Here is a 229,088-nt window from a genome sequence, read left to right on the forward strand (position 1 = left end):
ACCGAAAAGGACCAGTCGGTCGCCTCGTCGATCTCGCTGATCGACGGCGCGCTCGACGCCGAAGTCGACCGCGCCATGCAGCTCTTCGAGAGCTTCCTGCCCGGCGCCTTCACGCTCGATCCCACGCAAACGGTCGACATTGGCGGCAAGGCCACGCCGGTCTTCAAGTCCGGCGACCACGTGCTGAACATGGACTTCACGGTCCCCGACCAGTTTCTCGCGCGCAGCGGCGAAATCGCCACGATTTTCGCGCGTAGCGGCGACGATTTCGTGCGCGTGACCACCTCGCTCAAGAAGCAGGACGGCTCGCGCGCGATCGGCACGCTGCTCGATCGCAACGGGCCCGCGTACGGCCCGGTTCTTGCCAACCGCACGTATACGGGCCTTGCCCAGCTGTTCGGCAAACAGTACATCACGCAGTACAAGCCGATTCTCGACGCGAGCGGCCATGTGATCGGCGCGCTCTTCGTCGGCGTCGACGTGGGCGCGCAGATCGACGCGCTCAAGAGCGAGATCGCCAAGCTCAAGATCGGCGAAAGCGGCTACTACTTCGTGATGGACGCTTCGAACGGCTCGGCGCGCGGCACCTTCCTCGTGCATCCGAGCGCCGCGGGCAAGCACTACGACGACGCGAACGCGCCCTGGTCGCGCATGCTCGAGGCGCGCGAAGGCACGCTCGACTACACCTCCGCCGACTCGACGCGCGACGAGCGCGACGCGCGCGCGAAGTTCGTGTCGTTCGTGAGCGTGCCGCAGTGGCAATGGCTCGTCGGCGGCGTCGCCGTACGCGACGAGATCATGGCCGACGTGAACGCCACGCGCGACCGCTTCGCCGCGATCGGCCTCGTGCTGGTCGCGCTGTTCGCGGCGCTTTCGATCTACGCGGCGCGCCGCCTCGTGAGCCAGCCGCTCGACGCCGCAGCACAAGCCGCCGGCCAGCTCGCAGCCGGCGACCTCACGGTGCGCATCGGCAACGGCGGCAGCAGCCGCGGCGGCATCGGCAGCGGCGATGCAACGAATGCCGACGAGATCGGCCGGCTCACGCGCGCCATCGACGGCATCGGCGTGGGACTCGCACAAATCGTGGCGCAGGTGCGCAGCGCCACGGCGCAGATGAGCGAGGACACCTCGCGCATCGCACAAGGCAGCGGCGAGATCGCTTCGCGCATCGCGAGCCAGGCGAGCAGCCTGGAAGAGACGGCGGCGAGCATGGAAGAGCTGACCTCGACCGTGCAGCAGAACGCCGACCACGCAACGCGTGCGAACAGCGTGGTGACGAGCGCCGCAGAAGCCGCTCTCGACGGCGGCCGCGCCGTGAGCCGCGTCGTGGAGACGATGAACGACATCAGCCGCTCCTCGCAGAAGATCGCCGAGATCACCGGCGTGATCGACGGCATTGCGTTCCAGACCAACATCCTCGCACTCAACGCGGCTGTGGAAGCGGCGCGCGCGGGCGAGCACGGCAAGGGCTTCGCGGTGGTCGCGAGCGAAGTGCGCGCGCTCGCGCAACGCAGCGCGGCGGCGGCGAAGGAAATCTCGGCGCTCATCACCGAATCGTCGTCGACCGTCGAGACGGGTTATCGCATTGCCGGCGAAGCGAGCACGACCATGCGCGGGATCGTCGCGCGCGTGGATGAAGTGCGGTCTATCATCGGCGAGATCAGTGTGGCCTCGCGCGAACAGTCGGGCGGCATCGAGCAGGTGAACATCGCGGTTTCGCAGATCGGCGCGGCGACGCAGCAGAACGCCGCGCTCGTGGGCGACGCCGAGCGCGCAGCCGCCGCGCTCAACGATCACGCGGCGGCGCTCGCCGAGCTCGTTTCCGTGTTCAAGGTGCACAAGTAACGCACACGGTACCGTCAGGGCATGCTTCGCAGTGCAAGATAAAAGGAAAAGGCGAAACGAAAAAAGGCAGCGCCCAAGGACGCTGCCTTTTTTGTTGGCTGCGCGGCAGATGCCGCGCACCGCTTCACTCCACGATCGTCGCCGAGCGCGCCAGTTCGGCCACGCGTTGCCCGAGCGCGGCCTGCATGGCCTCGTCCTGCAACTGACGGCGAATGTCCCCTTTCGCCGAATCGTACGTCGGCACCTGCATCGGTCGCTTGCTTTCGAGGCGCACAACCAGCCAGCCGTCGCCGGCCTTCAGCGGCTGCGGCGCAGTTGCGCCGGGCGCGAGCCCCGTAATGAGCTGCGCGAGCGGCATGGGGATGCCGTGCGTGTTGCCTTCGGTGAGCGGCAGCCTGAAGCTCACCCACGGCATCTCGCCGCCAGTGGCCTTCGTCGCGCCGATGCCGTACTGCCGCGCGAGCTCGGCGAACGGCTGGCCGCCCTTCACCGCCGCGAGCACGGTGTTCGCGGTTGCCTCGTCGGCCACGGCGATCACCGCCGGCTTGTACTCTTCCTTGCCGAACGTCGCGACGACCGATTCGTAGCGCGCTTTGATCTCGCTGTCCGTGATCTTCGGCGCGTGCACGTTGTCCAGAATCCACCCGCGGATCCCGGCGTCGGTCTTTTCGGCGTCGGGGAACTGCGCGACCTCGGGGCGCTGGTCGTAGTGCCCGAGCACGGCCTGCTGGCGCAGCAGTTCGCGTGCGATCAGGTCGTCCTTGAGCGCGGCGCGCAGTTGCGGCGTGTCGGGCGCGCCGGTGCGGCTGACCACGTTGCTCACTGCCGTGTCGAGCGCGGATTGCGGAACCACATGGCCGTTCACGAGCGCAGCGGCGCCCGCAGGCAGCGCGGCGGCCGCGGACGCCAGGGTTGCGGCTTCGGCTGCGTGGACGAGCGTGGGCGCGAGCGTGCTCACCGCCACCGAGGCGAACGAGAGCAGGCACAGCGTGCGGATGGATCGGGACATGCGTGACATTTCGATTGACTCCAGCGTATTCGGAAAGCCGCGGCGCAACGGTGCAGGAAGCGCCAGGGGCAAGCTTTGATCCGCGCGAATCTAGCGGAATCTCGAAGCGCTGTTGTCAGGAAGTGTCAAACGGACGCGGGGCCGGATTAGAAGCTTGCGGCAGGTCAAGCGCGAGACGTCCACCCGCGCCGTCACGCTCAGGCGACGGCGCGGGACGGCGCGCTCATTGTCCCTGTGGCTGCGCCACCGGCGGCGTGTAGCTCGCGCTCGCGCCCGGCGTGCCAGGCTCCGCGTCGTCGGGTGTCGGCGTCGGGGCAAGCGCCGGCTCCTGCGCCGGATACGAGGGCTGCGGCGCAAGTGCCGGCGGCGTACTGGACGGAGCGACGATCGGCGGCACGCCCATGATCGCGCGCGCGGCGGCTTCCGCAGCCGCCGCCGAAGCGGCAGAAGGCGCCGGAACCGCGGAAGGCGCCGATGCCCCCGCTTCCGAAGCCGCAGAAGCCACCGATGCCGGTGCGGGGGCGCTGACACGCGGTGGCGGCGCACGCCGAACCGGCGCGCTCTGCGGCGGCGCTTCGTGCGTGCCGACCAGCTTGTCCATCCACGCACGCAGCTTCTCGCGGAAGGTTTCGAACGCGCCCGGCGTCACTTCGGTGTCGAAGCGCGCGCGCGGATCGACGAGGCGCTGGCGCAGCGCGCGCTGGAAGAAGTCGCCGACGATCGGCAGCGCGCTGCGCGCGCCCTGGCCCCAGTAGTCGTCGAGCGTCACGCGGCCGTCGTCGAAACCAACCCATGCGCCCGCGACGAGTTGCGGATTCATGAGGATGAACCAGCCGTCCGTGTTGCCTTGGGTCGTGCCGGTCTTGCCCGCCACGTCGCCGCGAATGCCAAAGCGCGTGCGGATGGCCGCGCCCGTTCCGCGGTTCACGACGTCGCGCATCGTGTCGAGCAGCGTGCGGTCCGCCTCTGCGGAAAGCGCCCGCTCGGGCGACGCACTCTCGAACTGCGCGAGCACGTTGCCCTTGTGGTCCTCGATGCTCGTGACCATGCGCGGTTCGAGGTACACGCCATCGTTGGCGATGGTGCTGTAGGCCGAGACCATCTCCTTCAGGGTGACCGGGCTCGTGCCGAGCGCAAGCGAAGGCACCGGATCGAGCTGGCTGTCGCGCACGCCCATCGCGCGAGCGAGGCGCGCGACCTTGTCCGGGCCCACCGTCTGCATCAGCTGCGCGGTGATGCGGTTGCGCGAAAACGCGATCGCGTCGCGCAGCGTCATCGGGCGCATGCTCGGCTGCACGTCGTCGGTCGGCTTCCAGATTTCGCCGCCCGCCAGCGGAATTTCCACCGGCTGGTCGATGAACGTGTCGCTCGGCTTCGCGCCCGCCGCGTAGGCCGCGCCATACACGAACGGCTTGAACGTCGAGCCCGGCTGACGGCGCGCCTGCTGCACGTGGTCGAACGGTTCCTCGGTGAAATCGCGGCTGCCCACCCACGCCTTGATCTGTCCGTTGCGCGGGTCGATGGCGAGGAAGCCCGCCTCCACCGCCGTCTTGCTCTTGCAGAGGTTGCGCATGAAGGTACGGTCGGCGGAGAGCTGCTTGAGCGCGTCGGCGTCGCTTGCGCCTGCGTCGCGCGCGCTCTTGTAGTCCTGCGTTTCGCGCATGAACGTCGCGAACAGGTCGTTGCCGGACGTGCAGCCGCTGCGGCCGCTCCACGCGCCGTTCGCGATGCCCTGAAGCTGGTTCGCGTGCTGGCGCAGCGCGGCGGTCGCCATCTGCTGGAGACGCGAATCGATCGTGGTGCGCACCACGAGGCCATCGGAATAGATGTTGTAGTCGTTGCGGTCGGCCCACGAGATCAGCCACTTGCGCAGTTGCAGCGCGAAATGCGGCGCGGGGCCCGGCGGCTCGGTCTGACGCTCGAAGTCGAGGCGCAGCGGCTTCTTCGAGAGCGTGGCGTACTGCGCCTCGCTGAGCTTGCCGTACTTCACCATCTGGCCGAGCACGGTGTTGCGCCGCGCGAGCGCGCGCTCGGGGTTGATCACCGGGTTGTAATAGGCGTTGCCCTTCAGCATGCCCGTGAGCGTCGCGGCCTGCAGGATGTCTAGCTGATCCGCCGAAACGCCGAAGTAGGTGCGCGCCGCCATCTCGATGCCGTAGGCGTTGTAGAGAAACGGCACCGTGTTCAGATACGTCTCGAGAATCTGCTGCTTGCTATACACCGCTTCGATCTTGAACGCCGTGATCGCTTCCTTGATCTTGCGCGTGAGCGTGGGCGCGCGGCCGATTTCATCGGGATAGAGATTGCGCGCGAGCTGCTGCGTGATGGTCGAGCCGCCCTGGCGGTCGCCCGAGAAGGTGTGCAGCGCCGCGCCCGCCGTGCGCTTGAAGTCGATGCCGTGGTGTTCGTAGAAGCGGTGATCCTCGGTGGAAACCAGCGCATCGACCATGTGCGGCGAGATCTGCGCGAGCGGCACCCATTCGCGGTTCGAGGGCTTGAACTCGGCGAGCACCTTGCCGTCGGCGGAAAGGATCTGGGCGGGCTCGTCCACCCGCGCCTTACGGATGTCTCCAATGCTCGGCGTGAACGGAATCAGCACGAGCACGTAGAGCACGACGAGCGCCGGCAGCGCGCCGATGGTCATGAGCACGCCGCGTCGCGTGGGATGCCGCAAATGGTGGAGCGCACGCGCGCCGCACAAGCGGGCAAAGCCGCCAAGCCGCGCGGCGGCAGGCTTCAGGCGGGACAACGACATCGCGATTCGATCGCGGATCAACGGCACGTAACGCTTCACGCGGCAGGTAGGGTCGGCTGGCAAAGCGTGAATCGTACCAAACTCGCAAGGCCGCCCCTTCATCGGGCCGGGCGCAAGCCCGACATCGCCATAAGTCTATTTATGACAGGGAGATGAAATCATCCTTCCAGATCGCGGAAGAATCCTCTCCAGTCACAGCCGGTTTTCCGGCGCCTTTCCCTCCCTACACTCCTGTCCCTGTTGCAAACCGGTACGAAACAACAACGCTACAGGAACCTCGAATGAAGAACACCGTCTCGCTCACCACCGCTGCCGCCGTGCTCGGCGCACTCGGCACGCTCGCGGCGCCCGCCGCCCACGCGCAAAGCTCGGTCACGCTGTATGGCCTGATCGACGCCGGCATCATGTACACGAACAATGTCGCGAGCGGCAAGTCCGGAGGCGCGCTCTGGCAGGCGACGAGCGGCAACGTGAACGGCAGCCGCTTCGGCGTGCGCGGCAGCGAGGACCTGGGCGGCGGCCTGCATGCGGTCTTCGTGCTCGAAAACGGCTTCAACGTGCAGAACGGCAAGCTCGGCCAGGACGGCCGCATGTTCGGCCGCCAGGCCTACGTGGGTCTCGCGAGCGACCAGTTCGGCTCGCTCACGCTCGGCCGCCAGTACGACTCGCTCGTCGACTTCGTCGCGCCGCTTTCGGCCACGGCGGGCACCTTTGGCGACACGGGCTTCGCGCACCCGTTCGACAACGACAACCTGAACCACTCGCTGCGCATGAGCAACGCGGTCAAGTTCACGAGCAACACGTATAGCGGCCTGAAGTTCGGCGCGCTCTACGCGTTCTCGAACAACACCGACTTCGCCGTGAACCGCGCCTACAGCTTCGGCGCGAGCTACACCAACGGGCCGCTTGCCATCGCGGCCGGTTATCTGCAACTGAACGGCACTCAGGGCGCCACGGCGAGCAGCCCGGGCGCGGTGGATCTCGCGGAATCGACGGCCAACGGCAAGGGCGGCTTCTCGCTCGGCGCCGACCGCCTGCGTTCGTTCGGCGGCGGCATCAACTACACGTTCGGCCCGGCCACGGCGGGCTTCGTGTTCACGCGCAGCGAATACACGGGTACCAGCTCGTTCGGCTCGCAGGGCGGCGACATGAGCTTCAACAACTACGAAGTGAACGGGAAATATCAGTTGAACCCGGCGTGGAGCCTGGGTCTCGCCTACACCTTCACGGATGGCCACGTGAGCAACACGACCACGTTCGGCGCCGATCCGAAGTGGAACCAGGTGGACGCACAGGTCGTGTACCGCCTCTCGAAGCGCACCGATCTGTACGGCGAGGCGATGTACCAGCACGCCACGGGGCACAACTACGTGGCGTTCATCAACACGGCGGGCGGCGCGTCGTCGACGGCCAATCAGGTGGTGGGCACGGTGGGCTTGCGCGCGCGCTTCTAATCACAGCACCAGCGACAGCGCGATCGACACCCACACGGCCGTCGCGCCGCACAGAAAGGCGCGGCGGGCCATCAGGAAGCGCGACTCGTCGTTGGGCTTCGCGGGCGAAGTGGCGAGCCAGGGCACGCTGCCGAGGCACGCGAAGCCCAGGAGCGCAATGCCGACGACCACACGGTCGCCGATGCGCCAGGCCGAGGGCTCGTGCAGCCCCCAGTAGCCCAGCGCGATCATGCCGATCGAAAACATCGTCGAGGCGGCCGAACTGAGCGCCACCACCGATCCCGTCGGAGATTGCATCGAATGTCTCCCTCGCGCGCCTCGCGCAGTTGGCCCACCAGGTCGGGCCATTATCGGCGGGCGGGCAGGAGGCGGCAACGCCGCGGCCTGCCCACGCCGGAAGCGGCTTACGCGCCTGGCCGCACCATCTGGAACATCTCGCCGATCTGCGCGTAGTCGGCGCGATAGCCCGCGCGCATCACGGGCTGGGCGGCGTGCGTGTCGAAGAGGCCGTCCTTCAGGAACGCCTCGCGAATGTGCACGCCCACCACCTGTCCAAGCGCCAGCCAGTTGTCCATGGGCGTGCCGTCGAGCGTTTTGAGCCGCACGATCTGCAGCAGCTTGCATTCGAGCGCGGCCGGCGCTTCGGCCACGTGCGGCACCGCGACGTTGCGGCCCGGTGCGGCGGTGAGGCCCGCGAGCGCGAATTCGTCGACGTCGGCGGCGACCGGCGCGGAGGTGCGGTTCATCTGCGGCGCGAGCGCCTTCGACGTGAGATTCCAGACGAACTCTCCGGTCTCCTCGATGTTGCTGATGCTGTCTTTGCGGCCTTCGCTGCAGAACCCGATGATCGGCGGAAAGGTGGCGAACGCGCCAAAGAAACTGTAGGGCGCGAGATTGAGCACGCCGCTCTTCGCGCGGCTGGAGATCCAGCCGATCATGCGCGGCGCGACGATCGCCTTGAACGGGTCGTGCGGCAGGCCGTGGCCCTGGGCGGGGTCGTAGAAGTAGCTATTGGACATGTGGATAAGACGTAGCGATTTCGAAGCGGCATCACTATGACACGGGCGGCGCGCGGCTGTCGTCACGCCAGACGAAGCGGCTTCGGCTCGCAGCAGCCCCATATCGGCCCCATATCGGCCCCATATCGGCCCCAAACGCAACAAGGCCGGCTCTCTTTCGAGAGCCGGCCTTGTTTGATGACCTTGCGGTCTGACCGGAGAAACGCGTTGGACGGCGAGCGCCGTCCGAAGCGCCTCAGCTTCGATCAGTCACGCGGCATGCCGAACGGCATGTAGTGCGAACGGCGAACGCGCTCTGCTTCGCGGTGACGCGCTTCGTACGAATATTCCGAATCCATCGGCAGGTACGGCGACGCGAAGAGATCGCTCACCTTTTGGATCAGTGCAAAGATGAAGCTCATGGCGACTCCCAGTTAGGCTGCGGTTCAGGGTTTTCCCTAAGACAGAATCGATTATAGGGTTTTCCCTAGGACAACGCTAGTGCAACGCAGCAAAAAAACTGCGACGCACCGCCGCACGGGGTCGCGCGCAATCGATGCGTTGCAGCAAAACAACGCATCGATATTTCGGATACAGGGGCGGGATCGCGCGACGAAGCCGTTCAGCGAGTGGCTTTCTGGGCGGTTTTGGCGTGCGCCGCACGCGTGGAATGCGCCGCGGCACGGCGCGCGGGCGTGGGTGCAGCCTTGGCGGGCTGCGCCTTGACCACCGCTCGTGCGGGGGCCGCCGGGGTATCCGCGGCAACAGCAGCCGCCGCCGTTGCGGCAGTGACGGCGGCAGTTTGCGCGGCAACGCGCTGCGACAGGTCGTCGACCGAGGACTGCTGCTTTAGGATGAACTGCTCGAGGCGCGCCTCGTTTGCGCGAGACTCGTTCGCGAGGCTGTCGAGCCGCACCGACTGCGCGACGCCGAAGCCCACCGATGCCAGCACCGCCACCGAGGCAGCAGCGAGCACCCACTTGAGTTGCCGCGACGACGCGGCGGCCATATGGCGCTGCTCGGCGAGCGCGCCCTGAAGCGCGTCGAGGCGCTGCGCCAGCGCATTCGGCTCGGCGGCCGCTTGAGCGGCTTCGGGCGCGAACCCGGCGGGTTCGACGCGTTCTGCGTTGTCGATGGCAAACGACGGTTCGGCAACGAAGGCCGCAGCAGCCGGGCCCTGCGCTTCACCAAAGCCCGGCGCCACCGGTTCGATCCCAGCCCCGGCCACGGCCGGAGTAGCGGCACGCTTCGCCCGCGGCGCGCGGCGCGCGGTCGTTGCCCCCGCAACGGGGCTCGCCACGCTGGCCTCATCGCCGGACGCTGCCGCCGCCTGGGCGGGCTCCGGGTTTTCGAAGCCGCTCAACGTGCCCTGGCGCACGGGAGCATCCGCTTGCGCGACCGCGGCGAGACCCTCGCCGTCGAGCGCTTGCGGACCATCGGATTCAGAAGCAACAGGGGATTCAGTCACGTTGGACGGCGCCGATGTGGCGCGCGGTTGCCACGGTGCGGTGCGTTCAGGATGCGAAGAGCTCAAGGATGCGGTATCTGCGTAATCAGCCATGGGTCAGCGATGCGGTTCGCGTCGCGCGCCGGCCGTTCACGGCCGTTTGGCGACGTCCTCGTGTTCTGGTTCGAACGCCCATTGTCGCATGCCAGAACGCGTGGCCAGATGCTCTCCCCCCACTTACCCACCAGGCATCGACCGGACAACCCACGCAGGTCAACTCTGCACGCCGTCCTCGCGAAACTCCTTCACGTCGGGCAAGCGCCGCAGCGTCGCGCAAATCGCCTCGTACTCCATCGACGACACGCGGGCGAGCGTGATCATCACTTCGTCCAGCTCGGGCGAGTCGTCGCTCTGCTGCACGACGAATTGCTTCACGCGCGGGCTCGACGTGCCGAGCGCGTCGTGCAGCGAGTGAAACGTGAGGGCGCCGCGGCTCACGAGCAGCGTGAGCTGGCGGCGCTGCCGGAACGTGATGAAGCGCCGCTCGAGCGGCTTGATGCCCGCGAGGATGATGAGAATGATGACGGTCGCCGCAATCGCGCCTGTATAGAGCCCGCCGCCCACCGCGAGCCCCACGGCCGCGACCGACCAGAGGCTCGCCGCCGTCGTGAGGCCGCGCACGATCTCGCCGCGCAACAGGATCGAGCCTGCGCCGAGAAAGCCGATGCCCGAGACAACCTGCGCCGCCATCCGGGAAGGATCGAGCACGACGTGGTCTTCCTTGAGCACATCGGCGAAACCGTAGGCCGAGACGAGCATGATGAGCGCCGACCCCACGCACACGAGCATATGGGTGCGCAGGCCCGCCGCCCACGAAAGCCGCTCGCGCTCGAAGCCGATCACGCTGCCGAGCAGGGCGGCCAGGACCAGCCGCGAAATGAGTTCCCAGTTTCCGATCATTGTTATCAGCCTCCTGGTCTTGTTGTCGTGGGCGCGGTCGCCCCGCGGCAGGCGGGAATCTCCCGCGCAATTTGCGAATGCGTACAATCGCCGGCATTGCTCATTTGAAGTGACGCGGTCCCCCGCACCTTTTCGCCATGAACACACCTACGAGCGCAGCCAGCCTGCGCGAGCATTTCGACCGCATCGTCCTGCCGATGTGGCGCGGCCCGGGCTTCAACGCCGACCTGCGCCTGCCCTACGAGGCGCTCGATGCGGCCGGCGCGAAGCCCCTGCCCGTCACGCGCTATCGCGCGATGGCGTGCGCCCGCCAGCTGTTCGTGTTCTCGCAGGCCGGCGACACCGCACACGCGCAAACGCTCTTCGAAACGCTGCGCCACACTTTTCAGGACCCGAAACACGGCGGATGGTTCTACAGCGTCGACGCCGCCGGCGCGCCGCTCGACACCACCAAGGACCTCTACACGCACGCCTTCGTGGTCTTCGCAACCGCGGCCTACGGCCAGCGCTTCGGCGTGAACGAAGCGCTCGGCGTCGCGCGCGAAACGTCCTCGCTGATCGTCGATCGCTTCGCCGCCCACGACGGGCTGCTGAACGCGGCGCTCGACGCTTCCTTTGCGAGCGTGACCGGCGCTCCGCTGCAGAATCCGCTCATGCACCTCACCGAAGCCTGGCTCGTCGCGAGCGAAGCGACCGGCGACAGCGCCTTCGACACCGCCATCACGAAGCTCGTCGAAGCGCTCGCGCGCGGTTTCCTGCACGAGCCGACGGGCTGCATCGCCGAATTGCCGCTCGGCGCGGCGGACAACCGTCTCGAGCCCGGACATCAGTTCGAGTGGTTCTGGCTGGCAACGCGTGCGGGCGCGCGGCTGGGTGCGTCGGGTCTGGACGAGGCGCTTGCGCGCGCCTTCGCCTTTGCGCAGAAGCACGGCGTGGACCCGGAAACGGGAGCCGTGGCGGCCGCGCTCGACGAGCACGGCCGTGTGATCGATGCCACGCAGCGGATCTGGGCGCAAACGGAATACTTGCGCGCGCTCGCCACACACGGCGACGCCGAGGTGCGCGCCGCGCTCGCGCCGCAAGTCGCGCGCTTCGCACCGCGCTTTCTCACGCCGCAGGGCTGGGTGGAATGCCGCAGCGCAAACGGCGACGTGGCGCGCGCGGACATGCCGTCCACGACGCCGTATCACCTCTTGACCGCTTATCAGGGCATGGGCATCTGAGACGCCCGATACGTCACAGCGCGAAACACCAAGGCGGGCGGGCGCAGGCCCGCCGCCGAGGCGCTCGAGCGGCTAAAGCGGCTAAGGCTGCTCAGGCCGCCAGCACGGCCGGCGAAATCTCGAACGCCGCCACGGCCTCGGAAAGCTGGCGCGTCTGCTGATGCAGCGAAGCCGCGGCAGCCGCGGCCTCCTCCACGAGCGCGGCGTTCTGCTGGGTCATCTGGTCCATTTGCGAGACGGCCTGATTCACCTGATCGATGCCCGTGCTCTGCTCGAGCGACGAGGCGCTGATACCCGCCATCATCTGCGTGGCCCGCGAGATCGAGTTCGACACCTCGCGCATCGACTCGCCCGCGCGCTCAACCAGCTCCGAGCCGCCGCGAATCTGCGAAACCGACTCGCTGATCAGCGTCTTGATCTCCTTGGCCGACTGCGCGCTGCGCTGCGCGAGCCCGCGCACCTCGCCCGCCACGACCGCGAAGCCGCGGCCCTGCTCGCCCGCGCGCGCCGCTTCCACAGCCGCGTTGAGCGCGAGAATGTTGGTCTGGAACGCGATGCCGTCGATCACGCCAATGATCTCCGCGATCTTGTCCGAGCTTTGCGCAATGCCGCGCATGCGCTCGACCACCTCGCCCACCACGGCGCCGCCGCGCGCGGTCGCGTCGAGCGCGGCCTCCGCCAGCGCGTTCGCCTCGCGCGCGTTTTCGGCCGTGTTGCGCACGGTGCCCGTCAATTCCTCCATGCTCGCCGCCGTTTCCTCCAGCGACGCCGCCTGCGATTCGGTGCGCGCCGAAAGATCGGCGTTGCCGGTGGCGATCTCGTCCGCGCCCACGTTGATGGAACCCGCCGTTTCCCGCACGGTGTGGACCGTGCGCGCGAGGCTGGCCTGCATCAGCGCAAGACCCTGGAACAGCCGGCCGATCTCGTTTTCGCCGCGCGCGGCGATGCGCTCGTCGAGGCGCCCGCGCGCGATACGGTCGAAATGGCGGCCCGCTTCCTCGAGCGGCTCCACCACGCCGCGCCGCAACGCGAAGTGCACGCCGCTCGCCAGTGCGACCAGCAGCAGCACGATGAAGATGCCCACGCCCTGGAAGAGCGCGAGGCGCGAGTCGATCGAGTCGAGCGATGCGCGGCTCGCCGCGGAGCTGAACTGCACAAAGGAGTGCAGCTCTGCGAGATAGGCATCCTGGTAAGACTGCGTAGGCTGGTCGAGGAAGGCTTGCAGATTGTTGCCGTTGAGGTCATCGATCAGCTCGCCGAGCGCCTTGCGGTAGACCTGGAAGCGCTCGCCGAGCGCGGCGACGCGCGCGCGGTCGTCGTCGTTGATCGGCGGTACGGCCATGAGCGCTGCGAACGTGGTGTCGGCGGCGGCCAGCTGGTCGCGCGCGTGATTGACCATGTCGGTCGGCACCGTGCCGCCACGGACCATGCGCGTGCCCGCGCGCGAGAGATTGATACGGGCGTCCATCAACTGCTGGGTGATGACGTTGGCGGCGCTTGCCTGCCGCAACGCCACTTTCGAGAGGTCGGCCACGTCGTCGTGCGTGCGCGTGAGCGACCAGTAACCAAGTCCTGCCGTCACGAGCTGCAGTACACAGAACGCGACGAGGACACACAACAGGCCGGATGCGACCTTGATCTTGCTGAACATCGGGGACACCTGGGATGGCAGTGAATGAGTGAGGCGCGAGCATGTGATCGCCCGGGCCCGCACTGCGTTTACGGCCACGCAAAGGCCATTTTTGAGCCCCAAACCGTGAAAAAACGGCCCAAAATGCGCAACGAATCATTTCAGCAATGGTTGCACGATCATTCCCAGCATTTTTCGCAACAATAAAATGCCGCCTCGATTCGATTCACCTTGACTCGACGCCGATGCTTCCTAGAGTGGTTAGGAAACCACACGGGGATAGACCCAGGGAATGCCACGATGACAGATCTTGTGGATCGCGCACGCGGCGCTTTGCATGCCCAACCGTTCAGCGTGCTGCTCGGAACCGAACTGACGCACGTGGGAGCCGACGAGCTGACCCTGCGGTTGCCGGTACGCGACGAGCTCAAGCAGCAACACGGCTTCGTGCATGGCGGGGTGATCAGCTATCTCGCCGACAACGCGCTGACCTTCGCGGGGGCGCTGGCGCTCGGGCCGCGGGTGGTGACGGGGGAATACAAGATCAACTATCTGCGACCGGCACTCAAGGGCACGCTGATGGCGCGCGCGCGCGTGGTGCACGCGGGGCGGTACCAGGCCACCTGCCAGTGCAGCGTCTACGTGATGGAAAACGGCGACGAAAAGCTCGTGGCGCTCGCGCAGGGGACGGTGAACCGGCTGCCGGAAGGCGGTGGGCCGGAAGAGAAAGGTTAGACGAACCAGGGCCTGCTCACGCTAATAACAGGCCTGCGCTGGCCTGCGCCGCAAAACGAAGCGCGCGAGGGGAAGCGGGTCTGCCCCGCCTCCCCTCGCGCGCGTTTTCGTGCTTCAGCGGCGCTTACTCAGCCGCGCGCGTTTTCTGCTGCTGTTCGCCGAGGCCCTCGATGCCCAGACGCACGGTCTGCCCCGCCTTCAGGAACACGGGGTTCGGCTTCACGCCCATGCCCACGCCCGGCGGCGTGCCGGTGGAGATCACGTCGCCCGGCTGCAGGCTCATGCACTCCGAGAGGTACGAAACGAGCTTCGCGACCGAGAAGATCATGGTGCGCGTGCTGCCGTTCTGGTAGCGATGGCCGTCCACCTCGAGCCACATCGAGAGGTTCTGCGGATCGGCCACTTCGTCGCGCGTGACGAGCCACGGGCCGGTCGGGCCAAAGGTGTCGAAGCCCTTGCCCTTGTCCCACTGGCCGCCGCGCTCGATCTGCCATTCGCGCTCGGACACGTCGTTGATCACGCAGTAGCCCGCGACGTAGTTGAGCGCATCCGCCTCGCTCACGTTCTTCGCGTGCTTGCCGATCACCACGCCCAGCTCCACTTCCCAGTCGGTCTTCTTCGAGCCGCGCGGGATCTCGATGTCGTCGTTCGGGCCAACGATGGCGCTCGTCCACTTGTTGAAGACGACCGGCTCGCTCGGCACCGGCATGCCCGATTCGGCCGCGTGGTCGGCATAGTTCAGGCCGATGCACACCATCTTGCCGATATGGCCCACGCAGGGCCCGATACGCGGATTGCCTTCGACGAGCGGCAGCGTTTCCGGGTCGATCGTGCGCAGTTGCGCGAGACCGGCGTCGGAGAGCACGTCGCCCGCAATGTCGGCCACGTTGCCCGAGAGCGCGCGAATGCGGCCTTCGGCGTCGAGCAGGCCCGGTTTTTCGTGGCCCTTCGGGCCATAGCGAAGCAGTTTCATCGTCTGTGTTCCTCGTGTGTCTGTGCGTTGCTGTCGGTCAGCATCGCCTGGGAGAATTTTGGAGCTAACTAGTTAGACCATCCGCCATCGATCACATGCGCCTGGCCGGTCGTGAACCCCGATTCGTCGGAGGCGAGGTAGAGTGCGAGCGCGGCGATTTCCTCGGGCTTGCCCACGCGCCCCATCGGCTGGCGCGAGACGAACGCGGCGCGCGCGGCTTCGACGGTCGTGCCCTGCGCCGCCGCTTGCGTGGCGATGCGCTCCTCGAGCGACGGCGACGACACCGTGCCCGGGCAGATCGCGTTGCAGCGGATGCCGCGCGTCACGAAGTCCGCGGCCACGGCCTTCGTCAACCCTATCACGGCAGCCTTCGAGGCGCCGTACACAAAGCGGTTGGGCACGCCCTTCACGCTCGACGCCGCCGACGACATGTTAATAATCGATCCGGCGCCCTTCGCCAGCATGCCCGGCAGGAACGCGCGGATGGTCCGGTACATCGCCTTCGCGTTCAGATCGAACGCGAAGTCCCAATCTTCTTCGCTTGCTTCCAGTATCGAGCCCGCGTGCACGAAACCCGCGCAGTTGAACAGCACATCGATCGCGCCCAGTTCCTGCGCGAGCGCCGTGATGGCTGCGCCGTCGAGCACGTCGAGCTTGCGAGCCTCGACCGGTAGCGCCGAAAGCGCGTCGATGCGCAGGTCCGTGGCGATCACGCGCGCGCCTTCGCGTGCGAACAATTCGGCGGCCGCGTAGCCGATGCCCTGGCCCGCTGCGGTGATCAAGGCCGTCTTGCCGGCCAGTCTTTGTACCATCTGCCACTCCGGTTGGATGCGCGGCACGGCGATACCCGACATTGCAGGAAGCGCCCCATGCCGCGATCGAGCGATGAAATCGCGGAAAGAAGTCGGGATGACGCAAACGGCCATTATGGCGACGCAGGCGCGCCTCGTGGCGTTCGGCGGACGTTGTCTAACCGGCTGGACCGGCCTCAAGGTTGGTCGTAAGGTCGGTCTTCAGCCGATAGAAAGCCGCGGCGTTGCTGCCAAACACGGCGGCGCGCTCGTCCGCCGAAAGCGTTTTAGTGAGCTGTTGCGCGCAGGCGTGCCAGCGTTCGTAGTCGCCATTGAGGTTCAGCACCGGCCAGTCGCTGCCCCACATGAGGCGTTGCGGACCGAACGACGCGAACAGATGCGCGACCCAGGGCGCCAACGTGGCGTTGTCCCAGCCTGGCGCGGCTTCGGTCGCGAGCCCCGAGAGCTTGCAATGCACTTGCGGGAACTGCGCGAAGCGCGTGATGGCCTGCGACCACGCTGCGAAGCCGCTGGCGCCGCCAGCCTCGATGGGCGGTTTCGCGCCGTGATCGATCACCACCCGCAAATCCGGATGCCGCGCGAGGAACGTGGCGAGCGCGGGCGCGTGGCGCGTGAAAACGAGCGCGTCGAAGGCGAGATCGTGCGCGATGAGCGCTTGTATGCCGCGCGCGGTATCGGCGGTTGCGATCCAGTCGTCATCCGGGAGGTCCTGAAGCATCGGCCGCACGCCGCGCAGCTTCGGCTCACGCGCAAGCTCGGCGATCAGCGTGCCTACGTGCGGGTCGTCGAGCGGCACCCAGCCCACCACGCCCGCAATCGAGGGCTCGTTGCGCGCGAGATCGAGCAGCCAGCGCGTTTCCTCGACGGTGGGCGCGGCCTGCACGACCACCGTGCGCGACACGCCGCACGACGCGCGCAGCGGCGCGAGATCGGCGGGGCCGAACGCGCGATAGAGCGCGGTCATCGACGGCGTGAGCCAGCCGTAATCGCCGCGCGCGGGGTCCCAATAGTGCTGATGGGCGTCGATCCGTTCGATCGTGGCCATGGCTCAAGCCTGCGGAAGCGGTGCGCGCGGATCGAGAAGCCCCTTGTCGCGCAGCGCGAGCCACAACTCGCGGGGCAATTTCGTTTCGAACGAGGCCACGTTCTCGCGCACTTCCTGGGGGCTGCGCGCGCCGTTGAGCACGGTCGCCACGGCCGGATGCGCATAGGGAAACTGCAGCGCCGCGGCCGCGAGCGGCGCGTCGTAGGTCCGGCAAATCGTTTCGAGCCGCGCCACGCGTTCGACCACTTCCTTCGGCGCATCGGCATAGTTGAACTTGAGTTCGCCAAGCAGACCATGCGCGAGAATGCCCGAATTGAACGCGCCGCCCAGCAGAATGCTCACACCCTTCTTCTCGCACTCCGGCAGCAGATCGTCGAGCGGCGCCTGTTCGAGCAGCGTATAGCGGCCCGCCAGCAGCGCGCAGTCGATATCGAATTCCTGCATGGCCTCGAGTATCACTTCGCGTTCGTTCACGCCGAAGCCGATCGCCTTGATCGCGCCCGCCTTGCGCAATTCGTCGAGCGCCTTGAAGCCGCTGTCGCTCAGTTGCCGCCAGTAGTGCTCGTTGCGCTCGCCGTGTGTGTAGCGGCCGATGTCGTGCACGAGCAGGACGTCGATCTCGGGAATGCCGAGCCGCTGCTGGCTGTCTTCGAACGAACGAAGAATGCCGTCGCGCGTGTAGTCGAAGATCGCCTCGAAGGGCAGCGGGTCTTGCCAGCCCTCGCTGCCGTCGTACGGATGCGTGCGCGGCACGAAGTGGCGGCCCACCTTCGTGGAAATCACGTACTCGTTGCGCGGATAGCGCCGCAACGCCGCGCCCAGCCGGTGTTCGGCCTTGGTGTGGCCATAGTGCGGCGCGGTGTCGAAAAAGCGGATGCCGACTTGCCACGCGGCGTCGACCGTGGCCTGCGCTTCTTCCTCGGTCAGGTCGCGATACAGGCCGCCGAGCGGCGCGGTGCCTAGACCCAGTGCGCTCACTTCGAGCGCCGTGCGTCCGATACGGCGCGTGTGCGCCACCTTGGGATGCTGTTCTTGCGCCATGGCTCGTCACCTCCGGGAGATGGTTGTATCCACAACGAAACGGTTTGAAAGCACGTTTTAGTTCACGGCTTCGACAATCGGCACGCGCGCACTGGCGGGCAGACATGCGGGACCGACTGGCTCGAAGGTCTTGTACGTCAGGATAAACTCCTGGTGCCCGAGCCCTTCCGACTTCGAGCGCTCGCCGCCCGCTACCGCCAGCGTGCGCTCGAACACTTCGCGCCCCACTTCGTCGAGCGTTGCGCGGCCTTCCAGAATGCGGCCTGCATCCACGTCCATGTCGCCAGCGAGATTGCGGTAGGTTTGCGGGTTCGCGCACACCTTGATGACGGGCGCAAGCGCCGAACCCACCACCGACCCGCGCCCCGTCGTGAACAGGATCACATGCGCGCCGCACGCGATCAACTCCGCGATTTCCGCATTGTCGCTGATATTCGGAAAGCCGAAGCGCGGCTCGCCGTCGGGCACCACGTCGAGCAGATAAAGCCCGCCCGTGGGCGGCACGTCGCCAGGCTTCACGATGCCGACGATCGGCGAGGCGCCGCTTTTCGCGTACGCCCCGAGCGACTTCTCCTCCTGCGTGGTGAGCCCGCCGTCCGCGTTGCCGACGGCGAACGACCCGTGGCCGAGAATCGAGTAATAGCGCGCCGCCTTGGCCACGCATGCCACGATCTCCGCGCCGAGTTCGGGCCTGGCCGCCCGGCTCTCCATGTGGAATTCGCAGCCCACCAGCTCGCCGGTTTCCTCGAAGATACAGGCCGCCCCCGCCGCAATCAGTTGATCGAAGGCGCGACCCACTGCCGGGTTCGCGGTGATGCCACTCGTGCCGTCCGAGCCGCCGCAGATCGTGCCGACCACGAGTTCGTCCAGACGCATCGGCACCTTCTTCTGCGCGGCGAGTTGCGCGCGCGCGCCGCGCACCCAGTCAAGCCCGTACTGGATCGTGCTGCGCGTGCCGCCCTTTTCCTGAATCGTCAGGACTTCTACCGGGCGGCCGCTCGCGCGAACCTGCTCCACGAGATAGTGCTTGTTCATGCTCTCGCAGCCAAGCGACACGAACAGCACCGCACCCACGTTCGGATGCGTAGTGAGCTGCTTCATCATCTTCTCGGCGTAGCTGTTCGGGTAGCAGCCGGGAAAGCCGATGAGATGCACAGGCGGCTCATGTTGCCTGCCTGGATCGTCGAAAGCGTCGAATGGTTCGCGAAACTGCGCGACGATTTCGTGCGCCACATGGTGCGCGCATTCCACGAGATAGGCCACCGCAACCACGTTGCGAATGCCCTTGCGGCCGTCGTTGCGCAGCCAGCCTTCGATCATGGGTTCGGCGGCTTGTGAAGGTGTGACGTTGCTATGGCTCATAACTTGAATCCTGCTCCGGGCGCATGCCGCATCATGAGGTCACGACTTGTGCGGCACAAACTCGTGCCCTGCGTCGTGCGTATAGGTCGGCAGATAATCGCTTTCCAGGTTATGCGTGTGCAGATGCTCGCCGCGCGCCACCGGCCCGTTCACGTGGCCGATGCGTGCGCCGTAGCGCAGCACCTTCTCCTCTTTCGCGAGCGCGTAGCGCGCCACCTTGTGACCGAGTTCGATCGTCTTCGCGAGCGTCACGCGCTCGCCTTCTATCTCAACGGTCTCGCCCTGCGTCAAGCGCGCCGCCGCAATCAGGCAGTTGTCCTCAGGGGCAAGCAGAATGAGGCGAGCGTCCGTATGGGGTGCATTGCTGTTCACAGAGAGTCTCCACCTTTAGTTCTGTGCCTCGCCGCCCGCGAGCCGCGCCACCATCAACGAGCCGAGGATGATCGCTCCGTAAATCGCCTGAATCCAGAACGACGGGACCTGGGCGAGCGTGAGCAGGTTCTGCACCACCCCGAGCAGCAGCACGCCCGAGAGCGCGCCCAGCATCGTGCCCTTGCCGCCATCGAGCGAAATGCCGCCGATCACCGCCGCCGCGAACACCGTGAAAATCATGCCATTGCCCTGATTCGCATTGATCGCGCCCACGTAGCCGGTAACGATCAAGCCGCCAATCGCGGCAAGCACGCTGCCGAGCACGAACACGCCCCACGTGATGCGCTCCACGCGGATACCGGCGGCGCGCGCTGCATCAGGATTGCCGCCGATTGCATAGAGCGCGCGGCCCACGCGGTGATAGCGCAGCATGAACGCTGCGATCGCGAACGCAGCGGCGGCGAGCCACACAGAAACCGGCAGGCCGAGCACGATGGTCGTGGCGAGCGCGAAGAACGACGAAGGCATATCGAAGAGCGTGCCGCCTTTCGTTGCGCCCACAAGCATCCCGCGCAGCACGATCAGCATGGCGAGCGTCACGATGAACGCGTTCAGGCGCAGCCGCACCACGAGAAAGCCGTTGATGAAGCCGATCAGCGCACCCACCAGCACGATGGCGGCGAGCCCGACGAACGCAGGCCACTGCGTGCCGAAGCCCGCCGACGCGGCCGGCATGACGAGCATCGCGCCAACGGCGGGTGCGATGCCCACGGTCGATTCGAGCGAAAGATCGAACTTGCCCGTGAGCACGATAAGCGATTCGGCGAGCACCACGAGCGCGAGCGCGGCGGACGCGCCGAGCACGCTGATGAGATTGGCGCGCGTGAGAAAGCTCGGGCTCACGAAGCCGCCGATCACGAGCAACAACACGAGCGCAGGCAGCAGCGCGAAATCGCGCAGGCGCGCCAGTTCGATGCGCGGACGGGCACGGCGAGCGTTCGCGGCCGCATTGGACTGCGCCGTCGCGAACGCGGGCGTCGAAACACTATTCTTCATGGAGATCGACTCCTTCAATCGATGCGATCAGTTCGTGGTCCTGCCATCCGGCCGCCATCTCGGTGACCACTTCGCCGCGAAACATCACGAGCACGCGGTCGCAGGTGCGCAAGTCGTCGAGTTCGCTCGACACCACCAGCACGGCCTTGCCTTCGTCGCGCACGCGGTCCACGACCGAGAGCAGTGCTTCCTTCGATTTCACGTCCACGCCCGCCGTGGGATCGATCAGCACGAGAACGTCGGGACTGCTTGCCAATGCGCGCGCCATCACCACTTTTTGCTGGTTGCCACCCGAGAGACCTGAAACCACGTGGTCCGGACCTTGCGCAACAATGCCGAGCGACTCGATCATGCGCCTGCCGAATGCCTGCTTCTTCGCCGGCGGCGCGAAACCAAAGCGCCCCAGCAGCCCCGCAATCGTCATGGAAGCGTTCTCGGCCACCGACTGCGTGAGCACGAGCCCTTCGTGATGACGGTCCTTGGGCACGCAACCTATGCCGCTTGCAAGCGCCGCGGGCACGTCGCCGGGCGTGAGCGGCGCGCCTTTTACGCGGATCTCGCCGGAGCGCTGCGCCGTGAGTCCCGCAATCGCCTCGCCCACGCTCGTGCGGCCGCTGCTCGTCGCGCCCGTGAGTCCTACCACTTCGCCGCGCTTTAGCGTGAACGACACGTCGTGATAGTCGCGGCCCGTGAGGCCGCGCACTTCGAGCGCGCGCGGCGCGTTGGCGGGCAGCGCCGCGCGCGCCGCCGCATCGGCGACGTTCAGGCCGCCGCGCTCGCCCGTCATGGCTTCAATGAGCTTCTCGCGCGGCAATTGCGCCACGCTCGCACTCACGATATGACGCGCGTCGCGCAGCACCGTGACGGCCTGGCAAATCTCGTACACCTCCTGCAAATGGTGCGAGATGAACAGGAACGTCACGCCTTCGCGCTGCAATTCGTCGATCCGCCGGAAGAGGCGCTTGATTTCCTCGCCGTCGAGCTGCGCAGTCGGCTCGTCGAGGATGATGAAACGCGCGCCATACGAAAGCGCCCGCGCAATCTCCACGAGCTGGCGCGCTTCGACCGTGAGGTCGCCCGCGCGCGCGTCCTCGCGCACGTCGATGCGCCAGTGATCGAGCAGCGCTCGCGAGTCGCGGCGCATGGTCGGCCAGTCGATCACGCCGCGCCGCCGTGGCTGGCGATTAATGAAGAGATTTTCCGCGACCGTGAGATCGCGAATGATGGTCGAGTGCTGATACACGCAGGCCACGCGCTCGCGCCAGGCGTCGCGGTCGGCGAGCGCTGGCGCGCTCTCGCCGTTGAAACGCACCGTGCCTTCGTCGGGCTTGCGCAGTCCGGTGAGGATCGAAACGAGCGTGGACTTGCCCGCGCCGTTGCGGCCCACCAGTGCATGCGACTCGCCCGCCATCACGCGCAGGCTCACGTCGGCGAGCGCCGCCGTGGAGCCATAACGCTTCGTCACGCCGCTCGCCTCGACCACAGGCTCGAGCGCCCGCGCAGCCGCCTCGCGGCTGCCCACGGATACCGCGCCGCCCCACGGCGGCGCGGTATCCGCTACGGTCCGATCGCTGGTTCGATCGTTCATTTGACGGTGTTGCCCCACAGGTTCTTGTCGTCGACGTTCTGCTTCGTCACGAGCGGCGCCGGCAACTGGTCTTCGAGAATGCCGGACTGCAACTGGATGATGGTGCTGTCGTGATCGGTCTTGCCCGGCTTGAACGTCTTGCCCTCCAGCGCGGCCTTGATGTAGTAGAGACCGTACTTCGCGTAGAGGTCGGCGGGCTGCGAAACCGTTGCATCGATCTCACCCTTGCGGATTGCTTCGAACTCCTGCGGAATGCCGTCGTTGGAAACGATCACGATGTGCTTCGGATCGCCCGCGGGAAAGAGCAATTGCTTGCGGCGCAACGTTTGCAGCGTGGGCGAGAGATACACGCCGCCCGCCTGCATGTAGATGCCCTTCACATCGGGGTTCGCGGTGAGCAGGCTGTCCAGCGCGCTCGCCGCCACGTCGCCCTTCCAGCCCGCCGGAATTTCGAGCAGCGACAGATTCGGGTAGTGCTTCAGGCACGCGCGGAACGCTTCCGAACGGTCGCGCCCGTTCACCGAGGCGAGGTCGCCCATGATCTGCACGACCTTGCCCGACTTCACGTGCTCGCCAATGTATTTGCAGGCCTGCTCGCCGTACGCGTGATTGTCGGCGCGCACGACCATGGCGACGTTGCCCTGCGTGGGCGCGACGTCCACGGCCACGACTTTCACGTCTTTCTGGGCGGCATTGCCGAGCGCGCGGCTAATCGCGGCTGAATCGATCGGCCCGACCACGATGCCCTTCGCGCCCAGATTGATCATGTTGTTCATGTCCGTGATCTGCTGGGCGGGATCGTTATTCGAGTTCACGGGCGCGAGAACGTCGATGCCGTCCTGCTTCGCGTAAGCACCGAGGTAGTTGTTGTACGACTGCCAGAACGGCGAAGTCAGGAGCGGCAGACCGAGGCCGACCTTGCCGAGTTCGGCGGCGTTGGCCGCACTCGACGCGCCTAACGCCGCAGCGCAGGCCGCGGCGATGCAAAGCGATGTTGTGGCGGCGCGGGCGAAGGCGCCGCGCGCGTGGTGAATTGCGGTGGAGCGGCGGGCCTTCAAGAGCCCGGATGCGAACGCCATGTGTGTCTCCTTCTGGATCGATCGCGGCAACTAATCGCGGCAACTAAGTGCCCGGCGCGATCGATCTCTCGTTTGTTGAATGACATGTGTTCGCCGCGCCCACGTGGAATGCTCGAAGCGCCGGCGACCCGTTGCAACTGCCTCTTCCCTACCTGACGACGCTGGTGTTTATTCACCAGTGAACGTATTATTCATATACGCACATCACAAGGTCAAGCGATGTGCAGTGCAGCATGGGTCCGTGATTTCCCTGGGGACGATCAGATGGAAAAGAACGCGAAAAAAAGCCAGATGGACAACGTGCCCGAAGAAGCCGAAGAGAAAGACGACGCCGATCGCTATCGCGCGCCCGCGCTGGACAAGGGGCTCGACATCCTCGAACTGCTCGCGGAGCAACGCGCCGGCTTGACGCGCGCCGAGATCACGAAGGCGCTAGGCCGCAACGCGAGCGAGATCTACCGCATGCTCGAGCGGCTGGTGGCGCGTCAGTACGTGATCCGCTCGGAAGGCGGCGACCGCTATGCGCTGAGCCTGAAGCTCTTTGCGCTCGCGCACCGCCACCCGCCCATGGAGCGCCTGATTTCCGAAGCGCTGCCGCTCATGCAGCGCTTCGCCGACGAAGCCGAGCAGTCCTGCCATCTCACCGTGTACGACCGCGGCAACCTGCTGGTGATCGCACAGGTGGACGGGCCTGGCACGTGGGGCATTGCCGTGCGGTTGGGTTCGCGCGTGGGCCTCGTCGATACGAGTTCGGGCCGCACGCTGCTCGCGTGGCAAACGCCGGAGCAGCGCGCGCACATGCTCGCGGAGCATACGAAGGTGAAGGGCGAGGTGGCGATCGATCACGCGGCGCTGGAAACCGCATGCGAGCAGGTGCGCGAGGTGGGCTTCTCGCGCAAGGACAGCCAGCAGATTTTCGGCGTGACGGACGTGACGTTTCCTGTGCTCGGACCTTCGGGTCAGGCGATCGCGGCGCTGACCTGCCCGTTCCTCAAGCGCATCGACGACTATGTCGCGCCCTCGCTCGACGAGGCCACGCAAATGCTGAGCGCAACCGTGCAGACCTTGTCGATGTTTCGCGAAGACGGCGCGGCGTAACGTTCAGCGCTGCGTGCTGCCCGCCGGGCGCGGGTTCATGCTGGCGCATGCCTCGTCTACTGCACGACCACGGGCGTACGACCGCCCGTTTCCTCCGTTATGCCTTGCGCCTCCCGCTCCACAATCGCCATGGAGAGTCGCTCGAAGTCGCGCGTGAATCCTGCCGTGTCGAACAACGGCGACGCGCTACGCGCGGCCGCGAGCTTTTCACGCACCCTCGCCCGCCAGGCCGCGTCGGTGGCAAAGCCGAGCGCGCTCTGGAAGTACGCGTCGAGATCGCGCGCGACGAGTTCGGAGAGGCCCACCGTGTGCAGCAGACTCATGCCCACGCGGCCCGCGAACAACGTGCCCGGCGCCGTCACCATCGGCACGCCCGCCCAGAGCGCGTCGCTGCCCGTGGTATGCGAGCCCACTGGCAGCGTGTCGAGCGCGAGGTCCGCGAGTGACAGGCGCGCGAGGTGCGCTTGCTGCGACACGCGCGGCGCGAAGATCACGCGAGCGGGATCGACGCCTTGCGTTTCGTAGAAGCTGCGCAGGTTCGCTTTCGCGCGCACCGAGCCCGGGTCGAGCAGCCAGAGCACGCTGCCGGGCGTGGCCTTGAGCAGCCGCGCCCACAACGCCGACATCGGCGCGTTGAGCTTGAAGGTCTGGTTGAAGCTGCAAAACACGAAACCCGTTTCGGGCAAGCCCGCTTGCACGCGCGAGGGCGGCGGCGCGCTCTCGCGGCGGTGATCGACAGGCTGATAGCAATGCGGCATCAGCGCCAGTGTCTCGCTGAAGTGCGAGGTTGAATCGGGCGGCGTGACGATGGCGTCGGAGATGAGATAGTCGGCCAGCCGCGTGTGGCCGAGCGAGCCGGGATAGCCCAGCCAGCTCACGATCACGGGCGCGGGCCGCAGCGCCGTGATGCCAAGCCGCGCGCCCGTTGTATAGCCTTTCAGGTCGACGAGCAAGTGAATGCCGTCGCGCGCGATCTGGGCGGCCCCCTGGGCGTCGGACAGCGCGCCGATGTCGTGCCACGTGCCCGGCACATGCGCGAAGCGCGCACGCGTTGCGGCGTCGGGGTCGGGCCCGTACGAGTACAGATGAACGTCGAAGCGCGTGGCGTCGTGCAGTTCGAGCACGCCCGCCAGCAAGCGCAGCGTGGCGTGGTCGTAAAAGTCGGCCGAGAGATAGCCGATGCGCAACCGCTCGCCCGCTTTGCAGCGTGCAAGCGCGGCGGCGAGCCCCGCGCCGCGCGCCACGAGCGGCGCCGCGGCCAGTTCCCCGCGCCAGCGGCTCTGCGCGAAGCGCAACCCCGCTTCGCGATGCAACTGCGGCGTGAGCGCCGGAATGCCGAGCAGGCACCACGGCGTAAGGTTGTCCGCCGTGCCCGCCGACACCATGGCGAGCGCCGCCGCGTCGATCTCGGCAAGCTGCTGCCAGTGCGCCTCGCGGCGGCGCACGAATTGCGCGGCCTCCCAGCGCCCGCCCCGGCAATACGCTTCATCGGCTTCGTCGATGCGGTTCAGACGCTCCAGCAAACCGCCATAGCACTGCCAGAGATGCGGCGAATTCGGCGCGAGCGTGAGCGCTTGCTTGAGGTTTGCCTCGGCGGCTTCGAGCTGGCCGGCGTCCTGCTGAAGCATCGCGAGATTGCTGTAGGCGAGCGCGTAGCTGGCGTCCGTCGCAATGGCCTCGCGGTAGCAGGCCTCGGCTTGCAACAGCGAGTTGCGCTTCTTGAGCAGATTGCCAAGGTTGCTGAACACGCGCGCCTCGCGCACGCCCGCGCCGATCGCGGCGCGATACGCTTCGATCGCCTCGCCGTCGCGGCCCTGCCATAGCAGCGCCCAAGCGAGATCGCGCTGGCACGGCCCGCTTTCGCGCTGGGCAAGCGACGCGCGCAGCCAGTGTTCGGCTGCCTCGAACTGCGATTGCCGCGCGAGCGTCACGCCGAGTTGATGGAGCGCTTCGGCATGATGCGGGTCCTGTGCGAGGATCTCGCGAAACAGCGCTTCGGCGAAGCTGTATTTTTTGTCGTTCAGGTGCCCGATGCCGCGTTGAAGCAAAGCCTCTGGACGCGAATCGGCTTGAGATGAGGGGCGCGATGAGTTCATCCGGCGATGATAGGGAGCGCCATCGCATGATGAAATCGGACACGTCCTACATGTGCGCCGCGCGAGCATGCCTGCCCGTTCCGCGCAAATGGAAGGCCGCCACGCAAAACGGTTAGAATGGCGGCCCTCTCAAAAAACCCGTGCGCCTTGCAAGGCGGCCGCGTATTCGAAAACCCATGGCGAAACTCCTGACCGATCAAGAATTCCAGCGCTTTTCCGAGCTTCAGCAGAAACAGGCGAGCTTCACGATCACGCCCGCAGAAGCCGACGAGCTGCGCGACATCGTCGCGCGCGCGCAGAAAAAGCGCGACGACCGCGCCGACGCGATGAAGACCGTCGAAACCGCCATCGCGCAATTCGAGATCGCTCCCGAGGAGCTTTTCACGGCCGAGCAGATCGCCGAAGCCGCGCGCAATTTCGGCCTGATTCCGGCCACGCGCAAGGAACGCGTGCTGCCGCCTTCGCTCACGTTCAACGGCAAGACGCACCAGTGGACCACGCGCGCGCTGCCCGACGACATCCGCACGCCGCTGTTCGAGGCCTTCCAGGGCGGCCAGTCGGTCAAGGCGTTCATTGCCACGCCGAAAGACGCCGCGCGCTGCGCCGCGACCATCGCGCGGCTGGAGAAGGAAACCGGCGCGCAGTACGGCGAAGCCTGGCTCGAAGAACTTGCGCTCACGCGCGGCCAGATCGACGACGCGCTCGCGAAGCTGGCCGCCTGACGCTGCCGCTCAGTTGCCGCTCAGTCGAGCGGCATGCGAAACCCGACCACGCCCGGGTCTTCGGTGGGCGTGACGGTGAAGCCGCAGGCGCGCGCGAGGCCGATCATCGGTGCGTTCTCGCGCAGCGCCTCGCCGAGCAGCCAGTGCGTGCCGCGCGAGCGCACGTACTCGATGATGCGCGCCATCAGCAGGCGGCCAAGGCCGCCGCGCTTGAGATTCGACAGAATCGCGACCGCGAATTCGGCGGTCTCGTTGTCCGGGTCGGCCACCGCGCGCACCACACCCAGCGTGCGCGGCTGGCCGTCTTCACCGTGCACGACTGCGATGAGCGCCATCTCACGGTCGTAGTCGATCTGCGTCATGCGCGCGAGCTGCGAGTGATCGAAGCTGCGCACCGCCGAAAAGAAGCGCAAGCGCAAATCGTCGGGCGTCATCGATTCGACGAACGTGCGATGCATGTCCTCGTCTTCGGGACGGATCGGCCGGATCGTGAGGCGCTCGCCGTGCCAGTCGAGCGTTTCTTCGAGCCGCCGCGGATACGGCATGATCGCGAAACGGCTGCGCTTTTCCGCAAGCTGCAGGCAGGGCGCGACAACCACGACCGCCTCGGGCAGCACGCGCAGCGTCAAACGCAAGCCCACGACCTCCCGCACCTCGCACACGAACTGCGACAGCTCGGTGAGCGCCGCCAGCGTCGGCTCGGGCGCCGTGTAGCGCGCATACGGCGAGTGCGCGACGATGTCGCGCGAGAGCACGGGATTGAGCGGCGGCAGGCTATACACACGCAGCGGCGGCGAAAAATCGTCCGGCGAAGGCGCGGCGAAACGGAACACCGGGCCGAAGTTGTCGTCGTCGCGAAACTCCACCGTCACGTCCACCACCGGCTTCACACCCGGCTCGTCCTGCGCCTGCGTGGTGAGCCCGAACAAGGCCAGCAATCTGCCCGCCTCTTCCCCTTTCAGTTCCGTGCGCCCGGCCGCCAGCGCCGCGCGCGCCTCGCCTTGAGCGGCCTCGATCGCGGCCGGCCCCTGGGCGGGCATCGTTTCGGGCGTCTGCATCAATAGCTCGCGGCCCAGCCGGTAATCGACGAGACGCGCGAACGCGCGCGCCAGACGCCGCGGCGTGGTGTGCACCGGAATGCCGTGCGCGTGCAACTCGTCGCGCGTTTTCTCGTCCACGCCGCCAAAGAAGCACGCGAGCATGCCGCGATACGCGTAGCGCTGCTGCTCGATCAGCGTGCGCGCCACCGCGTCCACGGGCGCGCTGTGGGTGGGCGCGTGCACGACGAACGCCGTGCCGCTCGAGCGGTGCGTGGCGAGCGTTTGCAGCGCGAGGCCGAAGTGCTCGGGCTTCGCGGTGTCGCCGAGCACGAGCGGATTGCCCGCCTGAGCATGCGGCAGCGCGGCCTGGATGGCCGCAAGCGCTTCGTCATCCCAACGCGCGAGCGTGTCGCCGGCCTTCATGAAGGCGTCGCGCGCGAGCGTCGCCACGCCGCGGTCGCTCGTGATGAGCGTGGCCGTGTCGCTCGCGGCCACGCGGCCCACGCCAAGCGTTTCGATTTCGTCGAGCAGGTCGTCGAGCGTATCGACGCGCACGAGGCCCGCGCGCCGGAACGCCGCCGTGTAGAGCGCGTCGCCCTTGTCGTCGCGGCCGCTGCGCAACGCGAGCACGGGCTTGTTGCGCGCCGCCGCGCGCGCTGCCGACATGAACTTGCGCGCCGCGCGGATCGTGTCCACTTCGAGCAGGATGGCGCGCGTGCCCGGGTCGCTCGCGAGATAGTCGAGCACGTCGCCCACATCGACGTCGGCTTCGTCGCCGAGCGCGATCACGTGCGAGAAACCGAGGCCGCGCGGCGCGGCCCAGCGCAACACGGCGTTGGTGAGGGCGTTAGACTGCGAAACCCACGCCACGCCGCCCTTGCGCGCGATCGATGCCGCCGCGCCCAGTTGCGCGTTGAGCGCGGGCGTGAGCGCGCCGAGACTGCCGGGGCCGACGATGCGCAGCAGATGCGGGCGTGCCGCCGCCAGCGCGTGGCGCAGGTCGGCCTGATCGGCCTCGTCGCGCACCTCGCCGACGATGATCGCCGCGCGCGTGCCCATGCCGCCGAGGCGATGCACGAGCGCGGGCCACGTGGCGGGCCGCGTGCAGATGATGGCGACGCCGGGCGCTTCAGGCAGATCGCCTGCGTCGGCAAGCACGGGGCGGCCGTCGAAGGCTTCGAAGTCGCCCGCATGGCGCGGATTGACGGCCCACAGCGGGCTCGTGAAGCCGCCTTCGATCAGCCGCCGCCACACCATGCTGCCGATGCTGCCGGGGCGCTGCGAAGCGCCGATCACGGCCACGGATTTGGGCTGGAATACCGCATCGAGATTGCGTACGGTCACAGGCACTCCTCGTCGGTCGGACACGCGCTGGCCGTACGGGCAAGCGCCGGTTTGTCTTCGTTTATCGCTACGAGAAGAGGATAGGGCAAGCGCGCAGGCGATGCGCGTTTTTCGCCCGGCGCGTATGCGCGCAGATGCGGCGGCATGGCGTCGCACGCCCCCTGGGGCGTGCGCCACGACGATGCGCGAGAAAGGACTTCGCTGGTTTGAAAACGCGGCGCGAGCGCGCCGCGTGTTTTACATCGACTTGCGGAACGGCGCGCCCGAATGCTCGCGCAGTTCGTTGAACACGATCTTCGGCCAGGCCTTTTGCGCGACCTCGATTTCGGAGACGTGCGAGGCGAGGTATGTGGGCGCGTTCGAGGCGTCGTAGGCCATGCGGGCTTCGTACGAATCGGTGAAGCGGCGCAGCTCTGCGGGATCGTCACACGTGACCCAGCGCGAGAGGCGATAGCGCGCGGGCATCAGGCGCACGGCAACCTTGTACTCGGCCGCGAGGCGGTGCGACACCACTTCGAACTGCAGCTGGCCAACCGCGCCCAGGATCGTTGCGCCGCCGTGGATCGGGCGGAACACCTGAATCGCGCCCTCCTCGCCAAGCTGCTTGAGCGCTTCGCCCAGCTGCTTTGCGCGCATCGGATCGACCACTTCGATGGTCTGGAAGATTTCCGGCGCGAAGAACGGCAGACCCGTGAATTGCAGGTCTTCGCCTTCGGTGAGCGTGTCGCCGAGACTCAGCGTGCCATGATTAGGAATACCGATGATGTCGCCAGGGTACGCCTCAGCCACGGTTTCACGGCGCTGCGACAGAAAGCTCACCACGTTGTTGGCGCGGAAGGTCTTGTTGTTGCGCGTGACCTTCAACTGCATGCCGCGCTCGAAATGCCCCGAGCACACGCGAATGAACGCCACACGGTCGCGGTGCGCGAGATCCATGTTGGCCTGCACCTTGAATACAACGCCGGTGAACTTCGTTTCTTCAGGCGAGACCGGGCGCTGCACGGCCATACGCGGCGACGGCGGCGGCGCGAGATCGACCAGCGCGTCGAGAATTTCCTTCACGCCGAAGTTGTTGATGGCCGAACCGAACAGCACCGGCGACTGCTCGCCCGCGAGGAAGGCGTCGCGATCGAACGTGGGCGTCGCCCCCGTGATCAGCTCGACTTCTTCCTTGGTGCGCTTCCAGTGATAGCCGAAACGCGCTTCACCTTCTTCTTCGCTAATGTTTTGCAGCGTTTCCACCGCTCCGCCAAGCGACTCCTGGCCTGCGCGGAACACGCGCACCTGGTCGCGCTGGATGTCGTACACGCCCTGGAATTCCTTGCCCATGCCGATGGGCCAGGTGAACGGCACGGCGGCCACGCCCAGGTGCTGCTCGATTTCGTCGAGCAGGTCGAGCGGCTCGCGCACTTCGCGGTCGAGCTTGTTGATGAACGTGAGAATGGGCGTCTTGCGGCTGCGGCAGACTTCGAGCAGCTTGAGCGTCTGCGCTTCCACGCCGTTCGCGCCGTCGATCACCATCACGGCCGCGTCCACGGCCGTCAGCACACGATAGGTATCTTCCGAGAAGTCCTCGTGGCCCGGCGTGTCGAGCAGATTGATGACGGCGTCGCCGTACTCGAACTGCATGACCGAGCTTGCGACCGAAATGCCACGCTGTTTTTCGATCTCCATCCAGTCGGAGGTCGCAAAGCGGCCGCTCTTCTTGCCTTTCACGGTACCGGCGATCTGGATCGCACCCGAAAACAGCAGCAGTTTTTCGGTGAGCGTGGTCTTGCCCGCGTCCGGGTGAGAAATGACCGCGAACGTGCGGCGGCGTCTGAGTTCGGCTACTGACATGGATAGGGCGGGTATCACTGATGAATTCGGGCAACCGGGCCGCGCGGCGGGGGTTGCGGCGAGCGCGGCGGCGCTTGCGGGCGCGTTTTCAAGTCACGCTTCGCGCACTTGCCGCGGCCCTGAGCGGACCGCTACGCGCGGCAAATAGCACGAGCGATCGGGAATGTCCCGGAAATGCCCGCGCAATTAAAGCGAAAAGGCGCCGGGACCGAATGATACACGGCATTCGGCCCGTCGACTAAAGGTTTGATGGGGCTCGAACGGGTTAGACGTGCAGGCTGGCGCCGCTTTTCCACAGGTGAGCTTTTACAGGACCTCGATGCGAGGGCGTCGTCGGTGCTGTTATGCACCCGGCACGCTCGCGAGACGCCGCCCATTTTCACGAAAATTCCCTTTCGCGTCAGACGTGCGCCCGCTGCGTTCACGCTCTGGCCCTGCGCATTGCGGCACGCCGCTGCGCGCGGCACAGCGCGTGAGGTGAGCTTTTTCGGGAGGCTTGAAGCGGGGCGGCTCTTGCGCCGGGTGCCGCCGGGTGCCGACGGGTACTTCGCGCACCCCGGCATACCTGCCTGTATGGGCCGGTGAGGATCGGCCCGTTATTCCTTGATGAGAAAGCGTTCGCGGTTCTTGCCCGCCAGCCAGCCCGGCGCACGGCCACGGCCGCTCCAGGTTTCGCCGGTCTTCGGGTTCATGTAGCGGGCCGGCAGCGCTTTCTTGCGCGCGGGGCCTGCACGCCGGCTCGCGAAGCCCAGTTCTTCCGCAGTGATGTCGTACTCCGCGATCTTTTCCTTGATCTCGGCGATCGCCTGCTCGATTTCCTTTTCACGCGCCGCAGCCACTTCCTTATGAAGCTTCTCCAGCTGGGCGGTCAGTTGCTTGTAGCTCGGCATGAAACATCATCTCCAGTTCGGTCGCGAGACTGCCATTGTGACCGGTTTGGAGCACGAGCGACGATGAAGGGGCGCTTTTTTACAAAACTGCCGCAAACGTTAGCGTTAGCGCTCGCGCTGCTGCAGCGATTCGTGCGACAGGCGGCTTTCGAGCGCACGCAACGCTTCGTTGAGCCGCTTCACGCGCAGCATCTGCGAAGGCACGAGGTTCTCACTGGAAACCGATTCGAGCCGGCCGCGCCAATAAGAGAGCGGAATACGGTCGCGCCCGGAGAGCCGCCCGATGATGTGCTCGAGATGCTCAATGTCCTTTTCGAGTTGGTGATGATTCATCGCTGCCCCCGGTAATGACAAGTTTTATGGAGCGCGCGCAAATAGCGCGCACTCACTTTCATCGCATCGCCGCTTTTCCGCATGCAGCGGATAATCGGTCAGTTTGGTAATCGCGCCTTCCGGCCGCACAAAATGCACGCCGCAGCGGATTTACGGCTTTTGTTCGTACTGTCAGACCAGAATAAGGCCAGCGAGCCCGCCGATCCGTTGGATACCGCACGGAAATTCAAATGCCGCTCGTCCACGCTGACGGTTGTATCCGCATCCATATCGGAAAGCAGATTAACGGGGGGTATTGCATCTGTATATTCCTCAATTGTGGAACGTTATGCGGAGCGCATTTTGCTGCCGATAGTCTTTCACAATGCGAACTATGAGAATGGCGTGACAACAAACGAATCACAATACGATCGCCTGCTGCACCTTATTTACGACACACTCGATAATCCTTGCGCCTGGAAGGATTTCTGCGCGCAATTGCGCGAAACGATTGGCGTGGCGTCGATTCATCTGTTTGCCTTTGAACGGCAGCGCGATCTCTTTTCCTGGAGCGACGGTTTTGCCCTCTCCGGTGCGGAACCGCTGGAGCGCATTCGGCCGCTCTATCGCGACGACGCGCGCCTTGCATGGCTGCGTGCTTTCCCGGCGGGCAAGTGGCTGCATTGCGACGTGGAATTCGACTGCGCAGAAGGCGACTGTGCACCCGGCCTCGAACTCGGTCCGCTCGAGGAAGGCCATCACTGCGCGGCGCTGTGCAAGCTGCTCGAACAGCACGGGCTCACGGTCATGCTCGCGTGCAGCGCGGGCGCCGAGGCCGGGCCGCTCCCGGCCGGGCACCGCGAACTGCTCGAGCGGCTCACGCCGCACCTCGTGCGCGCGGTGCGCCTTTACACGCGCCGCCTCACCTTGAACGCAGACACGCTTGCAAACCGCTCACGCCCGCCAGCCATGCTCGTGAGTGCGCTGGGCGAGGTGCTCCATAGCAACGAGCCCGCGCAGCGGCTTCTGAAAGCGACCTCGCTCGTGCGGGTGCGCGGACGGCGGCTCACGCTCGCGGCGCCCCACCACGCGCGCCTGCTCGAGGACATCGCCGTAAGCGAGGCCAGGCTGCGTAGCCGCACAAGCGGCGCGCGGGCGGCAGCGGCGCGCTTTCGCGCGTTACGCATTGTCGGCGCTGTAGAAGGCACGGTCGCGACGCTCGCACCCGACGGCGCCGCCTCAACGCACCCGCACGGCCAGACCCATGACGAGCCGGGCCATGAGCAAGCCTTGGCGAAGCCTGCTGCGAGCCAGCAGGAGGTGCTCTACGCGTTCTACAACGTGGTGACGGCCGACGACCCCTCGGCCTCGGAATTGCGCGCCTTCGCGGCGCTGACCTTTTATCACCCGCGATCCGCGCCGCTAGTCGACGAACGAGTGCTCGCCACGGCCTTCGACCTCTCGCCGGCCGAATGCCGTATCGCGCTGTTGCTCGCGGAGGGTCTCACGCAGAAGGAGATCGCCGCACACGTGGGCGTGCAGCACGACACCGTGCGCAAACAATTGCAATCGATCTTTCAGAAGACGGCGACGCGCCGCCAGCCTGACCTGCTGCGCCTTTTGCTGAATCTGCCGGCGCGTGGCACAAGCGCCGCCGCCGAGGGCTGAGCGGCGCGAGGGTTATTGAGCCTTGCGGCAAGCGAATACGAGCGTGTAGTTGCCGTTGTCGGTCGATGACGTCACGGTGTCGTAACCCGCGCCGGCGCAGCGAGCACGCGCCTGCTGCGCGCAAGAATCGCGATCGCCCGAGGCCGGGCATTGGACCTGGACCGTCGGTCGGCCGTCCGACAGGAACAGCGGCGGCCCGCTGCTGCACGCACCAAGCCCTGCGATCAAGGTCAACGCGCCTGCCACGAACGGCAATCTGCGCAAACGGAACAACGACGAACCAGGAAGAGTCATTTGGAGCACCCGATGGGCTTCTAGTTTTTCGACGTTGCGATTGTGCCATGCCGCGAGCCATGTGCGATGCATCGACGCGAGCGCACACTGTGCGCGCTCAGGGCGCACTCGAGAGCGTCTTGTAAGGCAGCGCGCCGTGCGGGTCCGAACTCACGCGCACGAAGACCTGCTCGACGTCGGCAATCGCGGCGAGCCTGCGTTCCAGCGCCGCGCTGTCGAAGCCCGCACCCACACAGCCCTCCGCATAGACAAAACGGCGCTGCACCGTGATCCAGATGCTCGTGCCCGCAAACAGGGCATCGCCTTGCAGTTGCTGACGAATCGCCGCGGCGATGTCGGCGTCGTAAAGATACGAGTTCGGCTTCGAGCACTTGTGCGCGAGCCAGCACGTCGTGCCGCGCTCCACGCGATAGTGGGCGTCGTCGTCGGCTTCGGCTTTCGTCATCAGCGGGCCAAGCGGTTGCGGACAGGCGCCGATCGCGCTAGACAGCGCGAAGAACGGGTCGTTGTACCAGTTCTTGCGTTGGGTATCCGTCGTGCCCGACGCAGGCGCCGAGGCTCCGGTTTGCGACTGCGCCGCTGCATGCGCCCAGAAGCCCGCGAAAACGCTTACGCAGGCAAGCGCCACCGCAAGCCGCGCTGTCTGCACCGCCCACGCGCGCGCCCCGCTTTCGCCTCGCATACCCATCGCACTCATCGACTGCCCCCTTATCGGCCCGTTGCGGCTCGCTCTCTTGCGCAACGATAGGTCCGCGCGGCCACGCTCGCAATAACGAGACACATCCATTCGCTACAATCGCTGCGACGCATCATGGCCGTGCCGCATTAAAAACCGCATCGCGCAACACGATCGATCCGCAGGAGACTCCATGTCGTTTGTTATCGTTCTCGCCGCCCTCGCGTTCCTCATGCTCGCCGCGTATCGCGGCTACAGCGTGATCCTCTTCGCGCCCATCGCCGCGCTCGGCGCGGTCCTCCTCACCGAGCCCGCCGCTGTTGCACCCGTTTTTTCCGGCATCTTCATGGAAAAGATGGTGGGCTTCGTGAAGCTCTACTTTCCCGTGTTCCTGCTCGGCGCGGTATTCGGCAAGGTGATCGAACTATCGGGATTCTCCGAAGCGATCGTGCACGCTGCCATCCGCTATATCGGCCGCTCGCGTGCCAACGCCGTGATCGTGGCCGTGTGCGCGCTGCTCACGTACGGCGGCGTTTCGCTCTTCGTGGTGGTGTTCGCCGTGTACCCGTTCGCCGCCGAACTCTATCGCCAGAGCGATATTCCCAAACGCCTGATGCCCGGCGCCATTGCGCTCGGCGCCTTTTCGTTCACGATGGATTCGCTGCCCGGCACGCCGCAAATCCAGAACATCATCCCGACCACGTTCTTCAAGACCACGGCATGGGCCGCGCCCGCGCTGGGCGTGACCGGTTCGCTTTTCATCATCGTGGTCGGTCTCTCGTACCTCGAATGGCGCCGCCGCGCCGCGATGGCGAAGGGCGAAGGCTACGGCACCTCGCTCGTGAACGAACCCGAGCACGTGAAGACCGAGCAGCTGCCCAACCCGGTGCTGGCCGTTGCGCCGCTCGTGCTGGTGGGCGTGGCGAACTTCCTGCTCACACACTGGATTCCCGTCTGGTACGGCGACACCGTCACCGTGCCGCCGGAAGTGCTGCCCGGCGTTCACACGCCGGTCACCGCCACGGTCAAGCAGGTCGTGGCGATCTGGGCGGTTCAGGGTGCGCTGCTCGCCGGCATCGTGCTCGTGATCGTCACGGCGTTCGGCCGCGTGAAAAGCCGCTTTGCGGACGGCACGAAGGCGGCAGTGGCCGGGGCGCTGCTGGCCTCGATGAATACCGCCTCCGAATATGGCTTCGGCGGTGTGATCGCGGCGTTGCCCGGCTTCATCGTGGTGAGCGATGCGCTCAAGAGCATCCCGAATCCACTCGTCAACGCCGCCGTTTCGGTGAGCGCGCTCGCGGGTATCACGGGGTCGGCATCGGGCGGCATGAGCATCGCGCTCGCGGCCATGTCGGATCTCTTCATCAAGAGCGCGCAGGCCGCGCATATTCCCATGGAAGTGCTGCATCGCGTGGTCGCCATGGCGAGCGGCGGCATGGACACGCTGCCGCACAATGGCGCGGTCATCACGTTGCTTGCAGTCACGGGGCTCACGCACCGCCAGTCGTATCGGGACATCTTTGCGGTGACCGTGATCAAGACGTTGGCCGTCTTTTTCGTTATCGCTGTGTACTACGCGACGGGCATTGTTTGAGGTGAAGCGCTCGCAGACAGGCCAATGCCGACAAGTCGTAGGAAGAGCCGGCTAACCAGCCGGCCCTTCCTGCCGCTTCGATGAATCCGCGCCAGGTAGTTCGCGCGGCGCGTGCAAAATCGACGACGAAAGCGACAACTACTGCTCGACGCTTTGCACAGTGAACAGCCGTCCGAACTGAGGCAGCTCGTCCTTCACGCCACCCAGCCTCAACGCGTGCCACGCCATTGCATGATTGCTGGACGTGACAGGCTTGCCGAGTTCCCGCTCAATTGCGGCGACCTCGTCTGCCAACCGGACAGAGGTGCAGGAGACAAACACCGCATCGACGTCTTCGTGCCGGCCGAGTTCGAGAACGGCATTGCGGACTGACTGTGCGTCGATTCGCGCCACCTCGTTGTCGTCGGAGTGCTCGAACGAACCCATTCGTACGATGTTCACGCCGCGAGCGATCAGGTAGTCCTTCATGGACTCGGTAATCTCGCGCACGTACGGAGTCAGGAGCGCGACCCGTCTTGCGCCCAACGAATTGAGCGCGACTCTGGCGGCTGTGATGGGTGTCGTGCATGCAGCATGGGGCCGGGACTCCCTGATTCGCTCCATGACGTGACCTTCGCCGAGCACCATCGATGCCGACGTGCAGCCAAACGCTACGACGTCAAGCCGCTCGCCAGGACGGATGACGGCAACGCCCGGAGCAATCAGGCTATCCATCTCTCTAAGCGTCGCCGGTGTGATTTCTGCCGAATTCAGAATTCGACTCTCGTAGAATCCCACGCCTTCGACGGCAAGCAGCTTGCGCCATTCGTATTCGATCGTGTGGTCGGTCGCGAGAACGACCAGACCGATTGCAGCGCGACGTGAAATCCCCTCATCGAGGGTGAAGTCGAGCTTCACATAGCGCTCTGCAGTTTCAAGGGTTTCCATTCTGTGCCTGCCCCTTCAACGTTGTCCGTTCATGCTGACACCAGGTTAAGTGACGCTCACCAGCGCTTCATTCATACGCCACATATCAGACTGCGGCGATGACTCCGATTTCGACGGTGTATTGGGGGAACGCAAGCCTGGATTCAACGCAAGCGCGAGCAGGAGCCTCGCCTTCTGGCACCCACGCGTCCCACACTGCATTCATGTCGTTAAACGTCTTGTAGTCGGCGAGCCAGATGCTTGCAGTCAGAACTCGGGTTTTGTCCGAGCCGACCTGCTGCAGCAGGCGGTCAATCTTCGCGAGAATCTGCTCGGTCTGCCCCTTCACGTCCTGGCTCGGGTCATCGGCAACCTGTCCGGCAAGGAACGCGAAACCACCGTAGACAACGGCCTGACTCATTCGCTTGCCACTCTCGTAACGCTTGATTTGCATCGGCTCCTCCGTCTGGTCATGTGAAGTACAGCACATAGACTAGCCCACATCACACACAATTGTCGACACTTTTATCGACACATTCAGGTAAAGTCCCCGGTAATCGATAGCTCTCATTGCGTTTCTTTTTTGTTAGTAATATACATTTGTGTCGACACTTCGAGCGCGACGGCTGCTCGACGCGAAGTCATTCAACCTTTGAGACTGAGGGCATCATGAGGGTAATTGTGCTTGGCGGTGGCGTAGTCGGCGTGACCACCGCGTACCAGTTGCAAGCGGACGGGCATGACGTGACGGTCGTTGACAGGCAGCCGGTGGTCGCCGGCGAAACCAGCTGGGGTAACGCCGGCATGGTTGCGCCAGGACACTCATTCGTCTGGTCTTCACCGAAAGCGCCAATGATTTTGCTCAAGTCGCTAGTGCTCAAGGACCAGGCGCTTCGCTTCAAATTCTCTACCGATCCGAGGCTGTACAGCTGGTCATGGCGCTTCCTGATGGAGTGCAACTCAGAAAAGGCACGGCGCAATACGCTGCTCAAACATCGGCTCGCCGCCTATTCGCAGTCCGTGCTTCAGGACGTCATCAAGACTGAATCCGTGAGCTACGACCGCAATGACAGGGGAATTCTCTACTTCCATCGGAGTCAGGAGGCGCTGGACCGTGGCGTAGCGCAGATGAAGCTTCTTGAGTCGGACGGTCAAATTATCAAGGTATTGACCCGCGAGGAAGTGATCTCCCTGGACCCCTCGCTTTCGTCAGCGAAGGACGGCATTGTCGGCGCAATACATTGCCCAACAGACGAAACGGGCGACCCGGCGAAATTCACGCGTGCTCTGGCGGATATTGTGGTCGCAAGAGGCGCGACGATTCTGAACAGCACGAACATCGAAGCGCTGGAAGTCTCGGGCGGAGAGATTTCCGGAGTGCGCACGGACAAGGGCATTGTGAAAGGCGATGCGTACGTGCTGGCCTTGGGCAGCTACAGCCCGATACTCGTGCGACGCATTGGTATCAATTTGCCAATCTACCCGGTCAAAGGATACTCACTCACTATCCCGATTGAAGGACATGCGCAGCCGCCCAATGTGGCGGCGGTCGACGAACACAACCTGGTTGCGATCTCGAGATTTGGGGACCGGATTCGCGTCACCGCCACCGCGGAGTTTGCCGGGTATGACACCGCACATAAGCCGTCGGACTTCGCGTTCATGAAGCGAGTCACGCAGGAACTCTATCCCGACGGGGGCAATTACGAACGCGCTGAAATGTGGGCAGGCCTGCGGCCAATGACTCCCAACAACCTGCCATTCTTTGGTCAACGCAAATATCGCAATCTGTACCTGAACACCGGTCACGGTCACATTGGCTGGACGATGTCTCACGGCTCGGCGCGTATCACTGCTGACCTGATTGCGGGGCGTGTGCCGGGAATCCCGATGGAGGGTTTGGTGTCCTGATTACCCGTTGAATCTCGAATGGCTCACGCACAAGTCCAGCGTGTGTCGCCAGCATTGCGGTGTTAAATGGGATGGTGGCAGCGCGCACCATCCCGCGCCTGGAGGAGCCGCCTGGCGGCGGGCGCGCGTATTGTAGAATACAGTATTGCCTACACTTTCAGGCAGCAAGGACGGGAGACGTCCGCGTAGCATCTCACGAGCACCCCGCATGTTGACATCGGCCAATCGAAGGCGCGAGGCGCTCGGACAGAAATAGAAATGGCGTAATGCATTAGAAAGGGAACGGAAAATGGCTGGCTACACTTCGCTCATTCGTGATTCCAAGCCGCGCGTGCGGGAGACCAGCGCTCCAAAGCGAGCCGGACTCACAGTGAATGACCTCTACGAGCATTTGAAGGAGATGGCCGTCCTGTACACGATTCGGCCTGGCGAGCGGGTGAACGAACTCGAACTCTCAGAGAAGTTCGATGTGAGCCGCACGCCCCTTCGAGAAGCGCTCAACCGCCTTGTTGCGGAAAACCTGTTGACCTTTGTGCCCAACAGGGGATTCTTCATTCGGGAGTTGAATCGTCAGGACATCTTCGATCTGTTCGAACTCCGGCGCAGCATCGAGGCATCGGCCGTACAGCTCGCCGTCGAGCGCGCCGACCCCAAAGATGTCCGTGCCTTGCGCAAGTTCTGGAAAGACGTGATGAAGAACAAGGCCGCGCAGGCTCCTGCCGCTCAACTGGTCGCACGCGACGAAGAATTTCATGTGCGGCTAGTGGCGCTATCCGGCAATAACGAAATGGTTCGCGCGCTCTATAACATCAACGCGCGCATTCATTTTGTCCGTTGGGTCGACCTTGAGCAGCGCGGCCACGATGCATTCGCGGAACACCTCGATATCCTCGACGCGATCGAGGCTCGCGACGCGAAACGTTGCCGCGAGCTCACCGAGAAGCACATCACCTGGCGCATGGAAGAAATTGCCAAGGTCGTGGATGCAGGCGTTGTGAAGCTTTACTCGCAATAAACATCAAGACGCAGGCCAGTTTCCTGGCCTTCTCCCCACGAAGCACACCGCCTGTTTCAAGGCTTCGATGACGGAATCGCATCACATGCCGGATTCCGTCATCGCCAGGCGCTTTGCGGTCTTCACGCGCTTCAAGCGACCTGCTTGAGTTCAATCACGGCGGACTTCGACAGTTGGGCAACGGCGTTCGTCCATTCGACGTCGACGGACTTCAGATTGCGCTCCTTGACGTGTCCGTACCCACGAATCTTCTCCACCATGCTCGCTGCGCGCACCGCGGTTTGATAATTGCGCGACGTGCCATGACGGAGAATCTCGTCGACCGTTTGCTCGTAGCGAGATATCAAGCTTCGCTCCATCCGGCGCTCGCCCGTGTAGCCAAATACGTCGAACGCCGTTCCTCGCAACACCTTCATCTTTGCGAGCATCCGGAACGCGGGCAGAATCCAGGCGCCGTATTCCTTTTTGCGCGGCTCACCGCTCAATGCGTCCTTGCGCGCGAAAAGGGGTGGAGCCAGATTGAATGCAATACGGAAGTCGCCGTCGAACTGCTGTTTGATGCTCTCGACGAACTCAGGCGAAGCATGAAGCCTTGCGACTTCATACTCGTCCTTATAGGCGAGAACCTTAAAATAACCGCTTGCCACCGCGCGGGTGACGGTCTCCTCACGCGGCATAACCGTGCGCTCCCAGTCGCGAACCTTGCCAACGAGCCTGCGAAAGCGCTCGCCGTATGCGGCATTCTGATAGTCAGTCAGGAATTTGACCTTGCGTTCGATAAACTCGTCGAGCGATGACGACATGCGCCGGGACTCGTGCACCGGCTTTGCCGTGGCGACTACTCGTTCAGCCGACGTGGGCGACTGAGCCGCACGGCGCCCCCACAGAAAGGCTTCCTTGTTCATCTTGACGCCCGCGCCATTAAGCTCTATGGCGGCGTTGATTGCCTCAGCGCCAATCGGGATGAGACCACGCTGATAAGCATAGCCAAGCATGAACATATTGCCCGCAATCGTGTCGCCGAAAATATCGAGGGCGTACTTCGTCGCATCGACAAACTCGACACGATCACTACCGACGGCATCCGCAATGCCCTTGCGCAGTTCCTGCGCTGGGAACGTGAGGTCGGGGTGACGCGTAAATTCGCCCGTCATCACTTCATGCGTGTTGACAAGCATGCGCGTTGCGCCCTTTCGCGTCGCGGCGAGTGTCTTTCGGCTCGCGGCCACGACCATGTCGCAACCCAGTACGGCATCGGCACCGCCTGCAGCGATACGGATAGCCTTGATAGCGCTCGGGCTCTTGCCGAACCGCAGATGCGACCATACCGAGCCGCCCTTTTGAGCAAGACCGGCCATGTCCAGAATTCCGCAGCCCTTGCCTTCTAGATGCGCCGCCATGCCGAGAACCGCTCCAATGGTCACAACACCGGTGCCGCCCACACCCGTCACGATGATTGAATAGACGCCGTTCTCGACCGAAGGCAGTTCAGGTTCGACCAGTGCCGGGAACAATTCGATGTTCGGCTTAACGGTTCCAGCCTTTCGCAGACTCCCGCCAAGTACCGTGACAAAGCTCGGACAAAAGCCGTTGTTGCATGAAAAGTCCTTGTTGCAGGCCGACTGGTCGATGGCGCGTTTGCGCCCATGCTCCGTCTCTAGCGGCATCAGCGAAACGCAGTTCGACTTCACGCCGCAGTCGCCACAGCCCTCGCAGACGAGGTCGTTGATGACCAGGCGCTTCGCCGGGTCCGGAAACTGGTTGCGCTTGCGACGGCGACGCTTCTCTGCCGCACAAGTCTGGTCGTAGACCAGCACTGTCACCCCCGCAACATCGCGAAGCTGTTCCTGAACCTTTTGTAACTCGGAGCGGTGATGGATCGTCACGCCTTGTGCCCAGCCGGCATCTGCCGGGTACTTCGACGGGTCGTCCGATACGACGGCAATGCGGCTAACGCCTTCCGAATGCACCTGCGTTGTGATGGTCATCGGACTGAGTTGACCATCGTGCCGCTGGCCACCGGTCATCGCCACCGCATCGTTGTATAGAATCTTGAACGTGATATGCGTTCCGGCAGCGACCGCCGCACGGACGGCAAGCAGTCCAGAATGAAAATACGTGCCGTCGCCCATGTTCTGGAACATGTGAGCGCGCCGGGAGAAAGGCGCCTCGCCAACCCATGCCATTCCCTCCGCACCCATTTGCGTGTAGCCCATCGTGTTGCGGTCCATCGTCTGCGCCATCCAGCTGCAGCCAATTCCGGCGTAGGCTTTGCTTCCTTCTGGAATGACCGTCGATGAGTTGTGCGGACAGCCACTGCAGAAGTAAAAACTGCGCAGCATCGCTTCGGGAGCAAACTCGACCTTGCTCAGTTCCGTCAGGAACTCGACACGTTGCGCGATGCCTTGACCTTGCGCGTACGGCACCAGCCGCTGTCCCAACGCGATAGCGATCTGCAGCGAACTCAGTGACATTTCAACCGGGAAGAGCTTCTTGCCGCTCTCGTCATGCTTCCCGATCACCACTGGCGCGTGCGGCGCGCGATACAGAATGTCCTTGATCTGGGACTCAACGAGGCTGCGCTTCTCTTCAACGACCATGAGAAGGTCAAGTCCTTCAGCGAACTTCTGGATACCCTGAGGCTCGAGAGGCCACGTGCACGCGACCTTGTAAATGGCGACACCCATGGACTCGAGGTCCGCTTCGGTAACGTTCAGGTCATCGATCGCCTGCAAAAGGTCCAGATAGCTCTTGCCATGCGTCACGATGCCGAGTCGCGCACCCGGCTTGCCCAGCGTGACCCGGTCGAGCCCGTTGGCTCGAACGAACGCGCGAACGGCATCGAGCTTGTAGTTGTGAAGCCGGAATTCCTGCTCCTGTGGCGTGTCGGGATGCCGAAGGTTGAGTCCGCCCGCAGGCATTTCCACAGTGGCGGGAAATTGCGGTGTGACGCGGTCGAGGTCGACATCGATGGCTGCCGATGCGTCCGCCGTGTCTTTCACGCACTTGAGACCCACCCAGCAGCCCGAATACCTCGACATGGCCCAACCGTACAAACCGTAGTCGAGAATTTCCTGCACACCGCTCGGGCTCAGAATGGGAATCGATGCGTCGACCAACGCGAATTCCGACTGATGGCACGTGGTCGACGACTCGCATGTGTGGTCATCGCCCATGAGCAGAAGCACGCCGCCTTGCTTCGAACTTCCGGCAAGATTGGCGTGACGAAAGGCGTCGCCGCTCCGGTCGACGCCTGGGCCCTTGCCGTACCAGATGGAGAAGACGCCGTCGTACTTCCCTTCTCCGCCAACTTCGGCCTGCTGCGTGCCCCAAACCGCGGTGGCCGCCAGGTCCTCATTGACACCAGGTACGAATACGACATTGGCTGCCTTGAGAAACGGGCTTGCCTTTCCCAACTCGGCATCGTAAGTGCCAAGCGGAGATCCTCTGTACCCCGAAACGTAGCCGGCCGTGTTCAGGCCGTTGGCCTTGTCGCGCCGATGCTGCATCAAGGGAAGGCGAACGAGTGCCTGCACGCCGGTCAGGAAAATGCGCCCGCTGTCGAGGGTGTACTTGTCGTCAAGCGTTACGGTTCGTAGTGTCACAGTGTCTCCTTCGAAGCGGCATGTTCGCGGGACGGGACATCCAGGCCCACCTATCGCTCCCGATTTTGAGGAGCGTGCGCGCAACGACCATCTTGTTGTGGACTTCAGAGGCCCCTTCAACCATGCGGGCCTGCCGTGCATAGCGTCGTGCTACGAGCGAGCGGGCGAGCGATCAATGCGGTCGACCGCCCAGGTAGAGACGACGCATCTCTTCGCTTTCGAGCAGGTCGGAGGCCTTTCCTTCCAGTGCGACCTGCCCCATCGAGAGAACGTAAGTGCGATCGGAAATGCGCAACGCCTCCGTCGCATTCTGCTCCACCATCAAGACACCGATACGCTCGGTATTGCGCAGATCGATAATTGCATCGAACACTTCGCCGAGCATTTTGGGCGACAGCCCCGCCGAAGGCTCGTCGAGCAGAAGGAAGCGAGGCTTTGGCATCAACGCACGAGCGAGAGACAGAATCTGCCGTTCGCCCCCCGACAAACTCGACGCCCGCGCCCGGAGTTTTCTTTTGAGCACCGGGTAAGCGTCGCACAACGCGTCGAGCCTCTCCCTCCTGTCTTTCTCCTGCATAAACTGCCCGCCGAGCATGAGGTTTTCCCAAACGGACAACGCGCCGAACACATTGTCCGTTTGAGGCACGAATCCGATTTCGTGTTTTCTGATCTTCTTGTGCACGGGCACCTGCCCAATATCGATATCGCCTAAGGTGACCGTGCCTTGCCGGGGCAGAAGAAACCCGGCGACCGTCTTCAGCAGCGTCGACTTACCGCAGCCGTTGGGGCCGAGGATGGTGACAATCTCCAGTTGCCGCGCGTTAATAGAGATACCGCGAAGGATGTCGACTTCGCGCGTGTAGCCAGCGACGACGTTGTTGACCGCTATCATGCGACTGCTCCCGCGACCTGGTATTGCCTGCCGGGCTTCTTGCCGAGGTAGGCCTCGACAACGCTCTCATGGGTTTCCAGTTCCGAGGGAAGGCATTCGGCAACCGTTCTGCCCTTGTCGAGAACGATACAACGGCTGCACGTTTCGGAAATGAAGTGCATATCGTGTTCGATGATGACGAGGGTAATACCCTGACTGTTTATTCGCTTGAGCGTAGTGACGAGTTCCGCGCGCAGGTTCGGGTGAACGCCGGCCATAGGCTCGTCGAGCAACAAGAGCGATGGCTGCTCCATCATTGCGCAGGCAATACCAAGGAGCTTCTTTTGTCCACCTGAGATGGACGCAGCGGGAAGATGGGCGACCTTTGTGAGGAGTAGCTCATCGAGAAGTTGACGCGCGCGTTCACGCGTTTCCTCCTCAAGTCGCCTTATTGCGGCGGACCGCCATAGCGTGCTGAATAGACCGTGGCTTCGCGTTGACGCAGCCATTACGACTTCTGCCACGGTCATTCGGCTTGGCATGGACGGCAACTGAAAAGTGCGGCGCACGCTTTTCGCGGCAATCTGATGAGCGGCCAGGCCACTCACGCGCTCTCCGCGAACCTCCACGACGCCGCGGTCTATGGAACAGTATCCGGTTATGACGTTCAGCACGGTACTCTTTCCGCAACCATTCGGCCCGAGCAGACCAACGATTTCGCCCTGGCGCACGTTGAAGTTAAGACCGGTCAATACCTGGTTGCCGCCAAAAGCCTTATAGACGTCTTGCAAGCGAAGCATCGTGCTCATGATACGCTCCGAATTCTTTCGGGAACCAGGCCACCCGGACGGGCAAGAAGGCACGCGAGCAGAATGACGCCGATTGTGCCGAGCCGAACCGCACCAGCGATATCGCTACTGATGTCGAGATAGTCTTTGACGAACGGCACGGCGCTGTAGATGGCTTCGACGAGCACCGCACCAAGCACCACTCCAAGGTTGTTGCCTAACCCGCCGATCATGACCATCGTCCAGATGACGAAGGTCTCCGACGCCAGCATGTAGTCTGGCCCAACGAAGCTCATATAGTGAGCGAGCAGCGAACCGCCAACTGACGCAATTGCCGCGCTCGTGACTGTCGCCTTCACCTTGAGCGGCACAAGCTGGTATCCAAGGCTCGTCGCCAACGCCGGCTCTTCACGCATCAAACGGATTGCGCGGCCGAACCGGCCACGCGTGAGCCGCATGCAAGCAAGGAACGCAATCGCCACCATCGCAAGAGCAAGCGCGAAGAACGCAAGGTCGTTCTGCGCGCCCGCGGCGGCCCGGAAGAGTTCCGGGACCCCGCTGATTCCCTGCGCACCGCCTGTGAGCCAGTTCTCGTTGAGCGCCACGGTTCTGATGAGTTCAGCGACAGCGAGAGTCGCAATCGCCCAGTAGTCCGATGCGAGATTCCGCCCTAGTCGTGCCATGGCGAATCCCACCACCATTGCGGCCACGACGCCGACCAGAATTCCGACCGCAACGGGATATCCAAGCGACGCTGTGATGGCAGAGGCATAGGCGCCCACTCCGGCGAACGCGACAAAGCCGAAGTTCAGTAGTCCAGCAAATCCTGCCTGAAGGTTCAGCCCGAGCGCGAGAAGCGCGTAAATGCAACTGAGCGTTGCTACGTGCAAGAGAAAGCTATACACGACGCACCTCCCTGTCAAAGATGCCGTACGGCTTGAACAACAGTGCGATAAGGAGTATCAGGAACGACGCCGCGCTGATATAGGTAATCGGAACATAAACGTCCGACGTTCCGAACAGCCAGCCGAAGTCGAGGTTCGTGACGAGTGTTTCCGCGACTGATATCAGCAGCGCGCCGGCCGCCGCACCAAGCGGATTACCCAGTCCACCAAGAATCGCTGCGGCGAACACGGGCAGTAGCAGGTTCGTGCCAAGCCCAACGTGGACTGTCTCGGTCAGACCGAGCATGGTTCCGCCGAGTGCAGCCAGCGCTCCGCTCAGGAAGGTAATCCCGTTCACCACCCGCGAACCATCAACTCCGGTTGCGGCGGCAAGCGCCGCATTCGAAGACATCGCGCGCATTGAACGTCCAACGCCTGTCTTGAAGAGCAACACAGCCAACAGCGCTACGCAGCCAAAACCACATCCAATCGACGTGAGCTGATCGATTGAGATGGTTGTCGACCCCAGTGAGATCGGACGAGGGAGCCCCGACGAGTACCGGAACGGGCGAGACCCGGCGACGCCCAGGACGACCGCAATGCAAATCATCGAGATGGCGAGCGAGCCGATCATCGCGATTGAACTGCCTGAGCGGAGCAAGCGCTTGAAAACGAGCACGTTGAGCAACACGGCAAGGATGCCCATCCCAACGCAGGAACCCAATAGTGCGAGCGCGAACGGCATGCCCACGCGAGTCAGCCCAAGCGTACCGAACGCGCCCAGCATTGCGTACTGCACATGCGCGATGTTCGGAAATTTGACCAGCGAGTACACGACGCTGAGCCCCACGGCAACCAGCATGATGTCCGAAGTGCGTATCAGGGCGTCGACGATAAATTGCAGCATGGAACTCTCCAGGAGCTACCGCGCTGCGAGGCAGCGCGGCAAAGCTTATCGGGAAACGACCTTGCTATCGAACTTCACCTTGTCGTACGGCTGTTCCTTGCGCTGACCACCCTCATCAAACGCGACCGTTCCAGTCGCGCCGCTGTAAGCGGGCATCGCCTTCATTGCCGCGCGGATTTTGGCGGGGTCGGCGCTACCGGCCTTATTGATTGCGGCCGCAGCAACCATGACGCCGTCGTATGCATAGCTACCAAAAGAGGACTTGGGAGCCTCCTTGTACCTGGCGCGATACGCTTGCTCGTACGACTTGCCGCCATCGCCGACCGAAGCGACTTCGAGGCCTTCCTGCCCCTGTGCAGCTTGCGGCAGGGTATCGCTCGTGCACATCGTCAAGTAGATGCCGTACCACTTCTGCTTGTTCAGGCCGAGTTCGTAGGCCTCGCGGTTGATCGTTGCCGCTTCCTGCCCATAGGCGCTGTACACATAAGCCTGAGGCGACGAACGGGACATCTGCTGCAATTCGCGCCGGTAGGTCGATTGCCCCTCGCTGTAGAGCACCACGGAGGACACCTTGCCGCCCAGCGATTCGAAGCGCTTCTTGAACTCGTTGGCAACGCCCTGTCCATACGAATTGTTCGGCGCAATGAACGCCACGTCCTTCAGGTTTTGCCCAAAGACATCGCCTGCTGCGAAACGTGCCGACAGGTCGTCCAGCCCGATAACGCTAAACGAGCCGTTGCCAATTTTGCGAATCTGCGGACTGGACGAGCCGATGTTGATATGAACGTCGCCCTGCTGGACCACATACTCGCCGACGGGAATCGTGATTCCCGACGAGAACTCGCCGAGCACCACTGGGACCTTGTTGACCGACACCAGCTTGCGTGCAGAACTTAGCGCGGTCGCGGCAACACCACCTGAGTCCTCGACGATCACTTGCAGCTTTTGCCCGAGCACACCGTTGTGCGCATTGACCTGCTCGACAGCAAGCTCAATTCCCCGCCGCTGGTCATCTCCAACCGAAGCGCTCGCTCCCGTCAAGGGCAGCACCGCGCCAAGCGAAACCGTCTGCGCGAGCGCCCCGCCCGCCATGGAAAACAACGCGCTCGCGGCAACGCTGATGCACAGCTCTTTCGCAAACTTCATGGTGCCACCCCTTTAGTCAATGAGGAAATTAGACTACACAAGTGTCGACACTCTATAGCAAAAAAAACGGCGTCAATAGAAACATCGACACCTGGATACAACATCGCGGCAAGCCCCAGAGCCTACGCACGCTCAGCGCCCGGACAACCCGGCGCTTTCGTTCCTGCCTGACCCGGGCGCTGCATGTCGCTGCCGCGACGCTCGAAAGCAACCGCACTTTCTCGGCTCAAAGTGAAATCAGACTAGCGGATTGTCTACACTTTTGTATTCTAGTTTTCCCCAGTTTCCTCCCTTGCTTCGATCACGCTGGCATCGGCCAGGAGTGAGAGCAGCGAGCCTCACGGCAACGACACCCAAATCTGATCGCCGCCTTGCGTTCGCTCGCGAAGACATTCACGCACGAGCTAGTGAGCGCCGCTCACCAGCATGAAAAGCAACGCCCCAGTCAGCACCGCTGCGAACGCAAGCAGAACGACGACGAGACGTGTGCTCAGTTCGGTCTGTGCGGCGCTGCCAGTCGCGTACGCGCCTGGAAATGGGCTGATGAGGCGCTCTCGGGCGATATCGAAGGACAGAGAATTACGTTCAAAACGCATAGTTCCACTCCGATCGTCAAGAACCACCGGCTAACGAGATTCAACGAATCCCACTGCAATCTCAACGGCTGTACACCCTCGGTTGCCGGGCAAACCCGGGACTCCCTATCCGCGGACAAGGCCAATTGGCCACACATCTGTCGACACTTTTACCCGAAAAAAAATGGATGTCAACACTGGCAACGCCTGGAATGTGCACGTGGAGCGTCTGCAGGACGCCCCTAGGCCCGGTCAGTTGATTCAGCGAGTGCGCGCCCTGTCGATTCCGGTTGTACGTGCGCCAACGCACACTCCTGCACCTCGCAATCGGAGGCGCAGAAGCTATATTTGTAGGACAAACGTTCGGCACGCGCATCGCACGTCGTACAGCATTTGCGGCGCTCACGCCGGACACGTTGCTCAGGATTGCGAACAAGCTTGACGTCAAAATTGCGTGCAAGGAGCCAGCGATGTCCAAGACGATCGTCTTTTGCGCAGACGGCACGTGGAACGGACCCGAAGATCCGGCAGGAAAAGGCGATGGCGCCGCTCCTGAAGCGGCAGCGGGATGCCAGCCTGAACTGACCAATGTATGCAAGCTTTTCGCGTGGCTCGATGGGAACATGCTGCCTCCAGAAACCGTGTGGGGCGGCGCCGAGATGGAAAAGGGCCTCTTAGACGCGAATGGCCAACCGATACAGATCGCGAAATACATTCACGGGGTTGGAAATTCCCAGCAACTGATCGATAAAGTCGCGGGCGGCGCGTTCGGTGTCGGCGTCGTCGCGCGCATTGCTCGTGGCTATACCTATATTTCGCGCAACTACGAGCCGGGCGACAGCATTGTGATCGTCGGATTCAGCCGCGGCGCGTACACCGCGCGAGCCCTGGCGGGACTGATTGCCGGGCAGGGGCTGCTTCGGCCGGAACTCGCTGCCCTTGACGATCAGAATCGTTACGACACCGCGGTGGCGGCCTGGTATCGATGGAGACACGGCAACGAAACAACGTTCCAGAAGATAGCGGACGGTGTGCTGGAGTTTTTGACTATCCATAACGCCTTTTCCAACCCCAAGCCTTTGGACGCCAATTCCTTTGTGGACGCGAACATCGCCGCGGTGGCGGTTTGGGATACGGTGGGTTCGCTCGGCATCCCAATCTACTATCAGGGGTCCGCGATCGATCTGTTCCGGTTCTGCGATCTGAATCTCAGCCCGAAAATTGGCATAGGCATCCATGCGGTCTCGCTCGACGAGCAACGCAAGCCGTTCGAGCCGACATTGTGGAATCCCAACCCGAACGTGACGCAAGCGCTCTTTCCCGGCGGCCATTGCGATGTCGGCGGCGGCTATCCCGATCACGGGCTCTCCGACGGCGCCCTGCTCTGGATCGTGGACAGGTTGCAGCACGCAGACGTGGGATTGCACTTCGCCCTGCAGCCTCCCGTTGCCGTCCAATCCAATCCATTGGGCCCGCGACACCGGGAATGGGTAGCGGATCGCGGCTGGCTGGTCGCCGGAGTGGGGCCGCGGGCCTTCCCTGTGGGCATGGTCGTCAACGACACCATCCGGCAGCGTATGAACGGCCAGCCCGAGGATCTTTTTGGCGCTGTCGGCCAGCAGCCCGTTTACTCGCCGAATAACTTGCCTGCACGCTAGGCGGAATTTGCGCCGCAGAGCAACCGGTCGAAGCGCGCCCTACACTTCGAGCCATTCCTGGCGCACGCACGCATCGGCCTTGAGCTGCTGCGGCGTCCCCTCGAACACGATCTGGCCGTGCCCCATGACGTAGACGCGCTGCGAGATATCGAGCGCAATGGCCTGCTTCTGCTCGACGAGCAGCACCGAAATGCCGCGCGCCTTCAGCGCCTTCAGGTACTCGGCCACCTGCGCGACGACGAGCGGTGCGAGCCCCTCTGTCGGTTCGTCGATGATGATGAGGTCTGGGTCGCCCATGAGCGTGCGGCACAGCGTCAGCATCTGCTGCTCGCCGCCGGAGAGCAGGCCCGCGGGCGTGTCCTCGCGCTCCTTCAGGCGCGGGAACATGCGGTACATGTCGTCGAACTGCCAGCGCGGCTTCTGGCGCGACCTGGTGCGCTTTTCGCCGAGCATCAGGTTCTGCCGCACGGTGAGCGTCGGGAAGATATCGCGGTTTTCCGGCACATAGCCGATGCCCCGGTGCGCAACCTCGAACGTGCGCAGCCCGCGCACTTCTTCGCCGCGCAGCAAAATCTGCCCCTCGCACCGCACGAGCCCCATGATGGCCTTGGCCAACGTAGAGCGGCCCACGCCGTTGCGCCCGAGCAGGGCGACGATCTCGCCCTCGCCCACCTGCATCTCGACGCCGTGCAGGATATGGCTCTTGCCATAGTACGCATGCAGGCCGCGCACCTCGAGCATGGAATTAGCGGTCGCCATCAATGTGCACCTGCGGGTTCGTCGAGCGTGGTGCCCAGATAGGCTTCCTTCACGCGGCGGTTGTTACGGATGGCTTGCGGCGTGTCCGTGGCGATCACTTCGCCGTACACGAGCACCGAGATGCGGTCGGCGAGGCCGAAGACGACGCTCATGTCGTGCTCGACCATCACCAGCGTCTTGCCGACGGTGACCCGGCGAATCAGCTCCACCGCGTGATCCGACTCGGAGCGGCTCATGCCCGCCGTGGGTTCGTCGAGCAGGATCACCTCGGCACCGCCCGCAATCGTGATGCCGATTTCGAGCGCGCGCTGCTCGGCATAGGTGAGCAGCCCGGCAAGCGTGTCGTGCCGCCCCTGCAGACCGATCAGCTCGAGCACTTCTTCGGCGCGTTCGCGCGCGTCGCGTAATTGTTCGAGGCGATGCCAGAACGAGTACCGGTAGCCGAGCGACCACAGCACGGCGCAGCGCAAATTCTCGAACACCGACAGGCGATGAAAGATGTTCGTCACCTGAAAGCTGCGCGAGAGCCCCATGCGGTTGATCTTGTACGGCGGCAGCCCCCCGATATCGACGCCGTTCAGTTTCACCGTGCCGGAACTCGGCGCCATGCGGCCCGAGATCAGATTGAACGTCGTCGACTTGCCCGCGCCGTTGGGGCCGATCAGCGCATGGCGTTCGCCCTTCGCAATAGTCAGGTCCACACCGCGAATGATTTCCGTGCGCCCGAAATTCTTGCGGACTTCACGCAACTCCAGTGCGGCCGTCATGCGTTGCTCCCTGCGATTTCCCGTTGCACGCCATCCCACGCTTCGCGCACCCGCGCAGCCGCGAGGCGTCCCGCCTGCGCGCCCAGCGCCCACAGCACCGCCGCGACGGCCCACGGTTTCCATGAAGCGGCATCGAAGGTAAGGCCGAAGAACGCCATGGCCGTGCCGTTGTCACGATCGATCTGCACCTTGTAGACGAGTTCGACCGTCAGCACGAGCGCGCCAAGCAAAATCAGCGCAGCGCCCAGCGTCGCTGCATAGGAAGGCACCATGCGATGCAGCTTGCGCGCCGCGATGAGAGGCACCTGCTTCATCAGCAGGCTCGACACGCCGCCCGGCACATACATCACCACGAGCACGAAGAACAACCCGAGGTAAAGCAGCCATGCCGGCGTGAGATTGGACAACGCCACCGCAAACAGCACGAACAAAACAGAGCCGATGATCGGCCCGAAGAAGAACGCCCCGCCGCCGATGAACGTCGCCAGCAGCACGCCGCCGGACTGCGCAGCACCGACGTTCTCCGCCGTCACGATCTCGAAGTCGATTACCGAGAGGCCGCCCGCAATGCCCGCGAAGAACGCCGAAAGCACCATGACGAAAAAGCGTACGCGCTGCGTGTTGTAGCCGACGAATTCGGCACGCTCGGGGTTGTCGCGCACGGCGTTGGCAATGCGGCCGAGCGGCGTCTGCGTCCACGCGTACATGGCGATCATCGACACGAGGCACCACGCCGCGATCAGGTAGTACACCTGGATCGCCGGTCCATACGTGATGCCGAGCACCGCATGACCCACCGTGCGGTTGGTCGGCACACCGCCTTCGCCGCCGAAAAACCCGGGAAACATGAGCGAACTTGCCGCCACCATTTCGCCGATGCCAAGCGTGATCATCGCGAAGGTGGTGCCCGACTTGCGCGTGGTCACATAGCCGAACAGCACGCCGAACAGCATGCCGCCGAACCCGCCCGCGAGCGGCAGCAGCGAAACAGGCAACGGGAAATGGTTCGCGCCGATCTGGTTGAGCACATGCGCCGCCACGAACGCGCCGAGCCCGGAGTACACCGCGTGCCCGAACGAGAGCATGCCGGTCTGCCCGAGCAACATGTTGTACGAGAGCGCGAAGATGATCATGATGCCCATCTGCGAAAGCAGCGCGATGGCAAAGCCGCTGGAAAACACGAGCGGCAGCACCAGCATCACGAGCACCGTGACGCCCCAAATGATCCAGCGCAGCGAATGCGCGGTTTGCCGCATTCCGTTGCGTTGCATGCCCGAACCGGCGCCGGCCTGAATGAGCGGTTTCATCGTTCAGCCCTCCCGCTTGCCGAGCAGCCCGCGCGGTCGCAGGATCATCATGAGCACCATCAGCAGGTAAGGCAGAATCGGCGCGACCTGCGATACCGGCATGCGCCACAACGACGAGAGCGCCGTGCTGTCCGTCACCGTCATGCCGACGAGCGAGAACAGATCGGAGAGCGACGCATCGATCGTGACAGCGAATGTCTGCATGATGCCGATCAGCAGCGACGCGATGAACGCGCCAGGCAGCGAGCCCATGCCGCCCACCACGGCGATCACGAACACGATCGTGCCCACCGACTCGGCCATCGAAGGCGACGTGACGAACGCGTTGCCGCCAATCACGCCGGCGAGGCCCGCCAGCGCGGCGCCGCCGCCGAACACCAGCATGAACACGCGCTGCACGTTGTGCCCGAGTGCCTCGACCATTTCCGGGTGCGTGAGCGACGCCTGAATGACGAGGCCGATGCGCGTGCGCGTCAACACCAGATACAGCGCCGCGAGCATTGCAATCGAGATCAGCATCATGAAGGCGCGATACTTCGGAAATTCCGACGTGTACACCTTGAACAGCGCCCCGTTCAGTTCGGGCGGAACGGCGTACGGCACGGTGGCGAGACCCCAGACCAGCTTCACACCCTCCACGATCAGATACGACAGGCCGAAGGTGAACAGCAACTCCGCCACGTGCCCGTATTTGTGCACAGTACGCAAGCCGAACCGCTCGACGAGCGCGCCGACACACGCCACGAGCACGGGCGCCACCACCAGCGCAGGCCAGAAACCGATCTTGCTGGCAATGGTGTAGGCGAAGTAGGCCCCGAGCATGTAAAAGCTGGCGTGCGCGAAGTTGAGCACGCCCATCATGCTGAAAATCAGCGTGAGGCCCGATGAGAGCATGAACAGCAGCAGCCCGTAGCCGATGCCGTTCAACAGAGAGATGGTCAGGAATTCCACTGCCCGATGATCCTTGTGAAGTGTCGTAGCGAGAGCACGCTCAGCCCGGGCGCTTCATCTGGCAAGTGGTCGGCTGCGTTGCCGCGGTCGGCCCAAGCTGGACGTCGGTGCGCCAGCCATAGCCGGTGTTCTCCTGGTCGTACTTTACCGTTTTGCCGTCCGCCTTGGTCCATGTCGCGATCACGAGCGACTGCTGCGCCTGGTGATCGGCCGCGCGCATCGTCGCGGGGCCGTTCATGCCGTCGACTGTCATGCCCTCCAAGGCTTTGGCCACCTTGACGGGATCGGTCGACTTCGTCGCGTTCATCGCCTTGCTCAGCATTTCGATGGCGGCATAGGCCGTCGCGAGGTAGTAGTCGTCGTTGTACTTCTTCTTGTAACCCTCGATGATCTGGCCGACCACCGGGGGGTTGTTCGTGTTGTTCGGACCGAACACGCCCACGTATTTCACGTGGTCGGCGCCGGACGCGCCCATGGCCGTCGGCACGCCGGTCGTGCCCGCGTAATAGGTATAGAAGTTGGACGTCACGCCCGCGTCCTTGCTGGCCTTCACGAGCAGCGCGAGGTCGCTGCCCCAGTTGCCCGTGATCACCGTGTCTGCGCCGGACGCCTTGATCTTGGTGGCATAAGGCGAGAAGTCCTTCACGCGCGCGAGCGGATGAAAGTCGTCGCCGACGATCACGATATCGGGGCGCTTGCTCTTCAGGTCCTCGCGCGCCACGCGCGAGACGTCGTGACCAAACGAGTAGTCCTGATTGATGAGGTAGACCTTCTTGATGTCCTTGTCGCGCGCGAGAAACGTGGTGAGCGCATCCATCTTCATGTCGGCGTTCGCGTCGAAGCGGAAGTGCCAGTAGTCACAGCGTGCGTTGGTCATGGCCGGGTCCACCGCGGCGTAGTTCAGGTAGACGATTTCCTTGCCCGGATTGCGCGAGTTGTACTTGGCGACCGCGTCTTCCAGCGCGAGGCCCACCGACGAACCATTACCCTGCACGATATAGCGGATGCCCTGATCGGCGGCCTGGTTCAGCAGCGTCAGGCTTTCCTGCGGCGAAAGCTTGTTGTCGAATCCCACGACCTCGAACTTCGTGCCGTTTGCCCAGTTATGCTCGTTGGCGAAATCGGCCGTGTATTGCCAGCTGTGCAGCTGATTCGTGCCGAGCGATGCCATCAAGCCGGACAGCGGATCGATGAAGGCAATCTTGACCGTCTCCGCTTGCGCGGCCCCGGCTCCCAACGCTGACGATACAACCGCACCAACCACCAACGAGCGCAACATCCTCATGGACTGTCTCCTTTGTTTGGGCATTTCTTATCGTGCGTGCAATTTTCTGTCCGACCGTGCGATTTTTCGCTATATCAACACATTCCCGAGGCGAATGACAGCACTCCAGGGAAATCGCTGAGACGAGCAGGCATAGCGAGTCATAACGACTGGCTTACGGTTCGCTTAGGTCACGTCGGGTCCGTTCGTGATGCCTGAACCCCGCGCTCGGCCGATTGGGGGATGGCACACGCAATGCGCGGACCGCGCAAGCCGTTCAGGCGCGGCGCACGCGAGGCTTTCTGCTCGCCGTTCGCCGCGCAAGTTCGAGCGATGGCGAGCGCTCCGTAAGGGGCGGCGCCACATGATCTTCGGCGCGTTTCGCGCTCGCGAATTGCTGCCGGTAAGCCACCGGCGTGAGCGCTTTGGTGGCCTTGAACTGCCGGTTGAAGTTCGCCGCGTTGGGGAAGCCTGAGCGCGCGGCGATCACGGAAACGGGCAACTGCGTATCGGTCAGCATCCGGCAGGCATGGCCGATTCGAACCCGCGCGATGTACTGCCCCACACTTTCGCCCGTGTGCTGCACGAAATGTCTCGTCAGCGTGCGCTCAGAAAGACCCGCGGCCTTGGCGAGCGTCGAAAGCCGCAAGGGTTGCGAGAACTGCGTTTCGATCAGCGCCAGCACGCGGTTCAACTGCTCAGGCTCGTAGCCTGCAGATGCGCCCACGCGACCCTCGAACGCGCTGGGCGTCGCGAGCTGGGTGGCAGGCAACCCGGTCAACCAGACCAGGATATCCAGCACGGCAGCCAGACGCTCGCGCGGGTCCGCCGACAATAGACGATCAAGATAACCGCGCATATGCTCGCCGGCGCCTTCTTCGAAGACGAGTCCGCAGGCCGCGCGGCGCAACAGGTTGCGCAGGCTCGCGTATTCCGGGCAAACGTCGGCGAGGCGCTGCACCCAGTTGCCTTCGAACCAGATGACGATGGCCACCTGCGAATCCGCCGGATCGATCGAGCGATTGGACGACCAGGTGTGCGGCATGTCCGGCGGCACGAGCACGAGATCGTCGGCGCCATACACGGTGACCGAGTCGCCGATATAACGCTTGCCCTGGCTGTTCATCGTCAGCGTGAGTTCGTATTCCGGGTGGTGATGCCATTCGAACGGAATGCGCGGCAAGCGCCGGTGGTAAACCCGCACGGAACAGCTGCTGCCGAAGTCGACGTGCTCGTACGCTGCTTTCATGGCCGAAACTGCAAAAAGATTGACCCGATAATATCACTGGCCAGGGCCGTGCCGGCGTACGCTCCCATCATTCGAAAACACCACGGTGGAGACAACGAAATGGCATTGCATATCGACGACCTGCCCGCGGCTATTCGCCGGGCGAAGCAGGAACTGCGGGAAAAACTGCCCAACTACAAGGCGGTGTTCGCCGAAGTCGAATCGGCCATGCAGGAAGAGGCGCATCGCATTGCCCAGCTTCGCGACCGGGGTGAGCCCGTGATCCCCGAAATTGCGTTTTCGGACATCGTCGGCAACCGGGTTAGCGCGGAGCAGATTGCGCTCGTGAAGGCGCGCGGCGCCTGTGTGATCCGCAAGGTGTTCGACCGCTCGCGCGTGGCGCAGTGGGACGACGACATTGCGGACTATGTCGAGCGCAACGACCTCGACCGCAAGCTGCTTCATCGCGCCGAAGACAAATACTTCGGCCAGCTGGCCTCGAGCAAGCCGCAGATCTACGGCGTGTACTGGTCGAAGCCGCAAGTGCTCGCGCGCCAGTCGCCGGAACTCACACAGGCGCGCGTGTTCCTGAACCGCCTGTGGCGCGCCGAGAGCGAAGGCCGCGTGCATTTCGACCCGAATCACGTGCCGGTTTATGCGGACCGTCTGCGCCGCCGCCCGCCTGGCTCCGAGTCGCTCGGCCTCTCCGCCCACTGCGACGGCGGCTCGGTCGAGCGCTGGATCGAGGCGAACTTCCGCAAGGTCTATCGCCATGTCTTCTCCGGAAACTGGCGCGACTACGACGCGTTCGACGCCGCGTGGCGCACCGAGGTCGAAGAGATTCCGTCACCCGCTGTCTGCTCGATGTTCCGCACGTTTCAAGGCTGGACGGCGCTCACGCAACAGGGCCCCGGCGACGGCACGCTGCAACTCGTGCCCATTGCGAACGCGATGGTCTATATCCTGCTGCGCGCGCTGCAGGACGACATTGCAGACGACGACCTGTGCGGCGCGATGCCGGGCCGCGCGCTGTCGATCAAGCCGGAGTACCACGCGCCGCTTTTCCACGCGCTTTCGTCGATTCCGCTAATGCAGCCAGGCGACACCGTCTTCTGGCATAGCGACGTCATTCATGCCGTGGAAGATGCGCATCGCGGCAAGGGCTACAGCAACGTGATGTACATCGCTTCCGCGCCGTCTTGCGCCAAGAACGACGCGTATCTCGCACGGCAGTTGCCGAGCTTCCTCGAGGGCAAGAGCCCGCCCGATTTCCCGACGGATCATTTCGAAGTCGATTTCGTTGGGCGCGCAACCGCCGACGACCTGACACCGCTCGGGCGCGCGCAGATCGGCATGAAAGCCTGACGCAGCGGCAACGTCAATCAATCGGCCTTGTTGAGCGCGTTGCGCACCGCAACGGCAAGCTCATCGAATCGATAAGGCTTGCTAATGAGCGCAACGCCCTCGTCGAGCTTGCCGTCGTGGAAAATAACGTCGCGCGTATAGCCGGAGGCAAACAGGACCTCGGCGTGATAAGGCGGCCCGCTCGCAATGCGAGCCAGTTCGCTGCTTCTCACCGTACCGGGCGTCACGACATCGGTGAACAGCAGGTCGAAACGCTGGCCGCTCTGGATCAGTTTGAGGGCGTGCTCGCCGTCCTGCGCGGAAAGCACCTTGTAGCCGAGCTGCGCCAGCATTTCGATCGCGGCGATGCGAACTTCCGCGTCGTCTTCGACAACGAGAATGGTCTCGCCGCCGCGCTCCTGTCTCGCAACGCCTGGCTTGTACGCGTCGTATTCCGCTTCCAGGCTGCGCGGAAAATAGAGGTTGACGGTAGTGCCCTGGCCTTGCGTGCTTTCAATGAAGACGTGGCCCGAACTCTGCGCCACGAACCCATGCACCATGCTCAAGCCGAGTCCCGTGCCCTGGCCCACGGCCTTCGTGGTGAAGAACGGCTCGAACACGCGCGCTTTCACGTGCTCGGGCATGCCGCAGCCCGAGTCCGAAACGCGCAGGCGAACGTATTCGCCTGCGGGCACGCCGTCACTGCGCGCCGCTTCATCGTTCTGTGCGTCGACGTTCGCGAGGCAAACGCCGATGCGTCCTGGTCCGTCTATTGCGTCGCGCGAGTTGATGACCAGATTCAACAGCGCGCTTTCCAGCTGACTGCGGTCCGCACAGATATTCCAGCTCTCGTGCGCCGGCACAATGGCGAGTTCGATCGTCTCCGGCAACGTGCGGTGAAGCATCTCGGCCATGCCTTCGACCAGCCGGAAGGGGTTCAGAACGGCCGGCGCGAGCGGTTGCCTGCGCGCAAAGGCCAGCAGTTGCGCGGCGAGCTTCGCACCGCGCGACACCGCATTGCTAACCGCGGCCACGCGCCGCTCGAGCGCGGCGTTGCCTTTCGTCGAAAGCTCGATGAGCTGCAGGTTGGCGGAAATGACCTGCAAGACGTTGTTGAAGTCGTGCGCCACGCCGCCCGTGAGACTGCCGATCGCTTCCAGCTTTTGCGCCTGACGCAGCCGCTCCTCCATCGCCACGCGCGCGCCCACTTCCTCGGCTACGCGCTGCTCCAGTGTCTGGGTCAGTTGCAACAGCGCGTCTTCCGCCACCTTGCGCTGCTTTTCCGCCTGCATCTTCGCCGTCGTTTCGAACACGATGGCGAGGACGCCCGCCGGCCGCTCGTCGTCTTCGAAAACCGGGCTATAGCTCAGGTCCAGCCACACGTCTTCGGCGTGACCCTCGCGATACAGCACGAGCTGCTTGTCCTGAAAGACGAGGGTCCCGCCGGCCAGGCACGTATCGACGACATTCCGGTTGAACGCGGCCACCTCTGGCCAGCCGGTTTCGACTGGCTTGCCCAGCAGGAACGGATGCCGGCCGCCCGCGAAAACCGCGTAGGCGTCGTTGTAGACCATCGTCCCTTCGCGGCCCCATAGCATGACGAGCGGAGAAGGCGCGGCGAGCAGCATGTTGATCGCGGCAACGAGGCTCGCCGACCAGGTTGCGCGCGCGCCGAGCGCCGTATCGCTCCAGTCGAACACGGCGATGCGCTCCGCCATTTCACCGGGCCAGCGGGTCGAGGGGCGCTCGATCTGCGGTGGAACTTCCTTGTTCATGACGCGACTCTGCTCCGAGGAGACGCTGCGGAATACCGGAACGACGAGGCTCGTGGAGATTCCAGGCTCGCCACGAGTGAGACGAAGTGCGCAATTATTGTTCCCGGCTTCCGGTGGAAGCCGGTCGAGTTAGCTACAACGCACAACCGGCGTCACAGGCAGGCCAGCAGGTCTTCGAGCCGCACCGGTTTCGTCAGACATTTGACGAAGCCGGCGGCTGCGGCCCTGGCCGCGATATCCGGATCGGTATGCCCCGAGAGCAGAACGTACCGGGTATTCGACAGAGCGGGGTTGAGCTGAAGCTGACTCACCAGTTCTCCGCCGCTCATGTCAGGCAGCTTCCAGTCCACGAAGGCGAGTTCGGGAAGGAACGACCCGGCAACGAGCAGGGCCTCTTGTCCATCTGCCGCACATTGGGCTTGATGGCCTTCGAACTCGACGAGCGCCGCAAGCGCATCTGCGACGTCGCGGTTGTCGTCGACAAACAAGATTCGTTTTGGCATCGGGTGCAAAAAGCTGGCTGGAGCGGGGACGCAATAAACACCGGCTCGACTCGCGGGTCGCCTTCGAGTGTAGGCGCTGCATCACGATAAATCCATCGTGCTACTGAACAATGCGCTGCGCGATGCTCATGGCAACACCGCGGCGCGCGCTTAACTCGTTGTTACGAATCTCGCAGCACCGTTTCACCTGTGTCCGGGGGCGACGCCTAGACTCCGAACCGTGCTCATCAAGAACGCACACAACGTGCGAAGGAGTCGCGATATGAAGAAGACCATTCTCGGCCTGGTACTGGGCGCAACGGCACTGGCGGCTTCGACCGCTGCATTGGCCCATGTGGATGTCGCCGTGGGCGTTGGCGTGCCAGGCGCGGTCTATGCCCCGGCTCCCATCCAGACCGACTGGAGAGGCGACGACGACTGGCGCGCGCGGCAGTGGCGCGAACACGAGTGGCGCGAGCACGAACGCCGCGAGCACGCATGGCGTGAACGGCAGTGGCGCGAACGCGAGTGGCACGACCGGGGCCGCTGGGACTATTGATCTGTTTCAGCGCAGGGCGTCCAGCAACACCTGAACCGGGTGACGCAACTGACGCCCGCGCAAGCGCTTCACCTGGCAGCGGCACGAATAACCCGTGGCGATCAGTTCTTCCGCCCCTTGCGCCGCCGTCGATGCCGCATCGACATGCTGCGCCCACGATTGCTCGAAGATCGCTTCCGAAGTCGCGCGATTGCGCGCCTCGTGGCCATAGGTGCCCGACATGCCACAACACCCGCTAGCCGGCGTCGCGAGCGCGAGGCCCGCTGCGGCGAACACGTCTTTCCACAAGAGCGTGGCGGCGCTCGCGTTGGTGCGCTCGGTGCAATGCGGCAGCAGGCGGAACGACGCCGTCGCGCGATGCGCCGCTTCGCGGCTGCGCAGCGCGCCGCGCATTACGCTGATTAACCATTCCTGCGGCAGCAGCACCTCTGGCGCCGCCTCGATGCCTTCCACCTTGCGGTACTCCTGGCGGTACACGAGCGTCATGGCCGGGTCGATGCCGACGAGCGGCACACCCGAGCTGGCAAGCGAGGCCAGTTGCGCCGCATTGCGCCGCGCGGCGCGGCGAAACCGCGGCAGAAACCCCTGGACGTGCAGCGGCTTGCCGTTCGGGAAATAAGGCGCGACGAATACCTTGAATCCAAGACGTGCGGCTAGTTCGAGAAACGCGGAGGCAACCGGCGTCTCGAAGTAACGCGTGAACGCGTCCTGCACCACGATGACACTGCGCTGGCGTTCGGTTTCGCCAAGCGATGCGAGCCGTTCGGGCGTCGCGATCTCCGCTCCCGCCTTGCGCAACACCCCGCGCCATGACACACGGCTCAACAATGGGCTATCGACAAGGCCAATGCAGCGTGCGAGCAACGATTTGACGAGGCGCGCCTTCATCAACGCGTTGTACGCGCCACTTGCGCCAGGCACCGCCGCCACGCGCGGCACCGTGAATTCGAGTGCGCCGATCAAATAGTCGCGCAGCGGACGCAAATAGCGCGTGTGATAAAGCTCCAGAAAGCGCGCGCGAAACTCCGGCACGCTTACCTTTACCGGACATTGCCCCGTGCATGACTTGCACGACAGACAACCCGCCATGGCGTCATAAACCTCGTGCGAGAAGTCCTGCTCGCCCTGGCGTTTGCGCACGCTGTTGACGATGCGCACCGGCAACGCCGCCGCAACCGGCGGCGCGACAAGATCCGCTCCGGCATCTTGTTGTCTGCGCAACCATTCTCGCATCAGCGAAGCCCGGCCCTTTGGCGAATGCACGCGCTCGCGCGTGGCTTTCCACGACGGACACATGGCGTCGTTCGGGTCGAAGTTGTAGCACGCGCCGTTGCCGTTGCAATGAACGGCGTCGGCGTTGGCCTGCCAGACGCGCTCGTCTATGCGCCGGTCCAGCTCGCCGCGCAGTGTCGTCGCGTCGATCTTCAGCAGCGCCGCACTCGCGCCGGCAGGCGTCGCGATCTTGCCTGGATTGAGCTGATTGTACGGATCGAATGCCGCCTTGAGCCGCTGCAGCGCCGGATACAAAGGCCCGAAATACTCGGGCACGTACTCGGAGCGCACGCCCTTGCCATGCTCGCCCCACAGCAGGCCGCCATACTTCATCGTCAAGGCAGTCACGGCATCCGAAATGGGGCGCACGAGCGCGGCCTCGTCGGGATTGCGCATGTCGAGCGCGGGGCGCACGTGGAGCACGCCCGCATCGACGTGGCCGAACATGCCATAACGCAGACCGAAACCATCGAGCAGCGCGCGAAACTCTGCAATGTAGTCGGCAAGATTTTCGGGCGGCACGGCCGTGTCCTCCACGAAGGGCTGCGGGCGGCTCGCGCCGCGCGCATTGCCCAGCAGGCCCACCGCGCGCTTGCGCATCGCATAGACGCGATTGATTGCCGCCTCGCCATCGGCAATCGTATGGCCGAGACGCTTCACGCTCGCGTCCGCGCCCAGGTGCTCGGCGAACGCCGCCACGCGCGCGCGCAATGCGTCCGCATCGTCGCCGCTGAATTCGACCATGTTGATGCCGTTCGCACCGCCTTCCACTCCTTCGTCGGCGGGGAAATACTCGGCCACGCTTTGCCAGACGATATCCTCGCGCGCCAGCCGCAGCACCGTGGAATCCACGGTTTCGATCGAGAGTGGGCGATGCGCCATCAGCGCGCGCGCGTCGCGCAGGGCATCCATGAAGCTCTCATAGCGGACATTGACGAGCACGGCGTGCCTGGGCACGGGCAGCACGTTCAGCGTTGCCTCGACGATGAAGCCGAGCGTGCCTTCCGAGCCGCACAGCACGCTGTTGATGTCGAAGCGCCCTTCGCCGTCATGCAGATGAGCGAGGTCATAACCCGTCAAGCAACGGTTCAACGCGGGAAAACGCTCGCGTATCAGACCGGCTTCGCGCTCGCTGATATCGCGCGCGGTGCGGAAAACCTCGCCGACCTTGTCCTTGCGCGCGCAAAGCGCGCCGAGTGCGGCACGATCGACCGGCGCGCTCGACAAACGCTCACCGCCAACGAGGACCGTTTCCAGCGCGAGCACGTGGTCGCGCGTTTTCCCGTAGGTGCAACTGCCCTGCCCGCTCGCATCCGTGCTGATCATGCCGCCGATGGTCGCGCGGTTCGACGTCGACAGCTCCGGCGCGAAAAAGAGCCCGTGGCGCTTCAATTCGGCATTGAGCTGATCCTTGACCACGCCGGCCTCCACGCGCGCCGTACGCGCCACCGGATCGATTTCGAGGATTCGATTCATATGTCTCGACATATCGACCACGACGCCTTCGGTCAGCGACTGCCCGTTCGTACCCGTGCCACCGCCACGCGCCGCGACCGCCACGCCGCGAAACGTGTCGCGCCCGAGCAGGCTCGCGAGCCGTGCGACGTCCTGTGCGTGGCGCGGGAACACCACCGCCTGCGCATAGCGCTGGTAGATCGAATTGTCCGTGGCCAGCACCGTGCGCGTGGCGTGACTCGCATCCACTTCGCCCTCGAAGCCCGACGCCTCCAGTTCATGCAAAAATTGACGGATCAGGGGGCTGCCGAATTCGCCGATGGTAAGCTGGGCAATGGTCATGTGGCTCTCGAAGTCTCGTACTGGGCGCTATAGACCCTTTTCTGACATGAAATTGTCGCCTCCCAACCGGCACCGGGCAAACGTAAAAAGATTGGGTTGATCATGAGGTTTATGAATGAATTACCGCAAGCTCACGCCCTCCATGTCGCTGCTGCTCGCGTTCGAAGCGTCCGCGCGCCATGAGAGCTTTACGCGTGCCGCCGAGGAACTGTCGCTCACGCAGAGCGCTGTGAGCCGCCAGGTTCAAGCGCTCGAGGCGATGCTCGACCTGCCGCTCTTCACGCGCGAGGGCAAACGCATCGTCCCGACCGATATCGGCCGAGCCTATATGGCCGAGATCTCTCATGCGCTTACGCTGATCCGTAGCGCGACGCTGCAAGCCCTCACGGCGAGCGCGCCAAAAACGCAGTTGCGCGTTGCGACCCTGCCGACGTTCGGCGCCAAATGGCTGCTGCCGCGCCTGCACCGCTTCTATCAGGCACACCCCGATTTGCAGATCGATCTCGACTCGCGCATCGAGGCGGCCGATTTTTCGACTCAGGATCTCGACGCCGCCATCGTGGTGGGCGACGGGCGCTGGCCCGGCGTCACGGCGCACAGGCTCTATGCGGAAGAACTGGTGCTGGTTGGCAGCCCCACTGCGTTGCCGTTCGCGAGAAAACCGAAGCGACGGGCCGCCGCGCCAACCATCGAATCGCTCGACGGCCTCACACTGCTGCGCGTGCGCAGCTTTCCCGACGCATGGCGCGAATGGTGCGCGCATTTCGGCTTGCCTCACGACGCGCTGCGCCCGGGCCCGAGTTTCGAGCTGACCTCGCACTTGATCCAGGCGGTCGTCGCCGGCATTGGCGTGGGCCTCGTGCCGCGTATGCTGGTCGAAGACGAATTGAACGAGAAGCGGCTTCTCAGCCCGTTCGAGGCGGTGCCAAGCTCGCGTTCGTACTACCTGGTCTACCCGGAGCGTGCTCAGCGCCACCCCGTGCTGGTTGCGTTCCGCGACTGGCTGCTGGAGGAGCTTGCCGGGCAGCAGTGATTGCGGAATGAATCTTGCTGCACGCACAACGCATGTTTTAAGCCATATCGATAAATAGAACAGATGGCTTTATTAACGTTTCGCAAAGCCTGAAGACCAGCCTCCCCCTCCATAATTCCGTATGAATAATCACAACGGAGGAGACAGTGAGGCTGTTGCGCAAGCTGTACATCCAGGTGCTGATTGCGATCGCGCTGGCCATTGCGTTTGGCCTGCTCGCGCCGCACGAGGCCGTAAAAATGAAACCGTTGGGCGAGAGCTTCATCGCGCTACTGAAGATGATGCTCGGGCCCATCATCTTCTGCACGGTCGTGCACGGCGTGGGGCACATCAAGGACTTCAAGCGCCTTGGCCGGCTCGGTGTGAAGACGCTGCTCTATTTCGAAGTGGTCAGCACGCTCGCCATGCTGACTGGCTTTGCGGTCGTTAATATCGTGCGCCCCGGCGACGGGCTCCATGCGCGCTCACTCAGCGCAAGCGAAGGCGCCGCGGCAGCAATCAAGGCAGGCACGACCGGCGACTTCTCGTTCACGCACTTTCTCACCTCCATCATTCCGCATACGCTCGTCTCGGCGTTCGTGAGCGGTGACATTCTTCCCGTGCTGTTCGTTTCGCTGCTCACGGGCTTCGCGCTCGCCACTTGCGCGAAGCCCGACTGGGTCGTGTTCCGCTTGATCGAGGAAGCGCAAACCGTTGTCTTCAAGATGCTCGGCTTCATCATGCGGCTCTCGCCAATTGGCGCATTCGGCGCAATGGCCGCGGCCGTGGGCAGCTACGGCAGCGTCACGCTGCTGTTCCTGCTGCGCTATGTGCTCACCTATTACGCAAGCACGCTGTGCTTCGTGTTCGTCGTGCTCGGCGTCGTGGCTGGCCTGGCTGGATTCTCGATCTTCAGGATCCTTTCGCTCATCAAGGAAGAAGCCATTCTCGCGATGGGCACGGCCGCGAGCGAAGTCGCGCTGCCGCGCCTCGTCAGCAAGCTCGAACAGGCGGGCTGCGACGAAGCCGTGGTGGGCTTCGTGCTGCCGGCGGGGTATAGCTTCAATATCGATGGCGCGTGCCTCTACATGGCCTGCGGCGTCGGCTTCATCGCACAGGCGACCGACACGCCTTTGAGCCTCTCGCAACAACTCGCGCTGCTCGCGGTGATGATGCTCACGTCCAAGGGCGGAGCGGGCGCTGCAGGCGGCGCGCTCGTCAAGCTCGCGGCCACCATCCAGACCTCGCGTGCGCTGCCGCTTGCCGGCGTGGGCTTGCTGTTCGGCATCGACCGCGTGCTTGCCATTGCGACTTCCACGACCAATGTGATTGGCAACTCGGTAGCCGTGCTCGTCTTGTCGAAATGGGAGAAGATGTTCGACAAGAACAAGTTCGAATCCCACATGAACCGGCGGCACACGGCGCGCGCGGAGCCGCCGCCAGTTCAGGCCAGCGAGCCTCGCGTGTGAGCCTGCAACGTTTGTCTCTTCATCAACGCCATCGAGAGAGTGTCAAGCATGGAACAGCAAACCCAACAGCCGGTAACGCGCGTTGCGATCATTGGCTTTGGCGAAGTGGGGCCGATTTTTGCGCACGCGCTCGCGCAAGCCGGACTGCACGTTTCGACTTACGACATCAAGCTACAGGACAGCGCCACGCGCGAGACGATCCTCAAACGCGCGAGCGAGAGCGGCGCTCATGTCGCCGACGATCTCGCATCGGCGCTAATGGGCGCACAGCTCGTGTTTTCCGCCGTCACGGCGAGCCAGGCCGAAGCGGTGGCGAGCGCATGCGCCGCGTATTTGCTTGCCGGTCAAACATTTATCGACCTGAACTCCGTCTCGCCCGCCGTCAAGCAGCGCAACAGCCAGGCCGTGGAGCGCGTGGGCGCCGATTACGTGGAGGCCGCAGTCATGGCGCCCGTGCCGCCGCAAGGCATACGCGTGCCGATGCTGCTGGGCGGACGCGTTGCCGGGCACACCGCCGAAGTGCTCAACGCGCTCGGCATGCGCGCGCAATGCGTGGCCGCCGAGGTAGGCCTCGCCTCCGCCATCAAGCTGTGCCGCAGCATCATGATCAAAGGCATGGAAGCGATGTGCGTGCAATCGATGCTCGCCGCGAAGCAGTTCGGCGTGGACGACCGCGTGCTTGCCTCGCTTGCCGCAAGCTTCCCAGGCATGGGCTGGGACACGGGCTATGAGTCGTACTTGATTGGCCGCGTGGTCGAGCATGGCCAGCGGCGCTCCGAGGAAATGCGCGAGGCGGCGGCCATGCTCGACGGCCTCGGCATGTCGAGTGAGCTGGCCAACGCCATTGCGAATGTCCAGCAGGCGCTGGCCGAACGTGCTGCGCCGCTCGTCGCGGCGCTAGACGAAAAAGGCAGACTGCCGGAGTGGCGCACGCTGCTCAAGCCTTCGTGATGGGGTTGCCGTTCACTGGATAGCGTGTGGCGAGTGCGTCGAGCACGCGGTTTAGTACGTCGTCCCAATTGCCTCGCTCTTTCTGCGTGAAGAGACGCAGGCCCGGATACCACGGGCTGTCGTCGCAATCGCGCAGCCAACGCCAGCAGCCGGCAAAGCGATTGAGCAGCCATACCGGCTTGCTCATTGCAGCAGCCAGATGCGCCACCGACGTATCGACCGAGATGACGAGATCGAGGCCGTCGATCAACGCCGCGGTATCGGCGAAGTCTCTGGCTTCATGCATCCAGTCGGTGATTTGCTCGCGATATACCGATGGCAATAGCTTCGATGCGTCTTCGGCTTTTTGCAGGCTGATCCAGTGCGCGCCTCGCCAGGACAGCAGCTTCGCAAACGCATCGGGCGCGATGCTGCGTCGGCGATCGGCCGCCGTGCCCGTATGACCGCCCGCCCAAACAAGGCCGATGCGCGGCTTCATGTCATCGCCACACGCGCGGAGCCGATCGGCCCACATGCGCGCGCGCTGCGGTTCGGCGTGTAGATACGGTATAGGCGCGGGAATGTTGTCGAGGCGCGTGCCGAGCAGCATCGGCAGCGAGAGCAGTGAGCAATAGGCGTCCCACGCGCCAAGGTCTGACGGCACTTCGTCGAGCAGCATGATATTCGGCCAACGCGTGCAAAGCGACTGTTCGAGCAACGGCCGCAACGGCTTGGGGCAGACGTAGCCAACTCGCGTGCCGCGCGCAAGCGCAATGGGCAGATAGCGGCAGAATTGCAGCGCGTCGCCAAAGCCCTGTTCGTGCAGCACGAGCAAACGGCGCTCGCCTGGGAGCGGGCCGCTTCGCCAACGCGGAATTGGCAGCGTGGGGGCACCCTGCGCCGCTGGACGCTCTCCCACCTGAAAACTCGCCCAGCGCTGCTCGAAGTATGGCCATGCTTCTTCGTAACGGCCCGCTGCAAGCAACGCGTGACCCAGGTTGCTGTGGGCTTCGACATTACGTGGATCGCGTGCGATAGCACGCTCGAAATGGGCGATGGCGGTGGCGAGATCGCCAAGATCCTTCGTGACCGTGCCGAGATTGTTATGCGCCGCCGCGTGATCGGGTTGACGCGCCAGGGTTTGACGGTAGCTCTGCGCCGCCGCGGCGGGCTGATCGTCGAGCTGCTGGGCGACGCCGAGGTTATACGAAAGCAGCGATGTATCGACTGCCGGAAAGCGTTCGCGGGCGCGCCGCAGGCCGAGACGCGCCGTTTCGGCCGCCGCCGCGTAGTCACCCAAACGCGTTTGCGTCACGCAAAGGCTGTTGCAGTACACGGGGTGCGGGCGTAGCTGAACGGCGCGCCTCAGCCAGTGTTGCGCTTCGGCCGGTGAGCCCATTGCGAGCGCGAGCAGCCCGCGCCTGTGGAGCGCGTCGCTGTTGCGCGGATTCGCCTCGATGACCTTGTCGGCAAGCTCCAATGCGCTTTGCCAATCGCCTGCGGCGTAGGCGCGATCGGCGCCTTCCAAGTTTGACTGCGTGTGTTTGATGGGGGACGGCACGGGTATCCTCGATGAATGAGTTTGCCCGGACCATACCGCCGTCTCAAATCAAACTGCCCCGCAACGCAGGTCATCCCACCTCAGCGGCCAGCCTTCACAGCCGGCACACCCGCCACCAACGCGGCCCCACTCGCCACCAGCAACGCCGCGAGCAGATAGAGCGCGTTATCCATGCTGCCCGTATGCGTCTTGATGAGCCCGATCGCCCACGGGCTCACAATGCCGCTCGTAATGCCAATGCTGCTGATGAGCGCGATCCCCGCTGCTGCGGCTTTGCCCGAGAGATACGCCGAAGGCACTGCCCAGAAGATCGGCAACGCGGCGAAGATCAGCACCGCTGCGATCGAGAGGATCGCCATCATCGCGGCGAAGCTCGCCAGATGCAGCGTGAGCAGCGCCAATGCGATGCCGCCGCCTATCGTGCACGCCGCGAAATGCCAGCGCCGTTCGCCACGCCGGTCCGAGCGGCGTGCGATCCACATGAGGCCCACCGCGCCCACCGCATTCGGAATGACGGTGTAGAGGCTGATCGCCAGCACGTCGTGCACGCCGAAGTCGCGAATCATGAGCGGCATCCAGAAGTTCAACGTGAGCGAGGCACACGTCAGCGAGAAATAGATGAACGCGAACAGATACACGCGCGGATTGCGCAGCGCCGCTCCAAACGACCGCGTGGAATGCGCGTGCCCGCCTTCGCCGTCGCGTTGCGCAAGGAGGTGGTCCTTCTCCGCATCGGTCAGCCACCTCGCCTTCTCGGGGCCGTCCACGAGCCAGAACGCCGCCATGAGGCCAAGCAGCACGGCCGGCAGACCTTCGATCAGGAACATCCAGCGCCAGCCCGCAAGACCCGCCACGCCGGCCAGGTCGCGCATGATCCATCCCGAGATGAGGCCGCCCAGTACACCCGCCACCGCCACGCCCGCGAAGAAGATCGAAAACACGGCCGCGCGGCGGCGCGCCGGATACCAGTACGTGAGATAGAGCACGATGCCCGGAAAGAAGCCCGCCTCGAACACGCCCAGCAGGAAGCGCAGCGCGTAAAACTGCGTGGGGCTCGCCACGAACATCATGCTGGTCGAGGCAACGCCCCACAGCAGCATGATGCGCATGAACGTGCGGCGCGCGCCGAAGCGCGCGAGCAACATGTTGCTCGGCACTTCGCACAGCACGTAGCCCACGTAGAACACCGCGGCGCCAAGGCCGTACATCGCGTCGCTGAAGCCCAGGTCGTGCTTCATCTGCAATTGCGCGAAGCCGATGTTGATGCGGTCGAGAAACGATACGACATAGCAAACGAACAGGAACGGAATGACGCGCGCCGACACTTTGCGATACAGCGCGTCGTCTTGCTGCGAAGGATTCAGCGCGGGCGCGGCATACGTGCGCGCGGCTTCGGACCCGCGGTCCGTGGCAATCGATTGGGGCATCTGCCTGTCTCCAAACATGACTGCGGCTCACCCGGTCGGAACCGGGCAAACCGTTGATGCGCGGCGTCTTGCGCGCCTTGCGCGGCTCGCCGGGACGCTTGCGGTGCGCGCGTCTCCAGGCAGTGAGCCGATCATAGGTGGGGCAGGTTTAATTTGTCAATGGCGAATCGTTTCGTTTTACGCTAATGCGGGTTTGTCTTTAGTTGCGGGGCACTCTTTCGTCACACAAAAGCCGTAGCGAATCGCATATAAAAAAACCCGGTTCAAAAGCTGACCGGGTTTTTCTTTTCTCTGCGCAACGTTAGCGAGGCACTGTCTTTGCGTCCGCGTCGGTCAGGGTATTCAGGAACGCCACCACGTCGCGGATATCCGAGTCCGACCAGACCGGTTTGCCGCCCCGGTGATTCGTCAGCGGTTCCGTCTTGATATCCACGTTACTGCGCAGATTCTTCGGCAGGTCGTCAAACTTCACGACATGGCCGTGCGCGTCTTTCGAATACCACTTCTCCGGGTTCGTGTCGCGCTCAACATAGAAGCGCATCGAGTCTTCAAGTGTATGAAACATGCCATTGTGGAAGAACACGCGTCGCGTGGCGACGTTGCGAAGCGTAGGTGTGCGGAACATTCCACAGAACCACTTCTGCTGCTTCGTCTGGTCTTCACGCAGCGGCCCACATAACCCCATGTCGAAGAAGTTCGGATCGCGGTTGGCCGGAATGTCCATGTTGCGCGGCACGCCCAGCGTCTGGAAGTTGTAATCCGTCAGTGCCGGATGCGAGCCGTGGGCGCCTTTGTTGATCAAATGACAGCTTGCACAGTTGCCCTTGTCCGGGTCGCTGAACAGCATCAATCCGTGCGCTTCCTGTGGCGTGAATTGATCCTTGCCGTCGAGAACGCGGTCGAACTTGCTGGAGTACGGCGCGAACGACGGATCATTGAACTGGAACGCCTGCAAGACCTTTCCAAGGTCCGCCAGCGCCTGCGCCGGTCGCGAGAAAATGTCCTCGCCGAATGCTTCCCGGAACGGCTGTGCGTAGGCGCTTTTGCTCAACTTCTGCGCCACGTCCTCCGCGCTGCTATTGGCCATTTCATCCGGATTGAGCAGGGGGAATGCAGCCTGATCCGCGGGGGTGTTGTAGCGCCCGTCCCAGGTGTATCCGCCGATGGGCTGATTATCTCCATCCTCGAGACGCTCTTTCAGGCTATTTGCCTGCGTGTACGTCCAGTAAGGCACCGCACGCAGATAACGCAGCGACGGCACCGCGCGCAGTCCGGCTCGATCGAGGTTTGGGCCGCCCAACTGGACAGGCAGACCGTTCGGCGGCCCATAGGCATTCGCGGGGCTGTGACAGGAGGCACACGACTGCTTGCCGGAGGCCGACAGCGACGGATCGAAGAACGCTGCCTTGCCGATCGCTGCCAGATCAGGGGCAGCAGCCTTGACCGGGGCGGCTTGAGCGTCCGCTGCATGTTTGTCGCAGGCGGACAGAAGGAAAATGCAAAGGGCCGTTGCGAAAACAGCCTTTGAAGGAAATTGGCGCATGACGGATAAAAAAACAGCCCGGTTCGAACAGAGAACCGGGCAAAGACAACAGAGTTCTTGTGAGACCGCCAGGGATTAGCGGTTATCGATGTTGGCCGATGTGAAGATCGGCTTGAGCGACGCATCATCGGCGTAGCCGAGATACGAGCCCATGCCGAAGTTGTCTTCGAGCGATCGCAGCAGCGCGTAGTGGTTGTAGCCCGTGCTGTCCACGTGACCGCCCTTGATGAACGGCGACAGCAAAAGCGTACCAATCTGATCGCCTCCGACTCCGAGGTAGTTCAACGCAATCGACACGTTCTGCACGGATGCAGGCAGCGTCGCCGGGTTGATACCGAGCAGGCTTGCTTCAGCCACCGGCAGCGTGGACATCGTGACCTGTTCCGGGCGCGTCACGTTCGGACCCGTTTGCTGGTTGCAGCCAGGGCACTGGTTGCCCATCTCCGGCTCCAGCAGGGAGAGCGTCTTGCCATCCGCACTGACTTGCGTTGTCGGCGTCAGTCCGGTCACGACGCCTTCATCCGTGGTGATGATGATCAGGCCGTCCTGCTTGTAGGCGGGCGAAGCCTGGATCATCGGGATCGTCTTCTTCAGGAACGCGTCGATCGAAGCCAAACCGCCAGGCTGACCGTTCGCGCAGCCCTTGCCCGCAGTCCCCGTACCGTCACCATCATGACCGTCGTCACACAGGTTCGGCGTGATGAAGGAGAAGTTCGGCGTGGTGTCGATCGACTGAAGATCCGTTGCCAGGTCGTCTTGCAGGTTGACCACGTGCGCGTCGCAGTTCGCCAGATCATCGATGGTCGAATGGAAATACGGGAACGGATTGTGACGCGTCGCGTACTCATCGCCCGGCTTGTCACCCGAGGCCGAAGGAGCCTGCGCGGCCTGCGTGCCATCCACAGCCTTCGTTGGGTCGGCGCCCGCGAGCTGGGCGGTTCGGCGCGGGAACGAACAGGTTCTCGTGCCGTCACGGTTCAGGTCGTTGCCCATGTCCTCGTTGTAGCTGCGCCACGTGAGCTTGGCTTGTTCCATCTGATTGCCAATATGCTGAACGCGAGCCGGGAATACGCAGCCGCCGCTTTGATGGCCGTTTGCGTCCGTGCCTGCCTTGAGCACTTTGGCGTTCGCCGAGTCGCTGCCGGCGTCGACGATATCGGACCACAACTGGAAGCAGTCCGTTTCGGTGTCGTGCGTCGACGGCTGACCTGAGACCATCGAGATGTAATTGTCCAGCGAAACGTGGCCGGTGCCGTAGTAGTTCGAGAGGAACGTGCCCTGCGGCATCAGCGATTTCAGATACGGGTCCTGGTTCGAATCCGAGGCCGTCGTGCCGTACGTCGATTCCGCGCTCTTGTTTTCGAGCACGATAACCCAGACGTGCTTGATCGCCTTGCTCGAAGCGACGGTTGCAATGTACTGGTCGCTCGCTGCCTTCACCACGACGTTGCCGTTGGTGTTGAAGTCGCCCAGCAGGGCGTCCGGCGTCGTGCCGATCTTGCTCGCCAGTTGCGTTTGAGCGTCCGATTGCGACAGGCCGCTGTCAATCAGTTGCGAAAGCTGCGTGGTGATCGCACTCACGGAACTGACACCACGCGGCGAACGGAACGTAGCCGTGCTGTTGAACGTCGTGCCCATGTTCTTGCCCGATGCGTCGTTCTCCGCTGCACCATTCAGGTCAGCAACGACATACTTCCAGGCACCGTTGCTCGTATCGGTGATCGAGAACTTGCCTTGGGCATCCGAGCGCGCGACAGGCTCGCCCTGGTCGCACTTGCCGTTGTTGTTCACATCGAGGCAGACCGCCGCCCCCTGGATATAGCTGCCGAGCACCTGGCCAGTGACCTTCGGCCCGTTCGAGCCACTGTCGCTGCTTCCGCAGGCAGACAACCCTGCCATTACACCGATACTTGCCAGTATCGTGAGCGTGCCCCTGCGCAACCGTGCATTTTTCACAACTTCTCCTTGTTATATGCCGGGTATACCCGACAGTTTTTAAGTCGCGGAAAGTATATGTAAGTTGTGTTACATGATTGTTAAGATGTTGTGAGCGCAACAGATCGACGTTGGCTTCGATGCCCCTCCGGCAAATTGAGGCTCGACGAGAAAGGAAAAGACCTTCGGCTACGTGCGGCATGCTGTCAAAGACACAACCGCGCTGGAATGGCTCCTCACGGGAGGTCTGAGCCCCCCAATAAAAACGGCGCACCATGAGGTGTGCCGCTTCGTTGCTGCAACTGCTTACGCGTGCTTCAGTGCTTCAGTGCTTCAGTGCTTCAAAAAGTCGATCACCATGCGGTTGAACGCTTCAGCGTGCTCCCACTGCGCCCAGTGGCCACAACGGTTGAACACGTGCAGTTGCGCGTTCTGCATGCCGGCCAGCAGCCGCAGGCCGATATCCATCGGCACGAAGCGGTCGTCGCGGCCCCAGATCACGAGCGTGGGCGCGGCGATTTCGCCAAGGCGCGCGCCGTAGTCGCTGAACTGTTTCGGGAACGCGGTGAGACTCTTCACGAAGTTTTCCAGGTGGTCGCGGCGCGCGAGCATGTTGTCGAGCCGCGTTTGCATCAGCTCGTCGGTGAGCGCGCTCGCGTCGTACACGAACACGTTCATCATGCGCTTGAGGTTCTCGATGGTCGGATCGCGATAGAGACCCTGCAGCAGCTTGATGCCTTCGGTCGGCATGGGCACGAAGTTGCTCGGGCCGCCGGTGCCGCCGCCCATCAGCACGAGCTTGCCCACGCGTTGCGGGTTCGCCAGCGCGAAGGCAACGGCGCTGTGACCACCCATCGAATTGCCGAGAATATGCACGCGCTCGATGTCGAGCACGTCGAGCAGCCCCTTGAGCACGCGGCCGTTCAGGTCCGAGCGCGAGCTCGTGCAAACGATCGGGTCGCTCTTGCTCCAGCCCGGGCAGTCCATCAGGATCACGCGGTAGCCGGCCGCGACGAGCGGCTCGACGTTGCGGTTGAAGTTGGCCCAGCCGCTCGCGCCCGGACCCGAGCCGTGCAGCATCACAACGGTTTCTGCGCCAACGCCTGCGTCGTTGTAGTGAATCTGGAACTCGACCTCGCCGTCCTTCACGCGGGCGAACTGGCTCGTCGAGGCTTCGGTGATTGCTTGTGCCGTACCAGTCATGATGACCATCCTTTAAAACGTGATAACCCATGCCGGAGAAAGCGTATGCCTTCTCCCCTTCAAATTCATGCGCCCTGAGCGCCCAATGCGCCGCGCTGCCTGAATGCGCCCACCACGCTCAGCGCGGCAAGCGCCGCGATCACAACGAGCGGAATGCTCGAGCCCACCAGCATCGACGGGCTCTGACCGAGTGCGAACAACTGGCCCGCCACGAGTGGCCCGAGAATCGAACCGAGACGTCCCACGGCCACGGCTGCGCCCACGCCCGTGCCGCGCACTTCCGTGGGATAGGCATGGCCTGCGAGTGCGTAAAGCACCGACTGGCCACCCACGATAAAGAAGCCGCACAGCAGGCCGCCCACGGCCGTCGAGCCTGCACCGCCCGCGCCCGCGAGCACGGTGAGCGCCACCACAACGCCGATGTACATGCCGATCACCGTGCCGCGGCGGCCGAAGCGATCCATGATCGTTGCGATCGCAACAGCGCCAATACCGCCGCCGATGTTGAACAGCATCAGCACGAGGTTCGACTGCACGCGCGTGAGGCCGCGCGCCAGCACCATCGAGGGCAGCCAGTTCATCAGGAAGTACAGCACGATCAGCGTGCCGAGGTAGCTGATCCACAGCGCGATGGTCGTACGTGCGCGGCCCTCGCGCCACAGCGCTTGCGCCACGCTCGGCGCACCTTCCTTCACCATCTTCGAAGCCTGCGTAGCCACGAATTGCTGCGACTCGCGCAGGAATGCGCCGAGCAACGGCACCATCACGATCGGACCGAGGCCGCCAACGTAGAACACGTGGCGCCAACTCGCGTCCCCCGTGCCGAGCATGCCGATCACGGCGGCGATCGCCGCGCCGAACGGCATGCCGCAGTACATCGCGCCCACCGCCGTGCTGCGCTGCTGCTCACCCGCTGCCTCCGAGCACAGGGCGATCAGGTTCGGCATGGCCGCACCGAGACCGAGACCCGTGAGCAGACGCGCGACCAGCAGGCTTTCGAAATTCCACACCATGGTCGTGGCGAGCGAGAACAGCCCGAACAATGTGACCGACCACATGAGCACGCGCTTGCGGCCGAAGCGGTCGGCAAGCCGCCCGCCCAGCGCCGCGCCCGGCAAGAGGCCAATCGCACCCGCGCTGAACGCCCAGCCCATTTGCGCCACGGCGAGATGAAACTCCTTCGCCATGCGCGGTCCCGCGACACCCGCCGATTGCAGGTCCAGCCCTTCGAGCAGCGCAACCGCCAAACACAGGGCAATGGTTGCCTTGCTGCTCGTTGCACTTCCTCCAGCAATACTGTTTCGCGACGTCATAAAAAGTCTCCGTATGTATAAGCAAGCCACTCTTTCCGGCGGCTATATGTGGCAACGCCGCAGATCACCCGAAAGGCGATGCGCGGCGCGCTTGATCAGGACTGCAATGCTTCCTGGCGCTTCTTCAGATCGAGCGCCACGTCGACGATCATGTCCTCCTGGCCGCCCACCATCCGGCGCTTGCCCAGTTCGACGAGAATGTCGACCGTCTTCAGGCCGTACTTCTTCGCGGCCACTTCCGAGTGGCGCAGGAAGCTCGAATACACCCCCGCATAGCCGAGCGCGAGCGTTTCGCGGTCTACGCGGACCGGGCGGTCCTGCAGCGGGCGCACGATGTCGTCGGCGGCATCCATCAACGTGTAGAGATCGGTGCCGTGATTCCACCCCATGCGTTCCGCCGCGCCGATAAACACTTCGAGCGGCGCATTGCCCGCGCCCGCACCCATGCCCGCAAGCGATGCATCGATGCGGTCGCAACCTTCTTCCACGGCCACGATCGAGTTCGCCACACCCAGCGAGAGGTTGTGGTGCGCGTGCATGCCCGTTTGCGTTTCGGGTTTCAAAACGGCCTTCACTGCGCGAAAGCGGTCACGCACGTCATTCATCGTGAGTGCGCCGCCCGAATCGACCACGTAAATGCAGGTCGCGCCGTAGCTTTCCATTTTCTTCGCTTCGACAGCGAGGTTTTCCGGCGTGGTCATGTGGCTCATCATCAGGAAGCCCACCGTGTCCATGCCCAGCTCGCGCGCGTATTCGATGTGCTGCTTCGAAATGTCGGCTTCCGTGCAATGCGTGGCAACGCGCACCACGCGCGCGCCCGCGTTGTACGCGGCCGTCAGGTCGTGAATCGTGCCGATGCCGGGCAAGAGCAGCGTCGCGATCCTGGCGTGCGTGACGACGTCGGCCACGGCCTCGATCCACTCGAGGTCGCTGTGCGCGCCGAAGCCGTAGTTGAAGCTCGATCCTTGCAGGCCGTCGCCGTGTGCGACTTCAATGCTGTCCACTTTCGCCTTGTCCAGCGCGCGAGCGATATCCTGCACGTTCTGGATCGAGTACTGGTGGCGGATTGCATGGCTGCCGTCGCGCAGCGTCACGTCGGAGATATAGAGTTTCTTGCTCATCGCTTTACGCTCCTTGTACGCTCAAGAGCGTTTGCGCCATGCGTTCGGCGGTGGCCAGCGCGGCGGAAGTCATGATGTCGAGATTGCCAGCGTAAGCGGGCAGATAATGCGCGGCGCCTTCCACTTCGAGAAACACCGAGGTCTTCAGGCCGCTGAACTTGCCAAGGCCCGGAATGTTGAGCGGCGCGCTCGCGGGAATCTCGTCGAACTGCACCTTTTGCTTCAGGCGATAGCCCGGCACGTAGGCGTGCACCTTCGCGGCCATCTCTTCGATGGATTGCTCGACCTTCTCGCGGTCGGCCATTTCGGAAAGCGTATACACCGTGTCGCGCATCATGACCGGCGGCTCGGCCGGATTCAGCACGATGATGGCCTTGCCCTTCGCGGCGCCGCCCACCACTTCAATCGCTCTCGAAGTCGTTTCGGTGAACTCGTCGATGTTGGCGCGCGTACCGGGGCCAGCCGACTTGCTGCTGATCGAAGCGACGATCTCCGCGTAGTGGACCTTCGCAACACGCGACACAGCGGCGACCATCGGAATCGTGGCCTGGCCGCCGCACGTGACCATGTTGACGTTGAGCGCTTCGATATGCGCATCGATGTTCACGACCGGCACGCAGTACGGGCCAATCGCGGCAGGCGTGAGGTCGATCACGCGGATCGACGGCTTCAACGTGCGCAGCAGCGCGTCGTTCTTCACGTGTGCGCCAGCGGAGGTCGCGTCGAACACGAAGTCGATGTCGTTGAACACCGGCAGGCGCGTGAGGCCGACCACCCCTTCGTGCGTGGTGGCCACGCCCAGACGCGCCGCGCGTGCGAGGCCATCGGAGTTCGGGTCGATGCCGACCATCGCCGCCATCTCCAGATGCTGGCTGTTGCGCATGATCTTGATCATCAGATCCGTGCCGATGTTGCCGGAGCCGATGATCGCGGCCTTGAGTTTTTCGGAAGCCATATGAATTCCTGTATCAGGCGGAGAAAGTCGCGCGAACGCTGCCGAGGCCTTCGATCTGCGCGGTATAGGTGCCGGGTTCCTTCACGGCGACCATGGGCCCAAGCGCACCCGTGAGCACCACGTCGCCCGCACGCAGCGGCGTGCCGAGTTGAACCATGCGGTCTGCGAGCCACACGGCGGCGTTGAGCGGATTGCCGAGACACGCGGCGCCGTTGCCGCGCGAGAGCACAACGCCCTCGCGCGAAAGCTCCATCGCGCAAGCGGTCAGGTCGATCTGCGAGAGCGGCACCGGGCGGCTGCCCACCACGAAGCGCGCGCTCGAAGCGTTGTCGGCCACCGTATCGACGAAGCGGATGTCCCAGTTCTGGATGCGGCTGTCCACCACTTCGATAGCCGCCAGCGCATAGGCGCTCGCGCGCAGGATATCGACGAAGGTGTGCTTCTCGAACGTGAGGTCGTGCTCCAGCACGAGCGCGATTTCCGCTTCCACCTTCGGCTGGATCAGTTGCGAGAGGGGAATGGCTTCGGCGTCGCCGTAAGCCATCGACGCGAACAGCGCGCCGAAGTCGGGCTGATCCACGCCCAGTTGCTTTTGCACCGCAAGCGACGTGAGGCCGATCTTGCGGCCCACAATGCGCTCGCCGGCCGCCACGCGCAGGTCGACGTTGGCTTGCTGAACGGCGTAAGCGGTGGCGACGTCGTCGATAGCGATCTCGCCGCGCACCGGCTCGATCACGTTGCGCGACGTTTCCGCCTCGCGCAGGCGCGCAGCGAGTGCCGCGACGAGTTTCGAATCTGACATGTTGATTCTCCGGAGTCCGTATTGATCGATCAGGCCGCGTCGGGCGTGGCGTGCATGGTGGCAAAGCCCGCGATCCACTCGGGAATTTCGCGGTAATAGTCGAGCGTCGCACGATATGGGCCATAGGCGGCCAACGCCCCGAACGCCGCAACCCACGTGCGGATTTCATGGGCCGACTTGCCGCCATCACGCGTAATGGCCGCGTTCGTCATGCCGTCCACGGACGTCAACTCGCCCGATTCAAGGCGCGCGAGGAACGCGCGGTCCCATTCGGGGTTCAGAGGATGCAAATGGCTGTCGCCCGCGGTGAACGACTTCGCCGCGGCCACGGTGCGCGCCTGGCGCGCGGCACGCGAGTCGGCCGTCGGGTTGCGGCCCGCGATCAAACGTTCTGCCACTTCGGGCGTCGCGCCGCACAGTTCCGGCACCGGCGGCTCATGCGAAATGCCGCCCGAGCCCACCACGAGCACGCGCTTGTCGCCGCGCGAGAAGAAGCGGCCAATCGCGTCGCCGAGCAAACGCGCGCGGCGCAGCGGCGCCATGGGCGGCGCCACGGAATTGATGAACACGGGAATGACCGGGTAGCGATCCAGGCCGCCGGTGAGCACTTCCAGCGCCTGCGCGCAGCCGTGATCGACCTGCATACGGTACGAAAGCGCTACGTCGATATCGGCTTCGAGCACGTTTTCGGCGAGCTTGTGCGCGAGGTCTTCGGGCACCGGGAGCGTACCGGCCATGCTCTTGAAGTCGCCAATGGCCTCGGCACGCGCGCCGATGCAGAACGGCGGCATCACGTCATAGAAGAAGCCGTTGTAGTGGTCGGGTGCGAACGCAACGATCAGGTCGGGGTTGAACGCTTCCACGCGTTCGCGCGCGGCGCGGCCTACGCGTTCGACCTCCTCCACCACTTCGGGCAGCGGATCGAAATAGCCGTGCAACGGCGTGTGCGAAAGACATTCGAGGTGAATCGGCATGCTCATGCTCCTGCTGTGCGCGCTACGGCTACGCCGCGCACGGGACGGTTTTGCGGGGCAGCGGCGCTCGCCTCATGAAAGGCGGCTTCGGTCATGCCGAGCTTGCCCGCGAGTTCGACGATCGAGTCCGATACCTGTTGCGGTGTGCACACGCCCGCAACGAAGCGGTCCGGACGCAGCAGCACCACAGACTCGGGCAGGCGGCTGAACCACTCCTTCAGGCGGCCCTGCACGTCGCCGAGCGCAAGCACACCCTCGGGCACGTCGTCGGCGTATTCGAGCTGCACGTCGGGCTTCGCGAAGATAAAGCGCGCACCCAGTCGCTCCCACAGCGCGCGAGCCTGCGGCGTAAGGCCGAAAGTCGGGTCCGCGCCCCAGGCGAGCACCGCAAAGCCGTTGCCGATCGCGTCGTCGAGGCGCACCACGCGGCCATCGGCAAGACGCACGCGCGGCTGAATGAACATGCGGCCCACGGGCGATGCCGCGAGCGGATCGCGACCATACGCGAGACGGCCGATCAGCGAGTCGCGCTTCTGGCTCATCAAGCCGAGCAGGCGGCCCGGCGCCGAGTTGCCCGAGCGCTCCAGCAGGCTTGCGAGCCAGCCACCCGTTTTCTGCGGCGGCGGCAGCAGCACGACGCCCGCTTCATAGCGCGGCATCGGCTTGAAGCGCATTTCCACGAAGTAGCGCTTGACCGAGGGGAATACATTCATCCAGCGCACGAACGTGTCGCGAAAGCGCGCGCCAAAGCGCGTGGTGGGCGCGAAGATATCGCCCGCCACTTCGGAGAGGTGGATCATCGAGCGCGCATGCGCACGGCGCTCCACCGTATAGCTGTCGAGCAGGCGGCCGTCGGCCTGGCCCTTCGCGACCATCGCGAGCTTCCAGCCCAGGTTGTTCGCGTCGCGAATGCCGCTGTTGTATCCCTGCCCCTGCCACACGGGCATGATGTGCGCAGCGTCGCCAGCGAGCAAAACGCGGTCCACGCGGAACGTTTCGGCCAGGCGCGCGTTGTGCGTGTACACGCGCTTGCGGATGTAGTCGACCTTGTCGGGGTCGGCCACCACCTTGCGGATCAGCGCGGCCATGTTCTCGGGCTTCGAGAGTTCTTCTTCCGTCTCGCCCGGCATCACCATGAATTCGAAGCGGCGAATGCCGTGCGGCAGCGCAGCCGACACATACGGGCGCTGATGATCGCAATGCATGTAGATATGCGGCGAGCCGATCGGATCGTTGCGCACGTCCACCACGATCCATTGATTCGGCTTCGTGCGGCCTTCGAAGGGTACATTGAGCGCGCGGCGCACGAAGCTGTTGCCGCCGTCCGCGCCCACGAGGTACGCCGCGCGGATCGAGCGGCGCTCGCCGTTCGCATCGCTCACGTCGATCGTCACGCCCTGCGTGTCTTGTTCGAATGCGTTGACGGCGTGGCCGAACAACACGTTCACATGCTCGAAGCGCGCGAGCCCTTCATAGAGCACGCGGTCTGCGAGTGGCTGAATGAACGCGTTGCGGCGCGGCCAGCCGAACTCGTCGGTGCGCGGTTCGATCGAGGCGAAGCAATGGCCGTCCTTCGTGACGAAGCGCATCCAGTGGTCGGGCGTAGTGTGCGGCAGCAGCGCGTCGGCCAGGCCGATCGACTGGAACACGCGCAATGCTTCGTCGTCCAGACCAATCGCGCGCGGGTAGTCGATGATCTGGTCGAGCTTCTCGACGAGCGTGACACGCACGCCTTGCAGGCCGAGAATGTTGGCGATCATGAGGCCGACCGGACCCGCGCCGATGATGGCGACGTCGGTGGCAATCTGGCGAGGGCGGACGGTATCCGCCGCGTGGGCGAGGGGGGTGTTCATGTGTCTCCTTCTCGCGCGGCTTATGGAGCCGCTGCGGATGCTGACAGGGGGTGCCTGAAAACGGATCACCCGGTTGGACGTTTTGTCACAGTCCGGTGAATGGAAGCGAGTCTAGGTTCCGCCCGATGTGCGCTCAACATTTTTAGAGAAATGTGCATAGAATGCACACAGTTGATTTTTAAGGCATTTTCGATGACGAAGTATGCAAACGTGCGGGGTCTGGCGCGCGGCCTGCAGGTGCTCCAGGCGCTCAACGCCATGGAGAACGGGCGCGCCACGAGCCAGCAACTGAGCGAGGCAACCGGTCTGCACCGCACGACAGTGAGGCGCCTGCTGGAAACCCTGGTAGAGGAGAAGTTCGTGCGCCGCAGCGCTTCAGACGACAGCTTTCGTCTGACGATGAACGTGCGCGGCCTGAGCGAAGGCTTCACCGACGACGAGCTGATCGCGACCATCGCGCCGCCGATCATGGCGCAAATGCTCCAGCGCACCGTGTGGCCATCGGACCTCACGACGCCCGATGGCGACTCCATGGTGATCCGCGAGACCACGCACCGCTTCAGCCCGCTGTCGTTTCACCGCGCGATGGTGGGCCGCCGCTTGCCGATCCTGCTCACAGCGGCGGGGCGCGTGTACTTCGCCATGTGCCCCGAGGCGGAGCGCGAAGACATTCTCGAACTATTGCGCGCCGGTGCCGGCGGCGAACAGCAGCAAAAACTCGCCAGCGACAAGGCCTTTATCCGCAATCTCGTGCGCCAGACCCGCGCGGACGGCTTTGGCTCGAACCATGGCGACTGGGCAGACCAGCGCAAGATCGGTGCGCTCGCAACGGCTATCGAGGCGCACGGACGCGTACTCGCGAGCCTGAACGTGATCTACCTGGAACAGGCCATCAATCCGGCCGAGGCGGTGCGGCGCTTCGTGCCCGAGCTGCAGCGCGCCGCGCAGGAAATGGTGACGGCGCTGGAGGCGCAGGAGGAAAACGCAAAGCGCTAAGCCTCGTTCTCGCGCACGAGTTCGAACAATGCTTCGAGTTCCGCTGCATGCGGCTCCTTGCGCGACACCATCAGCAAGTCGATGGTGGGCGGCTCGCCTTCGAGCGGGCGCGTGCAGATCGCGCTGCTCGTGAGCGACGAGACATATGCGGGCAGCAATGCGTACCCCAGCCCCATGCCCACCAGGTTCAGATTGAGCAGAATATTGGTCGCGACCTGAGCCACCTTGCGCTCGATGCCCTGCGCCTCGCAATACGCCTCGACCACGCTGTGCACCTGCCCCGAAAACTGCGGATGCGTGCTGATGAACGGCTCGCCGCTCAATTGCGCCGGCGCGATGCGCTTTTGCTTCGCGAGCGGATGAGCGCTCGGCAGTACCACGACCAGCGGCTCGGTGAGCACGACTTCGCTGCGCAATTCCGGCGAAACAACGGGCCGCCGCATGAACGCCACGTCGATATCGCCGCGCAATAGCGCGTCTTCCTGCTCGGCCGTTGGCAGACTGCGCAACTCGACATTCACGTCGGGAAAGCGCAAGCGCAAACGCGGCAAGATCACCGGGAAAACCCGGATCTCGGCCGCGGGCACGAAACCAATCGTCACCGTCGCGCGCCCCTGCCCCACCTGACGCGCGCGCGCCACCGCGCGATCGGCCTGCGCCACCACGAGCCGCGCCTCGGCGAGAAACACCTTGCCCGCGTCGGTCAATTCCACCTTGCGGCGCGTGCGCTCGAAGAGCGGCGTGCCCACTTCGTCTTCGAGATTGCGAATCTGCTGGCTCAGCGAGGGCTGCGCCGTGTGCAGACGCTGCGCCGCGCGCGTGAAGCTCAGCTCGTCAGCGACGGCAATGAAATAGCGCAGGTGTCTCAGTTCCATGCTCGAGTTATCGTTTCGAAGTCTTAGTGGCAACAAACAAAATATTTCACAAGGGTAAAGCGAGCAACGATCATCCGTCTGCATTCCCACCAAAAAGGCAATGCTGCCACGGAGGAGACTCGCATGTCCGCAATCATCGACATCGATGCACTCGTCGACGCGCAAAATGGCCGCGTCACGTCGTCCATCTATACCGACCCCGACATTTACGCGCTCGAACTCGAGCGCATCTTTGGCCGCTGCTGGCTGTTCCTCGCCCACGTCAGTCAAATACCGAAAGCCGGCGACTTTTTCAATACCTACATGGGCGAAGACCCCATCGTCGTGGTGCGTCAGAAGGACGGCTCGATCAAGGCCTTCCTCAATCAGTGCCGCCATCGCTCGATGCGCGTGAGCCACGCCGATTGCGGCAACACGCGCGCGTTCACGTGCCCGTATCACGGCTGGTCGTACGGCGTGGACGGCGCGCTCATCGACGTGCCGCTCGAACCGCGCGCTTACCCGCAGGGCCTGTGCAAGGAGAAATGGGGCTTGCAGGAAGTCACGCGCGTGGCTGTTTACAAAGGCCTCGTATTCGGCAACTGGGACGCCGGCGCACCCGACCTCGAGACCTATATGGGCGACATCGCCTGGTATCTGGACGGCGTGCTCGACCGGCGCGAAGGCGGCACCGAGATCGTGGGCGGCGTACACAAGTGGGTGATCGACTGCAACTGGAAGTTCCCGGCGGAGCAGTTCGCGAGCGACCAGTATCACGCACTCTTCACGCACGCTTCCGCCATCGAGGTGCTCGGTGCGAAAGAAGGCGCAGCCGACAAGGCGCTAGGCGCGGGACAAACGGCGCGCCCCGTGTGGGAAACCGCCAAAGACGCGCTGCAGTACGGCCAGGCGGGCCACGGTAGCGGCTTTTTCTTCACCGAGCAGCCCGACGCAAACGTATGGGTGGACGGTGAAGTCTCGCAGTACTTCCGCGACACCTACGCCGAAGCCGAAGCGCGCCTCGGCAAGGTTCGCGCGATGCGTCTTGCGGGCCACAACAACATGTTCCCCACGCTTTCGTGGCTCAACGGCACGGCCACGCTGCGCGTGTGGCACCCGCGCGGCCCGAACCAGGTGGAAGTGTGGGCGTTCTGCATTGCCGACAAGGCCGCATCCGATGAGGTGAAGGCCGCTTTCGAGCGCAGCGCGACGCGCGCGTTCGGGCCTGCGGGGTTTCTCGAACAGGACGACTCGGAAAACTGGGCCGAAGTGCAGAAAGTGCTGCGCGGCAGCCGCGCGCGCAAAACGAAGCTCTGCCTCGAAATGGGTCTCGGCAACGAGCGCCTGCGCGAAGACGGCATACCTGGCATGACGAACTACATTTTTTCGGAAACGGCCGCGCGCGGCATGTACCGCCGCTGGGCCGACTTGCTGGCTTCCGAAACGTGGGACGAAGTGAACGAGCGCACCGCGCACTACGAGGCGGAGGTGCTTAAATGAGCGAAATCGCCGAACTTGAACCGGTGTTTTCGGCTGCGCGCGTGGGGCTCGAACTGCATCACGAAATCGAGCAGTTCCTCTTTGACGAAGCCGCGTTGCTCGACGGCTGGCGCTTTCGCGCGTGGCTCGACCTCATGTCGAAAGATGTCCGCTACACCATGCGCACTACGGTCAACGCGCAAACGCGCGACCGTCGGCGTGGCGTGCAGCCGCCCACCACGTGGATCTTCAACGACACGCACTTCCAGCTCGAACGCCGCGTGGCGCGCCTCGAGACCGGCATGGCGTGGGCGGAGGAGCCGCCCTCGCGCACGCGCCATCTCGTGACGAATCTGCGCGTGCTCACCACCAATACGCCTGGCGAATACGAGGCACACGTGAACTACGTCCTCTACCGCTCGCAGAAGGAGCGCGACGAGACGTTCTACGTTGGCCGCCGCATCGACCGCGTGCGCCGCGTGGAAGGCGCCCAAGGCTGGCAGGTGTGCAACCGTGAGATCACGCTCGACCAGGCTGTGCTCACTTCCCATAACCTGAGTGTGCTTTTCTGATCATGGCCCGTATTTTTGTTTGCCAGGACGAAGCGTTGTCCGATGGCGAAGCGATCAAGGTGGACGGCCCGTCCACCGCGATCGCCGTATTCAAGGTGAATGGCGAGCTGTTCGCGCTGAACGACCGCTGCTCGCACGGCAACGCTTCGATGTCCGAAGGGTATATCGAAGACGACGGCACGGTCGAATGTCCGTTGCATGCCGCGCGCTTTTGCTTGAAGACCGGCGCGGCGCTGTGTCAGCCCGCGACCGAACCGCTCAAAACCTTTCCTGTCACGCGCGTTGATGGCGAAGTTTTCGTCGACGTTCCGGAGGCCGCCTGATGAACTGGCTCGAAAACGAAGTAGCGTTGATCACGGGTGGCGGGTCGGGACTCGGGCTCGCACTCGTCGAACGCTTTCTCGAAGAAGGCGCACGCGTGGCCGTGCTCGAACGCTCGGCGGAGAAGGTCGCGGCGCTGCGCGAACGCTTCGGCGCGCAGCGCGTGGTTGCCGTGCAGGGCGACGTCACCTCATACGCCGACAACGAGCGGGCCGTGAACGCCGCCGTCGAAACCTTCGGCAAGCTCGATACCTTCATCGGCAACGCGGCGATCTGGGATCACGCTTCGAGCCTCGTCGATCTCTCGCCGGCGCAACTCGACAGCGGCTACGAAGAGCTTTTCTCGATCAACGTGAAAGGCTATCTGCTCGGCGCGAAAGCGGCCGCGCGCGCGCTCATTGCGAGTGAAGGCAGCATGATCTTCACGCTCTCGAATTCGTCGTTCTATCCGGGCGGCGGCGGTCCCTTGTACACGGCGAGCAAGCATGCGGCCGTGGGCATCATCCGCCAGCTCGCCTATGAACTTGCGCCCAAGGTGCGCGTGAATGGCGTCGGCCCTTGCGGCATGGCGAGCGATTTGCGCGGTCCCGTTTCGCTCGGCCAGCAGGACCTGCGCATCATGGACTCGCGTTCGCCCGAAGCGATTGCGAGCATCTTGCCGCTACAGTTCTTTCCGCAGCCTGCCGATTTCACGGGTCCCTATGTGATGCTCGCCTCGCGCGCAAACAATCGCGTGCTGAGCGGCGTGATGATCAACGCGGACGCCGGCCTCGGCATTCGCGGCATTCGCCACGCGGCGGGCGGACTGCACCTCTAACGGGAACGCATCATGAACGCAACGACCATCGTCATCGTCGGCGCGGGCCAGGCGGGCGCGCTCGCCGCCGCCGAACTGCGCCAGCAAGGCTACGCGGGCCGCGTCGTACTGATCGGCGAGGAAGCGCACGCGCCCTATGAGCGGCCGCCGCTTTCGAAAGACGTGCTGCTGCAGCCGCAAACCGCGCGCTGCGCGATTCACGGCGAGGGCTACTACGCGGAGCACAACATCGCGTTGAAGCTCGGCGTGGCGGTAACCGCGCTCGATGCGCAGGCGCGCATCGTGACGCTCGCAAATGGAGAATCGATCGCCTTCGACGAACTGCTGCTCGCCACGGGCGCGCGCGTGCGCCGGTTGCCGATGCTCGATGCGCTTGGCGAGAGCGTCTACACGCTGCGCACGCTAGAGGACGCGCAACGCCTTCTACCCGTGCTGCAAAAGGGTAAGCGCGTGCTGCTGGTGGGCGCAGGCGTGATCGGCCTCGAACTCGCTTCGAGCGCGATCGATCTCGGCGCGCAAGTCACGGTGATCGAGCAGGCGCCGCGCGCGATGGCGCGTTGCGCTCCACCGCTGCTCACCGACCACCTGTGCGATGTGCATCGTGCGCGCGGCGTGACGCTGCATCTGGGCTCGCCACTCTCGTCGGCGGCACGCGAGAACAACGACATCGTGCTCACGCTCGAAGACGGCACGCGCATAAGCGGCGACGCGGTGATCTACGGCATCGGCGTCGAGCCCGAAACCACGCTTGCACAGGCGGCGGGGCTGCACGTGAGCAACGGCATCGTGATCGACGCGCAGTGCCGCACTTCGCACCCGCATATCTACGCAGCCGGCGACGCCGCCAGCCAGTGGGACGCGGCAAGCGGGCGCCATCAACGCCGCGAAACGTGGGAGAACGCGAACCGCCAGGCGCAAACGGCGGCGCGCGCGATGCTCGGCCTCGCGCCCGAGACACATGAAGCCGCCTGGTTCTGGAGCGATCAATGCGGCCTGAACATCCAGTTCACCGGCGACATGGCCGCGCCTGAATGGCTCGCGCGCGGCACACTGGAGGCACCGCCTTGCGTGCTGTTCGGTCTCGACGGCGAAGGCGCACTGGTCGGCGCGATTACGGTGAACCAGGGCCGCGACATGCGCAGCGCCAAGGCGTTGATCGGCAAACGCGCGCGTATTGCCCGCGAATTGCTCGCCGATCCCGCGCAGAACCTGCGCAATCTGGCGCGCGAGTTTGCATAAGGGTTCGAGCAGCAGCGTGCCCCAGAACACGCCGTTTCACCCGATTCGAGAAAAGCGCTTGCAAGCGCGCGCGAGTGTCTCTATAATTCGCGCCTCGACAGGCTCGTAGCTCAGTTGGTTAGAGCACCACCTTGACATGGTGGGGGTCGTTGGTTCGAATCCAATCGAGCCTACCAACGAACATGCAGTAAAAAAGCCGTACCTTGCAGCAACATTGTGAATGACGCACTCCCTCGCGGGTCTGCGTCATTTTCTTTTGGTGCGCGCTAATCACACGCGCAACTATTGATAGCGCGCCACCACGCACTTAGCTTCGCAGAAATCGTCAGTTCTTCTCGCAGCGCTTCGCTGCTTGAATGGATGTTCCACGTCCAGCCGAGGAGACTTTCGATGTCCGACGTTCAAACGCAGCGCCCCGCCGTTTCCGTTCCGTCCGCGCATCTGCATTCCGCCAGGGATCAACACGCCGATACCCCGCTCGACCTCCATCAGGTCGCGGGCCGCATTGGCGCGCGTATCGACGGCGTGCGTCTTCACGCCGATCTCGACAGCGCCACGTTCAACGCCATCAACGCCGCCCTGCTGCGTCACAAGGTGCTGTTCTTCCGCGGCCAGCAGCATCTCGACGACGCCTCGCAAGAAGCCTTCGCGCGGCGCTTCGGCGAGACGGTCGCACACCCCACGGTGCCCTCGGTGGAAGGCGGCAGCCTGCTGGAACTGGATTCGCTGCACGGCGCGCGCGCGAACTCGTGGCACACCGATGTCACCTTCGTCGACGCCTACCCGAAAGTCTCGATCCTGCGCGCCGTGGTGATCCCGCCATTTGGCGGCGACACGGTGTGGGCCAACACGGCCGCCGCCTACGCACACCTGCCCGAGCCGCTGCGCGCGCTCGCCGACACGCTCTGGGCGCTGCACACCAACGCTTACGATTACGCCTCCACGCACGCGAACGCCGACAGCGCGCAACTCAAGCGTTACCGCGAAGTCTTCACGTCGAAGCTCTACGAGACCGAGCACCCGGTGGTGCGCGTGCATCCGGAAACGGGCGAGCGCACGCTCGTGCTCGGCCACTTCGTGCAACGCCTCAAGGGCCTCTCATCGTCCGATTCGGCGCATTTGCTGCAGGTATTCCACGAGCATGTCACGCGACTCGAAAACACGGTGCGCTGGAGCTGGCAGGAAGGCGACGTCGCGATCTGGGACAACCGCGCGACGCAGCACTACGCGATCAACGACTACGGCGACGCGCGACGCATCGTGCGGCGTGCAACCGTGCGCGGCGAAGTGCCGGTGAGTATCGACGGACGCTCGAGCGTGGTCGTGCGCGAGGAAGGGGCGACGCTTCAATAACCCCTCAATGGCGAATCAGCGGCCCGGCGCAAAGGCGTCGCCATCGATCGGCAGCTCGCGCTGCGCCAGCAAATCGGCGAGCAGTTGCGCGCTGCCGAGCGCGAGCGTGAAGCCCAGCGCGCCGTGCCCCGTGTTGAGCCACAGGTTGCGAAAGTGCGTGGCGCCGATCACGGGCTTGCTGTCCGGCGTGGCGGGACGCATGCCGGTCCACGTCTGAATGGCGTCGTAGTCGCCCGCATTGGGGAAGGTTTCGCGCGCCTGGCGCGTGAGCAGCGCGATGCGGGCTGCGTCGGCGTGCGGGTTCATGCCCGTGAGGTCGACCATGCCCGCAATGCGCAGGCGCTCGCCGAGCGGCGCGTAGACGACCTTGTGATGCGCGTCCGTGACGGAGACGCGCGGCGCGCCCTGCGCGTTCGCGTTCGGCAGCGTGAGGCTGTAACCCTTGAGCGGATACACGGGCACGTGCACGTCGAGCGAGGCAAGCATCGGCTGGCTCTGGAAACCCAGGCACACCACGAAAGCGTCGGCTTCGATGTCGCCTTGCGAGGTTTGCGCGGCCAGCACGCGCAGCCCTTTCGTTCGCAGTCCACAGAACTCGGTGGCGAGTTGCATGTTCACGCCGTCGCGCTGCGCCGCGTGTGCGAGGCCGCGCGTGAACTGATCGCAATCGGCGGCCTCCTCGCCTGGCGTGTGGATGCCGCCGACGATCTCGCCGCCGATATGCGCAAGCGCGGGCTCGAGCGCCACGCACGCCGCACCGTCGAGCGCATGCTGCACGCAGCCTAATTGCGCCTGGTATTGCGCCTGGCGGCGCGCGCCATCAAAGCCTTCCCGATCGCGATACACCACGAGCTTGCCGTTGCGCACGTAGTCGAACGAAAGGGCTTCGCGCTCGACGATTTCGTGCATGAGACGCTGGCTCAGAAAGCCGAGGCCGAGCAGTTCAGCCGTAGTCGCGCGGCTGCGCGCGCGCGTGCAGGCGCGCAGGAATGCGGCGCACCAGCGCCATTGGTGAGGGTCGAGCCGCGGCACGAAGCGCAGCGCGGCCTCGCGCGAGAACAGCCATTGCGGCAGCTTGGGGAGCACCGAAGGGTCGGCGAGCGGCGCGACGTAGCTATAGCTGAGCTGGCCGCCATTGGCGTGGCTCGTTTCGCGCGCCACGTCGGCATGGCGTTCGACGAGCGCGACCTCGTGTCCATCGCGGGCCAGCGCATACGCCGTGCTTACGCCAATCACTCCACCGCCCAAAACGCAAACTCGCATGTTCCGTTGTTCTCTTTCGCAGACGGCCAAACCCGAACGGCCTATGCCGCCAGTCTCGCCGGGAACGCTGGGGAACTCAATTGCGATTTGCGCGCGGGGTATAACCTCAGGTTAAAGCGTAAAGCCCGCGAAAGTTGCCCTTGCAACGGCAAGGACAACCCCTAATGCCAAGCTCAGGCGAGTGCTGGCGCGCCGCCACGCGCTGCGCGCGTGTCCGCCTCGGCAGTCTGCGCCGGTCGCGCGAGCGCCTGCCCCGCACCGCCCAGATTGAACACCGCCACGGCCGCCCGCAGCAAATCGGCCTGCGATTCGAGCGACTGCGCAGCCGCCGCCGCTTCCTCCACGAGCGCCGCGTTGCGCTGCGTGACCTCGTCGATCTGCGCAATTGCGCGGTTCACCTGCTCGATGCCGTCGCTCTGCTCGTGCGTCGCGGTCTCGATCTCGCCCATGATCCCGCTCACGCGCGCCACCGCATCGCGCGCCTCGTCCATGGTGCGGCGCGCATCTTCCACGAGGCGCGCTCCCGCGCCAACGGTCGCCGCCGAGGCCGCGATCAGTTCCTTGATCTCCTTGGCCGCCGTGCCCGAGCGCTGCGCGAGGCTGCGCACCTCGCTCGCCACGACCGCGAAGCCACGCCCCTGCTCGCCCGCGCGCGCCGCCTCCACCGCCGCGTTGAGCGCGAGAATGTTGGTCTGGAACGCAATGCCTTCGATGATGCCGGTGATCTCCTCCACCTTCTGCGACGAAGCCGTAATGTCGCTCATCGTCGCGTTCACGCGGGCCACCACCTCGGCGCCGCGCGTGACCGTTTTGAGCGCGGTCTGGGCGAGCCCGCTCGCTTCCTTCGCGCCATCCGTGTTCTGGCGCACCGCGGCCGAAAGCTCCTCGATGCTCGCCGCCGTTTCTTCGAGCGCCGCCGCCTGCTGCGCCGTGCGGTCCGAGAGATCGACGTTGCCAGACGCGATCTGCTTCGCGCCCTGCGTGATTTCGTGCGTGCTGGCGCGCACGCGCGAGACCGTGCCCACGAGCCCGTTGCGCATGGTCTGCAGCGCGCTCAGCAACTGGCCCATTTCGTTCTTCGAGCGCACCCGCACATCCACCGTGAGATCGCCCGCGGCGATGCGCTCGAAGTGGCGAATCGCATGGTTCACCGGCTTGACCACGGCGGCGGCGAGCCCCACGCGCGCAATCACGCCAATCGCCACGCCGACCACGCCGATCAGCCCAAACACGATGAGCGACATGCGAAAGCGCTGCGCGGCAGTGTCGGCGTCCCGCTGCTGACGCGCGGTCTGCCAGTCTTCGAGCGCCTCGATGGCCTTCGCGTAGTCGCCGTAATAACGGTCGGCGGTTTCGCCCTGGATCGTGCGGAAGGTGTTGAAGTCGTTGTCGACGAGCGACTTGTACTCGGGCTCGAGCGCCTGCGAAACAAGCGCCTCGCGCGCGCGGCTCACGGCCTGGGCGAGGCGCGCCTCTTCGGGGTCGTCGAACGGGCCGGCGCTGTAGAGCGCGAACTCCTTGTTCGAATTCACGAGCACCTGGTGCGCCTTGTCGAGCAAGCCGTCCGTGGCCTTGCCGACGCTGAAGAGCGTCTCGTAGCCGCCGAGCGCAAGGCGCACCTGGAGCAGGCGCTCGGAACTGGTCTTGAGCGCGTCGAGCGCCTGCGCGCCGCGCTGGGCGTCATGCAGGCTGTCGTTGGTGATCTTGAGCGCGCCATACGACACGCCGATCACCGTCAGCAGAAACGCGACGAAGATACCGATAACGAGCGTGAGCCCGCGGCGAATGGTGATGTTTCCCAGCATGAGGTCTCCGTGGCGTTTTTTTATCTTCCAGCCGATGCGAATCTGCGCGGCCCGACGCGCCTTCGCACCTCGTCTCGCCTAACGGCAGACGATGCACGGCGCTGGATAGGGGAAATCCATGATGCCTGCATGGCTACGCGGGCTTTGGCGGGGCTTCGTCCCAATGGATGGGAAACCCCGTCTGGCAAAGGTTTGCGGCGATGTCTCGCGGCTTCGCGCGGGCCAGGGGAAGGCGGCCTGCGGGCTCTGTCAGACCAGGTTGCGAATCGTGCTATCGTTTTGCTTTCACCGATTGTTTTTCCTGGCCGCTTTCTTCCTGGCCGCTTTTTCTCGCGGCCCTGCTCCCATGTCCGACCTCTCCACGCCGCTCGCGCCCGCGCCGCGCCGACTCGACTCCATCAATCCCAAGCCGCTGGGCATCGCGCTCTTGCTCGTCGCGCTCGGCGCGGTGTATCTCGCGCAGACCGTGAGCGCACGTCAGGCAGCGCTCTACGTAGTCGGCGCGCTGCTCGGCATGACGCTCTATCACGCGGCGTTCGGCTTCACTTCCGCGTGGCGCGTGTTCATCGCCGACGGCCGCGGCGCCGGTCTGCGTGCGCAGATGGTCATGCTCGCCATTGGCGTGCTGCTGTTTTTCCCGGCGCTCGCGGCAGGAACGCTCTTCGGCCATCCGGTCACGGGCCTCGTCTCGCCCGCGGGCACATCGGTCATCGTCGGCGCGTTCATGTTCGGCGTGGGCATGCAACTGGGCGGCGGCTGCGCCTCGGGCACGCTCTATACCGTGGGCGGCGGCAGCACGCGCATGGTCGTCACGCTCGTCGCCTTTATCGTGGGTTCGGTGGTCGCCACCGCGCACATGCCGTTCTGGACGTCGATGCCGCAATTGAAGCCGTTCTCGTTTGTGAACGCGCTCGGCGCCGCGCCCGCCATCGCGCTCAACCTCGTGGTGTTTGCGCTCATCGCCGCGCTCACCGTGGTCGTCGAGAAGCGCCGCCACGGCCGCCTCGTCAACGAGCCGCGCGCGCCGCACACCTCGCCGTGGCTGCATGGCCCGTGGCCGCTGCTGGCCGGCGCTGTCGCGCTCGCGATCCTCAACTTCGCGACGCTCGCGCTCTCGGGCAGGCCCTGGGGCGTGACCTCGGCGTTCGCGCTGTGGGGCGCTAAAGGTTTCGCTGCGCTCGGCGTCGACGTCGCGAGCTGGAAGTACTGGATGGCCGGCCCGAACGCCGCCGCGCTCGCCGCCCCGGCGAGCCACGATGTGACCACCGTCATGGACATCGGCATCGTGCTCGGCGCAATGGCCGCGGCGTCGCTCGCGGGCCGCTACGCGCCGGTGTGGCGCATCCCGCTGCGCTCCCTCATGGCGGCCGTGATCGGCGGCCTGCTGCTCGGCTATGGCGCGCGCCTCGCGTACGGCTGCAATATCGGCGCGTATTTCAGCGGCATCGTCTCAGGCAGCCTGCACGGCTGGCTGTGGCTCGTGTGCGCGTTCGCGGGCAATGTGCTCGGCACGAAGCTGCGCCCCTTGTTCGGCCTCGAAGTCGAGCGCGTGAAGAACACGGGTTGCTGAAGCGGCGTGCGGCTGCGCCGGTTCTAGCCGCCAGGAAACGACAAAGGGCAAGGCTTAACGCCTTGCCCTTTTTACATGATCCGGCGCTTTTTACCGGAACGTGCGGCGTCAGATATTCAGACGCGTGACCTTGGTGCCCGCCAGCGAGACATCGGCCATCAGGCCCGCGTTGGTCAGCACGAAGGCCTCCACCGGATGCGTGGCCGTGTTGGTATCGATCACGCCGTTCGCGCCCACGGTCACGAGCGCGACCGAAGCGTCGGCGCCCGCGGCCCAGCCATCCGTCGCGCGGAATTTGTCGAGCGCGTCCTGCGTCATGAAGGCGAAGATGAGCGCCTTCGACTGCGCGCCGGCCTGCAGACCGAACGAGCCCGACGCGGTGCTGTAGTAGCCGACGGTCGCGCCACCCACACGCAACGCGCCCTCGCCATACTGCGCGCCGACGATGAAGCCGGCTTGCAGCACTTCGGGGAACACCAGCACGCCGCGCGATTTCGCAAGAAGCTCGTGCGAGCCCTTCACGGTCGAAAACAGCCGCGAGAGCGTGCCATCCACAGACGCGTCGATCGACTGGCGCTTGGACATGTTCTGCGACGCCGTGGAGGTCGTATCCGTGGTCGTGGTACAGCCTGCGAGCGTGAGGCCGCCCGAGGCAAGGGTCACCGCCGCCGTTAGCATGAAGTTGCGTCGTTGCATTTGGTTATCTCCACACGAATGAGAGTGCGGGGAAGTTCGAGCAAGCCGCATGCCCGACCTCTCCGCTTCCGTTGGCCAAAGCCCGCTTCGGGCGACAGCCACGTCGCCGTGGCTGGATTGTGCCCGAATTCCGTGTGAAGCGTCTGTCAGAGAACGACGTCAGCAATCATGCCGCCCGGCGGACGGCGAATCGCCGCTCAGGGTTTCGTGGCCTGCCAGGACGAGTCGGGATCGAACGCCTTGATCGCCTCCGCCGTATGCGCGCCATTCGGCCCGAGGTTCTTCTGATAGAGCTGGCCGTCCTGGTTGATGATGAAGCTCATCACGCCCGTTTTGCCGTATTGCGCCGGCCAGGCCACGAGCGCAAAACCGCCGCTCAGATCGCCATTGTCGAGGTAGCTGCGCGCACCACCGCTGGCGTGCGGCCCCTGCGCGGTGAGAATGCGGAAGTGATAGCCGTGATATCCGTCCTTCGGCGTGATCTTCGCATTGCCCGGCATGGCTGCCGCGAGTGGTCCGAGTGGACTTTCGGCCTCGCCCGGCTCGACCGGCCAGTAGAGACCGTCGTGCTTGCCCGGCGTGCTTACGAGCCGCTGCGCGTAGTGCTGTGTGAGCTTGCGATAGTCGTTCTGCGCGTCGACGTAGGCGAGCGAGGTAAGCATGGCTGCACGCTCGTTGCGGCCAAGGCGGCGCGTGAGAATTTCGCTCGCGCCTTCACGCGGGTCGAAATGCCAGCCCTTGCCCGACTGCACGAGCGGGATGGGCAGCGTCCAGCCACTGTCGCCCACCTCGACGTGAGCGCTCGCCTTGCCGGCAACCGGCGTGGCGTCGGGCACGACACGATGGCCCTTCGCCCAGGCGCCAAGGTAGTCGTCGATATCGTCCTGACCGATGCTCTGCGTGGGAATGAACGTGGTGAAGTCGTTGCCGAGCACGTGCTTCATGGCGCCCTGGTCGTTGGTCGCGAGTGCGTCGGTGAACGCGTTCGCGGCAGCTTCGGGCGTGGCGAAGACGGCTTGTGCGTAAGCGGCGCCGCCGAAGGGGGCCGGCAGCAACGCGGGCGCGCCAAAAAGCGCGAGTGCCGTGCCGAGCGCGAGCGCGTAGTCCTGCGGCAGGCGGCGTGCGGAAATGCGGATCATTTCTAGACTCCTCATGAGATTCAACGTTATCGACGGCCGAAGTGACGCCCGCCGCCACCCCCGCCACCGCCGAACCCGCCGCCACCACCACCACCGCCATGGAAGCCGCCGCCACCGCCGCCGCCGGCATGGAAGCCACCGCCACCGCCGCCGCCCTGGAACGCGGTGCGGCTTTGCTGACCGCGCTGCTGATCGAGGCGCGCATTAGCGCCGTCGCCCGCGCCGCGTAACGCGTTGTCGCGATTCGTGTTCTGCGCACGGTTGTTGAGGTCGTTCGCACGGTTCGCGTTTTGCGGGCCGTTTTGCCCACGGTTGTTCAGTTCGTTGCCACGGTTCGCGTTTTGCCCACCGTTTTGCCCGCGGTTGTTCAGTTCGTTGCCACGATTGCCGTTCGGCCCGTTAGCGCCGCCGGCATTCGGCCGGCCGCCTTCCTGGATGCCCTGCAACCGCTGTTGGGCATTGCCGCTCACGTTCTCGCCGGTGCGGTTCTGCAAGGTCTGCATGGCCTGCTGGCGCGACTGGTCATAGCCGCGGTACTGGTTGCGCTGACCGCTCAGGTTCGCGTTGTTGTAGTTCTGGCGACGCTCGACATTGGTGTTGCGATTCCAGTTCGCCGTACCGCTGGTCGAGTTGATGCGGTTATTGACGTTGATGTTGTTGTAGCGATTGACGTTGATGTTCACGTCATGATTGTTCCAGTTGAAGCCACCCCACAACGAGTTCGCGACCGCGATACCCGCACCGAACGCGAGCCCGCTCACGAAACCCGAGGCAATGGCATACCCCGGAGGCGGCGGCATATACACGGGCGGATAGGCCGGATACGGCCACGCGCCATAGACCACCGTGGGGTTATAAGTCGGCACATAGACCACCTGCGGATTCGCAGGCTCGATCACGATGGTCTGCGTGGTCGAGGTGCCCGAAGCCGGCTGGACCACGACCTTCTGCTGCTCGTTGGACTTGAGGTTGCCCGCCTTCTGCGCCTGCACGCGCAGGCGCTGCACGGAGTCCATCACATCGTTGGGCTGCGCGAGGAACGCGTTGCCGATCTGCTGGACCCAGTCGGGCTTCGACGCCATGGTTTCGAGCACTTGCGGGAACGCCACGAGCGACTGCACGCTCGGGTCCCAAGGCTCGGAGGCCACGGCCTTCACTGCGTCGTCGCCCTTGAGATTCGGATTGGACTTCGTCCACGCGGCGGCGGCGGACACGTCTTGCGGAAACGTGGCGGCCATCAGCACCTGCGCGAGCAGCGCGTCGGGATAGAGCGCAATCGGCGCGGTAAGTGAGTCGAGCTGCTGGCTGGAAAGATGCGTCGCGTTCTGCGCAAGCGCGGCAGTGGGCCCAAGCGGTCCCACGAAAAGCGGCGCACCCGCGAGTGTGGCACACACGAGCCAGGCAAGGCGCTGGCTTGCACCGGATGTTTTCACGTTATGGTCCTCCCGGTTACGAACAGTGGTTCTGATATGCGTAGCAATGGAATATTCGCAAACGACTCACAACTAGCGGCGAACGGCACAATCTCCAAAACGCTACGGCGTGCTACACAAAAATAAAGGGGCAAGACTCGGGGTGTCAATGGAAGATATGTTTCAACACCATGGTTACGCGACGTGCATCAATGCGAGCGAAAGCAACGTTGACAGCAACGATATCGTGAATGCCGATCAGACCGCGTTCGAGTGCGACTGCGACTCGTTTGCACTCAAATGCATACGCACGAAACCCACGTGTTCGCGCAGCACGTAGAACGCGTCGGCGTACGCGAGCGGCATGCGCAGCGTGTTGAGCGAACGTTCGATCTCATCGAGTTCCTCGACCAGCGCGCGCCGTTCTTCTTCGTTCGTATGGTTGAGCGCGTCGCGCTCGATGGCGATGAGCGCGCCGTAATAGCGATAGATGCGCGATCGCACGCGCCAGCGATACAGCGCCGGTATCGTGCGCAACGCGGGGATCACGAGCACGGCCAACGGCAGCAGCAGCACCAGCAAGCGGTCCGTCACGCTCGCCAGCCAGAACGGCAGCGCGCGATAGAGAAAGCTCTTGCCCGACTTGTAATAGCGCATGGCGTCCTCGCTCACGCGGAAGTCATGCACCGCCGGGCTCGGAAACTGGCCTTCTCTCTGCAGCAGTCCGGGCGCGCCGTTCACCTCGCCCGCCGCTTCGATAAGCAGATCGGAGAGCGCGGGATGCAGCGTGTCGCGCGCGACGAGTTCGACGGTCGGGCCGATCAGATGCACGGTTTCGCGTGGCTGGCGCCTGCGCAAATCGAGCACGCCAGGCGGCAGGTCGACGTCGTCCAGGTACGGAAAAAGCCGCGTATAAGCAGCCGCTTCGCCGAAGCTCATGACCGAAATGCCGGGAATGTCGAGCAGGCGCAACATCAGCGCGCGCGTGGTCGAGTCGCCGCTCAGCATGGCGGCCTCGACGCGGCCCGAGACAAGCGCCGTGGCCGCGTCCATGCCGTCGAGCGGCAGGAAGGTGGAGTCGCCGCCCGGGTCGATGCCATTCGCGGAGAGCAGCTTGAGCGCAAGCTCGCGCGTGCCGCTACCCACTCGGCCAATGGCGATGCGCATGCCGTTGAGGTCGGCGAGGCGCGTGAGACCCGAGCCGCGATAGAACACGATGATAGGCAGATATGCCACGCTGCCAAGCGACATGAGCGAGCGTGTGTCCACACCGTCGGCCACGCCGCCCTGCACGAAGGCGAGGTCCACGCGTTGCTTCGGATCGAGCAGGCGCTGCAGGTTCTGCACCGAGCCGTCCGATTCGAGGATCTTGAGCTTCACGCCGTTGCGCGCGAGGATCGCGCGATAGGCTTGCGCCATCTGCATGAAGGAACTGTCGGCAGGGCCCGCGCTGATCGTGATCGTGCGCGGCGGCGCGGGGTCGACGAGCCAGAGGACAAGACCGACGACCACCGCGCAGAACAGGGCCACGGGCAGCGTCGTCAACGCCATATCGCGCCAGGCTGGGTGCGCGTGGTCACGCAGAAAGTTGGGCGGCGGCGGTCGATATCGTCTCATGAGAACCCGGCGGCAAAGCGTCAGACTCCTGGGATGCTCATGATGCCATTTTCGCGCCAGATCTGATCGCTGGCGTGGCCGCCTTGCCTGAAGGGCTTACGAAACGCGTGCTTGCGTAAGTGGAGTGTCAGCCCGCTGCCGCTTTCGTGAGTGCGAACAGTTCGGAGCGCAACGCTTTCGCGCGGTCGCGCTTCATGTACTGCTCGAACTCGGCCTGCGCTTCGAGCCATAACGCGTGCGCCTTGTCGTAGCGGCGCAAGCCCGCAGCCGATAGACGGTAGACCAGCGTGCGCGTGTCGTGCTCGGCCGCCGCCGTGAGCACGAGGCCGTCGCGCTGCAACGGCTTTAACGCGCGCACGAGCGTCGTGCGGTCCATCACGAGGTCGTCGGAGAGTTCGGCGGCCGTGGCGTCGGGCCGTCCCGCGAGGCGCGAGAGGATGGTGAACTGCGCGGCCGTGACGTCCGCCTGCGAGAGGTGCCGCTCATAAAGCTGCGTGACGAAACGTGCCGCCTGCCGCAGCGCAAAACAGTTGCATTCCTCGCGTGTGATCCGCTTCGTCATCGTGTTCCCCGCCTGTATCCCAGTCCAATTCGCCTCACGTGGCCCGGCCATCATACTTTCTCGAGCGCGAGCGCGATACCCTGGCCGCCACCGATGCAAAGCGTGACGACACCGCGACGCAGCCCGTCGCGCTGCATCGACCATGCGAGACGCGTGGTGAGAATCGCGCCCGTCGCGCCGATCGGGTGACCGTGCGCGATCGCGCCGCCTTCCACGTTCACGATGTCCTCGGGAATGCCAAGCTGCTTCATGACCGCGAGCGGCACCGCCGCGAATGCCTCGTTGATCTCGAAGCGATCGACATCGGCAAGCGACCAGCCCGCGCGCCCCAACGCGAGTTGCACGGCGGGCACGGGGCCAAGGCCGAACATGCCCGGCTCCACCGCCGCCACGCCCCACGCCACGAGCTTCACCATCGGCGAGAGTCCCTCGCTTTCGGCGAAGCCGCGCTCGGCCACGAGCATCGCGCTCGCCGCGCTGTTCAGGCCCGGCGCGTTGCCCGCCGTGATCGTGCCGTCCGGGCGAAACGCGGGACGCAGCTTTGCAAGCGCTTCGAGCGTCGTGTCGGGGCGCGGCGCTTCGTCGGTATCGATGCGCTCCATGCCCTTCTTGCCCTTCACTTCCACCGCGGCGATTTCTTCCTTGAAGCGCCCCGCCGCTTGTGCGGCAGCAAAGCGCTGTTGCGAACGCACGGCCCAGTTGTCCTGCTCGGCACGCGTGAGCGCGGACTGCGTCACCAGGTCTTCCGTATGCCAGCCCGAATGCTGGCCCGAAAATGCATCGACGAGACCATCGCGCAGCATGCTGTCGTGAATCTCGGCGTTGCCCATGCGATAGCCCCAGCGGCCGCCGTCCAGCAGATACGGCGCGCGGTCCATGTTCTCCATGCCGCCCGCGAGCGCAACATCGGCAAGACCCAGCATCACCTCCTGCGCGGCGCTCGCAATGGCTTGCGCGCCTGAGCCGCACACGCGGTTGACCGTGAGCGCGGGCACCTGAACCGGCACGCCGCCGCCAAGCTCGGCCTGACGGGCAGGATTCATCTTGTTGCCCGCCTGGATCACGTTGCCGAGCACCACGGAGCCGAGCCGCGCGGGATCGAGCTTCGCGCGCGCGAGCGTTTCGCGCACGGCCGCCGCGCCTAGCTCCGTGGCGGGAACGCCCTTGAACGCACCGTTGAAACCGCCAATTGCCGTACGCACCGGCTGGCACAAAACGATCTCGCGCGAATTCAGCTTGCTCATGGACAACTCTCCTTTGGTGTACGCCGTTCCACTTACATTCTAAGTATGCATATGCACACTTTCAAACGATTTTGTCGAACATGCGCTCGCGTGCGCTGGCACGATTGATGTCGTGTCCAGCGCACGCGGGGTGGGTAAAACTGTTGCCGTTACATTACGGCGCGGCCGGAAAATCCAGCGTCGTATCGTTGATGCGGTTCACGAGGTTCGTGAACGTAATCGACGTCACGGCGAGCGCAATTTCCACGATCTGGCGCTCGGTATAACCGGCTTCGCGAATGGCGCTCACTTCCGCTTCGGGCACTGTGCCGTGCGTGGTCACCAGCAGGCGAACGAAGTGCACGAGCGCGTCGCGCTTTGCGTCGCCGGTCGCGTCTCCTGCGCGCACCGCCTTCATCGTTTCCGGCGCGAGGCCTGCGAACTTGCCCGCCAGCGTGTGCGCCGCAAGACAGTAATCACAGCCCGCCACTTCGCTCACCGCGAGCTTGATCGCTTCGACGTCGGGCTTGGACAGTGTGCCAGCGGCGATCACGGCTTCGACGTTGAGCAGCGCGCCCAGCGCTTCGGGGCTATGTGTGCCGATCGTGGCGTACGCGTTGGGCACCTTGCCCACGGCCTTGCGGATCTTCGCAAAGATTTCGGCGGCGGCGCCGGTAGCGGCTTCAGGCTTGATGGCGGAAAGACGGGACATGTTTTGCTCCTTTAACGTTGCATGGTCGCGAACGGGTGTCTGTATCGCGTTGCCATCGTCGATGGCATGGATGCAGTGTATGCGCGCACCATCGCGCTTTTAATGCCAGAATGGCGCGACTTCATGCTCATTCGTCTCACTCGCCCACCATGGATCTGCTGAGCCGCCTTCTCGCGCTGATGCCCGTTGCCGGCCGCCTCGACGTGCGCTGCCATTTCGGCGCGCCCTGGCGAATCGATGAGCCCGGGGCGAAAGAGCGCGAGATCCGCTATCACGTGCTGATTGCCGGACGCGCCATCGTGGAGGATGCGCACGGCGCGCCCGTCGCGCTGCATGCGGGCGACATCGTGCTGTTTCCGTCGGGCAGCGCGCACGTGCTGCACGATGGCAGCGGCGCGGCGCCCGCCGCCGTCGCCACGCGCACGGAAAACGGCGTGACCGTCGAAACGAATGCGGGCGAAGGCGCCGCGGCCGACGTGCTGTGCGGCCGCTTCCTGCTGCCGGCCGTGCCGCAGCGCCTGCTGCGCGAGAATCTGCCCGCGCGCCTCGTCGTGCATAGCGCGCGCGATGGCGCTCAGCCGCCCGAACGTCTCGTGCGCCTGATCGCGCTGTTGCGCGACGAAGCCTATGAGGCGGCGCCTGGCAGCGAGTCGCTCGTGAACCATCTGTCGGGCGCGCTTTTCGGGCTCACGCTGCGCTATGCCAGCGCCGGCGACGCCCCGCCGCGCGGCCTGCTCGCGCTCGCGCAGCGCCCGCGTCTGCAACCGGCCATCGACGCCATGTTCGAAACGCCCGGCAAGCCCTGGACGCTGCCCGAGCTGGCCGAGCTTTGCCACATGTCGCGCGCGACGTTTGCGCGGCACTTCGACGAGGCCATCGGCCGCTCGGCCGCCGACGTGCTCACCGATATCCGCATGACGCTCGCGGGCCGCATGCTCGCGCAAGGCAACGAGAGCGTGGCGGAGATCGGCGAATTCGTGGGCTACCAGTCGGACGCCGCGTTCCAGCGCGGCTTCAAGCGCCACGTGGGCATGACGCCCGCGCAGTGGCGCTCGCTTGCGCGCGAGGCGGCTTCCGGCGCTTGAGGTCGCGGTCACGACGTTGTCCGTGACCTTCAGCCGCCGTGCGCGGGCGTTTCCTGCGCGAGCACGACGTCGCCGCTCTGGCTCCATCCGCCGCCGAGCGACCGGTACAGCGCCACCGCCGCTTGCGCGCGCTCGCGCTGCGCGTCGTTGAGCAGGTCCTGATCGGCGAGCAAGGTTTGCTGCGCGTTCAGCACGTCGAGAAAGTCAGTCGCACCGCCCTTGTAAAGCTGGTTGGCAAGCTTGAGCGACTGCGCCGACGAAGCCAGCGCGTCGTTCAACTGCTGCGTCTGGCTGGCCGTGCTCACGAGATCGCTGCGGCTGTCTTCCACTTCGCGCAAAGCCTGCAGCATGGTCTGTTGCAGATTCAGCTGCGACTCGCGCATGCGGCTCTCGCTCTGATCGATGTCGGCCGTAATGCGCCCCGCGTTGAAGATCGGGCTCGTCGCGCCGATCGCCGCGCTAAAGAGGTTATCGGTGAGCGTGGGCATGCCGAGGTAGGACGCCGCGAGAATGCCGTCCGTGAGATTGAGTGTGAACTTCGGATAGCGCTCGGCGCGTGCCACGCCCACTTCCGCCGCGCGCTGCTGCACGGTAGCGTAAGCGGCCTGCACGTCGGGGCGGCGCAGCAGGGCTTCGGAAGGCAGCATCTGCGGCACGCTCGTGGGCACGCCAGGAATGGGCGCGGTTTGCGCGAGCGCGAGTTGCGCCACCGACTCCGGCGTGCGCCCCGTGTACACCGCGATCAGGTTCAACTGATGGTCGATGCTGGCCTGCGCGCGCGGGATACGTGCCTGCAGTTCGCTTAGCTGCGTTTGCGCACGCGCGACGTCGAGTTGCGTGGAGAGGCCGTATTTCAACCGGTCTTGCGTGAGCAGCAAGGTGCGCTTGCGAATCTCCAGGTTGTCCTGAAGGATCTTCAACTCGGCCTGTGCGTAGCGCAGATCGACATACGCCGATGCCGTATTCGCCGCCAGCGCGAGACGCACGGCATCGAGCGCATGCTTCTGGCCCACGAGATTCGCTTGCGCCGCGAGCAGATCGAGCCGCTCGCCGCCGAATACGTCGGGCGACCAGCTCAGCGCGAGCCCCGCGCCCGCCTGCTTCACGTAGCCAAGCGGCGGCGGCGTGTTCTGCCGCTCATAGGCGCCGTGCGCGGTGAAGTCGAGTTGCGGGAGCAGCGCCGCATGCTTTTGCGTGGTGATCGCTTGCGCCTGCTTCACGCGCTCGGCGGCGGCCTGCAAATCGAGGTTGCCTTCGAGCACCGTGGCGAGCAGCGTGTCGAGCGTCGGATCGCCGAACTGCGCCCACCAGGCGCGTGCCTCGATGGCGTCGTGCGGCGCGTCGATACGCCATGCCGTGGGCGCCGTTTCGTGCACCGTGGCGCTCAGGTCGGGATGCTGCGCGGGCTGCACCGCGCACGCGACGAGTACGGCGGCAGAAAGCAGGGAGAGCACGAGGCGCATGGGCTTCGATGAGCGTTCAGGAGTGGTCGGGGTTGGCATGAAGCACCTCAATGGGCGTCGGGCGGCGGCGCGCCCAGCGAAATCGGCTTGGAGAACGCCACGCTCGCAATGGCGACCAGGAAGCAAAGCGAGAGCACGAAGAACGTATCGGAGAACGTCATCACGAGCGCCTCGCGCAGAATCAGCGCGTGCAGCTGTGCGAGCCCGGCTTCTGCGGCATCGATCGCATTGCCCGCCACGGACTGCCAGTACACGGCGCGGCCCGCCAGCAGCAACTGCACCTGCGGCACGCCGCCACTCACGCTCTCGTTCAGGCGTAGATAGTGGAAGTTGAGCCGGTCGTTGAGCATCGTCGCGCTAACGGCAATGCCGATTGCGCCACCCAGATTGCGCATGAGATTGAAGAGACCGCTCGCCGACTTGAGCCGCGAAGGCGGCAGTGAGCCGAGCGACATCGTGACGATGGGCGGAATGGCGAACTGCTGGCCAATGCCGCGCAGCGCCTGCGGCAGGAGGAACTGCTGCCAGCCCCAGTCGTGCGTGAGCGGCACATACAGGTAGCAGCCAAGCCCGAAGCAGATCAGCCCGAACAGCATCAGCGCGCGCATGCTGAAAAAACGCGTAGCGAAGGCATAAACGCCAAGTGCGAGCAACTGGAACACCCCCACCGAAAGCAGCGACAAGCCGATTTGCAGCGAGCTGTAGCCGCGCACTTCCGCAAGAAAGAGCGGCGTGAGATAGACCGCCACGAAAATGCCGATGCCCGTGACAAACGAAAGCAGGCTGCCAATGCCGAAGTTGCGCACGAGCAGCGCGCGCAGATCGACGATCGGGTCCTTCGCCGTGAGCGCATGCACGATGAAGAGAAAGCCGCAGATCGCCGAGATCCACGTACAGGCCACGATCACGTCGTCGCCGAACCAGTTCTTGCGCGGGCCCTCTTCCAGCACGTATTCGAGGCAGCCGAGAAAGCCGCACATGAGCGCGATGCCGAGATAATCGCCTCGCTTGAGAAGCGAAAGATCGGGCTTGTCGATGTTCACGTACTTGGGCACCAGCGCCGCCACCGCAATGCCCGGCACGAGGTTCAGATAGAAGAGCCAATGCCACGACCATTGATCGGTGATCCAGCCGCCAATCACGGGGCCGAGCGTGGGCGCGAGCGAAGCGAGCGCGCCAATGGTTGTGGAGGCAACGAGACGCTGCTTGCCAGGAAAGAGTACGAAGGCCGTGGTGAACACGGTGGGGATCATCGCCGCGCCGAGTGCGCCTTGCAGGCCGCGAAACACGATCATCGAGTTGATGTCCCAGGCAAGGCCGCACAGCATGCTCGTGATCGTGAAGCCCACCGCGGAGGCCACGAAGAGCCAGCGCGTGGAGAACACCTTCGAGAGCCAGCCCGACATGGGGATCACCATGATCTCGGCAATCAGATAAGCCGTTTGCACCCACGAAAGCTCGTCCTGACTCGCGGAAAGACCACCGCCGATGTCGCGCAGCGACGAAGCGACGATCTGGATGTCGAGCGTGGCCATGAAGAAGCCGATGCACATCAGCGCGAAGGCGAAGGCGCGTTGCGCCATCGGCTGGAGATGGGGAGCGAGCGTCGGGTCGGCGCTGGTAGTGGCGTTCATCGCAGTGACCTCTTCAGTGCGCTTCGGACAGATGCACCTTCACGGTCGCCGAAAGACCGGGCCGCAGCGCGCCTTCCAGGCCCGCGGACGTATTGGCGTCAATGCGGATGCGCACCGGCACGCGCTGCACGATCTTCGTGAAGTTGCCCGTGGCGTTCTCGGGCGGCAGCACGCTGAAGGTCGCGCCAGTGGCAGGAGCGAGGCTTTCCACGGTGCCGTGCAACGTGCCGCTGGCTGCGTCGAGCGTCACGTCGGCACGATCGCCCGCGTGCATCTTCTTCAACTGATCTTCCTTGAAGTTCGCGTCCACCCACAGACCCGTGGCAGGCACCACGGTGAGCAGCGGCGCACCCACGTTGGCCAGCGTGCCCACGCGCGCCGTACGGTTGCCGATGTAGCCGTCCACCGGCGCGGTCAGCGTCGTGTATTCGACGTTCAGTTGTGCGAGGCGCTGGTTGGCCTCGGCGGTCGCGACCCGCGCTTGTGCGTCGTTGATCTGCGCGGCCAGCACGTCGAGCTGGCGTTGCGCCGCCAGCACCGCTGCGCCGCTTTGCGCAACCGATGCCTGGGCCTTCGCGTAGTCGGAATCCGCACGCTCGACCAGCTGGTTCGATACCGCGTCGTCCTTCACCAGTTCGCGGTAACGCGTCTGGTCCTGAGCGCTGCGCGTGAGTTCCGCATTCGATGCGCGCACTTCGGCCTGATGCTGGTTGATCACCGCTTCCTGCAACGTACGCTTCGCCTGCAGTTCGTCGACTGCGGCGCGCGCGCTACCCAACTCCGCGTTGGCCTGGGCAAGCTTCGCGTCATAGTCGCGCGAGTCGAGGCGCAGCAGGACCTGGCCCGCGTGTACGCGCTGGTTGTCCTGCACGGGAATGTCCGAGACGAAGCCGCTCACGCGCGGCGCCATCACGGTGACGTTGCCGCCCACGTAGGCGTCGTCGGTGGTCTCGACAAAGCGCAGCACGAAGAACCAGTAGCCGGCGGCAGCCGCCAGCACGAGAGCGACCGCGCCTAGCGCGAGACGCATGCGCGAGATGCGCGCACGCTCGCTCGCCTGCGCCGGCTCGACCGCAACGGGAGTGGAAGGACTCGACATGACGTTTACCTGTGCATATACACTACTAAAGATAAAAAAACGCCGCCGTATGAAGCAACGCGACGCAACCCGCAAATCCATTGCAACGTTAGACAGCCCGTGTGATGCGAAACAGCTCGCGCCGCAGCCACGCGGCACGTTGCGCGCCAAAGCGGCGCTCGAATTCGTCCTGCGCGGCGCGCCAGTGTTCATGTGCCGCGTCGAGCCGCGAACGGCCCGCCTGCGTGAGCGCGAGCCGGCGGCGGCGCTCGCCCAGGTCCGGCGCGTCGGCCACGAGCGCGCCGCGCAAGAGCGGCCGCAAAGCCCGCACGAGCGTGGTGCGCTCCATCACCATCGACCGGCCGAGTTCCGCCATCGTGAGGCTCGACGCACGGCCGAGCGCGCCGAGTATGCTGAACTGCGTGGGCGTGAGCCCCGCCGCGCTCAGGTGGCGCTCGTAAAGCTGCGACAGATGCCGCGCGGCCTGGCGTACGGCAAAGCAATCGTCGTGCTCGGGTGACTGATAGATGTGCATATGCACAGAGTAGTCGCCAATCGGGCCCCGAACAAGCCTTACGGGCGGCATCACATTATGGCCGCGGCGACAACAATCGTCGCAAAGCTTTCAGATTGCCTTCGCCTCGGCGGGCGCGTCGTGCGCCATGCCGTCGAAAAAAGCCGTGGCGTGGTCGATGAACGCGCGCACCTTGGCCGGCAGCAGCGTGCGCGTGGTGTAGGCGAGGCGAATCTCGATCTGCATGTCGACGAGGGGATACGCGTCGAGCACCGTCACGAGTTTGCCCGCCGCAAGCTCCTCCCTCACGAGCGCGACGGGAAGAATGCCGATGCCGAAGCCTTGCAGCACCATCTCGCGGTTGAACTCGGGGTTGTTCGAGGCAATCTCGTGGTGCAGCGGCACGACGACTTCCTCGTCGCCTACGCGAAACACGATCATGGGCTTGCGCATGGAAGGCGGCATCGGCACGAACAGGTGGTCGGCGAGGTCGGCGGGATGTTTCGGCGTGGAATGCGCTTCGAGATACGCGGGCGTCGTGACAAGCACGAGCGGAATGCGCTCCAGCAAGCGCGTGACGGTCGATTCGTTATTGAGCATGAATGGCAGCACGAGGCCGAGATCGTAGCCGTCCGCGATGAGATCGACGGGACGCTCGGTGAGGATCACGTCGAGCGTGACCTTGGGATGCGCGCGCTTGAAGCTGGCAATGAGCGGCACGAGGCGATTGACGGTGGCCGTGGTGTGCGCGACCAGTCGCAGCACGCCATTCGCCTCGCGCGTTTGCACGGTGGCGTCGGCCTCCAGTGCGTCGAGGTCGTCGAGCACGCGGCAGCAGCCTTCGTAGAAGCGCTCGGCCGTCTCGGTGAGCGACACCGCGCGCGTGCTGCGATGAAAGAGCCGGCTGCCAAGGCGCTTTTCGAGGCGTGCGATGGCGCGCGAAACGACGGGCGTGGTGAGGCTGTGCATGTCCGCGGCGCGCGTGAAGCTGCGCGCCTCGACGACGGAGCGGAAGATCCGCAGGCTGTCGATGTAGTCCATGGTCTTGAGGGCGATGACGTTGGCGTAGCTTAACACCGGCAAACGCGGCTCACTCGCGCATGGCGATGGCTGGCGCTACGCTTCGGGCTCGCCGAACACCTCCGCACAAAACGCGCGCCCCTCATCGGACAAACTCGCCGTGCCGGTTCCATCTTCGGCCTGCGTCGTCACCACGAGGCCGCTGTCCACGAGCGACGTCAATTGTCTGCGCAATCCGCTCATTGGCACGCCGGCCTGCTTCGAGAGTTTCGCAAGCGACCACGCGCGGCCCGGGCGCTCAGGCTGGCCGTGCTTCTCGCACTCGGCGCGCCACAATTGCTCGAGCACGGCAATCAGCACCGGGTCGACGCCCGCCTCGTCTGCGTCGGCGTCTTCGCGCTCTTCGTCTGCGTTCATCGTCTGTCTCCTCATGCCATCTTCGCAGCCATTTCGCCTAGCGTCTTCAGCGCGGCTTCGGTCTGCGCGTTCCATGGGTAGCTGTAATTCAGCCGGATGTAGTGGTGATACTCGTTGCGCATCGAGAACATGTAGCCGGGCCCGATGGTAATGCCTTGCGCGAGCGCCGCCTGATAGAGCCGCATCGAATCGACGCGCGGCGGCAGTTCCACCCACAGCACGTAGCCGCCTTGCGGCTCCGAGGTGCGCGTGCCCGCCGGAAAGAAGCGCTCCACCATCGCCCGCATGAGCCGCGCCTGCTGCCGGTAGAAGCGCCGCACGCGGCGCAGGTGCCGGTCGTAGCCATCGTGGCGCAAGTAATCGGCCAGCGCCACCTGGGGAACCGAGGGGGTGGTGAGCGTGTTGAGGAACTTGAGCTTTTCGACCTGCGCGCGGTAACGCCCCGGCAGCGCCCAGCCAATGCGGTACGAGGCCGACAGGCTCTTCGAAAACGAGGCGCAATGCAGCACGAGGCCGCGCGTGTCGAACTGCTTGAGCGTGGAAGGCCGCGTCTGCCCGAAGTACAGCTCCTGATAGACGTCGTTCTCGATCACCGGCAAATCGTGTGCCTCGGCAAGCGCCACGAGCCGCGCCTTGTTCGCGTCGGGCATGCGAAAACCGAGCGGATTCTGGAAGTTCGGCATCACCATGCAGGCCGCCACCTTCTGGCGCTCGAGCACGCGCTCCAGCGCGTCGAGGTCGATGCCGGTATGAGCGTGCGTGCTCACTTCGATGGCGCGCATGCCCAGACGCTCGATGGCGTGCAGCATCGCGTAGTAGGTGGGCGACTCGACGGCCACCGTGTCGCCCGGCCTCGCCACCGCCTGCAGGCTCAGGTTGATCGCCTCGGTCGCGCCCACGGTGATGACGATTTCCTCGGGATCGACGCTCACGCCGTTTTCGGCGTAGCGCCGCGCGATCTGGCGGATCAGCTCGGGGTTGCCGGGCGGCAGGTCGTCGATGAGGTTCCAGCTCGCGTGGCGGCGCGCGATGGCATTGGCGTACTGGTTGATGCGCCGCCAGGGGAACAGCGCCGGGTCCGGGTACGGCGAGCCGAGCGGCACGGCATCCTGCGCACCGATGCTGCGCAGCGTGGAGAGCACGAGCCGGCTCACGTCCACGTTGGCGGGCACGGGCTGCCTCGGCGCGCTCGCCCGGCGCGGCTTGCCCACTGTCATGGCGTCGTTGTCCTGCGAGCCTGGTGTGCCCACCGCGCCGCGCCCTTGCGGCGCGCCGACGCGCGCACGCACGAAATACCCCGATTGCGGCCGCGACTCGATCACGCTGCGGCTTTCCAGCAGCGCGTAGGCGCGCAGCACCGTCTTGATGCTCACGCCGTGCTGCTGGCTCGCGCGGCGCACGGAGAGAATCCGCTCGCCGGGGCCGAACACGCCGCGGCGCACGGCGGCTTCGATATCGTCGGCGAGTTGCTCGTAGCGGGTCACGTTCGGGTTGGGTCCAGGCAGCCGGAAAGGGGTCGGGCCGCGCGCGCGGTCGATCCCCGCAAGTCTATGACAAAACGCCGCAACTGTATCCCTTGCTTTTCGGTTTTTCTGTGATCTCCGGGGGCACAGGAACACAGTAGTCTTGGCTCATCGGGCAGACCGCCCTGGAACACGAAAAGCCAACCGCATCATGAAGAAGCCGCAAGGTCGCATCGAGCCGTATCACCACCCCGCCGCAGGCTGGGGCGCGCTCAAGCAGGTCGCCATCAACCTCATCAAGGAAAGGGTGACGGGCGGCGACTACCGTATGCTGCTCAAGCAGAACCAGCCCGACGGCTTCGACTGCCCCGGTTGTGCGTGGCCCGACCGCGAGCACGCGTCCACGTTCGAATTCTGCGAAAACGGCGTGAAGGCCGTGGCGGCGGAGGCGACCAGCAAGCGCGTGACGCCCCAGTTCTTCCAGGAGCACACCGTTAGCGAGCTGATGGCGCAATCGGACTACGAGCTGGAGCAGCATGGCCGGCTGACCGATCCGCTCGTCTACGACGCGCTGCAGGACCGCTACGTGCCGATCGAGTGGAACGATGCGTTCAGGCTCATCGCGAAACATCTCAACGCGCTCGACGACCCGAATCGCGCTGCGTTCTATACCTCGGGGCGCGCGAGCAACGAGGCCGCGTTCCTCTACCAGCTGTTCGTGCGCATGTACGGCACGAACAACTTCCCCGACTGCTCGAACATGTGCCACGAGGCCACGAGCCGCGGCCTGCCGGGCACGGTCGGCATCGGCAAGGGCACGGTCACGCTCGACGACTTCGAGCACGCCGACACGCTGCTCATCTTCGGCCAGAACCCGGCGACGAACCATCCGCGCATGCTTGGCGAACTGCGCGAATGCGCGAAGCGCGGCGCGACCATCGTCTCGATCAATCCGTTGAAAGAGCGCGGGCTGGAGCGCTTCGCGAGCCCGCAGCACACGCTCGACATGCTCTCGCCCAAGGGCGTGCAGATCAGCTCCGTGTTCATCCGCCCGCGCGTGGGCGGCGACTTCGCGCTCATCAAGGGCGTGGCCAAGCGCGTGATCGAACTCGACGACGCAGCGCTCGCGAACGGCACCGAACGCGTGCTCGACGTCGCTTTCATCGCTGAGCACACGGTTGGCTTCGACGCCTTCGCCGCCGACTTGCGCGCCGAATCGTGGGACACGATCGTGGCCGAAGCGGGTGTGCCGATCGAAGAGGTGCTCAAGCTCGCCGACATCTACGTCAAGGGCCGTGCCGTGATTTCGACGTGGGGCATGGGCCTCACGCAGCACAAGAATTCGGTGGCGACGATCCAGCTGCTTTCGAATCTCATGATGATGCGCGGGAACATTGGCCGCCGTGGCGCGGGCCTGTGCCCGGTGCGCGGCCATTCGAACGTGCAGGGCGACCGCACGGTCGGCATCGAGGAAAAGCCCACGCAGGCGTTTCTCGACCGTCTCGGCAAGGCCTATGACTTCGAGCCGCCGCGCGAGCACGGCTATGACGTCGTGGAAACGATCCACGCGATGCTCGAAGGCCACGTGAAGGTGTTCATCGGTCTTGGCGGCAACTTTTCGATCGCCACGCCCGACACGCCGCGCACGTGGGAAGCCATGCGCGCGTGCGCACTCACGGTGCACGTGACCACGAAGCTCAACCGCAGCCATCTGGTGCACGGCCGCGACGCGCTGATCCTGCCCACGCTCGGCCGCACCGAGATCGACTTGCAAAACGGCGTGCCGCAAGGCGTGAGCGTCGAGGACTCGATGAGCATGGTGCACATCTCGTACGGCATGAACCGCCCCGCCTCGACGAACCTGCTTTCGGAAATCGCCATCGTCGCGCGCATGGCGCACGCCACGCTCGGCAGCGACAAGGTGGACTGGCTCGACCTCGCCGCCGACTACGCGAAGATCCGCGACGGCATCGAGAAAGTGTTCGACGGCTTCGAGAACTACAACGAGCGCCTGAAGCAACCAGGCGGCTTCCACCTGGGCGTGGCCTCGCGCGACCGCGTGTGGAAAACGCCAAGCAACAAGGCGCAGTTCGTCGTGCACGCCATCGCACTCGACACGCCGATCCACCGCGCGCGCGCCGAGCATGGCCCGCGGCTCATGACGCTCATGACCACGCGCTCGCACGATCAGTACAACACGACGATCTATGGTCTCGACGACCGTTATCGCGGCGTGTATGGCCTGCGCCGCGTGCTGTTCGCGAACCGCGAGGACATGACGATGCTCGGCTTCGAGCCGGGCCAGCACGTGGACATCACGAGCGTGTGGGACGACGGCGTGGAGCGCCATGTCGAGGACTTCATGCTCGTGGAGTATGACATTCCGCGCGGCTGCCTCGGCGCGTACTATCCCGAGACCAACCCGCTCGTGCCGCTCTCCTCTATCGCCGATGGCGCGGGCACGCCGACTTCGAAGTCGATTCCGGTGCTGCTGAGCCCCACGAAAGCAGACGTGTCGGCCGACGCCGATGCTGTGCTTGCGGCAGCCTGAGCGCTGGCTATATCGCGCCTAAGCGGCTCCTTCGGCCATCGCAAGGAGCCGCTCGACGGCCGGCACGTGCGCCCGAACCCGCGGCGCCGGAAGAAATCAGCTAGCCAGCTTCCGGAACGTTTCCAGCACCGCTTCACCCTTGAAAGGCTTCACGATCCAGCCGCGCACGCCGGCCGCCTTGCCGCGCTCCTTCATGGCAGGGCTGCTTTCCGTGGTCAGCATCACCACGTTCACGGCCGTGTTCGCTAGTTCGCTGCGGATTTTCTCGACCATCGTGAGGCCGTCCATGTTCGGCATGTTCACGTCGCTCACCACGAGCTTCACGCCCGGGTTCGAGCGCAGCTTCGCGAGGCCGTCCTTGCCGTCCACCGCGGTGTCCACGTCGAGGCCGTTCTTGCGCAGAAAACCGGCCACTTCGTCGCGCACCGTGCTCGAATCGTCCACCACCAGAATCTTTGCCATGCTGTTCATCTCCTTCGCGCCGTGTAGGGCGCGTCTTTGATCAAAATAATTCGAGTTCGCCGCTGGCCTGCTCTTCCACGGCGGCGGCGGCGGCCTGCGCGGCCGTCTCGTCAAACCCTTCGCGCGACCAGCCAAGGCTGAACACGAAGCGCTGGTCTATCACCACTTCGCGGCCCGTATTCGGGCACGTGAGCCGGTACTTGATGCACAACTGCGGATTGTCGGAGCCAAACGACAAATAGCGCCGCCGATGATTGATGAGCAGCGGCACCTGCACCTGCGCGCGGCCCCAACCCGCTTCGTCGGCGGCGCGTGCGTTGCCCAGATAGCGGTTGCGAAACGCACCCCACACGAGATTCGTGAGTTCGGCGAGCACGCCATTCACGTCGCGGAAGTCGCTCGCTTCGTCGCGGCCCGCGCGCGGTGGCAGCAGCTCGATCAGCGGCGTCTCCTCGGTCTGCATCAGGAGCCAGCCGCGGCACCATGCCGTCTCGATCGGAATGAGCGTCAGCACCTCGCCGAAGATGATGCGGTCGCGCACGATGCCCGGCGTGTCCCAGTTCACTTCGAGACTGGGAAAGAGGCCGCGCAGGCGCCCGAGCGTCATGTCGGTGATGCCGTCCACGAGCGGGTCCGGGTAGTCGTGCGAGAACACGTGCGCTTCGAGCGCCGCGACCAGTGTTTCAGGCTCGCTTTCGTACCAGCTTGCGCACGGCAGGCGGCGCAATGGTTCGGGCAGCGCATCGCTGTGCTCGTTGGCTGCGCGCCGCAACACGACCGGCAGTTCGGGGCGCTCGGCTTGCAGCGCGACGGCCACAGCTGCTGCGGCTTCGAACGTGCCGCCGAAGTCAACGCCCAGCAGCACGCCGCCCAGATCGTAGTGCGTCTTCAGCGCCGCCGAGAGCGCTTCGCGCCGCACCGGCACGCACACGCAATCGTGTGCGGCTGCCGTTTGCGCAATTGCCTCGGCGCGCGCCGTATCGCTTTCCAGCAGCAACAGCTTGCTGACTGGCTTGTTCGCGTTCATGTTTCCGTTCTCTGCCTTCAAAACAATTCGAGTTCACCCGCGCTGTCGTGCGCTTCAACGGCAGCGGTGCTCGCCACGAAATCGAGCGGCGCCTGCGTGCAGACGCACAGCGTGGCGCCGAGCCGCACGTCGTGGTCGATCGTGAGCGCATACGACTGCACATAATCCGGCTTCAATTCGCGCAGATACGGCAGGCACCCGCTGCTGAGCGCATACGGCGTGGACATGCCGAGGTCGGGAAAATGCTCGACCAGTTGCTGGTTCATCGCCCCGCAGCACAGGTTGCCGAACTCCATGAAGCATTCGGTGAGCGTGCGCGAGGCGTCGGCTACGTAGTAGCGCTGCGTGCGCTCGTCGTCTTCGAAGTGCAGGAGCAGGAGCAGGCGGAACTGCATCGATGAAATCGTCAGGACGACCAGGTGCTCGCCCTGGGGCGCCTCGCCCACGCGAGGCTCGATTTCGCAGCTGTGCTGGGCGTCGGTCACGAGACGCATGCGCGCGGCCGCGAAAAAAATCCGCTCGATGCTGTCCTTCGCGTGCGTGCCGATCATGCGTGCGCCCCGGCGCGCGTGGCTTCGAGCTGGTGATGCAGCTGTTGCGACGAGGCTTCCACGCTCGCGAGCGTTGCCGCGATCATCTTGCCGCCCGCCTGGATGTCCTGAAACGTCGCGGCCGTAATCAGGTCGTTGCGGTTCAGGCTGTCGCGATAGCTCTTCGAGAGTTCCTGCGAGCGCGTGGCGAGCGAGCGCACCTCGCCCGCCACGATCGAGAAGCCGCGCCCCGCGGCGCCCGCGCGCGCCGCTTCGATCGAAGCGTTGAGCGAGACGATGAGCACATGGCTCACAATCGACGACAGCTCCTGGTTCTTCTTGTGCATGTCGTTGTTCTGCGCCATCAGCGAGATCATCTGCTCGTGCCAGCGCTCGAACGTCGACGACATGAGCTTCAGGCGCGAAGCCTCGCTCGCAATGCGCGCCGCGTGCTGCATCGCGTCGTCGCGCTGCGCGCGCTCGCTTGCGAGCGACGCTTCGAGCGCATCGGCCACGGACCGGCGCTGCGCGAGTTCCGCGCGCAGCGACTCGATCTGCCCGGCCAGGGCTGCGTTTTCACGCGCCGCGTCTTGCTGCTGCGCCGTGTGGCGCGCCTGCGCCTGTGCGAGCGCACCGGCGTGCGCCGCTTCCTGCGCACGCGCCGCGTTTCGAGCCTGCGTTTGCGCGCGCTTGTGCCACGCCGCGAGCACGCCGGCGGCCAGCGCGACAATAGCCGCGCCTTCGATCAAATACGGTAAGACCACTGCCACCCCCGCCATGCGCTAGCCCGCCAGCGCTTCCTCTTGCTTTGCTTGCGTTGCATCCGCCATCTTCACTGCCCACTGCTGCGGCAACCGCACGACGGTCTGGAAATGCCGGTAATCGGCGCCCGCGCACTCGTCGGTGAAACGCAGTTCGATTGCGCCGCCCTCGCGTTCGAGGAAGTCGCGCACCGCGTCCATGCCCACGCCGCGGCCCGAGACTTCGGTCACGTTCGCGGCCGTCGAAAAGCCGGGGCGGAAAATGAATGCCGCGATCGCCTCGTCGCTTACCGCTTCATACGCCTGAAGCCAGCCGCGCTCCACCGCAATGCCGCGAATGCGCGCGAGCGCGAGGCCTCGGCCGTCGTCGGCGAGCGTCATGTGCAGTGCGCCGTTCTGCACATTTGCGTCAATGTCGATGTGACCCGACTCGTCCTTGCCAATCGCACGGCGTTGCGCCGGCATTTCAATGCCGTGGTCGAGCGAGTTGCGCAGCAAGTGCATGAACACGTTCTTCACCGTGGCAGCAGCCTCGCTGCGCAGGCGATAACCGTGGTCCTCGATCTTCACCACCGGTTCGACCTTGCCGAGTTCCTGTGCCAGCGAGGGCAGCGAGCCGGTCACGCTCGCGAGCACGTCGGCCACGCGCTCGGTGCCGATCGCGCGCAGCGTGGCGCGCAGTTCGGCGCGCATCGCGCGAAGCGCGGGCAGGTCGTTGTCGTCGGTGCGATCGACGAGGCGCAGCGTCTGTTCGATCGCTTCGCGCGAGACCGCGAGGCTCGCCGCGCCGTTCTGCGCGCCAGCCGCACGCGTGCCGCGCCCAAGGCTCACCTCGTTGATGTTCGAATAGTGCTCGAGCGCCGCCTTCACGCGCTCCAGATCGGCGATCAGCGCCTGCTGGTCCCACGCGTGGCTCGTGTCTTCGCGGCGCAGCGCGTCGTAGCGCTGCTCGACCTCGTGCACCACGCCCGTGAGATGCTGCAGGCTGTACGTACGCGCGTTGCCCTTGATCGTGTGCATGTTGCGGAACAGCGCGGCAATCGCGCTCGTATCCGCGCAGTCGTGCTGACGAATGATGTGCTCGTTTTCGTGAATGAAGCTCGTCGAGCTATCGACGAAATGCTGGAACTTCTCCTCGCTCACCGCGAGAATCTCGCCGATCATCTCGAGGCGGCGCTTTTGCTCGCCGGCTTCGGCCGCGAGTTCGCGCAGTTCCGTCACGTCGCGCACGCACAGCATGAGACGCACGACCACGTCGTTTTCGTCGGTGATCGCCGACCAGCTCAGGTCGAGCACCTTCGCGCGGCCATCGGGCGGCGTGCGCGTGATTTCATTCACGAGCAGATGCTGATTGAATGCGAAGTTCACATCGTCTTCGCCCAGGCACGCGTGCACGGCGGCGTCGATCTGCGAGAGCGTGTCGGCGTCAAGATCCGAGTGCGAGAACACGAGGTCCATGAGCGAGCGGCCCGCAATCTCGTTCGTTTCGAAGATTGCCTCTAGATACGCCGAATATTCGTTGTGGATCGTCGCGCCTTCGACGACCGTGAGAATGCCCTGCTGCATGTTCTGCAGCATCGCCTGAATGTCGGCGGTCTTGCGTTTGAGCTGCGCGGAGCTGTGCTGGATCTTCTCGATCATGCCATTGAAGGCGACGATCGAATGACCGATTTCGTCCATGCGGCCCACGGGCACGCGGCGTGTGAAGTCCTGGCTCGACGCAATCTCGCTCATCATGGCCTGCATGTGCGAGAGCGGGCGCGTGATCTGGCGGTACAGCAGCGCGCCGATCAGCGTGAGCAGCAGCACCGCGCCGCCCGTCACGCCGGCAATGGCGCTCGTCGTGGTGTCGAGCGTGCTGTTGAGCGTGCGGATCGCTTCATCTTTCTGGCGGTTCTTTTCCACGCGCATCGTCGTGACGATGCCTTCGAGTTCGTCGCGATACTGTGCGACGTTCGCGAAAAGATAGGCCTGCGCGAGCTCATTCTTGCCGCTCGCCTTCATCTTCGCGGTGTCGTCGATGGCGGAGAAGTAGTTCGCGAGGCTTTCCTGCGCTTGCGAGACGAGGCCTTCCTGCGCGTGGCTCGCGGCCGCCTTGCGCTGCACGTCGAGCGCGGCGCGCAGCGCGGCTTCCTTGTCCTTGAGCTCGTTCTGCGCGAGCGACGCCACCGTGGCGTCGGGCGCGTAGACGAGCGTCATGGTGGCGAGCTGCACGTCTTTCACGAGCGCCACGAGGTCGGACGATGCGAGAGCGCTCGGCACGACGCCCTGGGTAACCTGGCGGACGTCGGTGGCACTGCGGCGGGCCTGGAGGGCCGCGTAGCCGCCGATGGCGGACAACGCGACAAACATCAGGACGATGAGTAGCGTAATGCGGTGACGAATGGTCATGTCGAAATCCCCGGGCCTTCGTCGCGCCGGCCGCGCTATGGTTGCGCGGCTCGGGACACGTTGGCCAATTTATTCGCGGTGGATTATCGACGCTTAGGTATGACGAAATGATGACTGCCGCATAATTCGGCCGATTACGCTGTGCGTTACACCACACTTGATAGCTGTTGTCTTTTGTGCGCTGGGCGGCATGGGCGTTGCGCTTAGTCCGGGGCCGCCGGGTCGTCGAGAAACAGCACCATGAGTTCGTCGTCGGCATACTCGCCTTCGATGCACAGGCCGCGCGGTTCGACGCCGTAGCGCACGAAGCCGCATGAACGGTAGAGCGCCTGAGCGCGGGGGTTCTGCGCGCTGACGACGAGATGGACCTGCAGCACGCCAATTGAGCGCGCATGTTCGATTGCGCTTGCCATCAACTTCTTTGCGATCCCGCCACCCCGTCGCGCCGGATCGACAAACACGCCCCAGATCAGCGCCTTATGGGCGAGTTTTTGGCGCACCTCGCGCAGTATTCCAACAATACCGACGAGTGCGTCGCCTTCGAACGCCCCAAAAACAATCTGCTCGTCGGTTACACGAATACGCGCCTCATTTTGTGAGCGGCTCAGTTGCCTTATCTCATCGGCCGTCGACGCGATGCCCTGAGGGTCATTCTCCGCCGCCCGCAAACGCATGGATTGAAACGCGTCCGCATCTTGCTCGTTCAGCGGGCGAATCATTGTATTCACTGGCTTCGTTTCGTTCATGTGCAGTGCCTGGCAATAAAAGGGAATGACTCAAACGGTTCGAGCAAGCCTATCACGTCCCCCGCCCTTCCTGCCTTGCGCTAATATCGAAGTTTCGCGTCGCATCATGCGCGCAGCATCGCTCCGGGGTCTCCCATGCCGCAAACCGCAACGTCCGACGCGCAACCGTACTTCTGGCGCGACGCAGACCTGCCGTTCATCGAAGTGCGCGCCATCGCCGACGGACGCAAGGTCCGCTATGGCCGTCACGCGCACCGCACGTTCTCGATCGGCGCGGTCACGGGCGGGCGCAGCACCTACCTGAACGGGAGCACGCTCTCGCACATCAGTGCGGGCGCGGTAGTGGTCATCAACCCGGAAGTTGTACACGCATGCAATCCGGCCGCGGACGAGCCCTGGGCCTACCGCATGTTCTATCTCGACACGGCGTGGCTCGCGAAGCTGCAACACGATCTGGGTTTCGGCGCGCACGAAGGTTTCCGCCCATTCGAGCAGACCTTGAGCTGGGAGCGCGATGTGTTCGATGGACTCAACGCGCTCTACGACCTGCTCGTCGATCCTCAGGAGTCGGCGTTGCGCAAGGAATGCGCCGTCGTCGCGTATTTCTCCAGGCTCCAGCAGTCCCTCAACCCTGCGCCGGTCAGTGCACGCGAGCCGAACGAACGCCTCGCACGCGCCGCAGAATTCATCGACGGCAATTACACGCGCGCGCTCAAGCTCGGAGAGATTTGCGCCGCAGCCGATCTTTCGCCCTCATACCTCATTCGCGCGTTTCGCGAGCAATACGGCATGACACCGCATGCGTATGTCGTGAATCGTCGTATCGAGTTCAGCCGCGCGCAACTGCGCCGCGGGCACGCCATCGCGGATGTCGCGGCCGAGGCCGGTTTCGCCGATCAGGCGCATTTGCAGCGCGCGTTCCGCCAGTTCGTTGCCGCAACGCCCGGCCAGTATCGCGGCTAACTTGCTGGCCAACGTCGTCGTCGCGCATTCAGGCAAGCACCAGCCAAACCGCACTGCCGGCAAGCAACAACGCCATCGCTCGGTTCACGAAGCGCACGCGCGATGGTTCGCGCAACGCCTGACGCAGCGACGCGCCCGCCCACGCCCAGCACGCAATCGACAGATAGCACACGACGAAATAGATCGCAGCAAACTGCCAGACAAGCGCACTTTCGCCGGGAGCCACGTACAAGCCCATGCCCGCCACCGAGGCGAGCCACGCCTTGGGGTTGAGCCACTGCATCGTGGCGCCCACCAGCAGCGAGGGGCCGCGCGACGCGTTCGGGGAGTCGATGCGGCCATCGTCGGCGACGAGCCGGTACGCAACGTACAGCAGGAAAGCCACGCCCGCCCATTCGAGCCCGCGCGTGAGAAACGGCACGCGCGTCAACAGTTCGTGCATGCCAAGGCCGATCAGCAGCAACAGCAACACGAAGCCCGCGGTCGCGCCGGTAACGTGGCGCAGGCTCGCGCGCAGCCCGTAGCGCGCGCCCGCGCTCAACGCAACAATATTGACGGGTCCAGGGGTGATGGAAGTGGCCAGCGCGAAGGCGGCCATCGACAAGGCAGTGCTCACAGTTTTCCTCGCTACGCCCATGGGCGATCAGTAAGCGCAGAGGGTAGACGTGCGCAACGCTGGCGTATTGAAGAAAATTGCCCCTGCGGGCGGGCGCGGAACTCGCGCTATCATTGCGCCGCACCGACGACTCCATTTCCGGAACTGCAACGTGAAAAAGATCCTTATCATCGGCATTGGCGCGGGCGACCCGAAGTACCTGACCGTCCAGGCAATCGAAGCGCTCAACGCCGCCGACGTGTTCTTCGTGATGGACAAGGGCGCGGCCAAGGACAAACTCGTCGCGCTGCGCAAGGAAATCTGCGCGCGCTTCATCAAGGACCACGACTATCGCATCGTGGAAGCGACGAGCCCCGAGCGGCGCCGCGATGAAGGCCTCGATTACAAGACCGCCGTGGACGAGCTCAATCGCGACAAGCAGCGCGTATTCGAGCGCCTGATCGAAGAAGAATTGACGGACGGCCAATGCGGCGCGTTTCTCGTCTGGGGCGATCCGTCGCTCTACGACAGCACGATCCGCATTCTCGATTCCGTTCTCGCCGATGGCAGGCTGGCGTTCGACTTCGAGGTGATTCCGGGCATCAGCAGCGTGCAGGCGCTCGCGGCGAAGCATCGCGTGCCGCTGAACTTCATCGGAAAGCCGGTAAGCATCACGACAGGTAGACGGCTCGCGGAGGGTGGCTTTCCGCAGGACGTGGAGAGTGCGGTGGTCATGCTCGACGCGCAAAACGCGTATGCGCAGCTCGCGGGCGAGGACCTCGACATCTACTGGGGTGCTTATGTCGGCACGCCAGACGAGATCCTGATGTCGGGCCGCCTGGAAGACGTGAAAGACGAGATCGTCCGCGTGCGCGCACAGGCGCGCGAGGCGAACGGATGGATCATGGACACGTATTTGCTGCGCAAACGCGGCGTGAAGGACTGAAAGAGAAACGGGCGCGAACGTTGACGTTCGCGCCCGTTTGCTGATTCACGCATTGCCGCTTACGCGAGGCCCACGCACACCGCCACGATAATCGAGCCGAACAGCAGTACGGCGCCCACCGTCTTGCGTTTGTTCAGCTCCGTCCACAGCAGCACGCCCGTGAGCGAAAGCAGAATGAGCGCCCCGGCGAAGCTGTCGATGAACAGCACCCAGCCCACGCTCATGCCCGTACCCTTGTGCAGGTTGGTAATCGTCGAGACGAGCGAGTTGTCGTTGCGCTTGAGCGTGAGCTTGTCGTCGTCCACCCAGTACTCGACCATCACGCTCTCGCCGGGCGACGTGAACATCATCTGCCAATGTTCGGGCTGCACGACTGTGCGATCGCCCCAGGCCACGTTGTGCTCAGGCTCCTTCTGCACGCGACCCATGCGCGCCGGAAGCTTCAAATCAGGTTGCGCACGCAACCATTTCACCATTTCGCGCGGTGTTTCGGGGGCGGGGTCCGGCACGGCGATCTGCACCGTCGAGACTTGGGGGGCGCCAGGAGAGATGCGCAGCGGCTCGGCGCGATGGTTGAGCACGAACCCCGTTGCGCCGAACAGCAGGCCGAGCGCCGCGCCCCACAGACCCACCCAGCCGTGCACCTTGCGCAGCCACTTGATGAAGGTCGCGCGGCGCGAGCGCTTCGTGCGCTCCTCGCGCTGTTCGACGTCGAGACGTGTGCGCGGCGTTGCCGTCGCGTCGATCTCGGCGGTATCGGGAAAGCTCATGTTTCACTCCAAAGTCGCAAAAGATTGTGGTAGCAGCCCACGAGGCTGCGCCGCGCCTGAGCGTCGGCGTCGCTTGCGTTCAGGCGCTGGATAGCGGTGTCCATGTCGAAGAGCAGTGCGCGCTTCGTGTCGTCGCGCACGAGGCTTTGCACCCAGAAGAAGCTCGCCACGCGCGCGCCGCGCGTGACCGGCGTGACCTGGTGCAGGCTCGTGGCCGGATACACGATCATGTCGCCCGCCGGCAGCTTCACTTCCTGCACGCCATAGGTGTCTTCGACCACGAGTTCGCCGCCCTCGTATTCGTCGGGCGACGAGAGAAAAAGCGTGCACGAAACGTCGGTGCGCAGCTTCACGCCGTTGGGCAGCACGCGCACGGCGCCATCCACGTGGCTGCCGAACGTCATGCCGCCTTCATAACGGTTGAAGAGCGGCGGATACACCTGATTCGGCAGCGCCGCGCTAATAAAGAGCGGATTGCGCTCGATGGCCGCGAGCACCATGTCGCCAAGCTCCCGTGCGATGGGCGTGTGCTCGGCGATCTGCACGTTGCGCTTGACGGGCGCGCCGGACCAGCCGGCCGTCGCGCGGCCGTCCACCCAGGCGTCGCCTGCGTTGTCGAGGCGTGCGCGCAGCGCGTGAACCTGCTCAGGCGTCAGTACATTGGGGACGTGAACCAGCATCGTCAATTCCTTCGTTGTGCCGCATAAGCGGCAAAGCAGCCGCGTTCGTGCGCCTGCACGCAGTGACGCAAAAAGCCCGCATTATGCGGGCTTCGCGTGACGGCACGCAAAAAGGTCGGCGCACGCGTAAGGCGCCGCAATCAGAACCGGTAGTCGGCCGTCGCAAGGAACGTGCGGCCAATGCCCGGCACCGAACGTCCGCCGTCCGATTGGATGAGGGCGTCATAGTAGAACTTGTTGGTCAGGTTCAACAGGTTCAGCAGCACGTCCCACTTCTTCTCGTGGTACGCGGCCATTGCGTCCCAGCGCGTATAACCGCCGACTTCCACGTAATTCGTGTTCGCTGCGTAACGCGCCGACATATAGGTCGGGCCGCCGCCAATTTCCCAATGCGGCGTGAATGCATACGTGGTCCACAGCGTGAAGGTATTGCGCGGCGTATTCGCCGGCGTGTTGCCCTGGGTGCCGTCGAGCGCCTTGAGAACCACGCCGTCCATATACGTGTAGCCCGCGAACACCTGCCATTTGTTGGTAATGTGGCCGGTTGCGCCCGCCTGGAAGCCACGCACGCGAATGTCGCCTTCGAGCGTGTACTCGCCCGTCGACGTTTGCGTGCGCGCGTTGTCCATCTCCTGCTGGAAGAATGCTGAGGTAACCGAAAGATTGCCGCCCAGCAGGTCCCACTTCGCGCCCACTTCGTACGACTTGGTATGTTCGGGCGAGAGGTTCTGCGTATTGTTCGTGACCGTGAGCGCTTCGAGCGACGGATCGAACGACGTGCCGTACGAGAAGTAGTACGACTGCCAGTCGGTCGGCTGATAGATCGCCCCGGCACGCACGCTCGTGAACGTATTGGTCTGGTCCGCGTAGAGCGGCGCGCTGATCGTGTTGGCAATATGGGCCTGGAAGCGATCCCAACGCACGCCGCCAATGAGCTTCCAGTGCTCGCCGATCGACATGGTTTCGTTGAAGTACGCGGCGAACGTGTTTGCGCCCGACTCCGCGTGATTGCCTACCGTTGTCGTGACGTTCGAGGGGGTCGAAATATAGACCGGGTTGAGCAGCGAGAGAATCGGCAGGTTGTTGCGCGTGGAAGCCTGATTCGTGTAGCTGTCGTGGCCCAGCTCGATGCCAGCGAGCATCTCGTGCTTCAGGAAGCCTGTCGTGAACTTGTATTGCGCCATCGTATCGTTGTAGATCGAGTGGTTCTCGATCACGCGGTCGTGGCTCGCAAGCTTGATGTACAGGTCTTCGAGCGGCAGGTTCGTGAAGTTGCCGTTCTTGAGGGCCGTGCTCGAAGCGAGCGGGCCCGTTAGCACCGCTCCGGGCGCGGTCTCGCGCGCGTCGGTGAGCGAGTGCGAGAACTGCGTCTGGTTAGTGATCTTGAACTGGTCGTTGAAACGATGGTCCACGCGCGCCTGAACCGTCTGCACATCCTGGATCGTGCGGTCGTCGGTGAGGCCATAGAACGTGCTCTTCGAAGGCGCGAACGGATGGCCGTTGACGGCCTGCACGCCGTAGTCCGGCATGTCGTAGTTGTGCTGGATGAGCGCCGAGATCGTGACCTCGGTCGGCGTGCCAATGCCAAAACGCAGCTCCGGCGCGAAACCGTAGTCCTTGTTCTTCATCACATCGCGCGTGGAGCCCATCGACTGGCCGAACGCATTGAGACGGAAGGCCGCGTGATCGCCGAGCGGACGGTTCACGTCGAGCGTCGCGCGATAGCGGTCGTCGGTGCCGATGGTCGTCGACACTTCAGTGAGCGGCTTGAGGTTCGCCTGCTTCGTGACCTGGTTGATCACGCCGCCCGTGGAGCCGCGGCCGAACAGCATCGACGAGGGGCCGTAGAGCACTTCGATCGACTCGAGGTCGAAGGTGTCGCGGTAGTACTGGTTGCGGTCGCGAAAGCCGTCGAGGTAAATGTCGTTTTGCGCCGTGAAACCGCGCAGGTTGATGTTGTTGCCGATCTGGCCGCCTTCCGCGCCGCCGATCGTGATGCCGGGCGCGTTGCGCAGCGCATCCTGGAACGACGTGGCGCCCTGCGACTGCATCACCGCCTTGTTGATGACCGTGACCGACTGCGGAATATCGCGCAGCGCTGTGGGCGTTTTCGCGCCTACGGTCGAACGTTCCGCCTGGAAATCCTGGGCATCGCTTTGGCCCGACACGGAGATCGTGGGCAGCGTGGCGTTGTTCGTGGCGCTTTCCGCCTGCGCGGTCTGGAACGTCTGATTGCTCTGCGCGGCGGCCGCCCCCGAAGCGGCAGTGGCTGCAGTGGCAGCTGCGGTGGCAGGCGCGCTTTGCGCGAGTGCAGTCGTAGCGAAAGGTACAGCAAAGGTCAGCGCGAGCGCACTCGCGAGCGGCGTCCGGTTCAGCATGAGGTCCCTGTGCAAGGCATACGACCCGGCCGTGCGACGCGCGCAAAACGGGCGCGGACGACGCGGGTGAATTGGCTGGCTGGGCCGCCCCGAAAGGACCGAGGGAAACGACGCTAGGCTGGCTGGTCTTGTTGTTTGGCCGCGGAGAGTTTCGCGGTAATGAGAATCGATATCATTCCATATATTTCAGTCTCTTTCAATTGATTTCGGTATATGAACAACAGTTGGGTGGGCTGATTGGAAAGGCTCGTCATCGTTAAGGTAAATGTAATTTTCGTGATTCGAAGCGAGTCGGTGCGTCCTGAATTCATCCGATGAATCCTGGTCAGCGGTACATTCAGATTAATTCGCACTTCCAATTAAATACGATGCACGCATCACACCGCTTGAACGCATTCGCGCAATTGCTGCGCGAGGACGCCAATTGTTTCGTCGAGCGTCGCGGTGCTGCGCCTAAGAATGCCGATCGGCTCCACGCCCTGCGGGGCCGGCACGTCGATCTGCAAGAGCAGCCCAGCGTCGATGTCACTTTGCGCGACGCGCTGCGGCACGACCCACACGGCGTCCGAACCCGCGACGATCAAGCGCGCCACCGAAGCCGATTGCGTTTCGATCGCGCCTTCAGGCACGGCGAAGCCGTGCGTTTCGAAAAACGCCTCGGTGTGATGGCGCGGCGCGGTGCGCTCGCCCGCGATCACGAGCGGAAAGCCGAGCACGGCGCCAAGCGAGGGCGCGCCGCTTTCGTTCGCGAGCGGATGCCCCGCGCGCACCACGACGAGGAGCGACTCCGTGTAGAGATACTCGAACGACACGCCCTGCAACATCGCCGGCTCGGCCATGCGCCCCACCATCAGGTCGAGCTCGCCTGCTTTCACCGCACGCAGTAGCTCGGCATTCGAGTCGGTATGTATTTTCACGCCCACTTGCGGACGCAACGCCTTGAAACGCAGCAGGGCTTCCGGCAGCAACGCCGTCGCCACGGTTGGCAACGCTCCCAGCCGCACCGCTGGCGCCGCATGCGCGTCCTGCCGCGCGAGTGCGAGAGCGGACGCCTCGACCGCGCGCGTTGCGTCGAGCGCATAGCGCAGGAAGCGCTCGCCCTGCGCCGTGAGCGCCGCGCCGTTTCGCCCGCGTTCAACGAGACGCGCGCCCGCCCATTGTTCGAGCTCCACGAGCGTCTTCGAAACGGCTGGCTGGCTCAAATGCAATCGCGCCGCCGCGCGCGCGAGCGTGCGCTCCTGAGCAATCGCCACGAAACAGTTCAAATGCCGCAGACGCAGCCTCGACGCGAGTTGCCGCTGTGCCTCTTCCGCCGCTTCGCGGGCGGCGTCTGCATCGATGTCGGCCTTCGCACGCCGCCGGGATCCTTTATTTTCCATAACCTGACGTTATGAAATTTTCGAGGATAAGTCAATTTACATAACCTCCCGTCAACCCTACATTGGCGCCATTGATATCAACCACTCGCAAACAAGGAGCAGGGAGACATGGCCACGATCGTTGGCGGCATCGCCGTTTCGCACACCCCGACCATCGGCTTCGCGCACGACGCGCACAAGGAGCAGGATCCGGCCTGGGCGCCGATCTTCGAGAGCTTCGAGCCGGTCAAGCGCTGGCTGCGCGAACAGCAGCCCGACGCCATCGTCTACGTCTACAACGACCACGTGACGTCGTTCTTCTTCGACCATTACTCGGCGTTCGCGCTCGGCATCGGCCACGAATACCAGGTCGCCGACGAAGGCGGTGGCGTACGCGACCTGCCCGGCATTGGCGGACACGCGGCGCTCGCACGGCATATCGGCACGAGCCTCATGAGCGACGAGTTCGACATGTCGTTCTTCCAGGACAAGCCGCTCGACCACGGCTTCTTCTCGCCGATGTCAGCGCTGCTCGACCGCACGGAACGGGGCTGGCCCACACGCGTGGTGCCGCTGCAGGTGGGCGTGCTGCAGTTCCCGATTCCTACCGCCCGCCGTTGCTTCAAGCTCGGCCAGGCGTTGCGACGCGCGATCGAGAGTTATCCCGAGGACCTGCGCGTGGTGGTGATGGCGACGGGCGGCCTCTCGCACCAGGTGCACGGCGAACACGCGGGCTTCAACAACGTGGACTGGGACCACCGCTTCCTCGACGCCATCACGAACGACCCGCAAGCGCTCGCGGAGATGACGCATGCGGAGTACGCACAACTGGGCGGGCTCGAAGGCGCGGAGGTCATCATGTGGCTGATCATGCGCGGCGCGCTGAGCGGCAACGTGAAGAAGGTGCACAGCGGCTACTACCTGCCTTCGATGACGGGCATCGGCACGCTCGTGCTCGAAAACACGGCGATGGCGCCAACGGGTGAGGCGCAGGCGCGGCACCGCCAGCACATGGCGCGGCAACTGGCCGGCGCGGAGAAGCTTAAGGGCACGTATCCGTTCGGGCTCGAATCGAGTGTGAAGGCGTACCGGCTTAACAAGTATCTGCACGCGATGGTCGACGAGGGGCATCGGCGCGCATTTCTTGCGGACCCGGAGCGCTCGTTTGCCGAGGCCGGGCTGAGCGAAGAGGAAAAGGATCTCGTGCGCCGCCGCGACTGGCGCGGGCTGATTCACTACGGCGTGATCTTCTTCATGCTGGAAAAGCTGGGCGCAGTCGTTGGGACTTCGAATCTTCACATCTACGCGGCCATGCGCGGAGAGACCCTTGAAGATTTTCTCAAGACGCGCAATACGCGCGTGCTCTACTCAGTGGCGGGCGATGTGGAAGCCAGCGAGGAATGGCAGGAAGGGCAAGCGAAGTAAGCGTGAGTGGCGGCCGCTTGGGTACGGCCGCCGCTTTAATACGCGAGCCTGCAATCAATCGAGCGCCCGGTCATTCGGATGCGAAAACAGCTCCCGATTCTCGTTGGACAACGGATAGTTCAGGTTCATCCCCTTGGGCGGAACGGGCTGCGTAAACCACTTGGTGTACAGCCGCTCCGCCTCACCCGAAGTCTGCAGGCGAGCGATCACGCCATCGGCCAGTTTCTTGAAGGCGGGGTCGTCTTTGCGCACCATGCAGCCATAGACCTCGGAGAGCGGCGGCGTGCCGGTGATCAGGTAGTCCTGCTGGTTCGCCTCCTTGGCACGCGCGCCGTACAACAGCGGCTCGTCCATGACGAAGGCGACCGCACGCCCCGTCTTCACGTTGAGAAACGACTCCGCGTGGTCTTTGGCGGCGATGAGTTGCATGCCCATCTTCTTGTCGTTGTTCATCTCGCGCAGCAGCCGGTCCTCCGACGTGCCCGCCGTGGTCACGACGGTCTTACCCGCCAGATCGGGAAAGTCCTTGATCCCCGAATCCTTCTTCGCAATCAGGCGCACGCCGTATTGGAAGAAGCTGTTCGTGAACGCCACCTGGTTGTCGCGATCTCTCGTGTGCGTGGTCGAGCCGCACTCGATATCGATCGTGCCGTTTTGGACCAGCGTAATGCGGTTCTGCGAAGTGATCGGAATTTCCTTGACCGTGAGCTTGTCGAGCTTCAGTTCCTTTTTCACCTCGTCGACGATCTTCAGCGCGATATCCTGCGCATAGCCGATCGTGTGCTGCTCGCTGTCGTAGTAGGAAAACGGCACCGACGATTCCCGTACGCCCAGGGAAATCACGCCTGTATCGCGGATTTTTTTAAGGGTAGCGCTCGTGGTGTCTTGCGCCTTAACCGGCGCGAGGTATGTGCATCCCATGACGACTGCTGCGAGCGTTGCAACCTTTTTCATCGAGTCTCCTCCGGATGGTCTCTCGGCGTTTCTTGCGCCGTACCCGAGTATTCATGGCTCGCAGCGATGCGGCAAATGAAATCGGTTGCGTCGACATAACTCAAGGTTAAGTCGTTAGTGGAGGAGCGCTGTTTGGAGCGATGTCAGTTCGTCGGTCAGGCAGTTGCGCAGCTGAGCGCTACTGCTGCGCTCGGCGCGAAGCTGTGCGTCGAGGGCGAGAACGATCTTGCCTAGGGTGTCGATACTGTTGAGCAGTGGGTCGGGGTCGTGTTTCGGTTCGTCGGGCTGAACAGATTCGGCTTGCGGGTGCGGGGCCGGTTCCGGTTGAGGATTCGGCTCCTCCACTGGAGGCTCAGGCGGCACATCGAGCGCCGGGGTATCCGCTTCGAAATCGAACAGCGACTTGAATAACATGGGGAGTTTCATGGCAAGGACCGGCGGCCTGGGGGACGAGGGGCGGGTATCTTCGCACCGGCTCGAAATTGTTCATCCTGAAAACTTGTGGGGCTGTGGAAACCTGGTTGGTTGGCAAGACGAATCCACCACGTTTCCCAAGGCGGAGAACGAGAATGCGCGACGTGAATATGAGCGGTCCGTTTTCTTATCCGTCACCAATCCACGCTGACTCAACGAACAGACCAGTGCTCGCAAAGCACTTGCGCACGGCAAACCATAGCGACATCGGGTAGATATATTAGGTTCGAATTTTCATATTTCCTTGCAGATTAGAACGGGGTTGATGGTTACCATTTCACCATATCCGACAAACTACGAAGGAACTTATTCTGGGCAACTCGCGTTTCGTAAACACACTGTTCGTATATTGCTGGAAACATTGATCCATCAGGCGATTTCTCCCATTTCGACCCGGCATCGCGCTGCAAATTGCAGAATTTTGTAGCCGAGCTCTCCGCTATCACATATTGATCAAGCAACGTAGCGTGATCGTTTCGAGCGGGTATAGTGGCACGAACGCTTCTATACAATTTTTCGTTTTCTGCGAGTAAATCAATACTCAGGGCTCGATAACATAGCGCATCGCCATAGCCCCCGCCTAAATGCGTTAAGCAATCGGAACTGGTCTTAGCGGAGGCAGCCCCGGAAAGCATAAAAATCGACACGAGACAGGTAACATGCGTCCTAGTGAGAAGCATCATAAACTCCCGCTGCAAACAACCGCGCTTCGGCGAAGCGTCGATGTCCAACACCCTTATTTGTGCCGACGCGATATTTCAATATATAGTCGAACATTTCTCGATATTCGGCCGCGTTTGTTTTTTTGACAATCTCCTTTGCTCCGTCGTTGTGACCGCAATTAAAGATGATGCTTGCGAGAGCGTCATATTCGAACTGAAATAACGGAACCTTAACATCTGAATTTATTCGATCCTCTACACGATCAATAGCCTTCTTTTTAAACGCGCGGGCGCGCTCAAGACTGATCGTATCACCCACTTTTATCTTGTCGGCAGGATAAATACGATGTCCACACCCCACCGTTGGGATGCCAACGTTGTCAAGGTACGCCGTAAGGATGAATCCCTCTGTTACCTCATGGCCTTTATAGACTCCATTCAAAACTCCCGACTCCCAAACGGCAATGAACGAAATGCCATCGTCACTTATAGTCCACGGCTTGCAAAAGCGCTGTGTGTAGGCCGTGACGATTGAGTTAGGATCGGTGTTCGTCGTTACCACACAAAGTGCGTCAGGCATTACGCCTCCTGTCTGTGACCAAAGTGATTTTTCTTCCCGGCCTTGTTGTATTGGTTAATACGGCCAATCATTTCACCACCCGTAGTGGTGCTGTTGCCGTCTGCAACGAGTCGATCAAACATGCCTACCCCCTGTGACCGAGAAAAATAGCGATACTTCTCGCGCCATCCGTTACATGTCTCGCAGTGCGGCCTGCGCGGTCGGTAGTGCCGTGAATCAAGGCGCCATTTGGTAGACGTAGCGTGTAGTACGTATCCGCGAGCGGGCGCCCGTTGCCGTCCCTGAGCGCAATTTGTTCGTCATATCTGCCGGGATCGCTGCCAGCCATCGACTGACCTGCACCCGTTGCTTCTCCCAACTCGTGCGCATCGAACACATGCCAGGCGCTGTTCTGCGAGGCCAGGAGTACCGGCGGCGGATCGCAGTTGCACAGGCAGATATCGCCTTCCACGGCCTGCTGCTTGCCCATCATGGTTGCCTTCCGGTGCGGCCCCTTCCAGCCAATCACGCCTTCCGAATTGCACGCGGGACACCATATCTTCGCGCCGATGAACGTCATTGGCGTGCCGTGGTGCCTGCAACTGTCGATGCCTTCGAGTACAACACCGTCAGACGTTGTCTTGTCTCCAAGTTTCAGAATGGCTCGTCTCATGCGGCCACCCCAACGTGTCGCTCCTGTCGGTCTGACATTTCCATTACTCCATGTATCGTGCCGGCGCCGCAACGCGATCGGCGATGCCCCTATGCTGGATGGACAAGCTAACCGCTCACAACAGGACAATTCCCAAATCGGTACGCAGTCCGATTCATTGCGCATGAACACATTGAGACATACCGACACTGCTTGAGCGTCGTCAATCAACCACGCGCTAGCGAGAACTGGGGATACACCTTGGCGGCCTGCTACGCCAGTTCGATGGGACGGGATGTGCGCTTTAAACGCTTGCAGTTGTTCCTGGCATGTTCATCCAATTCAGGGCGCGCTCGATAACAGGAAACGAGGGGCAACGTGCATTCAACAGGGTTGGCAGATCGGGTGTGTCTCCGGCAGACGCGGCACCGCGTTGCCGGGCGGGCCACTGCCTTCAGCCAGTGTGCGGTCATGATCGGCGGCGGAGCGCTTGAGCAACACGTGTCCGCTGATGATCATCGATTGGTTGTCCGCACAAAACAGATGGTCTGGTTGGATTGTTGTCTGAGCCGAAGCCAACAGGTGAGCATTTTGAATCTGAGCGGAACAGAAGTTCATGGAACTCGCACAAAGCCGCCCAAAGTTACCCACAAATTTTGTTGGCAGCCCTGTGCGTAACCCTTGGAAGACCGCATCAAGTCCTTGATGCGTTTCAGTTAACCCACAGCGTTCCCAATCGCAGCAACGGCAGCTCGAGCGGCCTCGAAACCCACCCACCTTTTCCACAGATTTTGTTGGCAGCCCTGTGCACAACTTCTGGACAGCGAAGCTAAGCCGTTGATCGGAAACACCAATGCACCACGCGACAGAGAAGTTGCACGTTTTGGAGGCACTGGACTTGTCCACAGTTAACGGGGAAAAGTCTGTGCATACACCCCCCAACATCCGCGCCAATCCATTGATAGCACAACGGATTTTCCCGTTGCGCGCAGATCGCCTCACGCGCCCCAACAATACGCATACCCCTAAAGTTTGTAAGGGAAATGCCGTTATGCCTCGCTGTGTTGTTGGGTCTCAAGCGGACCCCATCGAAGGAATCTCATGCGCAACAATCAACCCGTCACGCAACAGGAATTCGACTATCCCGCTTCGCAGATGCTCGTCTCGGCCACCGACCTCAAGGGCCGCATTCAGTACTGCAATCCTGCGTTCGTCGCGGTATCCGGCTTTACGAAAGAAGAACTGATCGGCAAGGCGCATAACATCATCCGGCATCCGGACATGCCGGCAGAAGCATTCGCCGATCTGTGGGAAACCGTCCGTGAAGGTCGCCCCTGGACCGCGATCGTCAAGAACCGCCGCAAGTCCGGCGACCACTACTGGGTGCGCGCGAACGTCACGCCCGTCTCCGAGCAAGGCACGGTGGTCGGCTATCTGAGCGTGCGCGTGAAACCCACGCGCGAGGAAGTCCGCACCGCCGAAGCCTTCTACGCGCAAATGCGCGAGGGCCGTCTGCAAGGCGTGCGGCTGCGCCACGGCTCCGTGGTGCGCACGGGCCTCGTGGGCGCGCTGCAGTCGCTGCTGCGCGTGCCTATCGCCACGCGCATCGCGTTCGGCTATGGCGCCGTGCCCACCGTGTTCGCCGCTGCCGGCGTCGCCGCCTGGCAAGGTCTGCCGCCGCTGCCCTTCTGGGGCGCGTTCGGCGCCGCCTGCGTGTGCGCGCTCGGCGCCTGGCGCCTCACCACGCGCCATCTCGGCGCGCCGCTCGCGCAAATGACCACGGCCTCCACGCGCATGGCCGCGGGCGACCTCACGGCCACGCTCGCGGTCGCCACGAACGACGATCTCGGCGACGTACTCCAGGCGCTCAACCAGTTGCAGGCCAATCTCACGGCGATCGTGTTCGACGTGCGTTCGCAGATCGACGGCATGCTCGAAGCCGCGCACGAAATCTCGAGCGGCAATCTCGATCTCTCGCGCCGCACGGAAATGCAGGCCGCATCGCTCGAAGAAACCGCGGCCACGATGGATCAACTCACGACCACCGTGCAGGCCAATGCCGAAGCGAGCGCCCGCGCGCTCGATCTCGCGCGCGACGCGCAGTCCGCCGCCGCCGAGGGCGGCTCGATCGCGGCGCAGATGGAGCGCACGATGTCGGGCATCACAGACGCTTCGCGCCGCATCAGCGACATCACCGGCGTGATCGACGGAATCGCGTTCCAGACCAATATCCTCGCGCTCAACGCCGCCGTCGAAGCCGCGCGCGCGGGCGAAGCGGGCCGCTCGTTCGCCGTGGTGGCGGGCGAGGTGCGCATGCTCGCGCAGCGCTGCGCGGCGTCGGCCAAGGAGATCAAGCAGGTCGTGGACGCGAGCGTGAACGAGATTGCCGAGGGCACGCGGCTCGTCGGCAACACGACTGCGCAGATGCGCTCGATCGACGAAGCCGTGAGCCGCGTCTCGTCGATCATCACCGAGGTCGCAAACGCGAGCGGCGAGCAGGCCGAGGGCATCCGCCAGGTCAATCAGGCCGTGGCGCATCTGGACAGCGCCACGCAGCAGAACGCCGCGCTCGTCGAACAGGCCGCCGCCACGGCGATGCGGCTCGCCGAACAGGCCGACGTGCTCGACGAAGCCGTACGCCTCTTTACCGTCGCGGGCGCGGAAGCGGCAAAGCGCTCGAAGCACGCTCGCACACCCGCACGCCGCGAGAGCGTCAATCTCGCCGAAACGGCCGGGGAGATCGCAGCATAACGACCTCGGCTGCCGGTCCCAATGGTCTGAGAGATCGGCGTTAGTCCCATCTCGACAGTGCGGCGCCCGGGCGGCACCATGAAAACCGTCAGCAAGCCGTACCACGGTTTGCTGATCCGAGTAACAACGGCGTTTCAACGGCTCACCTGGCCTGCCCGGGTGAGCCGTTTTTTCTGTTGCGCCCGCCTCTCGCCTGGCATCGCTTTGCTTCGCAACCATGACAGCGGTGCAACGCGCAACGCATTTCGCATGGCCCGTTGCAGGGCGCGCAAAAACGGGCGGCGTGGCGGCGAGTCGCGTTACACTGGCTGGCCAGGGTCGCGGCACAGCGATCTCGCTGTGTGTGTCGGCGCTCACTTGCATAAACACGCCGTGCAGCCGACCCCGTACAATGGCTCGACCACCCAACGCACGAGGACAATATCAATGCGCACGACCGGGTCTTCCGGAAACATGACCCTGCTCACCGAGCATGACGACGCGACCGGACGCGAACTGCGTTCACTGCGCCTCGAATCGGCGGCCGACGGCAAAAGCCTCTTGCTGGTCGAAGTCGACGAGCGCAAGCCTGGCATCCATCGCGAAGTGCGTTACGAAATCACGCCGGCCGAGCTGATCGCGGCAATTCGCGCACAAGGTGCCGAGCTGCCCGGGGAATCACACACGCGCTAAGCGCACGGAAAAAGGCGTCACGAGCGCGGCACGCATCGTCTCGTGTGCCGCGTTCTGACGCTTTCCGCTCATCTCGCGCCCAGCGCGACCACCGCTTCTCAATCCGGCGCTTTTTTCACATGCCCGCCGCACACGGCAGGCATTCGCACGCGCTCCTACAGGGGGTCGCTTGCACGCCTACGAAATGCGTCCATAATCTTTACGTTACCCTCCTATCTTTCCCGTTCATCGCTTAAACGCGCAACGGAAGTAAGCCGATGCTACATGACCTCATCGCGCAGTACGGGCCTGCGCTGGTGTTTATCAATGTGCTCGCCGGATCGCTAGGGCTGCCCGTGCCCGCGATGCCCGCGCTCGTGTTGTTCGGCGCGATGGCGGCCATGCATCCCGGATCGATCGGCCAGCAGGTCGCGCCGGTGCTCGGGCTCGCCATCTTCGCCATGCTGATCGGCGACAGCGTGTGGTTCATGGCCGGGCGCCTCTACGGCGGCAACACGCTCAAGACGCTCTGCAAACTCTCGCTTTCGCGCGACACCTGCGTAAAAAAGACCGAACGCTTTTTCGGCCGCTGGGGCGTGCGCGTGCTCGCCATCGCCAAGTTCGTGCCGGGACTGTCGCTTGTTTCCGTGCCGTTGGCCGGCGCGATGGGCGTGCCCTACCGCCAGTTCGTCGGCTTCGACGGCATCGGCGCGGCGCTGTGGTCCGGCACCGGGCTGCTTATCGGCGTGATGTTCGCACCGCAGATCGACATGATGCTCGCCGGTGCAAGCCGCCTTGGGCGCTTTGCCGCTGTCGTGGTGGTCGTGCTGCTGTTGCTCTACGCGACCTACCGTTGGCAGCGCCGCCGGCAACTCATCAAAAAGCTCGCGAGCGCACGCATCACGGTGGAGGATCTCTTTCATGCGATGGGCGGCAAGCCGCCGCCCGTGGTGTTCGACATTCGCTCAGAAGAAAAGCGCAAGCTCGATCCATACATCATTCCGGGCGCGTTATTCGCCGACGAGCGCAAGCTCGACGAGATCGTCGGCAAATATCCGAACGACCAGAAGCTCGTGATCTATTGCTCGTGCCCCAATGAAATTTCCGCGGCCTGGATGGCGAAGAAGCTCGTCGAGGCCGGCTTTACCGATGTGGTGCCGCTCCTCGGCGGCCTCGACGCGTGGCGCGATGCAGGCCGCACGCTCGAGTCGCTCCAGCTGATGGCCCACGCCGAAGTCCCGGTCAACATCACGCCTAAAGCTGTCTGATCCGGGCGGCCCGCTCCCGAGCCGCCCGCACGAGGAGAACCGCCAGATGGGCACGATCACCGAAGCCGAGGTTCCGGAATCCGCGGAACTTCCTTCCGCGAGCCGCCACTCCGACACGCAGCCGCAACCCGCTGAAGCGCCGTTCTCGACGCTCTCCACGCGGCGCCACCAGATGTTCCCGCAGCTCACCGACGAAGAAGTCGCGCGCCTTGCCCGCTTCGGCGAGCAGCGCCACTATGCGGCGGGCGATCTGCTCTTTCGCACGGGCGAAACCGGTCCCGGCATGTTCGTGCTGCTCTCCGGTTCGGTCAAAGTGTTCCAGCGCGACGGGCTGGGCCGCGAGCGGCTCATCGTCGAACATGGGCGCGGGCATTTCCTCGCCGAAGTGGGCCAGCTTTCGGGCGGCCCGGCGCTCGTGGACGGCCTCGCGCTCGAACCCGTCGATGCGATCCTGATTCCGCCCGAGCAGTTGCGCGCGGCCATCGTCGCCGAAGCCGAGCTCGGCGAGCGCATCGTGCGCGCGCTGATCCTGCGCCGCGTCTCGCTCATCGAAAAGGGCGCGGGCGGCCCGATTCTCGTGGGCAAGCACGACGATCCCTCACTCGTTTCGCTGCAAGGCTTTCTCTCGCGCAACGGCCATCCGTATTCGGTGGTCGACGAACGCGACGAAGGCATGCTCTGTGTGGTCGAGCGTTTCGCCGCGCGCTGCGAAGACCTGCCGCTCGTGATCTGCCCCGACGGCTCGGTGCTGCGCCATCCCAGCGCGCCCGAACTGGCCACGTGTCTGGGCATCCTGCCCGAGCTCGACGGCCAGCGCGTCTACGACGTCGCCGTGGTGGGCGCGGGCCCGGCCGGTCTCGCCACCGCGGTGTACGCCGCCTCCGAGGGCCTTTCGGTGATCGTGCTCGATTCGCGCGCGCCGGGCGGCCAGGCGGGCGCAAGCTCGCGCATCGAAAACTACCTGGGCTTTCCCACCGGCATCTCGGGCCAGGCGCTCGCGGGCCGCGCGTTCGTGCAGGCGCAGAAGTTCGGCGCGCACGTGGCCATTCCGGTCACGGTGCGCAGGCTGTTCTGCGATGAGGAACCGCGCCGGCTCGAAACCTGCAGCGGCGACGTGCGCGCGCATACCGTGGTGATCGCGAGCGGCGCGGTGTACCGCAAGCCCGCGATCGAGGGCATCGACCGCTATACGGGGCGCGGGATCTATTACTGGGCCTCGCCGGTCGAGGCGAAACTCTGCAAGCACGAGAACGTCGTGCTGGTAGGCGGCGGCAATTCGGCGGGCCAGGCGATCGTCTACCTCTCCACGCATGCGCGCCAGATCGACGTGCTGATCCGCAAGACCGGATTCGAATCGACGATGTCGCGCTATCTGATCGACCGGATTGCGTCGCTCGCGAACGTGCGGGTGCACGGACGCAGCGAGATCGGCGGCCTGGGCGATGACGGCGGCACGCTCACGTCGGTGCGTTTGAAGACGCCGTGCCCGGAAGGCATCGACCATTTCGATTCGCGCCACCTGTTCCTCTTCACGGGCGCCGACCCGAACACGGGCTGGCTGCGCGAGTGCGGCGTGAAGCTCGACCCGCACGGCTTCGTGCTGACGGGCGACAACGAGTCGTGCAGCCTCGCGACTTCGGTGGAGGGCGTCTACGCAATCGGCGACGCGCGCGCGGGCTCGACCAAGCGCGTGGCCGCCGCGGTGGGCGAAGGCGCGGCCGTGGTCGCGCAGATCCATCAACGGCTCGCGGCGCTGCGGCCGGTGACGGTTGTTGCGGGCGTCCATGCGTGAGCGCGGTGCGAACGTTGCTGATATTGCAGAAGCGCCGAAGGTTGCCGACGCCGGTTCGCCACTAGTTCTGCCGCTCGCGGCGGCGCGCACGCTGCACCTCGCGGCGCAAGGGCTGCTCGCGCCGCCTCGCCGCAAGGCAACGCAGGACGACGTGCTCGACGCCATCCGCCGCATGGCGCAATTGCAGATCGACACGATCCATGTGGTCGCGCGCAGTCCTTATTTCGTGCTGTTCAGCCGCATTGGCGCGTTCGAGCCGGCCTGGCTCGACGCGCATCTCGCGCAAGGGCGCCTGTTCGAGTACTGGGCGCACGAGGCGTGTTTCCTGCCGATCGAAGACTACGGGCTAATGCGCCATCGCATGCTCGATCCTTCCGGCATGGGCTGGAAATACGCGGCCGAGTGGCACGACCAATACCGCGAGGAAATCGATGCGCTGCTCGAACGCATTCGCGCCGATGGCGCCGTGCGTTCCGCCGACTTTGCACGCGCCGAGGGCGACAAGGGCAACGGCTGGTGGGACTGGAAGCCGGAGAAGCGGCATCTGGAAGTGCTGTTCGCAACCGGCGCGCTGATGGTGGCCCAGCGGCACAACTTCCAGCGCGTGTACGACGTGGCCGAGCGCGTGTTGCCAAACTGGAACGACGCGCGCGATCTGCCGCCGCGCGCCGAAGCGGAGCGCGAACTGCTCTTGCGCTCCTGCCGCGCGCTCGGCGTGATCCGTGCGGACTGGGCCGCCGATTACTTCCGCCTGCCGCGCCGCCCGTATGCCGAAGCGCTGCATGCGCTCGCCGACGCGGGCGAGTTGCTGCCGGTGCGCGTGGAAGGCTGGAAGCACGACGCGTTCGTGCATCGCGAGCACGCCCCGCTCATCGACGACGCGGCGAGCGGCAAGCTCGCCTCCACCGTCACGTCCCTGCTCTCGCCTTTCGACCCGGTCGTGTGGGACCGCAAGCGCGCGCTGGCGCTATTCGACTTCGACTACGCCATGGAATGCTACGTGCCGGCTGCGAAGCGCAGGTACGGTTACTTCGTACTGCCGATCTTGAACCGCGGACGGCTTATCGGGCGTGTCGACGCCAAGGCGCATCGGGGGCAACAGGTGTTCGAGGTGAAGTCGCTGCATCTGGAGCCCGGCGTGCGCGCGAGTGGCCGTCTGGTGGCCGACTTGCGCCGGGCGCTGCAACGTTGCGCGGACTGGCACGGCACGCCGGAACTGCGCATCGGCGCCGCGCCGGACGGCCTTGCGGCCGCCCTGCTGGCTGTGTGAGCGTACGGCTGCCGGATTGGCGAAAGCTGGTTGGCAACAGCGCAGCCGCACGCGTTGGGAAAGACTAGTGCTCCAGCTTGGCGCGCAGTTCGCGCGCCGCCTCCAGCAAACCTTCGTAGCCCGAACGCGCGTGTTGCGGCAGGTCGGGGTCGCCCACCAGCGCACCCAGCGTTTCAACGAGACTGAAGACGAGGCCCTTGGCCGCGCCCGCCGCGATCTTGCCGGATTTCACGCCTTCGTCGACGTGACTGAGGGCGGCGTTCAGACTCTCCAGATCCGGTTGCGATGAACCCTCGCCAGGCTTTTGAGCGTCCTGCTTTTGCGTGTCGTCGCTCGTCATGATGAAGTCGATCTCCCTTGGTGAGCAGTAGTCAAAAGAATCCCGCACTTTTTAATGTTATATACCCATCGGGTGCGGGCGTCCATTCGACGGCCGGCAGCGCGAGAGGCAACGCCAAGTGTGCTCCCGAATCTTCTCACCTTTGCCGCCGGCGCGCAGTGGCCTCGGGCGCGGCGGCTTGTCGCTTCGCGACGCGTAGCGGTGAGAAAACGCCCTGAAATCAGCGCTAATGTGGATTTCGCGCGATGGATTGGCGGGTGCCACGGCTCGCTTCAGACGTTCGCGAGGCGCGCGCTTCGGCCTCTCCCGCAAACGCTCACCTTTGCGCTTCGAAGCGTGGGTTCAAGCGGCTTCGAGTGCGGCGCTCGATCCACTTTCGCTCACCGCATCGCATGCCGGTTTTGTGTTTTTCCCTTGTTTTCAAGGCAGATTTGCTCGCGACGGCCCGAGCCTCACGCTCGCGCAATGCGTCGCAAGGTGCGTGAACCGGTGCAAACCTGCTCACTCCCGAAAAGCCTCACCTATCGGTTGAATGTCGGCGCGAACCTCAGCGTCGGCGTCGAAGCGAGGCCTGAACGAAGCGGAGCAATGCGGTATCGTATGTCGATGTCTGCAGATGCCAATGCGAGGAATCACACGATGAGCTACGCAACGAACGCGCCCGCCCGCAAGGAAATCGACTCGCTCGGCGGGGGCGCCGTCGTCGAATTCGGCACCGACTGGTGCGGCTATTGCCAGGGCGCGCAACCGCTGATCGGCGCGGCGTTCGAGCGCAATCCACAGGTGCGCCGCCTGAAAGTGGAAGATGGACCGGGCCGCGCGCTAGGCCGCTCGTTTCGCGTGAAGCTCTGGCCCACGCTCATCTTCCTGCGCGACGGCGTGGAGGTCGCGCGCGTGGTGCGTCCGCAAAACGCCGCCGAACTCGACGAGGCATTCGCTTCGCTCGCCTAGTCTCGCGAGGCTGCCAAACACGGTCCGAACGATCCGCGCGGACCGCTCCCGAAAAACCTCACCTTTACGCGCGAGCCCGCTGAAGGCGCTCGCCGTACTCACTCCTCGAGCCCGGCGAGCAGATCGTCGATCGCGCGATACACGCGCTCGACCACCTCCGGTCCCACCTCCGCCTCGAGTGCCTTGTACCGCGCCTCCAGTTCTTTGGAAATCGCTTTCACGAGCTGATGGCTTTTCTTCGTGAGCGAGACGAGCACGCGCCGCTGGTCGTCGGCGAAACGCTCCTTCGTCACGAGACCGAGCGCCTCCATGCGCGCCAGCACGCCAGCCATGCTCGGGCTGGATATCGTGCACAGGTCGGAAATCTGCCGCGGTTCGAGCGGTCCGCTTTCGTTGAGCGCGCGTATCACGCGCCATTGCTGCTCGGTGAGGCCGTGCGACGTGATGAGCGGGCGAAAGCGCTCCATCATCTTTTCGCGCGCGCGCAACAGCAGCATGGGCAGGTTGCGGTGCGCAACGCGAGTGGTCGGACGCGAGGTATCGGACATGGCGGTTTCAACAAAACAAGGAACGGGGCGCCCCAGGGGAAACCCGAAAAAATCTCATCGACGATTGACGACGGATCATAGCAAGCGCACCATCACTCACATATTAGTGTTTCTGTGAAGCGAATCCAAGCCATGTTTTCCGTTGCCGATCACCTGCTGCACGTCGAAGGCGAGGCGCTGCCGCGCGACGTTGGCGCCGAAGCCGTGCGCGCGTTGCTCGCCACGGGCGCGCGCTGCCGGCCGCCTGTGAGCGGCGCTGTCTACGGCACGCTGCTCAACGACCGCCACGCGCTCGAAGCGCTCGGCGACGCCGTGAACGCGCCCCCCTATAAAGCGCCGCCGCGCGCGCCCATTCTCTATCTGAAGCCGCGCAATACCCACGCCGGGCATCGTGCGCGCGTGGCCGTGCCGGGCAGCGAAGGCGTGCAAGTGGGCGCGTCGCTCGGCATCGTGATTGGACGCACCGCCACACGCGTCGCCGTGCATGAAGCGTTCGATTACATTGCGGGTTATACGCTCGTGGCCGACCTGAGCGTGCCGCATGCGAGCGTCTATCGTCCTTCGGTGCGGTTTCGAGCGCGCGACAACTTCTGCGTGATCGGCCCTGCCGTGGTCGCGCGCCGTCATGTGGCCGATCCCGATCAGCTTGTCATTGCCGTGAACGTAGAAGGCGGCGCCACCTTCAGTGCGACTACGGCTACGAACGTTCGAGGCGTCGCCCAGTTGCTCGCCGACGTCACCGACTTCATGACGCTCGCCCCTGGCGACGTCGTCACGCTCGGCGTGCCACATGGTGCGCCCGTGGTTCAGTCCGGTGCGCGCGCAACCATCGTCATGGGTGACTGGGCGCCGCTCATAATCGAATTCGTCGCGGCAGGCGTGGCGCCGGGAGAACAGCCATGATGCGCGGACGCGTTGCCTACGCAGGCGCGATACACGAAGCCACGCCCGAAGGCGGCCGCGTGCGGCTCGCCGACGGTCGCGTGCGCGAGGAGCATGAAGTTGTGTGGCTCGCGCCGTTCGAGCCCGGCACGATCTTCGCGCTCGGCCTCAATTACGCGGAACACGCGAAGGAACTGCAGTTCTCGAAGCAGGAGGAGCCGCTCGTGTTTCTCAAGGGGCCGGGCAGCGTGATCGGCCATCGCGGCACCACGCGCCGCCCCGCCGACGTCACGTTCATGCACTACGAGTGCGAGCTTGCCGTCGTGATTGGCCGCACGGCGCAGAACGTAAAACGCGAGGAAGCCACGCAGTACGTTGCCGGCTATACGATCGCGAACGACTACGCGATCCGCGACTATCTGGAGAACTACTACCGCCCGAACCTGCGCGTGAAGAACCGCGACGGCGGCACGGTGCTTGGGCCCTGGTTCGTCGATGCGAGCGACATCGCCGACGTCAACGCGCTCGGCCTGCGCACCTACGTGAACGGCGAACTCAAGCAGAACGGCAACACACGCGATTTCGTCACCGGCATCGCGGAACTCATCGAGTATTTGAGCGGGTTCATGACGCTCGCGCCCGGCGACGTCATTCTGACCGGCACGCCCGAAGGCGTCGTCAACGTGAATGCAGGCGACGAAGTGGTGTGCGAGATCGACGGCCTGGGCCGTCTGGTCAATACCATTGCAAGCGATGCCGAGTACGGGCGCTGATCCGGCAACGAATCGAATACTGGACTGATTAGACATGCGAATCGAACATCTGATTAACGGCCGCGCGCACGCAGGGCGCGACTATTTCGAAACCGTGAATCCGGCGAACCAGGACGTGCTCGCGGAAGTGGCGCGTGGCGGCGCAGAGGAAGTCGACCTCGCCGTGCGCGCGGCGAAAGACGCCTTTCCCGCGTGGGCCGCGAAGCCCGCCGCCGAGCGCGCGAAGGCCATTCGCAGGCTCGGTGAGCTGATCGCGAAGAACGTGCCGGAGATCGCACAAGCCGAAACGAAGGACACGGGCCAGACCATTTCGCAAACGGGCAAGCAGCTGGTGCCGCGCGCAGCCGACAACTTCAGCTACTTCGCCGAAGTCTGCACCGCCGTGGACGGCCACACGTATCCCACGTCCACGCACCTGAACTACACGCTGTTTCATCCCGTGGGCGTATGCGCGCTCATCTCGCCCTGGAACGTGCCGTTCATGACCGCCACGTGGAAGGTCGCGCCTTGCCTCGCATTCGGCAACACGGCCGTGCTGAAGATGAGCGAGCTGTCACCGCTCACGGCCTCGATGCTTGGCCAGCTCGCACTCGACGCGGGCATTCCGGCAGGCGTGCTCAATATCGTGCACGGCTATGGCAAGGAAGCGGGCGAGCCGCTCGTCGCGCATCCCGACGTGCGCGCGGTGTCGTTCACGGGCTCCACAGCTACGGGCAACCGCATCGTGCAGGCTGCGGGCCTCAAGAAGTTTTCGATGGAACTGGGCGGCAAGTCGCCGTTCGTGATCTTCGACGACGCCGATTTCGAACGCGCGCTCGACGCCGCCGTGTTCATGATCTTCTCGAACAACGGCGAGCGCTGCACAGCCGGCTCGCGCATTCTCGTGCAGCGCTCGATCTACGCGACGTTCGCGCAGCGCTTCATCGAGCGCGCGAAGCGCATCACCGTGGGCGATCCGCTCGACGAGAAAACCATCGTCGGCCCGATGATCAGCCAGGGCCATCTCGCGAAGGTGCGCAGCTATATCGAACTCGGACCGAAGGAAGGCGCCACGCTCGCGTGCGGCGGCCTCGACGCGCCCGCGCTGCCCGATGCAGTCAAGAACGGAAACTTCCTTCAACCTACCGTATTCGTCGATGTCGACAACCGCATGCGCATCGCACAGGAGGAAATCTTCGGACCGGTCGCGTGCCTGATTCCCTTCGAAGACGAAGCCGACGCGATCCGTCTTTCCAACGACATCGCCTACGGCCTCTCCAGCTACGTGTGGACCGAGAATACGGGTCGCGCATTGCGCGTGGCGGCCGCCGTCGAAGCGGGCATGTGCTTCGTGAACAGCCAGAACGTGCGCGACCTGCGCCAGCCGTTCGGCGGCACGAAGGCTTCGGGCGTGGGCCGCGAAGGCGGCACGTGGAGCTACGAAGTGTTCCTCGAGCCGAAGAACGTGTGTGTGTCGCTGGGCTCGCATCACATTCCGCACTGGGGCGTGTAATGGGCAAACTCGCGCTCGCCGCGAAGGTCACGCACGTGCCTTCGCTGTACCTTTCCGAACTGGACGGCCCGCACAAGGGTTGCCGTCAGGCCGCCATCGATGGTCACCATGAGATCGGCCGGCGCTGCCGCGAGCTGGGCGTGGACACGATCGTCGTGTTCGATGTGCACTGGCTCGTGAACAGCGAGTATCACATCAACTGTGCGCCGCGCTTTGAAGGCGTCTACACGAGCAACGAGCTGCCGCATTTCATCAAGAACATGCCGTACGCGTACCCCGGCAATCCGCAGCTTGGTCACCTGATCGCCGATGTCGCGAACGAAATGGGTGTGAAAACGCGCGCACATAGCGAAACGACGCTCGACCTCGAATACGGCACGCTCGTGCCCATGCGCTACATGAACGGCGACCAGCATTTCCGCACCGTTTCGGTGGCGGGCTGGTGCATGTGGCATGACCTCGCCATGAGCGCGCGCTTCGGACTCGCCGTACGCCGCGCGATCGAGGAGCGCTACGACGGCACGGTGGCGATACTCGCAAGCGGGTCGCTGAGCCACCACTTCGCCAACAACGGCACCGCCGAGCAATTCATGCACAAGGTCTGGGACCCGTTCCTCGAAACGACCGATCGAAACGTTGTGGCGATGTGGGAGCGCGGCGACTGGAAAACCTTCTGCGACATGCTGCCGATGTACAACGAAAAGTGTTGGGGCGAAGGCGGCATGCACGACACGGCCATGCTGCTCGGGGCGCTTGGCTGGGACCGCTACGAAGGCCGCGCGGAAGTCGTCACGCCATATTTCGGCAGCTCGGGCACCGGGCAGATCAACGCGATCCTGCCCGTCACGCCCTTGCCGGTCTGAACAACGGAGCAAGCGATGCCCCATCTCACGCTCGAATACAGCGCCAATCTCGCCGACGCGAGCAACATCGGTCAGCTCTGCGAAACGCTAGCCCATGTGCTCGACGCTCAACGCGACGAAACCGGCGCACGCGTCTACCCGCGTGGCGGTATTCGCACGCGCGCGCTGCGTTGCGAACAGTACTTCGTTGCCGATGGCAATCCCGGGAATGCCTTCCTGCATGGCTGCCTGAAGATCGGTGCGGGCCGCTCGCAAGCCGTGCGGCGGGCGACCGGCGAGGCGCTCTTCGAAGCGATCAAGCAGCACTTCGCACAAGCCTTCGCTTCGCACGGCCTCGCGCTTTCGCTTGAAATCGTCGAGTTCAGCGAGGAAGGCGCGTGGAAGCACAACAACCTGCACGCCCGGCTCAAAACCTGAGCTCACGCGCACCGGAATTCATGATGCTAGATCAGCAAACCATCCGCGAGCTGGCCGCGCAGCTCGACGAAGCGGAACGCACGCGCACGCAGTTGCGGCATTTTTCGCGCTCGCATCCGGACATGACGATCGACGACGGCTACGCAATCCAGCGCGAGTGGGTCAAACTCAAGCTCGCGGCGGGCCACACGATCAAGGGCCGCAAGATCGGCCTCACGTCGCGCGCCATGCAGCGCTCGTCGCAGATCGACGAGCCCGACTACGCACCGCTGCTCGACAGCATGTTCATCGCCGCAGGCAGCGATATTCGCGCGGACCGTTTCATCGCGCCGCGTGTGGAGGTGGAACTGGCGTTCGTATTGAGCCGGCCGCTGCAAGGACCCGACGTCACGCTCTTCGACGTGCTCGACGCGACGGCCTATGTCACACCGGCCATCGAGATCATCGACGCGCGCATCGAGCAGTTCGACCGCGACACCCGGGCGCCGCGCAAGGTGTTCGACACGATATCCGACTTTGCGGCCAACGCGGGCGTCGTGCTGGGCGGCCGCCCGGTCAGGCCGCTCGACGTGGACCTGCGCTGGGTCGGCGCGCTGCTCTACAAGAACGGCGCCGTGGAGGAAAGCGGTCTCGCGGCAGCGGTGCTCAACCATCCGGCCACGGGCGTCGCCTGGCTTGCCAACAAGATCGCGCGTCACGATGAGCGTCTCGAAGCCGGCGACGTGATTCTGAGCGGCTCATTCACGGCCCCGATTCCCGCCCGCGCGGGCGATACGTTTCATGCCGATTACGGCCCGCTCGGCGGCATCGGCTTCAGTTTCGTCTGATCAGGATTCCATAGCAATGTCCACACCCGCCAACCCTTTCAAGCGTGCGCTCGCGCAGGGCAGCACGCAAATCGGCCTGTGGGCTGCGCTGGCCGACTCGTACGTGACCGAGCTGCTCGCGAACACGGGTTTCGACTGGCTCTTGATCGACGGCGAGCACGCGCCCAACGATCTGCGCAGCACGCTCGCGCAACTCCAGGCCGTCGCCCCGTACTCGACGCACCCGATCGTGCGGCCGGTACGCAACGACGCCGCCATCATCAAGCAACTGCTCGACATCGGTACGCAAACGCTGCTCGTGCCGATGATCGAGAACGCCGACGAGGCACGCGCCGCCGTGGCCGCGACGCGCTATCCGCCGCACGGCGTGCGCGGCGTAGGCAGCGCGCTTGCGCGCGCTTCGCGCTGGAACGGTTCCGCCGACTATCTGCATCACGCTGCTGAGGAACTGTGCGTACTGGTCCAGGCGGAGACGGCAAGCGCGCTCGCGCAGCTCGAGACAATCGCGAACGTGGAAGGCGTGGACGGCGTGTTCTTCGGCCCGGCTGACCTCAGCGCTTCGATGGGCCTGCTCGGCCAGCCAGGCTCGCCACAGGTGCGCGAAGCAATCGGCAAGGGTATCCGCACCGTGCGCGCGCAAGGCAAGGGCGCGGGCGTGCTCGCGGCCGATCCAGCCATTGCGAACGAATATCTCGAAGCGGGTGCGACGTTCGTTGCCGTGGGCAGCGACGTGTCGTTGCTTGCGCGCAGCGCGAGTGAACTAGCCGCGAAATTCCGCCGGCCTGCGGCGCGCGGCTAGCGCGCTTCATTCGCCGCTTCACTCGCCCTTTTCCCCGCTCGCCACGAGCTTGGCCAGCACGCCCGCCAATACTTCGCGTTCGTGCTCGCTCAGCGTGGCGAGAATCGCGTCGTTCGTCGCCTTCGAGATTGTCGTCGCGCGCCGGTAGGTGCTGCGCCCCTGTGCGGTGAGCGCCACGAGCACGCCGCGTGCGTCCGCCTCGTTCGAAGTCTTGACGAGCAGGCCCTTGCGTTCGAGCACGTCGGTGGCGCGGCTCGCCTGGCTGCGGTCGAGATTCGACACGCGCCCGAGTTCCGACACCGACAACGATCCGAACGCGCCCACGCTGAGCAGCAGCCGCGCCTCCGTGAGCGAGAGCGAAAGCGCTGCCTCGAACGCGTCGCTCATCGTGCGGTCGGTCTGCTTCTTGAGCACATGGAGCCGGTAGGTGAACAGCTCCGCAATGTTGAACTTCCCCGTCATTCGTCTTCTCGCCTGGTTCTCAGCGGCCGCGAAATGCGGCAAACGCCATCAGGATAGCATCGATAAAAGGCTGGTTTTTCAGGTATTTCATGAACAAATTGATGCTTGCACACGCATTTATTTGCGCGTAGGATCGGCGTGATCAGAGCCAGCCATGAGGAGACGTTCATGAATGAAAACATCCAGCGCTCGCGCCCCGAATGGTGCGACCCCACGGAATGGGAAGCGCGCGTACAGCTTGCCGCCGTCTATCGCGTGTTTCATCTCATGGGCTGGACCGAACTGATCTTCAACCACATTACGCTGCGCGTGCCCGGGCCGCACAAACATTTCCTCATTAACCCGTTCGGGCTCACGTATGACGAAATCAAGGCCTCGAATCTCGTCAAGATCGATCTCGAAGGTAACGTCCTGAGCCCGAGCGAGTATCCGATCAACCCGGCCGGCTTCGTGATCCACAGCGCCATTCATGCAAACGTGGAAGACGCGCATTGCGTCATGCATACGCACACCACGGCCGGGCTCGCGGTGGCGTGCATGGAAGGCGGTCTCGCATATACGAACTTCTATTCGGCGCAGTTGCACGACATGGTCGCGTATCACGACTTCGAAGGCATCACCGTGCACGCCGAAGAAAAATCGCGCATTCTGAAGTCGATGGGCGACAAGCGGCTGCTCATCCTGCGCAACCACGGGCTGCTCTCGCATGGCGTGACGCTTGCGCACGCGTTCGCGCTGCTATGGACGCTCAATCGCGCGTGCGAAGTGCAAGTCGTGACCGATTCGATGCGCGGGCAGGCGCTGCCGATCGCACCCGCCATTACCGAACGTGCGACGCGCGACGCGCTGCAGTTCTCGCCCGCCCATGGCGCGGGCCAGAACGTGCTCGACGCGCTAATTCGTCGTGCCGCGCGCATCGAGCCCTCATATCAGGAGTGAAAGGTTGAACACCCCGAATCAAAAGGTCACTGTCGTCGGTGGCGGTGCAATTGGCGGCCTGATCGCGGCGCGTCTTGCACGTGCGGGCATCGCCGTGAATCTGCTCGCGCGCGGTGCACATCTGGAAGCGATCCGCCGCGACGGTCTCACGGTCATTGAAGGCGACACGCGCTACACGCAAGCCGTGAACGCCACGAGCGACGCCGCCTCGCTCGGCGCGCAAGACCTCATTTTCATTTGCCTGAAGGGCCAGGCGCTCGCGCAGTCGGCGGCTTCGCTCGCGCCGCTCGTGGGTCCGCACACGCATATCGTCTCGGCGATGAACGGCGTGCCCTGGTGGTTTCTCCACGGATTCGGCGGCACGCACACGAACGGCCGGCTCGAAGCGGTCGATCCTGGCGGCGTCGTGTCAGCGGCGTTGCCGCCTACGCAGGCTTCGGGCTGCGTCGTGCACCTGTCGTCGTCGATTGCGGGGCCGGGCGTGATTCGCAAAGGCGGCGGCAATCATTTGATCGTCGGTGAAGGCTCGGCGCCCATGGCCGCGCGTGCGCAAGAGGCGCGAGCGTTGCTCGCGCGTGCAGGCTTCGAGGTCACAGAAGCCGCGCCCATTCAAGCCGATATCTGGGCGAAGCTCTGGGGCAACATGACGATGAACCCCATCAGCGCGCTCACGCGATCGACCGCCGACGTCATTCTCGACGACCCGCTCACGGCGCAACTCGTGAGCGCGGTCATGGCCGAAGCGCGCGCGATTGGCGAAGCGCTCGGCATTCGCCTCGCGATGACCATCGAGGAGCGCAATGGGATCACGCGCAAACTAGGCGCGTTCAAGACCTCGATGCTGCAAGACGTGGAGGCGGGCCGCTCGCTCGAAGTCGATGCGCTCGTCGGCGCGCCGTATGAACTGGCGCAGCGCGTGGGCATCGCGGCGCCGTCGCTCGGCCTGCTGTATGGTCTTGCGCGCCAGCTCGATTCGAATCTCGAAGCGGCGCGCCGGGCAAGCTAGCAATCAATCCTCGAGCGGCTTGCCCGTGAGGTCGCGAATGAACGGCAGCGCAAGGCACGAGATCGCCACGCACGCCATCACGTACCACGCGGGCGCGAGCAGATTGCCCGTGCTTTTGACGAGCCAGGTGGCAACGGTCTGCGCAAAGCCGCCGAAAATCGCCACGCCGATGCCATAGACAATCGCCATGCCCGTCGCGCGCACGGCGCGCGGGAACATCTCAGGCAGCATCGTGATGGAAGGTGCGGCCTGCAGCGCGAGCAGCACGCTCAGGCCGCCCACGGTGATCAGGAGCCGCGTGGCGTCCGGCTCACTCGTCAGCCAGAGAAACGCCGGATAGATCAGCAGCAAAACGCCCACGCGCGGCCAGAAGATCAGCGTACGGCGGCTGAAACGATCGCACAGCATCCCCGAGAGCGGTCCCACCACGAAAGTCACGACGCCCGAGACCAGCCCCGCCAGCAACGCCGTGGGCGCGGGCACCTTCAGCTCGTGAATCGCATAGGTCGGCATATAGAACGTGACGACATAGGCCGTGACCGTGGAGCCGATCGTCAGCAGGATGCCGAGCGCCGCGCGCCGCCAGTGGTCGCGCACCACGGTAAGCACTGGCATGCGCACCACGCTCGCCTGCTCCGGCAACTGCTCGTCGAGGCGCCTGCGAATCCACATGCCGATCGGCGCGATCGCCACACCCATGAGGAAGGGCACGCGCCAGCCCCAGGCGAGCAGCGTGTCGGGCGTGAGGAAGGTCGTCAGGAGTCCTGCCATCAGCGCGCCGAGCGAAACGCCGATCCCCTGGCTCGCAAACTGGAAACTGCCGAGCAGCCCGCGATTGACTGGCGTGCCCGCCTCGATCAACAGCGTGGTGGATGCGCCCACTTCGCCGCCCGCGGAAAAGCCCTGCAGCAACCGCGCGAACACGATCAAGACCGGCGCGGCCACGCCGATCTGCGCGTAGGTGGGAGCCAGGCCGATCAGCATGCATCCCAGCGCCATCATGAATATCGTGAGCGTCATGGCAGGCTTGCGGCCGGCGCGGTCGGCGTAGGCGCCAATCACGATGCCGCCCAGCGGCCGCATGACGAAGCCCACGCCGAAGGTCGCCACCGAGGCCAGCAACTGCCCGTAGCTCGACATGGTGGGAAAGAACAGCTTGCCGATGGTCAGCGCGAAGAAGCTGTAGACGGTGAAATCGAAGAATTCGAGCGCATTGCCGATCGTCGCGGCGACGATCAACTGCGTGCGGCTCAGTTTGCCCTTGCGCACTCCGGTCATGCTGACGCTGTTCATGGCTCTCCTCGTCGGCCTCTGGCGGGCCTGGATGGTGGACCATGCAACGTTAGCATTCGCCCGGGCGCACGCGCCACTGATCAAAACCCGCGGAGGCGGCGGCATCCATCAGCCGATGAAGCGTCCCTTTTATCGGCGTCCGGCGTGCGCGCCTCATCCGCGTTCGTAAGGTAAAAGAGGCATACTCCCGCAATAGTCAGCACTCTCGTTGCGCGCGCCGCGCCGTTTTTTTGCGGTTCCGCAAACGCCATGTGGCCCACCCGCGCATAAAGTGGGCACCAAAATTGCGGCAGCGCGTCGAACGTTCCGGCGAATCGGGCGACGGCAAGCTGTGCGCCACGCCAAAGCGCTTCCTGCCGCGCGTTTCGTCCCCGCTGTCTTTTCAATCTGCCGCCACTGATGGGTCGCCGCAGTCGCGCCCTGTATGCCAATGACAAGGATGTCCCTTTCTTTTGCCTTTCGGTCCGCGCGCATTTCGCGCCCGCGTGCCCTCTTCGCCGTACTCGCCGTTTTATCCGGTCTGATGCTCGCGCTCGGCGCGTCTGCCGCATCGGCAGCGACACCAGCCGCCGTTGCCGAAGCGCTCAAACCCGGTACGAGCCCGGCGCATCCCGCCCCGGCTGCCGCGCCCACGCCCGACGCCAACACAAATAACCCCGCCGCACCCGTTGCGCTCACGCCTGCCCAGGCGCAAGCCGCCCTCAAGGTTCTCGACGATCCCGTGCAGCGCGGCCACATGGAAGACACGCTGCGCGCCATCGCCGCCGCCGGTGCGCTGGCCGTGCCCGCCTCGGCGAGCGCGCCGGCCAGTGCGCCCGCCGCGGCCACCGGTGCATCGGCGGCCGCGCCTGCTTCCGCGCCGCTTGCTGGTGCGCTGCGCACCAACGGTCTCGTCGTGCAGATCGCCGACAACGCCGCGCACGGCGCGCGCATGGCCGGCCAGCATCTGAACCATACGTTCTCGACACTGCTGGGACTCTGGTCCACGCGCAACTGGTGGCAGGACCATCTGAACACGCCGCAAGGCCATGCACTGCTGCTCGCCCTGCTGCGTGTGCTGCTGCTCACGCTCGTGCCCGCGCTCGCGCTCGCCACGCTGCTGCGCCGCGTCATCGCCACGCCGGAGCGCGCCATTGCCGCGCATCAGGCAGCCAAACAGCGCGAGGAGGCCGCCCTCGCGCAAGACGGCACGCCAACGCCGCAGCCGCAAACGCCCGAAGCGACGGGCACGCGTGCTGCGCTTGCCGCGCAAACGAAAGCCGCCGAGGCGCAGGACGAAGCGCTGCGCGAAGCCGCCGGCATGCAACCGGCCGATGGCAAGGACAATCAGGACAGCGATCCGAATGCCGGCCCCAACGCGAACGCGAGCGCCAACGCGGCAGCGCGCGCCACGGTGGTCGCGGCGCAAGCCGGGGACAACGCCAACGCCTCGCCGAAAACCGCCGCCGATCGTGCGAAAGAGGCGTACCACGCGCTGCGTGGCGCGCATCACTGGCGCCTTTTGCAGCGTCTGCCGGGCGCGTTGCTCGTGATGCTGCTCGAAGCCGTACCCGTGGTCGCGTTCGGCCTGTGCGCCGCGGCCGTGCTCTCGTTCTTCGGTCCCAATGACGCCGCGCCTGCCGAAGCGGTCGGCCATATCGTCGATACCTATGTGATCTGCCGCATCGTCGCCATATTCGGCAAGCTGCTGTTCTCGCCCGACGCGGCCGCGCTGCGCCTCGTGCCGCTCCCCGACGACTGGGCCGCCTACGCGCAGCGCTGGCTCGTGCGCCTCGTCGTGATCGGCGGGGTGGGCGGCGCAATTGGCGGCGCGGTGTCGCTCGGCATGACTGAGGACGCGCATGTCGCGCTCGTGAAGCTCGTCACGCTGATCGGCCACCTCGCGCTCGCCGTGATGATCCTGCAACTGCGCCGCCCCGTGGCCGATGCCATTCGCAACGCCGCCGCGCAACACGGTTCGTACGCGTGGTTCCTGCAGTGGTTCGCCGACATCTGGGTCGGCGTGGCGCTCTTCGTCGTCGTCGCGCTGTGGTTCGTCTGGGCGCTCGACTTGCGCGGCGGCTATGCCGCACTGGTGCGCTCGGGCGGACTCTCGCTCATCATCATGCTCGCCGGACGCATGTGTGCGATCGTGGTGCTGGGCGCTTTGAGCCGGCTCTTCGGCGTGCGCGAAGACATCGGCAACATGAGCTTCGGCCAGCGTCGCGCTTACCGCTACTATCCGGCGCTGCGGCGCATCGTCATTGCCGCGATCTGGCTCGTGACGATCGACCTGGTGCTGGACGCCTGGGGCGTGCGCCCCGCACGCATTCTCGCGCTCGCGCCCATCGGGCATCTGCTCGGCTCCGCGCTGCTCACGATCGCCGTCGCCATCGTGGCCGCCGTCGCGATCTGGGAGGTCGCGAACGGCGCGGCCGAACGTCGCCTGAACGCGTGGACCGACGCCGGCGACTTCGTGCGCGCCGCGCGTCTGCGCACGCTCCTGCCGATGTTCCGCACTACGCTGTTCGTTTCGATCCTCATCATCGTCGGGCTGACCGCGCTCTCGCAGCTCGGCGTGAATACCGCGCCGCTCATCGCGGGCGCGAGCATCTTCGGCGTAGCGCTCGGCTTTGGCTCGCAAAAGCTCGTGCAAGACTTCATCACCGGCATCTTCCTGTTGACGGAAAACGCCATGCAGGTGGGCGACTGGGTGACGGTGGCAGGCGTTTCGGGCACCGTCGAGTTTCTCTCGATCCGCACCGTGCGCCTGCGCGGCGGCGACGGCTCGCTCTACACCGTACCGTTCAGCTCGGTCACGACCGTGAACAACACGAATCGCGGCATCGGCAACGCGGCGGTGAAGGTGCAGATCGCGCATGGCGCGGATCTGCAGCGCGCGATCGACACGCTGAAGGAAATCGGCGCCGAGATCCGCCAGGAAGACGCGTTCAAGAACGGCATTCTCAGCGACTTCGCGTACTGGGGCGTCGATCAGGTGGATGGCGCGGCCGTGACGCTCGCCGGGCAGATTCAGTGCAAGGACTCGGCGCGCTGGGGCGTGCAGCGCGAGTTCAACAAGCGCGTGTTGCTGCGCTTCACGGAGCGCGGCATCGAGCTGGCGAATCCGCAGCGCAGCTTCCTCGTTGGCATGTCGCACGATGACGATGTCGAAGGGCGCACGTACGGCGACGAGCACGATGACGCCAGCGATGATGCCAACGTCGATCGCTCGCGGGCACAACAATCGCGCGGCGCTTCGCAAGCTGCTTCACAAGGGGGCAAGCCGCGCACTGGCCGCGCCGGTGCTTCGGGTGACGGTAACGGGTCGTCGAGCGGTAAGCCGAATTGATGCGCGAATTGAAGTGCTGACCTCGTAGCCGGTGCGCGACTCTGACGCGCCGGCCTCACCCTTCGTTTCGCACCGCGAAGCTCCCGAAAAAGCTCACCAATACGATGCAAGCCGCGCCGCGACGCAACGCTGACGGCGTAAAGTTCTCCGTCTAATCAAGGGTCTGCGCGCGGTGACTTGGTGCGCCGCACGCGCGGCGCGGTGAGTCCCGAAGAAGCTCACCTTTTCAGTCGCCGGCCACGAACCGGAGCCCACACGAGGCTCCCGATATAATCAACGCGCCATTCAACGAGGACTTCTCATGAAATCACTGATTGCCCTGGTCGCCGCTGCCACCGTTGCAACGACCGCGTTCGCCGCCAACACCATCGACAAATTGCCGTCGGGCGTCGTCGTCGAACACCTCAAGCAAGGCACCGGTCCGCAACCCGCCGCCACCGACGTCGTGCGCGTGAACTATCGCGGCACGCTCGCGAACGGCACCGAATTCGACAGCTCCGACAAGCATGGCGGCCCGGCGAGCTTCCCGCTCAATCGCGTGATTCCTTGCTGGACGCAAGGCGTGCAGAAGATGAAGGTCGGCGGCAAGGCGAAGCTGACCTGCCCGGCGGCGACCGCTTATGGCGATCGCGCAGTCGGCCCGATTCCGCCGAACAGCGACCTCACGTTCGAAATCGAGCTGCTCGGCATTGGGCAGCAATAAGGCCAGCCGATTCTGCAGGCAAAAAAACGGGCGGTTCATTGAACCGCCCGTTTTTGTTTTCTACGAGGTACGAGGCGCCAGGCCTTATGCCTCGACGTCCTCGAGACTGAAGATCTCAGTCTGGTCGTTATACGAAAACACCTCGCCATAACGGGCCCATTCGACCACGGTATCGAGCGTTTCTTCGGCGGCGACATCGGAAAGCACGTCCTCCAGCTCCTGCTCGAAGCGCACGCGCGGCGCGCGATGGCCAGGCCGCTCGTCGAGCACCTTCTTGATGCGCGCCGCGAGCGGCACGTTGCGCAGCAGGTGATCGGCGAACATGAGCTTGCGCGCCTGCGTGCCCATCTCCGCAAACACGCGGGCGGGCGGCGTAAGCAGCACATCGCCTTCGCGCACGTCGGCAAAGCCGAGCTGCTGCAGCATTTCCACGATCGGGAACAGGTCGTCCACTTCCAGATGCAGCGAGCGCGCGATTTCCGGCATGTCGGCGCGGCCGTGATACGGCGCGGCCGCCAGCGTCTCGATCAGACCGGCCATGATGTTGGTCGACACGTCCGGCAAGCGGCTGCCCACTTCGAGACGGCGATGCGTGGCCTCGGCGGCTTCGCGCGCGGTCATCTTCGCGTAGATGTCGTCAACGAGTTTGCGGAATGCAGGGTCGAGCCGGTTGCGCGGATGCTTGAACGGCACCTTGATTTCAGCCGACACGCGCCCCGGGTTCGACGAGAGCACGAGAATGCGGTCGCACATGAACACCGCTTCCTCGATGTTGTGCGTGACGATCAGCACCGACTTGATCGGCAAGCGCCCTTGCGTCCACAGGTCGAGCAGGTCGGTACGCAGCGTTTCGGCGGTCAGCACATCGAGCGCGGAGAACGGCTCGTCCATGAGCAGCAGCGTCGGGTCGACCACGAGCGCACGCGCAAAACCCACGCGCTGACGCATGCCGCCCGAAAGCTCACGCGGGTAGGCGTTTTCGAAGCCGTCCAGACCGATCAGGTCGATCGCTGCCAGCGCTCGCTCACGGCGCGCGCGCGCGCCCACGCCTTGCGCCTCCAGACCCGCTTCCACGTTCTGCAGCACGGTGAGCCACGGGAACAGCGCGAAGGTCTGGAACACCATCGACACGCCTTCGGCCGGCCCTTCGAGCGGCTTGCCGAGCCAGTTCACCTCGCCTTCGGTCGGCTCGATGAGCCCGGAGATGATGCGCAGCAGCGTGGACTTGCCCGAGCCGGAACGGCCCAGCAAGCCGACGATCTCGCCCTCGCGCAGCGTGAGGTTCACGTCGTCGAGCACGAGGCGCTCGTCCTCTTTCTTCGCGAAACCGCGCGAAACATGCTTGACGGCGAGCACTTCCTCGCCGGGAGCGGGCCGCATCGGCAGCAGGTCGGATGAGACGATTTTCGGATTCAGCATGATGTCACTCCATCTCAATCGAGGCGCAGCCGGGACTCGGCGTACGTGTACAGCGGACGCCAGAGCACGCGGTTGAACAGCGTAACGAACAGGGACATCATCGCGATGCCCAGAATGATTTTCGGGAAGTCGCCAGCGGCGGTCGTTTGCGCGATGTAGGAGCCAAGGCCGTGCGCGACGACCTTCGTGTCGCCCCACTGCACGAACTCGGAAACGATGCTCGCGTTCCATGCGCCACCGGAAGCCGTGATCGCGCCCGTGATGTAGTACGGGAAAATGCCCGGCAGCATGGCTTTCTTCCACCATTGCCAGCCGCGAATGCGGAAGTTCGTGGCCGCTTCCTTGTAATCGTTCGGATAGGCGCTCGCGCCCGCGATCACGTTGAAGAGGATGTACCACTGCGTGCCGAGCACGATGAGCGGCGAGAGCCAGATGTCCGGGTTCAGGTGAAAGCGCACGATGACGATCACGAACACCGGGAACAGCAGATTGGCCGGGAACGCCGCGAGGAACTGCGCGAGCGGCTGGACCTTCTCGGCGAGCGCCGGGCGCAGGCCGATCAGCACACCGAGCGGCACCCAGATCACCGAGGCGATGGCGATCAGCAGCATCACGCGAAGGAGCGTGATGAGCCCGAGCAGGAACACGTGCCAGACTTCATCGAGCGTCACGCCCGTGCGCACATACGCCACCACGTGCCACACCACGAACACGGTCAGCGCGATCACGATCACGGCCCACACGATGTCGCCAAGACGCGAGCGCTTGCTGATCGTGGTAACGACGGGCAGCGACTTCGGCAGTTGCACGCGCAACGGAATGCGCGCGAGCGTGGCGAGCATGAAGCCCATCGGCACGAGCAGGCGGTGAATGAGGCGCGTGCGGCGAATGAGGTCGAGCAGCCACGACTCCGGCGCGTCGCCCGAGCTCGTGTTCTCCATGCGGAACTTGTCGGCCCAGGCCACCAGCGGGCGGAACAGGAACTGGTCGTACGCGAGAATCACGACGATCATCGCGAGAATCACCCAGCCCACCGCGTGCAGATTCTTTTCCGCGATCGCCTGGGCCAGATACGCGCCAACGCCCGGCAGCGTGATCGTGTTGTTACCCACCGTGATCGCTTCGGAAGCCACCACGAAGAACCAGCCGCCCGACATCGACATCATCATGTTCCAGATGAGGCCCGGCATCGAGAACGGCACTTCGAGCTTCCAGAAACGCTGCCAGCCCGTGAGGTGGAAACCTCGCGAGACCTCGTCCAGATCGCGCGGCACCGTGCGCAGCGACTGGTAGAAGCTGAAGGTCATGTTCCAGGCCTGGCTCGTGAAGATCGCAAAGATCGCCGCGAGTTCGGCGCCGAGCACGCGCGAGGGAAAGAGCGCGAGGAAGAACGTGACCGTGAACGAGATGTATCCGAGCACCGGCACCGACTGCAGGATGTCGAGAATCGGCACGAGCAGCAGGCCCGCGCGGCGGCTCTTCGCCGCGAGCGTGCCGTACACGAGCGTGAAGGTCAGCGAGGCGACCATGGCCGCGAGCATGCGCAGCGTGGTGCGCATGGCGTACTCGGGCAGGTTGGCCGGGTCGAGCGAGATGACCTGGGTCTTGAGCGTGGCGATGGGCGCCATCGTCTCGTGAAAGCCCACGGCCGCCATCGCGATCAGGCCGATCATCAGCGGGAACGCCACGAAGTCCCAGCGGTTCGGCAGCACGCGCCACGCCGAAGCGTTGGCCGTGCGGTTCAGGTTGAAGCTGAACTCCATTAGCGGCCTCCGTTAGCGAGTACAAGCGTGGGCGCGAGCGCCCCGGCGCAGGCGCGCGCTGCGCGGCGGGTCGTTCGCAATGTGTGGTTGAACTGGTTCATGTCGAAGCACCGGCGTTGGGTTTATTGCGTGAACCCCTCGCGCGGCGCGTATGGCCGGCCGGGCCGGCTCGGCATACGCGCGGGGGTTCGTGTACATCTCGTCTGATTCAGACCCGAAACACGCGCGCTCGCAGGTCTCGCCAGCGCGCGGCGAGTCGCGATTCCCGGCAGGGCGGCGGGGCGCTCGCGCGCTCACGCGCGCCGAGCACATCGGGATGGAGGGAGTGCTGCGTGTGCTGCAGTTGCGACAGGTGCGGCAAAAGAAGGCCGAAGTTCATACTGGTTCTCCTGGCGTCACAGGGGACGCATCGGGGAGGAAAGCCAGCAGACCCGGCAGAGCGCAATCTTTCAGCGCGCGGCGGCTCGCGTCTGCCCGCTTTCCTCAGTGCAATTCAAAAGGAAGCGGCATAACGGATAACTGTCACTGTCAGACATCGGAACTCCTTATCGTCACGGCGGCTGCCCTCGGGCGCTTGCCTCGAGCCGGCGGCCCGAACGCGAAGCGCCTGGCAGGCGCGCATGTGTCGATCCGCGCGTCGCGCAAGAGGGCGCAACGAACGAACCGTGCCGCAAGCGCGCATCGATCAGGGCGGGCTTACGGCGCGATGTCGGCCATCCGCGACGCTCGATACGTTCGAGTCGCTGCGGCGTCGGTCGACGCTAATCAAGAGTGCACGAGGATTTACTGCTAGACGCGCACCATCTGCCTGGCTGGCAAGACGGCGGCTGAAAGAAAGGGAGCGCGGACGTCCTGCCGGTCAGGCAGCGAAACTGTTCGAAGATCGACAACTGCTACTGTCCAAGGCGTCAGCCCCTTTTGTTAAGACGGGCGAATTTTAGGCGCGCCACCTGTCCGAAGTCAACACGATTCGCGTCCGGCGTCAAATCTCGTGCCAATGTCGCCACAGCGCCGGCTGGTGGCGCGAATCGCGGCGTCAATTGCGCCATCCATTGGGCTGCCAATCGCGTCGATCCGCTCGCCTCTCAAAAACAGGGATCGTTCACTTTACCCTACTGCTTACTGCCTCAACCCGGCCGCAATGCGCATACCCGCCGCGCCCACGTCACGCGCTTTTGCGCAATGCCTGCTGGCTGGTTTCACCGGCGCCCATGCGCTCGAGCCGCTCGCTTGCCTCGGTCAACGCCCACAGCGGCGCGCTTTGCAACTGCCGGTCGTATACCGCCACGAGCTGCGCGACCGCCTCGAAACCCGCTTCGTCCAGCTGCCAGCCGCCGCCCGTGTTGCCGCATTCGAAGCAGGCGATCAGCGCGGCATCGGCCGAGCGCACCTTTTCCGGTTCCAGAATGCCGTATCCGGCCTCCGCAATCGATTGCGCGAGCACGTGTGCATGGAGCAAGGCGCGTGCGTCGTCGCCCGTGCCGCCGCGGCGGATCGCAGCGAGCGCGAGATGCACTTGCAGTGCGAGTTCGTTGGCGACCGCGTGCGGGATCGGCAGCAGCATCGACTTGCTGCGTCGGGGGCGACCGGCTTGCGAGCGCTGCGGAAAAGGGATGGTCCTGGCCATGGAAGGGCAAGTAAGAGTCTGTTCCGTGCAATAACGGCACGCCGCGCCGAAGGTTAAGCGTCGACGTGCAAATCGAATGTAACGATCAGTGACAGACATGCGCCGCGCATCGTCTGGCGGAAGGACGGCACGTTGACCGTGGCCCCGCGGTGACAGCGCTTTAGCGCGGGCTGCCCTCGCCCCCAACCTCGCCGCCGGCCTGCCCGCGCCGCGCGGCCGTGAACGCCTCAATGTGGGCGATGGCCTGCTCGCACTGCTCGAGCGTCAGGAGATGAATCGACGGATTGGGCAGGTCGAAGCCCAGTTCCTCCCCCAGCCAGCGGATGGCCTTGCCGCGCGCTTCGAAGGCATTGACCTTGTCGCGCCGCATCTTCGCGGCCACCAGCGGTTCGAGCGCGTCGTGCAGACGGCTCTTGGCGTCGCGCAGGGCGGCGTTGGCAAGCCGGCCAAGCGGCACGTTGCGCGTGCTGCGCGCGGGCACGCCAATCCAGGCCTCACAGGGCGTGCAGACCCACAGCGGGCCGTGATCGTCGCGGTACGGGTAGGCTTCGTCGGCAAAGCGCGCGAGCACGGCTTTCGCGCCGCAGTAATCGCACAGTGGCTGCGGCAGCGCCTTGACGGGACGGCCTACGCGCATGCGGCGCTCCTCGGGGCGATGGTCGATGAATGCATGACTTGACGGGTGGATGAGCGAAACGGTGGCTCGCTGCGAGCGGGCCCCGGAGAAAGGATAACGGCAAACCCCGGCACGCGGCATCGGCGGGACGGCGCGCCGCAGGCCGCGGTGCGCGTATGAACAGGCCCTAGTTCGCGCTCTCGGTGGCGCGTGTTTCTTCGCGTTCGAGCGAGCGCGTGTCGCGCAGGGCCGGAAAAAGCCGCATCCATAGCAGCGCAACGCAGATCGTCGCCACGCCGCCCACGAGGACGGCGCGCTGCGCCCCCCACCAGCCCGCCGTGAGCCCCGATTCGAACTCGCCAAGCTGGTTCGATGTGCCGATGAAAAGCGAATTGACCGCGCTCACGCGGCCGAGCGTTTCGTTGGGCGTGCGCAACTGCACGAGCGACGTGCGCACGACCACGCTCACCACGTCCGAGGCGCCCAGCACCGCGAGCGCCATGAGCGACACGACGATGTTGTGCGAGAGCCCGAAGGCGATCGTCGCGCAGCCGAACACGATCACGCCGCCGAACATCGCAAGGCCCGGCCGGCGCCGCAGCGGAAAGTGCGCGAGCCAGATCGAGCCCGCCAGCGCGCCCGCGGCCGTCGCCGAGCGCAAGAGCCCGAGCGCGATGGGCCCGGCGTGCAGGATGTCGCGCGCAAACACCGGCAAGAGTGCCGTCGCGCCGCCGAACAGCACCGCGAACAGATCGAGCGACAACGCGCCGAGAATAACGGGCTGCGAACGGATGAACGCGATGCCCGAGAACACCGATTCGAGCGTGACAGGCGTGCGCGCCGGCGGTTTTGCGCGCATCGGAATCGTGCCCGAAAGCGTGGCCGCCGCCGCGAACGCGAGCGAGCAGGCCGCGTAGGCCGGCGTCGCGCCGATGCCGTACAGCAGCCCGCCCAGCGCCGGGCCGACGATGTTCGCGGTCTGGTTCGCCGAGGTCGACCAGGCGGTTGCATTAGGGAGTTGAGCGCGCGGCACGACGCCCGGGAGCAAGGACGAAATTGCGGGCGACTCGAACGCGCGCGCGGCGCCCACGCACGCGGCGAGCACGTAAATGAGCGGCGCGCTCAGCCAGCCGCCGATCGTGCCGGCCGCGAAGGTCAGCGCGGCGGCGCATTCGATGAGCTGGCATACGGACGCGATGCGTCTGCGGTCGTAGCGGTCCGCCACGTGGCCGACGACGAGTGTGAGGCAGAACATCGGCAGGAACTGCGCGAGGCCGACGAGACCGAGCGCGAACGCGCTATGCGTGAGCGCGTAGATGTGCCAGCCCATGGCGACGGCGAGCATCTGGAACGCGAGCGACGACAGCACGCGCGCGCCGTAGAAGCGCTGGAAACCGCGATTGCGCGAAAGACTGGGCGGGTCGTCGGACGCCGCCTCGGGAGAGGGTGTGGTCATTGAACAGCGGAAAAAAGCGAAAAACGGGTGCGTGCGCAACGAGGCAAAAGCGAGGCGCAAAACGGCAATTCTAGTTCATACGGCTTGGAGCCACAGAAACATGACGCCGTGCGATTCATGCGCTGCGTCTCTAAATCGTTATATCCTATAGAATACAACGAACGAACATCCAGCAGACGGAGGCCGCAGTGGCGAGTAGTCGGCGCCTCGTAAGCGCAACATCGATATCGCAGGCGCGTGGCGCACCCGCGCCAGCCGGCGCGGACGGCTTCGCAGCCACGATCACCACGCTGCGGCCCGCGTCGGGGCACGAGCGCGCGGAATTGATCCGCGACGTGATCGACGCGTTCCGGCGGCTGCGCAACAGCATCGAGCGCTTCGAGCACATGCTCGCGCGCGGCGACGGCGGCTCTGGCGGTCCTGGCGCCGGCAGCGCTCACGCCGCGCACGTCGGCGCTTCGCTGCAGCCGCTCCTTCTCGCGCTCTCGCGGCGCATCGATCTTGCCCGCTTCGCCCGCCAGCGCGAACTCAAGCGCGCCATTCGCGACGCGCGGCGCCTCGACAAGACGCGCGATGCGCTTTTCAGCGACGCATTCTGTCTCGATACCGAAGCGCTGCGCCGCACCGTGGCCGAACTCGAGCGGCTCGACGCGGCTTTCGTCGGACTCGGCGTCGAGCATGTCCTCGCGCAGCACGCGAATGCGGCCAATGCGCGTTCAGAAGCGCATGCATGCGAGGCGGTGGCGGACCGCTCTGCCGCCAAAGCCCAAGCCATCGCTGTCACCGCCGTTGCGACAGCGCTCGTGCGCGAACCTGCCGCCTGAAGCGCACGCCCCGGCCGACAGCCGATAGTCGTTATATTCCATGGTATATTGCGCTGAAGGCGTGAGCAGCCGGAGGCGCCTGGCCGCGTCGAGGCACGCTCGCCGCGTACGCCCATGCACAGCCCCGTGTCGCGCACCGGATCAGAGGTCACCATGCACGCACCGCCGTTCCGCCTCGCCCGCACACCGGGCGGCACTCCTGCCGAAGAGACCACGCTGCGCGCCCTGGGAAGCGCAGACTGCTGCGGCCCTTCGCAAGCCGAACTCGCCCGCGCGCGGCAGCGCACGCGCCTGGCCGAACTCGACGCCCATCTGCACTGCTCCATCATCGGCACCTGCCTGAGCACGCACGAGCTGCGCAAGCTCGTCCCGAAATTCGCCCGGCTCGACGCCCAGCACGCGAGCGATCTCGAGATCCACCATGCCGCGGTCGAGCTGGCGATAGAAGGCGGCGCGGGCGCCAAGGCATTGCAAAAAGCGCTCGACACGCGCTATGCAGGCGCGTTGCGCCGTTTCGCCACTGCGCGCGACGCACAGGCCGTGCTCACGCTCTGGAATGAATCGCTCGCGAACGGCGACATCCCGCCTGCGTACTGGGCGCTGATGACACATCCGGCCACGACGATGGAAGTGCGCCAGGCCGCGTTCGGCGAGTTGCACATGCTCTCGCACCTGGTTGGCGCCGCCAATCGCGCCGACTTGCGCCGCCTCGTCGCGCTGGAAGCCGAGAACGCCGAACTACAGGCCAGGATCGAGCGCCAGCAGGCGCGTCTGCATGAGATGAGCCGTGAACGCGATGTGGCACGCCATGCCCTCGATGCACAAACCGCGCAACTGGCGGCGCAGCGCGAGACAACGCCGCAGCAGGCGCAGCTCGAAGCGCTGCAGGAAGCGCTCGCGGCACGCGACGCGCGGGTCGCGCTGCATACGAGCCGCCGCGAAATCGCCGAGCAGCGCGCGAATGCGGACGCCGCCGCGCTCCACACACTGCGCGCGCAACTCGACGAAGCCCATGCGCTGATCGACGCCTTGCGCGCCGAGGTCCACGCCATGGAGCAGACAACGCAAGCGCACGAAGACCCACAGGCCCAACACGCGCTTCCCGAGAATGCGCTCAGGGGCCGCCGCATCGTCTACGTGGGTGGCAGGCCCGGTTCGAATCACGCGCTCAGGCGCTGGGTGGAGTCGGCGGGAGGCGAACTGACGGTGCACGACGGCGGCGTGGAGGATCGCAAGGGGCTGCTCGCAGCGGCGCTTGCGAACGCGGATCTGGCGGTGTTTCCCGTGGACTGCATCGACCACGATTCAATGAGCACGCTCAAGCGCGTGTGCGAACGGCATCAGGTAACGTGGCACCCGCTGCGCACGGCAAGCCTTGCCAGCTTCGTCGAGTTGATGGTGCGGCTGCATGCGAACGCAACGCCCACGCTCACCGCGGTGCCCGTCTCGCGTTTCTGCTTGCGCCACGGCTAAGCGCCTGACGCTGGCGGCAGTGCGCCGCCGCGTTACGCCAACTCAGCTTTTGATGAGTTTGACGAGTGATTCGATCTCGGACTCGCAAACCGTTGCGGCGCGCGCCTCGATGCTGCGATACAGGCGAACGATTTCTTCGCCGACCGGCGTGAGCATGCTGCCACCGCCGCTCTGCCCGCCATGCTCCGAAACCGTGGCTGGCGACTCCAGCGCGCGGTTGAGTTCGTCCATCAACAGCCACGCGCGCCGGTACGACATGTTCATGCTGCGCGCCGCAGCCGAGATCGAGCCATGCTCGCGAACGGCTTCGAGCAGCGACACCTTGCCCGGCCCGAGCGCGATCGTGCCGTCCTGAATGATGCGCATACGAAAACGCACCTCGGGTTCACCCGGTTTCTGCGCCTGTGCGGTCGCGGGGGCGTCGGTACGCGGTTGATCGTTGGGGGACTTGGTCATGCGCGCAAGCATACACGATGCGTGCCGCGCGCCGCTCCCCTGGACGGCTAACGCCCGGCGGGAAAGCAGAAACCGAAGTCCTCGCAGCCGGGGCAGCCAGGCGCAGGACCTGGCGTGGTGCCCGATGCCCGCGCGAGTTCGCGCGCCAGCAGTTTCTTCCAGCGCAAGCCTTCCACGTTGCGCGCCACGACTTCGGGGAAAAAGCGGTCTAGCATGCGCGTCACGTCATCGCGGCCACGCAGGCCAAGATCGCGCCAAAGATGATCGGGCCGCAGACACGCATGGGCAATGATTGCAGCGAGGCAACGCACGTCGTCGGGGTTGGCTTGCGGCGCGGCAAGCGCAACGAGAAAGGCGTGCATTGCCGTGGCGAATGCAGCATGCGACGCCTCTGTCACAGCGTGCGCGTGCAGCGCATCATTCGTCACCGTACACACGAAATGCCGTGCGCCGAGCGCCTCGATCTGCGCGCGTGATAACCCAAGCAACGGCAATTCGCCGCGCACCTCGCGCGCCGCAACGAGCCGCGCGAAGAGCCAGGCATCCGGCGTACGCGACGCCGCTGGCGCACCCGTCAGGGCGTCACAGCGCGCCGCGGCCAGTGCATCGAAATCGCGCGACGGCGGCGGCGCAGCGGATTCGTCACTCATCGCGCTCACGTGCGATTGCAGCCGCGCATCAACCGTCTACACCGACGATCACACTCGATGCCTTGAAGAGCGCCGCAGCCTGCTTGCCCGCCGCGAGGCCGAGACGATCGACGCTGTCGTTCGTCACGATGGCTGCGATTTGCGCGCCGCCCGGGGCCGCGAGCACGACTTCCGCATTCACCGCGCCCTTCGTGACCGACGAAACCGTACCGGCGACGACATTGCGCGTGGACACCTTGCTCGTATCGCCGTCGACCATCAGGATCACCGACGATGCCTTCACGAGTGCGAAGGCCGGCTTGCCGGCGGCAAGACCCAGCGAAGCGGCGCTGCCATGCGTGATGATCGCGACGATCTCGAGGCCGCCGTCGGCCTGCAGCGTGACTTCGTCGTTGACGGCGCCGGCCTTGACCGCGCTGATCTGGCCGGAGAAATGATTACGGGCGCTGGTACGCATGAGGGCCTCCACAATTGAACAGGACATTGAACCGGGAAAAGAACTGGACCCTCAGTTTAGCCGTGTCAGTGTGACGCGCACAGGCATGGATCGCCAAAATAGCCATTTGGATAAACACATGATCACAGCAGTCCATCGTAATATATTGGCCTTTATAACGAACGGGGTGTCGAACATGTTTATCCGCAAGCTGGTGGCCTCAGTCGTCGTGATGAGCGGTGTGATGGGTGCAATGGGCGCAAGCACCAACGCATTCGCCGACGAATCCGATGTCAATGTGCTCTATGCAGGCTCGCTCGTGAACCTCATGGAAAAGAGCGTGGGCCCCGCGTTCGAAAAGGAAACGGGCCTGCATTTCAAGGGCTATGCAGCGGGCTCGAACAAGATCGCCAATGAAATAAAGGGCAAGCTGCGCCGCGGCGATGTGTTCATCAGCGCAAGCCCGAAGGTCAACGCGAGCCTCATGGGCGAGGCCAACGGCAATCACGTGACGTGGTACGTGAATTTCGCCGAATCGCCGCTCTTGATCGGCTACAACCCGAAGAGCCGTTTCGCCAACGACTTCAAGACGAAGAAGTGGGATCAGGTGCTGCAGGAACCGGGCATTCGCCTTGGCCGCACCGACCCCAAGCTCGACCCGAAGGGCGCCTTCACGGTGGAACTCATGACGAAGGCCGCGCAGGCGTACAACCAGCCTGACCTCGTCGAGAAGACGCTTGGCGCGCCGGATAATCCCGAGCAGGTGCTGCCGGAAGAAACGCTCGTTGGCCGTCTGCAGTCGGGTCAGCTCGACGCGGGCTTCTTCTATTCGACCGAAACCTCCGACCTGAAGATTCCGGCGATCCACCCCGCGCCCGAACTGAAGATCAAGGCGAACTACACGCTCACCATCCTGAACGACGCCCCCAACAGCGCCGGCGCTGCGCGCTTCGTGAACTTCCTGCTTTCGGCAGAAGGCCGCAAGCTGCTCGCCGAGCACGGCGTGGACGTGACGAAGCCTGCCGTCAACGGTCAGGGCCAGGCAATCCCGCCGTCGGTCCAGGCCGTGATCGACGCCGCACAGCAATGACACAAGCCGCGCAGGTTACTGCGAACGTTGCAGTGAAGCGCTCGCAGCCGCTCTGGTGGCTCGGCGCGCTGCTCGCGGTCTACCTGTGCGCGCCGTTCGTCGCAAGCATTCCGCAGATCGGCCAGGCGGACTGGGCCGGCGTCGACTGGCACGCCACCTGGTCTGCGGTCGGCGTATCGGTGGCGAGCGCGAGCGTGGCCACGCTCGTCATCTTGCTTGGCGGCGTGCCGCTCGGCTACTGGCTCGCACGTTCGCGCGCGCGCGGCATCGCGCTCGTCGGCTTCGTCGTGCAGTTGCCGCTCGCGCTGCCGCCGCTCACGAGCGGCGTGCTGCTGCTGTTTCTGATCGGGCCGTATAGCAGCATCGGCCAGCTTTTCGGCGGCTCGCTCACCGACTCGTTCACGGGCATCGTGCTTGCTGAGACCTTCGTGGCCGCGCCCTTCCTGATCGTCGCGGCGCGCTCGGCGTTCAACGCCGTCGATCCCGTATACGACGACGTCGCCGCCACGCTCGGCCATCATGCCGCCAGCCGTTTCTTTCGCGTCACGCTGCCCATTGCGTGGCCCGCCATCCGCGCGGGGCTCGCCCTCGCCTGGCTGCGCGCGTTCGGCGAGTTCGGCGCAACCGTGATGGTCGCGTATCACCCGTATTCGCTGCCTGTTTATACCTATGTCGTGTTTGGCGGCCAGGGCCTGCCAGCGATGATGCCGCTCCTCTTGCCCACGCTCGGCATTGCGATCATCTGCGCGGTGCTTTCCGTCTATAGCCGTGGCGCGCGCTCGACGCTGGCGGTGAACCTCGACAACGGCGACGAACTCACCAGTATCACGCCAGGCGCCACCGCGTCTGATAGCGCCGACCTGCGTCTCGCCTTCGCGGCGCGCCGGCACCTCGGCGCGTTCACGCTCGACGTTTCGTGGCAGCCGCAAACCCGCCGGCTCGCGATCATCGGCCCTTCGGGCTCGGGCAAGTCGCTCGCGCTGCGCATCGTCGCCGGGCTCGAACGCAACGACGCGGGCTGGGTCACGCTCGGCAAGACCGACCTCGGCGCGCTGGCGCCCGAGCGCCGCCAGATCGGCTACATGCCGCAGGACTACGGACTCTTTCCGCACATGACGGTGGCGCAGCAGCTCGCGTTTCCCGTCGATGCCGATGCGGCCAGCGCACGCTACTGGCTCGCGCACCTGGGCCTCGACGCGCTCACCGAGCGCCTGCCGCACCAGCTCTCGTTCGGCCAGCGCCAGCGCGTGGCGCTTGCGCGTGCGCTCACGCGGCACACGCAACTGCTGCTGTTCGACGAGCCGTTCGCCGCGCTCGACACGCCGCGCCGCCGCCGCCTGCAGCAATCGTTGCGGGCGCTGCAGCGCGAGGTCGGCGCCGTGACGGTGATCGTCACGCACGACCCCGACGAAGCCGCCCTGCTCGCCGACGAAGTGCTCGTGCTCGAACAAGGGCGCGTGCTGCAGGCGGGCGCCGTGGCCGACGTGTTCCAGCAGCCCGCCACGCTGCGCGTAGCCGAATTGCTCGGCCTGCACAATGTAGGCGAGGGCATCGTGCGAGCGGGCGGCACGATCGAAACGCCGACGGGACTGCGCCTGCCGTGTGCCGATCCGTCGCTCGCGGTGGGCTCGCGCGTGATGTGGCGGGTCTCGCCGCGCGCGCTCGTCGCGACGCAGGAGGGCGCGTGGCAAGGGCGCATGGCGGGCACGTCGCTGCGTCACGGCGACCGCTACGTTGCCGTCGAGATCGCGGGCGTTACCTTCGATATCGCCGCTGAAGATGCGCCGGCGTCGCAATCCGGCGACCTGCGCTTCACCATCGACGCGAACGGCGTGCTCGCGTGGCCGGCGCACGGCGCCTGACCCACGACTCCTGAAAACGCTCACCTTTCGCGCCGAAGTGCGAGGCCCGATGTCGAGGTCGAAGACGAAAAAGCCCCTTTTCAAGGGGCTTTTTGCTTAAACGGTTAGCGATTCGAAGCGCAATTTTGCACCGTTGCTCACGGGTCCCGAAAACGCTCACCTCTTCGCCTCTCTCGCTCACTCGCGCAAGGTTTCGATTGCTAACACCTGGTACTCAGCAATATTCGCATCCCTTAACCTGGGACTACCAGGAAAATCTTGCGCGCTGGAACCAGGCTCTCCTGCACTTCGGGATCACGAAACGTCCGCGGCAGACAGGCGGCCACGGTGATGACGACATGCTTTGTCAACGAACCGTCGCAATCCCCCGCACACCGCTCCCGAATCTTCTCACCTATGACCGTACGGCCGCGCTCAGATCATGAAGCGGCTGTCTTCGACGAGCACGCGCGGCAACGGTTGAAGATCGGTGCGCGCGAAGCGCACCAGTGAGAACGCGCGCAAACCCTGCGGGCTCGCCGGCAGGTGCGCGAGAGGAAATATGATCGAGGCGCTGTTGTCCGGGCCGCCATTCGGAAGCAGGACGTTCATCGGACTCAGGCAGATCTCGCGCATTTCGACGTTTGTGTACTGCGCGGGATTCGCGAGTACGTTGCAGATCACCGAAAGCTGGTGTTCGAGCGCTTCGCTCTTCAGGCCGAGCGCGGCGATCTCGCGCTCGTTCTGCGCGATCTGCGCCTCGACCTTCGCCACTTCGGCGACGTTTTGCGTGGCTTGCTCGCCCAGCATGCGTTGCGTGCCCGCGCCGTGACGCGTGAGCAGTTGCAGGCGCGTTCTGAGCAGCGCGCGCTCCTGTTCCAGCACGTCGCGGCGCGACTCGTCGGCGCCGATCTGCGCGAGGCCTTCGAGTGCGATCTGCTCGACAACGCGCTCCACGATCTGCTCGCGAAGTTCACTTTCGGTTTCGCCGCACACGCGCACCTGGTGGTCGTCGAAACTCAGCGTAGTCTGCATGACATCGGTGTGCACCTCGTCGCCATACTGCTCGACACCGAAGGCACGGCGCTCGTTCAGCGCCATGCTGAGTACCGCGTAGGTCTCGCGCGCAAGCGGATGGCTCTCGAACCATGCATGCAGTTCAGGCGAGCGGCTCAGCACATGGGCAACCTCGTCGGGCGCAGCGAAAAACGCGTGGATATAGGGGTCGCTCGACCATGTAGCGGCGCTCGCTTCGTGTGCGGACGGCATGCGGTCCACCACGTCGCGCACGTATGCGACGGACTGAGCCAGTGCCGGCGCAAGCCGCTCGCGCCACTCGGGCACGAGCCTGAGCGTAGGGCTGAGCACGAGCAGACGCTCGATCAGCGTCTGGATTTGTGGCGATTGCGGCACCTGCTTCGCGCGGGCGCGCGGCCAAAGCCTGTCCAGGATACCCATGGAAAACTCCGTTGCAGACCGCTTACGCGCGGTGGCGGTGAAGCGCAGGGCGCATAACGAACCCTCTTGTCGCAAATGACTATACCGCGAATCACAACCCGCTCGCGGCGACGCTGCCGCAGCGCAGCAACGGCTCGCGTTGCGTTCATGCTCCCGGAAACACTCACCTTTGCGTGAGCTCACACGGGCCGCATCGGCTGAGCCGGTCCGCCGACGTGCGAAACGGTGCGACGAAAAATCGCGCGCCGCACACTGCAGTGAGCCCACTCTCCCGCATATGCTCACCTTCAGTTTTCCTTACGTTGCTCACCTTGCAACGCATGTTTGTGCTGTGCTTCGGCGCCGCTGTTCCCGTAAGCGCAGAACGCTCAGCATTGCGGCGCAAGCCTCCTCGCACCTATTTTTACCGCCAAACAGCGCGTGCACATTAGTTTGCTATCCGAATCAATTACCCGGCTACTGATCCGCCACCGTCGAGCGTCGAGCACCGCCTCGTGGCGCGAACGTTCGCTACGCCCATCGGCCTTGCGGCATGTTCCGCCATCCTCTAGCAGGGTTTTGCGCCTCGCGAGAGCAAAGGTGAGGCTTTTCGGGAGGAGCGCAGCGAGTTCAACTCCTGGAACTCCTCACCTATCGTTGTATCGGTGAACTCACGATGCGGCGAATGACTCACCGCCGCACGCGCTCAACGATATTTTTTCAGCTCGGCATCGGTAATCGGTTGCGCGGGCAGATTCAGCATGCCCGGCAGGTCGTTCAGTTTCGGCAAGCCGCTGACATTGGCCCAGCGGCCGCCCGATCCCTGATAAATCAGCGTAGGCGTACCGTCGAAACCGAGGTCCTGAAAGAGCTTGATGTTGTTGTCGAGCTTGTTCTTGTCGGCCGCGGGAATGTGTGCGAGCGGTGCGATGCCGCCCGATTCGTCCTTCTCCGAGTAGTGCGTTTCGAGTTCTTTGAGCAGCGCGGCGCCATCTTTCGCTTCCAGCAGCGCGGCCGCTTTGCCCGCCGAATCGGCCTTCAGAAAGCCCATAGGAATCCAATGCACCTGCAGGCCCGCCGCTTCATACGGTTGCAGCGCTTTCCACACCAGGTGACAGTAAATACAGTTTGGGTCCATGAAGACATAAAGCGTCGACTTCACGTTCGACCCATTCGCACCTTCGACGATCGCACTTGCATTCTGCAAACTCGCGGCGGCCGTTGCGGGCAACCAGGTGGGTTCAGGTGCGTCGGCCGCCATGGCGCCAGCGCTCAGGGCCAGTGCGCCTGCGGCGATCAGCATGCGAGTGAACTTCTTCATCCTTTTCCTTTGACGTGGGTAGCGCGTCGCGTCTCGCGCCCGGTAAAGCGAAGGCTCGTATCTTAGGGTCAGGCCGTGGCGCGCGCCTGACGCCAATATGACAAAGGCGTCAGGTTATCAGCAAAGGTGAGAGTTTGCGGGAGGACGTCGAGCCCTAGAACTTGAAGCGCAACTGAAACCCGATGGTGAAGGGAAGATCGTCAGAAGGTATCGGCGGAATGACGATGAAATTCACGCCCACGCGCTTGTACGCGACCATCACGATCGGCGCGACCACGGGCCCGATCGTATGGTCGTGGCCAAGGCCCCAGTTGCCGTAGTTGTAGCCGGAGATGATGCCGCCCATCGCCGCGAGCCTCACGAAGCCCCAATGCAGGAATTCGGGCGCCCACACCGCGCCGCCATAGTACGAGGGCCGGCGCAGCGAATTGCGAAAACCGCCGGCCGTGAGCGCCCACGTGTCGCCTGGCCAGCATTCAATGCCGAGGCCCGGGTTGAACTGTTCGAAGTCCTTGTCGGGATGAATGTGGTACGAGCCGACCATTGCGTCCACCCACAGGCCCGAACTACACCAGTTTGCCGCATGCGCCGACTGCGCGGTGCCGAACAGCAGTAGCGGCAAGAGCAGCAAAGCTGCAGTCGCGCCGCGTTTCGTTTGCTTCGCTTTCGTTGTCGCCTTCGTCGCCGCGCCCGTTATCGTTTTTGTTGCTGCGCCAGCTTGCTTCTGCCAAAACCGCATGGGCTCTCCGTCCTTTATTGCGCCGATCCGCGAGGGCGGTCGTCTGTTTTCTGATTGCTGGTTCGCGGTGAATGACGAACTGTACCGCAACCCGATGCGTGCGCAATGGAGCCCTGGCTCGGATCGGGCGACTCGTTCGCCGCTGGCATGGTGCCACCGGCGCGAGTCGTTCCGATGAAAGCGAAGCGTCAGAGGCCGAGGTCGGAGAGACCCGGATGGTCGTCGGGACGGCGCCCGAGCGGCCAATGATAGAGGCGATCCGCCTCGCGGATCGGCAGGTCGTTGATCGATGCGTGACGGTGCGCCATCAGGCCGTTCGCGTCGAATTCCCAGTTTTCGTTGCCGTACGAGCGGAACCAGCTGCCCGAATCGTCATGCCACTCATAGGCAAAACGCACCGCGATGCGATTCTCCGTGTACGCCCATAGCTCCTTGATCAGGCGATAGTCGAGTTCGCGCGCCCATTTGCGCGCGAGAAATTCGACGATCGCCGCGCGGCCCGTCACAAACTCGGCGCGATTGCGCCACACGCTTTGCGGCGTGTACGCAAGCGAAACGCGTTGCGGGTCGCGCGTATTCCAGCCGTCTTCGGCGGCGCGCACTTTCTGCATGGCGCTCTCGCGCGTGAACGGCGGCAGCGGCGGGCGCACTTCGGGCGAATCACTCATGGTCTTGCTCCTTGCGTTGGGCAGCGCGCCGGGATGGTGCGCGTGGTGTAGATCGGCTTTCGGAACGGTTGCGGGATTCGGCAGCGCTTTTTGGCGCGAGGGCTTCGAGCAACGATCGGCCTGCCGCGCGCGCATCGAGCGCCGCATCGGCGTTGCCGCTCACGAGCGCCACGCCGATCGCGCCATCGATCAGGATCAGCCATTGGCGCGCGAGGCGTGCGGCGACACGGCGATCGACGCCGACGCTCGCGGCCCACGCATCGCTTTGTTCGCGCACGAAGTCGAGCAGGCGCGCCTTGTGTTCTCGCGCGACCACGCGCGCGGGGTCTTCGGGCGAAGCGATTTCGCCAGCCGCGTTGAGAAACGCACAACCGTGAAAGCCTTCGGACGTGAACCACTCGCGCAATACGTCGAACATGCCGATCAGGCGTGCCTGCGGCGTGCGTCCGCGCGCGAGCGTGCCGGCGATGAACCAGCGCATCCAGCGTTCGTCGCGCCGTGAGAGCGCGGCCGCAACCAGCGCGTCCTTCGATTCGAAATACGTGTAGAAGCTCTTGCGCGCCGCCCCCGCCGCGCGAACGATCGCATCGACGCCCGTTGCGTGAATGCCGCCCGCGTAGATCAGCGCCTCAGCGGCGTCGAGCAGACGCGCGCGCGCGTCGAGCTGCGGCGCTTCCGTGTTCGCTTCTGTGTTCGGCTCGGGGTTCGTGACAGCGGGCGGGCTCATGGCTAGTCTCGTTTCAGTGGGAGAATGATCGTTCTCCGATCCCGTAATGTAGAACGATCATTCTCCCAAGTCAAGACACCTTGCTGTTGCGCGTGCCGCGCAGCGCGCTGATGCGATTCCAAAGTGCGCGCCCCGAAACCGCGAACACGGCGGCCACGACCAGCGTGAGGCCCAGCACGCGCGTGGGAGTCAGCGGCTCGCCGAGCAGCACCGTGGCAAGCGCCACGCTCGACACGGGCGCCACGGCTGTGAAGACCGCAGCCTCGCCGCCTGGCACTCGCGCCGCGCCTGCGTACCAGAGCCAGAATCCGCCGACTGTCGGCACGAGCGCGTAGTAGGCCACGCCGAGCACGGCATGCAACGGCACGGTGTGGGCCCCGCCAAGCCAGCCGGGTAACGCGCACAGGCCCGATACGACGAAGCCGATCCCCGTCATCGCGCTAGCCTGCGCGAGTGGCGGCCACGGCCGCGAAAGCCTTTTGTTTAGCAGGACGAACAGGCTTTCGCACACGACCGCACCAAGTACCATCGCGTCGCCCGTGAGCGAGCGCATGCCATCGCGGTGTTCCCCAGGCACAAGCGTGACCAACGCCACGCCGAAACTCGCGATCGTCACCGAAACGAGCGTGCTCGCGCGCAGCCGCTCGCCCAGCACCAGCGCCGCCGTCAACGCGCACACGGCGGGAAGCGTGCCGAGGATAATGCCGGCGGCGCTCGCGGAAGTCCGCTGTGTGCCCGCAATCAGCAAGACCGTATAGCCGACGCTGCCAACGGCAGCCTGCGCGACGAGCAACAGCGCGTCGCGCAGGCCAGGACGCGGAAACCTCGTGCCGGTCAGACGCATGAGCAGCAGAAAGACCGGCAACGCAATGGCGAAGCGCAGCGCGGTGCCGGACAGCGGATCGAGCCCGGCGCCAATGGCCTTGCTGGCAATGACCGTGCTGCCCACGGTAAGCATGGCCGCCGTCAATTGCCAATGGGCGACGGATCGGGGGGAGAAGGTTAAGCGCCGCGCGCTTTCGCGCGACGGCAATCGTATCGACATGGAGCGCTCCTCGTGGTGATACGCCTGTATAGGCTCACCACGGCGCGCCGTCTTGGATCGTTGTGCGTCAGCGCTCGAGGCGCATGGGACTCATGCTGCGCGCGCGAGCCGGTAGCGCCCCGGCGAAACACCGAACTGCCGCGCGAAGGCGCGGTTCAGGTGGCTCTGGTCGCAGAAACCGGCGGCCAGCGCGGTCTGCGCGGGCGCCGTGCCCGCCTTGAGCAAACGCCGCGCGAGCGCCACGCGGCGATGCAGGATATAGCCGTGCGGCGCGACGCCGAACGCACGCAGAAAGCCGCGATGGAGTTGGAATCGGCTCAGCCCCGCCGCCTGCGCGAGTTGCGCGAGCGAGAACGGCTGGGCCGGATCGGTGTCGATCATGTCGCGCACGCGCGCAAGCGATGCCGGCGAGCACTGCGCCAGCGCGCGGCGGTGGCCGAGCGCCTCGACGAGACGCGTCATGACTTCGAGCGTGGCGGCGTCGAAAGCCATGTGGGAGAGGTCGCCGTTTTCGTCAGTGACGTGGGCGAAGGCCGCATCGAACAGCGCACGCCAATGCGGCTCCCTGATCACCGGCGCGTGCAGCGCGAAAGCGGCGTCGTCGCCCTGCGTGATGTCGGCTTGCAGCGCGTCGACCCAGCGCGGCTCGAAATACAGCATGCGCCACGTGCGCCCGGCGGCGTCGAGCGGGCGGCCGTCGTGCACCTCGCCCGGATTGACGAGGATGAGGTCGCCCGGCACGGCCTCGACCTCGCCCGCGTCGCTCAACGAGACATGACCGCCTCGATCGATTACGCCAATGCCGTACTGATCGTGCGTGTGACGCCCGAACGAGCGCACGGTCGCGGCCGTCATCGCGTCGACGTCGCGCGCGAGCGTGGCGTGAAAACACACGGCGTGGTTCGTGGCTGGCATGGATCGGCTCTCCGCGCTTCGGGCTCCAATGCGCGTATGAAACCCGAGTTTCGCGCGGCACGCAATATGCGCGTGACCCGGACGGGAAGTTGCGATCCGTCCCCGTCACGGTATGCTTCGCGAGGCGCGTGGAAGAAACGCGCGCCGTCAAACGTACTGACGAGTATCGACGAGTTAAAGGGAGCAGAAATGAAAGACCGGACGCCTGTGCCGCTTGCGCGCCTCGTTTGCGGCACGCGCCGTGCCTTCTTGATGGCACTGTGTGCTGCGAGCCTCGCCGCGTGCACGCCGCTGCGCGTGGTCACGCACAGCGTGAGCCGCACGGAAGCCGACGTGCCGGCGGGGCGCTACGCGATGGACGCGCATCACTGGAGCGTCGTATTCGACGTCGATCATCTCCATTACTCGCGCTTCGTCATGCGCTTCGACCGCGCGCAGGCAACGCTCGACTGGACGGCAGGCGGCCTCGAAACCGCCACGCTCGACGCGGTGATCGACGCCACGAGCCTGAACACCAACGTCAGCGCGCTCGACGCCATGGTGAAAGGCCCACAGATGCTCGACGTGCAACGCTATCCGGAGATTCGTTTCACGAGCACGCACTTCACGCGCACGGGCGAGGCGCGCGGCACGCTCACGGGCAATCTCACGATACGCGGCGTGACCCAGCCGGTCACGCTCAACGTCACCTTGAACGGCTACGCGCCCAATCCGCTCACCAAGCAGCCCACGCTAGGCTTTGCCGCTACCGGTCATTTCAACCGCTCGGCGTTCGGGTTGACGAGCTGGTATCCCGCCGTGGGCGACGAGATCGGCGTACGCATCGAGGCCGAATTCGCGCAGCCGGTGCCGGAACAGGCGCAGTAAAACCGCCGCGCGTTCAGGCCGCGGTCCAGTCGAGAATCACCTTGCCGCTTTCGCCCGAGAGCATGGCCGCGAAACCCTTCTCATAGTCGTCCACGCTGAAGCGGTGCGTGATGATGGGCGAAAGATCGAGCCCGCTTTGCAGCATGGCGACCATCTTGTACCAGGTCTCGAACATCTCGCGGCCGTAAATGCCCTTGATTTCCAGCCCCTTGAAGATCACCTGGTTCCAGTCGATGGCGGTTTGCGCGGGCGGAATGCCGAGCAGCGCGACCTTGCCGCCGTGGTTCATCGACTCGAGCAGCGCCGTGAACGCGCTCGGCACACCCGACATTTCGAGGCCCACGTCGAAGCCTTCGGTCATGTGCAGTTCGTTCATCACATCGCGCAGCGACTCGCGCGCAACGTTCACGGCGCGCGTCGCGCCCATCTTGCGCGCGAGTTCGAGCCGGTAGTCGTTGACATCGGTGATGACGACGTTGCGCGCACCCACGTGCTTCGCGATCGCCACAGCCATGATGCCGATTGGCCCCGCGCCCGTAATCAGCACGTCTTCGCCCACGAGGTTGAACGACAGCGCCGTGTGCGTGGCATTGCCGAACGGATCGAAGATCGCCGCGAGCTCGTCGGAGATCTCGGGCGGAATCTTGAACGCGTTGAAGGCTGGAATCACCAGGTATTCGGCAAACGCGCCTTCGCGGTTCACGCCCACGCCCGTGGTGTTGCGGCACAGGTGGCGCCGCCCCGCGCGGCAATTGCGGCAAAAGCCGCAGGTGATGTGCCCTTCGCCCGACACGCGGTCGCCGATCTGGAAGCCGCGCACCTCCTGGCCCATCTCGACGATCTCGCCCACATATTCGTGGCCTACGTGCATCGGCACCGGAATGGTTTTCTGCGCCCAGTCGTCCCATTTCCAGATGTGGATGTCCGTGCCGCAAATCGCCGTCTTGCGGATCTTGATCATCACGTCGTTGTGCCCGACTTCGGGCTTCTTCACGCGCGTGAGCGTGAGGCCAGGCGCGCGTTCGAGTTTGGCAAGTGCTTTCATTTGATTCGCAATCCTTGTTAAATCACACCGAGCTGCCGGCCGACGCGCGAAAATGCCTCGACGGCGCGCCCGATCTGCTCGGGCGTATGCGCGGCGCTCATCTGCGTGCGAATGCGCGCGCGGCCCTTCGGCACGACGGGATACGAAAAGCCGATGACGTAGACGCCCTCGTGCAGGAGCGCGTCCGCCATTTTCGTGGCGACCTGTGCGTCGCCAAGCATCACGGGAATGATCGGGTGCTCGCCGGGCACGAGCGTGAAGCCGAGCGCACTCATGTCGCGGCGAAACTGCGCGCCATTCTCGCGTACGCGGCGGCGCAGTTGCGCACCTTCGTCGCTCGCAATCAGCTCGAGCACGGCAAGCGAAGCGGCCGCAATGCTCGGCGTAAGCGTGTTCGAGAAAAGATAGGGACGCGAGCGCTGGCGCAGCAGGTCGATCACTTCCTGCTTCGCCGCGATATAGCCGCCCGATGCGCCGCCCAGTGCTTTGCCCAGCGTGCCGGTGATGATGTCCACGCGCTCAAGGACGCCGCAGTGTTCGGGCGTACCGCGCCCATGCTCGCCGATGAAGCCCACCGCGTGCGAGTCATCGACCATCACGAGTGCGTCATAGCGGTCCGCGAGATCGCAAATGCCCTTGAGGTCGGCAATGATGCCGTCCATCGAGAACACGCCATCGGTGGCGATGAGCTTGTAGCGAGCGCCCGCTGCGTCGGCTTCCTTCAGCTTTGCTTCGAGGTCCGAAAGATCGTTGTTCTTGTAGCGATAGCGGCGCGCTTTCGAAAGACGCACGCCGTCGATGATGCTCGCGTGATTGAGTTCGTCGCTAATGATGGCGTCGTCTTCGCCGAGCAGCGTTTCGAAGAGGCCGCCGTTCGCGTCGAAACAGCTGGAATAGAGAATGCAGTCCTCGGTTTTCAGGAATGTCGCGAGTGCGCTTTCGAGCTGCTTGTGCACGGTTTGCGTGCCGCAGATGAAACGCACCGACGCCATGCCGAAACCATCGCGCTCGAGGCCGTCTTTGGCGGCGGCGATGAGGCGTGCATCGTTGGCGAGGCCGAGGTAGTTGTTTGCGCAGAAGTTGAGCACATCGCTACCGTCTGCGAGCCGGATGTCGGCCGACTGCGGCGTGGCGATCACGCGCTCGTTCTTGTAAAAGCCATCCGCGCGGATCTGGTCGAGCGTCGCGCGCAAGTGGTCGAGATACGGTGTACGCATGAATCGTGCTCCTCACATAGCTGCGGACTACCGCGGTTTTGCCTGCGGTTTGCTATAGTCGCCGTCAGCTGTTAGCGAAAAATTCCGTTATTTCGAACTCATGTTCGATATGTCGAACGCACTCTAATCGATGAGGCCGTGAATGGCAAGCACCCGTAAATCGCGCGCCGCACCGGCGAACGCTCTTCCTGACGCGAGCGCGTCGGCTGCAACTGGCACCCTGCCTGCGTCGGCCGTATCCGCCGCCGCGCCGCCGCGCGTGGGCGAGCAAATCCAGCGGCTGCGCTCCGAGCGCAAGATGACACTCGACGACCTCTCGCGCGCGGCGGGCGTCTCAAAATCCATGCTATCGGAAATTGAGCGCGACAAGGCGAACCCGACCATTGCGGTGGCCTGGCGGCTCACGAATGCGCTGGGCGTCAAGCTCGATTCGCTGTTCGCCGCCCCGAAGGCGCCCGAGGCGATCGCCGTGGCCGGGCCGCACGACATCCCGACGCTGCACGGCCACGACGCCGGTTACCAGTTGCGTGTGTGGGGACCGATCGAGCTGGCCGGCAACTTCGAGTGGTATGAGCTGACGCTCAAGCCGGGCGGAGCGCTGGTTTCGGCCGCGCACGAACCGGGCACGCGCGAACATCTGACGGTGCTGCAGGGGAGCATCGAGGTCGAAGCGGCTGGCACCAAAGCGCGCCTGAAGGCCGCAGACACGGCGCGCTATATCGCCGATCAGCCGCACGCCATCCGCAACGCGGGCAAGGGCGAAGCGCGCGCGCTGCTGGTGGTGATTCACGGCTGACCGAGCGCCTCACCGCTAGCTTTAGCCGAACGGACGAGGCTGCGCGATCGGTCCGACTACTGTATATTTATACAGTAAAAGCCCGACCGGAGCCGTCGATGTCCCTCCCAACCGAACTGCCGCGCGAGCACGATCTGGCGGCCTTGCGCTTTCAGGCCGCCGCGCGCGACCTCGAACTGATCGTGCGCAACATCTCGCAGCGCTATATCACGCGGCAGGTGCCGCTCACCTGGCGGCTGCTGCATGCCATCGAGGCAGAAGCGCTTGCGGATCTCGGCTTCGCCAGCCGCCACGACGCCCTCATGCTCGGCCTCTTTCAACGGCCCGGCGACCTTGCCTGGCCGGAAACCGACGAAACTGTCGACTTCGGGCAATCCAACGCATTGCCAGCGGTATTCGCATTCGCGGTCTCGGCCTATGAGCGCGCCGCGCAACGCGCGGAAGAATCGCGCCGACACGCGAAGCACAACGACGCTGGGCGGCGTGCCAGGCCTTGGGGTGGTTGATTGCTGGCCGCGGACGCATCGCGCGGAACGAATTCAGTGCGATGGTCATTCGATCGCTATAATGGGCTCGTAACGCAACTAACGGAATGATAGAGATGGCGTCCTCCACTTCCTCACGCGACCTCTTCGACCAGCAACGCCAGGACTGGCAGCGCGACCCCGTCGCCGCATTCGACGCGTGGCTCGCCTCGCAAGACTTGCGCCGCTCCTCCGCCGAGGTCTATCGCGTGCAGTGGGGACGCTTTCTGGAATGGCTCGCGCTCAAGCGCAAGACCGTCATGACCGTGGATACCGGCACGATCGCCGAATTCGTTGCAAGCCTCGATGTGAAAAAGCCGCAGCGTCTTCGCTACCTGCGGCTCATCGAGCGCGTACTCGATCACGTGCGCGAAATCGAACTCGCCTCCACGAACCCGGCGCGCTTCATCGCCCAGGACGGCGAAGCCGCGTGGCGCAACGCACGCGAGAACGAGCCGACGGGTTTTCTTGGTGCCGTCGAGCGCGCCGCGATTATCGGCCAATTGTTCTCGCCGCTCGTCGAGCCTTCTGCGGCAAAACGATGGCGCGAACGCCGCGACCGGGCGCTCGTTGCCATCTTCCTGGGCGGTGGATTGAAAACGGGTGACGCCATTTCACTCACGCTCGACTGCGTGGCGATCGGCTCGGAATGGGTCACGATCGAAGCCGCCAACCCGGCATTTACGCGCGTCACGCGACTGACGCCATTTGCCGTCGATGTGCTCGGCGCCTGGCTCGAAGCACGCAGACTGGCCGGACTGCCAGGACAACTGGTGTTTCCGGGCTCGCCGTCCGGACGTCCCATGCACAAGGCCACCGTGCTTCGCGCCATCGACGCATTGATGGAAGCCGCCGGCGTGGCCGAAACGCGCGCCGAGCGCGCGAGTCCCCAAACCTTGCGCAACACGTTCGCGGCGGACCTGTTCGAGCGCGGCGTGGATACGGATCAGGTAGGGCAGTGGCTCGGTTTCCTGCAGCCGATCTCCGCGGGGCGGTTGCATCGCGCATGGAAAACGTGGGCGGAACGCGAGGCAGCGCAACACGCTTCGGCAGAAAGCGATAAGACGTGAAACGTCGCGTCGGCGCGTGGTTCAGTAGTTGCCGAACGCGTACGCGTCTCCCGTAAAAGCTCACGTCTCCAGGCCGGGCTGGCTTGGCGCATCGTCCAGTCAGCGCTCAGGAAGTCTGTTCGTGCGAATGCTTGCCGACCATGAAGCGCGCGTACGCCGCAAGCTTCGACGCCCCCGTTCCCGAGGTGTGCTCGCACTCGGGGCAAGTGAATTCGAAACCATCGTCCACTTCGGACAACTCCGGCTCTCCTTCGTGACAGTTCGGGCAACGCGCCGGCAACGCCACGTGACCATCGACCGAGGTGCCGAGGCTCGCCAGATCGGTTTCGCCCAACCGGCCCGAGGCGGCGAGTGAACAGAGCACGGCCGCGATCGACGCGTCGAGTCCTTGCTGGCCGCGCAATACCGTGACTTGCCGGGTGAGCACGTCCACTTCGTCAGACCGTTCGCGCAGCACGGCGTCCAGCCGGTCGGCGCGGGCCTTCGCCGTCGCCAGTTGCTGGATGAAATCGAACTCCTTCTTGCTGGCATCTCGCTGCGCCGCCTGCCAGGTCGACGACATCGAGCGCAACGAATCCAGTTCGACCAGCATGGGCTTGACGCGCCGTTCGGCCTCGGCAAGCGCATCCTTGATCTGCTGCGCGTAGTGCTCGGTGCTCTTGCGCATCTCTTCGTGCAAACCGTCAATGCGATCGCGCAAACCCGCGTTGGTCGTCTGTTCCACCTCGACGCGCTTGCGCAGCGCGTCGTTTTCCGTCTCCAGACGCTGTATCAGGACTTCGCGGTTGCCATGCGCCGCGGCGCCATGCGCGGATGCAGCGGCAAGCTGACTTTCGAGTTCACGCACCCGCTCATAGGCTGCTTCCACGCGAGATTCGCTGCGTTGCAGCATTTCATCGGCGGCCGAGCGACGGGCTTCGGCCTCCCGGGTCGCCTGCTCGGCATCGAGGCGACCGGCCTCGAATTCCGTGCGTTCTGCCTGCAGGGCATCGCCTGCGAGCGCCAGTGCTTCCTCGAAAAGCGCACCGAGCAGTTCGCCTGCGCGTTCCTCGAGTGCGGGCGGAATCGCTCCGGCGCCCACACGCACTTTTGACGTCGCGCGAATGCGCTGCCAGAAAAGATCGATGTCCTTGGGGATGTCGCTTGCACTGCCTGTCTGGGTCAGTTCCCGAACGGCAGCCATCGACGGCTTGATTTCGAAATCGAAGAACAAGCGTTTGCAGGCATGTAAGGAAAGCTCCTGCCTGCGCGCGCCGTTGTGGCGCAAATTCTCGATTTCTTCGCGGATTGCCTGGCGGTCTTGGTCTCGCATATTCGTCTTCTCGGCAGAGGAGTGGACGAATAATAACAAATTACGTTCTATTTGCTACGTTTTTGAGTGTCGATACTGCTGGAGGTGGCCAAAGGTCATTGCGCAGGCGTTTTCTGACGATGCAAGACGAGATCGACAGGGTCTTTCCGTGAAACAAATCGAAGTTTGTTTCATAAGCCCTTGTAAATGCGCGGTTTTTTGGCCTTATTTTACGGCTATCCAATGTTTCACGCGAGCGGACTTGTGGACGTCGTCAAGGCGGTTGGATTGGGATGTGGATATCTCCAATCGCTCGCGGGGGGATTCTTGCTTGAGAGATATAAAAGTAAACACCCTTGAACCGGTTAAAAACGTTAACGCCACGGCAAATCCTTACCTGGCGGGGCTTTCCGGGCGATGAGGTGAAGCTTTACGGGACCTTGGGTGAGTGCCTGCGGGAAAGTTCGGTGACGGGCTTCGGGAATACCGGTGAGCCACTGCAGGAAAGGACGTGAGCGGGTTCGGGAGCGGGGGGATTCTTGACTTCCCGGCAAGGGTGAGGCAATGCGGGAGGCCATGGGCGGACAGGTCGCGCGTAGCTGGGCTCGACGGCGATGTTACGGGAAATGCAACGGTGAGCGGGTTCGGGAGCACAGATTTGCGCCATTTTTCGGCTAAATCGAGGGGCTGCAACGCTTGGGGTGAGAAGTATCGGGAAAAAATGCGGATCGAAGGTGAAGTTTTTCGGGAGCCGGAGCCCGAAATCGGGCGAAATGGGGGCTTCGAGGGTCCAAAGGTGAGCCTTTACGGGGGCGTGTACGCGAGCCGGGCGGATTTCCCGGCTGCCTGTCACGCGTTGCCGGGGATTTTTCTCGTCGAAAGGTGAGAATTTTCGGGAGATTTCCGCAGTGCCGCGAAACCAGCGGCGGCCGTCCGGTCAAGATCGATAAGGTGAGGCTTTTCGGGGGCCTTTTTTTGCGGATTTCACGGCCAAGGTGAGCAAATTCGGGAGAAAGTTGGTGTTCACTGCGTTGCAGATGCCGAAAATACGCGGGTGCGGGTGGTGCTTCTCTCCATTGGAATCCTGCATGGGTGAGATTATTCAGGAGCACACTTTCGGCAAGCGCGCATCTGTCCGAACGTACTGTGTTCGCCTGAGGTGAGGTAATACGGGAGTCGATATCGCCTTCCCGGGTCCGCCGCGCATGTGGATAAGTCCCGGAATTCATTGATTTTTTCTTTCTGATGCCCTATGAGGTGAGAGTTTCCGGGAGGCGCCGTGACGGTGCAGCGCAACCGTGCCGGAATGCGAAAGGTGAGGACTTTCGGGAGCTGTTGCGGGCTGACTGCAGCAACGACGGCCTTTGGGAGCGGGTCGATGTGTTCAGTCAACACGGCAAAAGGTGAGTGTTTCCGGGAGACATCGGGGCACGCAACGGCGAACCTCGACAATTTTGACCTTCGATTGCCGTGGCGCGTAGTTTTTGGCTTCGCAATCTGGACTTTCTGCCGGCCTTGCACGTGCGACGCGCGTGTTTTGCTGCGGTGCGATCGCTTTGCAGCGGATTTTTTGGCCAGCGACCGCTCCGAAGCCCGGATTTCGCTGCCTGCGACGCACTTTTATCACTGGCTGCACGAAAATATTTAAGGTGAGCGAATACGGGAACAGATGGCGACCCTTGGGAGGCCATCGGAAATACAGGATCGGGCCGGACCACGCATGACGCAAAGCGCCCCGCTGGATGGGCGTCTGGCCAAAGGTGAGGCAATACGGGAAGGCGTCGCGGTGAGCGGCGCGCGCGATATGCGCATCACCGGCAATGGTGAGAGAGGCCCTATAGACGCCTATCACCACAGACGGTATCCTTTCGCGAAATTCTCTCCTCGACCCGACGCATGGCCACGAAGCGCGTGAAAAAGACCGATGTGGTAAGCCCCAGCTCGGCGGAATTGCGCAAGGCCGTCGAGGCGATCGCGATCCAGCCGAAGAGTGGCAAGATCACCCTGCTGACTCGCAAGCTGTTCAACGTCCTGCTGGCCGTCGCCCAGCAGGCCGACGAGTCCGGCGATACCTACCGTGCGCTGCTTTCCGACATCGTCGCCAACTCGGCGTTCGATTCGAACGATACAGCGCTCGTGAAGGAGCACCTGCGCCGTATGGTGTCGGTGCAGGTCGAATGGAGCCAGGGCACGTCGAGCCAGAAGCCCGGTCGCAAGTGGGGGATTTCCACGCTGATTGCGGATGCGGAAATTCTCGAGGACCCGCAAACCCGCCGTGTCTGGGTGGAGTTTTCGTTCGCGCCGAAGATCAAGAAGAAGCTGCTGGATCCGGTCCAGTACGCCCGCCTTAGCCTGCAGTTCCAGAGCCAGTTGCGCAGCAGCGCGGGGCTTGCGCTCTATGAGATCTGCGTGCGCTATTTGACCAACCCCAGCCATCTGACGATGCGCGAGACCTGGGAGTGGTGGCGCCCGATCCTTTCCGGTACCCCGGATACCGAAGCGGGCGACGAAGCCAAACGCGAGTACAAGTATTTCAAACGCGATTATCTGCGGCCTGCCATCGCCGAAGTCAACGCGGTGACGAACATCTTCGTCGAGTTGATCGAGCATCGCGAAGGGCGCCGTGTTGCCGAAATCCAGTTTCGCGTAACCGAGCGCAAGCAGCCGATGCTCGCGCTCGACGAGCATCCGAATGTGTTCGACAGCACGCTTGTCGATCGCATGGTGAAGATCGGGATTCCGCTCAAGGAAGCGCAGTCGCTTTACGCCGACAGCGAGGAAAACCGCATTCGCGCCGCGTTGCAATTGACCGAACAGCGTATGCGCAGCACGAGCCTGCCGCCGGTGCGCAGCGCTGCGGCGCTGTTCAAGGACGCGCTGAAGAAGGGCTATGCGCCGCCGGTCGAGACTGCGGCAGGCGCCACACCGGCCGTTGGCCGCGGCGCGTCGGCAGCTGTTGCCGCCGATGATCCGAAGGCGCGACTGCTCGATGAATATGCCGCCTATCGGCGCAAGGAAGCCCGCTCGCTCTACGAGGAGCAGGGCGACATGGAGCGCGAGCTTGCGCGTCAGTCGTTCGAGACGGATGAACTGCCAGGGCTGGGTTCGCATTTGCGCGATGACTGGCGTCGTCGCGGACTGGAATCGAAACTGGCCGATACGGCGTTTTTCGACTGGCTCGCGCGCAAGACCTGGGGCGAACCGACCGACGGCGACCTGCTCGCGTTCACGCTGAGCCAGACGCGCGCGGCCTGACCGTCATGCAAGGCCGGCCCGCGCAAGGCGGGGCGGTGGGGGTGGGGCTTTGGCCGATTCGAGCGACGTAGAACGCCCCCCGTCTCATTGTCGACGGTCTGCCCGATGCGTGGCAGTCGTCGACAAATTTTCCAAACTTATTTCGTCTTCAGGATCTGCTCGATCTGCTGAAGAATCGCGTCGCGTCGATCTTTTGCGAGTCCCTTCAGGCGCAACTCGAGGCGGTCGTCCCCGTATGACTTCAGGTCACCGACAGCCACGCCGTCCAGTTTGATCTCCAGCCGTTGCGCGTAGCGTTGCCGCCCAGCCGGCTTCGGGCTTTCCTGGGCGCTCGCCCGGCCTTTCACGATATCCGCCACCTGGCGCGTGCTGAGGTCGTCGGCAACGATGCGGTTGATGAGACGCAGCGTGGCGTCCGTGCCGCGCGCGCCGTGATAACGGCCAACCTGATAGGCCATGTTCGAGCCAAACCGGTCCGGGCGCGCCACCATTTCCTGCATGACCAGCTCCGGCAACTTGCCGATCGACAGCGCAACCGCAACCGTCGATTCGTCGAGGCCGAGGTGATCGGCAAGCTCGCGCTGACTCTGAAAGTGCTTTTCATCGATGAATCGCTTCCACACCACCGCGTTATCGAACACGGTTTGCGAATCGCGCTGAACGTTCAGGTCGTAACCGAGCTTGTAGCTCTGAATGCCGATCGGCAGATCGATGACGATTGCCTTGACGACTTCCTTGTTTGCTTCTTTCAGCGCACGCACGCGACGGCCGCCATCGCTCACGTAGTAGCTGCCCGGCGCTGCGTAGTCAGGAATCACATGGATTGCCTGCTGCTGCCCTTGCTTCGCGAGATTGACGGCCAGTTCTGCGATCGAAGCCTTCAAATAGAAGTGACGCGGATTGAAGGGGCTCGGCTTGATGTCCTTGAGCGGCAACTCGATGATCTGCCCGGGACGGTAGCCGTGTGCGATACGCCAGGCGTGGTACTCGGCCGACTCGTTTTCGAGGCCCGGTGCTTCGTCGAGAACGGGCTCGACCGCAGATTCAAGGCCAGTCGCAAGGGCGGGCTGACTCGAGCGCCCAGCCACCTCTCGCGTCTTTGGCTTGTCCTGGACGAGTCCGTCGATGGCGTTGAGGCGGTCGAGTGCCGTGCGCTTTTCGCTGCTCGTCGTATCAGGCCGGGCCTGAAAGCCTTTGGCGAATTGGGAGGGTTTCATTCAAGGTCCTTTATGCGCATAAAGTCAGGGGAGCATGGCCGCAATCTCGTCGGCGCATGCGCGCACTTCCACTGCGGCGAGGCGAGCGCCGCGGTCGTTCATTTGCAGAACTGTCTGGCCGAGTGCCATTGCCTGCTTGTATGCCTCACGTGTGGGAATCTGCGTTCTGAGCAGTGGGAAACCAAGTTCTTCAAGGGCGCGCTTCAACTCGCGAGTCAGCATGCGCTTTTCTTCGGTCTTGTTCAGCAGAAATACGGCGCGCAGATCTTCGTTCATGACCTGGGCCTGCTGGATGAGCTTCACGAGGCCAACGCTCGACCAGTAATCGGCCGGAGAGGACGAAGTCGGAATGACGGCAACAGTAGCGGCTAACAGCACCACGCCGGAGACCTTCTCAGTAATCGACGGCGGGCAGTCCACCACGATCACGTCGTAGTCGTTGACGAACTTCTTGATCTCCCGGTGAATCTGGCCACCGGCTTCGGAGAGATTGACGACCGGGAACGGGATACCCGTGTCGCCATCGGCTGACGCACTGGCCCAATGGACCAACGTGTTTTGACCATCGGCATCCACAACCAGCACCCGCTTCCCCTTCTCGTGGAAGGCCGCGCCGAGATGCATCGCGATCGTGCTCTTACCGACCCCGCCCTTTTGTTGCGTGACTGCGATTATCTCTGCTGCCAATTGGTATTCTCCTTTTTGCTATTAGCATGGGATTTTACCTGGAATGTTTTTCAGTTCAATGATTTTTGGTGTAATTCGCAACTGAATTAGCCATTCGGACAAGGTTTATGCGCATAAAGCTCGTGCGAAGGTCAGTGGATGCCGCATCGCGGTCGCTTTGGGTTATGAAGCCCCATCGATCACACGCTAGATGCATGGCGGACCTGGGAGAAATACTCGTGCACTCAAAGACGACCGCACGCAGGTCACCGCTCTTTATGCGCATAAAGTCAGTCCCTATCCCCCTATCGCATCTCGCCCCTCACAAGCGCGCGACCGGAAGATCTCACCGCGAATCCCAAGTGCAGCCACATGGCTGCAATACGTGTTAAAGGCGTCAGGCCTTCGTCGACTGAGGCTTCATACGTCTACCCGCCCACCCTCGGTAAAATCACAGCGAATCCACGGCCTCACCGAGGCTCACCCACCACTCCCCTCTCGTACAGCAGACCCCATGATCACGATCTACCATAACCCTCGCTGCTCCAAATCCCGCGCGGCTTGCGAACTGGTGTCCACCTCGAAGGCGAATGAGCCTGTCGAGGTGATTGAATACCTGAAGCAGCCGCTCACCGTCGACCAACTGAAGGCGCTGCACGCGATGCTGGGCGGCCCGCTGCTCGACATGATCCGCACTGGCGAAACCGAGTACTCAGAGCTTGGTCTGGATGCGCCTGGTGTGACAGATGATCAGTTATACGAAGCAATTGTGCGGCATCCGATTCTGCTTCAACGACCCATCGTCGTACGCGACGGACGCGCCGTGATCGGCCGCCCAACTGAAAACGTCGCAGCGTTGCTCGGTTGAAATCGCCGGTTCGCTCACGCACGACAAGCGGGCGAAAACGCGAGCGTAGGAGCCAGCGTGCAAGGGCGAGACGCAATCAACGCCATGCACGCACCGGAATTGCACATTTGCTAACCTGCAGACGAATCCCACGCGAGGCCCGTATCTACCGGCCCTTCGCGCAAGTTGTCCACAAGCTTATCGACAAAAACTGTGGATAAAATCGCGCCACCCCTGGTTATCCACAGCGGTGCACGGCGCGTGGCCAGGCGCGCGCGCATCGCGAGAACTCGCGCGCGTCTATGATGATGTTTCCTTTCACTGCGCTTCGCGCGCACCTCCGAGGAAACCGAAATGGCTTACAAGATCGCAGTTGTGGTCGGCAGTCTGCGCAAGGAATCATTCAACCGGCAACTCGCGCACGCGGTGACGTCGCTGGCCCCCGCGGATTTCACTTTCGAGTATCTCGACATCGGCGTGCTGCCGCTCTACAGCCAGGAATACGACGCAGACTATCCCGAGGTGGCGCGCCGTTTCAAGCAACAGATCGAAGCCGCCGACGGGCTGCTCTTTGTTACGCCCGAATACAACCGCTCGATTCCGGGTGGGCTGAAAAACGCGCTCGACTGGGGTTCGCGGCCGTGGGGCACGAATTCGTGGCGCGGCAAGCCGGGCGCGGTGCTCGGCACGTCGCTGGGAGCGACCGGCACGGCGCTCGCGCAACAACATCTGCGCAACGTCCTCGCCTATCTCGACGTCGCCGTGCTCGGTCAGCCCGAGATGTTCATCAAGCACGACGCGAGCCGCATCAACGAGAAGGGCGAGATCGTCAGCGAGGACACGCGCAAGTTCCTGCAGGGCTTCGTTGACACGTACGTGGCCTGGGTCAAGCGCCAGCTTGGCCGCTGACGCCTGATCACACCAAACGTACCTCACACGCCGTATTGCGTGGGCGGCCTCAATGTAACGTGCGACGCTGCCCCGGCATGTCCTTGTCGTGCTCGGGCGTGTCTTCCTCGTACTCGAGGAATTCGTCCGGAATCTGCGGCGCGGCGCCAGCGGCGGGTCGCGTCGCTTCGGGCGCGGCTGGAACATCCACATGATGCGCGCCCATCACCGCTCCGGCGCCGGGCGCACTCGCAGAAGTGAGCACGGTCGCCTCGGCCTCGCTCGTCGGCCGCATCGGTTCGGCGGTGGAGGCGAACGTAGGCTCTTCAGCGGGGTGTTTGCGCGCTGCTTCCGTTTGCGCCGCACGGCGTCGCAGGGCGTCGGCGAACTCGGAGAGCCCCAGTTCATCGAGCGCCGAGTGCTCGCGCGCGACGGGACTGTCCGTCGCCGGCCACGCCCACGGTGTGCCGCGTAGCGCGACGTCCGTCGCGTGCTCCTCGCGCAGTGTTTCGTACGCGAGATTGGCGTGCGCCTCGTCGCTCACATGCACGCCGATGCGCACCGGCTCGCCCGGCGGCGGCGTCATGCCGGTCTGGGCCTCGGTGGTTCGGCGCACGTCGCCCGTCGTCGAGAAAAAACCTCCCACGAGCCGCTCGATGCCAGCCAGCACGCCCTCAGTGCGCGCCGGCAGGTCGATGTCGCCCGCCGCGAAGCCGCGTTGCAGCAGCGCGTCCTGCGCGTGACGTGCTTCGTCGTAGGTTGGGAAAACGCCGGTCACGGTTTGTTTCATGGCAGCCTCCTTCGCCAGATGGCGACGCCCGCTCACATCATGCGCCGATTGTGCATGGATGGTGCATCGGTCAGCGCATGCTGGGCGTGACATCTAACCGCCTGATTCTGCGGGTCGCGCTGCCTGCCGCAAGCCTCGTGCCGCGAGGCGGGTCACGCGTGTCCGGTCATGCCCGCGGGCTCTGGAGTGTCGTGTCGTGCTCGCGCTTCGCACGCGCCTGGCGGTCCTCGCGAATCGCCTCGAGCATTTTCTCCAGCAACGCGATGTCGAACGGCTTCGACAGTACACGCACATCGGCATTGCGCGTGCGCTCGAGTTCCTCCGCGTAACCCGTCACGAGGATCACGGGTAGCTCCGGCTCGAGCCCCTGCAGCGCCTCGGCCAGATCGATGCCGTTCATCGTCCCCGGCATGTGGATGTCGGAAAGCACGAGGTCGAAGCGCGGCGCGTGCTCACCCTCGGCAAGCGGCGCTTCGACGCGCTGCAGCGCGCTCGCGGCGTCGCTTGCGCAAGTCACGCGGTGGCCCATCATCTGCAGGAGTGCCTCGGTGCCGGCCGCGACTTCGTCGTTGTCCTCCACGAGCAGCACGTTCAGCCCATGCTGGACCTGGGCGCTCTCCTCGCGCGGCTCGCCCGGACGCTGCGCGGGCGGCTCGGCGAGCGAGCGCGGCAGATACAGATGCACGGTCGTGCCCGCGCCGATTGCGCTGTCGATCGCGGCGAGGCCGCCGGTGCGCTCGCAGAACGCGAACACTTGCGGGAGTCCGAGCCCGGTGCCCGTGCCCTTCGATTTGGTCGTGTAGAGCGGCTCGAACGCGCGCGCGAGCACGTCCGGCGGCATGCCTGTGCCGGTGTCTTCGAGCATGATGTGCACGAAGTCGCCGTCGAGCGGGAAACCTTCGTCCGGCCGGAAGCTGATGTTGCGCGCACGCACGGTGAAGCGGCCGCCGTTGGGCATCGCGTCGCGCGCATTCACGGCCAGATTGATCAGTGCAAGCTCGAATTCGGCCACATCGACGAGCACGGGCCACACATCGTCATCGACTTCGACGACGAGCGACACCTTCGCGCCCAGCGACGCGCGCAACAGCTCGCGCGCCGCCGGCAGCCAGCGCCCCACATGGATCGTCTCGTTGCGCAGCGGCTGCTTGCGCGCCACGCCGAGCAGCTGGCGCGTGAGCGACTGGCCGCTCTTGAGCGCGCGCTCGACTGCCGAGAGTTCGCGCTCGAAGCCCGCCGCGCCGCGCCGCCGCGCGATCTGCACGTTGGCCGACACGATCATCAGCAGGTTGTTGAAATCGTGCGCGACGCTGCCCACGAGGTTGCCGAGCGCTTCCATCTTGCGCGATTGCCGGTAGGCGGATTCGATCGAGCGGCGCATCGAGGCTTCGGCCTGCCAGCGCTCCCACGCCTCCTCTTCGGCGGCGAGGCGCCGCAGCGAAAGCCAGATCACGCACCACAGCGCGATCGACGGCGTGAACATCGAGATGATGAGCACGCTCAGGTGCCGGTACCAGGCCGCCCAGATCGCCGGCGTGCGATACGCGCAGGTCACGTAGACCGGGTACGCGCCCACGCGCCGGAACGCGAGGATCACGTTGCTGTCGAGCAGCGTGGAATGCATGCGCACGACGCCGGACTCCGTGCCACGCATGAGCGCGGCGCCGAGCGGCGAGCGCGGCGTGATGACCGACGCGTCGGCGCGCGGCGGCGGATCGAAGGCGAGGATCGTGCCGTCGCTGCGCACGAGGCCGAGCGACATTGGCGAACCGGGACCGAGCAGGTCGCGGTAGAACGAGCTGAAATAGCCGGGGCGCAAGGCGACCGAGACGAGACCCGCGAACTCGCCGGCGTCGTTCAGGCGCGCCACGCCCATGTTGAACACGGTCTCGCCGCTCACCTGGCCCTGCATCACGCGCGAGACGTGGTCGATCACGCGGCCGTCGCGGATGCCGGTGAAGTCGTCGCGCGCGGCAATCGACACCGGCGGTGGCGGCGAGTAGCGGCTGCTCGCGAGCAGATCGCCGTCGCCCCCGAAAATCGACACGGCGGCCACTTGCGGGTATCCGCCGCCGATCGCGTCGAGTTTTTCGTGGATCTGCGCCTCGCTGGCGCGGATGCCGTCGTCGTTCAGGCCGCGCACGAGGTCGACCACGCGCGCGTCGAGCGCCTCGTTCATGTCGAACACCTTGAGTGCATGCTCTTCGGCCACGCGCACGGTGCGCAGCGTGGTGTCGGTGGCGTCGGCTTCGCGCGCGCGCAGGTCGTTGTACGCCATGGCGGCCACGTAGAGGCACGGCAGCACGATCGCCGCGACGAGCAGCGCGAGCAGCGTGCGCCGGCGCACCGTGAAGTCGTGACCCGGCGCGGCCGGAAACGGCGTGTCGTCGGCGGGGGGCGGCAGGGAGGGGCGTTCGTCTGGCCGCTCGGGCCGGTCAGCAATCATCGTACGGAAAAACAGGGAAAAGACGGCTGGGCATGCGACATGATAAACGACCGCGATGACGCCCCGACGGCCAGCGGATCCCCGGCGTGCTGCAAGAATCGGCTGGCAAGCGCGCTGCCCAGGGGGTTTCCTCTCGCTTCATGCCGAATTCGCGAAAATCGGCGAAGCGCAAACGTACCACAAAGGGATAATCGACGTCCTTCATTTAAGGGATTGATCATTTATTTCCATAAATTAGTCGAAATGAGTCGATTTTGTTCGTTGATTGATTAACGGCGAGTTGCATTTGATTCAATTTGATTCGAGAATCGCGGACACGAGATAAATAACGCATTCGCATGTGAGCCATGCCAGCCGACCAGGCGCATGGCCATGCTACGGGGTGGCTGCAGGCATGCAGACGAGGGCCTTCATGACCGGCGCACGGGTTGCCGGTATCCATTGGGCGGCGGCGGAGCGATGGCGCGGCCATGCGCCTTGCGCCGACGTGCCAGCGCGCGGATCCGTTCATGCGTTATGCATTATTCGGCGGGTTCGCAATTTTCTTTGAAGTTTTCCCTAAAGTAATTGCCCGTGCCGCCGTTAATCCGTCGAAACGCACTCCGTCCAACGCACACTCATTCAGCATATCCATGTCCTTGCCCATCGTGATCGCCGATGACTCGCTGTTAGCCCGCAAGGTGCTCACGAAGGCGCTGCCCGAGGACTGGGACGTTTCGATTTCGTACGCGGCGAACGGGCACGAAGCGCTTGCGCATTACCGCGCCGGCCGTGCGGCTGTCATGTTCCTCGACCTCACGATGCCCGACATGACGGGCTTCCAGGTCCTCGAAGCGTTGCAGCACGAAGACCTCAACACGTTCGTGATCGTCGTTTCAGCGGACGTCCAGCCTCGTGCCCGTGAGCGCGTGCAGGCGCTCGGCGCGGCGGCGTTCGTCGCAAAGCCGGTAACCCAGGAGGCGCTGCTGCCCATCCTGAAGGAGTACGGGTTGTATGCCTGATCGAGTGTTCACGGAACTCCAGCGCGACGCGCTCCAGGAGATCGCCAATCTCGGCATGGGGCAGGCAGCGACGCGACTGTCGGGGCTGCTCAACGCCTTCATCGAACTTTCGGTGCCGCGCGTGCGCGTGGTCGCCGTATCCGAGGCCGCGGCGGCGCTGCGCGAGATGACCGGCATCGACGGTCCGGTCGCGGCCGTGCGCCAGGGCTTTCGCTCGGAGATCAAGGGCGAGGCGCTGGTGATCTGCCGCAGCGGCGAGATCGCCGAGCTGGGGAGCCTTGTAGGCGGCCCCTACGCCACGATCGGCGACGACGCGCTCACCGAAGAAGAACTGATGTTCGACGTCGCCAACGCGCTCACGGGCGCGTGTGTCTCGTCGATGCTCGACCAGCTCGGGCGCATGCCGGTGTTTTCGCAGCCGGGTCTTCTCGGCGAGGCGATCATGCTCGACGAGGTGTTCCAGCCCGGCCTGCTCGCCTGGGACGTCGCGCTGCTCGTCGAAGTCAATTTCGCGCTGGAAGACCAGCGCTTTCGCGCCCACCTCGTCATGCTGATGGCCGAGGAGTCGATCCATGTCGTGAGCCGGGCCATCGACGCGTTGTTGCATAGCCTATGAACGAGCCATCCGGATTGCCATCGCTATCGGACCTCGTTGTCGAACGGGTGGGTTTCGGCATTTTCGTGGTCGATCGCGACATGAACGTGCTGAGCTGGAACCGCTTCATGCAGGACCACAGCGGTGTCACGGCCGAGGACGTGATCGGCCGCTCCATCTTCGAACGCTTCCCCGATCTGCCGCGCGCGTGGCTCACGCGCAAGGTCGAGAGCGTGTTCCAGCTGGGCAGCTTCGCGTTCAGCTCGTGGGAGCAGCGCCCGTATCTGTTCCAGTTCGACCACGACCGGCCGATCACGGGCGGTGTGGACTACATGCAGCAGGACTGCACCTTCATGCCGCTCATGCGCGGGCGTGACGTGATCGCCGTGTGCGTGACCCTCTCGGATGTCACGCACGTGAGCGTCATGCAGCGCGAGCGCGAGGAGGCCGTGGCCAAGCTGCGCGAATACGCCGATCGCGACGGCCTGACCGGCATTGCGAACCGCCGCTATTTCGAAACACGCCTCGCCGACGAATTCCTGCGCTGGCAACGCTATGGCGGCGAGCTTTCGATGCTGCTGTTCGACCTCGACCACTTCAAGCGCATCAACGACGAATTCGGCCACGTGGCCGGCGACACGGTGCTGCGCTCGATGGCGCAGCGCGTGTCGGGCGTCGTGCGCAAGCAGGATGTGTTCGGGCGCTTCGGCGGCGAGGAATTCGCGTTGCTGTTGCCGTGCACGCCGCTGGACGACGCGCTCTATGTGGCGGAGAAGATTCGCCGCACGATCGGCGACGAGCCGATCGAGGTGCAAGGCGTGATCGTGCCCGTGACGGCCAGCGTGGGCGCCGCCACCGCGCGCACGGGGGCGCCCGACTACGAAGGCATGATCAACGAGGCGGACGCCGCCCTCTACACCGCGAAACGCCAGGGGCGCAACCGCTCGGTCGCGCTGGCCTGAGACTTGCCCGGGCCGCAGGCGGCTGCGGCCTCGATCCGTCTCATCGCCCCGTGCTTCGGGGTACGCACTCGCATGCTATGCGCCCCGACTCAACTGCGGCGCCCCTCAAAGGTTGATATACTTTTGCCCGTTTCCGGCCTTGCGCGCCCCCTGGCGGGCAATTTTAGGGTCGGGTGCCTCGCGCGTGTCCGCGCGCGCGGGCGACCCGCGGCAATGCGGGCCCGAATAGAGTCGAACGCCCGTTGAGGGCGCCCCCAGCGGAGATCGTCTTGGCTGTTTCCAATCTCGTCGTGGACGATACACAACAAACCGACGCCGCCGCCGCTTCGTCGGGCAGCTCGTTTTATCTGGCGATGCGGATCCTGCCTCCTGCGCAGCGCGACGCCATGTATCAGGTCTACGCCTTTTGCCGCGCTGTCGACGACATCGCGGACAGCGACCTGCCGCGCGCCGAGCGTGCGGCGGGGCTCGATCAATGGCGCGCCGACATCGATGCGTGCTATGCCGGCACGCCGCGCGCCTCGCTCGCGGCGCTCACACGTCACATCCATACGTTCGGGCTTCAGCGCGAAGACTTCCACGCGATGATCGACGGCATGGCCATGGACGCCGCCGAGGACATCTGCGCGCCCGACGAGGACACGCTCGACCTGTACTGCGACCGCGTGGCGAGCGCCGCGGGCCGCCTGTCGGTGAGAATTTTCGGGATGCAGGAGGAGCCGGGCCGCTTGCTGTCGCACCATCTGGGGCGCGCGCTGCAGCTCACCAACATCCTGCGCGACATCGACGAAGACGCGGACATCAACCGCTGCTACCTGCCGCGCGAGCTGCTCGCGCGCGAAGGCATTGCGGCGGGCAATCCGCACACGATTGCCGCCGACCCGTCGCTGCCGCGCGTGTGCGAGACGCTCGTGCAACGCGCCCGCGCGCACTTCGCGCAAGCCGACGCGATCATGGACGCCGCGCCCCGTGCGCAGGTGAAAGCGCCGCGCATCATGTCGGGCGTCTACCGCGTGCTGCTCGAGCGCACCGTGGATCGCGGCTTTGACTTGCCGCGCACGAAAGTCAGCAAGCCGCGCGCACGGCTGATGTGGATCGTGGCGCGTTACGCGCTGTTCTGATGCCGCGGCTAGTCCACGTCATCGGCGCTGGGCTTGCGGGCCTTGCGACGGCCGTGCGGCTTCAGCGGCGCGGCGTGCAGGTGGCGCTCTACGAGGCCGCCGGCCAGGCAGGTGGACGCTGCCGCTCGTACTACGACCGCACGCTTTCGGCGACGCTCGATACGGGCAATCATCTGGTGCTGGCGGGTCATGCGCGCACACTCGAATACGTGCGCACGATCGGCGCCGGCGACGCGCTTTCCGGCCCCACCGAGCCCGGCTTCGCGTTCATGGATATCGCGGCGCGCTCGCGCTGGACGGTGCGCTTCTCGCGCTCGCGCATGCCGTTCTGGATTGGCGACGCGCGCTCGCGCGTGCCGGGTACGCGCGCCGCTGACTATCTGGGGCTGCTGCCGCTCCTGTTCGCCAAGCCAGGCCGCACGATGGCGCAGACCATGCGCTGCGAAGGCGTGCTGTGGGACCGGCTGCTGCACCCGTTTTTTCTCACGGCGCTCAATGTCGAGCCGCGCGTGGGCAGCGCGGAACTGGCGGGCGCCATGCTGCGCGAGTCGCTCGCAGCGGGCGGCGAGTCGTTCCGGCCGCTGGCGGCGCGCGGCGGACTTTCGAGCGCGTTCGTCGATCCGGCCTTGCGCATGCTTCAGCACGGCGGCGCGGCGATTCGCCTTGACTCTCCGCTCAGGGAGATCGTGTACGACGACGCGGCGGGCCGTGTCGCCGCACTCGATTTTCCAGACGGGCGTATAACGCTCGCTCACGACGAAGCCGTGGTGCTGGCCGTGCCCGGCGCGGCCGCCGCCGCGCTCGTGCCGGCGCTGCAGACGCCGCAGCGCCACAATGCGATCGTCACAGTGCACTACGCCGTGCCGGCGCCGCCGGGCCTCGTCACGCCGATGGCGCTCGTCAACGGCACGGCCCACTGGCTGTGCACGGCCGAAGGGCGACTCTCGGCGACGATCCACGACGCGCACGGCGTGCTCGACCTCGATCCCGAGGTCATCGCGCGCCGCGTGTGGGCCGACGTGGCCGAGGCGGCTTCGCTGCCGCTCGAGCCGCTGCCCGCCTGGCGCGTGTGCGCCGATGCGCGCGCGACTTTCGCCGCGGTGCCCGACGAAGAGTGGCGCCGCCCCGCGACGCGCACGCGCTGGAACAATCTGATGCTTGCAGGCGACTGGACGGCTACCGGTCTGCCCGCGACGATCGAAGGAGCGATCCGCTCGGGCCGCAAGGCCGCCGAGCTGCTCCTGACCGAAAATTTGGAACGTAGATGAACGATTTATCCCAAGCCATGCCGACCGAAGACCTCGCCAGCCCCCTCACGGGCGCTGACGTTGCCGACGCGCCGGCCGTGGCGATGCCCGCTCCCGCGTTTGCCGGTGAGACGGCCGCTCCGGTCGCCGCACCGCTGGTCCCGCTCGCATCGCTCGACGCCGCCGTCGCGCGCGCGACCGACGCGATCCTCGCCGACCAGCGTGCCGATGGCCATTGGGTCTACGAACTCGAAGCGGACGCGACGATTCCGGCCGAATACGTGCTGCTCGTGCATTACCTCGGCGAAGAAGCGAACCTCGAGCTCGAACAGAAGATCGCGCGCTACCTGCGCCGCATCCAGTTGCCGGAAGGCGGCTGGCCGCTCTTCACCGACGGCGCCATGGACGTGAGCGCGAGCGTGAAGGCTTACTTCGCACTCAAGATGATCGGCGACGCGGAAGACGCCGAGCACATGGTGCGCGCACGCGAGGCGATTCTCGCGGCGGGCGGCGCGGAGCAGGTCAACGTGTTCACTCGCATCCTGCTCGCGCTCTTTGGCGTGGTGACATGGTACGCAGTCCCGATGATGCCCGTCGAGATCACGTTGCTGCCGCAGTGGTTCCCGTTCCATCTTTCGAAGGTGTCGTACTGGGCGCGCACGGTGATCGTGCCGCTGCTCGTGCTGGGCGCGAAGCGCCCGGTCGCGCGCAACCCGCGCGGCGTGCGCATCGACGAGTTGTTCCGCGGCGCGCCGGTGAGCGTAGGCCTGAACGCCCGCTCCCCGCATCAGAGCAAGGGCTGGTTCGGCTTCTTCCGCGCCGTGGACGGCGTGCTGCGCGTGACCGATCCGCTCTTTCCGAATTACCTGCGCCAACGCGCGATCGACGCCGCGGTGGCGTTCGTGGACGAACGGCTGAACGGCGAGGACGGTCTGGGCGCGATCTTCCCGGCCATGGCCAACGCCGTGATGATGTACGACGTGCTGGGCTATCCCGCCGATCATCCGCATCGCGCCATCGCGCGCCAGTCGCTCGAAAAGCTCGTGACGGTTCACACCGAGGAAGCGTACGTCCAGCCCTGCCTTTCGCCGGTGTGGGACACGTCGCTCGCGGCGCACGCGTTGCTGGAGACTGGCGAGGCGCGCGCCGAGGAAGCCGTGCGCCGCGGCCTCGAATGGCTGCGTCCGCTGCAGATTCTCGACGTGCGCGGCGACTGGATCTCGCGCCGTGAGGCGGTGCGTCCGGGCGGCTGGGCGTTCCAGTATGCCAACCCGCACTACCCCGACGTCGACGACACGGCCGTGGTCGTGGCCGCGATGGACCGCGTGGACAAGCTCGACAACACGAAGGCCTACGACGCCCCCATCGCCCGTGCGCGCGAATGGGTGGTCGGCATGCAGAGCAGCAACGGCGGCTGGGGCGCATTCGAGCCGGAAAACACCCAGTACTACCTGAACAACATCCCGTTCTCGGACCACGGCGCATTGCTCGATCCGCCGACCGCCGACGTCTCGGGCCGCTGCCTCTCGATGCTCGCGCAGCTCGGCGAACTGCCGGCCGCGAGCGAGCATGCGCTGCGTGCATACAACTACCTGCTCGACGAGCAGGAGGCCGACGGCAGCTGGTACGGCCGCTGGGGCATGAACTACATCTACGGCACGTGGACGGCGCTGTGTGCGCTCAACGCGGCCGGCCTCGCGCACGACGACCCGCGCATGAAGCGCGCGGTGCAGTGGCTCGTGCAGATCCAGAACGACGACGGCGGCTGGGGCGAAGACGGCACGAGCTACAAGCTCGAATACCGCGGCTACGAGCGCGCGACGAGCACCGCTTCGCAAACGGCGTGGGCGCTGCTCGGCCTGATGGCCGCGGGTGCAGTCGATCATCCGGCGGTCGCGCGCGGTATCGACTATCTGCAGAATACGCAGCAGGTCCACGGCCTCTGGGACGAAACGCGCTTCACGGCCACGGGCTTTCCGCGCGTGTTCTATCTGCGCTACCACGGCTATCGCAAGTTCTTTCCGCTGTGGGCGCTCGCGCGCTACCGCAACCTCAAGCGCGCGGGCGTGACGCGCGTCACGGTCGGTCTGTGAGCGCGGCGGCTGGTATCAAGGCGCGCGCCTTGCCTGTGATCGCGGTGGCGGGCATGGCCTTCGAGGCGGGCATTGCCGCGGGTAAAGGCCAGGACGGCGTGCGCGCCGTCTACGCCGCGCGCGCGGATCTGCTGCAGAGCGCGCTCGCCGCGGCGCTCAAGGACGGTGCGGCCGGCATCGTCAGCTTCGGCACGGCGGGCGGTCTTGCGCCCGATCTCGAGCCGGGCACCCTGGTGATCGCGCAAGCGATCGACGGCCCGTTCGGGCGCGTCGCGACCGATCCCGCCTGGAGTGCGCGCATGGCCGACGCGTTGATGGCCTCGCCGCTCGCGGCGAAAACCCGGCGCGGCGTGGAGGCAGCCGTTGCCGCGCCGCTTACCGGCGCGGCGGACAAGGCGGCGCTGTTCGGTGCTTGCGGGGCGCTCGCCGTCGACATGGAGTCGCATCTGGCAGCGGCAGCGGCAGCCGCGCATGGCGTGCCGTTCGCGGTGTGCCGCGCGATTGTCGATCCGGCCTGGCGCAGCTTGCCAAAGGCAGCAATGGCAGGCTTGCGCGACGACGGCACGACCGCAGTGCTCCCTGTTCTGCGCGAGCTGGCGCGCGACCCGTCGCAACTAGGCGGCCTGCTGCGCGTGGCGGCCGATGCGAAAGCGGCACGCCAGTCGCTCAGCGCCGCGCGGCAGGTGCTGACGGCCAGCGGCGCTTTTTTCCCAGAATGACCTTGGCGGGTTATTGAAATACCTAGGGTAAACCCCTATCTCTGGTAACATCTCAGTGTTAACCCTAGATTCGTTTCCACGAATTGGGGGCGAATCACATTTCGGGGAGTTACCAGCCATGAATTTTCATACTCGCAAGTGGGTCAAGCCTGAAGACCTGAATCCGAACGGCGTTGTTCGGCGGCAGTCTGCTGCGCTGGATCGACGAAGAAGCGGCGATCTACGCGATCTGCCAGCTCGACAACCAGCGCGTGGTGACCAAGTTCATGTCTGAGATCAACTTCGTGAGTTCGGCGCGTCAGGGCGACATCATCGAGCTTGGCATAACGGCCACGGAGTTCGGCCGCACGTCGATCACGCTGCGCGCCGAAGTGCGCAACAAGATCACGCGCAAGAGCATTTTGACGATCGAAAAGATGGTGTTCGTGAACCTCGGCGCGGACGGCGTGCCCGCCCCGCACGGCCGCGTACGCATCCGCTACGCCGACGAAGCGTACGAGCGCTATCGCGAGACCGTGCAGACGTCGGCGGACGCCACGGCGTTGGCGGCGGCAAACGAGGCCGAGCGCCTGGCCGAGAGCGAAGACGCTTCGGTGCACTGAGCGGTATGCACGGATGAATGAAAAACCCGGCAATCTGAAAAGGTTGCCGGGTTTTTTTGCGTTTGCATGCTGCCCGCCAGAAGCAGGCCGTCGCTATACCGGGTTCAGGGCGCCGACGCCGGTGTCGCAGGCACCGCCGTCACACCCGAAGCCGGCGCGGCAGCCGAAGCCGCAACCGGCGCCGATGCCGTAGCCGGTGCGGAAGCGGCCGTACCCGCCGCCGCAGCAGCACCCGCACCGGCGACAGCCGCTGTTGCAGCCGTGCTCCCCTCGCCCGGATCGTCGTAATTCGGCAGACCATTATTTGAAGCGCCAGTCGCGCCAGTGGCAGCACCACCCGCACCGCCCGACTCGCCCGGATCCTCATAATTGGGCGCGCCGTTCTCGTTCGGCTTGCCCTCGCCACCTTCGTCGCCCGGCTCGCCGTAATTGGGCAGCGGCGCATTGTTGCCGGCACGTCCGCCGCGAATCAGCGATTCGCGCTGCTGGCGGTACGCGTCGCGCACGAACGAATACGGGTCGAGCGCCGCCTGCTTGAGCAGGTCGGTTGCGCCGAGCAGGTCCGCCCGCGCGCTGATGAACTGCGCGAGATACATCGGATTGCGCACCGCCGGCTCGAAGTAGTTGATGACGTTGAACTTCACGTCCACGGCCATGCCGATACCGTCGCGCACCGAGCTCGGCCCGAACAGCGGCAGCACGAGATACGGGCCGGCCGGCATCCCGTAGTGGCCCATCGTGAGGCCGAAGTCCTGATGATGCTTGGGCAGCCCCGCTGCCGTCGCGAAGTCGATCAGGCCGCCCAGACCGAAGGTCGTGTTCATCGCGATACGCATGAGATCCTCGACGGCGTCGGTGATCTTCAGCTGCAGCACGTTGTTTGCGAAGTTGTCGACGTCTCCGATGTTCGAGAAGAAGTTCGTGATCGCCTGGCGCAGCGGCTGCGGCGTCACCTTCTGGTAGCCCTTGGCGACCGGCTGCGCAATGTAGGTGTCGAGTTTGTCGTTGAACGTGAAAATCGCGCGATTCGCGGGCTCGAACGGATCGCCCGGCTTGCGGTCGGGGCCCGTGGCGCAACCCGACGTCACGAGGAGCGCCAGGCCCGCCGCCGCCATGGTGAGCGCGGCTTGTTTCTTCTTCATTGATCGATCCCCTGAATTTCAGCTCTCGCGCGTTTTGCGCGCGGTTTGCCCATCAGCACCGGCTGGAACACCACGGCGCCGATCAGCGTACAGAACAAGGACAGCGCGAGCAGCTTGCCCATGCTCGAGGTGCCCGGATGATGCGATAGCCACAGGCTCCCGAACGCCGTGGCCGTGGTCGCGGCGGAAAAGAGCACCGCGTGCGTGAGGCTCGAATGCAGGAGGCCGGTTTGCCCCGCGCGCCAGGCCATCACGAAATAGATTTTGAACGCGACGCCGACGCCGAGCATCAGGGGAAGCGCGATGATGTTCGCGAAATTTAGCTGAATTCCAAACACGACGCACAGTTCGAGCGTAACGAGCGCCGATACCAGCAGAGGAATGAGCGTGCGCAGCACGTCGCCGAAATTGCGCAGCGTGATCCAGAGGAGCGCCGTGATCAGCAGGACCGACCACCCCGCCGCCTGGAAGAACGCGAGGATGATCACGTTCGCCGAGTGCAGGATCGAGATCGGGCCACCGATCGCGTTCGGTTCCGCCGCCTTCACAGCGTGTGCAAAGCGCGCGAGCATCGCGTCGTCGTTGGAATCGACACCGGGCGGCACGCGCGGCGCCACGTCCACGATTGCCTGGCCAGTCGGCGCCACCCAGTCGCGCACCATCTCGGGCGGCAGGTTTTCACGCGTGATTTCCGAGGGTTGCAAGAGGCGCGCGAGCTGCGCAAACGCAAGCTTGAGCGTGAGGCTGAAAGCGGTTTCCGCGCGGTCTCGCGTGGCCGGGCTCGCGCTCGCGAGCTTGTTGAGCGAGTCGGACAGATGCTTCGCCTCGGCCGCGCCCGGCCCGGGATGGTCGCTCGCGGCGAGCGAGAGCTGGTTGGCCGCGCGCTTGAGCGTCTGCACACGCACCTCGTCGGTCACGGGCGTGGACGGCTGCTGCGTGAGCGCAGGCAGAAGCTGCTGCGCGGCGCTCGAGATCAGCATGAGCTTTTGCTGCTGATCGTCGGGAATGAGCGTGCTGAGCGTCGTCGCACGCGCCACTTCCGGCAGCTTCGAGAGCCGCGCGGCGATCTTGTCGGCTTCTTCGAGCGACGGCGCGAGCACGCTCACGTCGTTGATCGAGATGACGGGCGAGTCCTTCAGCGCGAGCAGCGTCGCCATCGACTCGGTATGCGGATCCTTCAAATGCAGCGGATTGAAGTCGAAGCGCAGATGCAGCAGCAAGGGCGTCGCGCCCACGATGACGACGAGCGTGGTGAGCAGCACCGGCTTGCGATGCTCGGCGAGCCATTTGTCGACCGGTGCGAGGAACGCGAAGCCAGGCGAGGCGCGCTCGCCCTTCGGATTGAACACGCGGATGAGCGCAGGCAGCACCGTCATGTTGCAGATGTACGCCACGAACATGCCCACGCCCGCGATCTGTCCGAGTTCCGAGAGGCCCTTGTACGCGGTTGGGAGGAAGGAAAAGAAACTTTCGGCCACGGCGATCGCCGCGAGCGTGAGCGGCACGCCGATGGTGCGCGCGGTCTTGAGGAGCGCGGCGTCGAGCCGCTCGTCCTGAAAGCGCTCCTCGCGATACTTCACGCCGAACTGCACGCCGAAATCGACGCCTAGCCCCACGAACAGCACCATGAACGCGACCGAGAGCATGTTGAACGAGCCGATCATCATGAGGCCGAGCGCGGCCGTGATGACGAGGCCGATCACGAGCGTGATGAGCGTGGCGCCGATCAGCTTGCCCGAGCGCAGTGCGAGCCACAGGATGGCGAGCACGACGATGATCGTGATCACGCCGTTGAGCGCGGCGCCGTCCTGCACCGAGGCGAATTCGTCGTCGGCGAGCGGCTGTTCGCCCGTGAGGCGCACGCGCGCGCCGAATTCGGTGTCGAGATGAAGCGAGGCGGCGGTCTCGCGGATCGCCTGCGCTGCGTTCGCGCCCGCCTTGAGTGCGGCGAAATTGAGCACCGGCTGCACGGTGATGAATGCGAACGCGGGCTTCGTGGCCGAGTCCTTGTCGACGAGCGCGCGCCACGAGAACGCAGCGGGCTTGCCGGCCAGGACGTCGTCGACGACATTGGCGGCGCTGCCCAGCAGGCTTGCCATTTGCGGCAACTTGATCTGGCCGATCGTGAGCGGCAACTGCAGCGTGGTCGTGAGCGTGCCGGCCAGACCCGCGAGGCTCGGGTCCTTCGCGAGCTGGTTCACGAGCGGGCGCGCCTGCACGAGCTGGCCCGTGGTCGAGAGCACGGTGGCGGTGGACGGAAAAAGCAGGCCGTTGTGCTGGAAGAACGGGCCGCCCGCGGGCTGCGAGACGGCGCTGAATTCGCGCGAGTCGGCTTTGAGCGCCTGCGCGAGCTTGTCGGCGGCGGCGTCGGCGAGCTCGGGCGCGTCGGCCTCGACAACCACGAGCAGCGAGCTTGCACGCTGCGGGAACGCCTTGTCCTTGGCTTCGCTCAACGCGGCCCATTCGGCCGTGTTCTCGACGAGACCGCTGACGTCGGTGTTGATCTTGAAATGCCTTGCGACGTACACGCCGCTCAGCACGGCGAGCACGATCGCAAGTGCGATCACCCACGCCGCGCGGCGCACCGACCAGGCGACGAGGCTAATGATGAATGGCTTCAGCATACAGGCGAGGGGGCCCTGTCAATGGGGTTCTTTGACGCGAAACGCACAAGTATACCGGCCCCGCCCGTCCTGGCGCGGCTCATGCACGCCGAGCGTGAGGCGGCGCCCCGGCAGCGTGTGCGCCAAAGCCGTTATACTGGCTCAGCCGGCCGCGCGACAGTTGCGTGAATGCGCGCAAAGCGCACGCACCGAACCGCACTGAATCGCACTGTACCGGCGCCTGAATTTCACTGTTCCAGAAGAGCGTATGAAACGTTACCTGACCGCATTTATCGTCGCCGCCTGTTTCACGGGCGTTTCGGGCGCCGCGTTCGCGCAGACCTCGCCGGACGCCACCGTCAAGGCTGCCGTGGAAGGCACCGTGAAGGCGATGCAGGCCGACCCGCAGGCACGCGGCGGCGACATGAACAAGATCACCCAGGTGGTCGAGACCCATTTCGTTCCCGCCACCGACTTCAAACGCACCACGCGTATCGCCGTTGGCAAACCCTGGGCGACGGCCACGCCCGAACAGCAGCAGAAGCTGTATGAGCAATTTCAACTCCTGCTCGTGAAAACGTACGCTTCGTCGCTCTCGCAACTTCGCGATACGCAGGTGAACTTCAAGTTCGCGCCGTCGAACACGGGTGCGGGCGCAAAGGACACCGTGGTGCAGTCGCATGTGATCAGCAACGGCGGCGACGACGCCATCGACTACCGCCTCACGCAAACACCAAGCGGCTGGAAGATTTACGACATCAACATGATGGGCGCGTGGTTGATCCAGGTCTACCAGACGCAGTTTGCCGACCAGATCGCCAAGGGCGGCATCGACGGCCTTATCAAGTTCCTCGTCGACCACAACGCGCGCAGCTGATCGCCAATCTGTGGTTGCACACGCATTGTGCCTCTGAGGGCGCTTCGGTTGATCCGAAGCGCCCTTTTCACTTCCTGCGGTGCTCCACCGCGAACTTGATCAACTCGGCCTGGCCTTCGATCTCCAGCTTGCGCTTGAGATTGAGCCGGTGGGTTTCCACCGTGCGCACCGAGAGCCCCTCGCGCTGCGCGATCTGCTTGCTCGATAGCCCTTGTGCCAGTGCGTCGAGAATGTCCCGCTCGCGCGGCGTGAGCCGCTCCACCGGCGTGCTGCGCGCCGACGCCTGGATCATGCGTGCACTCAACCCCGCGCTGAAATACGTGCGGCCGGCCAGCACCGCCTCGATCGCCCGGATGATCTCGGTGGCCGGCGAATCCTTTAGCACGTAACCGCTCGCGCCCGCGCGCACCGCCTCGGTCACGTATTCGACGTTGTCGTGCATCGAAAGCATGAGCACGCGGATGGCCGGAAAGCGCTCGTGGAAGAGGCCCGCAAGCGCGATGCCGTTCACGCCGGCCATGCCCACGTCCATCAGCACGAGATCGGGTTCGAGCGACGCGGCGAGCGCGATGGCCTCGTCGGCGTTGCCGGCCTCGCCTGCCACCTCGAAACCCGGCACGGCTTCGAGCCGTGCGCGCAGGCCGTCGCGCACGAGCGGATGGTCGTCCACGAGGATGAGGCGCGCGGGCCTCGCGTCGGGGCTCTTTGATTCGTTCACGTTTGCATTCGTCATCGTCATGTCGGCGTTCTGGATACGGCGGCGGCTTTCGGCGCGGCATTAGGCGCAACAGGCACCCACGCGGTGACGAGCGTATGGCCAGGCTGCGAGGTGATGTCGAGGCGGCCGCCCAGCGACTCCAGCCGCTCGCGCATGTTGCGCAGGCCCAGGCCCGCGCGCGGGTCGGCCAGTGCGTGCGCCACGTCGAAGCCGCGGCCATTGTCGGCGATGCCGAGCGTCACGCCGTTCGCCGCGACTTCGAGCGTGAGCGCGGCGCGCGCCGCCTGCGCGTGCCGCACGATGTTGGTGAGCGCTTCCTGCGCAATGCGAAAGAGCACCGTGTTGACGGCGTCGGGCAGCGCGCTCGCTTGCGCCTTTTTGCTCGCAGGCTTCGGCGCGGCTTGCGTGAAGGCGATCTCGATACCCGTTTGCTCGGCCATTTCGCGCGTGAGTTGCTCGAGCGCCGCGGCGAGGCCCAGGTCGTCGAGCATCGAGGGGCGCAGTGCGTGCGAGATGCTGCGCACTTCGCGCAGCGTGTCCGAAAGCCGCGAGAGACCGGTGGCGAGCGACGCTTCGGCGGCGGGCACCCGCGTTTCGCCGCGCTCGAAGCGCGCGAGCGCCGACTCGAGCAGCAGCTTCACCGAAACGAGCATCTGGCTAATGCCGTCGTGCAATTCGCGCGAGAGCCGCGCGCGCTCCTGCTCCTGGGACTCGACCACCTGCTGCGCGAGGCGCTTGAGCTTGGCGTCGGTGCTGCGGTGCTCGCTCACATTGAGCACAAGCGCGCCGAGCGCGATCACGAGCACGCCCGCGAGCGCGATCACGCCGAGCCACTGAATGGTGTGCCTGATATTCGCGGAGGCGCGCTCGTCAATGTGCGCGAGCGTCGAATCGACGTCGTCGAGATAGATGCCGGTGCCGATCATCCAGCCCCAGCGCGGCAGCGGCACCACGTAACCGAGCTTCGGCGCAAGCTTGCCGGTGGACGGCCGGTGCCACATGTAGCGCACGTAGCCGCCGCCGCGCTGGGCCGCGGCAATCAGCTGCTGGATCGTGAGCGCGCCTTGCGGGTCGCGCAGGTTCCAGAGATCCTGGCCGACGAGCGCGGGCTCGCGCGGATGCATGAGCGAGCGGCCGTGCATGTCGTACACGAAGAAGTAGCCGTCGGGGCCGAAGTCCATCTTTTGCAGCACGGCTAGCGCGGCTAGCTGGCGATCGGCTTCGTCGGCGGGCGCGGGCAACGCGGTGCTGGCGTTCTCCTCGGGCGCGTAGAGCGGCGCGATGGCGCTCGTGGCCAGCTCCACGTAGTGGCGCAACTCGATCTCCTTGCTCGACAGATAGGCGCTTTGCATGGTCGCGTGCTGCGTTTGCGCGAGCTGCGTGGCCTGCTGGCGCACGCCGATCCCGATGCCGGCAATGGCAGCGAGGAACGGCACGACCGCAAGCAGGAAGATTTTCGTCTTCAGGCGGCGGTCGGCGAAGAAAAATGGGGCGGGCATGACGGTGTTCGGGGGCTGAGTCTGCAAGCATAACCGGGCGCGCGCGGCGGGGCCGGCAATCCACGCGGTGTTTAAAAGCGCGGGTCTTCAAATGATGGAGATTGTTGAGCGGCGATGATAGCGATTCTTCCGCCGTTTCCCGGGAACCGGTCATGATCCATCCGATGCCGGTCGATACCCGGTTTGGCTGCGCTGTGCTTTCGTCGATCGTTGAGCGCGCAACGAATTGTTGCTCTGCCTACGTAGTTCTACGTAGCGCGCTTACGTAGTTGTCCGGTTGTGGCTGTCGGTCTGAAAGCGAATACTAGCGCCCACAGCATGGCGCAATGCGTCATGCATGCGCTGGCACTCACCGGCGCGCCTGGGCCCGGTCCTGACGCTGGGCAAAAAGCCAAAACCATAAATGCTTTGCATGAGACCAGAGTCAGCGCTTAGGCGCTAACACTGGTCGACACAGGAGACACCGCATGAGTCGGACATCCAGTTTTGTCGTCTGGACGCTGGTCGCGCTGCTTGGCGCCTTCGCGTTCGGCACCATCGCGCTCGCGCACGGCGAGCGAATCAGCGCACTGTGGATCGTGATCTGCGCCGTGTGCGTCTACCTGATCGCGTATCGCTTCTACAGCCGTTTCATCGCAAGCACCGTCCTGCAACTGGACGGACTGCGCATGACGCCGGCCGTGCGTCACAACGACGGGCTCGACTTCGTGCCCACCAACAAGTACGTGCTGTTCGGTCATCACTTCGCGGCGATCGCAGGCGCGGGTCCGCTCGTGGGCCCGGTACTCGCCGCGCAGATGGGCTACATGCCCGGCATGCTGTGGATTCTCGCGGGCGTGGTGTTCGCGGGCGCCGTGCAGGACTTCGTGGTGCTGTTCCTCTCCACGCGCCGCGATGGCCGCTCGCTCGGCGACCTCGTGAAGATGGAACTGGGCCCCGTGCCTGGCGTGATCGCCCTCTTCGGCACCTTCCTCATCATGATCATCATTCTCGCGGTGCTCGCGCTGATCGTGGTGAAGGCGCTCACGAACTCGCCGTGGGGCACGTTCACCGTGGCCGCGACGATTCCCATCGCGATCTTCATGGGCCTCTATCTTCGCTACATCCGCCCGGGCAAGATCGGCGAGATCTCGATCATTGGTTTCGTGCTGCTGATGGCGTCCATCGCCTTCGGCCAGCACGTGCACGATTCGCCCACGCTCGCCGCCTGGTTCACGTTCACGGGCACGCAGCTCACGTGGATTCTGATCGGCTATGGCTTTGTCGCTTCGGTGCTGCCAGTGTGGCTGCTGCTCGCGCCGCGCGACTATCTCTCGACGTTCCTGAAAATCGGCACGATCCTCGCGCTCGCGATCGGCATTCTGATCGTCGCGCCGGAACTGAAGATGCCGGCCTTCACGAAGTTCATCGACGGCACGGGTCCGGTCTGGTCGGGCAACCTGTTCCCGTTCCTCTTCATCACGATCGCGTGCGGCTCGGTGTCGGGCTTCCATGCGCTGATCTCGTCGGGCACGACGCCCAAGCTGCTCGATAACGAAACCAACGCGCGCTTCATCGGTTACGGCGCGATGCTGATGGAGTCGTTCGTCGCGATCATGGCGCTCGTGGCTGCTTCGGTGATCGAACCGGGCGTGTACTTCGCGATGAACGCTCCGCTCGCCGTGCTCGGCACGACGCCGGACGCCGTGGCGCACACCGTCGGCCAGTGGGGCTTCATGCTCACGCCGGAGATGCTCACGCACACCGCGCAGGCCGTAGGCGAGACGACCATCGTCGCGCGTGCGGGCGGCGCGCCCACGCTGGCCGTGGGCATGGCGCAGATCCTGCACCAGGTGATCGGCGGCGAAGCGATGATGGCGTTCTGGTATCACTTCGCCATCCTGTTCGAAGCGCTCTTCATCCTGACCGCCGTCGACGCGGGCACGCGCGCGGGCCGCTTCATGCTGCAAGACCTGCTCGGCACGTTCCACCCGTCGCTCAAGCGCACGGAGTCGCTGCCGGCCAACCTGATCGCCACGGGCTTGTGCGTGGCTGCGTGGGGCTACTTCCTGTATCAAGGCGTGGTCGATCCGCTTGGCGGCATCAACACGCTGTGGCCGCTCTTTGGCATCTCGAACCAGATGCTCGCCGGAATCGCGCTGATGCTCGGCACCGTCGTGCTCTTCAAGATGAAGCGCGAGAAGTTCGCATGGGTGACCGCCGTGCCGACGCTCTGGCTGCTCATCTGCACGCTCACGGCTGGCTGGCAAAAGATTTTCGACAGCAACCCGAAGGTGAGCTTCGTTGCGCACGCGCAGAAGCTTTCGGCGGCGATCGCAGAAGGCAAGATCGTCGCGCCCGCGAAGTCGCTCGAGCAGATGCAACGCATGGTGTTCAACGACTATGTGGATGCCGCGCTTTCGGGCCTGTTCATCTTCGTGGTGGTGAGCATTGTCGTGTACGGGCTGATCGCGATTGCGCGTGCACGCCGCATGGACCGCCCGACCGTGCAGGAAACGCCGTACCAGGCGATGCCGGCTGGCGGCGCTGCGGTCGCGGCGAATCGCGTGCACTGATCGGCGTTACGCCACTGAACGGAGCACACCATGTTCTCGGGACTTCGCGACAACGTACAAACGGCTGGGCGCTATCTCGGCCAGGCCATGCGTTTGATGGTCGGATTGCCCGACTATGAGGGCTACGTCGCGCATATGCGCGCGACGCATCCCGACCGCCCGGTGATGACCTACGAAGAGTTCTTCCGCGAGCGGCAAAACGCGCGGTATGGCTCGGGCGCCGGGAAGTGCTGCTAACGCGCGACTGAGCGGATACGTTCAAAGCAAGGCGCGACGGCGAAGGCCGTCGCGCCTTTTTTTACGCCTGTAATCTGCCCGGATCGGGGCGCAATCAAAAAGCGCTCAATTCTCGCCGCGCGGCTGCCGTTAACTTTTACGAAGCCCGTGGTGACGACATCGCACCCTCAACACCTGCACCGTAAGGTCTACGAATCAAAGAATCTTTCATGATCTTTCATCGAATCGGCGCAGCATGGCTCACGGCCGCCCTCACCGCAACGGTTGCGCCCGTTTGCGAAGCGCAATACACCACCGACTGGATTGCGAACACCTACGGCGCCAACGCGACGCACGTGGGCAACGTGGCACGCTCGATGTGGGTCGCGCCCGAAGGCGTGATCTATACGTCGTCGATGTGGGATGAAAACGAAGGCGGCGTGGCGATCTACCAGAACGGCCAGAGCCTCGGCTCGATCGGCGGCCACGGCGACTTCCAGGGCGGCGCGATTACTGGCAACACGACCTCGCTGTTCGTCGCGATGCAGTACAACACCACGTATGGCAGCGGCAACGTCGGGCGATACAACCGCGCGAGCGGCGCGCGCGACCTGCTCATCGCCGTGAGCGCCGATACGACCGAAAAGCTTGCCGATGTCATCACCGGACTCGCGACCTCCGGCTCGCTGCTCTATGCAAGCGATTTTCCCGGCAACCGCGTGCGCGTGTACACCACGGATGGCGTCTGGCAACGCGACATCGGCGTGGCGGGTCCTGGCGCGCTGGCGCTCGACGCGAGCGGCAATCTGTGGGTCGCGCAAAAAAGCGCGGGCGCCGTGCTCGAATTCAGTGCCGGCGGCCAGCTCCTGAACACGATCCAGTTGGCATCCACGGCGCGGCCATCGTCGCTGTACTTCGATTCGCAGACCTCACAGTTGATGATCGGCGACTCGGGTCCCGACATGAACATCAAGAACTTCAGCGTAACGGGCGCGCCTTCCCAAACGGGCACGTTCGGCATTCGGGGCGGCTACCTCGACACGACCACGGGCATCAAGGGGCAGGTAGGCGACAAGCGCTTTACGCGCGTGGTCGGTCTCGGCAAGGATTCCGCGGGCACGCTTTACGTGCTGAACAATCCGTGGGGCGGCTCGTGGGACCTGGGCCGCAACGGCGGCACGGATCTGCAGGCTTACGATGGCACCGGCACGCTGCGCTGGAAGCTCCAGTCGCTCAACTTCGAAGGCAACGCGGCACCGGACCCGGGCACCGATGGCGCGACGTTCTACGGTGGCGTGAACATCTATTCGGGCACGGCTGGCGGCACTTTCGTCGCCAACACGATCGATCCGTTCACCTATCCCTCCGACCCGCGCATCAATCTCGCAGACGCCGCGCGCGGCGAGCATTTCGCGCAAGTGGCGAGTGTGGGTGGGCAGCGCATTCTCGTGGCCGCCGGTCAGAATCCCGATACGTTCTATTTCCTCCACTTCAACGCGGCAAGCGGCTATATCGCCATTCCCGATTACACGCTGCCGGGGGCGGCGTTCAATACGGCGGCCCCGGTGCGAAACGGCTTTTGCCTCGACAGCAAAGGCGACCTCTGGGTGGGCCTCGACAAGACCAACGTCATTTCCCATTACCCGCTAACCGGCTTCGACTCGACCGGCAAGCCGCTCTGGGGCGCCGCGCTCACTACGCCCATTCCCGCCACGATCTCGCGGCTCACGCGCATTGTCTACCTGCCCGAAAGCGACACGATGATACTCACGGGAGAAGACGCCGGCATTACCGACTGGACTGCGATCGGCACGCGAGTGGAGGTGTATCACGGCTGGCTGGCGGGCAACACGAGCGCGCCGAATCCGGTGATTACGCTCACGAGCGCGAATCCCAAGTCGATTGCAGCCGCCGGCAACTATCTGTTCGTGGGTTACGTGCACACCGTGCCCAACATTGATGCCTTCAACCTCACCACCGGCGCGATCGACACGACGCTCATCAATAGCAATCCGAATGCGGTGTACGTGGGCAACGATGTGGATTCGATGTATGGCCTGCGTGCCTATCTGCGCTCGACTGGCGAGTACGTCGTGACGAAGGACAACTACAACGCCGCGAGCGTCGTGGTGTATCGATGGACGCCTGCCGCGGCAAGCGCGACAGCGGCGGCGACAACGGTATCGCCTTTCTAGCCCGAAGTGGCGCATGAAGGGCGCGCTCGTTTCATTGCGCGTCGTCTTCGGCCTCGTGCAAGTGTGCGTGCTTCAGGTCCTCCAGAAACGCCCGCACAATCGGGCTGTGCCGATTGCGCTTTTGCGTGACCACATGAAACGTGACCTCGTAGCTCAGCTGCTTTGGATTGAGCGCGACGAGCAGGCCACGCCGCAGATGCGGCGCCGCGAACTGCTCGGGCAGGTAACCGAGATGATGTCCGGAGAGAATCAGCAGGGCAACGGCCTCCATGTTGTCGGCCTGCGCGGTGACCTTGCTTTGTGTCGTCGAGTGCTGGGCCTCGGGTGTGGGATACGTGCGCCATACCCATTCGAATTCCGCGGCCTCTAGCGGATCGAGCTGCCCCGCGCGTTCGAACAGCGCATGCCCGCGTCCGCAATACGCGATCTGCCGCTCGATAAAAAGCGGCGTGTATTCGAGCGTCGGTACGCGGTGCCAGAAATAGCCGACCGCAATTTGCGTCGCGCCGTTGAGCAGTTGTTCCTCCAGCTCACCCGGCGACTTCACCGAAATCGAGAAACGCACCGCTTCGTCGCGTTGCCGGAACGAAGCGATCGCCTCGCTGATGCGCGCGTTCTGACTGGTCGGCGTATGGCCGATCAAGCCGATGCTCAAGGTCCCCACGAGCTTGCGGTCCAGGTGCCGCGCCTTGAGCGTGAACTCTTCGGCGGCGGCGAGCAGCGTGGTTGCCAGTTCGTAAAGGCGCGCCCCTTTTTCCGTCAGCCTGAAACCGCTGCGCCCGCGCTCGCAGAGCCGGTAGCCGAGCCGCGTTTCGAGCGTCGAGAGCTGCGCGCTGATGGTGGGCTGGCTCACGTTCAGCGTGGTCTGCGCAATGCTCACGCCGCCGGCATCCGTCACGGCAACGAAGACGCGCAGCAGGCGCAGGTCGAGATCGGTCAGGCTGCCGAGCATGGATTCTCCAGGGGAAAACATCGATACATAGACTGAAGTCTATGTGAACAACGACGAGATCGTTATTCATCTTTCATGGACGCACGCTTACAACTGCGGCTATGGCCGTTTCGAATGATACGGCACGGTAAATGAAAGTGGAGCGCCATAATGTCTGATCAATACTTCCAGCCGCTCAGCGGCAATGCCATGCCCCGCTGCGGCGGGATCGCGACGATGATGCGCTTGCCGCAGGTCGAGAACGCATCGGGCCTCGACGCCTGCTTCGTGGGCGTGCCGTTCGACCTCGGCACCTCGAACCGCACTGGCGCGCGCTTTGGCCCGCGTCAGGTTCGCTCGGAGTCCGTGCTGCTGCGCCCGTACAACATGGCGACGCGCGCGGCGCCGTTCGATTCGCTGCGCGTGGCCGACATCGGCGACGTCGCGACGAATCCCTACAATCTCGCCGACTCGATCACACGCATCGAAGCCGCCTACGACGCGATCCTCGAACACGATTGCCGCCCGATCTCGCTCGGCGGCGATCACACGATCACGCTGCCGATCCTGCGCGCGATTCATCGCAAGCATGGTCGCGTGGGCCTCATCCATGTGGACGCGCACGCCGACGTCAACGACACGATGTTCGGCGAAAAGATCGCGCACGGCACGCCGTTTCGTCGCGCCGTGGAGGAAGGGCTGCTCGACTGCGATCGCGTCGTGCAGATCGGCTTGCGCGGGACCGGCTACGAGGCCGAGGACTTCGACTGGTGCCGCCAGCAAGGCTTCAAGGTCGTGCAGGCCGAGGAATGCTGGAACCGTTCGCTGGCGCCGCTGATGGAAGAAGTGCGCGAGCGCGTGCAGGGCGGTCCGGTCTACCTGAGCTTCGACATCGACGGTATCGATCCCGCCTATGCGCCGGGCACCGGCACGCCGGAGATCGCCGGGCTGACCGTGCCGCAGGCGCTCGAGATCATCCGCGGTTCGTGGGGGCTCGATATCGTCGGCGCGGATCTCGTGGAAGTGGCGCCGCCGTACGACCCGTTCGGCACCACGGCGCTGCTCGGGGCCAATCTCGCCTTCGAAATGCTTTGCGTGCTGCCGGGCGTGAAGCGCCGCGACTGAGCGCTCGCGCCCCTGCGCCGCCTGAACACACTACGAATATCTGGAGACAAGCAGCATGAATGTTCACGAAAACGCCGGCCTCGCGGCCGAGACGGCCGGGCTCGAAATCGAGAGCCGGTCGATCGACTACATTCCCGAGCGCGAGCGTCACGCGAAACTGAGCAGCCAGGGGCCGTTCTGGTTTCTCGGTAACTTCCACTTCTTCACGATCTCGATCGGCTTCGTCGGCCCGAGCATGGGCCTTTCGGCCGGCTGGACCACGCTTGGCGGCGCACTCGGCATCATGTTCGGCACCATCTTCATGGCGTTCCACGGCTCGCAAGGCCCGGAGATGGGCCTGCCGCAAATGATCCAGTCGCGCGCGCAGTTCGGCTATCGCGGCGTGGCGCTCGCGCTGCTGGCCACGCTCTTCGTGTTCGTGGGCTTCAACGTCGTGAACATCTCGCTGATCATGGACGGCCTGAAGAACGTGTTCGGTGTGAATCCTGCCGTGGTGGCGATCGTGGCGTCGCTCGCGGGCGGCGTGCTCGCGATCTACGGCCACGACCTCATGCACAAGGCGTTCAAGTGGGCGCTGATCGCGACGCTGCCGCTCTATGCGTTAGTGACGATCGCGCTTGCGTTCGGCGCGGGCAAGGGCGCCGCTGTCGTTCCCGCCGTGACCGCTGCCGCGCATCCTGGCTTCAGCTGGGTCGCATTCCTCACGCAGTTCGCGATTGGCGCGAGCTACAACATCTCGTACGCGCCGTATGTCTCCGACTATTCGCGCTATCTGCCGAAGCACACGAGCCGTGCGAAGCTGATCTCCGCGATTTTCCTCGGCGCCTCGCTCTCGGGTGCCTGGATGATTGGTCTCGGCGCATGGCTCGCGCAGCAGCTGAAGGCCTCGGATGCGCTCGTCGCGCTGAATCAGGTGGGCTCGTCGCTGTTTCCGGGCTGCGGAAGCCTGCTTGTCATCGTATCCGTGGCGGGCTTTTTGCCGATCATTGCGCTCAATACGTACAGCGCGATGCTCACGCTGCTCACGGGCGTCGACTCGTTCCGCAAGATCAAGCCCACGCGCCGCGCCCGCATTGGCGCGGTGATGACGATCAGCGCGATCCTGCTGGTCTGCACGCTTTCGATCAAGGGTAACGGCGTCGCGCTGCTCAACACGTTCCTCGTGCTGATGCTGTACTTCCTCGTGCCGTGGACCGCCGTGAATCTCGTCGATTACTTCTTCGTGCGCAAGGGGCGTTACGCGATCTCGCACTTCTTCACGCCGCAGGGCATCTACGGCGCGTGGCAGGCGCGTGGGATTGCTGCGTATCTGATCGGCTTTGCGGCAATGGTTCCGTTCTTCGCCATCGTCGATAACGAATCGGGCAAGGAGATCTTCGTGGGTTACTTCGCTCACCTGATGGACGGCATCGACCTTGCATGGCTCGTCGGGCTGATCGTGGCGGGCGCGAGCTACTATGTGCTGAGTCGCTCGCTCGATCTGCGTGCGGAAGAGAAGGTGATTCGCACCATCAAGGAAAGCGACATCGTTGCGATGGCGCGGCAGTCGGCAGGGCATTGAAAGGGCGCGCGGCGCGCAGATGTGCGCCGCAAAAAGACAAAGGGCGCAACGGTCATAACCGTTGCGCCCTTTTCGCTTTCGCGCCTTGCGGCGCGAAAAGGCGTATTAGCTTGCCGCGACCGTAACCGGCTTTTTCGTCTTGGCCGCGTTCTTGATCTCGTCGAGCTTGATCTCGACGTGACGCGAGAACACGTACTCAGCCGGACGCTGACCATCCAGCGAAATATCCTTCGCGAACGCGCCTTGCGTGCGCGGACCCGTAAGGGCGACGCGCGCGGCCTTGAGCGGATGCGCCACCGTGTCCATCACGGCGGTCGCTTCGAAGCCGCAGTGGACCATGCAGTCCGCGCACTTCTCGTACTTGCCCGTGCCGTACTTGTCCCAGTCGGTGGTTTCCATCAGTTCCTTGAAGGTCTTCACATAACCTTCGCCGACCAGATAGCAGGGCTTTTGCCAGCCGAACACCGTGCGCGCCGGGTTGCCCCACGGCGTGCACTGATACGTCTGGTTGCCCGCCAGGAAGTCGAGGAACAGGCTCGACTGGCTGAACGACCACTTCTTGCCGTTGTTGCCGCGCTTGAAGATCTCGCGGAACAGGTTCTTGGTCTTCTCGCGGTTCAGGAAGTGCTGCTGATCCGGCGCGCGCTCATAGGCATAGCCCGGCGAAACCGTGATACCGTCCACGCCGATCTCGCCGACCGTGTCGAAGAACTTCGCCACGCGCTCGGGCACGGCGTCGTTGAACAGCGTGCAGTTGATGTTCACGCGGAAGCCACGGCGCTTCGCTTCCTTGATGGCCGCGACGGCCTTGTCGTAGACGCCTTCCTGCGAGACCGAGTGGTCGTGCGCTTCGCGGTCGCCGTCAAGGTGCACCGACCAGACGAAGTACGGGTTCGGCTGGTAGTCGTCCATCTTCTTTTCCATGAGCAGCGCATTCGTGCAGAGATACACGAACTTCTTGCGCGCCATGATGCCCTTCACGATCTGCGGCATTTCCTTGTGCAGCAGCGGCTCGCCGCCTGCGATGGAAACGACCGGCGCGCCGCACTCATCGACGGCTTCCAGGCATTCCTCCAGCGACAGGCGCTGGTTCAGGATGGGATCCGGATAGTCGATCTTGCCGCAGCCATTGCAGGCGAGATTGCAGCGGAACAGCGGCTCGAGCATGAGCGCGAGCGGATAGCGCTTGTTGCCGCTGAAATGCTGGCGAAAGATGTACGAGCCAACGCGGACTTTTTGTAGCAGCGGAATAGACAAAGCGTGTCCTCCTTAAACTTCGCGCGCGACGAGCGGTTGCAAGAGCTTCGACGGCAGCTTGAATTCGACTTTTTCTTCACGGCCCGCCATCGTCGACACCTCGACAGGCCCCAACGCGCGCAGCGCGTCAATTACGTTCTCAACCATTTCTTCAGGCGCCGATGCGCCGGCCGTGATGCCGACCGTTTGCACATTGGCGAACCACTCGGACTTCACTTCCGAGCCGTCGGCCACGAGATAGCTCGGCACACCCGTTTCGCTGCCGATTTCGCGCAGACGATTCGAGTTCGAGCTGTTCGTTGCGCCCACGACGAGCAGCACGTCCACCTGATCAGACAGTTCGCGCACCGCAGCCTGGCGGTTCTGCGTCGCGTAGCAGATGTCGCGCGTGTCCGGGCCGACAATGTCGGAGAACCGCGCGAGCAGCGCGTCGATGATGCCGCGCGTGTCGTCCACCGAAAGGGTGGTTTGCGTCACGTACGCGAGCGGTGCATCGAGCGGCAGATCGAGCTTCGAAACATCGGCTTCGCTCTGCACGAGCAGCACGGTGCCGGGAATCTGGCCGATCGTACCTTCCACTTCAGGGTGACCGGCATGGCCGATCAGGATCAGCGTGCGGCCCGCCGCGACATACTGGCGGCCCTGCACATGAACCTTCGTGACGAGCGGGCAGGTGGCGTCGAGCACGTCGAGGTCGCGTTCCTCGGCGGCACGTTCCACGGTCTTGGCCACGCCGTGAGCACTGAAGATCGCCACGGCGCCTTCCGGCACTTCGTCGAGCTCTTCCACGAAACGCGCGCCCTTGTTGCGCAGGTTTTCGACCACGTGACGGTTGTGGACGATTTCATGGCGCACGTAGACCGGCGCGCCGTGTTTCTGCAGTGCGCGATCGACGATTTCGATGGCGCGGACAACCCCCGCGCAAAAGCCGCGGGGTTGGGCAAGGATCACTCGCATAAGGTGGCGAACTCCGACTGCCGCGTCAGGCGAGCGAATCGGTAAAAATGACCTGATCGCCGGCGGCTGTCTAATTATTAAGGATGCAAAAAGTCCGCCAAAGGGTGACGGAGTAAAAACTAGACGCGCATTTTAACCCCTTCGCCTTTCGTTTGCTGTGCAGCGCACTCGCGGGTGCTGCGTGCGCGCGACGGTGGCGCCCGGGCCGCGTCCATTTTTTCCCGAAAAGCCCCCCGCGTGGCGCTCTTGCGGCATGCGTCACGGCCTGCGCAAAGCGTGTCGCGCCTGCCGCACAGAACGGTACGCGAAGCCGGTGCGTCGGCGTTGCGCGGTGCAACATGCTCCGGGAACCCTTAAAATATCGCGTCCTGCGGGTCGCCTGGATGGTGCCCGTAGATACGACCCCATTCTGGACGCCTTGATGGAACCCGACCACTACGACGATTTTCCGGTAGCGCGCGTACTGCTGCCGAAGGCGCTGCGTGCGCCTGTCGGCGTGATCTACCACGTCGCGCGCACGCTCGACGACATCGCGGACGAAGGCGACTGGAGCCCCGAAGAGCGCCACACGCGCCTCGCCGATTTTCGCGAGGGCCTGAACGCGGTGGCCGAAGGCCGACCGGCGCGCGTCCATCCCATGCTGTTCGCGAAGCTCGCCGAGGTGGTGCGCGAGTGCCGCCTGCCGCTTGCACCGTTTTACGATCTCGTCGCGGCGTTCGACCAGGATATCGACGTCACACGTTATGCCGACCGCTTCGAGCTGCTGGACTTTTGCCGGCGCTCGGCGAATCCGGTCGGCCATCTGATGCTGCATCTGATCCACGAAGCGACGCCCGAAAATCTCGCCGATTCCGACGCGATCTGCACCGCCTTGCAGCTCGTCACGTTCTTGCAGGACGTGAGCGCCGACTGGGCGCGCGGCCGCATTTACCTGCCGCTCGCCGACCGCGAGCGCTTTGGCGTGACCGAAGCGCAGATCACCGCCGGCAAGGTGGACGACGCCTGGCGCGCGCTGATGGCGCACGAGGTGGCGTGCGCGCGCTCGCTCATGTTGAGCGGCGCGCCGCTCGCGCTGCGCGTGCCGGGGCGCTTCGGCCTCGAGCTGTGCAGCGTCGTGCATGGCGGACTGCGCGTGCTCGAAATCATCGAGCGCGGCGGCTACGATGTGTTCCGCGCGCGGCCTGCGCTGCGCGCGCCCGACTGGGCCGTGGTGCTCCTGCGCACGGCGGCCATGTGGCTGTCGCGCCGCGTGAGCGTGCGCGCACCTTCGATCGAGAGTAACAACGCATGATTACGACCATTCTGTTTGCCGTTTCCTGTCTCTCGCTGCTGATCTGGCTCGTGCTGCTGTTCGGGCGCGGCGGCTTCTGGCGCGCCCGCCCGGCCGCACCGCTGCCGATCGTCGAGCCCGCGGCCGGCTGGCCTGCCGCGTGCGCCGTCGTGCCGGCGCGCAACGAGGCCGACGCGATTGGCGAGGCCGTCAGCTCGCTGCTCCAGCAGGACTACGGCGGCGAGTTCCACGTCATCGTGATCGACGACCACAGCACCGACGGCACCGCCGAAGCCGCCCGCGCCGCCGCGCTCGCGCTGCAGTGCCCGGAAAAGCTCAGCGTGATTACGGCGAAGCCGCTGCCGGCAGGCTGGTCGGGCAAGGTCTGGGCGCAGTCGCAGGGCATCGAGGCCGTGCGCACGCTCAAGCTGCCCGCGGACTACCTGCTCCTCACCGACGCCGACATCGGCCATCCGCCCGAAGCGCTCGCGCAGCTTGTGGTGCGCGCGCAGGCCGAAGGCCGCGACCTCGTCTCGCTGATGGTGCGGCTGCGCTGCGATTCCTTCTGGGAAAAGGCGCTGATCCCGGCGTTCGTGTTCTTCTTCGCGAAGCTCTACCCGTTCTCGTGGGTCAACAACCCGAAGAACCGCACGGCGGCCGCGGCCGGTGGCTGCATGCTGGTGCGCCGCCAGGCGCTCGAAGAGGCTGGCGGCATCGAGTCGATCCGCGCCGAGCTGATCGACGACTGCAGCCTGGCCGCGCGGATCAAGCATCGCGGCGAAGGGCATCATCCGATCCGGCTCGACGTCGCCGCGAAGAGCGTGTCGCTGCGCCCGTACGATTCGTGGAAGGACATCTGGAACATGATCGCGCGCACGGCGTTCACGCAGCTGCATTACTCGGCGTGGCAGCTCGCGGGCACGCTGCTCGGCATGACGATCATCTATCTCGCGCCGCCCGTGGTCGCGCTCGTGCTCGGGCCGAAGGGCTGGCCCGCGTGGATTGCCTGGGCGCTGATGTGTTGCGCCTACTCGCCCATGCTCGCCTACTACCGGCGCTCGCCGCTGTGGGCGCCGTTCCTGCCGCTCGTCGCGCTGTTCTATGTAGGCGCGACGTTCGCTTCGGCCTGGCGCTTCTGGCGGGGCAAGGGCGGTCAGTGGAAGGCGCGCGTGCAGGCGCCGGTGCAGGGGCGTTAAAGGGCCTGCAAATGAAAAAAGCCGTCGCTTCCGACGGCTTTTTTGTTTTGACGGTGTCCGCCCGCGCGTTAGCGCTGTGTGAGCATCATGTACATCTGCACGGCGATATCGGGCGAGAACGTGAACGGCACCCAGCCGTGGCCCGTGTGGCGCAACACCAGCAGGCGGTCGCCGTTGGATTGTTTCTGCACGGCCATCATCGGATTCTTCGTCGATGCGAAACGCCAGCCTTGCGGAATGCCCGGCGGCGGTTCGGGCTGCATCGAGGCGCGCGCGTTCGACAGCTCCTCGATCATCTGGCCGACCTGCAGCGCGTTGAGCGTTACCGTCTGGCCGCCGATCGTCAGCGTGATCTCGTTCTGCGACGGGCGCGCAACGTGCAGTTCGGGCTGCGCGGGCGCAGCGTTCGTCGCTTCGTTGGCCGCCTCGGCAGCGGGTTCGATGGCTTCGGCGGTTTCGGTCACGGTTGCACTTGCAGCTTCAACGGCTTCAACGGTTTCTGCGGCCGCGGGCGCGGCGGCGTCGGCATGGCGGTCAGCATCAACCGCGGCCGTATCGACGGCAACGGTTTGCGGCTGCTCAGCGACGGCTTGCTCCGCTTCGCTGCTTGCAACGGGAGATTCCTGCTGGGGAACTGCGGCGGCGCGTTCATCGGCGCGCGGTGCGTGCGCGGCGGCGGCGGCCTGAAGGAGCTGATCGACGCCCGCTTCGAGCGCGCCAATCTGGTCTTGAAGATTCATGCGAGCTTCTCAGGTAAGACCCGCGATTCTACCCGTAGCTCACGCGCATTGCCCTTCAGGCGTTGTACGCATGTTGCAAGAAAAGTTGTAACAGTTTCCTCAGCCTGGCTCATTTCGCGTTCATTTCGCGCTTATTTCGCGTTCAGGTATCCCGCTTCGCGGAACCACGCGAGCGCATCCTTCAAGCCCTCGCGATACGGCCGCGCGCGATAACCGAGCTCGCGCTCCGCCTTCGCCGACGTGAAATACATCTTGTTTTTCGACATCTTGAGTGCGTCGACGGTCACGAACGGCTCGCGCTTCGTGAAGCGCGCCACGGCTTCCGCGCCCATCGCGAGCGGATAGAGTGGCCAGCGCGGCAGCGCGATCGTCGGCGGTTTGCGGCCCACCATGCCGGCGATGTCGGCGAGCATCTGCTGCAGCGGCAAATTCTCCCCGCCGAGGATATAGCGCTCGCCAATGCGCCCGCGCTCCAGCGCGAGGAAGTGGCCGTTCGCCACGTCGTCCACGTGCGCGAGATTCAGGCCGGTGTCGACGAAGGCGGGGATCTTGCCCGTCGCCGCTTCGACGATGATGCGGCCCGTGGGCGTGGGTTTCACGTCGCGCGGGCCGATGGGCGTGGACGGATTGACGATCACGGCGGGCAGGCCGTCGCGCTCGATCATGCGCTCCACGGCGCGCTCGGACAGCACCTTGCTGCGCTTGTACACGCCAATGGCCTGCTCGGGGGTGAGCGGCGAGGTTTCGTCGGCGGAGTTGCCCGAGCTCGTGACCTTGAGCGTGGCCACGCTGCTCGTATAGACGATGCGCTCCACGCCCGCGTCGAGCGCCGCGCGCATGGTGGCTTCGGCGCCTTCGAGGTTGGCGCGTTCGATTTCGTGCGGATCGGGCGCCCACAGGCGATAGTCGGCGGCCACATGAAAGAGGTAGCGCACACCGGCCAGGGCCTGGCGCATGGAGGCGGCGTCGCGCATGTCGCCGGTGACGATCTCGGCGTCGAGCGCTTCGAGGTTCTTGCGCGGGCTCGTCGCGCGCACCAGCACGCGCACGGCAAAGCCCTTTTCCTGCGCGATGCGGGCGACGGCCGAGCCGACGAAGCCGGACGCGCCGGTGATCAGGACGAGATCGCGGTTGGCTCGGGAGGTGTCGGTCATTACAGGGTCGTTTCCATGTTCGGTGATGGCGCTGCGGCGTGGCACGGATTGTACGTGGCGCGAGCCCGGCGCGTGTGCGCGTTGGCGTCTACAATGCCGACCGTAAAGCATGCATGGAGAAACGAACAATGAGCGAACCGGATCTGGATACGCGCCTGGAAACGTACTACGTGCGCGTGCGCGGGACGGTGCAGGGCGTGGGTTTTCGTCACGCGACAGTGCGCCAGGCGCACGCGCTGCGCATTCGCGGCTACGTCGCGAACATGGAGGACGGCTCGGTCGAAGCCGTGATCCAGGGCACGGCGAACCAGGTGGACCGCATGCTTTCGTGGCTGCGCCACGGGCCGCCGGCCGCACGCGTGAATTCGGTGGAAAGCGAGGAGCGTGTGACCGAAAAACGTTACGAACGCTTCGAGCAACACTGAGAATCGCGCAATAAAAAAGCGGTGCGCCAGGTAACTGGCGCACCGCTTTTTCGTTCCCGGCGCCGCTTACTTCACGGCGAGCAGGCTCTCCGCGAATCCCCATTCCTTCTCGACCCACTGGCGCGTGCATGCGAAGCCCGCGTCGGCGGCGATCGCCGGGATTTCATCGGCGTGGTACTTGTGGCTGCTCTCGGTCCAGATCGTCTCGCCTGCACCGATCTCGACGGCGAGATTCGCCGCGTGCACCTCGGCGTGCACGTCGCGCTTCGCGCGCAGATGCATCTCGATGCTGCGCACGTCCGGATTGAAGCGCGCGACGTGCTCGAAGTCGCGCAGGTCGAAGTCGCCGTCCAGTTCGCGGTTGATGCGCGCAAGCAGGTTCAGGTTGAACGCGGCCGTCGCGCCAATGGCGTCGTCGTAGGCGGCGATCAGCGTATCGACGGGCTTCACGAGGTCGGTGCCGAGCAAGAGCGTGTCGCCGGGGCGCAGCATCGCGCGGATGTCGCGCAGGAAGCGCGTGGCCGCAAGGCGCGCGAAGTTGCCAATCGTGCTGCCGAGAAAGAGCACGAGCAGTTGCTCGCCTTCTTTGCGCTGGCGGCTCACCTCGGATAAACCAGCGAGATAGTCGCGCTCGTAACCGACGATCGAAATGCGCTCGATATCGGCGAGTTCGCGCCGGCATAGCTGCAGGGCGGTGCGCGAAATCTCGATCGGGCAGTAGGACGTTGGGCGCCTGCGGCACAGCGCTTCGAGAATGCGGCGCGTCTTGCGGCCGCTGCCGCTGCCGAGTTCGGCGACTTTCACGTCGGAGGGCAGCGCCTCGACGATCTCGGCCGCGTAGCGCGTGAGCAGACGCTCTTCGCTGCGCGTGACGCCGTACTCGGGCAGCACGGTGATGACTTCGAAGAGGGCCGAGCCGACTTCGTCATACAAATATTTCGAAGGCAATTCCTTTTGCGGCGAGCGCGTCAAACCCGCACGCACTTCGGCGGCGAATGTGCTGGCGGCGGGGGAAAGGGCGAATGCGCGGGCGGGGTCGACAACGGCGGGGCGGGGCGCAGAACGTAGCATGCGGGCTCCAGGGGGCGTTGGACGTTAGGGACGGCGTCGTGAAGCGTGAATCGCGGCGACCGGCGAAGGCGTGGCGCTCCGGGACAAGCGAGGCGCGGCTCCAGCGGCCCCGGTGAAATCTCGCTCGTCGAAGCGAATTCCAGCCGCGAATGCCAGCCAGTCAAGGCGCTGGCGGGCTGGCATGGCGAGACTTACGTTCTAGTCCATCGTTGCGCGATCTGCCGGACTAAATTCCTCGGCCAGTGCCTGGCCCGCAAGCGCGCACGGCATGTGCCCGCCTTGTCCGGCACGGGTTTGCGCCGCCTGCCGGCGTCAAAACGCGACTAGAATGCGGTCTCGCCGACGGCAACGCCGGCCCGCGCCTTATTCAATAGCCAATTCAAATGACAACGTTTTTACCCGCGCGCGCGAAAGTTACGCGCCGCGCCGCTCGCGATCTCTCCGCTTTTGCTTTCCTTACCCGCGTGTTCCGATGAACCAGTACGAACCCGGGCGCGGTATTGCGCTTTCCGTGGGCGCTTCGGCGCTGTTCGCGCTGATGTCGGCGTACACGCTCCTGCTCGCGCCGCTCGGCGGCCTCGATATTTTCGCGTGGCGCGTGATCTGGACCGCGCCTGGCGCGCTGGCCCTGCTGGTGCTGCGCCAGCGCGCGCCGCAATTGCGTGCGCTCGTCGCGCGCATGGTGCGAGAGCCGCGCACCGCGCTCGCGCTGGTGGCGAGCGCCGCGCTGCTGGGCTCGCAGCTGTGGGTGTTTCTGTGGGCGCCGCTACACGGACGCATGCTGGAGGTGTCGCTCGGCTACTTTCTGCTGCCGCTCATCATGGTGCTGGTGGGGCGCTTTTACTATCACGAGCGCCTCGAACCGCTGCAATGGCTCGCCGTGGCGTGCGCCGCCGTGGGCGTGGCGCACGAGTTGTGGGCCACGCACGCGTTCTCCTGGCCCACGCTGCTCGTCGCGTTCGGCTATCCGCCGTATTTCGTGCTGCGCCGCAAGATTCACGCGGACTCACTCGTCACCTTTGCCGTGGAGATGCTGCTGCTCGTGCCGGTGGCGGTGCTCGAAGTGCGTGCGGGCGGCTCGCTCGCGCTGCTCGACGCGCATAAGTTTCTCGCCTTCGTGCTGCTGCCCGGACTCGGCGTGCTCAGCACCGTCGCGCTTGCGTCATACCTGAAAGCGAGCCGTCTGCTGCCGATGGCGCTCTTCGGCATCCTCGGCTATGTCGAGCCGGTGCTCCTCGTCATCGTTTCGGTCACGCTGCTGGGCGAGCATCTCGGCATGCGCCAGCTCGGGACTTACGTGCCGATCTGGCTCGCCGTCGCGCTCACGGCGGTGCACGCGGCGCGGCTCATACGGTTCGAGCGCTGAGGCTCGCTCAACGGCCGGTCACTGCCGCGCTTCCTGAGCGCGCGGCGGGTTGATGCGCGTAGGTCCCACCTTCGCCTCGATAGCCGCACGCAGCTGCGGGCGCCAGCCGAAGCTGAACAGCGCTTCGGCGAGCACGAAAAGCGGGCCGATGATGAGGCCGATGAGATCGTCGACGAAGGCCGGCTTGCGATGCTCCCACGCAATGTGCCCGACGAACTGGAAGATCCAGCCAACCACGAACAGGCCCACGCCGCCGGCTAGCCACGCGGCGGTGCCTTGCTGCGCGAGCCATGCGCCGAACGCCACGCACGCGGCGGAGACGACCGCCATCATGAGTCCGAGCGGCACGTCCAGCACGAGGTAGTAGATCGTTGCAGCGCCGAACAGCAGCCACGCAGGCGACACCGGAACCGGGAGGCCAAACGCCGCGAGCGCGATTGCCGGGCGCGAAAGCAGCACCGCAAGCGCGAGCACGATGAGCGGAATGCCGACGAAATGCGTACCGATGTTGCGCGCGTCGCGGTGATACGCCGCGTACTGGGTGAGTTGCTCGGTCAGGTTACGCATGGGTGTCTCTCTGTCTCCAAAATCATTATGATCGTCGGGCTTACGGGCGCAAACCTTCGGCTAGCCGACAATTGCGCCGATTGCGCCGATTGCGCCGCTTTTTGTGGGCCGCCTGGCCCGCTTGACCTGCCCCGATGCCTTCACGTTCCACCCCGCCAACCACCGCCAGTTCACCGTCCGCTGTCGCCGCGCTCGAGCGCAGCGCGTGGTTCCGCGGCGCGCCCGCACCGTTGCGCGACGCGCTGCGCGCGGCAGGGCGCGTGCGCACGCTGCAGGCAGGCGAGCGTCTCTTCATGCGCGGCGACCCGGACGACGGCATTTACTGCGTGCTGGAAGGCGCGGTGCGCGTGGGGGCGGCAAGCGTGGCGGGCCGCGAGGCGCTGCTCGCCGTGGTTGGGCCCGCACACTGGTTCGGCGAGATCACGCTCTTCGACGGCGGCGCGCGCACGCACGACGCCTACGCCGAGCGCGACGCCACGCTCTTTCACGTGCCGCGCGCGGCGCTCGTGGCGCTGCTCGACGCAACGCCTGCGTACTGGCACGCGTTCGGCTTGCTGCTCGCGCAAAAGCTGCGGCTGGCGTTCGACGCCATTGAGGAAAGCGCGCTGCTGGGCGCTTCCGCGCGCGTGGCGCGCCGGTTACTGCTGCTCTCGAACGAATACGGAGAGGCGGCCGCCGCGCACGGCGCGGCGCGCGCGCGCCTCGTGATCAACGTGCCGCAGGAGGATCTCGCGCTGATGCTCGCGCTCTCGCGGCAAACCGTGAACCAGATCCTGCGCCAGTTCGAGCGCGAAGGGTGGCTCGCGTTGCGCTACGGCGAAATCGAGATCGTCGATGCCGCGGGCCTCGCGACACAAGCACAGTGATGCCAATGTTTCAGCATCAATACGCGTCCATATCGATTCACATTGATGAATTACATCAATATCAACGGAGCACTCGCACTTCGTTTGCAGCCACATCGCGTTTGCGCCGACAATGACGCGCGTTCGGCGCGTTCGGCGCGTTCGGCGCGCCCGGCCGCGTCGCCTTTCTCTTCCACGCACTGCTGATATCGCTTCATGAACGACCGCGTCATCGCCGCATTCGACTTTGATGGCACCATCACCACGACCGACAGCTTTCGCGCCTTCATGCTCGACGCCGCCGGCCCCGCCCGCTTCGCTGCCGCCGCGCTGCGCTGCCTGCCTTCGCTGATCGGCGTTCCGCTCGGCTGGTCGCCGCGCGGGCCGACCAAGGCGCGCTTCCTGTACGCCGCCATGGGGCCCGTGCGGCGCGAGGCGCTCGAAGCCGCTGCGCAGCGCTTCGTCGAGCGCCGTCTGCCCGCGCTGCTGCGCCCCGAAATGCTCGCGCGCGTGGCCGAACACCAGGCGCTCGGGCACGAGGTCGTGCTCGTGAGTGCGTCGCCGTCGATCTATCTGCGCATCTGGGCAAAGACGGTCGGCATCGACACCGTGCTTTCGAGCGAGCTCGAATGGCGCGATGGCGTGTATACGGGCCGTCTGGCGGGCAACAACTGCTGGGGCCCGGAAAAGGTCGCGCGACTGCGCGCGTGGTGGGGCAAGCATGCGCCCGCCACGCTCTACGCTTATGGCGACAGCCGCGGCGACAAGGAAATGGCCGAACTTGCACAGTACGCGTGGATACGCGGCGAGTCGGCGTTGCCGCCGCTCGCGGCGGCGGGCGGCTTCGACACGGCGTGAAGGGTTCGGCGCGCTGCATCGGCGCGAGATCGACGCTAACCTAGCGCAACTAACCAGGACGAACGGAGGAGACACACCAATGAACGGACAATGGACCCAGGTGAAGTCGCATGACGGCGGCGAATTTCGCGCCTACACGGCGCTGCCGCCCGAGGGCAGCGGTCCCGGCCTCGTGCTGCTGCAGGAGATCTTCGGCGTCAACGGCTACATGCGCGCGCTCGCCGACCGCTACGCCGAGGAAGGCTACGTCGTGATGGTGCCGGACCTGTTCTGGCGTCTGGAGCCGAACGTCGATCTCGGCTACGAAGGCGCCGACGCGCAAAAGGCGTTCTCGCTCTACGAGCGCTTCGATGTCGACCTCGCGATGCAAGACGTGGCGCAAACGCTCGCCGCGCTGCGCGCGCATCCGCAGCATCGCGGCAAGGTCGGCACGGTGGGTTTCTGCCTGGGCGGCAAGCTCGCGTACCTGAGCGCGACGCGCACCGATGTCGATTGCGCGATCGGCTACTACGCCGTGGGGCTCGAAAACAATCTGGACGAAGCCGCGCGCATCACGCGCCCGCTCATGCTGCACTTCGGCGCCGACGACGCCTACTGCGACGCCGCCGCGCGCGAACGCATTGCAGCGGCGCTCTCGGACAAGCCGGGCGTCGAGCTGTATACGTACCCGGGCTGCGATCACGCGTTCGCTTCGCCGGCCCGCCCGCAGTACAACAAGCCGGCTACGATGATGGCGTACTCGCGCACGCTCGCCATGCTGCGCCGCGTGCTTGGCCCGATCTACGACTTCAACGCGCTGTGGGAAGAGCACTGCTATCACGAGTTC

Annotated in this window: 203 protein-coding genes, 1 tRNA gene and 1 pseudogene (2 of these 205 cut by a window edge); 79 read left to right on the forward strand and 126 right to left on the reverse strand. The window is 64.6% G+C overall.

What is annotated here, in order from left to right:
- Positions 1-1,845, forward strand: partial view of a Cache 3/Cache 2 fusion domain-containing protein gene (locus U5A52_RS03230; protein WP_321933904.1) — the 3' portion only. It extends 150 nt beyond the left edge of the window; the window shows 1,845 of its 1,995 coding nt (coding positions 151-1,995); its start codon lies beyond the left edge, outside the window; the stop codon is at positions 1,843-1,845.
- Between the two features lie 124 nt (positions 1,846-1,969).
- Here the strand turns inward: U5A52_RS03230 and U5A52_RS03235 are convergent, their stop codons facing one another.
- Positions 1,970-2,854, reverse strand: a complete 885-nt coding sequence (locus U5A52_RS03235) for a peptidylprolyl isomerase (RefSeq protein ID WP_321914343.1) — start codon at positions 2,852-2,854, stop codon at positions 1,970-1,972.
- 223 nt (positions 2,855-3,077) lie between these two features.
- Complete coding sequence (locus U5A52_RS03240; RefSeq protein WP_321933906.1) at positions 3,078-5,609, reverse strand: penicillin-binding protein 1A; 2,532 nt, start codon at positions 5,607-5,609, stop codon at positions 3,078-3,080.
- 281 nt (positions 5,610-5,890) lie between these two features.
- Here U5A52_RS03240 and U5A52_RS03245 point away from each other — a divergent pair, with 281 nt between their 5' ends.
- Positions 5,891-7,063: a porin gene (locus U5A52_RS03245; RefSeq protein ID WP_321914345.1), complete on the forward strand. Its 1,173-nt coding sequence runs from the start codon at positions 5,891-5,893 to the stop codon at positions 7,061-7,063.
- Here U5A52_RS03245 and U5A52_RS03250 read toward each other — a convergent pair whose 3' ends face one another.
- The 5 genes from U5A52_RS03250 to U5A52_RS03270 all read right to left on the reverse strand — a co-directional run bounded on the left by U5A52_RS03250 (position 7,064) and on the right by U5A52_RS03270 (position 10,468).
- The gene (locus U5A52_RS03250) at positions 7,064-7,360 is read right to left on the reverse strand and encodes a hypothetical protein (RefSeq protein ID WP_321914346.1); all 297 of its coding nucleotides are present in this window, start codon (positions 7,358-7,360) and stop codon (positions 7,064-7,066) included. It abuts the gene before it with no gap.
- Positions 7,361-7,467: 107 nt separating this feature from the next.
- Positions 7,468-8,082, reverse strand: coding sequence for a flavin reductase family protein (locus U5A52_RS03255; RefSeq protein WP_321933909.1), 615 nt, complete (start codon positions 8,080-8,082; stop codon positions 7,468-7,470).
- 245 nt (positions 8,083-8,327) lie between these two features.
- On the reverse strand, positions 8,328-8,483 hold the full coding sequence (locus U5A52_RS03260) for a hypothetical protein (protein ID WP_199272121.1): 156 nt from the start codon (positions 8,481-8,483) through the stop codon (positions 8,328-8,330).
- A 200-nt stretch (positions 8,484-8,683) separates the two neighbouring features.
- Entirely contained in the window at positions 8,684-9,529 is an 846-nt protein-coding gene (locus U5A52_RS03265) for a hypothetical protein (RefSeq protein WP_321933912.1), read from the reverse strand.
- Between the two features lie 252 nt (positions 9,530-9,781).
- Positions 9,782-10,468, reverse strand: a complete 687-nt coding sequence (locus U5A52_RS03270) for an MgtC/SapB family protein (protein ID WP_321914349.1) — start codon at positions 10,466-10,468, stop codon at positions 9,782-9,784.
- 137 nt (positions 10,469-10,605) lie between these two features.
- Between U5A52_RS03270 and U5A52_RS03275 the strand changes: the two genes are divergently transcribed.
- A complete protein-coding gene (locus U5A52_RS03275; protein WP_321933914.1) occupies positions 10,606-11,691 on the forward strand; it encodes an AGE family epimerase/isomerase in 1,086 nt (361 codons plus the stop codon).
- 91 nt (positions 11,692-11,782) lie between these two features.
- Here U5A52_RS03275 and U5A52_RS03280 read toward each other — a convergent pair whose 3' ends face one another.
- Positions 11,783-13,342, reverse strand: a complete 1,560-nt coding sequence (locus U5A52_RS03280; protein WP_321933917.1) for a methyl-accepting chemotaxis protein — start codon at positions 13,340-13,342, stop codon at positions 11,783-11,785.
- 279 nt (positions 13,343-13,621) lie between these two features.
- On the opposite strand from U5A52_RS03280, the gene U5A52_RS03285 reads away from it, so the two are divergent.
- Complete coding sequence (locus tag U5A52_RS03285; protein ID WP_321914352.1) at positions 13,622-14,056, forward strand: PaaI family thioesterase; 435 nt, start codon at positions 13,622-13,624, stop codon at positions 14,054-14,056.
- Between the two features lie 124 nt (positions 14,057-14,180).
- Here U5A52_RS03285 and U5A52_RS03290 read toward each other — a convergent pair whose 3' ends face one another.
- The 9 genes from U5A52_RS03290 to U5A52_RS03330 form a co-directional block, all read right to left on the reverse strand.
- Positions 14,181-15,029: an ureidoglycolate lyase gene (locus U5A52_RS03290; RefSeq protein WP_321914353.1), complete on the reverse strand. Its 849-nt coding sequence runs from the start codon at positions 15,027-15,029 to the stop codon at positions 14,181-14,183.
- 68 nt (positions 15,030-15,097) lie between these two features.
- A complete protein-coding gene (locus tag U5A52_RS03295; RefSeq protein ID WP_321933919.1) occupies positions 15,098-15,841 on the reverse strand; it encodes an SDR family oxidoreductase in 744 nt (247 codons plus the stop codon).
- A 157-nt stretch (positions 15,842-15,998) separates the two neighbouring features.
- Positions 15,999-16,886: an amidohydrolase family protein gene (locus U5A52_RS03300; RefSeq protein ID WP_321933921.1), complete on the reverse strand. Its 888-nt coding sequence runs from the start codon at positions 16,884-16,886 to the stop codon at positions 15,999-16,001.
- A 3-nt stretch (positions 16,887-16,889) separates the two neighbouring features.
- Entirely contained in the window at positions 16,890-17,927 is a 1,038-nt protein-coding gene (locus tag U5A52_RS03305) for an aldo/keto reductase (protein ID WP_321933924.1), read from the reverse strand.
- Between the two features lie 57 nt (positions 17,928-17,984).
- On the reverse strand, positions 17,985-19,289 hold the full coding sequence (locus tag U5A52_RS03310) for a UxaA family hydrolase (RefSeq protein WP_321933927.1): 1,305 nt from the start codon (positions 19,287-19,289) through the stop codon (positions 17,985-17,987).
- A 39-nt stretch (positions 19,290-19,328) separates the two neighbouring features.
- The gene (locus U5A52_RS03315) at positions 19,329-19,661 is read right to left on the reverse strand and encodes a UxaA family hydrolase (RefSeq protein ID WP_321933929.1); all 333 of its coding nucleotides are present in this window, start codon (positions 19,659-19,661) and stop codon (positions 19,329-19,331) included.
- 15 nt (positions 19,662-19,676) lie between these two features.
- Positions 19,677-20,717, reverse strand: coding sequence for an ABC transporter permease (locus U5A52_RS03320; RefSeq protein WP_321933930.1), 1,041 nt, complete (start codon positions 20,715-20,717; stop codon positions 19,677-19,679).
- Positions 20,707-22,305, reverse strand: a complete 1,599-nt coding sequence (locus tag U5A52_RS03325; RefSeq protein ID WP_321933931.1) for a sugar ABC transporter ATP-binding protein — start codon at positions 22,303-22,305, stop codon at positions 20,707-20,709. Before U5A52_RS03325 ends, U5A52_RS03320 begins: the two co-directional genes overlap by 11 nt.
- Positions 22,302-23,384 (reverse strand): sugar ABC transporter substrate-binding protein, encoded by a 1,083-nt coding sequence (locus tag U5A52_RS03330; protein ID WP_321933932.1) that lies wholly within the window; start codon positions 23,382-23,384, stop codon positions 22,302-22,304. Before U5A52_RS03330 ends, U5A52_RS03325 begins: the two co-directional genes overlap by 4 nt.
- 264 nt (positions 23,385-23,648) lie before the next feature.
- Here U5A52_RS03330 and U5A52_RS03335 point away from each other — a divergent pair, with 264 nt between their 5' ends.
- Positions 23,649-24,482, forward strand: coding sequence for an IclR family transcriptional regulator (locus tag U5A52_RS03335; RefSeq protein WP_321914362.1), 834 nt, complete (start codon positions 23,649-23,651; stop codon positions 24,480-24,482).
- 56 nt (positions 24,483-24,538) lie between these two features.
- On the opposite strand, the gene U5A52_RS03340 is transcribed toward U5A52_RS03335, so the two are convergent.
- Positions 24,539-26,530: a tetratricopeptide repeat protein gene (locus U5A52_RS03340; RefSeq protein WP_321933933.1), complete on the reverse strand. Its 1,992-nt coding sequence runs from the start codon at positions 26,528-26,530 to the stop codon at positions 24,539-24,541.
- Between the two features lie 224 nt (positions 26,531-26,754).
- On the opposite strand from U5A52_RS03340, the gene U5A52_RS03345 reads away from it, so the two are divergent.
- Positions 26,755-27,300 carry a hypothetical protein gene (locus U5A52_RS03345; RefSeq protein ID WP_321914364.1) on the forward strand — a complete coding sequence of 182 codons (546 nt, stop codon included), beginning with the start codon at positions 26,755-26,757 and terminating at the stop codon, positions 27,298-27,300.
- A gap of 20 nt (positions 27,301-27,320) precedes the next feature.
- Here U5A52_RS03345 and U5A52_RS03350 read toward each other — a convergent pair whose 3' ends face one another.
- The 4 genes from U5A52_RS03350 to U5A52_RS03365 form a co-directional block, all read right to left on the reverse strand.
- Complete coding sequence (locus U5A52_RS03350; RefSeq protein ID WP_321933934.1) at positions 27,321-29,684, reverse strand: GNAT family N-acetyltransferase; 2,364 nt, start codon at positions 29,682-29,684, stop codon at positions 27,321-27,323.
- A gap of 237 nt (positions 29,685-29,921) precedes the next feature.
- Positions 29,922-31,523, reverse strand: a complete 1,602-nt coding sequence (locus U5A52_RS03355) for a peptide chain release factor 3 (RefSeq protein ID WP_321914366.1) — start codon at positions 31,521-31,523, stop codon at positions 29,922-29,924.
- A gap of 596 nt (positions 31,524-32,119) precedes the next feature.
- Positions 32,120-32,413 carry an H-NS family nucleoid-associated regulatory protein gene (locus U5A52_RS03360; RefSeq protein WP_158760624.1) on the reverse strand — a complete coding sequence of 98 codons (294 nt, stop codon included), beginning with the start codon at positions 32,411-32,413 and terminating at the stop codon, positions 32,120-32,122.
- Between the two features lie 105 nt (positions 32,414-32,518).
- Positions 32,519-32,746, reverse strand: coding sequence for a hypothetical protein (locus U5A52_RS03365; protein ID WP_321933935.1), 228 nt, complete (start codon positions 32,744-32,746; stop codon positions 32,519-32,521).
- A 384-nt stretch (positions 32,747-33,130) separates the two neighbouring features.
- Between U5A52_RS03365 and U5A52_RS03370 the strand changes: the two genes are divergently transcribed.
- On the forward strand, positions 33,131-34,393 hold the full coding sequence (locus U5A52_RS03370) for a helix-turn-helix transcriptional regulator (protein ID WP_321933936.1): 1,263 nt from the start codon (positions 33,131-33,133) through the stop codon (positions 34,391-34,393).
- Between the two features lie 12 nt (positions 34,394-34,405).
- Here the strand turns inward: U5A52_RS03370 and U5A52_RS03375 are convergent, their stop codons facing one another.
- Positions 34,406-34,687 (reverse strand): hypothetical protein, encoded by a 282-nt coding sequence (locus U5A52_RS03375; RefSeq protein WP_321933937.1) that lies wholly within the window; start codon positions 34,685-34,687, stop codon positions 34,406-34,408.
- A gap of 97 nt (positions 34,688-34,784) precedes the next feature.
- Positions 34,785-35,384 (reverse strand): BON domain-containing protein, encoded by a 600-nt coding sequence (locus U5A52_RS03380; protein WP_321933938.1) that lies wholly within the window; start codon positions 35,382-35,384, stop codon positions 34,785-34,787.
- A gap of 172 nt (positions 35,385-35,556) precedes the next feature.
- On the opposite strand from U5A52_RS03380, the gene U5A52_RS03385 reads away from it, so the two are divergent.
- Positions 35,557-36,957: a GntP family permease gene (locus U5A52_RS03385; RefSeq protein ID WP_321933939.1), complete on the forward strand. Its 1,401-nt coding sequence runs from the start codon at positions 35,557-35,559 to the stop codon at positions 36,955-36,957.
- A gap of 138 nt (positions 36,958-37,095) precedes the next feature.
- Here the strand turns inward: U5A52_RS03385 and U5A52_RS03390 are convergent, their stop codons facing one another.
- Both U5A52_RS03390 and U5A52_RS03395 read right to left on the reverse strand, forming a co-directional pair.
- Positions 37,096-37,884 (reverse strand): Asp/Glu racemase, encoded by a 789-nt coding sequence (locus U5A52_RS03390; RefSeq protein WP_321933940.1) that lies wholly within the window; start codon positions 37,882-37,884, stop codon positions 37,096-37,098.
- Positions 37,885-37,969: 85 nt separating this feature from the next.
- The gene (locus tag U5A52_RS03395) at positions 37,970-38,317 is read right to left on the reverse strand and encodes a RidA family protein (RefSeq protein WP_158760630.1); all 348 of its coding nucleotides are present in this window, start codon (positions 38,315-38,317) and stop codon (positions 37,970-37,972) included.
- A 215-nt stretch (positions 38,318-38,532) separates the two neighbouring features.
- Between U5A52_RS03395 and U5A52_RS03400 the strand changes: the two genes are divergently transcribed.
- The gene (locus U5A52_RS03400; protein WP_321933941.1) at positions 38,533-39,774 is read left to right on the forward strand and encodes a D-amino acid dehydrogenase; all 1,242 of its coding nucleotides are present in this window, start codon (positions 38,533-38,535) and stop codon (positions 39,772-39,774) included.
- Positions 39,775-40,063: 289 nt separating this feature from the next.
- Positions 40,064-40,789, forward strand: coding sequence for a GntR family transcriptional regulator (locus U5A52_RS03405; protein ID WP_321933942.1), 726 nt, complete (start codon positions 40,064-40,066; stop codon positions 40,787-40,789).
- Between the two features lie 131 nt (positions 40,790-40,920).
- On the opposite strand, the gene U5A52_RS03410 is transcribed toward U5A52_RS03405, so the two are convergent.
- The 7 genes from U5A52_RS03410 to U5A52_RS03440 all read right to left on the reverse strand — a co-directional run bounded on the left by U5A52_RS03410 (position 40,921) and on the right by U5A52_RS03440 (position 49,586).
- Entirely contained in the window at positions 40,921-44,394 is a 3,474-nt protein-coding gene (locus tag U5A52_RS03410; protein ID WP_321933943.1) for an indolepyruvate ferredoxin oxidoreductase family protein, read from the reverse strand.
- Between the two features lie 172 nt (positions 44,395-44,566).
- Positions 44,567-45,286, reverse strand: coding sequence for an ABC transporter ATP-binding protein (locus tag U5A52_RS03415; RefSeq protein WP_321933944.1), 720 nt, complete (start codon positions 45,284-45,286; stop codon positions 44,567-44,569).
- Positions 45,283-46,074 (reverse strand): ABC transporter ATP-binding protein, encoded by a 792-nt coding sequence (locus U5A52_RS03420; RefSeq protein WP_321914377.1) that lies wholly within the window; start codon positions 46,072-46,074, stop codon positions 45,283-45,285. The genes U5A52_RS03415 and U5A52_RS03420 overlap by 4 nt, the downstream gene beginning before the upstream one ends.
- Positions 46,071-46,958 carry a branched-chain amino acid ABC transporter permease gene (locus U5A52_RS03425; RefSeq protein ID WP_321914378.1) on the reverse strand — a complete coding sequence of 296 codons (888 nt, stop codon included), beginning with the start codon at positions 46,956-46,958 and terminating at the stop codon, positions 46,071-46,073. Before U5A52_RS03425 ends, U5A52_RS03420 begins: the two co-directional genes overlap by 4 nt.
- The gene (locus U5A52_RS03430; RefSeq protein WP_321933945.1) at positions 46,951-47,844 is read right to left on the reverse strand and encodes a branched-chain amino acid ABC transporter permease; all 894 of its coding nucleotides are present in this window, start codon (positions 47,842-47,844) and stop codon (positions 46,951-46,953) included. Before U5A52_RS03430 ends, U5A52_RS03425 begins: the two co-directional genes overlap by 8 nt.
- 45 nt (positions 47,845-47,889) lie before the next feature.
- Entirely contained in the window at positions 47,890-48,990 is a 1,101-nt protein-coding gene (locus U5A52_RS03435; RefSeq protein ID WP_321914380.1) for an ABC transporter substrate-binding protein, read from the reverse strand.
- A gap of 404 nt (positions 48,991-49,394) precedes the next feature.
- On the reverse strand, positions 49,395-49,586 hold the full coding sequence (locus tag U5A52_RS03440; RefSeq protein ID WP_321933946.1) for a hypothetical protein: 192 nt from the start codon (positions 49,584-49,586) through the stop codon (positions 49,395-49,397).
- Between the two features lie 449 nt (positions 49,587-50,035).
- Between U5A52_RS03440 and U5A52_RS03445 the strand changes: the two genes are divergently transcribed.
- Positions 50,036-51,223, forward strand: a complete 1,188-nt coding sequence (locus tag U5A52_RS03445; RefSeq protein WP_321914382.1) for a DUF2235 domain-containing protein — start codon at positions 50,036-50,038, stop codon at positions 51,221-51,223.
- A gap of 39 nt (positions 51,224-51,262) precedes the next feature.
- Here U5A52_RS03445 and U5A52_RS03450 read toward each other — a convergent pair whose 3' ends face one another.
- The 6 genes from U5A52_RS03450 to U5A52_RS03475 form a co-directional block, all read right to left on the reverse strand.
- Positions 51,263-51,982, reverse strand: coding sequence for an ABC transporter ATP-binding protein (locus tag U5A52_RS03450; RefSeq protein ID WP_321933947.1), 720 nt, complete (start codon positions 51,980-51,982; stop codon positions 51,263-51,265).
- Positions 51,982-52,749 carry an ABC transporter ATP-binding protein gene (locus U5A52_RS03455; protein WP_321914384.1) on the reverse strand — a complete coding sequence of 256 codons (768 nt, stop codon included), beginning with the start codon at positions 52,747-52,749 and terminating at the stop codon, positions 51,982-51,984. Before U5A52_RS03455 ends, U5A52_RS03450 begins: the two co-directional genes overlap by 1 nt.
- Positions 52,746-54,020, reverse strand: coding sequence for a branched-chain amino acid ABC transporter permease (locus U5A52_RS03460; RefSeq protein WP_321934168.1), 1,275 nt, complete (start codon positions 54,018-54,020; stop codon positions 52,746-52,748). The genes U5A52_RS03455 and U5A52_RS03460 overlap by 4 nt, the downstream gene beginning before the upstream one ends.
- 39 nt (positions 54,021-54,059) lie before the next feature.
- Entirely contained in the window at positions 54,060-55,007 is a 948-nt protein-coding gene (locus U5A52_RS03465) for a branched-chain amino acid ABC transporter permease (protein ID WP_321933948.1), read from the reverse strand.
- Positions 55,008-55,047: 40 nt separating this feature from the next.
- Complete coding sequence (locus tag U5A52_RS03470) at positions 55,048-56,292, reverse strand: branched-chain amino acid ABC transporter substrate-binding protein (protein WP_321933949.1); 1,245 nt, start codon at positions 56,290-56,292, stop codon at positions 55,048-55,050.
- A 256-nt stretch (positions 56,293-56,548) separates the two neighbouring features.
- Positions 56,549-57,520, reverse strand: a complete 972-nt coding sequence (locus U5A52_RS03475) for a helix-turn-helix domain-containing protein (protein ID WP_321933950.1) — start codon at positions 57,518-57,520, stop codon at positions 56,549-56,551.
- Between the two features lie 99 nt (positions 57,521-57,619).
- Between U5A52_RS03475 and U5A52_RS03480 the strand changes: the two genes are divergently transcribed.
- On the forward strand, positions 57,620-58,864 hold the full coding sequence (locus tag U5A52_RS03480; protein ID WP_321933951.1) for a DUF1479 domain-containing protein: 1,245 nt from the start codon (positions 57,620-57,622) through the stop codon (positions 58,862-58,864).
- 17 nt (positions 58,865-58,881) lie between these two features.
- Here U5A52_RS03480 and U5A52_RS03485 read toward each other — a convergent pair whose 3' ends face one another.
- Positions 58,882-60,618: an ATP-binding protein gene (locus tag U5A52_RS03485; RefSeq protein WP_321914389.1), complete on the reverse strand. Its 1,737-nt coding sequence runs from the start codon at positions 60,616-60,618 to the stop codon at positions 58,882-58,884.
- 152 nt (positions 60,619-60,770) lie between these two features.
- Positions 60,771-61,106: a response regulator gene (locus tag U5A52_RS03490; RefSeq protein ID WP_321914390.1), complete on the reverse strand. Its 336-nt coding sequence runs from the start codon at positions 61,104-61,106 to the stop codon at positions 60,771-60,773.
- A 277-nt stretch (positions 61,107-61,383) separates the two neighbouring features.
- Here U5A52_RS03490 and U5A52_RS03495 point away from each other — a divergent pair, with 277 nt between their 5' ends.
- A complete protein-coding gene (locus tag U5A52_RS03495; protein ID WP_321914391.1) occupies positions 61,384-61,659 on the forward strand; it encodes a hypothetical protein in 276 nt (91 codons plus the stop codon).
- A gap of 6 nt (positions 61,660-61,665) precedes the next feature.
- Here the strand turns inward: U5A52_RS03495 and U5A52_RS03500 are convergent, their stop codons facing one another.
- A complete protein-coding gene (locus U5A52_RS03500) occupies positions 61,666-64,728 on the reverse strand; it encodes an FAD-binding and (Fe-S)-binding domain-containing protein (protein ID WP_321933952.1) in 3,063 nt (1,020 codons plus the stop codon).
- Positions 64,729-64,843: 115 nt separating this feature from the next.
- On the opposite strand from U5A52_RS03500, the gene U5A52_RS03505 reads away from it, so the two are divergent.
- From U5A52_RS03505 to U5A52_RS03515, 3 genes are all read left to right on the forward strand, one after another.
- Positions 64,844-65,761, forward strand: coding sequence for a LysR substrate-binding domain-containing protein (locus tag U5A52_RS03505; RefSeq protein WP_321914393.1), 918 nt, complete (start codon positions 64,844-64,846; stop codon positions 65,759-65,761).
- Positions 65,762-65,907: 146 nt separating this feature from the next.
- Entirely contained in the window at positions 65,908-67,209 is a 1,302-nt protein-coding gene (locus U5A52_RS03510; protein ID WP_321933953.1) for a cation:dicarboxylate symporter family transporter, read from the forward strand.
- 48 nt (positions 67,210-67,257) lie between these two features.
- The gene (locus U5A52_RS03515; protein WP_321933954.1) at positions 67,258-68,160 is read left to right on the forward strand and encodes an NAD(P)-dependent oxidoreductase; all 903 of its coding nucleotides are present in this window, start codon (positions 67,258-67,260) and stop codon (positions 68,158-68,160) included.
- Here U5A52_RS03515 and U5A52_RS03520 read toward each other — a convergent pair.
- From U5A52_RS03520 to U5A52_RS03570, 11 genes are all read right to left on the reverse strand, one after another.
- Positions 68,147-69,667, reverse strand: coding sequence for a tetratricopeptide repeat protein (locus U5A52_RS03520; RefSeq protein ID WP_321933955.1), 1,521 nt, complete (start codon positions 69,665-69,667; stop codon positions 68,147-68,149). The two genes, U5A52_RS03515 and U5A52_RS03520, sit on opposite strands and share 14 nt — an antisense overlap.
- Positions 69,668-69,780: 113 nt before the next feature.
- Positions 69,781-71,127, reverse strand: coding sequence for an MFS transporter (locus U5A52_RS03525; protein ID WP_321933956.1), 1,347 nt, complete (start codon positions 71,125-71,127; stop codon positions 69,781-69,783).
- 301 nt (positions 71,128-71,428) lie between these two features.
- Positions 71,429-72,670, reverse strand: coding sequence for a cytochrome-c peroxidase (locus U5A52_RS03530; protein WP_321914399.1), 1,242 nt, complete (start codon positions 72,668-72,670; stop codon positions 71,429-71,431).
- Positions 72,671-72,745: 75 nt separating this feature from the next.
- Positions 72,746-74,626, reverse strand: coding sequence for an alkaline phosphatase family protein (locus U5A52_RS03535; protein ID WP_321933957.1), 1,881 nt, complete (start codon positions 74,624-74,626; stop codon positions 72,746-72,748).
- A 312-nt stretch (positions 74,627-74,938) separates the two neighbouring features.
- On the reverse strand, positions 74,939-75,808 hold the full coding sequence (locus U5A52_RS03540) for an alpha/beta fold hydrolase (RefSeq protein ID WP_321933958.1): 870 nt from the start codon (positions 75,806-75,808) through the stop codon (positions 74,939-74,941).
- A 65-nt stretch (positions 75,809-75,873) separates the two neighbouring features.
- Positions 75,874-77,121, reverse strand: coding sequence for a 3-(3-hydroxy-phenyl)propionate transporter MhpT (gene mhpT, locus U5A52_RS03545; RefSeq protein WP_321933959.1), 1,248 nt, complete (start codon positions 77,119-77,121; stop codon positions 75,874-75,876).
- A 95-nt stretch (positions 77,122-77,216) separates the two neighbouring features.
- A complete protein-coding gene (gene dmpG / locus U5A52_RS03550) occupies positions 77,217-78,242 on the reverse strand; it encodes a 4-hydroxy-2-oxovalerate aldolase (RefSeq protein WP_321914403.1) in 1,026 nt (341 codons plus the stop codon).
- A gap of 4 nt (positions 78,243-78,246) precedes the next feature.
- Positions 78,247-79,197: an acetaldehyde dehydrogenase (acetylating) gene (locus U5A52_RS03555; protein WP_321914404.1), complete on the reverse strand. Its 951-nt coding sequence runs from the start codon at positions 79,195-79,197 to the stop codon at positions 78,247-78,249.
- 13 nt (positions 79,198-79,210) lie between these two features.
- Positions 79,211-79,999 carry a 2-keto-4-pentenoate hydratase gene (gene mhpD, locus U5A52_RS03560; protein WP_321933960.1) on the reverse strand — a complete coding sequence of 263 codons (789 nt, stop codon included), beginning with the start codon at positions 79,997-79,999 and terminating at the stop codon, positions 79,211-79,213.
- A gap of 29 nt (positions 80,000-80,028) precedes the next feature.
- Positions 80,029-80,973, reverse strand: a complete 945-nt coding sequence (locus tag U5A52_RS03565; protein WP_321933961.1) for a 3-carboxyethylcatechol 2,3-dioxygenase — start codon at positions 80,971-80,973, stop codon at positions 80,029-80,031.
- Between the two features lie 2 nt (positions 80,974-80,975).
- Positions 80,976-82,826: a bifunctional 3-(3-hydroxy-phenyl)propionate/3-hydroxycinnamic acid hydroxylase gene (locus U5A52_RS03570; protein WP_321914407.1), complete on the reverse strand. Its 1,851-nt coding sequence runs from the start codon at positions 82,824-82,826 to the stop codon at positions 80,976-80,978.
- A gap of 192 nt (positions 82,827-83,018) precedes the next feature.
- On the opposite strand from U5A52_RS03570, the gene U5A52_RS03575 reads away from it, so the two are divergent.
- Positions 83,019-83,822 (forward strand): DNA-binding transcriptional regulator, encoded by an 804-nt coding sequence (locus U5A52_RS03575; protein WP_321914408.1) that lies wholly within the window; start codon positions 83,019-83,021, stop codon positions 83,820-83,822.
- Here the strand turns inward: U5A52_RS03575 and hcaR are convergent.
- Positions 83,819-84,697, reverse strand: coding sequence for a DNA-binding transcriptional regulator HcaR (gene hcaR, locus U5A52_RS03580; RefSeq protein ID WP_321933962.1), 879 nt, complete (start codon positions 84,695-84,697; stop codon positions 83,819-83,821). The genes U5A52_RS03575 and hcaR overlap by 4 nt on opposite strands.
- A gap of 123 nt (positions 84,698-84,820) precedes the next feature.
- On the opposite strand from hcaR, the gene hcaE reads away from it, so the two are divergent.
- The 7 genes from hcaE (at position 84,821) to U5A52_RS03615 (ending at position 90,457) form a co-directional block, all read left to right on the forward strand.
- Positions 84,821-86,176 carry a 3-phenylpropionate/cinnamic acid dioxygenase subunit alpha gene (hcaE, locus tag U5A52_RS03585; RefSeq protein WP_321933963.1) on the forward strand — a complete coding sequence of 452 codons (1,356 nt, stop codon included), beginning with the start codon at positions 84,821-84,823 and terminating at the stop codon, positions 86,174-86,176.
- Positions 86,173-86,727 (forward strand): 3-phenylpropionate/cinnamic acid dioxygenase subunit beta, encoded by a 555-nt coding sequence (hcaF, locus tag U5A52_RS03590; protein ID WP_321933964.1) that lies wholly within the window; start codon positions 86,173-86,175, stop codon positions 86,725-86,727. Before hcaE ends, hcaF begins: the two co-directional genes overlap by 4 nt.
- A gap of 2 nt (positions 86,728-86,729) precedes the next feature.
- Entirely contained in the window at positions 86,730-87,050 is a 321-nt protein-coding gene (gene hcaC / locus U5A52_RS03595) for a 3-phenylpropionate/cinnamic acid dioxygenase ferredoxin subunit (protein ID WP_321914412.1), read from the forward strand.
- The gene (gene hcaB / locus U5A52_RS03600) at positions 87,050-87,865 is read left to right on the forward strand and encodes a 3-phenylpropionate-dihydrodiol/cinnamic acid-dihydrodiol dehydrogenase (RefSeq protein ID WP_321933965.1); all 816 of its coding nucleotides are present in this window, start codon (positions 87,050-87,052) and stop codon (positions 87,863-87,865) included. Before hcaC ends, hcaB begins: the two co-directional genes overlap by 1 nt.
- Positions 87,866-87,877: 12 nt before the next feature.
- A complete protein-coding gene (gene hcaD, locus U5A52_RS03605) occupies positions 87,878-89,104 on the forward strand; it encodes a 3-phenylpropionate/cinnamic acid dioxygenase ferredoxin--NAD(+) reductase subunit (protein WP_321933966.1) in 1,227 nt (408 codons plus the stop codon).
- 99 nt (positions 89,105-89,203) lie between these two features.
- Positions 89,204-89,280 (forward strand) — tRNA-Val (locus tag U5A52_RS03610).
- 214 nt (positions 89,281-89,494) lie between these two features.
- Positions 89,495-90,457 (forward strand): TauD/TfdA family dioxygenase, encoded by a 963-nt coding sequence (locus U5A52_RS03615; protein WP_321933967.1) that lies wholly within the window; start codon positions 89,495-89,497, stop codon positions 90,455-90,457.
- Positions 90,458-90,472: 15 nt separating this feature from the next.
- Here the strand turns inward: U5A52_RS03615 and U5A52_RS03620 are convergent, their stop codons facing one another.
- Positions 90,473-91,750, reverse strand: coding sequence for a D-amino acid dehydrogenase (locus U5A52_RS03620; RefSeq protein WP_415773448.1), 1,278 nt, complete (start codon positions 91,748-91,750; stop codon positions 90,473-90,475).
- A gap of 143 nt (positions 91,751-91,893) precedes the next feature.
- Positions 91,894-93,525, reverse strand: coding sequence for a methyl-accepting chemotaxis protein (locus U5A52_RS03625; protein ID WP_321914417.1), 1,632 nt, complete (start codon positions 93,523-93,525; stop codon positions 91,894-91,896).
- 346 nt (positions 93,526-93,871) lie between these two features.
- Here U5A52_RS03625 and U5A52_RS03630 point away from each other — a divergent pair, with 346 nt between their 5' ends.
- A complete protein-coding gene (locus tag U5A52_RS03630; RefSeq protein ID WP_321933969.1) occupies positions 93,872-95,095 on the forward strand; it encodes a YeeE/YedE family protein in 1,224 nt (407 codons plus the stop codon).
- 108 nt (positions 95,096-95,203) lie between these two features.
- Here U5A52_RS03630 and U5A52_RS03635 read toward each other — a convergent pair whose 3' ends face one another.
- The 7 genes from U5A52_RS03635 to U5A52_RS03665 form a co-directional block, all read right to left on the reverse strand.
- Positions 95,204-95,791: a YSC84-related protein gene (locus U5A52_RS03635; protein ID WP_321914419.1), complete on the reverse strand. Its 588-nt coding sequence runs from the start codon at positions 95,789-95,791 to the stop codon at positions 95,204-95,206.
- Between the two features lie 197 nt (positions 95,792-95,988).
- Positions 95,989-96,930 carry a DUF2950 domain-containing protein gene (locus U5A52_RS03640; RefSeq protein ID WP_321933970.1) on the reverse strand — a complete coding sequence of 314 codons (942 nt, stop codon included), beginning with the start codon at positions 96,928-96,930 and terminating at the stop codon, positions 95,989-95,991.
- Between the two features lie 26 nt (positions 96,931-96,956).
- Positions 96,957-98,363: a DUF3300 domain-containing protein gene (locus U5A52_RS03645; RefSeq protein ID WP_321933971.1), complete on the reverse strand. Its 1,407-nt coding sequence runs from the start codon at positions 98,361-98,363 to the stop codon at positions 96,957-96,959.
- Between the two features lie 237 nt (positions 98,364-98,600).
- Positions 98,601-99,959: a TAXI family TRAP transporter solute-binding subunit gene (locus tag U5A52_RS03650; protein WP_321933972.1), complete on the reverse strand. Its 1,359-nt coding sequence runs from the start codon at positions 99,957-99,959 to the stop codon at positions 98,601-98,603.
- Between the two features lie 127 nt (positions 99,960-100,086).
- On the reverse strand, positions 100,087-100,521 hold the full coding sequence (locus tag U5A52_RS03655; RefSeq protein WP_321914423.1) for a MarR family winged helix-turn-helix transcriptional regulator: 435 nt from the start codon (positions 100,519-100,521) through the stop codon (positions 100,087-100,089).
- A gap of 50 nt (positions 100,522-100,571) precedes the next feature.
- Positions 100,572-101,765 carry a thiolase family protein gene (locus U5A52_RS03660; protein WP_415773451.1) on the reverse strand — a complete coding sequence of 398 codons (1,194 nt, stop codon included), beginning with the start codon at positions 101,763-101,765 and terminating at the stop codon, positions 100,572-100,574.
- Positions 101,766-101,919: 154 nt separating this feature from the next.
- Positions 101,920-102,456 carry a carboxymuconolactone decarboxylase family protein gene (locus U5A52_RS03665; RefSeq protein ID WP_321933973.1) on the reverse strand — a complete coding sequence of 179 codons (537 nt, stop codon included), beginning with the start codon at positions 102,454-102,456 and terminating at the stop codon, positions 101,920-101,922.
- Between the two features lie 149 nt (positions 102,457-102,605).
- Here U5A52_RS03665 and U5A52_RS03670 point away from each other — a divergent pair, with 149 nt between their 5' ends.
- Positions 102,606-103,541: an AraC family transcriptional regulator gene (locus U5A52_RS03670; RefSeq protein ID WP_321914425.1), complete on the forward strand. Its 936-nt coding sequence runs from the start codon at positions 102,606-102,608 to the stop codon at positions 103,539-103,541.
- A gap of 29 nt (positions 103,542-103,570) precedes the next feature.
- Here the strand turns inward: U5A52_RS03670 and U5A52_RS03675 are convergent, their stop codons facing one another.
- The 7 genes from U5A52_RS03675 to U5A52_RS03705 all read right to left on the reverse strand — a co-directional run bounded on the left by U5A52_RS03675 (position 103,571) and on the right by U5A52_RS03705 (position 111,151).
- A complete protein-coding gene (locus tag U5A52_RS03675; protein ID WP_415773535.1) occupies positions 103,571-105,004 on the reverse strand; it encodes an efflux transporter outer membrane subunit in 1,434 nt (477 codons plus the stop codon).
- A gap of 47 nt (positions 105,005-105,051) precedes the next feature.
- Positions 105,052-106,587, reverse strand: a complete 1,536-nt coding sequence (locus U5A52_RS03680) for a DHA2 family efflux MFS transporter permease subunit (protein WP_321914473.1) — start codon at positions 106,585-106,587, stop codon at positions 105,052-105,054.
- Between the two features lie 64 nt (positions 106,588-106,651).
- Positions 106,652-107,737 (reverse strand): HlyD family secretion protein, encoded by a 1,086-nt coding sequence (locus U5A52_RS03685; RefSeq protein WP_321933975.1) that lies wholly within the window; start codon positions 107,735-107,737, stop codon positions 106,652-106,654.
- An 88-nt stretch (positions 107,738-107,825) separates the two neighbouring features.
- A complete protein-coding gene (locus tag U5A52_RS03690) occupies positions 107,826-108,251 on the reverse strand; it encodes a MarR family winged helix-turn-helix transcriptional regulator (RefSeq protein WP_158760715.1) in 426 nt (141 codons plus the stop codon).
- Between the two features lie 90 nt (positions 108,252-108,341).
- Positions 108,342-109,271 (reverse strand): LysR family transcriptional regulator, encoded by a 930-nt coding sequence (locus tag U5A52_RS03695; RefSeq protein ID WP_321934170.1) that lies wholly within the window; start codon positions 109,269-109,271, stop codon positions 108,342-108,344.
- A 75-nt stretch (positions 109,272-109,346) separates the two neighbouring features.
- Positions 109,347-109,667 carry an ArsR family transcriptional regulator gene (locus U5A52_RS03700; RefSeq protein ID WP_321914429.1) on the reverse strand — a complete coding sequence of 107 codons (321 nt, stop codon included), beginning with the start codon at positions 109,665-109,667 and terminating at the stop codon, positions 109,347-109,349.
- An 11-nt stretch (positions 109,668-109,678) separates the two neighbouring features.
- A complete protein-coding gene (locus U5A52_RS03705; RefSeq protein ID WP_321933976.1) occupies positions 109,679-111,151 on the reverse strand; it encodes a PLP-dependent aminotransferase family protein in 1,473 nt (490 codons plus the stop codon).
- Between the two features lie 190 nt (positions 111,152-111,341).
- Between U5A52_RS03705 and U5A52_RS03710 the strand changes: the two genes are divergently transcribed.
- A complete protein-coding gene (locus U5A52_RS03710) occupies positions 111,342-113,681 on the forward strand; it encodes an FdhF/YdeP family oxidoreductase (protein ID WP_321933977.1) in 2,340 nt (779 codons plus the stop codon).
- Positions 113,682-113,777: 96 nt separating this feature from the next.
- Here the strand turns inward: U5A52_RS03710 and U5A52_RS03715 are convergent, their stop codons facing one another.
- The 6 genes from U5A52_RS03715 to U5A52_RS03740 all read right to left on the reverse strand — a co-directional run bounded on the left by U5A52_RS03715 (position 113,778) and on the right by U5A52_RS03740 (position 119,598).
- Positions 113,778-114,143 carry a response regulator gene (locus U5A52_RS03715; protein ID WP_028229743.1) on the reverse strand — a complete coding sequence of 122 codons (366 nt, stop codon included), beginning with the start codon at positions 114,141-114,143 and terminating at the stop codon, positions 113,778-113,780.
- A 40-nt stretch (positions 114,144-114,183) separates the two neighbouring features.
- Positions 114,184-115,170 (reverse strand): chemotaxis protein CheX, encoded by a 987-nt coding sequence (locus U5A52_RS03720; RefSeq protein WP_321914432.1) that lies wholly within the window; start codon positions 115,168-115,170, stop codon positions 114,184-114,186.
- Positions 115,171-115,187: 17 nt separating this feature from the next.
- On the reverse strand, positions 115,188-115,721 hold the full coding sequence (locus U5A52_RS03725) for a hypothetical protein (RefSeq protein WP_321933978.1): 534 nt from the start codon (positions 115,719-115,721) through the stop codon (positions 115,188-115,190).
- A complete protein-coding gene (locus tag U5A52_RS03730; RefSeq protein ID WP_415773453.1) occupies positions 115,718-116,479 on the reverse strand; it encodes a methyl-accepting chemotaxis protein in 762 nt (253 codons plus the stop codon). The genes U5A52_RS03725 and U5A52_RS03730 overlap by 4 nt, the downstream gene beginning before the upstream one ends.
- Positions 116,480-116,482: 3 nt before the next feature.
- Positions 116,483-118,852, reverse strand: a complete 2,370-nt coding sequence (locus U5A52_RS03735; protein WP_321933979.1) for a HAMP domain-containing protein — start codon at positions 118,850-118,852, stop codon at positions 116,483-116,485.
- 203 nt (positions 118,853-119,055) lie between these two features.
- Entirely contained in the window at positions 119,056-119,598 is a 543-nt protein-coding gene (locus U5A52_RS03740) for a GNAT family N-acetyltransferase (protein ID WP_321933980.1), read from the reverse strand.
- Between the two features lie 135 nt (positions 119,599-119,733).
- Here U5A52_RS03740 and U5A52_RS03745 point away from each other — a divergent pair, with 135 nt between their 5' ends.
- Positions 119,734-120,561, forward strand: coding sequence for an AraC family transcriptional regulator (locus tag U5A52_RS03745; protein WP_321914436.1), 828 nt, complete (start codon positions 119,734-119,736; stop codon positions 120,559-120,561).
- A gap of 28 nt (positions 120,562-120,589) precedes the next feature.
- Here the strand turns inward: U5A52_RS03745 and U5A52_RS03750 are convergent, their stop codons facing one another.
- Entirely contained in the window at positions 120,590-121,177 is a 588-nt protein-coding gene (locus U5A52_RS03750; protein ID WP_321914437.1) for a LysE family translocator, read from the reverse strand.
- A gap of 151 nt (positions 121,178-121,328) precedes the next feature.
- On the opposite strand from U5A52_RS03750, the gene cobF reads away from it, so the two are divergent.
- Complete coding sequence (cobF, locus tag U5A52_RS03755) at positions 121,329-122,102, forward strand: precorrin-6A synthase (deacetylating) (protein WP_321933981.1); 774 nt, start codon at positions 121,329-121,331, stop codon at positions 122,100-122,102.
- 59 nt (positions 122,103-122,161) lie between these two features.
- Here cobF and U5A52_RS03760 read toward each other — a convergent pair whose 3' ends face one another.
- The 4 genes from U5A52_RS03760 to U5A52_RS03775 all read right to left on the reverse strand — a co-directional run bounded on the left by U5A52_RS03760 (position 122,162) and on the right by U5A52_RS03775 (position 127,309).
- Positions 122,162-122,872: a PepSY-associated TM helix domain-containing protein gene (locus U5A52_RS03760; RefSeq protein ID WP_321933982.1), complete on the reverse strand. Its 711-nt coding sequence runs from the start codon at positions 122,870-122,872 to the stop codon at positions 122,162-122,164.
- Entirely contained in the window at positions 122,869-123,552 is a 684-nt protein-coding gene (locus U5A52_RS03765) for a Fe2+-dependent dioxygenase (RefSeq protein ID WP_321933983.1), read from the reverse strand. Before U5A52_RS03765 ends, U5A52_RS03760 begins: the two co-directional genes overlap by 4 nt.
- A 140-nt stretch (positions 123,553-123,692) precedes the next feature.
- Positions 123,693-125,930, reverse strand: a complete 2,238-nt coding sequence (locus tag U5A52_RS03770; RefSeq protein WP_321933984.1) for a TonB-dependent siderophore receptor — start codon at positions 125,928-125,930, stop codon at positions 123,693-123,695.
- 377 nt (positions 125,931-126,307) lie between these two features.
- A complete protein-coding gene (locus U5A52_RS03775) occupies positions 126,308-127,309 on the reverse strand; it encodes a LysR substrate-binding domain-containing protein (protein WP_321933985.1) in 1,002 nt (333 codons plus the stop codon).
- A 108-nt stretch (positions 127,310-127,417) separates the two neighbouring features.
- Here U5A52_RS03775 and U5A52_RS03780 point away from each other — a divergent pair, with 108 nt between their 5' ends.
- Positions 127,418-128,713 (forward strand): gallate dioxygenase, encoded by a 1,296-nt coding sequence (locus U5A52_RS03780; protein ID WP_321933986.1) that lies wholly within the window; start codon positions 127,418-127,420, stop codon positions 128,711-128,713.
- A 54-nt stretch (positions 128,714-128,767) separates the two neighbouring features.
- Here the strand turns inward: U5A52_RS03780 and U5A52_RS03785 are convergent, their stop codons facing one another.
- From U5A52_RS03785 to U5A52_RS03810, 6 genes are all read right to left on the reverse strand, one after another.
- A complete protein-coding gene (locus tag U5A52_RS03785; RefSeq protein ID WP_415773457.1) occupies positions 128,768-129,667 on the reverse strand; it encodes a transporter substrate-binding domain-containing protein in 900 nt (299 codons plus the stop codon).
- Between the two features lie 114 nt (positions 129,668-129,781).
- Positions 129,782-130,093, reverse strand: coding sequence for a hypothetical protein (locus U5A52_RS03790; protein ID WP_321933987.1), 312 nt, complete (start codon positions 130,091-130,093; stop codon positions 129,782-129,784).
- Between the two features lie 714 nt (positions 130,094-130,807).
- A complete protein-coding gene (locus U5A52_RS03795) occupies positions 130,808-131,383 on the reverse strand; it encodes a lysozyme (RefSeq protein WP_321933988.1) in 576 nt (191 codons plus the stop codon).
- Entirely contained in the window at positions 131,383-131,505 is a 123-nt protein-coding gene (locus U5A52_RS03800; RefSeq protein ID WP_321933989.1) for a hypothetical protein, read from the reverse strand. The genes U5A52_RS03795 and U5A52_RS03800 overlap by 1 nt, the downstream gene beginning before the upstream one ends.
- Before the next feature lie 2 nt (positions 131,506-131,507).
- Positions 131,508-132,035 carry a PAAR domain-containing protein gene (locus U5A52_RS03805; protein ID WP_321933990.1) on the reverse strand — a complete coding sequence of 176 codons (528 nt, stop codon included), beginning with the start codon at positions 132,033-132,035 and terminating at the stop codon, positions 131,508-131,510.
- 363 nt (positions 132,036-132,398) lie between these two features.
- Complete coding sequence (locus U5A52_RS03810) at positions 132,399-132,632, reverse strand: hypothetical protein (protein WP_321933991.1); 234 nt, start codon at positions 132,630-132,632, stop codon at positions 132,399-132,401.
- Positions 132,633-133,115: 483 nt separating this feature from the next.
- Here U5A52_RS03810 and U5A52_RS03815 point away from each other — a divergent pair, with 483 nt between their 5' ends.
- From U5A52_RS03815 to U5A52_RS03835, 5 genes are all read left to right on the forward strand, one after another.
- Positions 133,116-134,765 carry a methyl-accepting chemotaxis protein gene (locus tag U5A52_RS03815; protein ID WP_321933992.1) on the forward strand — a complete coding sequence of 550 codons (1,650 nt, stop codon included), beginning with the start codon at positions 133,116-133,118 and terminating at the stop codon, positions 134,763-134,765.
- A 426-nt stretch (positions 134,766-135,191) separates the two neighbouring features.
- Positions 135,192-135,437, forward strand: a complete 246-nt coding sequence (locus U5A52_RS03820) for a hypothetical protein (protein ID WP_028207914.1) — start codon at positions 135,192-135,194, stop codon at positions 135,435-135,437.
- A 257-nt stretch (positions 135,438-135,694) separates the two neighbouring features.
- The gene (locus U5A52_RS03825) at positions 135,695-136,684 is read left to right on the forward strand and encodes a DedA family protein/thiosulfate sulfurtransferase GlpE (protein ID WP_321933993.1); all 990 of its coding nucleotides are present in this window, start codon (positions 135,695-135,697) and stop codon (positions 136,682-136,684) included.
- Positions 136,685-136,730: 46 nt separating this feature from the next.
- Complete coding sequence (locus U5A52_RS03830) at positions 136,731-138,476, forward strand: FAD-dependent oxidoreductase (protein WP_321914451.1); 1,746 nt, start codon at positions 136,731-136,733, stop codon at positions 138,474-138,476.
- Positions 138,469-139,746, forward strand: coding sequence for a winged helix-turn-helix domain-containing protein (locus tag U5A52_RS03835; RefSeq protein ID WP_321933994.1), 1,278 nt, complete (start codon positions 138,469-138,471; stop codon positions 139,744-139,746). Before U5A52_RS03830 ends, U5A52_RS03835 begins: the two co-directional genes overlap by 8 nt.
- A 64-nt stretch (positions 139,747-139,810) precedes the next feature.
- Here the strand turns inward: U5A52_RS03835 and U5A52_RS03840 are convergent, their stop codons facing one another.
- Positions 139,811-140,086, reverse strand: coding sequence for a hypothetical protein (locus tag U5A52_RS03840; protein WP_321914453.1), 276 nt, complete (start codon positions 140,084-140,086; stop codon positions 139,811-139,813).
- Between the two features lie 639 nt (positions 140,087-140,725).
- On the opposite strand from U5A52_RS03840, the gene U5A52_RS03845 reads away from it, so the two are divergent.
- On the forward strand, positions 140,726-141,037 hold the full coding sequence (locus U5A52_RS03845) for a thioredoxin family protein (protein WP_321933995.1): 312 nt from the start codon (positions 140,726-140,728) through the stop codon (positions 141,035-141,037).
- Between the two features lie 98 nt (positions 141,038-141,135).
- Here the strand turns inward: U5A52_RS03845 and hpaR are convergent, their stop codons facing one another.
- A complete protein-coding gene (gene hpaR / locus U5A52_RS03850) occupies positions 141,136-141,534 on the reverse strand; it encodes a homoprotocatechuate degradation operon regulator HpaR (RefSeq protein ID WP_133183917.1) in 399 nt (132 codons plus the stop codon).
- Positions 141,535-141,717: 183 nt separating this feature from the next.
- On the opposite strand from hpaR, the gene U5A52_RS03855 reads away from it, so the two are divergent.
- The 7 genes from U5A52_RS03855 to hpaI are packed head-to-tail and all read left to right on the forward strand — an operon-like array spanning position 141,718 to position 147,638.
- Positions 141,718-142,488, forward strand: a complete 771-nt coding sequence (locus U5A52_RS03855; RefSeq protein WP_321933996.1) for a fumarylacetoacetate hydrolase family protein — start codon at positions 141,718-141,720, stop codon at positions 142,486-142,488.
- Entirely contained in the window at positions 142,485-143,240 is a 756-nt protein-coding gene (locus U5A52_RS03860) for a fumarylacetoacetate hydrolase family protein (protein ID WP_321933997.1), read from the forward strand. Before U5A52_RS03855 ends, U5A52_RS03860 begins: the two co-directional genes overlap by 4 nt.
- A 34-nt stretch (positions 143,241-143,274) precedes the next feature.
- Positions 143,275-144,732 (forward strand): 5-carboxymethyl-2-hydroxymuconate semialdehyde dehydrogenase, encoded by a 1,458-nt coding sequence (hpaE, locus tag U5A52_RS03865; RefSeq protein ID WP_321933998.1) that lies wholly within the window; start codon positions 143,275-143,277, stop codon positions 144,730-144,732.
- Positions 144,732-145,595 (forward strand): 3,4-dihydroxyphenylacetate 2,3-dioxygenase, encoded by an 864-nt coding sequence (gene hpaD, locus U5A52_RS03870; RefSeq protein WP_321914458.1) that lies wholly within the window; start codon positions 144,732-144,734, stop codon positions 145,593-145,595. Before hpaE ends, hpaD begins: the two co-directional genes overlap by 1 nt.
- A gap of 15 nt (positions 145,596-145,610) precedes the next feature.
- On the forward strand, positions 145,611-146,012 hold the full coding sequence (locus U5A52_RS03875; RefSeq protein ID WP_321914459.1) for a 5-carboxymethyl-2-hydroxymuconate Delta-isomerase: 402 nt from the start codon (positions 145,611-145,613) through the stop codon (positions 146,010-146,012).
- Positions 146,013-146,035: 23 nt separating this feature from the next.
- A complete protein-coding gene (gene hpaH / locus U5A52_RS03880; protein ID WP_321914477.1) occupies positions 146,036-146,839 on the forward strand; it encodes a 2-oxo-hept-4-ene-1,7-dioate hydratase in 804 nt (267 codons plus the stop codon).
- Between the two features lie 16 nt (positions 146,840-146,855).
- The gene (gene hpaI, locus U5A52_RS03885) at positions 146,856-147,638 is read left to right on the forward strand and encodes a 4-hydroxy-2-oxoheptanedioate aldolase (protein ID WP_321933999.1); all 783 of its coding nucleotides are present in this window, start codon (positions 146,856-146,858) and stop codon (positions 147,636-147,638) included.
- A gap of 18 nt (positions 147,639-147,656) precedes the next feature.
- Here the strand turns inward: hpaI and U5A52_RS03890 are convergent, their stop codons facing one another.
- Positions 147,657-148,100, reverse strand: coding sequence for a MarR family winged helix-turn-helix transcriptional regulator (locus U5A52_RS03890; protein ID WP_321934000.1), 444 nt, complete (start codon positions 148,098-148,100; stop codon positions 147,657-147,659).
- A 168-nt stretch (positions 148,101-148,268) separates the two neighbouring features.
- On the opposite strand from U5A52_RS03890, the gene U5A52_RS03895 reads away from it, so the two are divergent.
- Together U5A52_RS03895 and U5A52_RS03900 are read left to right on the forward strand one after the other, a co-directional pair.
- Positions 148,269-149,039: a class II aldolase/adducin family protein gene (locus U5A52_RS03895; RefSeq protein ID WP_321934001.1), complete on the forward strand. Its 771-nt coding sequence runs from the start codon at positions 148,269-148,271 to the stop codon at positions 149,037-149,039.
- 4 nt (positions 149,040-149,043) lie between these two features.
- Positions 149,044-150,045: a 2-dehydropantoate 2-reductase gene (locus U5A52_RS03900; RefSeq protein ID WP_321934002.1), complete on the forward strand. Its 1,002-nt coding sequence runs from the start codon at positions 149,044-149,046 to the stop codon at positions 150,043-150,045.
- A gap of 3 nt (positions 150,046-150,048) precedes the next feature.
- Here the strand turns inward: U5A52_RS03900 and U5A52_RS03905 are convergent, their stop codons facing one another.
- Complete coding sequence (locus U5A52_RS03905) at positions 150,049-151,338, reverse strand: MFS transporter (RefSeq protein ID WP_321914464.1); 1,290 nt, start codon at positions 151,336-151,338, stop codon at positions 150,049-150,051.
- 439 nt (positions 151,339-151,777) lie between these two features.
- Here U5A52_RS03905 and U5A52_RS03910 point away from each other — a divergent pair, with 439 nt between their 5' ends.
- Entirely contained in the window at positions 151,778-154,669 is a 2,892-nt protein-coding gene (locus U5A52_RS03910; RefSeq protein ID WP_321934003.1) for a mechanosensitive ion channel family protein, read from the forward strand.
- Positions 154,670-154,970: 301 nt separating this feature from the next.
- On the forward strand, positions 154,971-155,372 hold the full coding sequence (locus U5A52_RS03915; RefSeq protein WP_321914466.1) for an FKBP-type peptidyl-prolyl cis-trans isomerase: 402 nt from the start codon (positions 154,971-154,973) through the stop codon (positions 155,370-155,372).
- A gap of 84 nt (positions 155,373-155,456) precedes the next feature.
- Here U5A52_RS03915 and U5A52_RS03920 read toward each other — a convergent pair whose 3' ends face one another.
- The 6 genes from U5A52_RS03920 to U5A52_RS03945 all read right to left on the reverse strand — a co-directional run bounded on the left by U5A52_RS03920 (position 155,457) and on the right by U5A52_RS03945 (position 162,253).
- Positions 155,457-156,791, reverse strand: coding sequence for a nitrate/sulfonate/bicarbonate ABC transporter ATP-binding protein (locus U5A52_RS03920; RefSeq protein ID WP_321934004.1), 1,335 nt, complete (start codon positions 156,789-156,791; stop codon positions 155,457-155,459).
- Between the two features lie 14 nt (positions 156,792-156,805).
- Entirely contained in the window at positions 156,806-158,554 is a 1,749-nt protein-coding gene (locus tag U5A52_RS03925) for an ABC transporter permease subunit (protein ID WP_321934005.1), read from the reverse strand.
- 208 nt (positions 158,555-158,762) lie between these two features.
- The gene (locus tag U5A52_RS03930; protein ID WP_321911765.1) at positions 158,763-158,933 is read right to left on the reverse strand and encodes a hypothetical protein; all 171 of its coding nucleotides are present in this window, start codon (positions 158,931-158,933) and stop codon (positions 158,763-158,765) included.
- Positions 158,934-159,719: 786 nt separating this feature from the next.
- On the reverse strand, positions 159,720-160,118 hold the full coding sequence (locus U5A52_RS03935) for a hypothetical protein (protein ID WP_321911764.1): 399 nt from the start codon (positions 160,116-160,118) through the stop codon (positions 159,720-159,722).
- Between the two features lie 223 nt (positions 160,119-160,341).
- A complete protein-coding gene (locus U5A52_RS03940) occupies positions 160,342-160,818 on the reverse strand; it encodes a zinc-finger-containing protein (protein WP_321934006.1) in 477 nt (158 codons plus the stop codon).
- Positions 160,819-160,984: 166 nt separating this feature from the next.
- Positions 160,985-162,253: an MFS transporter gene (locus U5A52_RS03945; protein ID WP_321911762.1), complete on the reverse strand. Its 1,269-nt coding sequence runs from the start codon at positions 162,251-162,253 to the stop codon at positions 160,985-160,987.
- Between the two features lie 188 nt (positions 162,254-162,441).
- On the opposite strand from U5A52_RS03945, the gene U5A52_RS03950 reads away from it, so the two are divergent.
- Both U5A52_RS03950 and U5A52_RS03955 read left to right on the forward strand, forming a co-directional pair.
- Positions 162,442-163,077 carry a hypothetical protein gene (locus tag U5A52_RS03950; RefSeq protein WP_321934007.1) on the forward strand — a complete coding sequence of 212 codons (636 nt, stop codon included), beginning with the start codon at positions 162,442-162,444 and terminating at the stop codon, positions 163,075-163,077.
- Positions 163,078-163,230: 153 nt separating this feature from the next.
- Entirely contained in the window at positions 163,231-164,550 is a 1,320-nt protein-coding gene (locus U5A52_RS03955; RefSeq protein WP_321934173.1) for a DUF2325 domain-containing protein, read from the forward strand.
- 42 nt (positions 164,551-164,592) lie between these two features.
- Here the strand turns inward: U5A52_RS03955 and U5A52_RS03960 are convergent, their stop codons facing one another.
- Genes U5A52_RS03960 through U5A52_RS03970 form a run of 3 tightly spaced genes read right to left on the reverse strand, consistent with a single transcriptional unit; the run spans position 164,593 to position 166,113 of the window.
- Positions 164,593-165,006, reverse strand: a complete 414-nt coding sequence (locus tag U5A52_RS03960) for a winged helix-turn-helix domain-containing protein (RefSeq protein WP_415764439.1) — start codon at positions 165,004-165,006, stop codon at positions 164,593-164,595.
- 47 nt (positions 165,007-165,053) lie between these two features.
- Positions 165,054-165,656: a nitrogen fixation protein NifQ gene (locus U5A52_RS03965; RefSeq protein ID WP_321934008.1), complete on the reverse strand. Its 603-nt coding sequence runs from the start codon at positions 165,654-165,656 to the stop codon at positions 165,054-165,056.
- A gap of 28 nt (positions 165,657-165,684) precedes the next feature.
- Positions 165,685-166,113, reverse strand: a complete 429-nt coding sequence (locus tag U5A52_RS03970) for a TOBE domain-containing protein (RefSeq protein ID WP_321911755.1) — start codon at positions 166,111-166,113, stop codon at positions 165,685-165,687.
- A 175-nt stretch (positions 166,114-166,288) separates the two neighbouring features.
- Between U5A52_RS03970 and U5A52_RS03975 the strand changes: the two genes are divergently transcribed.
- Positions 166,289-167,182 (forward strand): extracellular solute-binding protein, encoded by an 894-nt coding sequence (locus U5A52_RS03975; RefSeq protein ID WP_415764436.1) that lies wholly within the window; start codon positions 166,289-166,291, stop codon positions 167,180-167,182.
- Positions 167,179-169,044 (forward strand): ATP-binding cassette domain-containing protein, encoded by a 1,866-nt coding sequence (locus U5A52_RS03980; protein WP_415773466.1) that lies wholly within the window; start codon positions 167,179-167,181, stop codon positions 169,042-169,044. The genes U5A52_RS03975 and U5A52_RS03980 overlap by 4 nt, the downstream gene beginning before the upstream one ends.
- Before the next feature lie 414 nt (positions 169,045-169,458).
- Here U5A52_RS03980 and U5A52_RS03985 read toward each other — a convergent pair whose 3' ends face one another.
- The 7 genes from U5A52_RS03985 to U5A52_RS04015 form a co-directional block, all read right to left on the reverse strand.
- On the reverse strand, positions 169,459-170,481 hold the full coding sequence (locus tag U5A52_RS03985) for a hypothetical protein (protein WP_321934009.1): 1,023 nt from the start codon (positions 170,479-170,481) through the stop codon (positions 169,459-169,461).
- Positions 170,482-171,166: 685 nt separating this feature from the next.
- Positions 171,167-171,781: a thioredoxin fold domain-containing protein gene (locus tag U5A52_RS03990; protein WP_321911750.1), complete on the reverse strand. Its 615-nt coding sequence runs from the start codon at positions 171,779-171,781 to the stop codon at positions 171,167-171,169.
- Between the two features lie 154 nt (positions 171,782-171,935).
- Positions 171,936-172,520: a hypothetical protein gene (locus tag U5A52_RS03995; RefSeq protein ID WP_321934010.1), complete on the reverse strand. Its 585-nt coding sequence runs from the start codon at positions 172,518-172,520 to the stop codon at positions 171,936-171,938.
- Between the two features lie 188 nt (positions 172,521-172,708).
- Entirely contained in the window at positions 172,709-173,188 is a 480-nt protein-coding gene (locus U5A52_RS04000) for a nuclear transport factor 2 family protein (protein ID WP_321911747.1), read from the reverse strand.
- On the reverse strand, positions 173,181-173,915 hold the full coding sequence (locus U5A52_RS04005; protein ID WP_321934011.1) for a TetR/AcrR family transcriptional regulator: 735 nt from the start codon (positions 173,913-173,915) through the stop codon (positions 173,181-173,183). Before U5A52_RS04005 ends, U5A52_RS04000 begins: the two co-directional genes overlap by 8 nt.
- A 70-nt stretch (positions 173,916-173,985) precedes the next feature.
- The gene (locus U5A52_RS04010; protein WP_321934012.1) at positions 173,986-174,960 is read right to left on the reverse strand and encodes a DMT family transporter; all 975 of its coding nucleotides are present in this window, start codon (positions 174,958-174,960) and stop codon (positions 173,986-173,988) included.
- A gap of 90 nt (positions 174,961-175,050) precedes the next feature.
- The gene (locus tag U5A52_RS04015; RefSeq protein WP_321934013.1) at positions 175,051-175,875 is read right to left on the reverse strand and encodes an AraC family transcriptional regulator; all 825 of its coding nucleotides are present in this window, start codon (positions 175,873-175,875) and stop codon (positions 175,051-175,053) included.
- A gap of 189 nt (positions 175,876-176,064) precedes the next feature.
- Between U5A52_RS04015 and U5A52_RS04020 the strand changes: the two genes are divergently transcribed.
- Positions 176,065-176,742, forward strand: a complete 678-nt coding sequence (locus tag U5A52_RS04020; RefSeq protein WP_415773470.1) for a YceI family protein — start codon at positions 176,065-176,067, stop codon at positions 176,740-176,742.
- 13 nt (positions 176,743-176,755) lie between these two features.
- Here the strand turns inward: U5A52_RS04020 and tdh are convergent, their stop codons facing one another.
- Both tdh and U5A52_RS04030 read right to left on the reverse strand, forming a co-directional pair.
- Positions 176,756-177,787: an L-threonine 3-dehydrogenase gene (gene tdh / locus U5A52_RS04025; RefSeq protein ID WP_321911740.1), complete on the reverse strand. Its 1,032-nt coding sequence runs from the start codon at positions 177,785-177,787 to the stop codon at positions 176,756-176,758.
- Positions 177,788-177,804: 17 nt separating this feature from the next.
- Positions 177,805-179,004, reverse strand: coding sequence for a glycine C-acetyltransferase (locus tag U5A52_RS04030; protein WP_321934014.1), 1,200 nt, complete (start codon positions 179,002-179,004; stop codon positions 177,805-177,807).
- A 142-nt stretch (positions 179,005-179,146) separates the two neighbouring features.
- On the opposite strand from U5A52_RS04030, the gene U5A52_RS04035 reads away from it, so the two are divergent.
- The 3 genes from U5A52_RS04035 to U5A52_RS04045 all read left to right on the forward strand — a co-directional run bounded on the left by U5A52_RS04035 (position 179,147) and on the right by U5A52_RS04045 (position 181,394).
- The gene (locus tag U5A52_RS04035) at positions 179,147-179,800 is read left to right on the forward strand and encodes an XRE family transcriptional regulator (protein WP_321934015.1); all 654 of its coding nucleotides are present in this window, start codon (positions 179,147-179,149) and stop codon (positions 179,798-179,800) included.
- Positions 179,801-179,898: 98 nt separating this feature from the next.
- Entirely contained in the window at positions 179,899-180,306 is a 408-nt protein-coding gene (locus U5A52_RS04040) for a DUF2471 family protein (RefSeq protein WP_321911736.1), read from the forward strand.
- 95 nt (positions 180,307-180,401) lie between these two features.
- Positions 180,402-181,394, forward strand: a complete 993-nt coding sequence (locus tag U5A52_RS04045) for a tyrosine-type recombinase/integrase (RefSeq protein WP_321934016.1) — start codon at positions 180,402-180,404, stop codon at positions 181,392-181,394.
- Positions 181,395-181,500: 106 nt separating this feature from the next.
- Here the strand turns inward: U5A52_RS04045 and U5A52_RS04050 are convergent, their stop codons facing one another.
- Both U5A52_RS04050 and U5A52_RS04055 read right to left on the reverse strand, forming a co-directional pair.
- Entirely contained in the window at positions 181,501-182,706 is a 1,206-nt protein-coding gene (locus tag U5A52_RS04050; RefSeq protein WP_321934017.1) for a DNA-binding protein, read from the reverse strand.
- 1,363 nt (positions 182,707-184,069) lie between these two features.
- Entirely contained in the window at positions 184,070-184,540 is a 471-nt protein-coding gene (locus U5A52_RS04055) for a hypothetical protein (protein WP_321934018.1), read from the reverse strand.
- Positions 184,541-184,581: 41 nt separating this feature from the next.
- Here U5A52_RS04055 and U5A52_RS04060 point away from each other — a divergent pair, with 41 nt between their 5' ends.
- Entirely contained in the window at positions 184,582-185,940 is a 1,359-nt protein-coding gene (locus U5A52_RS04060) for a replication initiation protein (protein ID WP_158760779.1), read from the forward strand.
- A 137-nt stretch (positions 185,941-186,077) separates the two neighbouring features.
- Here the strand turns inward: U5A52_RS04060 and U5A52_RS04065 are convergent, their stop codons facing one another.
- Positions 186,078-187,157 carry a ParB/RepB/Spo0J family partition protein gene (locus U5A52_RS04065; protein ID WP_321934019.1) on the reverse strand — a complete coding sequence of 360 codons (1,080 nt, stop codon included), beginning with the start codon at positions 187,155-187,157 and terminating at the stop codon, positions 186,078-186,080.
- Positions 187,158-187,181: 24 nt separating this feature from the next.
- Positions 187,182-187,844, reverse strand: a complete 663-nt coding sequence (gene parA, locus U5A52_RS04070) for a ParA family partition ATPase (RefSeq protein WP_042271984.1) — start codon at positions 187,842-187,844, stop codon at positions 187,182-187,184.
- Between the two features lie 493 nt (positions 187,845-188,337).
- Between parA and arsC the strand changes: the two genes are divergently transcribed.
- Positions 188,338-188,691, forward strand: a complete 354-nt coding sequence (gene arsC / locus U5A52_RS04075; RefSeq protein WP_321911724.1) for an arsenate reductase (glutaredoxin) — start codon at positions 188,338-188,340, stop codon at positions 188,689-188,691.
- 333 nt (positions 188,692-189,024) lie between these two features.
- A complete protein-coding gene (locus tag U5A52_RS04080) occupies positions 189,025-189,579 on the forward strand; it encodes an NAD(P)H-dependent oxidoreductase (protein WP_321911721.1) in 555 nt (184 codons plus the stop codon).
- A 49-nt stretch (positions 189,580-189,628) separates the two neighbouring features.
- On the opposite strand, the gene U5A52_RS04085 is transcribed toward U5A52_RS04080, so the two are convergent.
- Both U5A52_RS04085 and U5A52_RS04090 read right to left on the reverse strand, forming a co-directional pair.
- Positions 189,629-190,348 carry a hypothetical protein gene (locus U5A52_RS04085; RefSeq protein WP_321934020.1) on the reverse strand — a complete coding sequence of 240 codons (720 nt, stop codon included), beginning with the start codon at positions 190,346-190,348 and terminating at the stop codon, positions 189,629-189,631.
- A 166-nt stretch (positions 190,349-190,514) separates the two neighbouring features.
- On the reverse strand, positions 190,515-192,794 hold the full coding sequence (locus tag U5A52_RS04090) for a hybrid sensor histidine kinase/response regulator (RefSeq protein ID WP_321934021.1): 2,280 nt from the start codon (positions 192,792-192,794) through the stop codon (positions 190,515-190,517).
- 632 nt (positions 192,795-193,426) lie between these two features.
- Here U5A52_RS04090 and U5A52_RS04095 point away from each other — a divergent pair.
- The 8 genes and pseudogenes from U5A52_RS04095 to U5A52_RS04130 all read left to right on the forward strand — a co-directional run bounded on the left by U5A52_RS04095 (position 193,427) and on the right by U5A52_RS04130 (position 201,134).
- Positions 193,427-193,795: a response regulator gene (locus U5A52_RS04095; RefSeq protein WP_321911715.1), complete on the forward strand. Its 369-nt coding sequence runs from the start codon at positions 193,427-193,429 to the stop codon at positions 193,793-193,795.
- A complete protein-coding gene (locus U5A52_RS04100; RefSeq protein WP_110383369.1) occupies positions 193,788-194,411 on the forward strand; it encodes a chemotaxis protein CheC in 624 nt (207 codons plus the stop codon). The genes U5A52_RS04095 and U5A52_RS04100 overlap by 8 nt, the downstream gene beginning before the upstream one ends.
- Positions 194,408-195,352 (forward strand): diguanylate cyclase, encoded by a 945-nt coding sequence (locus U5A52_RS04105; RefSeq protein WP_321911713.1) that lies wholly within the window; start codon positions 194,408-194,410, stop codon positions 195,350-195,352. The genes U5A52_RS04100 and U5A52_RS04105 overlap by 4 nt, the downstream gene beginning before the upstream one ends.
- Before the next feature lie 269 nt (positions 195,353-195,621).
- Positions 195,622-196,473: a presqualene diphosphate synthase HpnD gene (gene hpnD, locus U5A52_RS04110; RefSeq protein ID WP_321925901.1), complete on the forward strand. Its 852-nt coding sequence runs from the start codon at positions 195,622-195,624 to the stop codon at positions 196,471-196,473.
- A complete protein-coding gene (gene hpnE / locus U5A52_RS04115; protein ID WP_321934022.1) occupies positions 196,473-197,741 on the forward strand; it encodes a hydroxysqualene dehydroxylase HpnE in 1,269 nt (422 codons plus the stop codon). The genes hpnD and hpnE overlap by 1 nt, the downstream gene beginning before the upstream one ends.
- Positions 197,738-199,813, forward strand: a complete 2,076-nt coding sequence (gene shc, locus U5A52_RS04120; RefSeq protein ID WP_415773474.1) for a squalene--hopene cyclase — start codon at positions 197,738-197,740, stop codon at positions 199,811-199,813. The genes hpnE and shc overlap by 4 nt, the downstream gene beginning before the upstream one ends.
- Before the next feature lie 53 nt (positions 199,814-199,866).
- Positions 199,867-200,532, forward strand: coding sequence for a phosphorylase (locus tag U5A52_RS04125; protein ID WP_321911793.1), 666 nt, complete (start codon positions 199,867-199,869; stop codon positions 200,530-200,532).
- 118 nt (positions 200,533-200,650) lie between these two features.
- Positions 200,651-201,134 (forward strand): annotated as a pseudogene (locus U5A52_RS04130) (acyl-CoA thioesterase).
- Between the two features lie 104 nt (positions 201,135-201,238).
- Here the strand turns inward: U5A52_RS04130 and U5A52_RS04135 are convergent.
- Together U5A52_RS04135 and U5A52_RS04140 are read right to left on the reverse strand one after the other, a co-directional pair.
- Positions 201,239-202,276, reverse strand: a complete 1,038-nt coding sequence (locus U5A52_RS04135; protein ID WP_321934023.1) for a VacJ family lipoprotein — start codon at positions 202,274-202,276, stop codon at positions 201,239-201,241.
- Positions 202,273-204,900, reverse strand: a complete 2,628-nt coding sequence (locus tag U5A52_RS04140; RefSeq protein ID WP_321911707.1) for an MMPL family transporter — start codon at positions 204,898-204,900, stop codon at positions 202,273-202,275. Before U5A52_RS04140 ends, U5A52_RS04135 begins: the two co-directional genes overlap by 4 nt.
- 247 nt (positions 204,901-205,147) lie before the next feature.
- Here U5A52_RS04140 and U5A52_RS04145 point away from each other — a divergent pair, with 247 nt between their 5' ends.
- Positions 205,148-205,756 (forward strand): ABC transporter substrate-binding protein, encoded by a 609-nt coding sequence (locus tag U5A52_RS04145; protein ID WP_321911706.1) that lies wholly within the window; start codon positions 205,148-205,150, stop codon positions 205,754-205,756.
- A 67-nt stretch (positions 205,757-205,823) separates the two neighbouring features.
- Here the strand turns inward: U5A52_RS04145 and U5A52_RS04150 are convergent, their stop codons facing one another.
- Both U5A52_RS04150 and U5A52_RS04155 read right to left on the reverse strand, forming a co-directional pair.
- Positions 205,824-206,474: a response regulator gene (locus U5A52_RS04150; RefSeq protein WP_415764425.1), complete on the reverse strand. Its 651-nt coding sequence runs from the start codon at positions 206,472-206,474 to the stop codon at positions 205,824-205,826.
- A 17-nt stretch (positions 206,475-206,491) separates the two neighbouring features.
- Entirely contained in the window at positions 206,492-207,973 is a 1,482-nt protein-coding gene (locus U5A52_RS04155) for a cache domain-containing protein (protein WP_321911704.1), read from the reverse strand.
- Between the two features lie 467 nt (positions 207,974-208,440).
- Between U5A52_RS04155 and U5A52_RS04160 the strand changes: the two genes are divergently transcribed.
- The 3 genes from U5A52_RS04160 to U5A52_RS04170 all read left to right on the forward strand — a co-directional run bounded on the left by U5A52_RS04160 (position 208,441) and on the right by U5A52_RS04170 (position 212,939).
- Entirely contained in the window at positions 208,441-210,528 is a 2,088-nt protein-coding gene (locus tag U5A52_RS04160) for a carbon starvation CstA family protein (protein ID WP_321934024.1), read from the forward strand.
- A gap of 30 nt (positions 210,529-210,558) precedes the next feature.
- Positions 210,559-210,765 carry a YbdD/YjiX family protein gene (locus U5A52_RS04165; protein WP_321911701.1) on the forward strand — a complete coding sequence of 69 codons (207 nt, stop codon included), beginning with the start codon at positions 210,559-210,561 and terminating at the stop codon, positions 210,763-210,765.
- A 209-nt stretch (positions 210,766-210,974) separates the two neighbouring features.
- On the forward strand, positions 210,975-212,939 hold the full coding sequence (locus U5A52_RS04170) for an SMP-30/gluconolactonase/LRE family protein (RefSeq protein ID WP_321934025.1): 1,965 nt from the start codon (positions 210,975-210,977) through the stop codon (positions 212,937-212,939).
- 31 nt (positions 212,940-212,970) lie between these two features.
- Here the strand turns inward: U5A52_RS04170 and U5A52_RS04175 are convergent, their stop codons facing one another.
- Complete coding sequence (locus U5A52_RS04175; RefSeq protein WP_321934026.1) at positions 212,971-213,891, reverse strand: LysR family transcriptional regulator; 921 nt, start codon at positions 213,889-213,891, stop codon at positions 212,971-212,973.
- Between the two features lie 150 nt (positions 213,892-214,041).
- On the opposite strand from U5A52_RS04175, the gene speB reads away from it, so the two are divergent.
- Both speB and U5A52_RS04185 read left to right on the forward strand, forming a co-directional pair.
- Positions 214,042-214,995 carry an agmatinase gene (speB, locus tag U5A52_RS04180; protein ID WP_321911697.1) on the forward strand — a complete coding sequence of 318 codons (954 nt, stop codon included), beginning with the start codon at positions 214,042-214,044 and terminating at the stop codon, positions 214,993-214,995.
- 55 nt (positions 214,996-215,050) lie between these two features.
- Positions 215,051-216,556, forward strand: coding sequence for a purine-cytosine permease family protein (locus U5A52_RS04185; protein ID WP_321934027.1), 1,506 nt, complete (start codon positions 215,051-215,053; stop codon positions 216,554-216,556).
- A 105-nt stretch (positions 216,557-216,661) separates the two neighbouring features.
- On the opposite strand, the gene hpnH is transcribed toward U5A52_RS04185, so the two are convergent.
- Both hpnH and ispH read right to left on the reverse strand, forming a co-directional pair.
- Complete coding sequence (hpnH, locus tag U5A52_RS04190) at positions 216,662-217,813, reverse strand: adenosyl-hopene transferase HpnH (RefSeq protein WP_321911694.1); 1,152 nt, start codon at positions 217,811-217,813, stop codon at positions 216,662-216,664.
- Positions 217,814-217,825: 12 nt separating this feature from the next.
- A complete protein-coding gene (gene ispH, locus U5A52_RS04195) occupies positions 217,826-218,770 on the reverse strand; it encodes a 4-hydroxy-3-methylbut-2-enyl diphosphate reductase (RefSeq protein WP_158760806.1) in 945 nt (314 codons plus the stop codon).
- A gap of 421 nt (positions 218,771-219,191) precedes the next feature.
- Here ispH and hpnC point away from each other — a divergent pair, with 421 nt between their 5' ends.
- Together hpnC and U5A52_RS04205 are read left to right on the forward strand one after the other, a co-directional pair.
- Positions 219,192-220,061, forward strand: coding sequence for a squalene synthase HpnC (gene hpnC / locus U5A52_RS04200; RefSeq protein ID WP_321934028.1), 870 nt, complete (start codon positions 219,192-219,194; stop codon positions 220,059-220,061).
- Positions 220,058-221,236, forward strand: coding sequence for a glycosyltransferase (locus U5A52_RS04205; RefSeq protein ID WP_321934029.1), 1,179 nt, complete (start codon positions 220,058-220,060; stop codon positions 221,234-221,236). Before hpnC ends, U5A52_RS04205 begins: the two co-directional genes overlap by 4 nt.
- Positions 221,237-221,304: 68 nt before the next feature.
- Here U5A52_RS04205 and U5A52_RS04210 read toward each other — a convergent pair whose 3' ends face one another.
- Positions 221,305-221,976: a hypothetical protein gene (locus U5A52_RS04210; RefSeq protein WP_321934030.1), complete on the reverse strand. Its 672-nt coding sequence runs from the start codon at positions 221,974-221,976 to the stop codon at positions 221,305-221,307.
- Positions 221,977-222,107: 131 nt separating this feature from the next.
- The gene (gene hpnA / locus U5A52_RS04215; RefSeq protein ID WP_321911684.1) at positions 222,108-223,130 is read right to left on the reverse strand and encodes a hopanoid-associated sugar epimerase; all 1,023 of its coding nucleotides are present in this window, start codon (positions 223,128-223,130) and stop codon (positions 222,108-222,110) included.
- Between the two features lie 128 nt (positions 223,131-223,258).
- On the opposite strand from hpnA, the gene U5A52_RS04220 reads away from it, so the two are divergent.
- Positions 223,259-223,555 (forward strand): acylphosphatase, encoded by a 297-nt coding sequence (locus U5A52_RS04220; protein ID WP_321934031.1) that lies wholly within the window; start codon positions 223,259-223,261, stop codon positions 223,553-223,555.
- Between the two features lie 66 nt (positions 223,556-223,621).
- On the opposite strand, the gene egtD is transcribed toward U5A52_RS04220, so the two are convergent.
- On the reverse strand, positions 223,622-224,626 hold the full coding sequence (gene egtD, locus U5A52_RS04225; protein WP_321934032.1) for an L-histidine N(alpha)-methyltransferase: 1,005 nt from the start codon (positions 224,624-224,626) through the stop codon (positions 223,622-223,624).
- 472 nt (positions 224,627-225,098) lie between these two features.
- On the opposite strand from egtD, the gene rarD reads away from it, so the two are divergent.
- On the forward strand, positions 225,099-225,992 hold the full coding sequence (gene rarD, locus U5A52_RS04230; protein ID WP_321911678.1) for an EamA family transporter RarD: 894 nt from the start codon (positions 225,099-225,101) through the stop codon (positions 225,990-225,992).
- 18 nt (positions 225,993-226,010) lie between these two features.
- Here the strand turns inward: rarD and U5A52_RS04235 are convergent, their stop codons facing one another.
- A complete protein-coding gene (locus U5A52_RS04235) occupies positions 226,011-226,559 on the reverse strand; it encodes a DUF962 domain-containing protein (RefSeq protein ID WP_321934033.1) in 549 nt (182 codons plus the stop codon).
- Between the two features lie 134 nt (positions 226,560-226,693).
- Here U5A52_RS04235 and U5A52_RS04240 point away from each other — a divergent pair, with 134 nt between their 5' ends.
- From U5A52_RS04240 to U5A52_RS04250, 3 genes are all read left to right on the forward strand, one after another.
- Entirely contained in the window at positions 226,694-227,425 is a 732-nt protein-coding gene (locus U5A52_RS04240; protein ID WP_321911676.1) for a Crp/Fnr family transcriptional regulator, read from the forward strand.
- 195 nt (positions 227,426-227,620) lie between these two features.
- Complete coding sequence (locus U5A52_RS04245; RefSeq protein WP_321934034.1) at positions 227,621-228,262, forward strand: HAD family hydrolase; 642 nt, start codon at positions 227,621-227,623, stop codon at positions 228,260-228,262.
- 79 nt (positions 228,263-228,341) lie between these two features.
- Positions 228,342-229,088: the 5' portion of a dienelactone hydrolase family protein gene (locus U5A52_RS04250; protein ID WP_321911671.1), read on the forward strand. It continues 495 nt past the right edge of the window; only the first 747 of its 1,242 coding nucleotides appear in the window; it begins with the start codon at positions 228,342-228,344; its stop codon lies off the right edge, out of view.

This window comes from Paraburkholderia sp. J8-2 (assembly GCF_905220195.1).
Taxonomy (GTDB): domain Bacteria; phylum Pseudomonadota; class Gammaproteobacteria; order Burkholderiales; family Burkholderiaceae; genus Paraburkholderia.

Bases quoted from the DNA above. Each gene is read 5' to 3' on its own strand.
- U5A52_RS03530 (WP_321914399.1), bottom strand. From the start codon at position 72,670: ATGCGCCAATTTCCTTCAAAGGCTGTTTTCGCAACGGCCCTTTGCATT.
- U5A52_RS03615 (WP_321933967.1), top strand. From the start codon at position 89,495: ATGTCCGACGTTCAAACGCAGCGCCCCGCCGTTTCCGTTCCGTCCGCG.
- U5A52_RS03665 (WP_321933973.1), bottom strand. From the start codon at position 102,456: ATGTCCCGTCTTTCCGCCATCAAGCCTGAAGCCGCTACCGGCGCCGCC.
- U5A52_RS03555 (WP_321914404.1), bottom strand. From the start codon at position 79,197: ATGGCTTCCGAAAAACTCAAGGCCGCGATCATCGGCTCCGGCAACATC.
- hcaE (WP_321933963.1), top strand. From the start codon at position 84,821: ATGTCCGCAATCATCGACATCGATGCACTCGTCGACGCGCAAAATGGC.
- U5A52_RS03830 (WP_321914451.1), top strand. From the start codon at position 136,731: ATGGGCACGATCACCGAAGCCGAGGTTCCGGAATCCGCGGAACTTCCT.
- U5A52_RS04065 (WP_321934019.1), bottom strand. From the start codon at position 187,157: ATGAAACCCTCCCAATTCGCCAAAGGCTTTCAGGCCCGGCCTGATACG.
- U5A52_RS03905 (WP_321914464.1), bottom strand. From the start codon at position 151,338: ATGAACAGCGTCAGCATGACCGGAGTGCGCAAGGGCAAACTGAGCCGC.
- U5A52_RS03345 (WP_321914364.1), top strand. From the start codon at position 26,755: ATGGCGAAACTCCTGACCGATCAAGAATTCCAGCGCTTTTCCGAGCTT.
- U5A52_RS03720 (WP_321914432.1), bottom strand. From the start codon at position 115,170: ATGAACGCGAACAAGCCAGTCAGCAAGCTGTTGCTGCTGGAAAGCGAT.
- U5A52_RS03470 (WP_321933949.1), bottom strand. From the start codon at position 56,292: ATGAGGATGTTGCGCTCGTTGGTGGTTGGTGCGGTTGTATCGTCAGCG.
- U5A52_RS03245 (WP_321914345.1), top strand. From the start codon at position 5,891: ATGAAGAACACCGTCTCGCTCACCACCGCTGCCGCCGTGCTCGGCGCA.
- U5A52_RS03365 (WP_321933935.1), bottom strand. From the start codon at position 32,746: ATGAATCATCACCAACTCGAAAAGGACATTGAGCATCTCGAGCACATC.
- U5A52_RS03405 (WP_321933942.1), top strand. From the start codon at position 40,064: ATGGCTGGCTACACTTCGCTCATTCGTGATTCCAAGCCGCGCGTGCGG.
- rarD (WP_321911678.1), top strand. From the start codon at position 225,099: ATGAACCAGTACGAACCCGGGCGCGGTATTGCGCTTTCCGTGGGCGCT.
- U5A52_RS04085 (WP_321934020.1), bottom strand. From the start codon at position 190,348: ATGAAACAAACCGTGACCGGCGTTTTCCCAACCTACGACGAAGCACGT.
- U5A52_RS04080 (WP_321911721.1), top strand. From the start codon at position 189,025: ATGGCTTACAAGATCGCAGTTGTGGTCGGCAGTCTGCGCAAGGAATCA.
- U5A52_RS03965 (WP_321934008.1), bottom strand. From the start codon at position 165,656: ATGAGTGACGAATCCGCTGCGCCGCCGCCGTCGCGCGATTTCGATGCA.
- U5A52_RS03385 (WP_321933939.1), top strand. From the start codon at position 35,557: ATGTCGTTTGTTATCGTTCTCGCCGCCCTCGCGTTCCTCATGCTCGCC.
- U5A52_RS04155 (WP_321911704.1), bottom strand. From the start codon at position 207,973: ATGCCCGCCCCATTTTTCTTCGCCGACCGCCGCCTGAAGACGAAAATC.
- U5A52_RS03260 (WP_199272121.1), bottom strand. From the start codon at position 8,483: ATGAGCTTCATCTTTGCACTGATCCAAAAGGTGAGCGATCTCTTCGCG.
- U5A52_RS03860 (WP_321933997.1), top strand. From the start codon at position 142,485: ATGATGCGCGGACGCGTTGCCTACGCAGGCGCGATACACGAAGCCACG.
- arsC (WP_321911724.1), top strand. From the start codon at position 188,338: ATGATCACGATCTACCATAACCCTCGCTGCTCCAAATCCCGCGCGGCT.
- U5A52_RS03240 (WP_321933906.1), bottom strand. From the start codon at position 5,609: ATGTCGTTGTCCCGCCTGAAGCCTGCCGCCGCGCGGCTTGGCGGCTTT.
- U5A52_RS03660 (WP_415773451.1), bottom strand. From the start codon at position 101,765: ATGAGCAAGCTGAATTCGCGCGAGATCGTTTTGTGCCAGCCGGTGCGT.
- U5A52_RS04135 (WP_321934023.1), bottom strand. From the start codon at position 202,276: ATGAAGAAGAAACAAGCCGCGCTCACCATGGCGGCGGCGGGCCTGGCG.
- U5A52_RS04035 (WP_321934015.1), top strand. From the start codon at position 179,147: ATGGCAAGCACCCGTAAATCGCGCGCCGCACCGGCGAACGCTCTTCCT.
- U5A52_RS04050 (WP_321934017.1), bottom strand. From the start codon at position 182,706: ATGCGAGACCAAGACCGCCAGGCAATCCGCGAAGAAATCGAGAATTTG.
- U5A52_RS03875 (WP_321914459.1), top strand. From the start codon at position 145,611: ATGCCCCATCTCACGCTCGAATACAGCGCCAATCTCGCCGACGCGAGC.
- U5A52_RS04060 (WP_158760779.1), top strand. From the start codon at position 184,582: ATGGCCACGAAGCGCGTGAAAAAGACCGATGTGGTAAGCCCCAGCTCG.
- U5A52_RS03485 (WP_321914389.1), bottom strand. From the start codon at position 60,618: ATGAACAAGGAAGTTCCACCGCAGATCGAGCGCCCCTCGACCCGCTGG.
- U5A52_RS03255 (WP_321933909.1), bottom strand. From the start codon at position 8,082: ATGTCCAATAGCTACTTCTACGACCCCGCCCAGGGCCACGGCCTGCCG.
- U5A52_RS04185 (WP_321934027.1), top strand. From the start codon at position 215,051: ATGAATGTTCACGAAAACGCCGGCCTCGCGGCCGAGACGGCCGGGCTC.
- U5A52_RS03310 (WP_321933927.1), bottom strand. From the start codon at position 19,289: ATGAGCCATAGCAACGTCACACCTTCACAAGCCGCCGAACCCATGATC.
- U5A52_RS03475 (WP_321933950.1), bottom strand. From the start codon at position 57,520: ATGAAAGCAGCGTACGAGCACGTCGACTTCGGCAGCAGCTGTTCCGTG.
- U5A52_RS04160 (WP_321934024.1), top strand. From the start codon at position 208,441: ATGAGTCGGACATCCAGTTTTGTCGTCTGGACGCTGGTCGCGCTGCTT.
- shc (WP_415773474.1), top strand. From the start codon at position 197,738: ATGAACGATTTATCCCAAGCCATGCCGACCGAAGACCTCGCCAGCCCC.
- U5A52_RS03725 (WP_321933978.1), bottom strand. From the start codon at position 115,721: ATGATCGGCACGCACGCGAAGGACAGCATCGAGCGGATTTTTTTCGCG.
- U5A52_RS03770 (WP_321933984.1), bottom strand. From the start codon at position 125,930: ATGCTGAACCGGACGCCGCTCGCGAGTGCGCTCGCGCTGACCTTTGCT.
- U5A52_RS03325 (WP_321933931.1), bottom strand. From the start codon at position 22,305: ATGAACGATCGAACCAGCGATCGGACCGTAGCGGATACCGCGCCGCCG.
- U5A52_RS03650 (WP_321933972.1), bottom strand. From the start codon at position 99,959: ATGAGACGATATCGACCGCCGCCGCCCAACTTTCTGCGTGACCACGCG.
- dmpG (WP_321914403.1), bottom strand. From the start codon at position 78,242: ATGAGCAAGAAACTCTATATCTCCGACGTGACGCTGCGCGACGGCAGC.
- U5A52_RS04045 (WP_321934016.1), top strand. From the start codon at position 180,402: ATGGCGTCCTCCACTTCCTCACGCGACCTCTTCGACCAGCAACGCCAG.
- U5A52_RS03440 (WP_321933946.1), bottom strand. From the start codon at position 49,586: ATGCGTTTTGAACGTAATTCTCTGTCCTTCGATATCGCCCGAGAGCGC.
- U5A52_RS03760 (WP_321933982.1), bottom strand. From the start codon at position 122,872: ATGAGCTTTCCCGATACCGCCGAGATCGACGCGACGGCAACGCCGCGC.
- U5A52_RS03570 (WP_321914407.1), bottom strand. From the start codon at position 82,826: ATGAACACCCCCCTCGCCCACGCGGCGGATACCGTCCGCCCTCGCCAG.
- hpaD (WP_321914458.1), top strand. From the start codon at position 144,732: ATGGGCAAACTCGCGCTCGCCGCGAAGGTCACGCACGTGCCTTCGCTG.
- U5A52_RS03795 (WP_321933988.1), bottom strand. From the start codon at position 131,383: ATGCCTGACGCACTTTGTGTGGTAACGACGAACACCGATCCTAACTCA.
- U5A52_RS03995 (WP_321934010.1), bottom strand. From the start codon at position 172,520: ATGCGGTTTTGGCAGAAGCAAGCTGGCGCAGCAACAAAAACGATAACG.
- U5A52_RS04245 (WP_321934034.1), top strand. From the start codon at position 227,621: ATGAACGACCGCGTCATCGCCGCATTCGACTTTGATGGCACCATCACC.
- U5A52_RS03640 (WP_321933970.1), bottom strand. From the start codon at position 96,930: ATGATCCGCATTTCCGCACGCCGCCTGCCGCAGGACTACGCGCTCGCG.
- U5A52_RS04170 (WP_321934025.1), top strand. From the start codon at position 210,975: ATGATCTTTCATCGAATCGGCGCAGCATGGCTCACGGCCGCCCTCACC.
- U5A52_RS03630 (WP_321933969.1), top strand. From the start codon at position 93,872: ATGTCCGACCTCTCCACGCCGCTCGCGCCCGCGCCGCGCCGACTCGAC.
- U5A52_RS03420 (WP_321914377.1), bottom strand. From the start codon at position 46,074: ATGAGCACGATGCTTCGCTTGCAAGACGTCTATAAGGCTTTTGGCGGC.
- U5A52_RS04220 (WP_321934031.1), top strand. From the start codon at position 223,259: ATGAGCGAACCGGATCTGGATACGCGCCTGGAAACGTACTACGTGCGC.
- hpaR (WP_133183917.1), bottom strand. From the start codon at position 141,534: ATGCTGCTGTTGCGCGCGCGCGAAAAGATGATGGAGCGCTTTCGCCCG.
- U5A52_RS03280 (WP_321933917.1), bottom strand. From the start codon at position 13,342: ATGTTCAGCAAGATCAAGGTCGCATCCGGCCTGTTGTGTGTCCTCGTC.
- U5A52_RS04240 (WP_321911676.1), top strand. From the start codon at position 226,694: ATGCCTTCACGTTCCACCCCGCCAACCACCGCCAGTTCACCGTCCGCT.
- U5A52_RS03655 (WP_321914423.1), bottom strand. From the start codon at position 100,521: ATGACGAAGCGGATCACACGCGAGGAATGCAACTGTTTTGCGCTGCGG.
- U5A52_RS04100 (WP_110383369.1), top strand. From the start codon at position 193,788: ATGCCTGATCGAGTGTTCACGGAACTCCAGCGCGACGCGCTCCAGGAG.
- U5A52_RS03320 (WP_321933930.1), bottom strand. From the start codon at position 20,717: ATGAAGAATAGTGTTTCGACGCCCGCGTTCGCGACGGCGCAGTCCAAT.
- U5A52_RS03270 (WP_321914349.1), bottom strand. From the start codon at position 10,468: ATGATCGGAAACTGGGAACTCATTTCGCGGCTGGTCCTGGCCGCCCTG.
- hpaH (WP_321914477.1), top strand. From the start codon at position 146,036: ATGCTAGATCAGCAAACCATCCGCGAGCTGGCCGCGCAGCTCGACGAA.
- U5A52_RS03250 (WP_321914346.1), bottom strand. From the start codon at position 7,360: ATGCAATCTCCGACGGGATCGGTGGTGGCGCTCAGTTCGGCCGCCTCG.
- U5A52_RS03450 (WP_321933947.1), bottom strand. From the start codon at position 51,982: ATGGCGACCGCTAATTCCATGCTCGAGGTGCGCGGCCTGCATGCGTAC.
- egtD (WP_321934032.1), bottom strand. From the start codon at position 224,626: ATGCTACGTTCTGCGCCCCGCCCCGCCGTTGTCGACCCCGCCCGCGCA.
- U5A52_RS04175 (WP_321934026.1), bottom strand. From the start codon at position 213,891: ATGCTCGGCAGCCTGACCGATCTCGACCTGCGCCTGCTGCGCGTCTTC.
- U5A52_RS03445 (WP_321914382.1), top strand. From the start codon at position 50,036: ATGTCCAAGACGATCGTCTTTTGCGCAGACGGCACGTGGAACGGACCC.
- U5A52_RS04165 (WP_321911701.1), top strand. From the start codon at position 210,559: ATGTTCTCGGGACTTCGCGACAACGTACAAACGGCTGGGCGCTATCTC.
- U5A52_RS04020 (WP_415773470.1), top strand. From the start codon at position 176,065: ATGAAAGACCGGACGCCTGTGCCGCTTGCGCGCCTCGTTTGCGGCACG.
- U5A52_RS03380 (WP_321933938.1), bottom strand. From the start codon at position 35,384: ATGAGTGCGATGGGTATGCGAGGCGAAAGCGGGGCGCGCGCGTGGGCG.
- U5A52_RS03895 (WP_321934001.1), top strand. From the start codon at position 148,269: ATGAATGAAAACATCCAGCGCTCGCGCCCCGAATGGTGCGACCCCACG.
- U5A52_RS03985 (WP_321934009.1), bottom strand. From the start codon at position 170,481: ATGGGTATCCTGGACAGGCTTTGGCCGCGCGCCCGCGCGAAGCAGGTG.
- U5A52_RS03935 (WP_321911764.1), bottom strand. From the start codon at position 160,118: ATGCTGCTGCCGATCCCGCACGCGGTCGCCAACGAACTCGCACTGCAA.
- hcaR (WP_321933962.1), bottom strand. From the start codon at position 84,697: ATGGAACTGAGACACCTGCGCTATTTCATTGCCGTCGCTGACGAGCTG.
- U5A52_RS04015 (WP_321934013.1), bottom strand. From the start codon at position 175,875: ATGCCAGCCACGAACCACGCCGTGTGTTTTCACGCCACGCTCGCGCGC.
- speB (WP_321911697.1), top strand. From the start codon at position 214,042: ATGTCTGATCAATACTTCCAGCCGCTCAGCGGCAATGCCATGCCCCGC.
- U5A52_RS03780 (WP_321933986.1), top strand. From the start codon at position 127,418: ATGGCCACGATCGTTGGCGGCATCGCCGTTTCGCACACCCCGACCATC.
- U5A52_RS03500 (WP_321933952.1), bottom strand. From the start codon at position 64,728: ATGACCATTGCCCAGCTTACCATCGGCGAATTCGGCAGCCCCCTGATC.
- U5A52_RS03680 (WP_321914473.1), bottom strand. From the start codon at position 106,587: ATGGCGCAACGCGCCTTCGCCTTCGCGCTGATGTGCATCGGCTTCTTC.
- U5A52_RS03275 (WP_321933914.1), top strand. From the start codon at position 10,606: ATGAACACACCTACGAGCGCAGCCAGCCTGCGCGAGCATTTCGACCGC.
- U5A52_RS04090 (WP_321934021.1), bottom strand. From the start codon at position 192,794: ATGATTGCTGACCGGCCCGAGCGGCCAGACGAACGCCCCTCCCTGCCG.
- U5A52_RS03335 (WP_321914362.1), top strand. From the start codon at position 23,649: ATGGAAAAGAACGCGAAAAAAAGCCAGATGGACAACGTGCCCGAAGAA.
- U5A52_RS03800 (WP_321933989.1), bottom strand. From the start codon at position 131,505: ATGTTTGATCGACTCGTTGCAGACGGCAACAGCACCACTACGGGTGGT.
- U5A52_RS03740 (WP_321933980.1), bottom strand. From the start codon at position 119,598: ATGAACGAAACGAAGCCAGTGAATACAATGATTCGCCCGCTGAACGAG.
- U5A52_RS03910 (WP_321934003.1), top strand. From the start codon at position 151,778: ATGTCCCTTTCTTTTGCCTTTCGGTCCGCGCGCATTTCGCGCCCGCGT.
- U5A52_RS03840 (WP_321914453.1), bottom strand. From the start codon at position 140,086: ATGACGAGCGACGACACGCAAAAGCAGGACGCTCAAAAGCCTGGCGAG.
- mhpD (WP_321933960.1), bottom strand. From the start codon at position 79,999: ATGTCAGATTCGAAACTCGTCGCGGCACTCGCTGCGCGCCTGCGCGAG.
- U5A52_RS04140 (WP_321911707.1), bottom strand. From the start codon at position 204,900: ATGCTGAAGCCATTCATCATTAGCCTCGTCGCCTGGTCGGTGCGCCGC.
- U5A52_RS03730 (WP_415773453.1), bottom strand. From the start codon at position 116,479: ATGGCGGGGGTGGCAGTGGTCTTACCGTATTTGATCGAAGGCGCGGCT.
- U5A52_RS03980 (WP_415773466.1), top strand. From the start codon at position 167,179: ATGACACAAGCCGCGCAGGTTACTGCGAACGTTGCAGTGAAGCGCTCG.
- mhpT (WP_321933959.1), bottom strand. From the start codon at position 77,121: ATGACGTCGCGAAACAGTATTGCTGGAGGAAGTGCAACGAGCAGCAAG.
- hcaF (WP_321933964.1), top strand. From the start codon at position 86,173: ATGAGCGAAATCGCCGAACTTGAACCGGTGTTTTCGGCTGCGCGCGTG.
- U5A52_RS03690 (WP_158760715.1), bottom strand. From the start codon at position 108,251: ATGCACATCTATCAGTCACCCGAGCACGACGATTGCTTTGCCGTACGC.
- U5A52_RS04000 (WP_321911747.1), bottom strand. From the start codon at position 173,188: ATGAGTGATTCGCCCGAAGTGCGCCCGCCGCTGCCGCCGTTCACGCGC.
- U5A52_RS03360 (WP_158760624.1), bottom strand. From the start codon at position 32,413: ATGCCGAGCTACAAGCAACTGACCGCCCAGCTGGAGAAGCTTCATAAG.
- tdh (WP_321911740.1), bottom strand. From the start codon at position 177,787: ATGAAAGCACTTGCCAAACTCGAACGCGCGCCTGGCCTCACGCTCACG.
- U5A52_RS03480 (WP_321933951.1), top strand. From the start codon at position 57,620: ATGGCATTGCATATCGACGACCTGCCCGCGGCTATTCGCCGGGCGAAG.
- U5A52_RS03235 (WP_321914343.1), bottom strand. From the start codon at position 2,854: ATGTCCCGATCCATCCGCACGCTGTGCCTGCTCTCGTTCGCCTCGGTG.
- U5A52_RS03805 (WP_321933990.1), bottom strand. From the start codon at position 132,035: ATGAGACGAGCCATTCTGAAACTTGGAGACAAGACAACGTCTGACGGT.
- hcaC (WP_321914412.1), top strand. From the start codon at position 86,730: ATGGCCCGTATTTTTGTTTGCCAGGACGAAGCGTTGTCCGATGGCGAA.
- hpaE (WP_321933998.1), top strand. From the start codon at position 143,275: ATGCGAATCGAACATCTGATTAACGGCCGCGCGCACGCAGGGCGCGAC.
- U5A52_RS03515 (WP_321933954.1), top strand. From the start codon at position 67,258: ATGGAACAGCAAACCCAACAGCCGGTAACGCGCGTTGCGATCATTGGC.
- U5A52_RS03920 (WP_321934004.1), bottom strand. From the start codon at position 156,791: ATGCTGAATCCGAAAATCGTCTCATCCGACCTGCTGCCGATGCGGCCC.
- U5A52_RS03565 (WP_321933961.1), bottom strand. From the start codon at position 80,973: ATGCCGATTCACCTCGAATGTCTTTCGCACACGCCGTTGCACGGCTAT.
- hpnC (WP_321934028.1), top strand. From the start codon at position 219,192: ATGGAACCCGACCACTACGACGATTTTCCGGTAGCGCGCGTACTGCTG.
- U5A52_RS03810 (WP_321933991.1), bottom strand. From the start codon at position 132,632: ATGAACTTCTGTTCCGCTCAGATTCAAAATGCTCACCTGTTGGCTTCG.
- U5A52_RS03625 (WP_321914417.1), bottom strand. From the start codon at position 93,525: ATGCTGGGAAACATCACCATTCGCCGCGGGCTCACGCTCGTTATCGGT.
- U5A52_RS03700 (WP_321914429.1), bottom strand. From the start codon at position 109,667: ATGAACGCAGACGAAGAGCGCGAAGACGCCGACGCAGACGAGGCGGGC.
- U5A52_RS04105 (WP_321911713.1), top strand. From the start codon at position 194,408: ATGAACGAGCCATCCGGATTGCCATCGCTATCGGACCTCGTTGTCGAA.
- hpnA (WP_321911684.1), bottom strand. From the start codon at position 223,130: ATGACCGACACCTCCCGAGCCAACCGCGATCTCGTCCTGATCACCGGC.
- U5A52_RS03435 (WP_321914380.1), bottom strand. From the start codon at position 48,990: ATGAAGTTTGCGAAAGAGCTGTGCATCAGCGTTGCCGCGAGCGCGTTG.
- U5A52_RS03790 (WP_321933987.1), bottom strand. From the start codon at position 130,093: ATGAAACTCCCCATGTTATTCAAGTCGCTGTTCGATTTCGAAGCGGAT.
- U5A52_RS03785 (WP_415773457.1), bottom strand. From the start codon at position 129,667: ATGAAAAAGGTTGCAACGCTCGCAGCAGTCGTCATGGGATGCACATAC.
- U5A52_RS04145 (WP_321911706.1), top strand. From the start codon at position 205,148: ATGAAACGTTACCTGACCGCATTTATCGTCGCCGCCTGTTTCACGGGC.
- U5A52_RS04095 (WP_321911715.1), top strand. From the start codon at position 193,427: ATGTCCTTGCCCATCGTGATCGCCGATGACTCGCTGTTAGCCCGCAAG.
- U5A52_RS03855 (WP_321933996.1), top strand. From the start codon at position 141,718: ATGTTTTCCGTTGCCGATCACCTGCTGCACGTCGAAGGCGAGGCGCTG.
- U5A52_RS03395 (WP_158760630.1), bottom strand. From the start codon at position 38,317: ATGCAAATCAAGCGTTACGAGAGTGGCAAGCGAATGAGTCAGGCCGTT.
- U5A52_RS03845 (WP_321933995.1), top strand. From the start codon at position 140,726: ATGAGCTACGCAACGAACGCGCCCGCCCGCAAGGAAATCGACTCGCTC.
- U5A52_RS03455 (WP_321914384.1), bottom strand. From the start codon at position 52,749: ATGACGGCCGCACTGGAGTTGCGTGAAGTCCGCAAGAATTTCGGGCGC.
- U5A52_RS04235 (WP_321934033.1), bottom strand. From the start codon at position 226,559: ATGCGTAACCTGACCGAGCAACTCACCCAGTACGCGGCGTATCACCGC.
- U5A52_RS03540 (WP_321933958.1), bottom strand. From the start codon at position 75,808: ATGACTGGTACGGCACAAGCAATCACCGAAGCCTCGACGAGCCAGTTC.
- U5A52_RS03430 (WP_321933945.1), bottom strand. From the start codon at position 47,844: ATGCTGCAATTTATCGTCGACGCCCTGATACGCACTTCGGACATCATG.
- U5A52_RS03525 (WP_321933956.1), bottom strand. From the start codon at position 71,127: ATGCCCCAATCGATTGCCACGGACCGCGGGTCCGAAGCCGCGCGCACG.
- U5A52_RS03890 (WP_321934000.1), bottom strand. From the start codon at position 148,100: ATGACGGGGAAGTTCAACATTGCGGAGCTGTTCACCTACCGGCTCCAT.
- hpaI (WP_321933999.1), top strand. From the start codon at position 146,856: ATGTCCACACCCGCCAACCCTTTCAAGCGTGCGCTCGCGCAGGGCAGC.
- U5A52_RS03765 (WP_321933983.1), bottom strand. From the start codon at position 123,552: ATGCTGGTTCACGTCCCCAATGTACTGACGCCTGAGCAGGTTCACGCG.
- U5A52_RS03460 (WP_321934168.1), bottom strand. From the start codon at position 54,020: ATGCAACGCAACGGAATGCGGCAAACCGCGCATTCGCTGCGCTGGATC.
- U5A52_RS03635 (WP_321914419.1), bottom strand. From the start codon at position 95,791: ATGCAACGACGCAACTTCATGCTAACGGCGGCGGTGACCCTTGCCTCG.
- U5A52_RS03670 (WP_321914425.1), top strand. From the start codon at position 102,606: ATGGATCTGCTGAGCCGCCTTCTCGCGCTGATGCCCGTTGCCGGCCGC.
- ispH (WP_158760806.1), bottom strand. From the start codon at position 218,770: ATGCGAGTGATCCTTGCCCAACCCCGCGGCTTTTGCGCGGGGGTTGTC.
- U5A52_RS03295 (WP_321933919.1), bottom strand. From the start codon at position 15,841: ATGGTACAAAGACTGGCCGGCAAGACGGCCTTGATCACCGCAGCGGGC.
- U5A52_RS03990 (WP_321911750.1), bottom strand. From the start codon at position 171,781: ATGAAGAAGTTCACTCGCATGCTGATCGCCGCAGGCGCACTGGCCCTG.
- U5A52_RS03675 (WP_415773535.1), bottom strand. From the start codon at position 105,004: ATGCGCCTCGTGCTCTCCCTGCTTTCTGCCGCCGTACTCGTCGCGTGC.
- U5A52_RS03390 (WP_321933940.1), bottom strand. From the start codon at position 37,884: ATGGAAACCCTTGAAACTGCAGAGCGCTATGTGAAGCTCGACTTCACC.
- U5A52_RS03940 (WP_321934006.1), bottom strand. From the start codon at position 160,818: ATGCGCGTAGGCCGTCCCGTCAAGGCGCTGCCGCAGCCACTGTGCGAT.
- U5A52_RS03735 (WP_321933979.1), bottom strand. From the start codon at position 118,852: ATGACCATTCGTCACCGCATTACGCTACTCATCGTCCTGATGTTTGTC.
- U5A52_RS04010 (WP_321934012.1), bottom strand. From the start codon at position 174,960: ATGTCGATACGATTGCCGTCGCGCGAAAGCGCGCGGCGCTTAACCTTC.
- U5A52_RS03975 (WP_415764436.1), top strand. From the start codon at position 166,289: ATGTTTATCCGCAAGCTGGTGGCCTCAGTCGTCGTGATGAGCGGTGTG.
- U5A52_RS04005 (WP_321934011.1), bottom strand. From the start codon at position 173,915: ATGAGCCCGCCCGCTGTCACGAACCCCGAGCCGAACACAGAAGCGAAC.
- U5A52_RS03820 (WP_028207914.1), top strand. From the start codon at position 135,192: ATGCGCACGACCGGGTCTTCCGGAAACATGACCCTGCTCACCGAGCAT.
- U5A52_RS03960 (WP_415764439.1), bottom strand. From the start codon at position 165,006: ATGACCAAGTCCCCCAACGATCAACCGCGTACCGACGCCCCCGCGACC.
- U5A52_RS03400 (WP_321933941.1), top strand. From the start codon at position 38,533: ATGAGGGTAATTGTGCTTGGCGGTGGCGTAGTCGGCGTGACCACCGCG.
- U5A52_RS03835 (WP_321933994.1), top strand. From the start codon at position 138,469: ATGCGTGAGCGCGGTGCGAACGTTGCTGATATTGCAGAAGCGCCGAAG.
- U5A52_RS03825 (WP_321933993.1), top strand. From the start codon at position 135,695: ATGCTACATGACCTCATCGCGCAGTACGGGCCTGCGCTGGTGTTTATC.
- U5A52_RS03505 (WP_321914393.1), top strand. From the start codon at position 64,844: ATGAATTACCGCAAGCTCACGCCCTCCATGTCGCTGCTGCTCGCGTTC.
- U5A52_RS04030 (WP_321934014.1), bottom strand. From the start codon at position 179,004: ATGCGTACACCGTATCTCGACCACTTGCGCGCGACGCTCGACCAGATC.
- U5A52_RS03715 (WP_028229743.1), bottom strand. From the start codon at position 114,143: ATGGCAAAGATTCTGGTGGTGGACGATTCGAGCACGGTGCGCGACGAA.
- U5A52_RS03955 (WP_321934173.1), top strand. From the start codon at position 163,231: ATGCACGCACCGCCGTTCCGCCTCGCCCGCACACCGGGCGGCACTCCT.
- U5A52_RS03575 (WP_321914408.1), top strand. From the start codon at position 83,019: ATGACGAAGTATGCAAACGTGCGGGGTCTGGCGCGCGGCCTGCAGGTG.
- U5A52_RS03685 (WP_321933975.1), bottom strand. From the start codon at position 107,737: ATGTCGAGTCCTTCCACTCCCGTTGCGGTCGAGCCGGCGCAGGCGAGC.
- U5A52_RS03355 (WP_321914366.1), bottom strand. From the start codon at position 31,523: ATGTCAGTAGCCGAACTCAGACGCCGCCGCACGTTCGCGGTCATTTCT.
- U5A52_RS03330 (WP_321933932.1), bottom strand. From the start codon at position 23,384: ATGGCGTTCGCATCCGGGCTCTTGAAGGCCCGCCGCTCCACCGCAATT.
- U5A52_RS03695 (WP_321934170.1), bottom strand. From the start codon at position 109,271: ATGGACTACATCGACAGCCTGCGGATCTTCCGCTCCGTCGTCGAGGCG.
- hcaB (WP_321933965.1), top strand. From the start codon at position 87,050: ATGAACTGGCTCGAAAACGAAGTAGCGTTGATCACGGGTGGCGGGTCG.
- U5A52_RS04205 (WP_321934029.1), top strand. From the start codon at position 220,058: ATGATTACGACCATTCTGTTTGCCGTTTCCTGTCTCTCGCTGCTGATC.
- U5A52_RS03925 (WP_321934005.1), bottom strand. From the start codon at position 158,554: ATGGAGTTCAGCTTCAACCTGAACCGCACGGCCAACGCTTCGGCGTGG.
- U5A52_RS03815 (WP_321933992.1), top strand. From the start codon at position 133,116: ATGCGCAACAATCAACCCGTCACGCAACAGGAATTCGACTATCCCGCT.
- U5A52_RS03290 (WP_321914353.1), bottom strand. From the start codon at position 15,029: ATGAAACTGCTTCGCTATGGCCCGAAGGGCCACGAAAAACCGGGCCTG.
- U5A52_RS04210 (WP_321934030.1), bottom strand. From the start codon at position 221,976: ATGAATCTTCAAGACCAGATTGGCGCGCTCGAAGCGGGCGTCGATCAG.
- U5A52_RS03305 (WP_321933924.1), bottom strand. From the start codon at position 17,927: ATGGCGCAAGAACAGCATCCCAAGGTGGCGCACACGCGCCGTATCGGA.
- U5A52_RS03710 (WP_321933977.1), top strand. From the start codon at position 111,342: ATGAAGAAGCCGCAAGGTCGCATCGAGCCGTATCACCACCCCGCCGCA.
- U5A52_RS03285 (WP_321914352.1), top strand. From the start codon at position 13,622: ATGACAGATCTTGTGGATCGCGCACGCGGCGCTTTGCATGCCCAACCG.
- U5A52_RS04125 (WP_321911793.1), top strand. From the start codon at position 199,867: ATGGCCTTCGAGGCGGGCATTGCCGCGGGTAAAGGCCAGGACGGCGTG.
- U5A52_RS03970 (WP_321911755.1), bottom strand. From the start codon at position 166,113: ATGCGTACCAGCGCCCGTAATCATTTCTCCGGCCAGATCAGCGCGGTC.
- U5A52_RS03945 (WP_321911762.1), bottom strand. From the start codon at position 162,253: ATGACCACACCCTCTCCCGAGGCGGCGTCCGACGACCCGCCCAGTCTT.
- U5A52_RS03745 (WP_321914436.1), top strand. From the start codon at position 119,734: ATGCCGCAAACCGCAACGTCCGACGCGCAACCGTACTTCTGGCGCGAC.
- hpnE (WP_321934022.1), top strand. From the start codon at position 196,473: ATGCCGCGGCTAGTCCACGTCATCGGCGCTGGGCTTGCGGGCCTTGCG.
- U5A52_RS03375 (WP_321933937.1), bottom strand. From the start codon at position 34,687: ATGACTCTTCCTGGTTCGTCGTTGTTCCGTTTGCGCAGATTGCCGTTC.
- U5A52_RS03775 (WP_321933985.1), bottom strand. From the start codon at position 127,309: ATGGAAAATAAAGGATCCCGGCGGCGTGCGAAGGCCGACATCGATGCA.
- U5A52_RS04040 (WP_321911736.1), top strand. From the start codon at position 179,899: ATGTCCCTCCCAACCGAACTGCCGCGCGAGCACGATCTGGCGGCCTTG.
- U5A52_RS03930 (WP_321911765.1), bottom strand. From the start codon at position 158,933: ATGAACTTCGGCCTTCTTTTGCCGCACCTGTCGCAACTGCAGCACACG.
- U5A52_RS03415 (WP_321933944.1), bottom strand. From the start codon at position 45,286: ATGATAGCGGTCAACAACGTCGTCGCTGGCTACACGCGCGAAGTCGAC.
- U5A52_RS03300 (WP_321933921.1), bottom strand. From the start codon at position 16,886: ATGGCCACGATCGAACGGATCGACGCCCATCAGCACTATTGGGACCCC.
- U5A52_RS03915 (WP_321914466.1), top strand. From the start codon at position 154,971: ATGAAATCACTGATTGCCCTGGTCGCCGCTGCCACCGTTGCAACGACC.
- hcaD (WP_321933966.1), top strand. From the start codon at position 87,878: ATGAACGCAACGACCATCGTCATCGTCGGCGCGGGCCAGGCGGGCGCG.
- U5A52_RS03495 (WP_321914391.1), top strand. From the start codon at position 61,384: ATGAAGAAGACCATTCTCGGCCTGGTACTGGGCGCAACGGCACTGGCG.